The following is a 230,686-nucleotide window of genomic DNA, read 5'->3' on the forward strand; positions in this document are numbered from 1 at the left end:
ACCCATGTCTTTTCTCATGTTCTGTACTCTGTTCACAACATCTCTGGCAATACCTTCTTTTTTCAGCTCTTCAGTAATGGTAATGTCAAGAGCCACAGTAACGCCGTTTTCACTTGCTACAGACCATCCAGGAATATCTTCAGAAGAAATTTCAACATCTTCAAGGGATATCTGAACGATGTCTCCTGTAAGCTTTATTTTGAAAGCATTTTCTTTCTCCAGTTTCTGAATGTCATCCTGAGTCATTGCAGAGATGGCAGCTCCCACTTCTTTTAATCTCGGACCATATTCTTTCCCAAGTTTCTTGAAGTTAGGCTTGATCTTTTTCACTACAACTCCTGAAGTATCTTCGATGTATTCGATCTTCTTGATATTAACCTCAGAAAGGATCAAATCTTCAACGGCCACTATTCTGTTTTTGTATTCCTGATTCAGTACCGGAATCAATAACCTTGAAAGTGGCTGTCTTACTTTTATTGTATGACCTTTTCTTAGAGAATGCACGAGCGATGAAATTCTCTGTGCCAATGACATTCTTTCTTCAAGATCAAGATCGATATGTTTTTCATCAGCAACTGGGAATTTGCTTAGATGGATACTTGCAACTTTTTCTTTCCCGCTTACTTCGTTCAAATCAAGGAAGAGTTTTTCCGAATAGAAAGGAGCGATAGATGCTGAAAGCTTTGCAACTGTTAGGAGACAAGTATATAATGTCTGATATGCTGCTATCTTATCTTCATTGTATTCACCTTTCCAGAAACGTTTTCTGTTGAGACGAACATACCAGTTACTCAAATCGTCTACTACAAAATCCTGGATCTCTCTGCCGGCCTTTGTTGGCTCATATTCAGCATAGGCCTCATCCACTTTTTTGATAAGGGTATTAAGTCTTGAAATGATCCATCTGTCGCTTTCAGTTCTTTTGTTTAAAGGAACCTCTGCTTCTTTAAAGGTAAAGTTGTCAAGATTTGAATACAGTGCGAAGAAGGAATAAGTGTTCTGAAGTGTTCCGAAGAATCTTCTCTGAACTTCAGTCACCCCGTCAATATTGAATTTCAGGTTATCCCAAGGTGGTGCGTTAACGATCATGTACCATCTGGTCGCATCTGGTCCGAACTGACCGATGGTCTCAAATGGATTGATTACGTTACCAACTCTCTTGGACATCTTTGCTCCGTTTTTGTCCAATACAAGACCATTGGCTATTACATTTTTAAACGCAACGGAGTCTTTTAACATCACTGCTATTGCGTGAAGTGTAAAGAACCATCCTCTTGTCTGATCAACCCCTTCAGCAATAAAGTCTGCCGGGAAGTTATTGTCAAATACATCTTTATTCTCAAAGGGGTAATGCCATTGAGCATAAGGCATAGCACCGGAATCAAACCAAACGTCGATCAGATCAGTCTCACGGATCATCGGTTTGCCTGATTCACTTACCAGTACAATCTGATCAACATAAGGGCGGTGCAAATCTTCGATTGATTTAAGATTGTAGATCTTTGTATTGAATTCCTTTTCTTTTTGAGCAAGAGTTTCAGCGGTGATGTTAAGCGCTTTGTTTGCTTTCTGAATTTCCTCATTCAGCTCCTGAAGAGAACCGATACATTTTTCTTCCTTACCATCTTCAGTTCTCCAAATAGGAAGCGGAGTTCCCCAGTATCTTGATCTTGAAAGGTTCCAATCTACAAGATTTTCCAGCCAGTTACCAAAACGTCCGGTACCGGTACTTGCAGGCTTCCAGTTGATGGTTTTGTTTAATTCAACCAGTCTGTCTTTTACAGCAGTCGTTTTGATAAACCAGGAATCAAGCGGATAGTATAATACAGGTTTATCTGTTCTCCAGCAGTGAGGGTAGGAGTGCTCATACTTCTCAACTTTGAAAGCTTTGTTTTCAGTCTTGAGCTTTATTCCGATTCTTTCATCTACCGAAAGGTATTTATCGCGGCCCTGCTTTTTTCTCTCTTCCTCTTTTTCGGCTTCAGTCAGGTAAGCTTCTTTTACATACTCTCCCGGAAAGTCTTTTACTTCAATTACAAACTTTCCTTGTTTATCTACAAGTGGAAGTTGGTTGCCTTCTTCATCCTTAACAGTAATAGCAGGCACGCCAGCAAGTTTTGCTACTCTTGCATCGTCTGCACCAAAGGTAGGAGCAATGTGAACGATACCTGTACCATCTTCAGTACTTACGAAGTCACCAGGTATCACTTTGAAGGCCTTGTCTGCTTCTTCCGGCTGTACATAAGGCAGAAGTTGTTCATATCTGATGCCAACAAGTTCTTTTCCTTTAACTTCTTTTAAAGTTTTGAAAGGAATATTTTTATCACCCTCTTTAAAGTCTTCCAGCTTCAGTTCTGCATTCTTAGCATTGAAGTATTTTCCGGCAAGATCTTTAGCAAGGATAACAATTCCTGGCTTAAAAGTATAAGGGTTAAATGTTTTTACAGCGACATAGGTAATGTTCTCGCCCACTGCAAGGGCGCTGTTTGAAGGAAGTGTCCACGGAGTGGTCGTCCATGCCAGGAAATAAGTCTGATCTGTTTCTGCATCCGATAGACCCAAGAGACTTTTTACTTTTTCCTTTGAGCTATCTGCTACCTTAAACTGAGCCACTGCAGAGGTATCTCTTACATCTTTATAGGTTCCGGGCTGATTCAGCTCGTGAGAGCTAAGTCCGGTACCAGCTGCAGGAGAATATGGCTGAATGGTATACCCTTTGTACAAAAAGCCTTTTTTATATAGCTCCTTTAACAGAAACCATACAGACTCTATATATGCTTTCTCAAAAGTGATATAAGGATTGTCAAGGTCTACCCAATAACCCATCTTTTCAGTAAGGTCATCCCACTGTGATTTATATTTCATCACAGCTTCACGGCATTTCTGGTTGTATTCTTCTACTGATATTTTTTTACCAATATCTTCTTTAGTAATACCAAGTTCTTTTTCAACCTGCAGCTCTACAGGAAGGCCATGTGTATCCCAGCCACCTTTTCTTTTTACCTGAAATCCTTTTAAAGTTTTATAGCGGCAGAAAATATCCTTTACCGTTCTTGCCATTACGTGGTGAATACCGGGAGTTCCATTTGCAGAAGGAGGACCTTCGTAAAATGTAAAACTTGGAGCACCTTCTCTGCTCGTTATAGATTGTTCGAAAACCTTATGCTGCTTCCAGTAGGAAAGTACTTCTTCTCCTACTTTTGCAAGATCGACGTTCTTGTATTCCCTGTACTTCACTTTGTTATATATTTCTTTAATTTCTTAAAAATTTATTTCAGGAGTCTGATATATTTGTTTGCTTTTCAGGCATATTTTCAATATTGCCTCGACTTTGGCAAAGCATTGTAAATAAATGACTTTGTTCTGTTTTCTGAATTGGCATCCCCTTGAATCTTCAGAATCAGATAAATTTAACCTTTTTTGAGGAATGCAAAGGTAATCAATTTTAGGTTAAATGAGCTTTTTGGTTAGAATTGATCACATTTTTTAACCATTTTCAGGTTAAAATGGTGCAATAAAACCAATGGACATCAGTAATTGAAATCAGAGATTTGTGAATGAAAGAGAATAGTTTTAATTATTTCTAGGGTTTCGATTGTATAAAGTGATGATTTTTAAAGCTTAGTGTTTGTTAAGTGCTTTTCTTTCTTTCTCTTTCTGTAAAAGTTGTGAAATGGGTATTGGCAGGATCTTGTTTTAAAAGCCTAACAAGAATCTGGTATAGGTGTGGCACTTCTATCCTGAATTCTTCTGGTTTTTCGAAAAAATATTCTACAGATACAGCAAATAATTCTTCAATATTGGTCGATGCATATTTGCGGAGGAAGTGCGTTTTATCTTTCTTGATCTCATTTATTTCGGTCTTCCCAATTTTGAAAAAGCGTACCAGATCTTTGTAGTCAAACAGGCTATTCCCTTCAAAATCATCGTCATCATCATACATGTCTGCAAGTTTAATGGCATGGGCCATTTCATGAAGTCCTACATTAAAGCCATCGTCAGGAATCTCATACCCTTGCTGAAAATGCTGCCATGACAATACAATAGCCCCATCTGTCTGCACTTCACCGACATGCTGAAGATTGGTTATTTTGGAATAATACCGGGTTGGGTAAATATAGAAACGGCTGAAATGCCTTAATTTAATGGGACGTAGCCCAAAGGTTAGCTGAACAAAACATGCACCGATCATAATTTTCATTTCTTCAGTGATGTTCATACCTCCCTGAGGGTAGAATTTTTTATTTAACAGGAAAAACTTAACCCTCCTCTGAAATTTTAATTTATTATTCGGAGAAAGTTTTTGATAGTAGCGAAAGTTGTATTCTAAAATATGAATCTGGATTGGATTGAGCTTCATAAAATTAGTAAGGATCCATTCTCCAAGGCTCAATACTTTCCTTCCTATTGTCTCATAAAGGAAAATAAATGTGGTAATCAGAAATATAATTATAAAGAAAGCCGCCAAGACCATAAAGATTTCCTTCAAGATAGGGAATTCTGAGCTATATTTCAGAGCCTGTCTTTTTTATTTAAGAAAAAAGAAATTAGAATTGTTTCAAGGAAATTTTGCTAATTCTACTACCTTTTTGGGATGATAATTTTGATAACTGGTTTGTAAATATTTACATTAAAAAAGGGCTTTTCATTACAAAAAGCCCTTTCAGGAATTTAAATTAACTTGGTAAAACTTTATTTTACTATTTTATGTGTATAGCTTCCACTTTCTGCTATAATATTTACTATATATATACCGCTTTTGAGATTGTCGCCGACTATGACTTCAGTGACATTCTGTCCAGCGCCTGATGCTACTTCTCTCCCTGTCATATCAATTACCTTGAAAGAAGTAATTGTTTCTTTTGTGTCCAATGAAACAGCTGTTTGATTTCCGTCTGGAAGTGGTGTAGCCATTACTGCAGCTCTCGTTCCACAGCCATTTGTTGATACGACTTTCGTGTATTCTACATTATATGGATAAGTTGAATAGCTTAGTAAAGCTGTTACAGTTACAGATGGTGCAGCATATTGACCAAAAGTGACATCAAAATATTTTCTGTCATAATAACTGAAAGAAACAGTAGCATCCGAATTGGTATATGCTGTTATGTTTACAGGATTAGGGTATTCAGCATATACCTGGAAGTTGTATGGTATTCCTTTGGTAACACATGATGGTCCTGACAATCCGTTAGGTAATACAGTAAATGAAACGACATCTGAAAATGTACGGCCATTTCTGTTATCTACAGCTTCTGCTTTTATATTGTAAACTCCTGGAAAATAAGTTTCTATGTGCTGTGTATATGGTGCAGTAAAATCAACCCCTACAATTGTATTGTTATTGTAAAAGTAGACCGCAGTAATAGTTCCGTCATTATCAACAGCGTCTACTGTGGCAAGCACTGTGTAGCTTGGAGGTAGCACTGCTCCATTGGATGGATAAGTAACAAATACTACAGGCAATTGATTCGCAGGTGCAATAAGTACAGTAACGGTATGATAATTTTGGCCGCCCTGATTGTCAAAAGCTACAGCTTTAAAGGTTCTTGTCCCTCCAGGAGCATTGTTATACAAGAATGAGTATGGTGCATTAATATCTGATCCCAGGAATGTTGTTCCATCATAAAAATCAACTCTGGTTACTGTACCATCAGCATCACTTGCATTAACTGATATGGTAATCGGTGTCCCAATAAGGATATCAGTGCCTTCTGATGGAGCCGTGATTGTCACAGTAGGAATTTGGTTGTTAGTTGAATTACTTATTCCTCCAGCCAGAGAGTAGTATCCAAGAGATCCATAATCTGAGTATCCGTTTGTTGCGGGATCTCCATAACCAACACCATCCACAATTAGGAAGTAGGTTCCTGCAGGCACTATTGTATCAATATTAGCACTTAATCCTTCCAGGTCAGATACTGTTATTGTGTTGCCAGATGCATCTTTAAGGGTAAAAGAAATGTCAAGGTTAGGATAGTAAGGATCTGGATTTGCAGTAATTTGTACACTGCCTCCTAAGGTGGTAAAATAGAAATAATCAACGTCATCTCTTTTTTCTATTACACCATTATTGTCGGATGGAGAAACATAGCCTGCACTATTATAGATAAGTTGTTTCGCCTGAGAAGGAATGTCACCGCTTTCGTCTGTTTTGAATGAAAATCCATTTTCAGATGAGATGACCGCGATATCATCCTGGTAAATATTTGTAGCACGATTGTACTCTCCTTTGCTGAATTGCACAACACTTCTATAATAGCCGTCTCCCATGATCGGTGCCCAATTTCCGTGTCCAGCGAAATATTCACTGTAAGGGTCATTTGTACCATCATGATAAAGACCGAGGGTATGGCCGATTTCATGAGAGCCGCATTCTCCTGCATATTTAGAGGTTGAAAGAAAAACCCAAGATGGTGTATCTTCATTCATAGGAAAAGAACCTATTCGGGCATATCCTCCCCATCCTGGAGCAGCATCGTCAGTAGGGGTGAATATTATCTTTACTCTTTTATTGATCGGTGTGGCTAAAAATACAGTGGAGTCGGTTGTAATGTTAATGTTAAAAGGTCTGTAATCTTCGCTTATCAGTCTCCAGGCTTCCTCTATTTCTGTTTCATTCAAGTGGGAAGGTAAAGCATTTATAGGCAATCCTCCATTCCAGTATGGATCCACTACATATTGTCCATCGAAGTCAAGGTATACGACAAATTCTGAGGAAGGATAACTTTGAAGGTTGTAAACATAGGATCCCTGAGGAGCTACAAAAGATGAAGAAGCCTTTGGCGCTGCCTCTGCAGGTGCTAGTGTTTCTATACAAATAATTTTGTTGATATCAACCTCTTTTGCATATACGTTTTTATTTTTGGAAAAATACTCATAAGCTTTTTTCTCATTAAGCAAGAGTAACTCTCCTTTCAGATTATCATCTTCAAATGTCAGGTTAAAGGTAGATTTTGAATTGTCTTTAATTTTACCTGCAATTATTTTCGAGTTCCCGGACGTCTTGTCGTAATGCACATCAACTGTAAGCTTCTTGTCACCAGACAGTGGAAGAATAGTTGGACCACTTTTCCTTTTCTTATTTGACGATTTGAATTGTTGTTGAAATTCAGATACGGAACCAACAAATGTTCCTTCATTCTCAGTATTCTGTGCAGTAGCGGCAGAGAATGTACTGAAAATTGATAGGGATAAGAGGATTTTTTTTGCCAATGAGCCAGGTTTGTTTTCCTGCAGTGGTTTTGGAATAGCTTTTAGCATAATAGTTATGTTTAGTTGAAAATTTTATGCTAAGGAAGGGAGATTTTAAATGATCGTCAGTTACAAAAGTTACACTTGCTTTAAAAAGACGAAAGTTTAGTGCCTTGTTGAATGCGGCTTTTAAGAGGGGAAGCCGTATCTTTATGATTATCACCTCTTCAGGGTCGGACTTTAAGTGATGAAGTTTCACTTAAAAAAATAAAAAAGGCCAACTTTGATAAGTTGGCCTTTTATTACAATTACTAAAGCTTTAAAGAATATATTCCTTTAATAGGATTTCTTAGTTTACTAATTGAACGTTCACGGCATTCATGCCTTTTCTACCTTTTTCAAGATCAAATTTAACTTGGTCGTTTTCACGAATTTCGTCAATTAGACCTGAAGAGTGAACGAAGATGTCCTCACCGGACTCTGCTGATTTAATAAACCCAAAACCTTTTGAGTTATTAAAAAATTTAACTGTTCCTTGCATTATTATGTATTTATGAAATTAAAAACATTTTCAACGGTAAAATGTTCAAAAATGTACCTACATTTTTTTTCTTTTACTGTAATAAATTTTAAAACCGTTCAAACGCTTTATTTTAGGATTTCAAAGTCTATATGAAAATGATCATCATGTAGACTATTAATCAAAGGGGTAAGGCTATTGACGAGGTAAATGTTACTTTGCTTTAGTTTTTTTCCGTTAGGTGTGGCAAAAATAAGATTTTTAAATTCAGTTTTGATAATTACTTTCTGAATTTTATACCCATTATTTCTTGCCTGAGTTTCTAGAGAAAGAATTTGCCTGGCAACCAGATCAAAATCAATGGAGATACTCGTGTCCCCGCTGTATTTTCCTTCATTGTCAAAGTCAAGCCAATAATGGCTGGCACCAATTGTATCGAGGCCATAAAAGGCTTTATTGTCCTTTATTAAAGGCATCATAAAATCAATGCTTAAGCCGTTCTGATGAGTCCTGTGAGGGAAAATTTTGCCACCATTTTTATTGCTGCATTCCATAATGAAAAATTTCCTATCCGGGATTTCTTTCTCCAGTTGCTTATAAGAACCTATCACAGCAGTCCTTATTTTATCATTCAGGAATGCGCGATTGTTGATATAACTGGAGGTGTCAAAGTATTGGTAATTAGTTCCCTGAAATGGAAATAGTTTTCCATTAACCAGAGTTCCACCAGATACAGTGCCGGTGGAAGTGCTTGGAGAACTATTTTCTTTATTTCCGGATAAATAAACTTTTATTCTGTCGGAGGAATGACCTTGTCCGAATACAGAATTGCAGAAACATGACAATAACAGGACTTGAAAAAGCTTACTCATAAAATTTTTTTATTTCTATGAGCAGCCTGTCTGCAAAATTCAAACCGGAATGTTTTATTCGAGGGTGTAAAAGCAGTTGGATAAGTATTTTGACTCCGATTTATGATTTTTTTACACTGACAGCATTAAGGCCTTTTGGTGTATTGATGGTTTCAAAAGTTACTCTGTCGTTCTCTTTTATAGGTTCCTTAATGCCATTGATATGCACAAATATGCTTTCCTGGGTTTCCAGATCCTTGATAAATCCATATCCTTTGGATTCATTAAAAAAGGTTACTTTGCCCTTTCTGAGAGGTTTCGGCTCGTCACGGTTTGTGTTTCTCGCTACACCGATCTGTATATCATCCTGATTAATGACAGCTTTCTTTTTATTCGGGTCTGGAGGAACTGATGTAATATTCCCGTTTTCATCAACATAAGCCATCATATCCTCAAGGCTTTGACCTTTGCTGGAATGAGCTTTACGTTCTTTGCTTTTCTCTTCCTTTTCTTTCTTCTTTTGCTGTTTTTTCTTTTCTACTTCTTTTTTGTTAAACGTTTCTTGAGATTTACCCATAATTTATTTTAAAATATTTAATGTTGGCAATTTGGTGATGATTTCTGGTCTGAATATATCCGGTTGAAATTGGACTAAGAAAGTAAGTCTTTTTTAAGAAGATTGTTCAGAAAGAATCATAAAAATACATGTTTTTTATGATTTGTATAAATTTAACTAATTTTCCTGCCTTTTACAAAAAGGCTTTTGGTAAAAGATACTTTTGCCTTTAATGTTTTAAGGTTAGGCAATTCTTTTATCGCCTGATTCATCAAAAGCATAAGTTTTCTGTTTTCAGGAGGATAGAAATAAAATTTAGCATTCCGAAGTATCTTTCCAGGATCTTGTTTCAGTAATTTTGAAAGTGAACCGTACAGCGTTGGCAGCTGCAATTTAAACTCCTCCGGTTTTTCAAAGAAATATTCAACACATACAGCAAAAAATTCATCTTCATTGTTAAATGCATAGGGCCTGAGAAATCTCATTTTTCCTGTTTTAATTTTCTTTATCTCCTGACGACTTATTTTTCCCCATTCTTTGAGACTTTCATGATCAAGTAATTCTTGCTGATGTTGATGCAGGGCATCTTCAATTTTCAATGCATGTGCCATTTCATGCAATCCCAGGTTAAATCCATCTTCCGGTCTTTTATATCCATACATAAAATCTTCCCATGAAAAAGCAATAAATCCACTTAGGCTCACTTCGCCTTTGTGCCTTTTGCCATTTGAAGACTGGTAGTGAGAGGGGTATATCAGTATTTTAGGAAAGCTTTCAAATCTTACCGGAGGAAAGCCAAAAGTCAACTGGACGCCGCAAGCTGCTACAAGAATCTGCATTTCTTCTGTAACCTGCGGAATCCCTTTAGGAATAAATTCTTTATGGATAAGAAAATTTCGTATTCTTTTTTCAAAATCAATCTTCTGGCTTCCTGAGAGATCTCTATAGTATTTGAAATGCTTGAGAAGAATATCTCTTTGTTTTCTTGAAAGTCTCTTATTGATATGGACTGTTTCAAGAAAAGGATTAATGATAAGTGCATATAGACCGAGGCTAAACGTACCAAATAAAAATACTGCGAGGCCTAGTATATAGAAGGTAACAGTTATATATGTTTCCAAATCTTAAACCTTTAAGTTAATAAGACCCACAGAAGTGAGTTTTTGTTTAAAGAGCTGAAAGTTTAAAGTAAAAAGCTAAAAGTTTAAAGTAAAAAGTTTAAAGTTTCTTCAATATTTTAGGTGTGTTTCACAAATTAGGCCTGGCGCGTATTGTTTACTTTCGCCCAGATATAATTCAGCAAAATTTTCAGAGAAAAGGAAATATTTGGTAGAGACGCCATGCTGGCGTCTCTTATTCACAAGAGATAATTTTTAATTTTCTAGGAAGCTATGAAATATGGATATGCGAGGTGGTTTCATTAGTCGCTCATTATCATGATTTTATAGGTGCTATGCATGGCGTCTATACGGTATTTTTGGAATAAAACAGAAAAGGAGGCATTGAGCCTCCTTTTCTGTTTTACTTATTACTTACAACTCAAATCAGTTGTTCAAGGATCCTCTTAAATGAAGTGGCTTTTCTGATTTTCTGTCTTAGCTCACTGATTGGTACTCTTTCCTGCTCCATGGTATCGCGATAACGGATTGTTACGGAGTTATCTTTAAGGGTATCATAATCTACTACTATACAAAATGGCGTACCTATCAGATCCTGACGGGTATATCTTTTGCCGATTGCATCTCTTTCTTCGTAGATCACATTCATATCCATTCTAAGCTCTTTGTAGATTTCCTGAGCTTTTTCAGGAAGTCCGTCTTTTTTAACAAGAGGGAATATTGCAGCTTTTACTGGAGCTAATGCAGGATGCAGTTTCAGGTACACTCTTTCTTTTTTATCATCGCCTTCTCCGACTGTTTCTTCCGTATAAGCATTGCAAAGTATAGCAAGGAATGCTCTGTCAGCACCAACCGAAGTTTCAACTACGTATGGAACATAGTTTTTATTCAGTTCATTGTCGAAGTATTGAAGCTTTTTCTTGGAATATTTTTCATGATTACCAAGGTCGAAATCCGTTCTGGAATGAATACCTTCTATTTCTTTAAATCCGAAAGGAAACTCGTATTCTATATCTACTGCGGCATTAGCATAGTGAGCAAGCTTCTCATGATTATGGAATTTCAGTTTACCTTCAGGTAAACCGATGGCTTTATGCCATTTCAATCTTACTTGTTTCCATTCTTCATACCATTTCATTTCTTCGCCCGGACGAATGAAAAACTGCATTTCCATTTGCTCAAACTCCCTCATACGGAAGGTAAACTGACGGGCAACTATTTCATTTCTGAAAGCTTTACCGATCTGAGCAATACCAAAAGGAATTTTCATCCTTCCTGTTTTTTGAACGTTCAGGTAGTTAACGAATATACCCTGAGCGGTTTCAGGTCTGAGGTAAATTGTGCTTGAATCTTCTGCAACTGCACCCACCTGAGTTGAAAACATAAGGTTGAACTGTCTTACTTCTGTCCAGTTTGATGTGCCAGAAACAGGACATTTAATTTTCTCAGATATGATCAGATCCTGAACGCCTTTAAGATCATTCGCTTCAAGAAGTCGAGCTAATGATTTTACCAAGGCATCACCTTTGGCTTTATCGCCATTTTTCTCATATTCCGCTGCTTTATCTTCAATAAGAACGTCTGCTCTATATCTTTTTTTGGAATCTTTGTTGTCGATCATAGGATCGCTGAAGCCATCCACGTGGCCAGAAGCTTTCCAGGTGGTTGGGTGCATGAAGATGGCTGCATCTATCCCCACCACATTGTCATTCAACTGAGTCATGGCTTTCCACCATGCAGTTTTGATATTGTTTTTTAATTCAACTCCATTTTGTCCGTAATCATAAACAGCCTGAAGTCCGTCATAAATTTCACTTGAAGGAAATACAAATCCGTATTCTTTAGCGTGTGAAATGATATTTTTAAAGGTGTTTTCTACCGTCGCACTTACTTTTTCCATAGCTGCAAAGATATGTAAATGATTTGTATTATAGGAAATTCAATTTTGGAATTTTGATTTACTGAGTATTGATAGAAAATCGGCCGTGTCTTAAATTCCGTGTGCTGAATTTTAATTCATTTTTTAATCTCTGAACTCTGGGTAAAAATTATTATTTGATCGTAGTTGAAAAATCTTGTCAATCATTTTAATCAAATACTTAATGGTAACTTCTAATGAGTTAATTATCACTGACATTTTTTTAATGCTTAATTCCGGTTAAATTTCCCGCTTTTAGTATTTTTGCCGCATGAATAAAGTAAAGAAAACTGCAGTTTTCCTCATCAATCTGGGAACGCCTGATAGTCCGTCTGTTCCAGATGTCAGAAAATATCTAAGAGAGTTTTTGATGGACAGAAGGGTAATCGATATTCCATTTCTTAACCGCTGGTTCCTGATTAATTTTATAATTGCTCCATTCAGAGCGCCCAAATCAGCAAAGGTTTATAAGGAGTTATGGACAGACGAAGGTTCGCCTTTGCTGACTTATGGTATTGAGGCTCAAAAACTTTTACAGGAAAAATTGGGGGAAAATTTTCAGGTTTTTTTCGGTATGAGGTACCAGAATCCATCAATTGAAAAGACTGTTAAAGAAATGGAGGGTAAAGGTTTTGAAAAAATCGTAATTCTGCCTCTTTTTCCTCAGTATGCCAGCGCTTCTACAGGTTCTGCGGTTGAGAAAGCAATGGAATATATCAATAAATGGGAGGTAATTCCAGAGATTAAGATCGTTGCTAATTTCCCTAATCATCCATTATTCATTAAAGCCTTTGCGGAGATTGGCAGAAAATATATTGAAAAGGATAGGTTCGATCATATAATATTTACTTACCATGGTATTCCGGAAAGACAAATTAAAAAATCAGCAGTTCAGGGTTATTGTCAGCTGAATGATAAATGCTGTTCAAAATACCATTCCAAAAATTATTATTGCTACAGGGCTCAGTGTTATGAAACAACACGACATCTGGTGAAAGAACTAGGCCTTGCAGAGGGAACATATTCGGTTGCATTCCAGTCAAGACTAGGGAAAACACCGTGGATCAAGCCATACACGGATGACCTTATAAAAGAACTGGGAGAAAAGGGAGTAAAAAGAGTATTGGCATTTTCTCCATCATTTGTTGCAGACTGCCTGGAAACTACTATTGAAGGAGGTGTTGAATACAGGGATATGTTCAAAGAACATGGTGGGGAGCACTGGCAGTTGGTAGAGAGCCTGAACAACCATCCTATATGGATCGAGTGTATGGAAGATCTGGTAATTAATAACTGAATCGATATCAATCATAATCATGCATAGGATACACCTATGCATGTTTATTCCCTAAATTTTATGTCTTGTGAAGAATCTGAAACTAAGAAAATTCAAACCTTTAACTTTCAGCTTTCAAACTTTATTTATCTTCCCTTCCCGCAACAATCATTACAATTTCACCTTTCACTGTTTTCTGTGAAAAGTGTTCCTTAATTTCTTTTAATGTCCCATTGACAGTCTCTTCATATAATTTGGTAAGCTCTCTTGATACAGAAGCATTTCGCTCTGGTCCGAATATTTCTTCAAACTGCTCCAGGGTTTTTATTAAACGATGAGGAGATTCATAAAAAATCATAGTGCGTTCTTCAGGAATCAGGCTTTGCAGACGGGTATGTCTTCCTTTTTTATGAGGAAGAAATCCTTCAAAAGTAAACCTGTCAGATGGAAGTCCAGATTTCACTAAGGCTGGGACAAAGGCAGTAGGACCGGGAAGGCATTCTACATCTATGCCATGTTTAAGAGATTCCCTTACCAGTAAAAAGCCAGGATCAGAAATGGAAGGTGTTCCTGCATCTGAGATAAGTGCCACCAGCTGTCCTTCTTTCATTTTACTTACAATACCTTCAACAGCTTTATGCTCATTAAAAATATGGTAACTCTGAAGCCTGTTGTTAATTTCATAATGTTTTAATAAGTGGCCGCTTGTTCTTGTATCTTCTGCAAGGATCATATCAGCTTCCTTAAGAATTCTTAATGCTCTAAGAGTGATATCCTCAAGGTTTCCTATCGGGGTTGGAACTAAAATTAATTTTCCCTCTTTTTCTTCCATTTAGTTAATAAGCCGATCTATAGCTTCGGCAAGTTTTCTGTCTTTTTCGGTTATTCTATTTCCCGCGCTATGCGTTGTCAGCTGAATTTGGACTTTATTCCAGGAGTTGGACCAGTCCGGATGGTGATCCATTTTCTCTGCCAGAAGTGCCACACGAGCCATAAAGGCAAAAGCTTCGGAGAAATTTTTAAAAGTAAAGGTTTGTTCCAGTCTGTTTTCTTTTTCCTGCCACATAAAAGATTTTTTTAAGTGAAACGTTAATTTCGGGTCAAACCAATTTACAGCTGTGAAGTTAGAAATATTGATTTGAAAAGCAGAGGCGTTGTTTAAAATAAAGCGTTTTTCAAAAGAGGTATTAGATTTGTATGAAAATGAGCCTTTAGGAAAAATAAATAACAAGTATCTAAAAAAAAGGAAATGATCTTTCCGAGATTATTGTTTAATATTCTGAAATAATTAAAAGGGACATAAATATTTTGCCAAACTTTCATGAAATATTATCGGACGGAGGTCCGGTTTATGCAGAAACCAACCTGAGCAACATTATTGCTGAACCCTGGAATGCCCTCTCTTCACTGGCGTTTCTGGTCCCCGTTGTTATATGGCTTATAAAAATTCAGGGAAACTACAAAAAGCATGCATTCCTTACTTTTTGTCTGCCGCTCCTGTTTTTGGGTGGACTTGGTAGTACGTTGTATCATGCTTTCAGATCGTCTTCACTTTTATTGCAATTGGATGTACTTCCTATTGTGTTATTGACATTTTCTGTCAGTATATACTTCTGGTACAGGATTTTAAAATCCTGGTGGAAGATTACACTTGCAATGGCTCCGTTTATACTGGTCAGGTTGTTTGTTTATAAATTTGTAACACTTTCCGGTCATGATCTTATTAATCTGAATTATTTTGTTACCGGAGTAATGATATTTTTGCCATGCCTTATATTACTGATTAAAACAAAATTTGCAGGTATTACAGATTTGATTTTGTCCTGCGTTCTAATGATCCTGGCACTTTATTTCAGAGGAGCAGATTCAGGAAACTTTACACTTTTGCCAATGGGCACTCATTGGCTCTGGCATGTAGCTTCTGCTGCAGGGAGTGGTTTTTTGGGAAAATATTTATATGATCTGAACTCCAAACATCTTCAGTCAATAGAAAATAAAATTTGACGATACCGCAATTCTGAGCGAGAAAGCTTATTTTTGTAAATCTCTGTATTAGAATGAGTCTAAGACCTTTGAATTTCAGTGATTAACTTTTTGCATATTTCACCTTTGTGAAATATGAATTTTCGTAAACCATTTTTATAAACTAATCTATTATGAGAAAACTTTACTTTCTATTTTTTGTCTGTTTCCTGTTTCCCATTTTAACTTATTCTCTTCCTCCGGAAGAGGAGGAAGAGGTGTCAGAAGATACCCTTTCTTCAATACTTTATCTTGACAGTCTTGAAAATAGCTTTCAATACCAGACTGGTCTGGTGAAAATCAGGGATTACGCTACGATAAAAGTCCCGGCGGGTTTTAAATTTCTCAATGCAGAGCAGAGCATTTATGTCTTACATTCTTTATGGGGTAATCCGGAGGACCCTAACATTCTGGGATTACTTTTTCCGGAAGATATGGGCCCATTGCACCCGGATAGCTGGGCAATATCTATTGAATATTCTGAAGAGGGCCACATAGATGATGATGATGCCGAGGATATTGACTATGATGAGCTTTTGGCTGAAATGAAGAAAGACGCAGAAGCTGCAAATCCTACCCGTATTCAAGAAGGCTATGAACCAGTGCATTTGATTGGTTGGGCAGCGAAACCTTATTATGATGCAGAAAATAAAAAACTTCATTGGGCAAAAGAAATCCAGTTTGGAGACAGTGCTACCGGGGCTAACACGCTGAATTATAATATCAGGATATTAGGAAGAAAAGGATATCTCATGCTTAATGCAATTGGAGGTATGTCTCAACTTGGAGCTATTAATAAAGATATCGGTAATGTACTTGCAAGTGTTGAGTTTTCTGAAGGATATAGATATTCTGATTTTAATCCGGAAGTCGACAAAGTGGCAGCTTATGGAATTGGAGGGCTGGTTGCAGGAAAAGTATTGGCTAAAGTCGGTTTCTTCGGAATTCTGGCGAAGTTTGGAAAGGTTATTATTCTTGGTCTCGGAGCGGCATTAACTTTTATCTGGAAGTTCTTTACAGGAAAAAGGAAAAGTAAAGAAGAAGTGCAATCGGAAAATCATGAACAACCCGGTATATCGTAAGAAAATTATTGTTAAATATTGAGAAGGAGTAAGTGAGAGAATGAAGTTCTGATAATTTTAATGAGGAACTAAAAAAGGCTGTCACTTATATGTGGCAGCCTTTTTTAGATAATTTTATTAGAGTTTATTTTTTGATAACTTTCATTGTTCCTACTGAATTGCCTTTTTTCAAGGTCACCATGTAAAGACCTTCCGGAAGGCTTGAGAAATCAGCATTCTGAGTATTTGCAGCGGAAAGAGCAAGAATCCCAGAAGAATTGTAAACATAAAGTTCATCTACATTAGATTTCAGATTAAGGGAATTGGTTACAATGTTACTTCCAACAAGGTCTGCCATCTGCTTGTTAGATATGGAAGTTACATCATATACAAGTTGAACATCATCGATAATGATGTAATCTGTCTCGGAAATTTCATCATCTGCTAGAGAAACTCCGAATATCACAAACAATGGAGCATCTTCGGAACTGTATGTAACGTCGAATTCTGCTTTTTTGAATTCTGTTGATGCTGAAAATATACCAATCCCCTGGCCAACAGTGACGGGAGCAAATATGTTTCCGGTATTCAACTGAATAGTTGCACCTGCCGTAGCGGAGGATTTATACCAAAAGGTAACTTTTGTAGGTTTATCAGCAAATGGAAAAACAAAAGCACCGAGGACGGAAGAAGAAACTTCGCCAGATTCGCTATCTTTTAAAGTAATGATTTTTACAGCACTGCCAGAGTGGCTATCAGTTGTTTTTTCACTATAAACCAAACATGGCGTAACGTCACAATCCGTTGCAGGCAACCAGGACGTAGGTTGTTCAGATTCGGATTCTTCGTCAGTTGACCACTCCTCAAAGTTGGAGTTTGGAAGCTGAGTTTGTGCGGAAAGATTAAATGCTGCAAAAAGTGAAGCAATAAATAGTAGTTGTTTTTTCATAGATTTTTTATTTTATAATTAAAAATGAAGAATTAAAATGCCTTCAAAAAAATTAAAGGCAATGAAAATTTATGATTATAAATCAAAGGTAATCTTAAGGATTTGATTTGTAGGTATATGCTACGAAAATTTTTTCTAATTCTTAAGAATGCGCCATACAAAGTTCTTTTACAAGGTCAAAAGTGATTAGACAAATGTTAATGAAACATAGGTGAAAATTGTAGTTTAAAAAAACAAAGAATAATCAGTATTCGAGAAAATGCACCTGCCCGATATTACAGGCAGCCACTTTAAATTTTAGTTCTTAAGTACTTTCATTGTTCCCATTGAATTACCTTTTTTCAAAATAACCATATACAGACCTTCGGGAAGACTTGAAAAATCAGCGTTCTGAGTATTTACCGAGCTGAATACCTGTATACCTGAAGTATTGTATACGTTAAGTGCTTCAACAGATTCTTTAAGGTTCAGGGAAGATGTAACAATATTGCTTCCAATCATCTGAATCATTTGTTTATCTGACAAACCAGTAACTTCATAGCTAAGCTCTACATCATCAATAATGAAATAATCTGAGCTACTTAGTTCTTGTTTTCCAAATGTGAAAATTACCCCCACACTGTCGGTTGCTTCTTCCTTTTGGTAGATCAATGGTATTTCTACTTTGGTGAATGATTCAGCAGGAAGAACAATTGACTGTCCATAACCTGTTGCATCAGTTAGCTCATTAACATCGAGAGGCTCTCCTTTTGTTATGATAATGCCTGCTGTCAATGGCTTGGTAGATTTATACCAAAATGTCAATTTGCTGGGTTTTGATGCCAGAGGACCGTAGTACTGCAAAGGTGATGAAACAACTTCAAAACCATTGTTATAAGCATAGATCTTAGCAGCACGTCCACTGCGTCCTGAAGTCGCTCCTAGGAAATAATAGCAACTCTTCGGACTTTGGCAAATACTTGGGGAATCCCAATGCCCAGTCAGAAAAGCATTTTGATTTTCATTCACCTCCCATGATTCAAAGCTTGCATTGTCAAGTTGTTGAGCTGAAAGATTGAATGCTGTAAAAATAGAAGCAATAAACAGTAATTGTTTTTTCATTAATTTTTGGTTTTTGAATAATCAGAATAAAATGTTCTTAGAAAAAATGTAATGAGTATTATAAAATTTCAGGATTGTACTTGAAATTTAAAGGGAAGGTTATAAATATTATATTATTATTTTTTTAAAAGTGCAATATACGTCACTTCTAATCGTGGAATATATCATAGGTTGAGAAGTTGGTCAGAAGACTCCTGACTATATAGTATCTTCAGCCTTTCCAATTTGAATATTTTTTCTTATATTTAAACTTTATTAAAGACTAAAGATTGGCTTGAAACACATACTGGTTATAGATGACGATCCTGTGTTCCGCCTGATGCTGGAAACATTTCTTACCAAGAATAATTTCTTAGTTACTTCTGTGGGGACTTCTTCTGACGCCCTTAGGACAATAAAAAAAACACTTTTTTCTCTTTGTCTTGTAGATCTCCGATTGCCCGATATCAATGGGCTTGAGCTTCTTAAGGAGATAAAAAATCTGACGCCGGACCTGCCTTTAATATTAATGACAAGTTTTGTTGATGTCAGGACCGCTGTAAAAGCAATAAAGTCTGGCGCTTATGAATATATTACAAAACCTGTTAATACAGATGAACTGATTATCGCCATTCAGTCAGCTTTAAAATCAGATAATAAAGTTTCAAAAGAAACGCCTTCTACTGAAGATACTTCATTTTACCATTATGGGAGAAGTAAATCTTCTCTTGAAACATTGAAAGCAATAGAGCTTGTTGCTCCAACAAATCTTTCCGTGCTCATTAATGGGGAAAGTGGCACTGGTAAGGAATTTGCCGCGCGACTAATTCATGCAAGAAGTAAGCGAAATAACAAACCTTTCGTAGCAATTGATTGCGGAGTTTTGTCAGCAGAGCTTGGTCCAAGTGAATTGTTTGGTCATGTTAAAGGGGCATTCACAGGTGCAGGCTTTGACAAAGCGGGTCATTTCGAATTAGCAGATGGCGGATCTATCTTCCTTGATGAAATCGGTAATTTACCAATGGAGGTTCAGGTGATGTTGTTGCGTGTCATTCAGGAAAGACAAATAAGAAGGGTTGGAGCAGGAAAGAGCCAGGAAATAGATGTGCGGATTATAGCTGCAACCAACGACAATCTTAAAGATTCAGTAGCGAAGGGCTTATTCCGTGAAGACCTGTATCATAGATTAAATGAATTTTCCGTTTCAGTTCCTTCTCTTAGAGAACGTAAGGAAGACATAGAAGGCTTCATCCTTAAATTTATGAAAGATGCCAATAAAGAATTGGGTAAATCTATAGAGGGGTTTTCTGAAGAAGCAATGGATATAATGGTGAAATATTCTTGGCCTGGTAATTTAAGAGAGTTAAAAAATGTAGTAAAGAAAACTGTTTTAATGACGGATTCAACTGGCCAATCAGTTGTCTCTCCAGAAATTATTCCATATGAATTAAGGGTTTCACCAGGTATTTCCTCCGAAAATACCTTTGGAGGTTATGATCTGAAAGCTGCAAGTCTTAAACAGGAGAGGGAGTATATTCTGAGTGTTCTGGAGAAGGTAAAATATAATAAGTCCAGTGCTGCCAGGATATTAAATATAGACCGAAAGACCCTCTATAATAAACTTAAACTTTTTAATATTGAAATTTAGGTTCGATTTAGTTTAGTCTTTTCTTTAAGTAAATTATCTATCTGTTTTTTTCCTTTAAAATTGATTTTATTCACCATTTCCTCTACTAAACCTTCATCAGGCTTCTCCTTTAATTCAAGGTAGTTTTCAAGTTCTTTCAAAAGGTCTGTGAGTTCCTGATTTTTCAGGTGGCCAAAGCCGGGAATCATTTTATGGGCAGCAAATTTTATTTTTTCCCAATCTTTATCTTTTGAATATCCTTCAAGGTTTTCAATCTGTGTTGAAGCTGATTGAATAAACGTATCTATCATAACAGAAAGAGCCCTTATATCTCCATCAGAAAACTTAATAAAATCTTCCAGGATATTTCCCTGATTGCAAATCAATCCCTCTTCTTCGGATAAGGCACTCTTTTCATGATGAGGAATAAACTGATGAATTGCCTCTGCCAGCTCATCCTCTTTGAATGGTTTAAGAACAACTGCATCAAAACTGCTTTGGGCTTTTTGAAGGGCATCTTTTACCACATTAGCAGTAGTGGCAATCACAGGAATTTTTTTGAGATCTTTATGGCTCTTTAGTTTTTTTACAAGATCAAAACCGCTCATGCCAGGCATATGCACATCTGTAATGATGATGTCAAATGGCTCCAGCAGCGCTGCAGCGTAAGCTTCTTCTCCATTAGAAACAAGTTTTGCCTTCATATTCCATTTGGAGATAATGGTATGAAAGAGCAATAGGTTAAACTCATCATCTTCGGCTATTAATACTTTCAGATCCTTAAAGCTGCCAAAATCTGTAAATTTAGGTTTTGTAACCTGAATAAACTCCTCTGCAGAAATTTCATAATCAATAAAAAAGTTAAATTCGGATCCTGAGCCGGGTACACTTTTAACTGATATTTGTCCTCCTTGCATTTCAACTAGTTTTTTACAAATAGCAAGCCCTAAGCCCGAACCGCCAAACTTCCTTGTAATGCTCGAGTCCCCCTGGTTAAATGATTCAAAGATGGAATCTATTTTGTCAGGAGAAATTCCGATACCAGTATCAGTTACAACTATGCTTACTCTGCACTTATTATCATCCAGGGCTAAAGCCGAGCATTGTAGCTGAACCTTGCCCTCTTCTGTAAATTTAAGTGCATTACTAACAAGGTTATAAATTATCTGTTTTAACCTTAACGGATCACCTTTGATGAATGGATAGTTAATTTCTCCGTCGATAAAGGAAAATAAAAGCTCCTTCTCTGCAGCTTTTAAGAAGAAAGAATCATAAACGTTTTCAATAATTTCTTTTAGATTAAAAACAGTTTTTTCAAACTCGATTTTTCCGGATTCTATTCTTGAAATATCAAGTATATCATTCACCAGCAACAAGAGGTGTGAGGTCGAGTTATTAATTGCCTGAAGAAAATATTTTTGTCTGTTAAGAAGATTAGTCTGTGAAAGCTGTTCGGTAAAACCAAGGATAGAGTTCAGAGGTGTCCTGATTTCATGGCTCATAGTGGCAAGGAACAGCTCCTTGGTACGGGCAAGATCCTCTGCCTGGGTTTTCGCATCCATAAGTTGGTTTTTGTGAAAGTTACTTCTCTTAACATCTCCCATTATCATTAAGCTGAATATCAATATGGACGCAATTCCTATGATGCCCAGTGAAAAAATCTTAATCAGTGATTCCTTTACTACTCCTTTTGCTTTGGTAATATTTGCATCAGTCCTTTTCTGCTCTTTGGTTTTAAGATTTATTATGATATCCCGAATTTTTTGGATTAGTAGGTTGTCGTTTTCAATTATTTCGGATTCATTCTGAGCAAGTAGTTGCTGGGATTTTAAGTCTTCATTTTTGAGATGGGAAATTATTTGTACTACCGTTTCCTGTTTTTGAAGCGCAGGCTCCTTTTCATTTTTTATAGTATCTATTATAGTATTGGTTTCTCTAAACACAGTTGGGGTTTGTGTAATTACAGGTACTGAATCTTCTTTTACTTTTCTTCGAAATATCTTTTTTACAGAACTCAGTAAAGATCTCTTACCAGCTTCATTTTCCTTTATTTCAGAATCCTTTTCTGATTCATCAGCAAATGCAGGTTGTTGAATAATTTTAGTTGTAACAATTTTCTTGGTAACTATAAACTGCGGACTGTCAGGATTTGCATATAATTTTCGAAGAAGGTTTGCCGGAATATTGGCTTCTGTTTTTTTATCAAAAAGCTTTATTAATTTCTGGTGGTGCTTTTTTTTCTCTTCCCACAAAAATGTCATGTTGTTAAGATCCGCTTCTTCTAAACTAAGGGCCTGACTAAGTTTTTTTAGAGAATCCAGATCACTTTCAACTTCTTTACAATAGTTGTCATAATGATCCAGATACGTACTGTCTTTCGTCACAGAGTATGCTCTGATATTGTTCTCAATTCCGGAAAGATCGGCTAAAATGTCATTTAGCTTAACGAGTTTGGTATCAGGCTTTGATAAGAAATTTAAAGAGTATGTAAGATCTTTAAAAGACTGAAATATAATGATTCCGGCAATTAATGCTACTATAACTGCCGAACCAAAACCTAAAAGGATTTTTGTACGAATGGATGATTTAAATTTTTTTGCATCCATGTTAGATAAAGATTGGTCTTAGTTTAAAGTTACTTAATTTTTTTTCTGTTTTGTTTGATATTTGTTTGATAAAAAATAAAGCCATCACATTGGATGGCTTTATTCAATCATAATTAAAGGGGACTAAAAAAATTATCTTTGAGCCTTCGCCATTTCTGGTCTGACTTTAAATTCTTTGGGTTCAATATGTAATTTAAAATACTCTGCCTCGACCACTCTTGGTGTCAGCAGACTCATATTTCTTTCAATATCTTACACTACTCTTAGAAAAAGCATGCCAAAAGTGTAACTGTCTATTATTTAATATGTTGTATTTTTAATCATATTCTAATGTGTGGAAAAAAGCCACAAATTGTGGAGATTAGATACAATTTGATTTTGAGGTAGTACCTCATTTTATTAAAATACATTCTGATTAAAAAAATAAAGTCACCCTGGGATGACTTTATTAAAACAAATTAATAGGGAGACTAAAACTATTTTTTAGACTTGGTGGAATCACTTTCTGTAGGAGCTGTCGCTACAGGCTTAGCTTTCTGGTCTTTCTTCGTTGTATCAGTTAAAATACCAGTTTGTCCTTTAAAGCTTCCATTATTCTGAGCTTTGCTTAAAAATACGACACCAGAGAATGCAACAACGAAAGCTAGGGCAGTTAACTTTTTCATAATAATTAAAGGTTTAAGGGTATAAATAAATAAATTCTGAAATAGATATTTGAAAAATTATGCCACAAATGTAACGTGTTGTTTATTAGTTGTTTGTTGTTTGGCCGATTGAAAAATTCGTTGAAAAACACCACAACATGAGGATTTACGAAACGTCGAACTAACAAAATACAATTGATGTTTTGGAGAAAATGGAAGAACCTTATTTAAGACCTTACATAACGGAACTATATAAATCACTCATCTATGGAATTATTTCACGATATTATTCGGCAAAAGTTTGTCCTGACCCACAATGGAAAAGAATTTTCAACCAGTTACAGAATGCTTGGACATAAATTCTGGGATTTTTATTACACTACTATTCCTGATTTAGCAATTGATGAATCAGGGAAAGATATTCTTCTGAAGTATGTGCTCGATTTTGTCAAAGCAAATCATATTAAAATTAGAGCAACCTGTCTCTGCGTACAGGAGTTCTTGGTAAATCATAAAAACATGAAGGAGGTACTCTATCACCCTTATGATTTAAAACAAGTATAAAAATAACTTTAATGACGTGGTGAAATTTAGAATCAGATGGCCTTGAATATAAAAAAGCGGCAACCTGAAATAGGGTTGCCGCTTTGTTTATGAAATTTTAATTAGAAATTAAGCTTTTAAGCTATCTTCTCTTTGGATAATGTCTTGTAAGGTACTTTCTTTTAAAATTTTTAGAGTATTATCCCTTACTTCCCTGATGATATCTCTGAATCCACATAAAGCTTCATCCACACACTCATCACACCTCTCATAATATTTAATACTTACACATGGCAGAAGGGCAATGGCTCCGTCAAACAGCCGAATAATATTAGCAAGATCTACTTCTTCAGGTTTTTTTATTAAATAATACCCGCCTCCTTTTCCTTTTTTGCTATTTAAAATGCCCGCATTTTTGAGCTCCAGAAGTATAGCCTCTAGGAATTTCTGAGGAATACGTTCAGTTTTGGAAATGTCACTGATGAGAATCGGTCCTTTCTGGAACTCTTTGGCCAGTTTGGTGAGGGCCTTGATAGCGTACCTTGTTTTTTTGGATAGCATTACCTACAAACTCTATATGCTTTATAATAATTCCAAAAATGCAAAAAAATCTTATGAAAGCTTAGGTCGATTGTCGATTTTTTTGAAGCATATATCTATTAAAAAATCATTAAAAAAGGAAAATGATGGAACTATTCTATATTTCTTATAGATTTATTATTTAATTTGAAAGATGAATCTTGCTATTTTTTAAAACAAAATTTGAAGATTCAGGTTTACTTTAATCGCAAGGTCCCCAGGTAAAAAAGTAGCTAAAGCAGGCAGTCTTCTCCCGACTGCCTGTTTTGTATTTAATAAAGTATACCATCAACATCTCTTTAAGAATTTTTAAATTTTATAAATTGTTATTTTCTAAAAAGAAATTCCAAGGGAATTCTACGTTGGATTTGGTTATATTTGTTTTTTGCATTAATAATATATGATATACCCTATAGTAGCATACGGTGACCCGGTATTAAAGAAGCGGGCTGTTGATTTTGAAAAAGGAACTGATTTAAAACAATTAGTTGCTGATATGTTTGAGACTATGTACAACGCAAATGGAGTTGGATTGGCTGGACCGCAAATTGGGCTAAATCAAAGAATATTTGTAGTTGACGGAAGTCCGATGGAAGAAGGGTTGGACGATTTCAAAAAAGCTTTTGTAAATCCTGAAATTATAGAAGAAACTGGTGAAGATTGGCCTTACGACGAGGGGTGTCTGAGTATCCCTGGAGTCAGATCAGAGGTTTTTAGACCATATCAGCTGACTATTCGTTATTTTGATGAAAACTGGGTGGAGCGTGAGGAAACTTATGAAGGAATCAGGGCAAGAATAATTCAGCACGAATATGATCACATAGAAGGAGTCTTATTCGTTGACCATCTGTCTTCTATCAAAAAGAGACTCATGAAAAATAAACTTACCAATATCAGTAAGGGCATCGTGGATGTCTCCTATAAAATGAAGTTCCCAGTTAAAAAGTAACATGATTACAAAAAGTCCGGAATCCAAACTGCCCGACATTGGTACAACAATCTTTACGATTATGTCTCAGATGTCAAGAGATTATAATGCCATTAATCTTGCTCAGGGTTTTCCGGATTTTAAATGTTCCGATGATCTGGTCGACCTGGTTGCCTTCTACATGAAAAAGGGCTTTAACCAGTATGCTCCAATGACCGGTATTCAATCTTTAAGAGAAAAAATAGCTGTTAAGTCAAAGGAGTTGTATGAAGCTCATGTAGATCCGGATAAGGAAGTTACCCTTACCTGTGGAGCCACGGAAGCTTGTTATACTGCTATTACATCAATCGTAAAACCAGGAGATGAAGTAATCATTTTCGAACCGGCCTTTGATTGTTATATCCCTGCAATCCTGCTTTCCGGCGGTAAGCCTGTATTTGTTGAATTGCAATATCCGGATTACAAAATAGACTGGGAACTTGTAAGAAAAAAGATATCAGAGAAAACCTCTCTGATTATAATAAACTCGCCTCACAATCCTACGGGATCAATAATATCTAAACAAGATATTGAAGCTTTAAAAGAACTCGTCAGAGACACTGATATCACTTTACTAAGCGATGAAGTATATGAGCATATCATATTTGATAAAGCTGAGCATCATAGCTTTCTGAAATATCCGGAATTAAAAGAAAGAAGTTTTGTAATCAGTTCCTTTGGTAAAACTTATCATACAACCGGATGGAGAATGGGATATTGTATTGCCCCGGATTATCTTTCTGCTGAGTTCAGAAAAGTGCACCAGTACAATACATTCAGTGTACCTACTCCTATGCAGTATGCCATTTCTGATTTTCTGGAGAAAAAAGAAGAATATCTGGGGTTGTCTGATTTTTATCAAAGAAAAAGAGATTTGTTTTTGGACCTCATGAGTGAATCCAGATTTAAAGGCATACCATCTTCAGGAACATATTTTCAATTGATGAATTTCGGGAATATATCTAATGAATCAGATGTAGACTTTGCAGCCAGACTGACAAGAGAATCCGGAGTTGCCTGTATACCGATTTCAGTTTTCTATCACACTAAAAAAGATGACAGCATTATAAGGTTTTGTTTTGCAAAAGAAAACGAAACCCTTGAAAACGCTGCTAAAAAGCTATGCAGGATCTGAATATAACTCTTGTTCAAACACCACTTTTCTGGAAGAATTGCGGGGCTAATCTTGCCATGCTCGAGGAAAAGCTTTGGCAGATTAAAGACCAGTCCGATCTTATTATTCTTCCGGAAATGTTTACTACAGGTTTTTCCATGGATGCGGCTGAACTTGCAGAACCTATGAATCTGACTGCTTTTAAGTGGATGAAGCAGATGGCTGCACAGAAGAAAGCTGTGATTACGGGAAGTGTTATCATTAAGGAGGGTGAAAAATTTTATAATCGCCTGATTTGGATGGAGCCGAACGGCAAATGTGATATATATGACAAAAGGCATCTCTTCAGAATGGCCGGTGAAGACAAGGTTTATACGGCAGGGACCGGTAAAATCATAAAAGAAATAAAAGGCTGGAAAATTTGTCCTTTAGTCTGTTATGATCTTAGATTTCCAGTATTCAGCAGAAACAGGGAAAATGAATATGATCTTTTGATATATGTTGCAAACTGGCCTGCGGTTAGAAGTGTAGCGTGGAAGACACTTTTAAGGGCAAGGGCTATCGAAAATATATCATATGTTGCCGGAGTAAACAGAATTGGAACAGACGGAAATAATTTGCCATATTCTGGTGATAGTGCAGTAATTGGTCCGGTTGGTGAATATATTGAAGAGCTTCATGATCGGGAAGAGGTTAAAACAATAGTACTGAGTGGAGAGCATTTAAATGCATTCAGACAAAAATTTCCTGCTCATCTGGATGCCGATTCATTTGAGATTGAGCTTTGAATGAGAGCAATTAAATCCTGAGCATCAGGATTTTTAACTTTATTAAAAGATTTTAAAGAGGCCAGCATTTTTTCAACGATCGCATGTTCTCCTATTAAAATAGCCTTCACATAGTCTTTTGACTTCAGCAATGTTTCACAGAAGGGAATAACACCCTTGGTAGTGCTCTCTGAAGCTTCTATGATAACCATAGTATTTTGATCTTCTTTTTTATTTTCTTCAAGAATTCTTGAGAAATAACCAAAAAGGATCCCTTCACTATGATTGTCAAAATCAAAAAAAGTTGTGATTGTAAGTTGTTCTTTAAGGCTGCTTAGCAGTGTGTTTTCGTATTGAAAATTTTCACCGGAAGAAATTGAAAAGAAAATGAGTGTATTCATGGTCAAATTGAAAACAAAGTAATTTTAAATCCCGTTTTTGCCTAACTTGCCTTTTTAGTTTTGTTAGAAGATATGGAAATAAATCAAATTTATCAGAAATATAAAGAATCCTCTTCAGTTTCTACGGACACAAGAAAGATCGAAAAAGACTGCATGTTTTTTGCCCTGAAGGGCCCCAATTTTAATGGAAATACTTTTGCTGAAGAAGCTTTAAAACAAGGAGCTAAGTATGCAGTAATTGACGAAGCACAATACAGGAAAGATGAGAGATTTATCTTAGTAAAGGACGTACTGACTTCATTGCAGCAGCTTGCAAATTATCACAGATGGCAATTAGCCATACCAATTATCGCGATAACCGGTTCAAACGGAAAGACAACAACTAAGGAGCTTGTCAATGCGGTGCTTGCGAAAAAATACAGAACCTATGCAACACGTGGCAATCTGAACAATCACATTGGTATCCCTCTGACACTTCTTGCGATGGATGAAACCATAGAGCTGGGTATAGTGGAAATGGGAGCCAATCATCAGAAGGAAATTGAAGGGTATTGCAAGATAGCAGAGCCTGACTTTGGTCTGATCACCAATATAGGAAAGGCCCATTTGGAAGGTTTCGGAGGAGAGGAAGGTGTTAAAAAGGGAAAAGGAGAGTTGTATGATTATCTTCTTAAATCTGGTAAGAAAATCTTTCTGAATACCAATGATGAAATTCTGAAAAGTATTTCAAAATTTTCAGATCCAATTACTTATCCTAACCCTGGTAATTTTTATGAATGTTCTTTTATAGATGCCTCACCTTTTATCCGTTTTAAGACAGAAGACGGAGCAGTTGTAAATACACAGATCATAGGATCTTATAACTTCCCCAATATTGCAGGGGCGCTTTGTATAGGAAAGTATTTCAAGGTGCCTGCTGAAGCAGCCAATGATGCCATTGCCTCATACAATCCAGAAAACAACAGATCTCAGGTAATTAAGAAGGAAGATCTTACTCTTATTCTGGATGCCTACAATGCTAACCCGTCAAGTATGAAAGCAGCTATAGAAAACTTTGCTGCGATGTCTACTTCCAACAAGAAAGTTATGGTATTGGGCGATATGTTTGAACTGGGAGAACAAAGTGAAGGAGAGCATAGAAACCTCGGTAAGCTCATAGGATCACTTAAGTTCGATTCAGTGTTACTTTGCGGAAAGATGATGAAGTATGCTTCAGAAGAATTGAAGTCTGCAAAATATTTTTCTGAGAAAGCTGAGCTGGAAAAGTTTGTAGAAGGGAATAAACTAAAGGATTCTACTATACTTATAAAAGGCTCAAGAGGTATGGGCCTTGAAACATTGGTCAGGCTTATTTAGCCTGATCAATGTTTAACTTTTTAAAGTTTATAAAAGACTCCGAGATTTAAACCAGGGTTATATACATACCACTTGACATCTCCTGATTTATTTACTTTTGAAAGGCTTCTTCTGAAAATAGGCTCTACACGAATCGTGGTTTTTGACAACATTGGTATTTCTAGGCCAACAGAAGCTAGCAAGTTAACTCCAAGAGGTTTGTAATCATCAGATGTATTTGTGTATATATCTTTTGTTTGAAGCTTGACAGAATTTCCGCTTTCCATCAGAATATTTGCTGAAGCTCCTGCTGAAATATATAGTTGAAGTTTTTTCTGTAAGAGATAAAAGTTTGCTTTGACGGGGACCTCAAGATAATGAAAATCGTATGTTGTTTTAAGTTTTCCTCCATTTGGAAATAAAGGATCCGGTTCTATTGTCCAAACTTCCATTTCTGTCCTAAAGCCTTTCTTTGAATAAAGTAATCCGTATTCAAGGGCGAACAAATTGCTGATTCTGTCAAGTACAATGACTCCGGTTGTATAACCAACCCTTGGCTTGCTTAAATCATTCCATGCTGTTCTGAAGCCTTCATCACCTCCGTTTACATGAAGACCAGCATAATCGATTGAGCCAAGTACACCTACATAAAGACCTTTGCGGTCATCCTGACTCTTGCAAATTGTTGAATTAAAAAAGAATGCAAATAATAAAAATACAATTGATTGTTTCATGAAAATTTAATTTAAATAGAAAAATTTATAAAAGCTTTTCGAAAAGTTAAAGTTTATGATAAACGCTAGGTTCAACCCCAGTATTTTAACTGAACATTTATTGGCCCAATATTTTTACTTATTTGTGTGATTCCGAGTGTTTTGTGTTATACCTCAAATTGACTAAAGACCTAGAAGATGTGATTTAACAAATCTAGTCCTTATCCATAAACGGATACCTATAATCCATCGGTGGATTAAAATTTTCCTTAATCACTCTCGGAGAAACCCATCTTACAAGATTAAGCATAGAACCTGCTTTGTCATTGGTTCCTGAAGCCCTTGCGCCTCCAAAAGGTTGTTGATTTACTACTGCCCCTGTAGGTTTGTCATTGATATAAAAATTACCAGCAGCATTATATAGTACCTTCTTCGCAAGATTAATCGCATTCTTGTCTTCAGCAAAGACTGCCCCTGTTAGTGCATATGGAGATGTTGTATTGGCAGTTTCAAGTATCTCTTCGTACTTGCTGCCTTCATAAAGATAAATAGTAAGCACAGGTCCGAAAATTTCTTCACACATGGTTACATATTTTGGATTTTTAGCGAGGATTACCGTTGGATGTATATAATATCCTTTCGACTTGTCAAAGGTTCCTCCAAAGACAATCTCTGCTTCATCACTTTTCTTGGCTTTTGTTATATAGGAAGTTATTTTGTCAAAAGCCTTTTCATCAATTACTGCATTGATAAGATTGGTGAAATCCTCAACAGGTCCAGTTTTGATTTCTGCCAGATCTTTTGCCATAAGTTCTTTAACCTTCGGCCACATTTCTGCCGGAATGTAAGCCCTGGATGCTGCAGAACATTTTTGTCCCTGATATTCAAAAGCCCCTCTTACAAGCGCAGTAGCGAGTGCTTTTACATTACAGGAGGGATGAGCAATTACAAAATCTTTTCCTCCCGTTTCACCGACTATTCTCGGGTAAGATTTATATTTTCCGATATTTTGTCCTATTGTTTTCCAGATAGTCTGAAATACACCAGTACTGCCGGTAAAATGAATGCCTCCAAAATCAGGGTGAGAAAATATAACTTCTCCTGCTACCGGACCATCCACAAAGATCATGTTTATCACTCCATCAGGAAGACCTGCTTCCCTGAAGATTTCCATCAGGACGTTTGCAGAGTAAATCTGAGTATGAGCAGGTTTCCAGACTACAGTGTTTCCCATTAGGGCGGGTGCTGCCGGAAGATTTCCTGCTATTGCCGTAAAATTGAATGGAGTAAGTGCAAATACAAATCCTTCCAATGGTCTGTATTCAATATGGTTTTTTACGCCCTCAGGAGAAAAAGGCTGTACCTTATAGATATCCTGCATGAATGTAACATTGAACCTCAGGAAGTCAATCATTTCGCAGGCGGAATCAATCTCAGCCTGATATACGTTTTTGGATTGCCCGAGCATTGTTGCAGCATTTAATTTAGCCCTGTATGGACCAGAGATTAAATCGGCTGCTTTCAGGAATATCAGGGCTCTCTCCTCAGGAGATTTAATCGCCCAGCTTTCCTTTGCTTTCATGGCTGATTTTATAGCCTTATTGACATGGTCGCTTGAACCCTCGTAAAAATAGCCAAGTACATGTTGATGGTCATGAGGAGGAGAAATCTTCTTTTTAGTATCGGTTTTAAAAGCTTTCCCTCCGATAATCATTGGAATGTCCAATACTTTAGTTCTTGCGTCCTTAATTGCTTCTATCAATCGCGCTCGTTCAGGAGAGCCGGGTTCATAGTCATAAACACTTTCATTTACAGCAATATAATTTTCAAGGTCAAAGGTTTCCATAGTATAGGTTTATAAAACTTTATAAAGCTCGCTCAGACAAGTAATTTCAATTTCTGGTTCGATTGAATTTGTTTTTTGTTTAGGATTAAACCAGATATATGGCATCCCGGCATTCATGGCACCTGTAATATCAGCATCCCAATCGTCCCCGATCATGATGCTGTCCCTATTGCTAGCACGGGTCAATTTAAATGCATAATCAAATATCTTCACGTCAGGTTTTTTAAATCCGCAGATTTCCGAATTAATCACAATCGGAAAATACTTGCTAAGTCCGGAAGTTTCCAGCTTTATATGCTGTGTTTCCTTGAAACCGTTGGTGATGATATGCAGCTGATATTTATTTTTAAGATAGTCAAGAACTTCGAGGGCAAATGGAAATACATTTCCTTTGGCAGGGCAAATGGCAAGAAACTGCTCGTTGATTTTTTCAGGAACAAATTTCTCCGACAGGCCTAATTTTTTAAAAGTCATTATGAACCTTTTATCCCTGATGATCTCCTTTGTTATAATCCCAGCATTGTAGTCTTTCCAGAGAGATTCATTAATCTCTGTATAAACTTCAAAGAACTCAATACAGGTGAAGGAGTTGAATAAATGGAACTGATGTAGCTCATACAACTCGCTTAACGTTTCAAAACAATTTTTATCGAAATCCCACAAGGTGTGGTCTAGGTCGAAAAAAATATGTTTCAGGTGATTCATAAAGTATTTTAGAAGTTTAGCTTAAGACGTTCTACAGGCCTGTTGTTTACGATATGCTCATCAAATATTTCCTTAACATCTTCAGGCTGAACATTCCCATAAAAAATACCCTCTGGGTAAACAACCACAGCGGGTCCGAAAGCACAGACATCAAAACATCCGGCTCTTTGTGCTCTTACTTCAGAGTTAAGTTTATTGTCCTTTACAAGTTTTTTGAATTCTTCAACGAGTTCCATACCACGTTTTTCACCGCAGCATTTTTTCCCTTCTTCTTTCTGGTTGGTACAAATAAAGATATGTTTTTTATATTTCATCCCGGTATAATCCTGTTTTAAGTGTTGATTTTTAAGAAATTTAATTTTTGTGAAAAATAATCAATAAAATAAATAAAATTTGTCTTCTAAAGTTCAGGCAGGTGATATATTTTTAGCTTGTTGTGTAATTTCCTGACTGCAAGTTCGTTGTTGGAGTAGAGCGTTCTGTATTCTTCCTGATCTTTAAGCAATAATGGGTCTTTTTCAAGGAAAGTAAATAGCTGAGCAATTATTTCATAATATGTTTCATTGATGAAATAATATGCCCATTGGTCTATTTTCTTGTATCTCAGCACTCCGGAATTCTTAAGGGTGCCTAATTGACGGCTGGTCTTTGTCTGGGTAAAATCCAGAATCAGTTCCAGGTCAGAAATACACATCTCTTTATTCCTATATATTAGGTTCATGATCCGGATTCTGGATTCGTCGCTGAAGGCTTTAAAAATTTCAGCACCGATTTTGAGATCAAAATGTTTTAAACGAATCATAAATTTTAAAATACAAATTTAAATAAAAGGAAGCTAATTGAGTATAACGATGATCTTTTCGATAAAATATAAAAAGTTGACTAGCAGAAATTTATTTTTTGATGTATCTAGCATATAGAAATTACGTAATGAGGTTAGAAAGAGAAGACCCTGAAATTTAAGATGAGAAAGATTGTTTTGATAGCTTTTCTGATTTCACTTGCAGGCAGTATAGGATTTGCCTTGCCGGTGGATTCAGTAAAAGTTGTTGTGATTGATGAGAAGGATAAACCTGTTTCAGCTGCTAAAATCTCAATTGAAGGAAGCAGATTTTTTTTAACAAATAAATCAGGGACATTTAAATTCAGGCCCGCTAAGGAGCTTGAAATGCCTATTAAAGTTGTTCTTGACAAGTCAGGCTTTGTAATTGATGAATTCATTTTTTATGAAGAAGACAAAGAAATTGAAATAAGAGTCAAGAAGAATGAATATTTCCTCAAGGAACTAATCATAAAGCTTTTAAATGATTCCGGCTCTGTTATGGTAAATCAAATATTGGAGTATGCCGGAGAAGAATATCATACGGATAAAAAGGGAATCGCCAGAATTCCTAAAAAGAGATTTGTCCCTGAAGATTTTAAAGTTAACGGTTACAACCTGGATAAAATTAACTTCTCTGAAAAGGAACAGATTTATGTGTTGACCTTGCTTCCGGAAGTAGTTGAGCTGCCAAAACCTGCTGTTGCTGAGAATACCAAAGATACAATGACCATGGAAAAAATTCTGACTCTTACCCAGGAGCAGTTGGATTCCATGATATTTGATCGGTATAAAGAGGAGTTTGAAAAAATATCTGCTGAAATTGTAGAAGAGCGTAGAAGACTGGTTGAAAGCAATTCCAAAATCAGGGATGAGATTGACCATATTACCAATAAGCTTAGAAATGAGAAAAATCTGACTGATGAACAAAGACAGGAATTACAGAAGTACGTAGGTAAACTTGAAAGATCTCTTATCGAAAACTCGCTTGCTTATAATAAAGCGGAAGAGAAAACGATGTCTTTTATAGAACGTCTCAAGTTTATCATCATGCAGAAGGATTCTATAAATTATATTGCAATAAAGAAACTTCAGGCAGCGGAAAGACAGAGAATTCAGGCTGAAAAGAAGGCCAAAAGGACGATCATAATTTCAAGTATTATTGCTGTAGCCCTGCTATTGCTTGCTGTGGTATTCTACTCCATAGCAAGAAAAATGAGAAGACAGAAAAGACAGCTTGAAATATCCAATGAGGAGTTGGGCAAAATTAAAGATACCTTGTCTGAGAAATTAATAGAAAGCGGTAAGCAAAAAGCTATGATAGAGGAGCAGAATCAGCAGCTTGACATGTTTGTCTACAAAGCTTCTCATGACATCAAAGGTCCACTGAAATCGCTGCTCGGGCTTTCCAAACTTGGACTTTCAAGCGTAAAAGATGAAAATTCTCTTGAGTTATTTACTCATATCCATAAGAGTATTACCAAACTTGATAAACTGGTTTCTGATTTATTGTTCCTTTCAAAGGCCAAGAAGGTTGAAATCAATAATTCAAAAATCAATGTAGCAGGACTGGTGCAGGAGGTAGTGAACAGCTATAAAAACATAGAAGGCTATGGCAACGTAAACATTGATATTGATATTCCTGAAACAATTGATTTTACTTCAGATTATAATTTATTTTATTCTGTTGTTCAGAATTTTGTTGAAAACGCTATCAAATATGCAGACAACAGCAAAGAAAATAAATATCTCAAAATAAGCGCCAACTCAGATGATGAAAAGACGGAGTTCAGATTTGAAGACAACGGAATGGGAATTGAACCTGAGCATCTGTCTAAGATATTTGATATGTTTTATAAAATAAGCGAAAACTCTGCTGGATCAGGTCTTGGCTTATATATAGTTAAATACAATGTTGAAAGACTTGGCGGAGTTATAAAAGTAGAAAGCGAACCGAATAAGGGGTCTGTGTTCGTACTTGAATTTAAAAAAACTGCCGATCTGGTACTAAATTAAATCGGATTCAGAAACTGAAGACAGGGCCTGCTTCTGCTTTCCATGAACTGATTGATACATCTGAAGATCTGTATTGACTAGCTTGGTACAGATCTTCATTATTTTAAAATATTTACATTTAGGTCAAATTTTAACTGATTGGGAAATACTCATACAAGCATGAAAGCTTTGGTATGTAATAAAATATCGGGGTCAGTAAATCTGACATTTCTTATTTTCTTATTTCTTGTTACCAATGCAAGAGGGGCTGACTTCTATTCCATTTCTACAGGTGCCTGGGAATCACCATCCAGCTGGGTGACTGATGCTTGTGGTGGCTCAGCGACAGCTTCCACCATTCCTCAGGCAGGGGATAATGTTTTCATTTGTAGTGCTATCATCCTTAATTCAACAGTTACGGTAAATAACCTCACCATAAATAATGGAGGGAATCTGAGTTTTGCAGCCTCTGCAATCAGTGATCTAACCGTTTCCGGAAACCTGGTCGTGAATTCAGGAGGAACATTTCATGCAGTAGCAGGGACTATACTTCATACTCTTAATCTCGTCGGATCATTTACCAATAACGGAGTTGTTGATTTCTGGAAGAGTACTACTAGTAACGTATCTCTGAATTTTAACGGAGGTAAGAATTCGGTTGTATCAGGTAGCGGAACATGGAATCTTTTTGCTGTTACCATGAATAAAACTTTAAGGGACTCAACCTTTGAAGTTCAGGCTCCTGCATTTTTTACAAACTTCAATTCAGGCATTTGGACACTCACTCAGGGAACCTACTTTCATAATTGTAACAGGACATTTGATATGGCGTCTGGTACGGCGGACTATACAATCAACTCAAACACGGTTGTTAGGGTAGGGAATGGTACTTTGAATATTGCTGCTACAGGAAACGAACTTGTGCTTGAAGGTGGACTAGAGATTATCGGTGGAACTGTTAATGTCGGTAATACAAATGGAATATCACCTAACAGCTTAAGATACCGGAAATCTGGTGTAAATAATCCGTCTATCAAAGTTTCAGGTGGAGTATTAAATTCTTTTCAGGGAATAAATACCATTGTTAGTGGTGCTAATACTCCTTTTAGATTTGAAATGACAGGAGGGACGGTAACTTTAAATACAGGTTTAAACCGTCCTACCTGGGAATCATTCCGAGTGGCCGATGTTGCGGGCAGTATATTCAGAATGGAAGGAGGGATTATTACTTTCGGCCGCAGAACAAGTGGCGCAGGCAGATCGGACTTTGCTGTATGCGGTAATAATGGAACAGTAACTTCGCTTGGAGGAAAGGTTCAATTTGGAACTTCATCATCATCTGTTGCAGAGGCTTTTACTTTTACTCCATTTTCAAGTGCTACACTTCCCAATTTTGAAGTTGGGGGTGGGGTAGGTGTAAATATAACCCTGAGGCCATTAGGAGCAGGAAATTTCAGATTGCTTAGCTTGTATATTGGTGCGGGTAAAACTTTTGATATAAGTGCTACAGCCGATGTAAACGATACTCGTACAATGACTTTGACTGGCAAAAATCTTGATGGTTTTGCTTTTTTTGATAATAACGGTGAAGCGACAGATCATTTTCTATATAGACGAGGAACGGTTGTTATTACTGCAACTGCGGACATAAGAACAAATGCAGCTGCTGATGCATCACTTAGAAGGTTTTTTAATTTAACTATTGCATCCCCGGGGGAAACAATATCAATAACAAATGATTTTGGAGTGGCTAATATTTTATCAATAAGTGGGGGGGGAATAAATTCACCCATTAGAGATATTTATTTATATGGTAGTAGCCCATTAGCAATTACAAATGGGAGCATAATTACACTTTCTCACTTGATTTTTAATGGAGGGCAAGCTCAAAATCTACCAGGCTATAATTATAACTGTTCTATAATGGCACAGGCCAATAATACACAAATTAAGCAGATGGGTAAAGTGACTTGCCGCAATTTGAAAATTAATGGCAATTTGATTTCAGGTAATTTAGTTTCTTTCACTAATCAGGAAAGTCCTGACAGCCTTCATGTGCTTGAGGATCTTGATATTGGGTGTGCTGGTTGTGCTGGGACAGCCAATGCAGATTTATATACTGCAAATATAATCATAGATGGAAATTTTAATCTGAATACAAATGGATATGTTAATACGCAGGCTCCGACAATCTATGTACGTAAAGACTGGAATAATACAAGTACAAATGCAATAGGTTTTAGTGAGAACTTTAGTACTGTTATTTTTACAGGTAGTGGAAAAAACGTAATAAGATGTACAGCAAGTGGAGGAGAAACTTTTTACAATCTTGGAATTAATAAAACAGGAAGGGATTCTTTGATTTCTCCTATAACAGTCACAAGGAATCTTTCTTTAACCAATGGCTATTTTGTTTCTACTTCAGGAGCCAAAATGATAATAAGTTCAGGAGCTACTGTTTCTGGGGCTTCTGACGGTAGTCATGTTAATGGTCCTGTTCAAAGAATTGGCTCGGGATTATTTGATTTTCCTATAGGTAATGGTATTAAGTATAAGCCACTGGGTATTGCTCCGGGAGGATCAAGTACATTTACTGCACAATATTTTGGTATACCTGCCCCTCAGCCAACCTATAATTTTGATAGTATTTCAGCAGGAGTATTGGATGTTAGCAAATGCGAATATTGGCATTTAAATAGAGATGGTGGCTCAAGTTCTACCAGAGTAAAATTGTCATACTCTTCAACGAGCTGTGGTGCCACAGAATATGCTACCTATAAAGTTACCAATTGGAGTTCGAGTTCCAGCAAGTGGATAAACCTTGGAAGAGGTGGGCCGAACACAAGTGGGAATGCAAGCGGTGGTTTTATAGAGAATGATAACTCGCTGTCAACATTTGGTATATTTACCTTACAATCTTGCCCGAAACCTATCGTGACAGCGAGTGGTATAACTACTTTTTGTCTGGGAAAATCCGTTACGCTGACTTCTAATTATCCAACTACAAACGTCTGGGCACCAGGAGGACAAACAACCAGTTCAATCACGGTGACTACTTCCGGAAGTTATACTGTTACAGCAACAACTACCGGATGTACAGCTACTTCTGAACCAATCATTGTTACAGTAAATCCTTTACCTGCTCAGCCAACAGCGGTAACAATTTCTCCAAGTACGATCTGTGACTCGGCAATTGTAACACTAACTGCGACAGGTTCTACGGATTACAGATGGTATGATGATAATGTTACAACAACATTCCTGGCCGGTGGGCTTTCCTATACGACGCCCTCTAAAATTAAAGCCAACAGACAATTTTATGTCACGTCGTACGATAATAACGGATGTGAAAGTTCATCCAGAAGACCAGTGTTTGTGAATATAACTAATTCTCCTGTGGTTCCGGTTGCAAAGGATACTTTCATCTGTGCTCCTGGAGAAATTATATTAACTGCTGGTGGTTCAACAGGTGGATATATATGGTATGACGTTTTGCTGGGAGGAAGTCCTGTTTATTATAGTTCCAACTTTGTTATTCATAATCATACCGCAACTAAAACTTACTATGTTGCAGCTTCCGCCGCAGGTTGTGAGAGCGCAAGGACAAAGGTAGTTGCAAGTGTCCATTCGCGACCATCAAGTCCTATCGGGATACCTGATTCAACTTGTGGCAACGGATCTGTTACATTAAAGGCCACAGGTTCAGCTAGTGGTTATAAATGGTATAAAACTTTAGGAACCTCGGCTGTTGAAAGTACTTTAGCTTCTTATAGTACAGAAGTTTTGACTTCAACTACAACCTTTTATGTAAGTTCGATGAGTCCTGAGGGGTGTGAAAGTGGGGACAGGACAGCGGTGCAGGCAATAGTTAAAAAGAAGCCTGCCATACCAACAGCAATAAACGGAACAAATTGTGGGCCTGGAGATGTGGATCTTTCAGTATCAGGAGTAACCGGAAGTTATAAATGGTTTAAAGACAATACTGACCCATTAGTGCTTTCAACTTCAGCGACATATACTCCTAACATAAGTACAACAACAACCTATTATGTCTCCTCTGATTCTCTTAGTTGTTTAAGCAGCAGAATTCCTGTTGTCGCAACGATATTCGACAGACCTGCACTGCCATCAGGAAGTGATGTTTCGAGGTGCGGGCCGGGAAGGGTTCCTCTTGAGGTTTCAGCTTCTGCAACTTCATTCAAATGGTTCCTTGATTCCACAACCACTCTGGTGCAGGGGACTTTACCATCTTACCTCACTGATTCGATATTAACAGATACTAAATATTATGTGTCATCAATAAGCTCAGATGGTTGCGAAAGTGATGGAAGAACAAAGATTAGTGCCATTATAAATCAACGGCCTTCTCCTCCGACTGTAAAAGACGGTTATCATTGCGGACCTGGACAGGTCGACCTTGAAGCTTCAGGACCTGTGAATGAATTTATTTGGTATTCAGAAGGTATAAGCGGAGACTCTTTGTTTTCAGGGGATAAATATAAAACCGTGTCTCTTACTTCTACTACTCATTTTTATGTTCTTGCCAAAGATAGTCTTGGCTGCACCAGTAATGACAGAACAGAAGTGATTGCAAAAATTAAAGCAATCCCTGACCCTCCGGTTCCCGCTAATAATTCAGTTTGTGGCCCTGGACAAGTTAAACTATCTGCAACAGGATCTGATGATAAATATAAGTGGTACGAATCGGAAAGTGGAGGAACTGCTCTTGATAGTTTGGAGAGTTATACCACACCAATCCTTAGCGCTAATAAAACTTTCTATGTAGCATCCCAAGTTGACGGATGCCAGAGCGATAGAGTTCAGGTAGAAGCAACGGTCAATCCTTTGCCTGCCAAGCCAGTTGCAGTGGGCGATTCAACCTGTGGAGAGGGGGACTTGGATCTTTTGGCATCAGGAGCTTCAGATTACTATTGGTATTCTGACGCTACATCAACTATAAAGCTTGATTCCGGGGCAGCTTTCACAGCTAAGGATGTCAGTACTACTCAATACTTTTTTGTCAGCGCTGTCAGCGATAAAGGTTGTGAAAGTACAGACAGAACACAGGTTCAGGCTTTGATTCTGGATATTCCAGGTGAGCCAGTCGCCAAGGATACATCTATATGTGGTAAGGGGACGGTAAAGCTTAAAGCATCAGCAGCTTCGGGTACTTTTAAATGGTATAATACCCAAAATATTGAAATATCAAATCAACAGGAATTGGCAACAGGAATTATAGAATCGGATTCCGTATTTTACGTTTCATCTATAGTACAAGGTTGTGAAAGCCTTAAGAAAGCGGTATTGGTTAAACTAAATCCTATTCCTTCTGCTCCTATTGTTAAAGATACTAGCCGTTGTGGCGCGGGAAAAATAGACCTTAATGCATCTGGAAGCCAGGAAATATATCGTTGGTATTCGAATGAGAATGATGACAGCTCAATGGCCCTCCATATCGGAACCATTTTTTCGCCAAACATTATTTCCACTGTTTCTTATTATGTGTCTTCTATAAGTGATCAGAAGTGTGAAAGTTCCGAAAGGGTAAAAGTAACGGCAGAGGTTATCAAAATTCCGGAGGCTCCAATAGCAGATACATATAATCGCTGTGGGCCTGGAGAGATCGAATTCTCGGCATCAAGTCCCTCTCAAAGCTATTTCTGGTATACAAGCTCAGATGTTCTACTAGGTAAAATTGAGAAATACAAAGCATCGAATTTAACTTCTGATACTATATTTTATGTAGCTTCTGACAGTGCAGGGTGCATTAGTTCAAAGACATTGGTTCAAGCCTTTATTAAACCGTTTCCTGCAGCTCCCACTGTCAAAGACACTGCGACCTGTATAGCAGGAAACATTACGTTAACCGCTTCGGGTTCTCCGGGAACATATAAATGGTATGATAGCAATGATGCTTTTCTGCAAGACGGTCAATCTATTTCAAGAAATATTACGCAAACCTCCACTTTTCTTGTAGCATCAAGTCTGAACGACTGTTTAAGTGAAATAAAAACACCGCTTACTGTAACTTTAAATTCCATACCTCCTCATCCGATGACTTCGGTTAAACCGGTTTGTGGTGAAGGTCGGGTAGCTTTAACAGCATCAGGTTCTGTTGGCAATTATTTCTGGTATCAGGATGAAACAACTGAAACGCCAATTGTAAACGATTCCAATTATTTGACAGATTCCTTATCTGTTTCCACTGTATTTTATGTATTGGCTGAAAAAGACAATTGCAAAAGCCCGCGAATCCCGGTAGAAGCAGTTGTAAATCCTTTACCGGTTGCTCCTTCGGCTATCAGTGATTCGATTTGTGGAAACGGAGAAATGAATTTAAGAGCCGCAGGCAATTTTAACAACTATATCTGGTATGCTACTTTAATAGGCGATGACTCTCTTGATTCCGGGGAAACATTAAAAGTGGACTTAAGTTCAACAACTACCTACTATGTTGCGTCCCTTGACAACAATGGTTGTGAAAGTGCTTCAAGAACACCCGTTCAGGCAATTGTAAATCCTTTTCCTCCTAAGCCTGCAGTAATTGGAGATGAAAGATGCGGAGCTGGCCCTGTTACACTTAGTGCCATAGGATATAATGAATACAAATGGTTTGAAACTGAAGATGGATTGCCTCTTTTAAATGCAGATGATACTTTGAAATTAACATCTCTGGCTGAGACTAAATCTTATTATGTTTCATCTGTGAGTCACGGTTGTGAAAGTCAGGATAAGGCTGAAGTTATTGCAATAATTAATCCTTTACCATCTAAACCTGTTGGAGTTGATAGCTCAGTTTGCGGCGAGGGAAATGTTCTTCTTTCTGCAAAAAATTCTCCTGATAAATACTATTGGTATGATGATGTAAGTGCAGAAATACCTCTTGATACAACAGCATCAGATTTTCTAACACCTTTCATTACTTCTGAAAGAAAATTTTATGTCAGTGCAGTGGACCTTTTAGGATGTGTAAGTGAGAAAGAAGAAGTGACTGCATCTGTGAGGCAATTACCAGATGTTCCGGTTACAATTTCGGATTCTATATGTGGAGTAACTGGAAAGATGACTCTAAAAGCTGAAGGTTCAGCAAGAACGTTTAAGTGGTATACTTCAGAAATAGATTCTAATGTAATTAGTGTAGGTGAGGAATTTAGTGTCGTTGATTTGCCTGTTACCACCTCTTATTTTGTTGCTTCAGAAACCGAAGGATGCGCCAGCGCTTCCAGGACTATTGTTACTGCTATAGTAAAATCTCAGCCGGACAAGCCCGTTACTATAAATGATACCATTTGTGGTGGTGGAAATGTGAAGTTGAGGGCTATGGCCACAGGAGCAGATTCTTTCATTTGGTATAATGGTGAAACCATTTTAACAGATGAAAATGGTACTACATTAAATGTCAATGTTACAAATAATACTGTTTTCAGTGTGGCAACCATATACAAAGGTTGCAATAGTTCTGAGAAGACAGAGGTTTGGGCAATCGTAAAGCCATATCCTCAGCTTCCTGAAGCAAAAAACGGTTTTAGCTGTGGACCTGGAAGAGTAACGCTGAATGCCTCTGGTGTATCCGGTCAGCTTCTATGGTATAAAGGCAGTGAAGGAGGGGTAAGCACAGGTGCGGGAGAAACAATGGTGACATCATATCTTGAAACTGATACTACTTATTATGTTACATCAGAGAATCAGGGTTGTGAAAATACAACCAGAGTTGCGGTAAAAGCGGTTATAAAACCCAAGCCGGAACTTCCTATAACAGAAGACCAGAAAGTTTGTGGTGCCCAAAGGGTTAAGTTAGTGGCTGCCGGGGCTCCAGTTGATGGAGAATATTTGTGGTTCATTCCCGATTCCAGTGAAGTTAAGTACTCCGGCGCTGAATATGAATTCAATGCTGTGGCTACAACCACAATGCATGTGGCCGTTGGTTTGGATGGATGTAAAAGTGATCGGATGCCTGTAACTGTGAAAGTTGATACCATACCAGCTATTCCTTTCACTTCTGACGTATCAAGATGCGGGGCAGGAGATGTAAAATTAACGGCTTCAGGTTCTACAGGTCAGTTTAACTGGTATAATGGTTCGCAGGCTGTAGTCAAAACAGGAAAGGAATATGATTTAAGTAATCAGATTGCGAGTTCTTCCTTTTTCGTCTCTTCTTATGATGAAAATTGTGAAAGTGAAAAGGTGGAAGTTAAAGTGACTATTAACCCTGAAAGCAAGGCAGGCTTTTTGCAATCACCGACAACTCTTGTTTGTAATGGAGAAAATTCGGGTACTATCACTGCCGTGGACATAGAAGGAACGGTTAAGGCCTGGCTCGTTTCAGGAAATAATTTCTTAACTGCTTCTGAAGAAATTCCCGGAGTTGCGGAGTTGAACTATTATAATATTTCAACACCTACCGGATATAAAATAATTGTTCAAAATGGTAATTGCCCTGCAGATACTTCCGAAGCATTTACCTTGTCGGTTGATACTTCGCCTATGACAGTGGGAGGGACTTTGTTTCTGGAAGATAGCACTTCTTCCGGAGGAATGCTTAAACTGGATGACTTTATAGGTGAAATAGTACGCTGGGAGTACAGCAGTGACGGAATTACCTATGCTCCTATGATAAACACTGATTCCATATACAAATTCTCAATACGTTCTATTGATAATTTTTACAGAGCTGTGGTGAAGTCAGGTACCTGTCCGGAAAGAACTTCCGAAGCGTATTATCTTGGAGAGTTTTTGAAAATGAAGATATACACTTCTTTTTCTCCCAACGGTGATGGTATCAATGACACTTGGTTTATAGATGGCATTGAGGCCTTTCCGGATAATAAGGTAAGTATTTTCAATCGCTGGGGAAATCTTGTTTATGAGGCTAGCGGATATGATAATAACATTAAAGTCTGGAAGGGCACAGCTAATACAGGAATGCTGATCGGGAATGATAATGCGCTGCCCGATGGCACATATTTCTATAATCTGGATTGGGGAAAAGGTAAAAAGCCTTCCACAGGTTATGTCGTTATAAAAAGATAAAGGTTTAAGTACACGTGGTCAGGATAAGTATATTACTGGTTAGTTTAGTTTTGATGTCTTTGGTAACCAAAGCCCAGCAGGCTACGTTGTATTCTCAATACATGTTTAATGGGCTTGCGATTAATCCGGCATATGCCGGGTCCAGTGAAGCTTTAAACTTCACTGCTACAGGAAGAAAACAATGGAGTGGGGTAGAAGGTGCGCCTTCGACACTTACGTTTTCAGCGCATACACCTATACGTAAAGAGAAGATGGCCTTGGGAGCTTTAGTAACCAATGATCGTATATCAGTTTTTACCCAGACAACATTAAATATCATTTACGCTTACAGATTACATCTTTCTTCCGGATCTACTCTGTCATTCGGTCTCCAGGCTGGAGCTTCCAATTATCTGGCAAGATACAGCGATTTGACTTACAAGACTGCTGACCCTACTTTACAGCAGGAAGATTATAATACAATTACCCCTGGATTTGGAGCTGGAATTTATTACAATTCAAAAAAGTTTTATGCAGGAGCTTCCGTACCTTACCTGGCAAGCAATTTCCTGGCTTCAAAATATGTAGCTAATCGATTGGAATTAAAGAATCATTACTTTTTTACCGCGGGTTATGTCGCTGAAATAAATGAGCATCTGAAATTTAAACCAAGCACGCTTATTAAATATATAGAAGGCGCTCCGGTACAGATTGATTATAACGCAAATTTTCTCTATAAGGAAGTTCTTTGGCTTGGTGTCTCATATAGAAGCGCAACTTCGCTCATATTTCTGGCTCAGGTCTACGCTAATGATCAGCTCAGTTTTGGGTATTCCTATGATCATAGTCTTTCAAAATTATCAGGATTTAAGACTGGTTCTCATGAAATTATGATTAGTTATCTTTTTTCATATACAAAAACTAAAGTTGTTACACCAAGATATTTTTAATGATGAAGGCATTTCTGAAGTTGATTGTTGCTGTTGTATTGCTATTAAAGACATCAGTGCTTTATTGTCAGGATAAAAATATAGTTGCACATTTTAAAAATGATTTGAAGCTGGCAGAAGATCTCTATGCAAAGCAGGCTTATTTAAAAGCAGGAGAGATGTTCCAGCGTATAGCGAAGAAAGATACCGGAAATGCCGATATCAGATTTAAAATAGGTGAATGCTACTGGAAGCTTAACAATACAACTGAAGCCGAATACTGGTATAAGGAAGGATTTAAAAGAAACAATGCCATTGTAAATCTGGCTGATTATAAGTTGCATCTTGCAGAGGCACTGGTGATCAATGGAAAGAAGGACGAGGCTAAAATTTGGTATGATCTGTATAGTAAAGAAAGTTTGAGCAAAAGGGCAATAGCCGAATCTAAAAAAAGAGGGTTAGATGCTTATGATACTTTCTTTAGAGATTCTTTATTCTACAGTGTAAAGGAACTACCTATTAATTCCTCTGCGTCAGAATATTGTCCAACCTTTTATCAGAAAGGACTTGTGTTTGTCTCTAACAGAAAAACGATTGAACTGGTAAAGAATGTTGATGCCGCAGATCAGAAAAACTTTCTTGATTTGTATTATGTTGAATTTGCAGGTGATTCGGGATTTGGGAAGCTTCAAAAATTTACAGATTTTAATACAGGGTTAAATGAAGGTCCTGTTACATTTTTTGAAAATGGTAGAAAAGCTGTCTTTTCTAAAAATGAAACTGCAATTGGAAAAGATACCAAGCGTTTGCAATTATTTTATGCTGAAAAGGATCAGAATGGAAAGTGGACCAAACCTCAGGCATTACCATTTAATAATCCAAGCTACTCTGTAAGTCATCCTTTCTTTGATAAAAATACAAATTGTCTTTATTTTGTATCAGATATGCCCGGCGGCTATGGCGGAACAGATATTTACAGAAGTATCTTCCACAATGGAGCATGGATGATGCCTGAAAATATGGGCGCGTCAATTAATACTTCAGGAAATGAAATGTTTCCCTTTGTCTCAAGGGACAGTTGCCTGTATTTTTCTTCCAATGGGTTACCTGGTATGGGAGGACTTGACCTATTTTTTGTTGATTTAAAACATGCGTCAAAGCCTATAAATCTTGGAGCTCCTTTAAATAGCTCAAAAGATGATTTTTCTTTAATACTTACAGACAATACTTCAACTGGATTTTTTTCCAGTAACCGGAAAAAGTCTGGAGGAGATGATATTTACAGGATCATCATCCATAAAATAAAGTATGAAGGGGTGTTGCTTGATAAACTAAAAGCGCTGCCTTTAAAAGGCGTTACAGTAAAAATTTCTGATAAAGAAACCGGCAAAATTGAATGGGTTGTTAAGAGCTCTAATAAAGGAACATTCTCCTGCTATCTGATGCCTGGAAGGTATTATCTGGTGGAGGCAGTAAAGGATGATTATAAGGTATCCCAAACTGAGCTTTATTTTACCTCGAGATATGAAAATATTGTGAGGAATAAAATAATAATGGAGAAGGTAAAAAAATCCTTTGTTAAAGGAAGAGTGATAAAAGATACTTCCATGGTTAGAAATTGTATGGTGAAGGTTTTTGATTTTTCAAATGATTCTGTTGAAGTGATTAAGACAAATAAAGCTGGAGAATTTTCATGTGAAATTAATAAGGATACTACCAATATTTTTTATGCTGAATATAAAGGTGTGAAAGGCATTTATAAGCTTGAACCTGTTCAGCGAAAACGGAAAGGTTCTGTATTGACGTTTATCACTCTTGAACTTGCTCCTCTGAAATATAAAGAATGTGAAGGTGTATTGCTTGATACTCTGGACCACCCATCACCAACGGACTCTTTGATTTTGTCCAATGAACTTACAGGGGAAGAAGAAATAATAAAGACAGATAAGGACGGGAAATTTAAATTTAGTGCGTGGGAATCAGGGAGATATTCTTTATTTTTGAAGTCTGAAGACAGATATGTCTGGATGAGTACTTTTGTCCCTGAAAAAGTTAACAGACTACAATTAAGAAAAAGGAAAAAGGATGAAATCTATTGACACTGTTCTATTAACTCATCAACCAATTTTACCGTAAATGTTGGATAAATTTGAAGTATGTCAACTCAGGTCGCATTAAATGATTTTTCAACTAAAGAAGAGAGCTCAACTACTCTCAGGGAAATTGCGCTAATCTTCCTTTTGGCGTGTATTCAATTTACTTTTGTCATTGACTATATAGTAATATTACCCCTTGGTCCGGAGATCATGAAGTCATTTCAGATACGTCCGGATGAATATGGGTTGATTATATCGGCTTATACACTGACTGCGGCGATAGCAGGGTTCTTTTCTTCTTTTTTTATAGATCGGTTTGACAGGAAACAGGCTTTATTGTTTTGTTTGTTTTATTTCCTTACCGGCTCAATATTAAGTTATATAGCGAATACCTATTATTTCTTTATGCTGGCAAGAATGTTTACCGGAGCCTTCGGTGGGGTAATGTCTTCGCTCGTTATGATTTATCTGGGTGAGAAATTTTCATTGAAGAAACTCGGAGTAGCGACGAGTTTCGTAATGATTGCTAATGGTATGGCGACAATTGTTGGGGTACCTGCTGCAGTATATTTCTCAAACAATTATGGGTGGAAATTCCCTTTCTTGGTGCTTTTATCCATTAATTTCATAGTGTTGACACTCACATATTTTTTCTTACCCAGCACAAGGAAGTCAACAACAAAAAGTAGATCAACTGTCTCGCTTAGGCTACGGTCAGTTGTCTTAAGCGCAAATTTTATCTGGCCTGTTGTCTTTATGTCTTTATTGACATTTGCAGGCGGGGCAACTATTTTACCATTCCTAAGTGCATACGTATCAACAAATTTTTACTTTTCTACAGAAGAAATAGCATTAATGTTCTTCTATGGAGGACTTGCGGCTTTGTTTGTTAACCCTATTGTAGGTTTTCTTATTGATAAATTTGGAAAGCAGAACGTATTTCTGCTGCTTAATTTTGTTTCCATCATCCCTTTGTTATTGCTCACAACATTTCCTTTCACTGAAAAAAACGCAACATTACTGATAACAACCCTCTTCTTCTGCCTTTCCACTGCGAGGCAAATGTCTGGCCTTACCTTGGTAAATTCATTGTTTCCCAGTGAGCATCGCGGCCGGTTTATTACAATTAATTCTTCTATCCAGTTATTGGCAGGAAGTGCAGCGACTGCTATTAGTGGAAAAATAATTTACACCGAAGAAAACCTGCTCTGTAATTTTGATGTTCTTGGGGTTATCGGGATTTGTGCCACAATTATTTGCATTTTCGCTGCATTTATTCTGGAAGAGCAGAGTTAAAATACTAAATGTCGTGAAGGTAACGTTCAATAAATTCCTCTAAGGCTATAATTATTCAGGCAAAATTCCGTTACCTTTAGTGTCTTGAATTATGAGAAGAATTTTATTTATCCTGCTTTTTCTTTCCTATTCCCTCATTTCAATGGGGCAAAATGGGAAAAATATCGTTCAGCTTTCAGGACTTGTAATTGGAGGTGACAGTGCTTACGGAATACCAGGAGTAACTATTTACACACCAAAATCCGGAAGGGGAACCATCACTAACTATCTCGGATATTTTTCTATGCCTGCATTGGGGGGCGATAGTATCGTAATCAAATCATTAGGGTTTAAGGAAAAGTTTTTTATTGTTCCAAAAGACACAAATAAATTGAGCCTTGTTATTGAGTTATTGGGTGATACATCCATTTTGCCTACTGTTGAAGTTTTTCCCTGGCCTACAGAAAAAATATTTAAAGAAGCTTTTCTCTCGCTCAAGCTTAATGATAATTCTTATGACAATATGCATAAAAACCTGAATGAGCAGGTTATGAGGAGAATGTTATATACACAAGAGGCGAATAGTAAGAATAATCATAATTATTATATGCAGCAGCAAACTGCAAGAGTGGAAAATAGATTTTATGCCCCAACATTAAGTTTATTAAATCCTTTTGCATGGTCTAACTTTTTAAACTCTGCACGTAATGGAGGCCTTAAAAACAAGAAGAAGGAAGAAAATGAAAAATATGGAAATGATGATTATTAATTCCATTTAAAGGCCTAAAATGTATATTTTGATTTTTAGATTTAGTTTGATTTTTAGGTACATATAACTTCTAACTCATTTTTTTGGGAGAAGGAAATTTCGGGTATTGAAATATTTATTTCAATGCAGTAGAATAAAAAAGCGCATTCAATATAATGTAAATTGAAATGCCTGCACAGGCCCCTGATAATATTAAATTCCATTCTCTGATGTTTACTCTCAATAAATAGGTGATAATAAATACTGTAATTAACAAGAATGAAATTATCAAAAGCAAAGCAAATAAAACACCCACAATGAAACCAAGCATTGGAAGAAATAAATTATCGGATTTTAGAACTGTTTCAATGGCAACAGGCAAATCCAGACCATGAAGCAACCCACCGGCAAGAGCTAGAAAATATCTGTAATTATGTGGTGAATATTTGTTAGTAAAAGCATTCTTTTTGAGAAAGAAGTTGGAAATAGAAACAACAATTGTTGTTAAAGGAAGAAGGTAAAAAAGCAATGTCGTAGGGATATTTATTACTTCGAATGCTGATAAAAAGAATGTAATAAGATATCCTAAAATAAAGCACCCTATATAAGTTGCAATGAGCCGGATAGATTTGAAGGTATAAACCCCGCACAATGCTGTTATAAAGAGGATATGTACAAATAAATCCAGATAGGTTATTTTGATAAATCCCAAACTGAAATAGTGGACAAAGTCTGACATAACGCCAATGATTTATCTTTATATTACTTTATACGATTTAGTCTGGATCAAGGTTTAATAGCTTAAAAAAGAGGGAAAAAGTAAAGGCTGCCTGTGTGTTTGGGCAGCCTTTTAGGAATTTTAACAAGTTAAATTTTTATAGATTCAAGGTTTAAGAATTGAATGTTATCGTTTTCATCAAGAGTAATACCTACGACTTCATCTTTCTTTATAACTCCCGATAATATTTCTTTGGAGAGTTCATTTAAAATATGGCGTTGAAGCACGCGTTTTAGTGGTCTTGCTCCAAATTGAGGGTCAAATCCCAATTCTCCAAGTTTCTCCAATACTTCAGGTGAAGCTTCTATTCTTATACCGCTTTCCTCAAGCCTTTTCTGAATACCTTTGAATTGGATATCCACAATTTTCCTGATTTCTCTTCTTGATAGAGGTTTGAACATAATGATCTCATCTACCCTGTTAAGGAATTCCGGACGAACGGATTTTTTCAGCTGTTCGATAACATCAACCTTTGTTCTTTCAACAACCTCTTCTTCGTTGTACTCATTAATCTCGGCAAAATTTTCCTGAATAAGGTTTGCTCCGATATTAGAGGTCATTATGATAATTGTGTTTTTGAAATTGGCAACACGTCCTTTGTTATCAGTGAGCCTTCCATCGTCAAGCACCTGAAGCAGAATGTTAAATACATCCGGATGCGCTTTTTCAATTTCATCAAGCAGCACTACAGAGTAAGGTTTTCTTCGTACAGTTTCAGTCAGTTGTCCTCCTTCTTCATAACCCACATATCCCGGAGGCGCTCCTATAAGTCTGCTTACAGAATGCCTTTCCTGATATTCGGACATATCAATTCTGACCATTGCATTTTCATCGTTAAATAAGAATTCTGCTAAAGCCTTGGCTAACTCTGTTTTACCTACACCTGTCGTTCCCAGGAAAATGAAAGAACCAATTGGTCTTTTTGGGTCCTGCAAACCTGCACGGCTTCTTCTAACTGCATCTGAAATAGCCTCAATAGCTTCAGTCTGGCCCGCAACTCTTTTCCCAAGTTCTTCTTCGAGATGAAGTAATTTCTCACGGTCGCTTTGTAGCATTTTTGCTACAGGAATTCCTGTCCATTTGGCTACTACTTCTGCAATATCTTCAGCAGTGACTTCTTCTTTTAGCATAGAACTTCCACCTGCCTGAGTTTCCTGAATCTGCTTTTGAAGATCCTGTAGATTCTTTTCACTCTCTTTTATTTTCCCGTATCTTATTTCTGCCACTCTTCCATAGTCACCGGAGCGTTCGGCCTGTTCTGCTTCGTTTTTATATTTCTCAATATTTTCCTTTTCTTTCTGAATGGATTCTATAAGCGTTTTCTCATTTTGCCATTGAGCTTTCAGTTCATTTCGCTTATCTGTTAACTCTGCAATGTCCTTAGAAAGCTGAGCCTCTTTCTCTTTATCATTTTCCCTTCTGATAGCTTCACGCTCAATTTCAAGTTGCATTATTTTCCTTTGTACCTCGTCGAGTTCTTCCGGCAAAGAGTCAATTTCTATCCTCAGCTTGGAAGCTGCCTCGTCCATAAGGTCAATTGCTTTGTCTGGAAGAAAGCGATCAGAGATATATCTGTTAGAAAGTTCTACGGCTGCAATAATAGCGTCATCTTTTATCCGTACACCGTGGTGTACTTCATATTTTTCCTTGATACCTCTCAATATTGATATTGCATCCTGAAGGTCCGGTTCGTCCACCATCACTGCCTGAAACCTTCTTTCCAGAGCTTTATCTTTTTCTATATATTTTTGATACTCTTTTAAGGTAGTTGCTCCAATTGCATGCAGCTCACCTCTGGCAAGCGCGGGCTTTAGTAAGTTGGCAGCATCCATAGCTCCTTCACCTCCTCCGCCTGCCCCAATCAAGGTATGGATTTCATCAATAAACAGAATGATTTCTCCTTCAGAATCCGTTACTTCCTTGATGACTGATTTTAATCTTTCTTCAAATTCACCTTTGTATTTTGCTCCCGCAACAAGGAGCCCCATGTCGAGAGATACAACAGTCTTTGATTTCAGATTTTCAGGAACGTCCCCATTGACAATTCTCTGGGCTAATCCTTCCACAATAGCAGTTTTACCAACCCCTGGTTCACCAAGAAGAACAGGGTTGTTTTTGGTTCTTCTTGAAAGTATCTGAAGAACCCTTCTAATTTCTTCGTCTCTTCCGATTACAGGATCTATTTTACCTGCTTTTGCAAGTTCGTTAAGGTTTTTGGAGTATCTTTCCAAAGACCTGTATTTTGCTTCCGCGTTTTGGTCGGTTACTTTTGAACCACCTCTTAGCTCATGAATAGCGACTTTAAGATGTTTTTCAGTAAAGCCTGCATCTTTCATCAATGTTGCCGTTTTATCTCTTCCGGCCAGAATACCAAGTAGCAGGTGTTCAACGGCTACATATTGATCCCCAAATTCCTTCAAAAAAGAGCTTGCTTTTACCAAAGCCTGATTAGCATCATTGGAAAGAAATGGACTTCCTCCACTCATTTTTGGATAAGAGCGGATGATTTCATCAAGTTTGGTTTCAAAAAGATTCTTATTAACGTTAAGTTTCTTTAAAAGAAAGGCAATCATATTCTCATCAGATTCGAGTATGGCCTTTAAAATGTGTCCGGATTCAACCCCCTGTTGCTGGTGGCTTCCGGCTATTTCTGTAGCCCTTTGAATGACTTCCTGGGCTTTTATTGTATAATTATTAAAGTTCATAGGTTAAGTAACTTTTATTCTAAATCCAAAACATCAAACTTTCGTCCATTGGTGCATAATTTCTAGAATAGGAAAAAATGTCATTTTTTTGTTTTTGTTTTTGAAGTTTTGAATGACAATTTGGCCTGATTTTGTGGTTGGGGATTTTTCTTTTCAGTAAAAATGGCAAAAGCCGGAATTCAATAGTTTGAATTCCGGCTTTTGAAATGAAGGATCGCCTTTCAAATTATCTTCTACCTCTCATTGTTGGGGACAACAGATGGTCATTTCCGAAATGATAAGTTACTCCAAGCAATAGAGCGAATGTATAGTTATGGTAGAATTGCTTGTAGTTATCGTAGTAGGTTACAGGGATATCAGCATTGGTTTTAGCTTTTTTATTTAAAGTATTGGTAATACCGAAGTCAAACTTTAAACTTGTGTTAAAAGTAAAATGCTGAGACAGGTAAACATCTAATCCGGCTCCAATAGCTGCATCAATGATAAATTTGTTGTAATATTCATTCTTAGAGGGTGGAAGGTCGTAGAATGCTGTCAGATTAGGGTCTTCTTCTCTACGAGTGTAGATAACATTTCCTCCTGCACCTTTTATAAGATATCCCAGCTGAGGACCACCATAAATTACAAAATCAGTTTTTTTAGTTAATTTATGAGAAACACGAAGGAATAAGGGAACTTTGATATAATCAAGTCTCCTTTTACCTTTTAATATAGTCGCTGTATCAGTGGGATGATATTGAAGCTCAGAAGTAAATTTTTGATTATGAGAGGCATAAAATAAGCCTGTTTGAAATATTGTAGCTCTGTCCAGCCTAAAGTCCACATTCATACCCGCTCCACCTGCAAATGTATTTTTGCTATCGTATTGAGGGTCATAATTGTTGGTCAGAATTCCAGTTTTGGACGGGAAATAATAAACTCCCAGCGTTACCTGTGCCAATGAAGCAGATACGCAACATAAAAATGCGAGGAAAAGTAATGCTTTTTTCATACGAACTTATTTTGGTAATACAAAAGTAAAAAAAAATCCTATTCAATTCTCTGAAAAAACACGACTTTAACGGATTCTTTGATATAACTGTTCAGAATTTCGATGTGAATTTTATATCGTCCATATATGTTTTAGCTTGGATCAGTTAATTAAAGGGATAATTTGTACCTTTGTACCATGAGCACTCAGGTTTTAAAAGACATTCGCAAGCAAACTATTCAGGATCTGAAAAACTTTCTGGAAGAGAAGGGAGAAAAGGGATTTCGGGCAAAACAGATTTATGAATGGATTTGGAATAAAAGCGCGTCATCTTTTGATGAAATGACAAACCTATCTATTAAAACACGTGATCTTTTAAAAGAAAGTTTTGCTTTTCAGAAGGTTACAATTGCTCAAAAGCAGGTGAGTTCGGATAAGACCATTAAAGTAGGTTTCAGACTTTTTGATGGTAATCTGGTAGAAGGAGTTCTGATTCCTGCTGATGATCGCATGACTGCTTGTGTTTCTTCTCAGGTAGGTTGCTCTTTGACCTGTAAATTCTGCGCTACAGGTTATATGGAAAGGAAGAGAAATCTTGAGCCTGGAGAAATATATGATCAGGTTGTTTTGATAAGACAGCTGGCAGAGGAACATTATAATACACCTTTAACAAACATTGTATTTATGGGAATGGGAGAACCCTTGCTCAATTATGCCAATGTTTTGAAGGGAATAGAAATGATCTCGTCTCCGGAAGGCTTAAATATGGCTTCCAAAAGGATAACACTTTCTACTGCAGGGGTCGCCAAAATGATCAAAAAACTTGCGGATGATGAGGTGAAATTTAACCTGGCTTTGTCGTTACATGCTGCAAATGATGTGAAGAGAAATGAGATCATGCCGATCAACGAAACAAATAGTCTTGAAGCATTAGGAGAGGCGTTAAGATATTTTTACAAAAAAACAGGCACACGGGTTACTTATGAATATATCGTATTCCATGATGTGAATGATAAGATTGAGGATGCCCGGGAACTATATGAATTCAGTAAAATCATACCTTGTAAAATCAATATTATAGAATACAACCCGATTGCGGAAGCTTCATATGTGAATGCTAAAGAAGATAGAATTGAAAAATTCAGAGCATTTCTGGAAGCTAAAGGTGTTACGGTGAATGTTCGCAGAAGCAGGGGCAAAGACATAGATGCCGCCTGCGGTCAGCTTGCGATCAAAGAGAAACCAGGATCAGTTGCCTAAGACTCCCTAAAAGGCAACTGAAATATTAGTGGCAAAATCTGCTCCTTTTCCATGCTGAGGAAAAATAAAGCCGGTAAGGTTATCCGAACTAAATCCCCACTTAAAACTTTGTCCTATTTTAAAGCTGAAAAAAGCACCTACAGCTTTTTTATTATAACCACCAGCGGAAAGTAGAACCCCTCCATTAAATACTCTATGAAAGTCATGATTGTAACCTATGCTGAAAAAGGACTTTGTTGTAGAGCCAGGAAGATTCTGAAACCCCTGAATATAAGTAAAGAAGATGGTATTGGAATTATAAGTCTGATCATCTTTTTTGGATGTTCTTGGGGTTTTGATTTTTCCTTCAATCACAAGTCTCGTACTTAATGGTGTTTTATATGAACCACCTTTGGTTTTTATCGGATCAAAAATCTGGGCCAGTGTATCAGTGCTGTATTTCTGACTTCCGAAAAATCTGCTAATGATCAATCCTTCATATTTTACCTGCCCTGAGCGTTCATAGGTTGTAACTTCTTTATCGTATTTTACAGCTCCGATGTCTAATATGCTTGTGGTAAATTGAAGGTATTTATTGAGAAAAACAGTTAGACCTGCATCTGCTCCATAGCCTTTTCCATTAGAGTTCCAAAGATTGATATTATCAATTCCTGAAGTCTGTATCTTATAGTTAAAATCAAAATCTATAAAACGTCCTTCAGGATCTGTATACATTGACCCATTTGCAGGACGCATATATATGGAGCCAATACCAGCCAGATATTTTAACCGAACCCCGGCTCTTATTCCAAATCCATCTTCTTTTCCGATAACTGGAATAGCAGCACCAACTGCATACTCTCTCAGGTAGTTCACATTTAAACTAGCAGGCCCCAGGTCCACACGTTGTCCGGCAAATTGCTTGTTCCCTTTTAAAGCAAGCTTCAAAAAGTTCTCACCAAATAAAAAACTTGTACCAGATCTTTCATTTACCCCCAGAGAAAACGCCAACTTTTTTTCGGATTTAGTCTTAAATTGGACTGCCACTCCCAATAACTGAAAATCTAGCCCTGCCCCAAAAAGGTTTTCCTTATTCAGTTTCGATAAAATTTTATTGACATCCTGATTCTGTATTAATCCTTTTTGATAAATTTCTTTGGCTGTCTTATAATCAAAAGTTGTATTGCCCATCCAGATATAACTATTGATGCCAATCTGTGCATGCTTGTTTCCTAGATCCAACTCGGATGGAGAATATTTGGAAGCATTCAGGTCATTGTAGTTGCAATACCTCGTGCCCATATTATTTTGAGCTGAAGCAAATATTCCTGTTGAAAAAATGAACAGTGCTGTTAAAATATTTCTCATGAAAATTATTTTTTTATTGCAACGTCTAGATCCCCAGTGAGCTGAAATTTCAAAAGATTATCCTTGTTGATGGTTACATCAGGAGGATTGGCAGCATTGAATCTAATTCGAAGGAATTCTGCGTTGATTATTTTATTGGCTTTAGCTTCGTTGAGTTCGGTCGTTATTTTGGTTTCTTTCGGTGTTACAGTTACACCATTTGCGATCTCAGGTTCCTGAATAGTTGGATCGGTGTTGAACAGGGAGTCCAGGACTGTATAAGAGCCATCGAGGAAGTACAACTGAAGACTGAATTTTAAAGGCATGCCATTGTTGGCAAAAGTATATAACTTTCCGGAAAGGGATTGAGCATTGATATCTGTTCCCTTTAGGTTTAAATCTACCGTTTCTTCTACATTGAATGTATTGCCCTGCGACAAAGTGATCGATTTGAACTTCAATTTATCAATGTAGACTTCTATTTTAAATTCTTTGGAAGGGTCAAGATCTTCTGAGTTTGTGCTTTTTTGGGTTGCAAAGTTGAGAATCTGCAGATCCAACTCCGGAAGTAATATTTTATTATTCAGATTGAGAGCAGGCATTTTGTAAACACCTCCATTACCAGGAAGCCCCAAAGGTAGTTCATGGTTTACAAGAGGATCATCAAGAGGGTCACCACTCTGGCTTATTTTAACAATAACCCCTGGTTTTACATCAAAGGGAAGGTTGTTGGTAAGTACAAAATAAATCTCTCCTGATTCTACCTCGGCAGATTTAAAAGTCTCTGTCAAATCAAGGTGGTTAGGAGGAAGACTTAAAGGGCCGATTTCAGGTACATCTTTTATTTTTATCGGTTCTTTCTGAGTAATCCCAAAGTCTTTTTCCAGACTGAAAGCGTTTACATATGCAAAACTGTCTATGTCCGGAACTTCATTTATACTGAGATCCTCTTTAACCAATGGTCCCAAAATCTGGGCATTCCAATCTGGTTCCAGGTCATGGTCTTGTTTAAGATTGCAGGAAAAGAGAAATAAAAGAATAATAAACAAAAAGCGTTCTGATTTCATTGAGTTAAAAAAAGTCACATATTGGTTAAAGATAGTCAATTTCATTGAATGATAAAATTTGTCCGATTTAGTTCATTAACGTTCAAAAACTTTAACGGTTGGCAAAGTTTTATTAATATAGCAGTGTATTAATAGTTAGGGTATTTAATTTATAGAAAATGAATTATAGAAGTATTGCAGGGATATTGGTAGTCTTTGCTTGTCTTTTTTCCTGCTCAGAAGATAAATCTCAGAAGGAGGAACAAGTGAGCGAACAGTCAGCAGACACAGATACAATTGTATCTGGTATTGATACGCTGAGAACAGAAATGATAAAAATCCTTAAAGCAGACAGCGGAGTATTCAGAGGAGTAACTTTTGGTATGACCAAAGAGGAGGTCAGTGCTTTAGAATCGGATACCCAAAGAGATTCAACGGAAAAGACTTATCTTGACTATCTTTTTGAGGTCAATGAACTTGAAGAGGCTGAAGTCTCCTATTTTTACGGCAAAGATTTGAAGATAAATAAGATACAGCTTAATGTGTATCCGGAAGACCAGCAGTCACAGGCTCAATACTTTGACGAATTAAAAGTTTTTTTAACTCAGAGAAATGGTGAACCCAAAACTGTTACCAATAAAAATGCAATATGGCAGACACCTGAAGTTTTAATAACTATGAAAAAATTAGGAAATGAAAAAGTACACGATATTCAGGTCGATTTTGTTCCTGCGCCGATCTCAACTCCCACTGCAGCAATAAAATAATCAATAAGCTTTTTGTCAGGCAAAGGACTTATTCTTTGCCTATTTTTCATCTTTTTCTTTCCATTTTTTCGGGATTATGTCAGAATGGCATATTGTCAGTTCGGAATTCCTGTTGGCATAACCATTGTTATAGGAAGAAGCAACAGAGAAAATTAACAACCTTTTAAAATATTTATTTATGGGAAAAATTATTGGTATAGACTTAGGTACAACGAACTCCTGCGTGTCTGTTATGGAGGGAAATGAACCGGTTGTAATTGCCAACAGCGAAGGTAGGAGAACAACTCCATCTATTGTTGCTTTCCTTGACAATGGGGAAAGAAAAGTCGGAGATCCTGCAAAGCGTCAGGCGATTATCAATCCGAGGAATACCATTATGTCTATCAAAAGATTCATGGGTAAGAAATATTCTGAAGTAACTAAAGAAGCTTCAAATGTTACTTATACTGTTGAAAAAGGACCTAATGATACTCCAAGAGTAAAAATAGGAGACAGACATTATACTCCTCAGGAGCTTTCAGCGATGATCCTTCAGAAAATGAAAACTACGGCAGAAGATTATCTGGGTCAGGAAGTTAAAGAAGCCGTAATTACTGTACCAGCATATTTTAACGATGCAGAAAGACAGGCAACTAAAGAAGCAGGTCAGATTGCTGGTCTTGAAGTAAAACGTATCATCAACGAACCTACAGCAGCAGCACTTGCCTATGGCCTTGATAAAAAACATCAGGATATGGTTATCGCAGTATTTGACCTTGGGGGCGGTACTTTCGATATCTCCATTCTTGAATTAGGTGATGGCGTATTTGAAGTAAAATCTACTAACGGTGATACACACCTTGGTGGTGATGACTTCGACCAGGTGATCATAGATTGGTTGGCAGAAGAATTTAAAAAAGACGAAGGCTTGGATCTTAGAAAAGACCCAATGGCGCTTCAAAGATTAAAGGAAGCAGCAGAGAAAGCTAAAGTTGAACTTTCAAGCTCTACTTCTACTGAAATCAACTTGCCTTACATTATGCCAGTTGACGGTGTTCCTAAACACCTTGTTAGACAATTAACAAGAGCAAAATTTGAGCAGCTTGCAGATTCTCTTATTAAGAGAACTTTAGAGCCTTGCAAAAAAGCGCTTAAAGATGCTGGTCTTTCAGTAGATAAAATTAATGAAGTAATCCTAGTAGGAGGTTCTACCAGAATTCCTAGAATTCAGGAAGAAGTTGAAAAATTCTTCGGAAAGAAACCTTCTAAAGGAGTTAACCCGGATGAGGTGGTTGCAGTAGGTGCAGCAATTCAAGGTGGTGTATTGACAGGTGAAGTAAAAGACGTTCTTCTTCTTGATGTTACTCCTCTTTCTCTTGGTATAGAGACAATGGGAGGTGTGTTCACTAAACTGATAGAGGCAAACACTACAATTCCGTCAAAGAAATCCGAAGTATTCTCTACAGCTTCAGACAGTCAGCCTTCTGTAGAAATACACGTATTGCAGGGTGAAAGGCCAATGTCAAGAGACAACAGAACCATCGGACGTTTCCATCTTGACGGAATACCACCAGCGCCAAGAGGAGTTCCTCAAATTGAAGTAACATTCGATATCGATGCAAATGGTATTCTTCACGTATCTGCTAAGGATAGAGGCACAGGCAAAGAGCAAAAGATCAGAATTGAAGCTTCTTCAGGTTTAACAGATGCTGAGATAGAAAAGATGAAAGCCGAGGCTAAAGCAAACGAAGAAGCAGATAAGAAAGAAAAAGAAAGCGCAGAGAAAATCAATGCTGCTGATTCATTGATCTTCCAGACTGAGAAACAACTGAAAGATTATGGAGATAAGCTTTCTGCAGGAAATAAATCTGCTATAGAAAGTGCCCTTGCAGAGCTTAAAACAGCTCATGGATCAAGAAATGTAGAGGCAATAGATACTGCCCTTGCATCATTGAATAAAGCATGGGAAGCTGCTTCTCAGGAAATGTACAGTGCAACTCAGGGAGCTGGTCCTGAAGCTGGTGGCAGTGCTGCCGGACAAGGCCCGACTGATACAGGAGGAGTTACTGATGTAGATTACGAAGAAGTTGATTCTAACAAGAATAAGTAATAAGTAGTAAGTGATAAATTCTTAAGTTTTAACAATGAAGCCCTGGAGTTTTACTCCGGGGCTTTTTTTGTGGAACTACAATTGAAAATGTATTCTTAATAACTTATTAATTTCAGAATGAGACTTATTTTTTGCCTTATTGCAGTTACACTTTTTTCGTGTACAGAAAATGTTTCGGAAAAGTCAGATGGCAATATTGAAAATGATTCTGTTAGAAAGGACTCTGTTTCTCTAAAAAAAATATCTCTGGACTCCTTAACAAGAAAGCCAGACCCTGTTCTACTTTTAATAGATAAAATTAATCATTGTGTTAAACAAATGGAAGATTTAAACTACTCAGAGGATGAAGATGGAAGTAAATGGACCTTTTATAAAAATTCATTAATGATCGATCTTGACCAATTGTTACATGGTAATTTATTAAATACAGAGCAATTGAAAACACTGGAAGCAGTTGTGTTTTCAGAGGATCAGCAGGCAGGAGTGTTAAATGTTTTTGAAAATAGCGGAGGGACTTTTCAATCGTACACAATTTGGATGTTTCATAAAACAAAAGATTCGGTTTATTATGATATTCTGTATAATGAATTACCTGTTGGTGGAGTTTATGGACTTGGAAAAAATCGTTATATAATTACAGGAGGAGGGAAGTCTTGTACTACATGTTATTCAGACTTTCTTAAGGAGGTTGAATTCAGACAAGATAGTTTTATAGTGAATAAAAAATTTGACATAAATTATAGAATGGGAGAAACAGTCACATTTGATTATGATCCCTTAAGTCGTTTATTCAGATATGAGTGTTGTCCAGAATCAGAAATGAAAGAGGACAATGCAGAATGTGAGGATATATGCGGAATTCAGTTTTATTATAACCTTTAAGGAACAGAAGTAGAACTAAGAAGTCCAGTATTTAAATTTTCAGGGTGAATAATCTTCGGAGCAAATCGAGGATTTTTTGCATTCTTACACAGGCCCTGAATTTGAAAGTGAGAAAGTGGAACTTATTAAGGCAATTGATAAATAAGAGAGAGAGTAAATGGCACATTCTAATTTCATGCTGGCTCTATTCGCTTTTAATTACACTTAAGAATATTTTAATTATATCTTTTTAAAACAAACTTTTTATAAAAATGAAAAATCTACTATTGCCCTTGCTTTTGCTATTATTGGCCTTGCAAAGAGAAGATGCTAAAGCTGGAATAGCTACGACAATTGATGGGCAACCTAAAAAGGCGAATTATTATAGCTGGAACTATACTTTTAATACATGGGAGTATACTGGTGTTTCTGAATTTGAATACGATGCTAACAATAATCTGATATCAGAGCTATACTTTAATTCTCAAGGAGATACTTCTTCTAAGAAAAGTTATTCCTATAATGACCAGGGAAAAGAGACTGGAAATATTGCTTACCGATATGTCAATAATGTTTTTGTTGCTTCAAATAAGGAAATTCGAACATATGATCTAAAGGGTTATCTTGTAAGGTTTGAGAGCTTTGGCTCAAGTGATGGGGTAAGTTGGGGGTGGAAAGAACAAACCGTTTATTCGACTTCTAATAGTACACTTGAGTATCCCGATATCGTGGAGAAGTATAACTGGGAATCTGGATCAAAGCAATTAATAAAAAAATACTCAAATATGGTTTGGACAGATTTTGAGAGGGAAAGGTTTTCTTCTGGAATAATTGAAGAACGAAATGTTTTCGGCGATGACCAAAGGACTACTTATACAACAGTTAGTGAGGGTATCAAAATTGGATGGGTAGAGGTATATGATTCTAAGACGAAAACCTGGTCTTATTCATTTGACGAGGTACACACAAAAGATGCTCAGGGTAATACCTTTATGATACAACAGGCAGACTATGGTTCAGGGCCTGTGTTATTTTCGAGGATTTCTTTTCCTGTTGATATTAAAGGGAATAATACAGGTTATTCTTATGAAGTTTGGTTTAACAATAAATGGAAGTTTATATCTTCTGAATTGACTACCAATACCTATAATTCAAATGGCGCATTGACAGAAACAATATATGAAGGTAAGGAAGTTGGCTCTACAGACTTTCAATCAACAGGAATAAACTTTAAGTACAGAACTGTTTATGAAGTCGATGGTGAAGTGACTTCATCAGGGCAACCTTCCCGGAATTCCGGGTTTCAGATGGCTGCTTATCCTAATCCATGTAAAAATATTCTGAATATTGAAGGGGTAAGCAAAGAAGATATGCAGGTCTATTTGTTTGATATGAATAATCATTTGGTTTTATCTACAACAATTTCAGGGGGAAAGGGAAATGTTGCAATTGAAAATGTCCCTTCCGGAATATATATTCTCAAAGTGGCTAGTCAGTCCGGTGGCATTAATATTCAAAAAATTGTTAAAGAATAAATTTAAACGCCACAAGATTAAAAAAGGGAGGATGTCAAAGTTCTCCCTTTTCCTTTAATGAAAGCAAGATCGTTTGGTTCTCAGTAATTTTTGGAAATAATTCTGAAAACCTAATTAAAATACGGATATCAATTCATAACAGGTATTCATGACAGTATTTACAATGTTTGTTAATTGACGTGGATTGTTAAAATATTGATTTTTTTTGTCTGATACAGTTAGTTTGGTTTGTACCTTGCTGAAGCTTAGGCATATTAAACTTTCGTACAGGCGTTGATTTTAAAGGTAAATAGCTATACCTACATAGATGCACTGATTTGAATGCCCTTGGTGATTTCGTATCTTGCATTACGTATTAAAATTTTAGTTCATTATGTTTTTAAAACATTTTAAAGCCTTTGGTGGTGTACTTTGCTGCTTATTTATTTCAAGCACTATTTATGCTCAAAATTATCCAGCCATATTGGACGTCAATAGTTTAAATGGCGCAAACGGATTTGCCGTACCTGCACTTAACACTGGAGATAGAATTGGATCAGATTTAGATTTTATTGGAGACCTGAATGGAGACGGATTTGATGATATAGCAATTGGTTCTCAGGAGCAAAACAACACTGGGTTTAAGTTAGGAGGTACAGCTTATATTATATTCGGTTCAAATAAACCATTTGCTTCTACTTTTGATCTTAGCTCTCTTGATGGTACCAATGGGTTTATTGTGCAAGGAATCGCAGTAGATGAAAGAAGAGGAAGGGTTGTAAAAGGATTAGGAGATGTTAATAATGATGGAATTGATGACATTGTCATTGGGTCAGAGGGTAGCAAACACATTATCCTGTATGGTAAAAAAAGTAGATTTCCGGCATCAATAATTGCTATCGATATTAATGGCACGAATGGGTTTATCATAGATCAAAGCGGTATCAATGAAATAACGGGTGCTGGTGATGTGAATGGCGACGGCATTAGTGATATCATTCTAGGGCAGGCACATTGGAGTGGGCAAACCTGGGTGATTTTTGGTAAAAATGGAAACTTCCCTGCTACTGTTACTTCAACTTATGTTGATGGAATCAATGGCTTTAAGGTGTCCGCTGCTAATAATACATCCAGGCCTTCTTATCATGTTGGTTCTGCCGGTGATATTAATAACGATGGCTATGATGATATCATTATAGGAAATTGGGCAAATAGTATAACAGAAGATGCCAAGCTAACTCATGTGGTATTTGGCAGACCAGCTCCTTTTCCTGCGTTGATAAATATCAATACATTAGATGGAACCAATGGGTTTGCCATTGAAAATTATGGCAGTGGATTTTTGAAGTGGGTAGGTAAGGTTGGAGATGTAAATGGTGATGGTATTGATGATTTCTTTTCAGATAACAGTGTGATAATGGGATCATCCAAACCTTTTCCTGCAGTGTTAACAAGAGCCAATACATTAAATGGGGTCAATGGTTTTGAACTGCCAGGTACTTATTCACCATTCGCTCCTGCAGGTGATCTTAATTTAGATGGAATAAACGATATTATAACTTTTGGTCCAAATGGAGAAGGAGTTGTAATTTTTGGTAGAAAAAACGGATTTGATGCATTGTTTAATTTTGCTGATTTAGATGGAACAAAAGGATTTAGAATTAAAGAAGTATCTATTTCCAATATTGGTCGCCCTCTTGGAGGAGGTCAGGATTTTAACGGTGATGGCAAAGCAGATATAGTAATAGGTAGCGAGAATACTCAGTCCAAGGGGGTTGTCTATGTGGTGTTTGGAGGTGATCATAATGTATTGCCATTGGAAGCGTCCTATCCAAAAGTGTCGCAATTAGCTTATGAAGGATTTAACCTTGAAGTAAAAGCGAAAGAAAAAGGCACAATATACTATGCGATCTATGCAGGAACACCAAATACTATAACGAAACAAAGCGTTATACGCTCAGGACAGAATTCAACCCAGGCCAGTTCTATTCCAGTTGATAAGGTAAATACAGTTATCACTAAAACGATTACTGGTCTTGCAATGGGTACATCATATACCATTTATCTGTACCAGGAAGATGAAAAAGGCAATATTGGTTCCATTTATAAACTGGAAAATGTAAAAACATTAACAGATTCAGAAGGCCCAACATTCTTAGCCTGTCCTTCTGATCAAATAACAGGAGAAAGCGTATTGCCAAACTTCCTTGAATTAGTGGAAGTGGTTGATAATCGTGACGACAATCCGAGTGTGAGTCAGACACCTGCAGCTGGTAAAAAAGTGATAGATGGAATGACTATAACCATTACAGCTGTTGATGACTTAAATAACTACTCAACTTGTACATTTAAAGTATTCAGCGTACCTACATCAATAGGGAATCCTTTAGATGCAGGAGTAAAAGTTTATCCAAATCCGGTCAAAAATATAATTTATCTGGATGGAGATGTTAACTATCAGTATAAAATAGTGAATGCTGTCGGGCAAAATTGTATAGAAGGCGTTTCAAACTCTGCAATAAACGTAGAATCATTAAACGCAGGATTTTATACCATTCAGTTTTACACTCCAAATGGTCAATTGCGCCATCAGCAAAAGCTGATAAAAGAATAATAGAATTTAATAGTTCATATTCATTAAGAATAGGTTTGGGCTTTAAAGCCTAAACCTGTTCTTTTTCCTTTGTATATTCTTTTGTTGCTTGCTCATGTTTAACCATAAAATGATTTATTGAATTTCCTTATTTTAATTATGAAACCTTGTTAACTCATATTCGCTCTCGAAATTAGAGATCTAGGATATATTAGCGACGATTTTATTTTATTGTTCCGTGTTTTCATGGATGATGTATAGGTAAAAATACAGTGTGCCATTGTTAATTATATCTAGTAGATTTGATTAATAATGGGAAATCTTTTTATAACATATAATCTGCAACAACTTACTACCAGGCAGGGCTTTGCTCTCCCTGCAGATTCAGTATGTTATGGGACCTTTATATGTAACAGTCTTCTATCCCTTCCTTCTAAAGACTTTATTAATTAATCCCCGACCCATTCTTTTTTTATTTAAAGGGTTCGGGGAATTCAGTTACTTCTTTTGAGTTCCTGTTTCTGTTATTAATTATTCGTCTTTAGCTATGATAAAAAAAATATTTCTTGAGCCAGTAGAAAAAATAATTTTCCTGGCGGCCATATTCCTCACAGCAATAACAATTTTTATTGCTATCTATATTGCAAGTGATGTACTTATTATTATCAGTGTTCTGTTAACTGTATCTGTTCTTGTGTTGCAGAGAGTGATCTCGTCTGAAAGCTGGTATTTTAGGAAGGCTGTTATTCATGAAAAAATTGTTAGGAATTCAGACTGGTTGAGCCATAGTATTAAAGCTTTAGCATTCCGGCTGCTTTCTGATAAAAGGAATAAGTATTACTGGCTTTCCTGTCTCAAGATAAGGAATGTGTCCGTTATTGCTGCTTCAGACCCTTCTGCAATTAAAAATTCGGATTACATGCCTGATGAATTTATGATAGTTGCGGGGCATCGTCCTGAAATGCCCAAGGGAGATTTAAGAGTACATATCGGAAGTAGTCAGTGCATGCAGCCATACTTTATGAATGTTATCCATTTCCGGAATAGTAGTTTTTACTTTCAATTAGAAGCGAATAACCATGATTCCCATCACACATTTGATAAGAATGACATTGTGCTGGAGATAAAAAGTAATGGTCCTTTCATGTTAAATGAAAGATTTAATGAGAAATTGTTTCTTCAAAATGCCATGAAGCCCGGCGTTAAGATGATAGAGATTGATCTTTCCCTAATGATAACAGGCTTCTTCAATGAAGGAAATCGAGTTGATTGTATTAGAGATTTGCTGAGTTTTGTCTGGAAGATCAGACGTATCACGATGGGAAAGCCTGTAGGTATTAAACTCTCAAAATACAACAGAGGTTGTTTGTCAGACCTCTGCAGTGAGATAAATAAGTCAATAACTATTCCGGACTTTATCACTCTTTCTGCTGAATTTTATAAATCTTTTCAGGTTCATCCAGCAAATGAAGGTAAAGATCAGGATGACTTCTATGTCTCTGCAAGTAAGATCTTAAGGATGCATAAGCTGGATGAAGAGGTTAAAATTATTGCAGAAGGAACAGTAGAGTCAGGATTTGATCTTTATAAATCCTTTGCTCTGGGAATCTCTGCCTGGTTTCTTAATTCAGGAGTTTATTTCAAGCCAATGAATGCTAAACATGTCATTTCTGATAAATATGAGGTAAGAGAAGAATTGTTAAATGGTTGCTTTGAATTTATGAAACTCGGTGGATATACTGAAACATGGCAAGTAGAGCCATATTCCATATACAAAAAGGATATCAGAGGCAAATACAGTTCACTTTATGATTTATACTTTCAGAAAGCAGGGGGCCTTTCATTTGCTTCGATTAAACATTTTAATTTAAATTAACAGACATTTATGAAAAAGGAAATTGTTTTATCCAGACAAGACTATGATCTTATTACTAATCTTATCAAAAATACACCCTCAGATTTTTCTCAGTATAGTTTAAAGAAGCTTAGTACTGAGTTGAGATCTGCTAAAGTGTTGGAAGGCGAAAATCTTCCTGAAGATGTAATAAGAGTAAACTCTGAAGTTGAGATTTTTGATGAGAAAGAAAAGAAGAGCATGACATTTAAACTCGTTCCACCTTCTGTTGCAAACCTGAAAGAAAACAAGCTTTCAATTTTAGCTCCTCTGGGATCTGCTATTATCGGTTACAGAAAAGGGGACCTGGTAGAGTGGGAAGTACCGGCTGGTAAAAAGGTATTTAAAATTAAAGAGGTGAGAAATTCCTGAAGGAGACTCTTACACTTTTTATCCCCAATTAATAGATATAATACATGTATACACAGAGAGCATGTTCAGCAGTTATCACTTTATCCTGATGCTTGTGTTTAATTTGTTGAACATCCTCTGTGTATCTTTGGATTAGGTATTAAGTAGGAAATCATTAATATGTATCATGAAACCCATTAGCTTAATAATTACTTCTTCTCAAGGTAGCTTTTGAAATATCCGCATTCGTTAATGATTTCTTTATAATATTGAGTGGTGGCATACTGATCTTTTAAAAGTTTAAAATATTTTCCAGCTATGAATTGTTTGTTGTATTTTAATGAGCCGGAGATAAAGAATGCATTTTGCTCACACTTGGCAGCCATAAAAGCACATTTGGCCTTAAGTTCTTTATTGGTAGTGGCATTCATGGCTTTGATATAATATTCTTCTGCCTTTGAGCAATCAAATATGTTTTTATTGTTATTTATAATATCTTTTTCTGAATCCCAATAAAAATACATTAAGCCCACATCAAAGGTGCCATTGATATACATATTTCTGCAATTTCCGAAATAAGTCATATTGTAATACCCATTGGCCAGCTTAAAATAAATATCAAATGCATTAACAGGGTTGGATTTGACTTTTTGCTCCAGATCAATCATTTCATTGATAAATTTGAGGTTGTCATATGAACCATCATATTCTGCCTGATCGCAATCCCTGCAATCCTTAAGTCTTATTGTAAATGGATCAGATTCCAGATATTTTGAACCTGCCATTGTGAATTTCTTTTTAGCCTCTTCAAAGTTATAATCCTTGTAAAGTATGTTTACTCCCTGCATGTCATAAAGGACATTTACATTATGTCCATATGTTTTTTGAACAAGGCTGTCGAAAGGTGTTTTGACAGCCTTGTTAAGGTAGGAAATCATCTTTTCCAAAAAATCATTATCTCTTAGATATTCTGAAGTTCTCGATTGGTCCAAGCTATATGAGACCACCTTGTTTCCCCATAAATCATAGATCTCAGCCATCCGCCGTATAGCCCAATAATATGCGTTGGAACTGCGAAGTCTTTCATTATTGGTTTGAGCATTTCTTAACCAGTTTAATTCTCGTGTTATATTTTCTTCATTCTTGTCGTTAGGGGTATATGTTTGGATTTTTGAAATAATACGAATAACACCGATCTGGTCCATAGCCATCTGATCATCGCTCTTAATTTGACCGGATGCTGTTTTTAGAAATGAGTCACCTTTTTTAGTATCTCCTTCAAGTATGTTAAGGTAAGCGGCAGATATGTTCCAAAGCCATGGTTTGGATGTATTGCCTACGTTAGCAAGATCGGTAACAAATTTGATTAGATCCTTGTCCATTTTGGATGCCACGATTTTGTAGCCTGTAGAATCAAGGGAGTAGATAGAGGTAGGTAAAATTTTTTCTTCTTCGATGTTGATTGCCCTTGCCAAAAGTAGCTCCAGCAAGTCAGACTTCGGATCAAGATTATAAATCATCTTCATGGCTCTTAAAGCGTCTTGCTTAATACCAAGTAAGTGCCAGAGAGCGGCAGCTTGTCTTTTATTTTTAGCAAGGGCCAGGGAGCCTTTCCAGTCTGATTCATCGGTTGGCATGAAACTCATAAAGGCGGTTTCCTTTATCGGATCCCATTGGTCATATGCAACGGAATATAGATAGTTGGCATCGGCAGGGCGATCAAGTTTTCTGTATGCACCTGCTGCATAGCACATGGACCTGTACTTCATACTCGGATTAACAATAAAGGAGTCTTTATGGTCTTCAAAGTAAAGAGCGCATTCGCCAAAATCCGAATTGAAAAAGTGAAGTCTTGTTATCTGGAAGAAATAGCGTTCCTTTACAAACTGGTTCTTTACTTGTTTGGCTTGCTTTACACCTCCGGCAATTAATGTTTCCAGTTTTTTCTTATCGTGTTCAGGCTCTTCGTCATCGCTGTACCAGGTTATCACTTTTGTACAGTATTCTGTGCATCTTTTTGCGAAGCCAAGATAATAGAGGAATTCTTTCACCTTATTTTTATCAGCAACACTTGTAATGGAATTGGCTTTTAATTTTTTAGAAATAGGGAAGTCAGATTTCTTAGTATAAAAAATAAGTGTGTCAATGGCTCCAAGTTTTGCACTGTATAACAGAAAATGCAAGTCTTTATCTTGCACTTGCTGCCCAAGAAATGTTTTCCATTCCTCAATATTTATAGTGTCAAATTGTTGTATGTAATCCACTTTATGATAGCCACCATAGCCATCATACATAGGATTCATGCTTCTGAAGAAGGAATGATATTTTTTGTTTTCAATGACTTCCGGGGCAAAGAAGCTATCCGTAATTTCCCAAAAATCTCCACCGGCGCAACCTGCCAGATAACGGTGATTAATAGCGATAAGCGCAATTATGCTAATTGAAATAATTGAAAATTTCTTCCAGTTGTTCAATATCATGGTCTGTAAAGTTTTTAGAATCAAGATCAAAAAGTGAGACAGAAGCTGGAGTTGTACTTAAATGGTGAGAGAGCATCTTTGCTGCGGCTTCCAGGTCTTCGCCAGAAACTCTTTCCATTCTGAAAACATCTCCTTCTTTAATGTATTTATTTTGATAATAAAATGATTTTTCTGCTGCCAGGATTTTATCTTTATTCATCCTGAAGTTGTCAGATATAGTGAAGTCAGGCAGCGTTTCTTTGCTTAGCAAATCAATAATTTTACCATCTCTGATTTGCAAAGCCCATTCGAATATGGGCAATGTAGAATCCAGAGGAAGAGGATATTTCCTGGTATATGCAACATATGATTCAGCATCTTTTTTATTCCAGATACTGTTTCTGCTGGCTGAAGGCTTAAGCTGTCCCATATTATAAAACATAAGCATGCCTCGGTCTGCCGGGGGCACTCCTGTAATATTTCTGTATTTAACCTGATGGAGACGTATGGTAGCAGAAAGAATGCAGGAAAGAGGAAGCTTACTTTTTATCAGTCTTAAAAGATTAAAATATTTGTCACGGGTTTTGTCTGACCAGTCACAGTCTATCTGGAGCTCAGTAAAATTGACATTATTTCTTTTAGCAAAAACCTTAACACTAGTAGTAATATTGTCAGCAAGAATTTCAAGGGTATGTGGCTGAATATGTGATAAGGTTCTATTAGTTAAGTATACAACCGGTACAATTTGTAGGGAACCAGGTATTGAGTCTTTGAGAATCACATGGCCTTTAGGCTCAGGCTTGTCAGTCCAATCGACATCAAAAAAGCGAAGGTAGATTTTTTTTATGCCAAGCGTGTTGATGGCTTCTTTTTCTTTTCCATTTAGACTGAATATACTTTTCCAATAGTAAAATGAACGTATGGTTCCTGCATCATTTTTTCTATCAGAACAGGATAGCGTTGTTAAAGATAGCAGTACTAAAATAAAAAATCTGAGCATGATTAAATTCAAGTTTATAAAAGTATAAAGAATAAGGAAAAGCAAAAAAAATCTTTTCTAAATTGAGCATCAGTTAGATAAAAATTTTGTGATTTCTGGATGAAGCTTTCTTAATATAATGAACGTCGGAATAAGTTCTTGTATTCCAATGGCTCCTTGGATATAAGATTGAGATTTTAAAAGAGGTTATTGTCCTAAAGAATCACCTATAGAAGAGATGCTGAAATGAATTTTTGATATTCTCAGATTGTTCTAAAAAAAGTTTTGTGAAAATAATTTAGGAAAAAGTAATATTTGTGAAAAAGTTAAAAGACTGGAAGCTTTCAGTTCTTTTTGCTAGTTTCAATACTTTAATCAAAAAAGATAATGACAGAAGAAAACAAACCATGCCCTCAATGCAAATCACCTTATGGGTATTTAAGCGGATCATTGATGATGTGCCCGGAATGTGGGCACGAGTGGGATCCTAATGAAGTAGAAGAAACAGGACTTGTAGTAAAGGATGCGAATGGAAATATTCTGAAAGATGGTGATTCTGTAGTGGTAGTCAAAAATTTACCGGTAAAAGGATCTCCACAGCCCGTAAAAGCAGGTACAAAAGTGAAAAACATTAAGTTAGTGGAGGGAGATCACAATATAGATTGCAAAATCGATGGATTTGGCTCTATGGCTTTAAAATCTGAATTTGTAAAGAAGGCTTAGATATCCTAACCCTTTTGGTGGTTCAGGTCATAGCGATACGTTAAAAATCCCGGAATTTAAACCGGGATTTTTTATTAAGTATTTTTTCTTTTCTGACTGACTTTATTATCCGTTCACTTTGACACAAATAAAGATAGTTTTACGTCTGAAAGTTTTTGATTTTTATTCCATTATCAGATTAGTGAATGCTAGAAAGCAGGATAATCTCTTCTGAATTACAGTTTTTTGTTACACTCATGATATGATTTTTCTGACAGACTTAAAATAATTTAATCTATTATCCGTCTGTCACAACACAGTATATATATCCTGATTTACGATTGCTTTTGCAGAATTCTTTTTGGTAAAGTAACCGAAGCGGGTTTTCAGAGTTAAGTTATCAGAACTTATTGGTAAACATTTAATTGAAAATTACAACTATGAAAGTAATTATAACTGGAGCCACAGGTATGGTAGGAGAGGGTGTCCTGCTGGAATGTCTCGAAAATCCTGAAGTAATAAAGGTATTAATGATCAATCGAAGGTCTTCACCTATCAAACATCCAAAGCTTGAAGAACTCATCGTTCCTGATTTTATGAAGCTTGAAAATTATAAGGAGAGCCTGGTGGGGTATGATCGCTGCTTTTATTGTGCAGGAGTAAGTTCCATTGGAATGAGTGAAGAAAAATATACCTACATCACTTATGACACAACAATACATTTTGCCGGAGTGCTGGCAAGCGTAAATCCAAGTCTGGTCTTTACTTTTGTTTCCGGAAGTCATACAGATAGCACAGAGAAGGGAAAGTTGATGTGGGCTCGTGTGAAAGGGAAAACGGAAAACGCATTAATGAGACTTCCATTCAAGGCTGTTTATAATTTTCGACCAGGATTTATGAAACCGTTCAAAGGACAAAAGAACGTGAAAAGTATTTTTAAAATTATTATTCCAATCATTCCAATATTTTTCCCAAAAGCTTCATTAACGATGAAGCAGGTAGGTAAGGCTATGATCAATGCGGTGAAAAAGGGTTATTCTAAGCATATTTTGGAAATAAGAGATATCAAACAGCTGGCAGAGATTTGATATTAATTGGAATGGTGTAATTTATAGAAGTATGGCATGCTCTAAAAGGGTTAAACATGTTAAATACAATATTTGAAAGGACAATGTGATAATAATGAAGCGATAAAGTATACAATCTGACTTTTAATATAAGTTTCGATGAGTATTTGAAATGAAACAGCCTGTTCTTGAGCATTTAGTTTGTAGTTCTCGCCAAATATATATTAATGGATTTAGATACTATAAAGCATGACAAAATGAACTGACAGGGTAGAACCTGATGTTAAAAAGAAAAAACCTTCAGAAAAAATATTCGTTTCTATTATTTAAAATAGAAAATTCTATTTTTGTAAAAAAAAGAATAAAGTCCTCTATGTAAAAAATAATTTCTTTCAGGAAAACCAAGTTGTTCCCGGCATTTGCCTGGTGCTCAGTATCCACTTTTAAGAAAGAAATTATGATTATTCTTCAGAATCTCACATATATACATTCCAATAAAGATTTATTGTTTGATAATATACATCTTGCAGTAAACGATAATGAAAAAATTGCTCTGATCGGAAATAATGGTTCCGGCAAATCCACATTGATAAAAATAATGGCCGGTATTGTTCAGCCATCTGCAGGGCTTGTGAATAGCAGCTCAAAGCCATATTATGTTCCTCAGATCTTCGGTCAGTTTAATGAACATACAATTGCCCAGGCACTTCAGATTGAAGATAAGCTGAATGCTTTGTCTGAAATCCTCAGTGGCAATGTCAGTGAGTCGAATTTCGCCACACTTAATGACGACTGGACAATTGAAGAAAGATCTTATGCAGCTCTTGCTCACTGGGGGCATCAGGGGTTGGACCTTAAACAGCGCATGAATACTTTAAGTGGAGGGCAGAAGACCAAAGTTTTTCTTGCAGGAATATTGATCCATCAACCTGATATTATATTAATGGATGAGCCTAGCAATCATTTGGATCTAAGTGGAAGAGCTCTTCTGTATAACTTTATTCAGTCATGTGAATCAACCTTAGTAGTAATAAGTCATGACAGAAAGCTTCTGAATATGCTTGATATAGTTGTAGAATTGAGCAGCAAAGGGCTGTCAGTATATGGAGGTAGTTATGATTTCTATAAAGAGCAGAAACTATCAGAAAGGCAGGCGTTGGATCATGATTTGAAAAGCAAGGAAAAGGAACTAAGGAAAGCAAAAGAAATCGAACGTGAAGCCCTGGAGCGCCAGCAAAGGACAGATGCTAGGGGAAAGAAAAAGCAGGAGAAAGCAGGGCTACCGAGGATATCTATGAACACCTTAAAAAACAAAGCGGAAAATAGTACAGCAAAAGTTAAAGGTGTTCATGCTGAAAAGACAGGGATGCTTTCGCAGGAACTTAATGACTTAAGAAAAGAATTGCCCGAAGCAGATAAGATTAAATTTGGTTTTGATAATTCTTCATTGCATAAAGGAAAAATTCTTTGTTCAGTAAAAGAAATCAACCATAGTTATGACCAGAATCTTTTATGGAAAGAAAGGCTGAGCTTTCAGATAACAAGTGGTGAAAGACTTGTCGTGAAAGGACTGAACGGAAAAGGAAAAACAACTCTTATCAAAATTATTCTGGGAGAAATTAAACCCTTAATAGGAACGATTTATAAGGCAGATTGTAAAACGGTCTATATAGATCAGGAGTATTCCATCATAGACAATGATTTCAGTGTTTATGAACAGGCACAGACATTTAATTCAACCTCTCTGCAGGAGCATGAAGTTAAAATCAGGTTAAATAGGTTTCTTTTCACTAAAGATGATTGGGATAAGTCATGTTCTGTTCTAAGCGGAGGAGAAAAGATGCGGCTAATGCTTTGCTGTCTGACCATAAGCAGCCAGGTTCCTGATATTATTGTACTGGACGAGCCAACCAATAACCTTGATATTCAAAATGTAGAAATCATGACAGCAGCTATCAATGAGTATGAAGGAACGCTAATAGTTATTTCACATGATGAATATTTTCTGGAGCAGGTAGGAGTGGAGAGGGAGATAGAGTTGATATGATCTTTTTATTATGCTAAAGTTAAACGATAAAGCCTCGGAAATCGGGGCTTTTATCGTTTGTACCTTTATAATTGCCTTTAGCATAGAGGTAATCCTGCTCGGTGAAAGTGTATTTTAACTCGGTTTCAATGTGATGTTTTGTTTCAGAAACTATTCTTGATTCCAAGCCACCTGTTGAAGACCCACCAAAAATATTCCTGGGATTTCCGAAAGCGATGGCTTTGGTATTCGATCCGATCGTATTAAATCCATAATGAACTGCTAGCGTATTGTTATCAAATAAGACTAATGCAGAGTCTAAATTAATAGTGCTATTTAAGTAGTTTGAGGCATTGCCTTTTCCGAAGCCATTAGATTTATATATCAGGTTACAAGAAGCATCAGCGATAGAATCTATTGTTCGATTCCTGATAATCATTCCGTCTTTATAATAGGTTATATTAACCGAATGATTTGAGTTATTGCATATAAAATTATTAGTGGAATAGGATGTTTCCTTTTTACATGCAGTTAAAATACTAACAAGCATAAGCAGTACTATCTTATTGGTTTTTTGCATCCAGATAGTCTTGTTGAATGAAGGTATAGCTTAAGGTAACTGTTCGAAGATGTTTTGAATTATTTACAATTTCTTTGTGATAGCTAGCTTTATTATAAAAACATCTTTCAGAAAATAAGTTGTATGATTTTGATGGATGACTTAATGTGTCATTGTAATGAGTTATAGAAACTGACTTGTTAAAAATAACAGTTATTGGATTACCATCTACAAAAGGAGCATAACTTACTCCATCACTTAGACCTCTTCCCCAACTTAAATTGAAATCTTTGATGTCTCCTTTCAAAAGTACTAAAGTATCTTCTTGAAGAAATTTGGATATAATCTTAACATCTACTCCGGAATTATTGAATATTGTGAACTTGTTGAAAGTAGCTCCTTCTTTTTGACAGTTTGAAAAAAGTAAGAATAAAGATGTTAATAATAGGTTATAGGTTTTCATTCTATTAAAAATTATTCATGAGTATATCAATTTGACTATCCGTGACTTTTCAGGTTTAGACCTTTTTAATTGATATAAAAGAAAAGCCCCTCGGGGCTTTAAACATTTATCAAATTGATTTTTGTTATTTTTCTTTTGCATCCAAATAGGCTTGCTCGATAAAGGTGAAAGTATATTCAGTATGTATTTTATACTTTTCTTCAGAAATTATTTTGTATTCATAATTATCTCTATTGTAAATGTTTCTTTTATTTTCATACTTTATCGCGTTAACATTTTTGCCTGGTTCATTTTGCCTGTAATGGACAACATTAATGCTATCATCGAATACAATATAAATGGAGTCGTAAGGGACCATATATGTTGCATACCATAAACCTTGTGCTTTTCCCCTGCTACTTTTGGAAAGAGCTAAAATGTTTGATTTTGGTTGAATGCTTATTGCCTCATCATAGGATATTACGCCTTTAAAATAAGGGAACAGTTGTGTTGAGTGCATAGTATTATTTGCTAAATATGTACTGGAATATGTACTTTCTTCCTTAATACAAGACGTAATACTTAATAAAATTAATGTTAGAGTAAAAGTATGTTTCATCTGAAGCTTAGACTATAATCTGTAACATCATCATTAAGATAAGATGAACTTGACCATTAAAACCGATAATTAAACAACTTTAAACGATCTGTTTTTTTTTGATCAATGACTATAGTTAGTAAGTCTAAGCTCAAGCAAATCGTAAAATGGTTTTATGAAAAAACAAAAGGCTGTCTTAGATATATTGAGCAGCCTTTTTTGAGGCTAATAATTAATTCTTGGCATTTAAATAATCTTGCTCTGTAAAGGTGAAGGAATATTCTGTCGAGATATAGTGTTTCTTCTCCATTACAACTTTTCGAACATAATTATCTTCATTGTATAGATTTCTATTGTTTTCAAATTTTATTGCCTCAGGATTATCACCTGACAAATTTTGTCTATAATGGACTGAGGATATAGTATCGTCAAATACAATATTCAGTGAGTCAAAAAACATTATATTATTAGCATACGATGGTCCCGTACTTTTTCCACGAGTGGTAAGAGCCAGAACTTTGATTGTAGAATTTGCTGGTATACTTTTTATATCTCCATTTATCAAATTCCCGTCATCGTAAGGCAGAATTTTAATCTCGTGATTTGAAGTGTTAATAATAAAACTTTCTGAATGGGTACTTTCTTTATCTCTGCAAGAAGGTAAAACCCAGATTATAAATAATATATGTATGGTTTTCATATCTAATAACTACTCATTAATAAATCAATTTGTGCATCAGTAACACCTATGGGCTTGTTTCTTTTTAGTTGGTCTTTCAGAGAACTTTGCCCATATACATGTTTTAGAAAAGAAGATTCTATGCCAGCCAACGAATATCCGGTTACCTGATCATTGGGAACATTAGGATTGCCAGATTGAATATATTCATTATAATCATCAACTAAATTAATAAATACGGTTGAATATTCTTTGAGACAATTTGTTGGCCAATATTGATATGCTCCATCTAGGGGAAAGGATGCATATAACCGATAGTTTGGGGTGCCATAATCTATAATTCCCTTACTTCTATATTCCAAACTTGTGATAAACAGTTCCACCGCAATTGGCCAACTTTCCACTATAAATTCATTTACTTGGCCAAATTGAATCATACCACCATTCATTATATTACTATGTGTTGTATGGCATGTTTCATGACAAGTAGTGGAAAAAACTTCGTCTGAAAAATGTTCTATGTTATTCTTGGTAAATCTGTATATAAATATATTTGGATTTATTGAAAATATACTCCAATTGCCAATATTGGTTCCTTGAGATTCATCTCCCTTATCATAAGCTGCATATTTCAGTTTAAAACCCAATATCGGCCTTGATAATCCTCCAATATACCCATAATGATATCTCCATGACCCTCTGAAAACATGTGCATAGAACCTGTTTACCCCATCCCATAAATCAACATTCCAGGAGCTTTTCTGCTTTGGGCCGTCTATCATGGCTTGTCCGAATGTACCACTTCGGATATCAAAACCTCCTGTTTCAAATACAAGTGAATAATTGGCTGGTCTTTTGAACCCACCTGTCTGATACCAGCCATTCTGATCTGTTACAGCTTCGTTTACATCAAACCATCTTCTGGCTCTCATTCTCACTCCCTGTAGGGGAATTAGTTTGCCTAATCTGGTATCGTAAACTCTGACTGTTCCGTTGGGGTTCCATGTTATGCGATTGGTGTTGTTCGTTTGCAATGTATCGTCATAGTTTTTGGTAAGAATCATTGCCTCATCAACCAAGGCATCTATGAATCCTTTTCCATGTATCCTTAAATTGGCTACTTCCCCTTCTATGCTACTATCAGACTCTGGTAAATAAAGTTCAGCAAGGACCTCATGCCGGATATTTTTATTGAAGTTATAATCATATTTAATAGCAACATATTGCCATGTGGGATTGCCTTCAGGGATGTCAGGGTCCTGGTACGAATTGCCGTATGTTTGAATCTCATAATCCAAGGGTATCTGATAAAGTTTTAATGTAGTATCTGATTTCAGAAGATCATATTCTGCCCAATCCTTCGGCAAAAAACGTAAATACAAATGTGTTAGTCTAACAGGAGAATCGTCCGAACTGATTTTTGAGTTAGATGAAGAAGCAATATTAGAAAATGCAATTTTCATATTTTAGACAGTGTATGGATTTTCCAATTTCCGACCCAGTACAATTTTTTCTGCCGGCCCTGATTGTGTATTGCCCTTTTTAGAAGGTGTAATGTGTTCATGTTCTCTTTTGCATGAGGCAAAGAAGATGAGGCTTAGACATACTAATGCCAATTTAATGGATAGCTGATTGTTCATTTAATATTTATTTAAAAGTTGCTGGAAAAAAGCTCTGATTAAAAATCAGATTTCAAAAGTATGTGATGATTTAATTATTTCAAAATTAGTGAGTTGTAACACTTGTTTTGGGGTGGGAGAAAAAAAAGTATGAGATTTATAAAAACTAAGAAGCCCTGGAAGTCCGAGGCTTTTTAAACTTTTGGAAGCTATGATAAAATTACTTCACCAGCTTTTCACACGCCTGCTCTACAAGCTCAAAATGGAACTGGTCAATTATGTTGTCAAATGAAGCTGTAATCTCTTCATTCATCAGATTGACTATACCTACTTCATGTGTGTGATTAATGGTCTCAGGAACCTTGAAATTTATTTTCTTCAATAAGCGTACCTACTTGCTTATTTGCATCTCTGAATGGTGTTCCTTCCGATACCATCTGATTGACTACTTCTACGCTGAAAAGATACTTGTACTTCTCATCTTTCAATAAGTTGCTTTTTACTTTTATCTTCCAGGCATGTAAGCTGCAATCTGAAGGCAATTATTAAGCTCCTCAAATGCAAGAAGGAAATTTTCTTTAATGATCTGAATATCTCTATGATAACTGAAGGTAGATTAGAAGTAATCAATCTTATTTCATTTGGTAATGATTGAATCCTGTCGAACCTGGCTCTGATTAGTTGGAATACATCCGGATTTTTCTTATGAGGCATGATGCTTGATCCTGTAGTTAATTATTATTCTTTAGGATTATGAGGTGGAGTGTATTTGAATAAATGAAATTGTATATATCACATCTGCCTCCTCGCGAAGAGAGATTTGACCATTGTCACATGCAGATATAATCTAACCAAGGTTATTTAAGAATCTGATATTTACATTCATTACGACATCTTTTAATGGCAATGAAAAAAAAATAATCGACGGTAATAGTGAAAATTCTATCTGAAAATGAGTCCATTTTATTGCTTTTATTCTATGAAAAAATGAGCTAAATTCCTTAATGTAACTTTTGATACAAATTACTTTTCCAGGATTTTGTAATTATGTCCTCATTTCTTCTATAGAGGGAAATCATTAAACAATCAAAAATCAACCTTATGAAAAAGCAAAATTTATTTTTTGCCGGGATTCTATTGCTCCTGCTTATTTCAGCTCAGGCAGCAATGTCACAGGACTGGCTGAAAAAATACTCAGAAGAAACCGGAAAAGTTTCCGGAGATCTTAATTTCTATGATGTAAAAAAATGGGCCAATAAATATTTCAAAGATATAGAACAAGAGATGGCCGAAGACAATAAACTCGGGAAATCTTTTATGGGTAGTGAAGAAGGTAAAAAAGGACTATACATAAAATATAAACGTTGGGAATGGTATTGGAGTACAAGACTTGATAAAAATGGCAATCTTGGATATGGTAATGCCAAAGTTTTTAAGAAAAACACAAGGAGGCTTGTGCCTGGTGTGAATACTTGGAAGAGTATAGGTTTTACCCAGAATTCAGGAGGCTATTGGGGAATGGGAAAAGCTGATTGCATGGGCTTCCACCCTACTAATGGTAATATCTTTTATGTCGGTTCAAACGGTGGTGGCATCTGGAAAACAACAGACGGTGGTAATACTTATACACCTTTAGGTGATTTCCTTCCAGTAAGCCAGGTAGGAAATATCATAGTCGATTTTGCTAATCCCAATACAGTCTACATTTCATTGGCCCCTCGTGGTGGCTGGATGAATAAAAGTATGGGTATTTACAAGTCAACTGATGCCGGACTGACCTGGAATCCAACTGCCATGTCGGATGAATACAATGCTGGACAACCTATTTACGATATGATTTCCAGTGAGACTAATTCCTCTATTCTTCTGGTAGGAAGACAAGACGGGATTTTCAGGACAGCCAATGGAGGTAGTTCATGGACTAAAGTTACTGACTGGACTTGTAATGATTTGGTTTGGAAACCAGGAAGTGCAACAAGAGTATATGCCGCGAGAGATGATTATTGGGGATCTTCTGAAGTTTATGTTTCAGATGATGCAGGTGTAACTTGGAGTAAACTTACGAACATCAGTCTTCAACATAATTCATTAACGTTGACTGCTACAGCTGCAAATTCAAATATCATAGCTTATTCATCACAACAGCCAACAAAGAGCCTTTATGTTTCAACCAACAATGGATCTTCTTTTACTTTTAAATCCAATCTCCCGCAAGAACAGCATATCTTTTATTCTAAGACCAATGCTAATATTATGTATAATGGGGGGGTAAACGTTTCCAAAAGTACTGACGGAGGTGTTACATGGGTACAGCAAACTCATTGGCACAGTCATCCATCTTATGTTGAAATACATGCCGATGTGAGAAATATATATCACAGTCCTGTAAATAATGACCTTGTGTATTTCTGTAATGACGGTGGAGTAGCAAGGTATAATGAGCCTAACAACCAATGGACTGAATTATATAACGGTTTGCAGATAACGCAGTATTATAGCATTGCCTGTGCTCAGACAGATTCTGTAACAATCATTGCCGGAAGCCAGGATAATGGAGGTAGCAGAAGGAATGCAAATGGAGTATGGCAGAATACAAATGGAGGAGATGCCATGATGCAGGCCATTGATCCTACAGATGCCAATGTAATGTATTCAACTTATGTAAATGGAGAGCTTTACAGATCTCTTGATGGCTGGGTAAATAATTATGTAACCATCAGTAGTAATATTCCAGGGGGGAAGCCCAATGGTGCGTGGGTTACGCCGTACGTGTTGGATCCTAACAATCATAATTCAATTGTTATAGGATATGATGAAGTATACAGATCAACAAACAGAGGTGACACATGGACTAAAATTAGCACTGGTCTTACTAATGGAGGAGAAATGCATAGTATTGCTGTTGCTCAGTCCGACTCCAGGATTATCTATTGTACCGGAGATCAAAAACAGACAGATGGCAGTACAATCAATAAATTTTTCAAAACCACTAATCAAGGGACTTCATGGACGAGCTATTCTAGTCCTGCTAAAGAAAGAATAACCCAATTGGCTGTTCATCCTACCAATCCTCAGGTTATATGGATTACTACCGGGGGATGGGTTGATAATCAGAAAGTGTTTAAATCCACAAATGGTGGTGCAACTTGGGTGAACTATTCTACTGGCCTGCCTAATGTGCCAACCAATACTATTGTTTATCAGCCTGGAAGCAACGACGCTCTATATGTTGGAAATGACATGGGTGTTTATTACCGCAACAGTACAATGAGCAAATGGGAATCTTATAGTGCAGGGCTCCCTAATACAGTTGTAACAGATCTTGAAATACAGAATTCTGCGAAGCTTTTAAGAGCCTCAACTTATGGAAGAGGTGCCTGGGAAGCACGTCTTATAATAAATGCTTCTCAGATTGAGGACTGCAAAGGAGTAGCAGGTGGTACTGCAGCAATCGATGGATGCGGTGTTTGTGCTGGCGGTACTACAGGAATTGTGCCAAATACCTCATGTTGTAATCCGGGTACAGCTATTGCTGTCCAAAGATGGAATAACGTTAGCGGCAACTCCGTTTCTGATATCCCTGTTAATACAACACCAAGTCAGACAATCTATTTAGATGCGCTTGACAAAGATTTCATCGGAGAAGACGATTTCGGAAACAGGATAACTGGCCTTTTATGTCCTCCTTCAACAGGTACTTACAAGTTCTGGATTGCTTCCGATGATGCTAGTGAGTTGTGGCTTAGTACTAATAACCTTGCTACAAACAAAGTAAGGATAGCATACCTTGACGGTGCAGTAGGATATAAACATTACGATGCAACTTCAGGACAGGCCTCTGCAAGTATCAACCTTGTGAAGGGACAACAATACTATTTTGAAGTTCTGCATAAAGAAGGCGGGGGAGATGCTCATTTGACTGTAGCCTGGGCTTTGGGTAATGAACAACGTTCTCCGATAAGAGCAGGGTATATCTCTCAGGGAGTTACCAATAATGCCCCAACAGTCTCTATCTCGTCACCCGTAAATAATTCTACATATACAACTCCTACTTCTGTAATAATAAATGCTTCGGCAGACGATTCAGACGGATCGGTCACAAAAGTAGAATTCTATAGAGATGCGGTAAAACTTGGTGAAGCTCTTTCTAGTCCATACCAGTATATATGGACTAATGCTCCTGCCGGCACTTATGTACTCACCGCAAAAGCTACAGACAACCTTGGATTAGTGAATACTTCTTCTCCGGTAAGCATTACGGTTAATGCTCCTGCTACAGGAGATATAATAGGTCCGGACTGTATGGCCAAAAGTGAATCAAAAATATTCTCAGTTAATCCGACTCTGATAAGTGGTGCAAACAATTTTAGCTGGTGGTCAAATGCTTCTGTTCAGGGTATAGTACCTTCAGGTGGCTCTACAGCATACTCTACCAGCATCTCTTCCGGAGCTGGCTTTGGTGGAGGACAAATCTGTGTGGGTATTAATTATAATGGTGCTCCGTATTACCAGTCATTTTGCAAGAATGTAAGTCTTTGTCCAGCACTTCGCGCAGGTGAAACAGGGAAGAGATCCTTTATATCCATATTTCCGAATCCTTCGATTGATGCATTTATCCTGAAGTCAGAGAAGGCTGTGAGGACTTTGATTGTAACAAATAATGAAGGTGAACAAATTTATACTCTCACAGGAGTAGAAGATGGGAAAGTTCTTGAACTGGGTAGAAATTTTTCTGCAGGAAATTATGTCACTTATATCAAGTATGAAGACGGAAGTGAGGAAACGTTAAAATTGATTAAAGTAAAATAGTATAAAATCATTTTTCTTTTGGAACCTTGAAAGCTTATGCTTTCAAGGTTTTGTTTTGATGTATCAATAGTATAAGGAAGATGCAATATGATTGGGAGTGTTTTTTGCTTTAGAGCATGGAAGAAATAATAGGTTGGAGGTTAGAAAAGGTATGGCATGGTTTTCTATCAATAAAGAACTAAAAAGCCCCGAAAAAATTTTCCGAGGCTATCTTATTTTTTAAATTAAAATAAAATTACTTCACAAGCTTCTCGTAAGCCTGCTCTACAAGCTCAAAATGGAACTGGTCAAATATGTTGTCAAATGAAGCTGTAATCTCTTCATTCATCAAATTTCCGATACTTCCTTCGTGCGTATGGTTAATGGTCTCAGGAGCCTTAAATTTATTTTCTTCAATAAGAGCTCCTACCTGCTTATATGCATCTCTGAATGGAGTTCCGTCAAGCACCATCTGATTCACTACTTCAACGCTGAAAAGATATTTGTATTTATCATCTTTCAATAAGTTGCTCTTTACTTTTATCTGTCCAAGCATATAAGCAGCAATCTGAAGACAATTATTCAGGTCTTCAAATGCAGGAAGGAAATTTTCTTTAATGATCTGAAGATCCCTGTGATATCCAGATGGCAGATTGGCAGTAACCAGACTAATCTCATTTGGTAAAGACTGAATCCTGTTACATCTTGCTCTGATCAACTCGAATACGTCCGGGTTTTTCTTGTGAGGCATGATGCTTGAACCTGTAGTCAATTCGTCAGGGAATGTAATGAAACCGAAGTTCTGATTCATATACAAACAAACATCCATCGCAAGTCTGCCAAGAGTTGACGCTATGGAGGACATAGCAGCTGCAACGTTCTTTTCTGTTTTGCCTCTTCCCATCTGAGCATAAACAACATTGTAATTTAAGCTTTCAAAGCCTAAAAGATCTGTTGTCATTTGTCTGTTAAGAGGAAAGGAAGAACCATAACCTGCAGCAGAACCTAAAGGATTTTTATTCGCAATTTTATAAGCTGCCAGCATCATATTCAGATCGTCTGCGAGGCTTTCTGCATAAGCACCGAACCATAATCCGAAAGAAGATGGCATTGCAATTTGCAAGTGAGTATACCCTGGAAGCAGATCGTTTTTGTGTTTTTCGCTCAAAGAAATGAGCAGCTCAAACAAAGTCTTTACATTTTCTACAGTAACCCTTATCTGATCTCTTATATAAAGCTTAAGATCTAGAAGTACCTGATCATTACGGGATCTTCCGCTGTGTATCTTCTTACCTACATCGCCTAGTCTTCTAGTAAGAATTAGTTCTACCTGAGAATGTACATCTTCTACGCCATCTTCAATAGTGAACTGGCCTTTCTGTATCTCTTTGTAGATATTTTTTAATTCTTTATGAAGAATATTTAATTCACTTGTCTCTAGCAGTCCGATGCTTTCAAGCATCTGTGTATGTGCAAGAGATCCGAGTACGTCAAATTCAGCCAGAAGCATATCCATCTCGCGATCTTTGCCAACAGTGAACTTTTCAATGCTTTTATTTACTTCTGTACTTTTTTGCCACAACTTCATGGAAACGTATTTTAATATAGGATAATTAAAATCAAATAACCAGTTCACTTAGAACTGCAATGTATCTGTCGATACCTTCTTCAATTTCAGCAAGCCATATAAACTCGTTTGCTGTATGAGATCTTCCTGAGTTTCCAGGGCCCATTTTAACAGAAGGAACAGGAACCAAAGCCTGATCTGAGGTAGTAGGAGAGCCGTATGGCTTCGCGCCATATTTTATAGCAGCATGCACCAAAGGGTGTTCTGGGTCTATGAAAGACGGTCTCAATCTTACCGATCTTGGCTTCACTTCAGATTCAATATTTTCTTCTATAATGCGAAGAACATCTTCATTTCTATATTCTTCTGTAATACGCACATCAATGGTGAAGGTACAGTTCTCTGGAACTACGTTATGCTGATACCCTGCATTGATAATAGTTACAGACATCTTCATTGGTCCGAGGTGTGGAGACACCTTTTCGAACTTATAGTTTCTGATCCACTCGATGTCTTTCAATGCTTTGTAAATGGCATTATCACCTTCTTCACGGGCAGCATGACCTGCTTTCCCTTTGGCTACGCAGTCAAGAACCATAAGACCTTTTTCAGCAACAGCAATGTCCATCAAAGTTGGCTCTCCAACTATTGCAAAGTCAATAGGGCCAAGGTCAGGATAAACTAGTTCAAGGCCGTCAAAGCCAGAAATCTCTTCTTCTGCAGTAGCTGCTACAACGAAATTGTATTTTAGATTTTCCTTTTCGTAAAAATGGATGAATGTTGCCATAAGCGAAACAAGGCATCCTCCTGCATCATTGCTGCCTAAACCAAATAGTTTCCCATCTTTTACAATAGGATCAAAAGGGTCGTTTGTATAGCCAGGATTTGGTTTAACTGTATCGTGGTGAGAGTTGAGAAGAATCGTCGGTTTGTTCGGATCATAGTTTTTGTTAAATGCCCAAACATTGTTCTTCTTTCTGTGAGTCGGGACTCCTCTGTCTTCAAAAAAACGGTTTAACAATTCCGCAGTTTTGTCTTCCTGCTTGCTGAAGGACTCTATTCTTATCAGTCCCTTTAGTAGCTCCAGAGCGTCTTTTTTTAATTTATCCCTATCAAACATAAAAATTTGTAGTTTAAAATGTAAAGGAATTAAGCCTTTACTTTATTTATTAAATGATTTATCTCTATTCCGTGGTCTATCCCCCGACAGACCACACTAATGCTAATACTTTACTATTTGTTAACTGAACTTATCGTCATTCATTATTTCTATCCTTTGAATTATGTCCTGTCAGGGGACAGACACGGAGAGGATGACAAAGGAACGTTAATTGCTCCTCCAACTTTCAACTTTTAACTTTCAGCTTTAAGCCTTCTGCTTTACGCTTTCAAAACCGTTCCCGCCTGTTCCGACTGGTTCACTATAGATACAATGTCATCAGCATGGCATATGATCACCGATTTAACACCAGCTTTAATTGCGTCAAAGGAATTATCCATTTTAGGAATCATACCTTTTGCAATAACACCATCCTGCTTTAATTGACCATATTTCTCAGTATCAATAGACGAAATGACAGAGTTTTTATCATTGATATCCTGAAGGACACCTTTTAATTCAAAACAATAAACAAGACTTACATCAAAAGACTTGGAAAGCGCAACAGCAAGTGTAGAAGCAACTGTGTCAGCATTGGTGTTCAGCATATTCCCTTTACCATCATGAGTAAGAGGAGCAATTACCGGAGTCAGGCCAGAAGAAATCAAAGTTGCCAATGGTGCAGCCTCAATTTTTTCAACGTCTCCGACAAAGCCATAGTCAATACCGTTTTTAACAGGACGCTTACTTGCAAGCATGATGTTTGCATCAGCACCTGTAAGTCCAATAGCATTGGTATTCATTGACTGAAGCTGGCTGACAACCTTTTTGTTGATCAGACCTCCATAGACCATAGTGACTATTTTCAAAGTTTCAGTGTCTGTAATTCTTCTGCCATCTACCATTTGAGCTTCAATACCAAGACCCTTACTTATCTCCGTCGCTACTTTTCCTCCTCCATGAACAAGAATTTTATTTGTCTTCAAGGAAGAAAGATCTTTAAGGAATTTCTGAAGTGTCTTGTCGTCGTCAATGACATTGCCACCTACTTTTATGATGTATAGTTTCTCCATTATTAAGTTTTAAGTAATAAGTAGGAAATTTTAAGAACCTATCTTGTTACTTTTAGAAATTGTCCTCTAATATTTTCTTTAATACAGCTTGTGCAGACCAAACTCTGTTTCCAGCTTGCTGAATAACTACGGAGTCAGGGCTGTCTATTACTGCATCAGAAACAATAACGTTTCTTCTCACCGGCAGACAGTGCATGAACTTAGCCTGATTGGTAAGTTTCATTTTCTCAGGACTAATCATCCAGCTTTTATCTTTGGAGATAATGTTGCCGTAGTATTTATAGGATGACCAGTTTTTAGCATACACAAAATCTGCTCCTTCAAGGGCTTCGTTCTGATTGTATGTAATCTTAGCTCCTTGTGTAAATTTTGGATCAAGCTCATACCCCTCGGGATGTGTGATTACCAGGTCTACATTTGCATCCGGGTGATTCATCCACTCTGCGAATGAATTGGGTACAGCCTGTGGAAGTGCCTTAGGGTGTGCCGCCCAGGTAAGCACTACTTTAGGCCTTGCTGTTTTCTTTAATTCATTGATCGTGATTAAATCGGCAAGAGACTGTAGTGGGTGACGTGTTGCAGATTCAAGACTTACTACGGGTACTCCCGAATAGGTTATAAATTTCTGTATAACTTCTTCTTTATAATCTGTATCCTTGTCGTTAAGACTTGGGAATGATCTGATACCAATAATGTCGCAATACTGACCAATTACGGCAGCAGCTTCTTTAATATGTTCGCTTGTGTCTCCGTCCATTACTACATTATCCCTGATCTCAAGATTCCAGCTATCCTGCCCAACGTTCATGTCCATTACCCTTAAAGTAAGGTTATGAGCAGCCTTCTGGGTGCTCAAACGCGTTCTCAGGCTTGGATTGAAGAATATCAGACCAAGAGTTTTGTTGCGCCCGATATTAGCATATTTTAATGGATCTTGCTTAAGCTCAAGTGCAAGGTTTACAAGAGCTGTTACATCATCTACATCATGAACAGAGGTAAAATTTCTCATTTATTTTACAAGCATTTTAGACATTACAGATTTGAAAGCTTTCAAGAATAAGTCTGCTTCTTCTTTAGTGATATTTAAAGCAGGAAGTATTCTCATCGTATTTTTGTCAGAAGAAGATCCAGTGAATATTTTATGATCGTCAAGAAGTGAATTTCTCACCGCGGCACATGGAATTTCAAGTTCAACACCAATCATTAATCCAAGGCCTCTTATTTCTTTTACACCTGATATCTTTTTCAATTCAGTCATAAGGTAGTTGCCTATGTTTTCTGAATTTGAAAGAAGGTTTTCATCTTTAATCACATCAAGAACTGCTATACCAGCAGCACATGCAAGGTGGTTCCCTCCGAAAGTAGTACCAAGCATTCCGTGTACAGCTTTGAATTCAGGGCTAATCAATACTCCGGCGATAGGGAACCCGTTACCCATACCCTTCGCAACGGTGATAAGGTCGGCTTTTACTCCAGAATATTGGTGTGCAAAGAACTTACCGCTTCTTCCGTATCCCGATTGCACTTCGTCAAGTATAAGAACAGATTTAAATTTTTTGCAAAGCTCTTCTATCTTTTTAAGGAAAGGAGTACTTGGAATCTGAACGCCTCCGACACCCTGAATACCTTCAATGATAACAGCTGCCACATCTTCATTCATGTTCTTTTCAAATGCTTCGATGTCATTGAAAGGAAGGAATTGAATGTTTTCAGTTTTGTTTACAGGTGCCTGCATAGAGCTACCATCAGTAGCAGCAACTGCAAGAGAAGTTCTGCCATGGAAGCTTTTACTGAAGCTGATGATTTTTTTTCTTCCTGTGTGGAAAGAAGCAAGTTTCAATGCATTTTCATTGGCTTCTGCTCCTGAATTTACAAGGAAAAGATCATAATTGTCGTATCCGGAAAGCTTACCGAGTTTTTCTGCCAATTCGCTTTGCACAGAAATAACAACAGAGTTGGAATAAAAGGCAATGTTATTCAGCTGTTCGGTAATCTTTTTTACATAATGCGGATGTGTATGTCCGATGGAGATAACGGCATGGCCACCATAAAGGTCCAGGTATTCAGTTCCTTGTTTGTCCCAAAGCTTAATTCCCTGAGCTTTTACAGGCTCCACATTAAGGAGAGGATAGACGTCGAATAGTTTCATGTTTGATCAAGTTAAAAGCTTAAAGTAGAAAGCTTAAAGTTTTAAAGAACTATATATTTACTTTTTTCACTAACCCAATAAGCATTCCTTTTATCTCATTTATATTTTGATTTAAAACTTCATGTTCGGTTGTCGAAATGTAGTTAAGATCACGAGATAAAAGTAGGAAATATTCGGTTTCATGAGCAGAGCCTAGTGCAATCTGAAGGTAATTGGCAAAGTCCTTTTTTGAACTTTTCCCGCATCCTTCCGCAATATTCGCTACTATAGAAGAAACAGATCTTCTTATTTGAATTGTTAAGCCATAAATTTCCGCTTTGGGAAAATTAGAAGTGATATTATACACTTCCAAAGTGTGTTTATGTGCTTTCTCCCACACTTTGAGATTTCTAAAGTTTTGCATAGCTGGTTAAAAATTTTTTACTTTGAACTTTAGACTTTAAACTTTCAACTAAAAGTTTGCTGCTTTCAGTCTAAGTCCTTCCGTTTCCTCCAGACCAAACAACAGGTTCATATTCTGAACTGCTTGTCCTGAAGCCCCCTTCAGAAGATTGTCAATCATGCTCACGATCAACAGATAGTTGTCATGCTTTTCTATATAGATGATTGTATTGTTTGTGTTTACTACCTGCTTCAGATCGGGATTTACTCTGCTAATGTGAGTAAATGGATGCGAAGCATAATAATTTTCATAAAGAGCATAGGCTTCTTCTTGAGTCAAAGTAGACTTCACATGAAGTGTTGCAAATATTCCTCTTGTAAAATCACCACGGAAAGGAATAAAGTTAATTGCTTTATCCATTCCTGGCTGTAATATTCTTAAGCTTTGTTTAATTTCTTTTAAATGCTGGTGATTGAATGCCTTGTATATAGACATGTTGTTGTTTCTCCAGCTAAAGTGAGAAGTTGAAGACAGGCTCTGGCCTGCTCCTGTAGATCCGGTTATTGCAGAGATATGAACTTCATCGTGAATTAAACCTTTAGAAGCAAGAGGAAGAAGACCAAGCTGGATACAGGTAGCAAAACAGCCAGGGTTGGCAATATGATGTCCTTGCTTAATCTGATCTCTCTGTAACTCGGGCAAGCCGTAAATAAAGTCGTTACCATCTTTTGCAAGACGGAAGTCCTGACTAAGGTCGATTATTTTTATAGTTGATGCAATCTTGTTTCCTGCAAGGAATTTGGACGCATCTCCATGACCCACGCAAAGAAATAAAACATCAATAGCATCAGACAATGTTGAAGAAAATTTCAGATCAGTAACACCAAGAAGGTCAGTATGAACCTGAGAGATTGGATTACCAGCATTGCTGTTGCTGTGTACAAAGGCAATTTCAACAGAAGGATGGAAAACAAGGATTCTTAAAAGTTCGCCACCTGTGTATCCGGCACCACCGACAATTCCTACTTTAATCTTTTTCATGATTTTTATTAAATGCGTAAAGCTTAAAGCAAAAAGCTGAAAGAGTTTGTATTCAGTTTTGGCTTTAAGCTTTAAAATGGTTTTATAATAAATGTAACTCATCTAATCCTCTCCAATCAGGAGAAAGTTTAGAGTTGGTTGTTAACTTTTAGCTTTTAACTTTCGGCTTTAAGCTTTTAGCTTAATTATTCACCTTATGGAAAATCATTGTCTGATTTCCAAAGATTTTAGAGAAACCTTTCACATCTTCACCAGACCATGCATTGTTCATTTCCCCATAGCTTCCGAATTTAGAAGACATAAGGTCGTGAGATGATTCAATCCCGATTACATGGAATCTATATGGAGCAATGTATACTTTCACTTTACCTGAAACAAATTTCTGAGAATCATCAAGGAATTGCTCTATGTTTCTCATGACAGGCTCAAGGAACTGCCCTTCGTGAACAAAGTTCCCATACCATCCTGAAAGTTGATCTTTCCAGTAGGTCTGCCATTTTGTTAAAGTGTGTTTCTCAAGCGTGTGGTGTGCTTTGATGATTACCATCGGTGCAGCAGCTTCGAAACCAACACGTCCTTTAATACCAATGATGGTATCGCCAACATGAATATCCCTACCTATTCCAAATGGAGCGGCGATATCATTCAATTTAAGGATAGCTTCTACAGGAGAAAGTTTTTGACCGTTAATGCCAACAAGTTCGCCTTTTTCAAAAGTCAATTCAACTTCTTCTGGTGTTGTTTTTGTAACTTGAGTAGGGAAAGCAGTTTCAGGAAGATATTGACCTGAAGTAAGAGTTTCTTTTCCTCCGACACTCGTTCCCCAGATACCTTTATTGATAGAGTAAGCAGCTTTGGTCCAGTCGGAAACAACTCCTTTGGATTTTAGGTACTCGATTTCTTCCTCTCTTGAAAGTTTCATGTCTCTGATAGGCGTGATAATTCCAACATTCGGAATCAGTATGTTGAATATCATGTCAAAGCGTACCTGATCATTTCCTGCTCCTGTGCTACCATGAGCTACAAAGTCAGCATTTAATTGCTTGCAGTAATCAGCTATGGCAGTTGCCTGAAAAACGCGTTCTGCACTAACAGACAATGGGTATGTGTTATTTTTTAGGATGTTACCGAATATGAGGTACTTAACACAATCTTTGTAAAATTTGTCAACCACATCAAGGGTTACGTGGGTTTTTACTCCCAGTTTGTAAGCTTTTGCTTCTATTTCTTTAAGCTCTTCCTTAGTGAAACCACCTGTATTGACGATGGCGGAATGAATCTCAAGACCTTTCTCTTCTGAAAGATATTTTACACAATAGGAGGTATCGAGCCCTCCGCTAAAAGCCAGTACTACTTTCTTACTCATTAGTGAAAATGCTTAATTCAGCTTTAAATTTAAAGATAAATTTTAAAAACAGGACAAAGGCGACATTAATTTGTCGCCCTTGCTGGAGAAAAAAGAGTCAATACTTTTGCCGACATCTTTAAAGCTTTGAGAAGCTTATGATTTTTCAGTCTTTGAAAACGCTCGTAGAGTTTGGATTTTTTTACAAAATCCCATTTTTTCTTATTCTTTTCTTCCGGATCGTAAAGCATTCCTGTGCACAGACAGTTTTTGTAGTTCTTGCTTTCCAATATCTGAAAGTTTACGCAGCTTTGACAGCCTTTCCAGAAGGTTTCGTCATCTGTAAGCTCAGAAAATGTAACCGGGCGATAACCTAATTCAGAGTTAATTTTCATGACAGCAGCGCTGGTTGTAAGGCCGAAAAGCTTTGCTTCGGGATATTTTTTTCTGGACAGTTCAAATGCCTTCTCTTTGATCTTGGTGGCAAGGCCTTCTTTCCTGAATTCCGGAGATACAATCAATCCTGAATTGGCAACATATTTATTGTGCGACCAGGTTTCTATATAGCAAAAGCCAGCAAATTTGCCATCCTTAGTGGTGGCAATGACGGCTTTGCCTTCTTCCATTTTTTTCTTTATGTATTCAGGATTTCTTTTAGCTATACCGGTACCACGTGCCTTGGCACTTTCTTCCATTTCTTTACAGATTGCCTCTGCAAGAACTTTGTGTTTTTCCCCAGCAATAGTTACAATAAAATCAGCCATTTTTCTGCTCAGATAAAATAAATTGATAAAATTAACCCCGGCTTATATTTAAAAAGCCCTTTTTAAATATTAAAATGAGTAAAGTGAATTGAGAGCAGAATTACCACATGGGTAATTCAAGAGGTATACCGGCCTAAGGCCTGGGGTTCCTGAATGGTAAAATTCTTCCTGCACCCATGGTTGTGGGAGTCGAGATGAGGTTAGAATATGTAAAAGTATTTACCATTTCTTATAATAAAAGAAAGCACAAAGTTAAGCTAAAATGCAGATTTTTCAAAAAGAGTTCATTGAAAATCTGCAAAAAAATAACTCTAAATATTGCAATACTGTTTGTTTAGCATTTTGAGAATAATCATCCTCTCATTATCAATTACTTCTTGCGCGGCCCAATTTTTATTTTTCCATAAATAAAAGAAAAAAAACAGGAACAGAAATGGTATACAAGGTATAATAAATAATATTTGGTTATAAGCCTATAAAGGCGACTCCTGATATCTGCGAGGATGAGAAGGGCCGGTATAACTGAGAAGTGCTCTTTTTGCAAACTTGATAGGGGCTGCTGGGCAAATAAATGCTCAATAGGAGGCTAACCTGAAGCACTCCAAGGCTGGTTTTTATTTATATGCCCATCACTTCAAAAATATCTGTCCATGCTATTGCTTGATTTTCCTTTGAATCTCTTTTTCTTTTAAAAGGATATAAGCGTTCATCGTTGTGTTGCGGTTGTCTGTGTTTAATTTGATTTTCCATAAATATTTCTCCGCCTGTAAAACTAAGGGCACTTCACAAATAAACTCCATAGTTCTGGATTCTCCCGGACTAAGGTTTTTGTAACTGTTGCCATCAATTGTACTAATTCCTTCCGGGATAGCTATTTCATGCATCTGGTTCCCAAAATTATCTTGTACGTTTACATCTCCTTTTATTGATAATTTTTCTTTCGGACAAAAGAATTCCTGATTGCAGAGATTGAATATTTTACATGTCAGAATAAAGTATTGTTCGTCACTGGTTAGTTCTCTGGTCCTTTCACCAGGTGTACGGTCCAACCGAAATTTTACAGGTCTTATCTCTGCCGAAAGAGCTGTAATTTCAAGATTTCCCATTTTTAAGGTTTTTCCAAGTGTAACAGTATGCTTCAGAATGCTTTGTATGTCCGAAGTTTGTTGGGATAAGCGTCCTTCTACTGAATCTTTGACCTTAAGCAGGGAAAGAGCCTCTTCAAAGCGTAATTCTCTGATTGCTTTTGAAATCCTTTCTTCCAGCTTGTAATTTTTTATGTTTTTCGCCGATTTTTTTTTGCTGAAATTCAGAAAGATTTTGTAATCATTTTTTTCAGAAACTACTTTGAAAATTTTTTCTTCAGAGATCACTACTACAGGCTTTTCCTCCATCAGACTAAAAAGTGCATTTTCAGGATCTGGAATTTTATCTTCATTGCCGCTTATTGAATTCAGCATGAAAAAACCTAACTCCCTCATAATCTCTTCTGCATCAGGCTTGTATAGTTTAGTGTATACTATTAAAGTATCTGCTCTTTTTTCCGTTTTCACGATTTCATACTTGTATTGTTTTCTTACATTCTTTGGAAGTTTTTTCTTAAGATAATTCTTTCTGTTTATTTCTCTGATGAAAAGATCCCTTGTTTTAATCTTTTGATCCTCAGATGATAATAGGTCGTATGCATCATCCGGCCGTGACTCGATATAGGTCAGGTCAAGATAGTTTCTTACAACATCCTCCGGTTTTCTGTGACAACTGCTAAACCCCACAATATTTGATATTACAAAAAGTAGGTATAAATAAAGCTGTATTTTTTTTTCCATAACTATTAAAAATGACCAATCGCATTCTTCCTCCTTAACAGAAGAACTCTGAAAAAATAATTAATGTTAAGGCGCATTATATCGTGTTGAAAATTACTCTGATATAAGGTTGACCTTAAGGTTTTTTTTGATTTCAGAAAATATTTTATTAGTTGGCTGGCAGGATTTTGAATTAAAAAAACTAAAAACTTGGGACGGGAGGTTCAAAATCTTAACTTTGCCCGATTATTTATTGGATAAATTGTAATTCGGAATCTAGAGGTAATGAAAATTTTAAAGTTTGGCGGGACTTCAGTTGGAACTGCAGATAGTATCAGAAAGGTAGTAGATATTCTACTTTCTTATAAAAAAAAGAAGCAGGAATTTTCGGTAGTTTTTTCAGCAATGTCGGGAATTACCAATCAGCTGATTGAAGTAAGCAAAAAAGCTGCTGAAAGTAATGAAGACTATCATGCAATTCTTAAATCCATTGAGAATAAGCATATCAATGCTGTAAAATCGCTTATAGATATAAAAGTGCAGAGCAAAGTGGTGGCTCATATTAAAATGCTTATCAACGAGCTTGAAGACTTGCTGCACGGCGTATTTCTTCTTAAAGAACTTTCTCCGAGAACAACAGATCTTGTAGTAAGCTTTGGAGAGAGAATGTCAACCTACATTGTTTCTGAATTTATGAAACAATCTGGTCTTGATACTGAGTTCTGCGATGCTCGTAAGCTGATCGTTACAGATCATAGTTTTGGTGCTGCAATTATTGACTTCAAAGCAACAGATAAAAATATAAAAGAACATTTTAAGGCTACCAAAAAAATCCAGGCCATTACAGGTTTTATCAGTTCTACTGTAAAAGGTGAAACTACTACTTTAGGTCGCGGAGGTTCTGATTATACAGCTTCTGTATTGGGTGCAGCTTTGGGAGCAGAGGAAATAGAGATTTGGACGGATGTAGATGGGGTGATGACTGCAGATCCTAAGAAAGTTAAAGGAGCATTTACCTTGCCAGCCATCTCTTATGTGGAAGCAATGGAAATGTCTCATTTTGGTGCTAAAGTTATTTACCCTCCAACATTACAGCCTGCATTTAATAAAAAAATTCCTATCTGGATCAAAAATACTTTCAATCCGGAGTTTGAAGGGACCTACATCAGTGCCAAAACCAAAGCCAATGATTTTCTGATTAAAGGGATCAGTTCAATCCGTGAGATCGCATTGATCAGCCTTCAAGGGAGCGGTATGATGGGCGTTCCGGGAGTTTCTGCGCGTCTGTTTGGCTCATTAGCGAAGAAGAAAATTAATGTCATATTGATTACACAGGCATCTTCTGAATATTCTATTTGTTTTGCAGTAGAACCTAAGGAGGCGGAATATGCAGCAGAGCTGATCAATGAAGAATTTGCCAACGAAATTCAGGCAAAGAAAATTGACAATGCGATTGTAGAATATGATTTGTCTATCGTTGCTATTATTGGTGAAAACATGAGAAATACTCCAGGCATAGCTGGAAAATTCTTTGCTTCACTAGGTAAAAACGGTGTTAATATTCGTGCTATTGCTCAGGGATCTTCTGAATTAAACCTTTCAGTAGTAATAGGGGAGCATGATTTATCCAAAGCATTAAACTCTCTGCACGAATCATTCTTCCTGTCTGATATTCGTACGTTGAATGTATTTGTAGTAGGTTTGGGACTTATAGGAAGTACCCTTTTGAAACAGATACAAAAGCAGTCTTCACAATTGCTTAAAGAAAGACTTCTGAAGATTAATATCATTGGTATTGCTAACAGCAAAAAAATGCTTTTGGATGAAAATGGAATAAATCTGAAAGACTGGAATGGAAAGCTTGAGAAAGACGGAGAAAAGATGAAGATGTCTGTTTTTGTTGAGAAAATGAAAAGTCTGAACCTTCAGAATTCTGTATTCGTGGACTCTACTTCAAGTAAAGATGTTGTTGAGCATTATGAAGACATTCTCAATACAAGCATTTCTATCGTAACTCCTAATAAGCTGGCAAACTCAGGATTATATAAGGATTATCAAAAGATTCAGTCTGCAGCCTTCAAGCATGGGGTGAAATTCCTTTATGAAACGAACGTAGGGGCAGGACTGCCGGTTATCAATACGCTTAAGGATCTTAAATACAGCGGAGATAAAATATTGAAAATTGAAGGTATTCTTTCAGGTACCCTTTCATTTATCTTTAATACATTCAAGGAAGGAACAAAATTCAGTGAGGTAGTTAAGGAAGCTAAGGAAAAAGGATATACAGAGCCGGATCCAAGGGATGATCTTAACGGAATGGACGTTGCAAGAAAGATACTGATATTGGCAAGGGAAGCAAATTACACTCTGGAAATTGGTGATGTAAACGTGGAGAATATTCTTCCAGAGCCTTGCAGAAAGGCTAAAACAATTGAAGATTTCTTTGTTCAGCTTGAGAAAAACAATGATGTTTTCTCAGCAAGAAGAGATGAGGCAGCGAAGAAAGGTAACGTGCTTAGATTTATTGCAACCCTTGAAAATGGCAAAGCAAGAGTAAGTCTTGAAGCTGTTGGTCCTGCTCATCCTTTTTACTCTTTGAGCGGAAGCGATAACATGATTGCTTTCACGACGGAACGGTATAAGGACAGACCTTTGGTTATAAAAGGTCCGGGCGCAGGTGCAGAAGTTACTGCTGCGGGCGTTTTTGCTGAAATTATCAGCATAAGCAATTATTTGAAAAGTTTTATCTAGTATGAAAGATAGTATAAAAGTGTTTGCCCCTGCTACTGTGGCAAATGTGGCTTGTGGGTTTGATGTGCTTGGCTTTGCGGTAGAGAACCCTGGTGATGAGGTAGTGCTTACTAAAAAATCTACACCTGGAGTAAAGATTACAACAATTACAGGTGATGAAGGAAGATTGACGAAAGATGCGGATAAAAATACCGTTGGCGTTGCTGTTTCTCGTTTTCTTAAGCATCTTCAGATTGATGCAGGTATTGATATTACACTGCATAAGAAGATGCCCTTAGGCAGTGGACTTGGTTCAAGTGCTGCCAGTGCTGTAGCCGGAGTATTTGCTGTAAATCAATTATTAGGTATGCCACTTAATCAGCAGGAATTGCTTCCATTCGCCATGGAAGGCGAGCGAATTGCATGTGGTAGTGCTCATGCCGATAACGTAGCGCCATCATTACTGGGAGGATTCGTTTTGATCAGAAGTTATGATCCCCTGGATGTGATCAAAATTCCTACTCCTGCAAATTTATACTCTACTATTATTCACCCTCAGGTGGAAGTTCAGACGAAAGATGCCCGTGAAATATTGAAGAAGCAGATCCCTTTAAGAGATGCTGTCACTCAATGGGGCAACGTAGGAGGATTAATCGCAGGACTTATGCTTTCTGATTATCAGTTAATCGGAAGATCCATGAAAGACGTGATCGTGGAACCGATAAGAGCAATTCTTATTCCTGGATTTGAAGACGTGAAACAAGCAGCTTTAAGTGCAGGTGCACTTGGCTGTGGAATATCAGGTTCAGGTCCATCAATATTTGCCCTTAGTACGTCTGAAGAAATCGCTCATAAAGTTGGCAGTGAGATGCAAAAAGTGCTGAACTCAATCCAAATAGGAAGCGAAGTTTATATTTCTAAAATCAATAATTCAGGTCCACAAATTCTGGACTAAAATTGTCATTATAAAATGAGATTATACAGTACCAATCGTTCTGCAGCGGAAGTATCTTTTAAAGAAGCTGTATTTAAAGGTTTGCCGGATGATAACGGTCTATTTATGCCCGTATCTATTCCTCAGTTACCATCTGCCTTTTTTGAAACTATTGATAAGCTTTCTTTTCAGGAAATTGCTTTTCAGGTTACCAAAACATTAATAGGAGATGAAATTCCTGATGCAGATCTGAAAAAGATCATTGACGATGTACTTTCTTTTGATGCTCCACTGGTAAAAGTCGAGGATAATATTTCAGTTCTTGAATTATTCCATGGACCTTCTCTTGCATTCAAGGATTTTGGAGCAAGATTCATGGCTAAGATCATGTCGTATTTCCTTCAAAAGGAAAAAAAGGAAATTCATATACTTGTAGCGACTTCCGGAGATACAGGCAGTGCCGTAGCACAAGGATTTCTTGGTATGCCGGGAATCAAAGTCACTATTCTATATCCTAGCGGAAAAGTAAGCGATATTCAGGAAAAGCAATTAACCACTTTAGGTCAGAATATAACAGCGCTTGAGGTTAATGGTACATTTGATGATTGTCAAAGACTGGTTAAAGAAGCTTTTCTGGATAAAGAACTCAATAACAAAATAAATCTCTCTTCTGCTAATAGTATAAATATCAGCAGACTGATTCCTCAGTCATTCTATTATTTTTATGCATATTCAAAACTGAAGTCATTAGGGCTGCCAGTCGTCTTCTCAACACCAAGTGGAAACTTTGGAAATCTTTGCGGAGGGCTTATCGCAAAAAGAATGGGCTTACCTATTCATAAATTTGTCGCTTCTACAAATGCCAATGATGTAGTCCCTGAATTTCTTGAAACAGGTATTTTTAATCCTCGTCCTTCAGTAGCTACAATCTCAAATGCAATGGACGTTGGAAATCCCAGCAACTATGCGAGACTTGTAGAGCTTTACGGAAAGGATCTTGAGGCAATTAAGAAAGATATTTTCGGAACAAGATATAATGATGAGGAAACTGCTCAAGCAATAGAGAAAGTTTATAAGGCTGGAGGCTATATTATGGATCCTCACGGTGCTGTTGCTTATCTGGGTTTAAAAGAGTATGCGAAAACAACAGGCGAAAAATTTTCAGGCGTATTTCTGGCTACGGCGCACCCAAGCAAATTTATAGAAGTTGTTGAAGAGATTATCAATAAGAAAATAGAACTTCCTGAGCGTCTTCAGACTGTTGTCAACAAGAAAAAAGAAGCTTTTCCATTAACTTCTGACTTCTCTGATCTAAAATCTTATTTACTTAAATCAATGTAATTTTTACAGGGATTTAACATGTTTTGCTATGAAGGGCAGGTTTTAATTAAAACCTGCCCTTCTTTTTTAAATCTATATTCAGTCTCAGTGCTTTTAATTGAATTTTAATTTTTGTCTCGTTGTTCTTTATTCAGCACAGGAATAAAAAGAATATATAAGCTTTAAAAGCCTAATTGTTACTCTTTCAGATATTTAAACTCTTGTAGTAGTCTTTTTATACCCTGTTATAGGATATTTCCATTATCTAAATTTGTTAATAAGTGAGCGGCGTTGTATTAAATATAAAATCAATTCGAAAGCAAAAGGGAATAAGTCAGGAGTATCTTGCCTATCAATTAGGTATTGACTATTCAACTTATGGTAAAATTGAACGCGGAGCGATCTCTCTAACTGTAGATCGTCTGGAGAAAATAGCTTCTATTTTAGAAGTTACTGTTGAGGATATCTTTAAATGGAAAGCAGAATCTTCTGAAAAAGAAGATATTATGAAAGCTTTGTCAGACCAGAAAATTCTCAATGATCAATTAATTCAAGAGAATGAGCGTATGAAAAAAGAGGTTGATTTACTAAAACAGCAGCTTTCTGATAAAGAGAAAATTATCTTTTTGCTTGAAAATAAGCTAAATAAAGGAGAGGATTAACCAGAAGTCTCTCCTTTTAAAAAAAAATTTTGATGTAATTTTTTTGCCATTTTGTAGGCATATATTAAATATTTTTTTAACTTTAGGGAAATTAATTACTTATTTTATGAATACAGGTACAATCAAATTCTTCAATGAGAGCAAAGGTTATGGTTTCATTAAAGATGAAAGTTCAAACCAGGAAATTTTTGTTCATGTGACAGGTCTTGAAGACAAAGTAAAGCAAAATGATAAAGTTGCTTTCAAAGTGGTTGATGGCAAAAAAGGCCTTAGCGCGGTGAATGTAAAGAAAATATAAATTATTTTATTTACAGAGGCAAAAGAACTTAACCCGTGGTAACGCGGGTTTTTTATTTTTTAGGCGGCCTTTCTTAAAGCTCTCGGTTTCAATTCATAAATTCAATTTTTACAATTATTTTCCGGTAGGTTACAATTTCTATTGAAATAGTATATACAATCTGGTATTTTGCCTGGATTCTATATATTAAAACCAATTTAGGAAATGAAAAAACCTTTATTAGTATTACTAATTTCAATATCACTTTTAGCAGTAGACTTCCGTGCAATGGCACAAGGATTTGCTACTCAGGATTATAAAAAAGCTCTGTGGATGACAACCAGAATGTATGGGGGGCAAAGATCCGGTGAAAACAATTGGTTAATTTCCGGGCATTTACCGGCAGGGGTTCCTGAGGCCTTGAGAGGTAAATCTTTTATCAACGATAAGGACACAGATGGCTACGATCTTTCGGGTGGCTGGCATGATTGCGGAGACCATGTAAAGTACGGCCAGACAGAGTTTTATTCGGCCTACATGCTTCTTAAGGCGTATGCAGAGTTTCCCGCAGGATATGATGATTATTATTCATATGAATATAAAGGGTACAAAGCATCCGGAGACTGGAGCTGGGAAGGCAAAAAGCATGATCCTAATGGAATCCCTGACATTCTTGATGAGGTAAAACATGCCACTGATTATTTTATAAAGTGTACAAGAAGCGCCACTACTTTTTATTATCAGGTAGGGAATAGTAATTATGACCATAACAAATGGGTAACATCTGTTAAGATGCAAACGCTGGCAGTTGGAGATGGTGGAAATCCAAGACCTGTATACAAAAACCCTAATGATGCATCTATGCCATCTTTCTGTGGCGCGACATTAGCTTTAATGTCGAGAATGTACAGACCTTTTGATCCTGCTTATGCAGACTTATGTTTACAACACGCCTTATACGCTTATAGTTACGCTAAAGCGCATCCCGGAACAGTGGGGGCATTTGAGGGGGGATTTTATGGTGCAAACAAGAACTGGAAAGATGATTACGCAACAATGTGTGCTGAATTGTTCTGGGCTACCAATACAACGAGTTATAAAGATGAAGCTCTAAAATTCACTATTCATAAAGATAATGCCGGAGCTTATGATATTACCGGAAATAATTTTGGTTTTGATTATGAAAACAATGGTGAAATCGCAATCTATAACCTGGCTTTGTTAGAGAAATCTGGTGCAAAATCTACCTTTAATACTATTATAAATGATCTTTATTTGGCTAAGACACAGGCGGATGGGCAATTTACTCAGGGGAATTTGTCCTGGGGTGTATTGCGTTATAATGCAAATGCGGCTTTACTAGTTGCCCTTTGGCAAAAGCTCAACGGCACTGATGCTACCCCTCATAAATTTATTTATGACAACATAGATTATCTTCTTGGTAAAAATTCTTCAAACTATTCATTTGTTGTTGGTTTCGGAGCTAATTCTCCAAAGCATCCTCATCATAGAAATGTTTTCCTGAATGATGAAAATCCTGCTGATGGAGGACCTAAAATGGCAATGGTAATTCCTACCAAAAATCAACAAGTGGGATTATTGGTTGGGGGCTCAAGATCTCCATCTTCTTATGTTGATCACATTGATCAATATAAATATTCCGAAAGTGGTATTGATTACAATGCCTGCCTTGTAGGCGTCCTTGGGTTTATCAACTCCAAACTTGCCCCTGTGAATACTGCAAAATTTGGTAAAACAACTCCTGATCTTGGATCCAACGGATCGATCTGTGGCAAAACAAGTCATTTGCTTCATTCAAAAGTGGCAATAGACAACGTTAAAACATTTACTTGGTTCAAAGATGGAGTTATGATCTCTCCGGCATCAACAACTAAAAACACTCTGACAATTACTGAGGCCGGGGTTTACAAGTGCAGACTTGATTCTCTTACTTCGTGGTTTACCGAAGCAAGTGTCGAAATTTTTGGAGTATTACCAGCAGTTAATCTTGGCCCTGATCAGGAACTATGCAGCCAGACTTCAATAACACTGGATCTAGGCGTTTCCGGCACAGGTTTCACATATAGCTGGACAAAAGATGGCAAGGCAATCAGTGGTGCTACAGCTCAAAGATTCATCGCAAGAGAGGCTGGAACGTATGTGGGAACAGTAAGTGCAACAGGATGTCCTTCAAAATCCGATAATATTGTAATCACATCAAAACTATTGAGCGTTGTAAATGATACGATTTGTGAGGCTGGAAGGGCTAATCTGAAAGTAAATGCAACAACTGGTGTTTATGAGTGGTATGCAGATGCAACAGGAGGAAGCTCACTTGCGACAGGTTTAAAATATAGTCCTAGTATCACTTCTTCAAAAACCTATTATGTTCAGGATGGAAATTCAATTTCTGCAACTGCAGGACCTACTTCAGCGTCAAATGCCCTTGCCTCTCCTCAGAATGGAGGATCTATTGGAATAAGATTTACCGCATCAAGAGCATTTACCATAACTCAAATGAAAGTATTGCCTTTTATCTATTCCTGCAATAATGGAGATAAAGTAAAGGTAATGTTTGATCTGAAACAAAATGGTACTGTTCTAGGCACTTATTCATCAGGTGAAGTTGCTTGTACTGGCATTCAGAGTAATGCGCCATTCAACACTTATTATACTTTTAATTTTGATACACCTATTGAAATTCCGGGAGCCGGTTCCTATGAACTAATTCCTCCTTCCAATCTCCCAAGTGGTTATTCTCAAATTGTATGGTTTAAAAGCGGAGCAAATTTCTCAGCAATGGATGTTGCAGGTATAATAGATATAACAGATGATACAAGAGATGATGAAGCAGCCTCTTTCCCTGGTGTTTTTGATATTAAAATTCAAGCTGGCAATGCTTGTGCAAGAACACCGGTTTATGCTGTGCTAGACCCTCAAAGTGATAAGTGTCGTGTGGTTTCATCAATTGATGGCACTGCCTCTGGTAAACTAGTAATATTCCCAAATCCTTCTGCTTCTGAGTTTATAATTGAAGCTCCTGAGAATTCAATGATTAGAGTTTATGATGAATTGGGAAGATTGGCATTCGAATCAAACTCAGGTGGAAAAACTGCATTTGGAGAACGCCTGACACCAGGTTTCTATCACGTGATACTTTTCAAAGATGGAAAGCTTATTAATTCGGGAAATATCATAAAGCAATAAATATTTAGTTCTTAATGCAAAAAGAGCCTTTGATTGATACCAATCAAAGGCTCTTTTTTTTGTAAAAGCAAGAAAACGCCGGAAGGTGGTGCAAGCGTCTTGGCATATACCCAAATTGGTTAAGCGTTTCATTTTGGCAATTGTCTCATTTTGAGGGCTTGCTAATAGGTTGAAGGCCGACAATGGTTAAGTAGAGGGAGTTTAATTCGCTGTAAAATTAAATTGTCACCCAATGAATTATTTATAAATGTGGGGCGTTATATAAATGGTTGTTCGCAACCAAAGTTAAGGTTATTAATTCGGGAAGGCTCGGGAAACCGGGTTTTCCTGTTTTTTTATTATATCAAATTCTTGTTTGAGGTCGAGTTCATTCATGCATTTAAAATGTCCCTTTGGGCACTGTTTATAGCCAATTTTTGAACAAGGCCGGCAGCTTAATTTATTCTTTTCAAGAATATGATATTTTGTTAGATAAGGAAACATCCCGAATTCTGGAACTGTATTTCCCCATATAGAATAAATCTCCTTTTTGAACGCAGATGCTATATGCATAAGTCCGGTATCGTGACTTATCACAAATTTTGACTGTTCAAGAAAAGAAGCGGATTGATTCAGAGAAAGTTGTCCGCTCAGATTAATAACCGGAAATGGCAAACCTTTACAGGCTTCCACAACCGAATCACCTGAAACTTTATCTTCCTTCCCTCCCAAAAGAACAATTGGCATATCTTGCAAAGAGCATGCTTCAATAAGTTTTTGAAGGGGAAGTCTTTTCGTTGCATGTTGAGCACCTATGGCAAATGCAATATATTTATCCGGTTCCAATCCAAAGTTCTGAGGGTTGACTTTGTCTTTGGATGGAATAAAATAATCAAGCCCTTTAGTATCATCGGTAATACCTAATTTTTTAACAGTAGCCATGTACCTGTCAACAATATGCAGAGAGGGTAACGTATTCAACTTAAGATTTACCAGCAACCATTTCTTAAGGTTAAGCTTATCAAAAGTAAACGACTTTTTCCCCAGTCTCCATTTGATGATTGATGTGCGAAGATTGTTATGAAGATCGATGACATAATCATAGTCTTCTTTCTTAAGCTCGCTAATCAGGTTGTTTAGCGATTTATCAAGATAAAATACCTTGTCAATATAGGGGTTATTCTCAAAAAGAATCCCGAATTGACTTTTGGTGCAGTAATGCACCTCTGCGCCGGAAAGCTGTTGCTTTAAATTTCTTACAACAGGGGTTGTAAGCACTATATCGCCTATGGATGAAAATCGTAAAACCAGTACTTTAGGCATTGGAAGAAGTCGTAGAGCTGCTTTTCTTTTTGTTGAAATATTGTTCTGCTTCCTCCATGCTTAGGGCATTAAAAGTCATCTTTTTCGTAAGGCCGGCCTTTCTTCCCACATGCACTCCATAGTGCATGTCCAGATATCCTTCCATTTCATGTGCATCAGGATTAATGCTGATCATGATACCTTTTTCCAGTGCATATCTTACCCATTTCCACTCCATATCAAGCCTTCTCGGATGGGCATTGATTTCAATAATTACATTATTCTCTGCACAGGCATCAATTACTTTCTTATGGTCTATGGGATATCCTTCTCTTTTAAGTAACAATCTTCCTGTCGGGTGGCCGAGCATTGTGGTATAAGGATTTTCGATTGCTTTAATCAGCCTTTCAGTAGCTTTTGCTTTATCCATTTTGAGATTGGAATGGATAGAGGCAACTATAAAATCAAAAGATGCTAAAACAGAATCTTCATAATCAAGACTGCCATCATTCAGTATATCAGATTCTATACCTTTGAAAATTTTGAATGGTGTTAACTTTTTATTCAAAGCGTCGATTTCTGCATGTTGCTCTACAATGCGAAACTCCTGCAGTCCATTTGCATAAAAGGCAGATTTGGAGTGATCACTGATTCCAAGATATTCGAATCCAAGCTCCTTGCAATACAAAGCCATTTGTTCAAGCGTATGAACACCGTCACTATAGGTGCTGTGGTTGTGCAGCGTTCCTTTCAGGTCTTTGTAGGTAATGAGTTCAGGGAGTTTGTTTTCTCTTGCCTTTTCTATTTCATCGTATCCTTCGCGAAGCTCAGGAACTATGAATGGAAAATTGAGGTGAGTGAAAATTTCTTGCTCATTCTTAAAGTCTTTTGAAGTCAGAAGCTGGAACAAGTTTGAGGAATTTCCCAGATCTGCCTTTAGATGTAAAGAGGAGGCTGAATTAAGATATGTAAAGTTGCCGAAACGCTCTTCCGGACAGATTTTTACTTCAACTTTGATCTCTGTTAAAAGATCTTTACCCCTCCATACAAATGGTCCTGATGCTTTTATATTCTGCTCAAGTGTTTTTATTCCGCTAACTGCATCAAATACTTTTTTCGGCTGGTTCTCTCCGACAATAAGCTGAATAGTATCTAAAGTCTCGGATTTTCTTTGAATGTCTCCGGCAAGCGATACTTTTAGGTTTAGTGCAGAAAGGTCTTTTTCCAGCTTTAAAGCGGTAGCTTCGGCTTCAGCATACATCCATTTGTCTTTTTGAGCCGAAGCAAACATTAACTCCTTTTTAATGCTTTCCTGGGTTTTTTCACCAAAACCTTTTAAGGTGGCAATTTTATTTTCATTGCAAGCTTCAAGCAAGGCTTCAGTGGAAACGATGTCAAGTTCTTTCCAGATGCTTCGCACCTTTTTAGGACCGATCCCTTTTATATTTAAAATATCAATGACTCCTTTGGGAGTTTGAGCCAACAAAGAAGATAATTCGGGGAAGGTACCTGTAGCATTCAAATCCTGAATTTTTCCGGCGATACTTTTCCCAACCCCCTCCAGAGAAGCAAGTTCTTCTAATGAAAGTGAAGCTAAGTCGCTGGATATTTTATCAAGATTGTAGACCGCATTTTGATATGTTCTGATCTTGAAAGAATTTTCCTCATGCAGCTCCATTAATGAAGCTGTGAGTTTGAAGATATTGATAATTTCCTGATTGCCCATTAATTCAAAATTAAAATAAAAATGAGGAGAAACCAATGAAGGTTTACGCTCATAAATGTTTTTAAAGGAATATGGGTTCCATTCGAAAGATTTTCTTTTGGGTTTAAAGGAAAAAGTTAATTTTGAAATGAAATTGTGATCTAAAAAATGAATTACTGGCTAGTAAAATCAGAACCATTCAAATATCCTTTCGACCAACTTCAGAAGGATAAATCTACTTTCTGGGACGGAGTAAGAAATTATCAGGCCCGTAACAATCTGAAAGCCATGAAAAAAGGAGATCTGGTGCTCTTTTATCACAGCAATGAAGGGAAGGAAATTGTGGGGATAGCAAAAGTCCTGAAGGAATTTTATCAGGATCCGACAACAGATGATGCCAATTGGGTGGTAGTAGATCTGGGGCCTCATAAAAAGTTGAAAAGTCCTGTTACTTTAGAGACGATAAAGGCAGATAAAATACTGGGTAGCATGAGTTTAGTGAAGCAGTCAAGACTTTCTGTAACACCTGTAAAGAAAGAAGAGTTTGACAGAGTTATTGAGTTGTCCGAGAAATAAAAATCTTATAATTTTTCGAATAAAATCAGTTCATTATTATCTTTGAAAAATTTTTAAATGGAAAAAAGACTCATCATCGGTACAGAACATCTTTCAATAACGATCGACAGACTGTGTCATCAGTTGATTGAACTTCACGGTGATTTTTCCAACTCTGTTATTCTTGGTATTCAGCCAAGAGGTGTTAGCTTTTCAGAACGTATTCAAAGAAAACTACAGGACATTCTTCAAAAAGAAGTAAAAATTGGTTATCTGGATGTTACTTTTTTCCGTGATGATTTCAGGAGAAAAGACAATCCTTTGAAAGCCAATGCCACTAAGGTACCTTTTCTTATTGAAGATAAAAATGTAATTCTTGTAGATGATGTGCTCTATACAGGAAGGACGATCCGTGCTGCTATGGATGCCATGACAGCATTCGGAAGACCAAGAAAAGTTGAACTTTTGGTACTTGTAGACAGAAAATACAGCAGAGATCTTCCAATTCAGCCTAATTATATCGGTGTAGAGGTGGATTGCCTTGAATCCGAAAAAGTGTTGGTTGAATTAAAGGAAGAAGGATTGAAAGACGATAATATTTGGTTGATTAATAAAACCTGACAATGCAGCATTTAAGTGTTAAACACCTTCTTGGAATCAAAGACCTCACCAGAGAGGACATTAATTTAATTTTAGATACTGCGGAAAATTTTAAAGAAGTAATTAACCGGCCCATCAAAAAGGTTCCTTCTTTGAGGGATATTACTATTGCCAATATTTTTTTCGAGAATTCTACGAGAACAAGGTTGTCTTTTGAACTTGCCGAGAAAAGGTTATCAGCAGATGTTATAAATTTTTCTTCGTCTTCCAGTTCTGTAAAGAAAGGAGAGACTTTACTTGACACGGTCAATAATATCCTTGCGATGAAAGTGGATATGATCGTGATGAGACATAGTAGTGTCGGCTCTCCTCATTATCTTTCGAAGCATATAAAAGCCAAAATTGTGAATGCGGGAGATGGAACACATGAACATCCTACTCAGGCTTTGCTGGATGCGTTCACAATAAAGGAAAAATTCGGTCATGTAGAGGGTAAGAAGGTTTGTATTTTCGGTGATATCCTGCATTCAAGGGTAGCACTTTCAAATATTTTTGCATTGCAGAAGTTAGGAGCTGAAGTAATGGTATGCGGTCCTATCACACTTCTTCCAAAATACATCAAAGATCTTAACGTAAAAGTGGAGCTGGATCTTAAGAAAGCGTTGGAGTGGTGCGATGTTGCAAACGTTCTGAGAATTCAGCTTGAAAGACAGACCATCAAATATTTCCCTTCATTAAGGGAGTATTCTTTATATTATGGAATTAATAAATCTTTGTTAGATTCTCTTAACAAAGAAATAATGATCATGCACCCGGGACCTATTAACAGAGGTGTAGAGTTGTCTAGTGATGTAGCTGATTCTCATCATTCCGTAATCCTGAATCAGGTGGAAAACGGCGTGGCGGTTAGAATGGCAGTGCTTTATCTGCTTGCTGGCGCTACAGAGTAATAGAGCTGAAAGCTTAAAGCAAAAAGTGAAATAAAAAGTTTGCTTTAAAAATAATAGCTGATTTTACTGGTAAAATAAATAGCAACAGGTTGGGTTCCTGCAACAAACTATCTATTCCGAAATTATTTGAAAGGCACTCTGCCAATTCATAAACCTTATTACCTGTCAACCTAAAACTTTTAACTTTCCACTTTTGACTTTAAGCTTTCCGCTTCCCCAAACTTATCTTCCCTAAACTTTGTTGAATTACGGGTCAGGAATTTTGTTTCAAAGATCTTATTTCTAATTTTGACAAAGGCAAACTTTAAGTTTTTATGTACTACTCTTCAATTATTCAGGCTATAGGAAATACTCCACTGGTAAAACTTAACAAAGTAACCAAAGGAATAAAAGGGACAATACTCGTTAAGGTAGAGTATTTTAATCCAGGAAATTCTGTAAAAGACAGAATGGCTTTAAAGATGGTTGAAGATGCAGAAAAAGCTGGAATTCTGAAACCAGGAGGAACCATTATAGAAGGTACTTCCGGAAACACAGGTATGGGACTTGCGCTGGCAGCTATTGCAAAAGGCTATAAGTGTATTTTTACCACTACAGATAAACAGTCCAAAGAGAAAGTGGATGTATTGCGCGCACTGGGAGCAGAAGTTATTATTTGCCCTACGAACGTAGCCCCTTCTGATCCCAGATCTTATTATTGTGTTGCCGCGAAATTGAATAAAGAAATTCCGAATTCATTTTATCCGAATCAGTACGATAACCTTTCTAATACCGCTGCTCACTATGAAACAACAGGTCCTGAAATCTGGAGTCAGACTGAAGGTAAGGTAACTCACTTTGCTGCCGGTGTCGGAACAGGTGGTACGATGTGCGGAGTTTCTAAATTCCTCAAGGAAAAGAATTCATCTATCAAATCAATAGGTATTGACACATATGGTTCCGTATTCAAGAAATACAAAGAAACAGGCGTGTTTGATGAAAACGAAATTTTCCCTTATGGAACAGAAGGTATAGGAGAAGACATCCTTCCGAAAAATGTTGACTTCAGCCTGATCGATCAGTTTATAAAAGTTACGGATAAAGATGCAGCTGTCATGACCAGAAAGCTGGCCAGAGAAGAAGGACTATTTGTCGGATGGTCCAGCGGATCTGCAGTGTACGGTGCATTAGAGTATGCAAGAGAGCATTTTACTGATAATGATGTGATGGTGGTTATTTTACCGGATCATGGTACAAGGTATCTTGCGAAAATCTACAATGATGTATGGATGAAAGATCACGGATATCTTGAAAGCCGTAGTTTTGCGACAGCAAAAGACATCATTGCAGATCAGAAAAATGGTAAGCTGATTACGATTGCTAAAAATGATAAAGTTGCAGAGGCCGTGAAGATCCTTAACGGAAAAGGCATTTCTCAGATCCCTGTAACAGATGGTGATACTTTTGTTGGAAGTCTGACTGATTCTAAGGTGTTGAAGAAATTAATTGAAAATCCAGGCTTGAAAGATCTTACAGTGGGAGAGGTAATGGAAGCTCCGTTTACTTTTGTCGGATTGGATAATACGATAGATGTCCTTTCATCTCTGATAACAAAAGATAACACAGCTCTTCTGGTTCGCGATGAAAAAAATGATGTGAGGATTATCACTCAGGCGGATTTGCTTTCCGCGATGGCGCGATAAATTACAGTAGGTAATAATTATTTATGCTGAATTATGAAGAGATTTTTCTTTTCGTAGTTCAGCATTTTTTTTAGGAAAAAGGTCTTTAAGATCCAGTCCTTTCAAAGAAAAGTATTTTAAGTCGGCCATTCGTATTGTTTTTTTATTATTTTTGAATGACCCAACTAGGACGCTTACTCTTTCTGTCCGGTCACTATCTTAATTCTTTGCACTTTATAAATCTTCCTGTTTAATGAGTCAACTTAAAAAGTTAGAAAAGTTACTGGTTGCCAACCGTGGTGAAATTGCTATTCGTGTATTACGTGCAGCATCTGAGTTAAAAATAAAAACCGTAGCTATATATACTTATGAGGATCGATACTCTTTACATCGCTATAAAGCGGATGAAGCCTATCAGATCGGAAGGGATAATGAACCACTAAAACCATACCTTGACATTGAACAAATCATTCAACTTGCCAAAAGACATCATGTAGATGCCATACATCCGGGCTATGGCTTTTTATCAGAGAATGTAAATCTGGCAAGGAGGTGTAAAGAAGAAGGAATTATTTTTATTGGTCCTGAGCCTGAGGTGATGGAAGCTTTGGGGGATAAAGTCTCAGCAAAGGAAATTGCCATCAGTGCAGGGGTGCCTATTATTGAGGACAGTAAAGAAAACCTGGTTTCACTTGAAATTGCAAAGAAAGAAGCGCTGCGAATTGGATATCCGTTGATGATGAAAGCCGCAGCCGGAGGAGGTGGAAGGGGAATGCGTGTTATCCGCGATGAAAGTCAGCTAGAAAGAGCATATAATGAAGCCAGAGCCGAAGCATTAAAAGCTTTTGGTGATGATACGGTTTTCCTTGAAAAGTTTATAGACCGACCGAAACACATAGAGGTACAGCTCATGGGAGATAATCATGGGAATATTGTTCACCTGTATGAAAGAGATTGTTCTGTACAGAGAAGATTTCAGAAAGTCGTAGAGGTAGCTCCATGTCCTGTCTTGAAAGAGGAGACTAAACAACAGATCTATAATTATGCGCTTACAATTGCACGACATGTAAAGTATAACAATGTCGGTACCGTTGAATTTCTGGTGGATCAGGATGAAAGGGTTTATTTTATAGAGGTAAATCCACGTATCCAGGTAGAGCATACCATTACTGAAGAAATAACGGGAATAGATATCGTTCGCTCACAGATTTTGATAGCCAAAGGTCATAAGTTGTCGGACCCCTGTATCTTCATATACAGGCAGGATGATGTTAAATGCAATGGCTTTGCCATTCAGTGCCGTGTGACAACAGAAGATCCTGCCAATGGATTTAAGCCAGATTATGGAACCATCATTGCATACAGAAATGCAGCAGGTTTTGGTATCCGTCTTGATGAAGGTAGTTCTTATCCGGGTGTTAAAATATCGCCTTTTTTCGATTCTCTTCTTGTGAAAGTGTCTTCATCAGGAAGAACCTTGAGGGGCGCTTGCGATCGTCTTCATCGTGCGCTTAGGGAGTTCAGAATAAGAGGTGTAAAAACAAACATAGGATTTTTAGAGAATGTTATTTCTCATCCCGAATTTATCAAAGGCCATGCTACTGTAAAGTTTATAGAAGAACATCCTGAATTGTTGAATATCAAAAATATTCAGGATAGAGGAACCAAGACACTAAAGTTTCTTTCCAACGTGATAGTGAATGGGAATCAGGATGTAAAGAATGTGGATGATAAGAGAACATTCAGAACACCGCAAATCCCATTTTATGAGAAATATAGCCCTTATCCTGATGGAACCAAGCAAGTCCTTACCAATGGTGGGCCGCAGGGGCTTGTAAATTGGCTGAAAGATCAAAAATCGATTCAGTTTACAGATACAACTTTCAGAGATGCGCATCAGTCTCTGCTGGCTACAAGAGTACGTACCAAAAACATGGTTGAGGTAGCAGAGAGTTTTGCCAAAAATCATCCTCAGGTCTTTTCTATGGAAGTATGGGGTGGCGCTACTTTTGACGTGGCCATGAGATTCCTTCATGAAGATCCCTGGCAAAGGCTTCAGCTGATCCGTGAAGCTGTTCCGAATATTCTGCTTCAAATGCTGATCAGAGGTTCCAATGCAGTAGGATATAAGGCTTACCCGGATAATCTGATTGAAAAGTTTATTGAGAAAACCTGGGAAAACGGTGTAGATATATTCAGGATATTTGACTCGCTCAACTGGGTTGAAGCCATGAAGGTAAGTATCAAAGCTGTGAAAGAAAGAACGGGGGGCATTGCAGAAGCAGCAGTCTGCTATTCCGGAGATATTCTGGATCCTGACAACAAGAAGTATACGCTGCAGTATTACCTTGACATGGCAAGACAGCTTGAAGATCTTGGTGCACATATTCTGTGTATTAAAGATATGGCGGGTTTGTTAAAGCCATATTCTGCGGAGCTGCTTATTAAAGAGTTGAAAAAAGCGGTAAGCATTCCTATTCATCTGCATACACATGATACTTCGGCAATTCAGGCTGCGACTTATCTTAAAGCAGTGGAAGCAGGAGTAGACATTATTGATGTGGCCATTGCATCTATGTCCGGGTTGACATCTCAGCCTAACTTTAATTCTATCGTATCAATGCTGAAAGGCCATGAACGTGAGCTTAAGTTTAATATGTCCGCATTGAACAAATATTCAAACTATTGGGAAGATGTAAGAGAGTTTTATTATCCTTTTGAATCTGACCTGAAAGCAGGCACTGCAGAGGTTTATGAAAATGAAATTCCGGGCGGGCAATATTCAAACCTCAGGCCCCAGGCAGAGGCATTGGGCCTGGGAGAAAAGTTTGAAAAGGTAAAGCAGAATTATGCATTGGTGAACAAGATGTTTGGTGATATCATAAAGGTAACGCCAAGCTCTAAAGTTGTGGGTGATATGGCCTTATTCATGACATCAAATAATCTGACTGAAAAAGATATTATGGAAAAAGGACAATACCTGTCTTTCCCTGAGTCTGTCGTCAGTTTGTTTAAAGGTGAAATAGGACAGGCATACGGAGGATTTCCTGAAAAGCTTCAGTCTATTATTCTTAAAGGGGAAAAGCCATTTACAGAAAGACCTAATGATCATTTGGCTCCTGTAGATTTTGATAAAGAATTTGACGCATTTCAACAGCAGTTCGGAAGCTCGTCTACTTTCCTTGATTTTCTGAGCTATAAGATGTATCCAAAAGTATTTGAAGGATATGCTAAACACAGAGAACTATATGGTGATGTTAGCAATATCCCAACACTTGCCTTTTTTTATGGCTTAAAAAACAATCAGGAAATCCTTGTGAAGTTGAGTAAAGGAAAGACAATTATTGTGAAAATGTTGTATTGTTCTGCTGCGGATGAAAACGGAATGAGAACTGTGTTTTTTGAACTTAATGGGCAGACCAGAAATGTGCAGGTGAAGGATAATACCATTAAGGTAACAAGGCCAACTCATAAAAAGGTGGAAACAACCAAGCAGGTAGGAGCTCCATTACAGGGCAAAATCGGACAGGTAATGGTAAAGGTTGGAGATGCTGTCAAAGAAAACGCACCGCTGTTTGTTGTTGAGGCAATGAAAATGGAAACTACCATTACTTCAAAGGAGGATGGAAAAATTAAAAGCATTTATCTTCCAGAGGGGACAATGGTTGAACAGGATGATATGGTTTTAGAAATGGAATAATTTACCGGATTATTTATATAAAATACATAAATGTTGTTTAAAAGTTTAATAACTAGATCTTTAGGAGAGGAGTTGGTGTGTTAATTTTTTTAATTTCATTTATTCCATTGTCTTGCTCTTCAGGGCGAAGTCAGGCCTGGACTCCCAAGAGAGGAAAAAAATGAAAAGCTGACATAATAGGAAGTAACTGTATTGTCGCTCTTTTTATACAAATATTATGAGATACCCTTCTTGAAGGGTATTTTTTTTGAAATACGTTCACCTGGGATATATTAATCCGTATTAAAGCTCTATGATCGTCGTCTTTTTGTTTAAAGTTATTGTAAGAATGATCAATAAAATATGCCACGATTGTAATTTAAAGTTTTATTCTGATTACTTTTTTTATCTAAAAAATTTGACATGAAAAAAATCTACATCTTACTAGTAATTTTTATTGCTTTTGGAGCAAAGGCTCAGGAAAATACCTGGGCAAACTTTCCGATTAATGGAGTCGCTCATCCTTTTAAGTCACTTTCTCAAACTGCGCCCCCCCAAACTGATATTTATGGAAATATCTGGATCCTGGAAATTGATGCTTTACTCAAGATTAAAGGTACAGATACTGCACGATATACCAATTTCCCGAATATTCCTAACTCAAGTATAAATGCAATCTCCCTTACAATCTCCGGTGATAAAGTTGCTTTCAGCTATTATGGGTATAGAGACGAGGGCGGAATAACCAAATTCACAAGTTACCTGGGATTTTATGATGGGACTGATTTGGGATTTTATTCTGAAGTCTATTTCGGAGGAGATTCAGTTTCCTCATTGCCATTTATTCAGATCAGGCAAACGAATAAGTATATCTGGATTGTCAAAGGTGATAAGCTGATTCAGTTTGATAAAACAAATAACTATAAAATTTATCCAAACAATGAGAGCCAGCTTCCAAAGCCTTTAGTGGGGCCAACTTTGCTGCAAAACAATCCCGGTAGTGTGATTTTAACAGACAAAGGAGAATTTTATGTTTTTGAAGATACTAAGAACGATTGGGAAAAGCTTTTGCCAGCAGATTCTCCAATGGGGACATTACAGCCATCATGCGGGATTCTGTATTTAGCAGGGAAGAATAAAGTATACACTTATTTTAATAATACCCTTCAGTCATTTGATGCCCCGATAACTTCTCTTGGTGGGCCATATGGAGTCAGCATTACAGAATTTAAACCTGGTGTTTTTAGTTTTAGTTATTCAAAAGGATTTGTGTTGGTAAGCAACGGAAAAGTATTTGTCAGATTTTTTGCAGACTTTACAGAGAATAATGAAGTTTATCGGGCAAGATTTGATGGAAGAAGTCCCCTTTCTAATGCCTTTCTTGACAATGGGACCTTGATACTGAGATATACATCTGAAACGTCGTCACGCGAATCGATTTACTTTTCCCTGTTTGATGATGAACTGAAGTTTGAAGAAAAGAGAAGTTATAATCATTTCTCTTTCTTATACAAGAAATCAAATGGCGAAAATCTTTTTCATTTCATAGAGTTTGACCAGACAGAGTCGGTACCTCTTAGCCTTGTCGTAATTAATAATAATGATACAACCCGTATTCCATTGCCCAAACCACTCCAACGGTTGGACGGAATTGCTGGAGATAGTAACTTTATCTGGCTTAAACATACTGCATTCGGGGAAGATTCTCTATCTGCCATCTGGAGAATGAGAAGAGATCAGAATATTATTAAAGGAATCATTTACTATGATATAAATAAGAATGGAATTCAGGATCCTTATGAGTTTGGTGTTAGTAAATATCCTTTAACGATAAATCCTTCCGGTATCACAATTTTTCCGGATAGAAATGGTAACTTCTCTTTTGTTGGTTCAGTGGAGGAGGTGTATACCATGGAAATCCAAGGGACATTTGACTATATTTCTACAACATTACCTTATACTATGCAGAATTCGGGAGAAAATAAAATCGGTATAACAGTAGCTAATCCTGAACCTGAGATCTGCACAAATTTCTTTACCCCTTGGCCTCGTTGTGAGACAATTGGCATGGGATCAATAAAGGTTGAGAATACAGGGCTAAAAGGGATAGAATTAATAAAGCTTACACTTATAGGAGATCCGCTTGCCCAAATCAATTCCCTTGATGCTGTATCTTCCAAAACTGATACCCTGAAATTTGAAATTTCTGAATTCTTACCACTTGATGCCATATTAATTCCTTTTGAAATTCATTTTCCAGGAGGAGATAAAGTTGGGGAAATACTGAATTTTAAACTGATTGCAGATATTTACTCTAACGAATCAATTGTCAGCTCAACTTTTGACAATATAAGCACAATAGTGCGTTGCTCTTATGATCCTAACGACAAATCAGTGACTCCTGCAGGCATAGGAGAAGAGCACCTTACTCCGATGAACTCTGCCCTTAATTACCTGATCAGATTTGAAAATACAGGTAATGATACAGCATATACTGTTATAGTTTATGATACACTTGATTTAAATTTAAATCTTTCAACATTTAATGTGTTAGGGTCTTCCCATCCTGTAATCACTGAAATATCTAAAGAAGGAGTAGTGGCGTTTCATTTTGAGAATATCATGCTTCCTGACAGCACCACCAATAAGGAAAAAGCTCAAGGATTTGTAAGGTTTTCAGTGGAACCTAAAAAGGATTTAAAGGAGGGAACTATCATTAAAAATAAAGCAGGAATTGTCTTTGATAAAAATGAGCCGATTTTAACAAACACGGTTTTTAATACCTTTGCCACGCCTGTAATAACTTCTTATAGGGATAAGACAGAGAAAGCAGGTTTCTTATATCCAAATCCCGCTAAGGATATGGTTTATATCCGGACAGATGAAAAAACAGAGGTTTTTGTTTATGACTTCACTGGGAAATTAATCTTGCAAAACAAGAATACCTCCATTAATACTGCAGGTTGGAATGAAGGACTTTACATATTCAAACTGGCAGATTCCAAAGGAAATATTCAAGGCGTTGAAAAAGTAATCATTACTAAATAGTACTATTGTTTTTATAGGAAGCCTCTGGATTGACCCTGGGCTTCCTATTAATATTTTTCATCCCCTGATTCTTTTAACCCTAGAATTATACTAAGTTATTTCCTATTTCCTTGTGTATGATTTCGTTAGTTATCTCGTAAAAAGAGAAGTAAAATAATTAACCTAATAATAGGAGCGGACTTTTAGGTTACTAACGAATAATTACTGCAGATAAACTGTAAATAGTATAAAAATCAGATTGTTGCAGAAGAGTACACATTAAACCCAAATCGTCAAAAATTTGTTTAAAACAGGAACAAGGTACTGTAAAATCTGAGGTAAAAAAACACCGGTAAATTCTGTTTGCTTAGTGATTACAATACTTTATATTTACTAAATGAAGAAAATTATCATAGCAATAGATGGGTACTCTGCTTGTGGTAAAAGCACTACGGCTAAGATAGTTGCTTCCAAATTAGGATATGCCTATATCGATACAGGTGCCATGTACAGAGCAACCACTTTGTATTTTCACGACCACTATATAAATATCACTGATCCGAAGGCAATTCATAAAGCGCTTGAAAATATCCAAATTACTTTTGTCTTTAATCCGAAAACCAACAGGAGTGAAACTTATCTGAATGGGTTAAATGTAGAAGATGAAATTCGCAAAATGTATATTTCTGAAAATGTAAGTGAAGTAAGCGCTATTAAGGAAGTAAGAAAATACATGGTGGCACTTCAGCAGAAAATGGGAAAGAAGAAAGGGCTGGTCATGGATGGAAGAGATATCGGAACCGCCGTTTTCCCAACAGCAGAATTGAAAATTTTTATGCAGGCGGATATGAATGTTAGAGCATTTCGTCGTCAACAGGAGTTATTGGAAAAAAAGCAGGTGGTCGGAATTGAAGATATCATTGAAAATATAGCGAAAAGAGACCATCTTGATACGACCAGGGAAGAAGGCCCGTTAAAGAAAGCGGAAGAGGCCTATGTGCTGGATACCACTCACATGACTGTCGATGAACAGGTCGATTTTGTGATTAATCTTTCTGTGGGAAAAATGATTGAAAGCCAAAATTCGATTATAATTAGTTAAATTAAAAACATGAACGTTACGATAGATAAAAATTCAGGCTATTGTTTTGGAGTCGAGTTCGCCATTCAGATGGCTGAAGATGAAATGGATCAGGGAGGAGAACTCTATTGCCTGGGAGATATCGTACATAATGCAATGGAGGTAGACCGCCTCACTAAAAAAGGGCTAAAAGTTATAAACCGGGAGCAGTTAAAAGAACTGCGCGACTGCAAAGTCCTTATCAGGGCTCACGGCGAACCTCCTGAGACTTACCAGCTTGCTCTTAATAACAATATTGAATTGGTAGATGCTTCCTGTCCTGTTGTTTTAAAGCTTCAAAACAGGGTTAAGTCAGCATTTGATAAGATGGAGGAAGTGGATGGTCAGATTGTCATTTATGGTCAGGAGGGGCATGCTGAAGTGGTAGGACTAACCGGACAGACAAGAGATAAAGCTATAGTTGTTACCAAAGAAGAAGATCTTGAAAAGATAGATTTTAACCGTCCGGTAACATTGTTTAGCCAGACAACAAAAAGTACCAAGGGCTTTTACAGGATTTCTGCCCTTATTGAGGAAAAAATGAAGGAACAAAAGGGGGGCGAAGTAGTTAATTATGATTACAACGACAGCATTTGCCGTCAGGTATCAAATAGAGAACCTCAGTTACAGAAGTTTTCAAAGGAGCATGATGTAATAGTGTTTGTCAGCGGGAAAAAAAGCTCCAACGGAAAAGCCTTATATTCCGTATGCAAAGCCGAAAACGAGAAAAGCTATTTTGTGGAAAACGAACTTGAACTGGATCCCAACTGGTTTAAGGCAACCGATTCTGTCGGAATATGCGGAGCAACCTCGACTCCAATGTGGCTTATGGAAAATGTAGCCACCTATATAAAAAATATATTCGCTGAGACAGGAACAGCTTCCTGACCTTATGAAAAAATTTCTGAGATATTTCCTTCAGGGGTTACTGTTTGTAATACCACTGTTTTTTACAGTATATGTGTTGGTAGTATTCATCCGCTGGGTAGATAACTTTGTTCCCTCTTTGTTTGAGACAGAGCTCTTTCCAGGATTGGGAATAGTTATCGTTGTTACCGTTGTAACGATCATAGGTTATCTCGGCTCTACACTAATTGCCAAGCCGGCATTCACTGTTTTTGAAAACTTTTTGTATAAACTTCCACTTATAAATCTCATCTATTCATCTACCAAAGATGTAGTGGGAGCATTTGTGGGAGATAAGAAAAAGTTTAGCCAGCCGGTAATGGTGAAGGTGAACAAGGATTTTGATTTTTACAGATTAGGCTTCATCACACAAACAGATCTTAATGTGATTAATCTGCCTGACAAAGTAGCGGTATATTTTCCACACTCCTATAATATCTCCGGTAATCTTTATATAGTTCCCAAAGAACGCATTACCATCATTCAGGCGCCAAGCTCGGAAGTGATGAAGTTTGTGGTGTCAGGTGGGGTTTCGGGGTTTCATCATTAGAGGGAAAAATAAGACCACCTTCTATATATCCTAAACAACGCTTTATTGAGCAATTCGAATGGTCCTTATAGACCTCTATGATATCCAATAACAGCCTTTTTATTTTATGTTTTAAATCTATAGATGGAGGCAGTTTTAATGTAATTATGCTCTTACTGTTTCTTTTATTTCAGGGCAAATCAGTCGGACTGTGTTGGCCATAGAGTTAGTTTTTGTTGTTTTTGGTCTTATTATCTTGAAAGGGATTAAGATATACCCCCTATGACGTCCGTCCATCTTTCCTAAACTCCTTCCTTATCCCATTGATCAGATCTTCTGAAGTGATCAGATTTGAATTTCTATTCAAGGCCATTAAAGCACAATAGCGGACTACATTTATGATTGCGCCACCGGCAAGCTCATATTCATTAGCTATTTTTCTAAGATCTATTTTTTCGCTTAATTCAAACTTATCTGTAAAAGCATTTTCCCAAAGCTTCAGTCTTAAATCGGGGCTTGGCATAGGGAAATATATCATAGACTGAAAACGCCTCGAAAATGCATCGTCTATGTTTGATTTAAGGTTGGTGGCCAGAATTACTACTCCCGGAAAGTCCTCTATTCTTTGCAAAAGATAAGAAACTTCCTGATTCGCATATCTGTCCTTTGCATCCTTCGTCTGAGTTCTCTTGCCGAACAATGCATCGGCTTCATCAAAGAATAATATCCAGTTCTTATTTTCAGCAAGGTCAAAGATATTTGCAAGATTCTTTTCTGTTTCACCAATGTACTTGGAAACGACCATTGACAAGTCAATCCTGTATACATCCAGTTTATTGGTTTTGCCTATTAAAGATGCAGTAAGTGTTTTCCCCGTTCCCGGAGGTCCGTAGAATAAGGTTCTGTAACCTCTTTTAATAGTTTTTCCAAGACCATAGTTCAGCAATAAATTATCCCCATGTCTGATCCATACTGTTATCTCATTGATTTCCTCAAGAACTTCTGGAGCAATGATGAGATCATCCCAACTCATTCCCGTCTTTAAAAGCGTGGCAGGAAAGGAACTGTTAAAGTTTGGTTTATACCCTTCTCCTGAAAGGATAAATGAAAGTTGCTCCTGAGTAATTTTGACTTCTGTATCTAAAAAGGAATCTTCAGATTCAGGTATGAAGCTGATGATATTATCAAATCTCACTCTTGAAGAGGGTTTGAATATATCAATAGCTTTTAATCTCTGATATAATTCATTTCCGGCAATTAGAAAAATGTATGTCTCAGCTGTAGGAAGAAATTTGTTAGCCGGACTGATTTTTCCACCGAATTCGGTAAATATTCTTCCGTCAGAATTTTTAGTGAAAAAAGCATCCAAGATATTAGGCTTTAGATGTGGAGCCAATGCCAGAAGTACAAGTACGCGTTCACTAAAATTTAAATTAAAATGCTTTATAAAATGTACGTAAAAGGAAGTTCTCTCCTCCAGTTCGGGAGGTTCGGGAAAGCAGGTTTCTGCTCCGGACTCTCCTATGTGCCTGCGAACCCTATATTCTATAAAATATTTAAACCACATTAATTCCTTTTCAAGAACGTCACAATTCAATACCATCTGTGGTTTGCTTTTTCCCGCAATGCTTGGAATATTCATAAAAAGTGTGTTAAAAATTAGCTATACGCTGAACACAATAAATTTAATTAAAATAATATTAAGAAAACTACTCATAGCGGAAAATACATTTCGAAAAGGATAATACAATTAATTTCATCTGAATATTTATAACTCCTCATGATGACCTTTTAACTGCACTGGTTGAAGCAAAGGAGAACTTCCCATTCATGGGAATATTTAGTATAAAAAATCGTCTTGAAAAAAGTTAAGGACTTAAAAGGAGATAATATTAATTGAATTTATAGTGAGAGCAACACAAATAAAAAAACTAAATAATAAGAAATGCCTGATGAAGTGAGATTCACCAGGCTACTCTAAAATTTAATATTTCTTTTCATTGCCTTCTTCATCTTCGAAATCTTCATCATCAAAGTCTTCCTCTTCAAAATCATCGTCTTCAAAATCATCATCATCGTCTTCCTCCGTTTCTGCAATCTCAAGTTCCTCAAGACAAGCGGCGATTGTTTCTGCTTCAGAGTCCAGGTAAAAAACCACAGAAGGGTTTTCTTGGTCTTCACTCACATCCAACAAAAGGAGGCCTGCATGATCCATTTCTGCATAACTGTCTATGTTGCTAGAAAGGCCCAGGATTCCAAATGGAATCCATTGTTTATTTTCCACTTTTTCAATACAGTCTTCATCCAGGTAAAAGTCATAGATATCCATAAGATCGCTTCTATTGTGTTCTAAAAAAACACTCCTTTCAGATTCGATCATTCCGCTAGTCTTTGAAATAATTTTATCATGTTCTTTTTCTAACATGGACCAGTCGAATACATGCAGGGTTTCATCTTCATCATTGATGATCACTGTTAAAGGCTTTCCCATAAAGGGCTTTAATAACTTTTGTATAGTATTCATTTCTTCTGTCTGGTACTTTTTTAAGCGTAATGATAAGAAATATTTTACAATCAGAAATTTTTTTAAAGAGAGTTTTACATCCTGAAATTCTAAATTTTTTGGTTTGAATTATTGTTAAACCTTTGTTTTGATCTTCCTATTTAATTTGACCTTTTTCTCAATTTTGAATTACCTGAATAATTATTTATCAGTTTTTGGAATTAAATTCACATAACTTTTAACAAAAAAATCATGACTGAATTACTGGAAACATACGTATCCTCTCCGGATAGAGAAGTACTAAATATCAGAATCGTGAAAGCATCCAGGGAGCAGGTCTTTAAAGCCTGGTCCAAACCTGATTATCTGAAGAAGTGGTGGGGGCCTCATGGTTTTACCAATACTTTTAATGAATTTAATTTCCATCCAGGAGGGAAGTGGTCATTCGTTATGCATGGTCCGGATAATAAAAACTATCCTAATGAAAGTGTTTTTGTAAAAGTTGTGGAGCCAGAGTTGGTCATATTAAATCATATTTCCCAACCAAAATTTCAGATACAATCAACCTTTGAGGAGATTTCTGTAAATGAAACAAAATTATACTTCAGGATGATCTTTAAGACTCCGGAAGAATGCAATAAGCTGAAAGGGTTTGTTAGTGATAAGAATGAAGAGAATCTGGACAGGCTGGAAACAGTGCTGAAAGAGATGCAATAACTTTGTTATTTATTTATTCTTTTATCAATGATTACAGACAATAAAATCGACGGACTGCCTGCTGTTACTAAAGTTTTGTCAGTTATTACCATGCTTATAGGAGTAGTTTTTGCAATGGCTCCTGGTTTTCTTTTTAAGATTATAGGTGGTATTTTATTTCTGTTCACCATTGCAGCAGTTACAGCACAGGAAAAGATGAGCGTGGATTTTGAGAATAGAAAATATCGTCACTATTATAAAGTTTTGGGAATGAATTTCGGAAAATGGAGGTCATTAAAAAACTTGAGTCTAATTACCATAACTCTTAACAAAAGTTTGTATAGGGAAGTGAATTATGCATTGTTTCAATCCCCAGCATTAAAAGTCCCAATGTTTTCTTTTTTAGAGACTAATGTCAATATAAATCTTAAGCTCGATAACAGCCGCCTTGAAATCGCAAAAGGGAAATATGTCAAGATGAAGCAATTAGCAATTGATTGAGGTAAGTATAGCAAGACGGATGTATTTGACTCCACTCATGAGAAAAAAGAAATTATAAAGTTCAAATCATGAGTTAGTATAAAGCGTATATAGTCTACTGATATTTTTTGTTTTAAAGGTTATATTATTTCAATTTAAGTTAAATCAAATCATAACTATATATGGGCTGGAAAGCGTCTGCCATCATTATTAATTCCAATAAAGACACAGACTATAAATCTTTATTGTCGGCTTGAGGGTTCTCTGATTTGTCAAAGATTAAAGATCGGGCTGTTGAAGAAGTAATAAATCCTGTTGACAACGAGGTGCATATTGGCAGATATAAAAACAATCTTATCATATGTGCTCCTGATATGCCCTTAACCTTTTTTGATGATGAGGCAGGGCATGCAGAAAAGGAGTTGATTCATAAGTTTCCCGGTGCAGAAATATGTTCTATTGTATTACATAGCGTTGTAAACCTTTGGGGGTATGCTGTTATCAAAGACGGAAAAAGAATACGTGCCAGAGCAGGAAGTTCAGACGACGGGACTTTCCTTGAGTCGGGCGAGCCATTGAAAGCGGAACTTGATTTATTGGCCAAATCACAAATTAATGATGAAGGGAAAAGAGTATATCTTTTTGAAGATTTTCCTGATGAACCCATGTCTGAAGATCAGGTAGGAGAGAATTTTGTATTTGAAGTAGCCGGAAGATATTTGGGAGAACCGCTTGATAGTTGTGATGATTTTTTATTTAATACCAGGCTGACAGGTTATAGATACTCTAAGGTTATAAATCCATCTTTCGAAAAAGCAGGCAAGCCATGGTGGAAGTTCTGGTAGATATGTTGTCCCTTAAAATCTTCTGATGATGACAAATACTAAAATAGAAAAGCCACTCGTTGATGCTGAATATTTGCTTGAAAAGATTCCTGGAAAGGGAGGATGGACCTATGTAGTCATCAATGAAATTACAGCGGACAAAAGAGCGAAATTTGGTTGGGTAAAGGTTAGAGGTAGTATTGATGACTTTAAGCTTAATCAATACAAGCTTATGCCCATGGGAAATGGTAAATTATTTTTGCCGGTAAAAGCCGAGATAAGAAAAAAAATCAAAAAGCAGGAAGGTGATAACGTCAGAGTAATTCTTTATCTGGACGAGAGACCTTTGGGTATTCCAGAAGAAATAATGGAGTGTTTTAAAAATGAACCTGAAGCAGTCTTTCAGAATTTTTCAGCCTTTACAGAAGGAGAACAAAATGCGTATCTTGCCTGGATATATGAAGCTAAGAAGGAAGATACAAAGGCCGAAAGAATTGTGAAGATGATGGACTGGGTAGCTGATAATAAAAAATTGCATGAATTGTAACGTATGTCGTTGGAGATTGATAATTTTATTTCATATAAGTTTTAATAAACATGAGAAAATTACTTTTAATTGGATTACTTATTTTTTTTGGATGTAAAAAAGATAAAGAAATGTCTATAAATTCTTCCTGCTCTTCAGTTCCAACAGTTAGTGATACCCTCTATGTAGATAATTATAAGCTATATCTTACTTGTATTCTTAATGACAAAATAGGTGGGAGCTTAGAGATTATTGATGGTAATGGAAATAATATTCGTGAATCCGCAGGTTTTTCCTTTAGTCTGGTTCAGTTTAAAAATGGTAATGATTGTTGGGAAGGTCGAAATGTTAAGGAGATGAAGGGACAGGATGATACATTTGTAAGTGTTTTTTCAGGCTACCCTTCAAAGTTTAATAATGCTCAGACAACTGCAATCGTTAAATTTAAGATTTATGAGAAAGAATATTATCTGAATGATTTAAAAGTATATTAGTTGTTTTTTATTTTAAATTTTCCAGTAAAATCCCTGAAAGTAACATCTGATAATCTATAGCTTTATTTGATTACTTGAAATATGTTTTGTCATTTGGAAGGTGTAAGAGCAAAAATGGTATTAAGGTATAAAGAATGGAATGTGGATTTTTTTTAGTAGAATTAAATCATCCTTTTATTTGAGTTTCTAAATATCCGTTTGAAAAGAAGTTTCTATATGATGGCTTTTGAAGGAAAAATTATACTAATTACAGGAGCCAGCAGAGGCATCGGAGCTGCAACAGCACTCCTTGCCGCTTCCCGTGGGTATCATGTTTGTGTAAACTATGTCAAAAATGAAGTAGCAGCAAATGCCATTGTGAAAAAGATTGAAGATATCGGAGGTAAAGCTTTTGCTTATCAGGCAGACGTAGGAGATGAAGCACAGGTTAAAGAGATGTTCAGACAAATTGATATTAAGCTCGGACCTGTAACTGCTTTAGTTAATAACGCAGGTACTCTGGAGTTGCAATCCAGGGTTGAAGGAATAAGTAATGAAAGATTTTTAAGAACCCTTAAAAATAATATCCTGGGTACTTTTCTTTGTTCCAAAGAGGCCATTGCCCGAATGTCAACCCGTAATGGTGGTAATGGCGGAAATATTGTGAATGTATCCTCAATCGGAGCTAAAACAGGCTCTCCTGGAGAATATGTTGATTATGCTTCATCTAAGGGCGCTATTGATTCTTTCACTGTAGGTCTTTCCAAAGAGGTAGCTCCTGAAGGGATAAGAGTGAATGCAGTAAGACCTGGTTTTATTTATACAGATATACATGAAAGTGGAGGGGAGGCTGGAAGGATTGACAGAATTAAATCAACAATTCCTATGTTGAGAGGTGGGAATCCAGAAGAGGTTGCCAGCGCTATTCTTTGGTTGCTTTCTGATGAAGCATCCTATACTACCGGCACATTTATAGATATTGCAGGAGGCAGATAAAAAAAGCAGCTTTCGGTAAAGTGATTACCGAGGTGCTTTTTTTATCTTCAGGATCTGTTAATTCAAATCAAATACTCCATCATCCTGAAGTTGCTTCATATAAAGCAGGCTTCCTTTTTTATTCAGGTGAAGGTAATCTGAATAGCATGTTTTATCATTTGTTAAGCGGCAATAATCTCTCACCTCAACTCCTGTATGTTTCGTAACAGCAGCAAGGAAGTCCTTAATGTTATGAATCTTATTCAGCCAGATAGAATGATATGGTGCTATTACGAATTCAACTTTGGCATTGTGCTTCTTAGCCACATCCGCAATTACCTTCAGATTGTCGAGCCCCTTTTTTGTGATTACTACATCAAGGCTGTCATCCAGATTATCAAGTGTTAATAGTTCTTCTTTTATTTGTTTATCCAGGATCCAGTCACCTTCCTGGTTGCCCAGGTAGTACAATGCTCTGTGGAAGAGCTCTGAATTATATTGGTACAATTTAGATATCTGGCATCCCCTTGCAGTAGCAGAGGATACGTCATGAATAAGCGAATCCATTTTTTCTGACTTGCTTATATAGGGGCTGAAGCTGGTGATTACCTGATCTTCAGTTCTCATGACAAGACTTATATCAACAATAAGAAGCTTTGTTTTATATCTTTCAAAATAATCTTCAATAAGGACCTGTCCTACCTCCCCAGGTAAAGCATTATAACTCAAGTTAAGAGTTGTCATTCCTGTGATCTTTCTGATCTCTGGTTCATAGTAGCCGTTTCCTCTTGAGTTTCCGAGAATGACAACGTCAGCTTCTCCTTTGCCATTGTACAACTTAGAATACCGAAGATTGCTTGTCATGGTCAGATATTCAAGGAATGCACCAATGCCACGGTCTCCCACAAATATCAGAGGAATTAAAACCAGATAAACCCAAAGCCTGTTCTTCTCTTTTTTGGCAACTTCTGATTGTATCTCAACTTCAATGGAAGGAACTTTTACTTCGCTGGTATTTTCAATAACAGATTCTTTCATTTGTCGCTGGCGGTTAAAATTGAATATAAATGAATTGAGAGTCACTGAATGTCCCGAATAATGCGATCATCCAAAGTATTATTGAAAATGTAATTATTTTAAATGCCGGAGATTTTAATACCAGCTCTTCAAAATCATTGCTTTGATGAACATATTCCAGAATCATCAGAATGGATACCAATCCTATATTTTTAATTATAACGAACTTATTTGGAAGATGTCCAAATGACATATCATTGAAAGCGAAAATCCCTTTGATCATTTCAAAAGCGCTGTCAAAGTCATTGCTTCTGAAAAATATTCGAGAAAAACAGGTAAGTAGAAATACAATGATCATCGCTGAAGGGATGAATAATTGTCTTGGTACTATCTTCCCAATTCTTTCCGTGTATGGCAGGATTAACCGTTGAACTACAAGGTAAACTCCATTCAGACCACCCCAGACTACGAAAGTCCAGTTCGCACCATGCCAGAGGCCTCCAAGGAGCATTGTGATCATAAGGTTTCTGTAAGCATTGAATTTGCCATTTCGGTTTCCTCCAAGCGGTATGTAAAGATATTCTCTCAGCCAGCTGGAAAGGGACATGTGCCAGCGACTCCAGAACTCTGAAAAGTTTTTGGCCAGATAAGGAAAGTTAAAGTTTTGAGGAAAGCGGTACCCAAGTATCCTGGCTATTCCAATTGCAATATCCGAATATCCTGAAAAGTCACAGTATATCTGGAAAGAATAGAATATAATCCCGATGATGAGATACAGAGAGGAGTATTTTTCAGGAAATGCAAAGGCTGTTCCTACAAAAGATCCGAGAGAATCGGCAATAATTATTTTTTTTCCAAATCCTAAAAGAACTCTGGCAAGGCCTGTTTCAAAATTGTCCCAGGTAAATTTCTGATCTGTTTTAAGTTGAGGTAAAAAGTCATGAGCCCGCAGAATAGGCCCTGCTGTAAGCTTGGCGAAAAAGATCGAATAAACTGAAAATGCGGCAAAGTCTGTTTCTGCCTTTATCTTCCTTTTATAAATGTCAGTGGTGTAGCTGATTGCCTGAAAAGTATAAAATGAAATTCCGATAGGCAGAATAATATTCAGCGTGTTATGAATAGTCCCGGTTCCGAAGAAGCCTAAAACACTATTGGTCGATTCTATAAAAAAATTAAAGTACTTGAAAAAACCTAAAATAACCAGATTAAATACGATGCTTGTAATGAGGAGTCGTTTTCTCTTTTTCTCATTTTCCGTTTTCTCAAGATACAAGGCGAGGTTATATTCAAATATTGTAGATGCAAGTACCAGCGCCAGAAAGCGATAGTCCCAATAACCATAGAAAAAATAACTTGCTCCAAGGGTGAACCAAAGTCTTAGCTTTCCCTTGAAAAAGTAATATAATGGAATAAATATTAGAATAAATTCTAAAAAGTGAATGCTATTAAATATCATGCGCTTTTTGTAGATAGAGGAAGGCAATATTAAGGAATTTTGATTTGACTTCCAATTGAATAGGAATCAGGTTAAAGTATTTTTAATCTTGGATAAATCCTAGTTTTCTGGCTTAATACGACTAGTGCCGACAAACGGGTTATATTGTAAGTTAAATTGGTTACTATGGTCCATAATCGGAAGATTTTAGTCTTGCGAGGATGATAATTTTTGTTAATATTGAAGTATGCCACACATAGCTATTATCTCTGCCAGCGTGCGAAGAGACAGGAAAAGTCATCGCGCCGCACTCTACTTCAAAAATTTTATAGAGTCAAATGCTCTTGCTACTGCAGGAATACTTGATTTACAAGAATATAATTTCCCGCTTTTTGATGAGCGCCTCAAATTTCAGCCTAATCCTACTCCTCAAATGCTTGATTTTGCTTCAAAAGTAAAAAATGCTGACGGCATATTGATTGTTACGCCGGAATATAATGGAGGTTATCCATCCAGTCTAAAAAATATAATAGATCTTCTTTATGATGAGTGGTACAGAAAACCTGTTGCTATTTCAACAGTATCAGGTGGAAGTTTTGGCGGTACTCAGGTAATTACTTCATTACAGTTTTCTCTTTGGAAAATAAGAGCCTGGACTGTCCCTGCCATGTTTCCTGTGCCAACAGTTGATAAATCATTTGATGAGCAGGGTAATCCTGCTGACAAAGCCGGAACGGATAAGAGAGCTACTGCATTTATCAATGAGCTTTTATGGTGCATTGAAGCAAAAAAGAGAATGGATACTTAATCTGATATTGTTTTGTCCTTAATTGTTCTTCAAACTACTATCTATGCTCCACTGGAAGTTTGTTTTGACTTGTCAAGAAGCATTGAACTCCATCAGATTTCAACAAAAAAATCTGAGGAGAAAGTTATTGCAGGTAAAATGTCTGGCCTTATCAGTCTCCATGAAACGGTGACCTGGAAAGCCAGGCATTTCGGACTTTGGCTTCAGCTCACCTCAAAGATCACTGAATTTAAATCACCGGATTTTTTTGTTGATGAAATGGTCAGCGGCCCGTTTAAGTCATTCAGGCATGAACATATTTTTGAAGTAAACCAGGGCCGGACAATCATGACCGATCGTTTTGATTTTCAATCACCTTTGGGAGTATTGGGTAGAATTGTGAATGTTTTATTTTTAAAATCGTATATGGAAAAGTTACTCTTTGAACGAAACAAAGTGATTAAAGAACATGCGGAGGGAGATGGTTGGCGGGAACTATTAACCAAAACGGATGTCTAGTAAATATCAGACTATTTTTTACAAACCTTAATGAATAATAATATGAAAAAGATTTTTACTCTATCATTTCTTTTAACTGTATTTACTTCCGGGCAACTTTTAGCATGTACCATGTATGCAAAATCATTTTGCGAAACAATTAAAAATAAATCCTTTGTTGCAAAAGGGAAAATTGTCTCTTATCAGGAAAAGTCTATAAGAATAAAATTATTACAAACGCTCATAGGCGAAGAAAGCGCAGATACAATAGTCGTGTGGGATGAAAAAGATTTTGAATGTAACGGTGATTTTTCCATGTCTGCAAATCATATGGGAGTGATAGGTGATACAATATTTTTTACTGTTGAAGAAATAGCTGAAAAGAAAAATGACTGGGAGCAGATTAATGACTACAGATACCTGGGGCATTATTTGGAGACCACTTTTCTGCACATTCAGAATGATACTGTAACCGGATTTATAAGCGGAATTGACATGGCTCCTAATGAATATAGAATATTGAAAATGCACCAGGATCAATTCCTGGAGAAGTTTCAAGACTGCAGAGAAAATGGTGCTATCGTCATTACTTCAAATAAAAATGCAGAGGAACTTAAAGCACTAAACATATTTCCCAATCCTGCAGAAAACTTACTCAATATAGATTTTGGCTTAAGTCAAAAAGTATATCAGTCAATCGTAATCAAAAATCAATTAGGACAACAGGTGAAAACTATTGATATAACACAGTCTGCAAACATGGTTCAGATAGATATTTCTGATATGGCTCCGGGAGTTGTATTTGTTGAACTTGTAGGTAATAAATATACGGATAGACGAAAGATCGTGAAGACACAATAGGTGCTGGATTTTCTTTTGTTCTTCCTGTGATGTTAGTCTTTTGGCTTGACACTTTGAGAAAATAAAAAATGAAATGATTTTGAGAGAAACCTTCGGTAGTTAATGCTATTATGCTTTCGATAAACAACCGAAGGTTTTTACTCATCATTGTATAGCCAATAGTAAGGTGAATTGTTGTAACCCTAATGCTGTACTTTTAATAGGCTTTGTGAAAGCTTTTATTTTGCTATATCCTAGATACATAACCATTATTTGTAGTCAATCCTCATTAATATCCAAACAAGCAAATGGATTCAGATAAACTCGTGTTGCAGCTCATTGACCATTTTCAAGAAGTTGTTGCTTTAGACGATAACGATATCGCATCCATCGTACCTAAATTGGAAATAAAGAAGCTAAACAGAAAGGAGTATTTACTCCAGCCCGGTCAGATTTCCAGATACATGCGTTATATTGCAATAGGAAGTATGAGGGTTTACTACCTGGATGAAAAGGACCAAGAGCACACATTGCAATTAGGTATTGAAAATTGGTGGGTCAATGACCTGTATAGTTATTTCAGCGGAAACCCATCAAGAATGTTTATTCAGGCCAACGAACGTACTACTCTTGTACAAATCAGCAAAACAAACCTGGAAACATTGTATCAGGAGGTTCCAAGAATGTCGGATTTTTTCCGTTTGAAAATTCAATCCGCTTATGTTGCCTTGCAAGAACGTACAATTGAGAATATGAGCGTTGACGCGTATGCCAGATATAATGCATTCATTGCAGAGTATAGACATCTGGAACAACGTTTCCCTCAATATATGATTGCTTCCTATTTAGGCGTCACACCAGAGTTCTTAAGTTTTCTAAGAAAAAAACACATTACGGATATTTCTTAAGATAGCTTAATTTTTATCATTTTCCCTCACTATACTTTTGCCTGTATAATTCAAACAGGTAAATGATGAGGGCTGAATATACATTGCTGATACTTTTTTTCTTATCAAAAGAACTTAATGCGCAACAACTTTCTTATACTCCGGACATTGTATTAGGGCATCGTTCACTGACGTATCTGCATCATGTGAATTATAATTTTAACAATAAGATTAAAATAAACAACCTCACATTATTTGATACAGAATACAGCTCAGATAATGCAAACATATTTTTTATAAGGAATACCTTTTCTTATAATGTCCTGAGAAAAGTTACTTTCAATGTTGCCTTTGGAATGAAAAATCCAGGTTCATTTTTTACCATTTCAACACAATACCGAACAGGACATCCCAGATATTTATTCGCCTATTCTATAGGTACGACTTATCAAAGAGGCTTCACGCTTGAGCAATCCATTGCCTTAGAATATTATCCTTATTTAGCTGAAAACCTGCAAGCATATTTTAATCTTTTGGCTATCGCCAACATTAATCTGGAAGAATATCAAAGAGGTCTGCAATTCGTTCGTCTGGGATTTAAAGAGAATAAAATAATCTATGGTCTTGCTTTAAACGCAGACCAATTCAACAATGCTAAAAGGAGATTAGTCAACACTGGAATCTTTATTAAATATAACTTTTAAATATTATTGACATGAAAAAAAACATTGATTTGGGAATTTTTGTGACGAGAATTGCAATCGGTTTTCCAATGCTGGTTTATGGAATCAGTAAATTGTTCTATGGAATAGACTTCATCAAAGATATGCTTATAGAAAAGGGATTGCCTTCGTTTATTGCTTATGGTGTGTTTTTGGGAGAAGTAGTAGCACCTATACTTATCATCATAGGTTTTAGGACACGTTTAGCAGGTTTCGTATTTGCTGTAAATTGTCTTACCGCCATTTGCCTGACACAAATGTCAAATGCTTTCAAACTTAATGACTATGGAGGATGGGCCTTAGAATTATTAGCTATTTATATGCTTATTGCAACAGGTATTTTATTTACCGGAGGTGGAAAAATAGCTGTTTCAGTTAATAATCAATGGGATTAATAAGAACTACACATAAACAATGTCGTAATTCTTTAAGGCGCTGCTATATGTTCATTTCAGAGGGGATTCCAGAAATTGAATAAGCATATAGTAGTGCCTCGCATGATTTTGAGTATATTGCTCAAACTGTTTTTGCTTTGCCTTGATAAAGCAAAGTCTTATAGCAAAGCGGTGCTGTAATTGTAAGACTATATGATAACATGACCTATTATTTAAAAGAAATAACACGCATAAAAAACAACTGCTTCTTTAACCAGGGACAGATTGACACTGTTATTGGGACACGTCATTTTATAAACAATAACTATGATAAAGAATTAAATCTGAACTTACTTTCACATATTAGATTTACATCAAAATTTCATCTGATAAGACTTTACAAAAGGTACTACGGACAAACACCAGGACAATATCTTATTGGCCGACGATTGGAAAAAGCAAAGGATCTTTTAAGAGAGGGGCAATCTGTAACAGGGACTTGTTTTGATATTGGCTTTGAAAGCCCAAGTTCTTTTAGCACTTTATTCAAATCTAAGTTTGGACTGACACCAACAGAATTTCAAAAAAGAGCAATTTTCACAAAGTCGGATAAGCAAGAATTTTGAAATTTTACTGTCTAAACTTAAAATTTTAAAAAGATGAAAATAAGAGTAATAAGCGTTCCGGTGCAGGACCAGGAAAAAGCCTTGAAATTCTACACTGAAAAATTGGGTTTTGTAAAAAAGATTGATGTGCCATTGAGCGAAGATAGTAGGTGGCTGACAGTTGTAAGTCCTGACGAGCAAGACGGGCCAGAAGTTCTATTAGAGCCTTCTCCAATCCATTTTGAACCAGCAAAAGTTTATCAAAAATCACTTTTTGAAGCTGGTATACCTTACACACAATTCAATGTTGAAGATGTTCAAAAAGAATATGAAAGGTTGAAAAATCTTGGAGTTGAATTCAGTGTAAAACCAACTGAAATGGGGACAGTTAAAATAGCTGTTTTCAATGACACATGTGGAAATAATATACAAATAGTACAAATGCTATAAAGATTTGCTGTCGGTATTGATATAACGTCAAGCGGAGTTCTTTAATCAGAGTTTTGGAGTGCCAGGGGCAATCCAATTAACCTTTGATTATGAGATCAACTATGTATATAAGTCAGTGGTAAAAGATAAGGAATGACAGAAAAAGATCTATTCTACCAAAATTTTATGGATAGTGACCTAACTGAAGTGATGCCGATAAAGTGTAATGAAGATTTTACTTGTTGGATAGAATAATCATCGATTCATTTCTGGTGTTCTGGTAAGTTTCAGATAAATAGTAGGTTAGTAAATTTTGTTTGGAATGAAAGTTTTTCCTTATAAATTCGTTACTATTATGATTAAAATCTAACCGAAATTTTTAAATAAAACCATGTTAAAAAATATATCCTTATCGCTTTTCCTGCTTGCTGGTGTTTTATCAACTTATTCTTGCTCATCACCGGAAAAGAACAAAGCCGAAAAGATTTCCATTGAGTTATCATCATTAGCTTTAGATACAGATCCAGTCTGCAAAATGCCAGTTGCAGGCCATCTTGCTGATACCTTGAATTTTAATGGTAAAATATATGGTTTCTGTAATACAGAGTGTAAAAAAGAGTTTGCGAAAAACTCAGAGACCTATTTGAAATAATAATCTGAAAATATCTGTCTGATTCAAGAGCTCCGAATTTTGGAGCTCTTTTTTTTCCTAAAAGATATCTGCTGACATAAGGTTGTCACTAAACTACTTTTTATTTACAGAGTTAATCATAGAAAATAAAAATGAAAACAGACCTGATTGCTCAAGCTTCCATCGAGATCAATGCAGATATTAGAACTGTCTGGCATGCCCTCATTGATCCTGAAATCATTAAAGAATACTTGTTTGGTACTGACACCTCTTCCGACTGGAAAGTGGGTAGCAGAATCTCTTTCAAAGGTGTTTGGGATGGGAAACCTTATGAAGACGGCGGAATTATTACTGCCATAGAGCCAGAGGAAACATTAAAATACACTTATTGGAGCTCTATGTCCGGTACACCCGATGTTGAAGAAAATTATGCCAATATATCTTATGATCTGGAAGAGTTGGAATCAGGTGTCCGTCTGACTATAAGTCAGGATAATATAAAGACAGAAGAAGCCAGAGAACATTCTGAAAAAAATTGGGCTGTGGTGCTTGATTCAATGAAGAGGTTTTTAGAAAAAAAATAACATTAATAAGCGCAGAGGTAGCGAAAGTATTACCCTTTTTCAGGTACCTCTGCTTCTCTGCCCATCTCTCTTAATTTCCACTTGGTGGCTTCCATAAGTTTTCGTATATCATTCCAGATATTAAATGAATACAACCCAAGTGCTAAACCTATGATCAGACGAACAATAATGTCAGTTCTTTGTCCTTTGGTCATGTCCCAGCACATCTTACCATCAGGGTAAAAACCTCCATAGTTGTATAATCTGAATAATTCAAAAGCGATAAGGGAAAAGGGGAGGATCACGAGAAATGCCTGTAAAATCTGAGCAACTATTCTATAAGACGATTTCTTTTTGAAATCTATCGTGTCAACATCTGACCCGGTTAGAAAAACAGATTGATTTACGATTCCAAAGTAAAGGTATCTTTTGATATGTAAATTGTCTGAGTTCCGTGATCTCTCCAGCAATTCTGAAACTACATGATGTTGTCTCCTTGCTGAGAAGTAATACCAGGTAGCAATGACAACAAAGCCAAGCATGCCAACTAGTATGATGTCGCTGACAGAAAACTGAATGCCTATAACAGGAATTTCTATGAGCTCAAATTTGTCATAAATGATATTTTGAAAAGATTCCTGCTGTGGATCTTTAACAAGATTTTTATTCTCTCTGAAATAATGAAGCCAGCTAAAAACTCTGTTAAATTCAGCAATAAAAATGATGATACCTGCTATATTGAGAATAAGGAATATTTGCCTTGTTCTCTTAGATGCATCGATATATGCGGTAATAAGGCTCTCCAGAATCTTCTCTTCAAACTTGTCAATACTTTCCCTTGGAGGTTTTCTTAAAAGAGATGATATCTTTTTTCTTACGTTTTTAAACATAGCCAGGAAATGACAAGGCAAACCTTTATCTTATCATGGGTAAAAACATGCAGTTGAATAAGATGTTTAATTCTTGTGTAAACATCTTAACAAGGAAATGTATTAACTGCCTTTCTATTATCAACCATGATAATCCATTTTTTTCCTTATCTCTTTGGCGGCATCATCTCCTGCCCATTTTTTACAAAGATAAAGTCCAACGTCCAGAGAAGCAGAAACAGCGCCGGCAGTAATTGTATCTCCATCTTCAACGATTCTTTCCTTGCTTACAGTTTTGCAATAAGAGGCAAGGGTTTCATACTCCATGAAATTTACAGTGGCAGTTTTATCTTTTAAGTATCCCGCAGCTCCCAGAAGAAGGCTTCCGGTACAGATGGAAATTTTACATTTTACGTTTTCTGAGGTCTTCAGCCAATTGATAAAGTCAGTATCAAATTGAAGCTTTCTTGTGCCAAATCCGCCTGGAACAATGATGGCATCATATGCACCAAGATTATTTTTTATTTTATTAACTTTCACTTCAAGTCCAAAATTATCTTTATTACTTTCAGTAAAAGCACAAATGTCCCATTCCAGATCAGGAATATAATTAAGTGATTTGAGTCTGCTTAGCGGGTCATATACTCCTATAAAATCAAGCCAGGTAATGCCATCAAAAATTATGTAAGCTATTTTCATGTTTTGAAGTATGTGAAAAATTAATATAAAAGTAGTAAATCTCCGGTCAATTAAAACCGGAGATTCAGATTGAAAATATGTTTACTTAACCTTGCTGGTATAGGCAATCAGGTCAACAAGCTTGTTTGAGAAACCCCATTCATTGTCATACCAACTAACCACTTTTACAAAATGTTCATTAAGAGATATACCTGCTTTTGCATCAAATACAGAAGTCCTGTCATCTCCAAGAATATCAGTAGAGACAATTTCATCTTCTGTATAACCTAAGATGCCTTTAAGTTTGCCTTCTGAGGCTTCCTTTACCGCTTTTTTGATAGTTCCATAACTCGCAGGTTTTTCAAGACGGCAGGTAAGATCCACTACGGACACATCTGCAACAGGAACTCTGAACGACATACCGGTCAGTTTACCTTTAAGAGATGGAATGACCAATCCGACAGCTTTTGCGGCTCCTGTAGATGCAGGGATGATATTCTGATAAGCACCTCTTCCTCCTCTCCAGTCTTTTGCTGATGGTCCGTCCACTGTTTTTTGTGTCGCTGTTACTGCATGTACTGTAGTCATTAGTCCTTCAACAATCCCGAATGTATCATGCAATACTTTCGCGATAGGAGCTAATGCATTTGTCGTGCAGGACGCATTGGATATTATATTAAGATCTTTGGTATAAGTTTCATGGTTGACCCCCATGACAAAAGTAGGAGTGTCGTCCTTGGCAGGGGCCGAGAGCACCACGCGTTTTGCTCCTGCCTGTATGTGTTTCTGAGCAGTTTCCTTAGTCAGAAATAATCCTGTAGATTCTACTACATATTCAGCTTCTACTTCATTCCATTTAAGTGTGGCAGGATCTTTTTCTGCAGTGATGCGGATAGCTTTGCCATTAACGACAAGCTGACCGTTCTTTACTTCAATGCTTCCATCAAATTTCCCATGTGTGGAATCATACCTGAGCATATAAGCCATGTAGTCGGCATTAATTAGGTCATTGATAGCTACGACTTCAACATCAGATCTTTTAATAGCTGCTCTGAATACAAGTCTCCCGATTCTGCCGAATCCGTTGATCCCAATTTTTATCTTTGACATAACAATTATATTTTTTAATGAAAAATAAATCTTTGTTTTTCTTAAGCAATGTTATCCCTGAAAGCTGTCTTAAAGCTTTTGCGATAAAGTCCGGGAGTAACGTTCAGATGTTTCAGAAAAAGTCTTCTCAGTGAATCCTGGCTGCCTATTCCGCAATTATCTGCTATCTGGTCAAGGGAAAGGTTGGAATCTTCAAGACTCCTTTTGGCTTTTTCAAGCCGAACTTTCTCTACATATTTTCCAGGGGTGATGCCGGTTTCTTTCAGAAAAACTCTTGCAAAATTTCTTGGACTCATAGCACAATGTTCCGAAAGCTGTTCAACTTTTAAATCCTCTTTAATATGCTCGGATATATATTCCTGAACATCCCTGATGGGCCCGCTTTCTGTTTGCTGCTGTGCCAGTATTGTACTGTATTGAGATTGATTACCTGGTCTCTGAAGATATAGCACCAGCTCCTTTGCTACAGTTAGGGCTAGCTCTCTGCCGTAATCTTCCTCAACCATTGCAAGTGCCAGGTCCATGCCTGAAGAAACCCCTGCGGAAGTATATATTTTCCCATCACGGATAAATATTGGATCAGGATCAACTATAATCTCAGGGAACCTTGTCTGTAGCTCATTACAGGCCATCCAATGGGTAGTGGCCCTTTTGCCATTCAGAAGACCTGCTTCTGCCAAAGCAAAGGTACCTCTGCAAATGGATGCGATCCTTCTTATTTTTCCTGAATTCTGGTTTAGCCACTTATAAAAGTCTTTGCTAAGTCTGAAAGGGCTTTTGGAAGCATAACCGGCAATGATCAGGGTATCAATTTTCTCCTCAATTGCTTTATAGCTCAGAGGGGTATTAATAGTAATTCCTGATGATGAAGTACATGTTTTTTTTCCATGTTCCGGAGAAATGGTGATCACTTTGTAAGCTTCTTTCCGGGGAGTACCGGATTTTAAGGCAAGAGAGGCTCTGCTAAATACATCTGCCGGTCCTGCAATATCAATCAGCATGGTATCTGGCATGGCAACTATGGCGATAAGCCTTTCTTTTATACCGTTTACAGGAGTCATAAATTCCCTTGTTTTTATTATATAAGTCAAATATAGAAGAAAAGGATCTTGGCAGTAATGGCAATTTTGTTGCATTTTCTGCCAAATTTAAAAATGCGGAATGAAGGTTTTGATATAGGAGTGTTGAGTAAACTATTCGATTTGTGTGGTTTATAGTCATGCTATGCTTCGGCGTGTAGTATTGGATAAAGGAGTCATACCCTTAAAGGCTCACAATTAGAATATGATCCTTTTTCAAATATGATACTCTGGATAAGAGATTAGGAAGGTATATGTAGAGGATTAGTAGCTGGGAATACATGAAAGAGGTAATAAGATATTCTACTGATCCAAATGTAAATGATAGAGCAAAAAAATAATATAAAAAGCTGCCCTTTTTGAAGGCAGCTTTTTATAAAAAGATTTATTGCAAATTATTTTTGAGCAGTAAATATATATTGAGTAGTAACTGAAGCTCCACCTGAAGATTGCGTTTCTGAGTATTTAAAGGTTGAACCGTTTAGCTCATCAATTTTATAAGTATCACCATCAATTTCTATTTGGGAATCGTTATTAGTCAATTTCCATGTCCCATCATAGTCTTCATCACATTTATCTGCATAGGTGTGGTCATAAGAACCACCTGTTTTGTATACATCTAAAGCACTTTTCTCACAGGCGTCAACATATTGATTAAACATAGATTGGCCGGCAATTGTGAATCCTGTAATTTTCCAGCCCTTTGCAGTAGTTAAATACTCAGTTTTTGATTTAGAAGGAGCCGCAGCTTCATCTTTGTCTTTTTTGCAAGAAGAAAAAACAACCATTAAGCCTGCTAGGACAGCAGCAGATAATTTTAAATTTTTCATAAAAAGGTGTTAAATTAATTGATAAAAATTTATTGTTTGTTTTGTTTATTCTATTGGTCGAAGGTAATGCCTTCTAAAAATTATTTAAGCTTAAATAATAGGTCAAATATATATTGTGTTTATAATATTTCAAAGTGTCATAATCCATCTTGAAAATTGAAATTATGTATATGAAAAGTACTTCTAATTATACATGTTTGAATCTCAGTATTTAACAATGGACTTTTTGCTGTTCAATAATTCTATAATTTGTAAAATTTAGAATTATTATAAAGAAGAACTTTGAGCATTTGTTATTTTTAAAATTGTCACAATGATCACTCATACGTTTAATATATAAATGGGTTGTCAAATTTTTTTTAATAGTTTTAAGGGGAGCTTCTTTGTATGATATTGTTTGCAGGGTGAATGGGTGGTTTTTGTCGTTGAGCTATATTTGTAAAATGAAGTTAAAGTCTGCTTAATGGAAAAAGAAGGCAAGAGATACTTGCTGACATAAAAAGGGTGGATATTTTTTAGAACGATTAGTTTGTTAGAAAGGGCTTTGATCATTCTTGAAGTTTTTTTGTTACTTTAGTAAAGCTTAATAGTTTTAAGTCAATGGCAACAAAATCTAATAGAGACAATCCTGGTAAAAAAGGTAAAGGTTTTAATACCTCTTATACAAAATTTTTAAAAGAAGTCGGCAAGATGAGTGCTGAACGTTCCATCAAAGAGTCTAAGGCGCTAGGCTTATCAATTACCTATGTGGAAGAAGGAAAAATTATCAGAGAGGATGCCAATGGAAAGCAAAAAGTTATTGGGGAAATATAACAAATGGCTCATAAACAAAAGCGGCTAAGAATATTTGCTGGACCTAATGGATCAGGAAAGTCATCCTTATTTCATGATTTTTCCAATAGAGTAGATTTTAATGTTGGATATTTTTTAAATGCTGATAATGTTGAAAAGGAGCCTCGTGAAAAAGGATTTATCAATTTATCAGAATTAAATCTAAAAGTAGATAAAAAGTCATTTCAGGATTTTAGCAAAAGCTCTACACTTAAAAAGAAAGCAAAAAAAGAAGGGTATAAGATAGATATAAAGTATATAGATAATATTCTTGTCAATCAATCAAAAGAAACCAATTCCTATGAAGCAGCATTTGTCACAGCTTTCATAAGACAAGAGTTTATTAAATCCGGAGTTTCTTATTCATTTGAAACAGTAATGTCTCATCCATCCAAGTTGGAGGATATCATCTGGGCAAACAAAGCAGGATATAAGACATATTTATACTACATAAGTACAGAATCACCCATAGTAAATATAGATAGAATTGATAACAGGGTAGGAAAGGGGGGACACTATGTTGGTGAAGATAAAATCAATTCACGGTATATCGCTTCCCTTGATTTATTGTTTCAAGCTATTAAGCTTGTCAGAAGGGCTTATATTTTTGACAATTCCGGAAGAGAATATAAGTTAGTCGCAGAATTTTTTAAAGGTGAAATGAAATACCATGATAAAAAATTCCCTGCCTGGTTTCTTAAAAATGTAATTGAAAAGCAGGAAGAGTAGTTGGCTATAGATTAATTAGAAGATCTCCATCTGCCTAATGAAGAGCAAAAGCCCTTTCAATTTTAAATTGAAAGGCTTTTACTTTTTTTGGGTGGCCAATGGGACTCGAACCCACGACCCTCCCGCCCTCGGTCGGGATGATCTAACCAGCAGAACTATTATGTTTATTGATATATTCTTTAACCTTAGCTGGATTCTTAAAATTCTTTAACTTTTTCTCATTCGCCATAGCTTCAGCTCTTGTTTCAAAGGTGATATAATAGAGAAGTTTCCAAGGTCCTTTGTTCCTAGTATATAAGGATCCTCCATTGTTATGACGGTTCAGTCGTGCCAGTAAGTTATCGGTTTGGCCAATGTAAAGTTTTCCCGAAGTCTCAGACTCCAGGATGTAGGTGTAGTAAATTTTCATAGCTGGATAAAAAATAATCTGAAATAAAAAAAGCGACTTAAATTTAGTCGCTTTAATTATAAGGGTGGCCAATGGGACTCGAACCCACGACCCTCCCGACCAAGGTCGGGATGATCTAACCTTCCTGAACTATTATAGTTCTAATAGATCGATCTTAAAGCGATAGAAATAAAAAAGCGACTTAAAATTTAGTCGCTTTACTATTTTTGGGTGGCCAATGGGACTCGAACCCACGAACCCTCCCCGACCAAGGTCGGGATGATCTAACCTTCCTGAACTATTATAGTTCTAATAGATCGATCTTAAAGCGATAGAAATAAAAAAAGCGACTTAAAATTTAGTCGCTTTACTATTTTTGGGTGGCCAATGGGACTCGAACCCACGACCCTCCCGACCAAGGTCGGGATGATCTAACCTTCCTGAACTATTATAGTTCTAATAGATCGATCTTAAAGCGATAGAAATAAAAAAAGCGACTTAAAATTTAGTCGCTTTACTTTTTTTGGGTGGCCAATGGGACTCGAACCCACGACCCTCAGAACCACAATCTGATGTTCTAACCAACTGAACTATGGCCACCGTTTTACTTTAGGTGTGCAAAGATATAAGAACGAATTTTAATTTACAAGAAAATATTTGTTAAAATTATTATCTGTTGAAAGATAGGCGTTTGCCATAATTGCTTTCGTCAAATTTTCCATCTTCATACACTAAATTGCCACTTACAAAGGTATGGGTAACTTTAGAATGGAAATTCACTCCCTCAAAAGGAGACCAGCCACACTGGTATAGAATATTGTTTTTAGCTACCTCATAAGAAGCTCCCAGATCCACTAAAACCAGATCAGCCCAATAACCTTCCCTGATATATCCTCTCTTTTCAATCTGGAAACAAATTGCAGGATTGTGAGACATCTTTTCTACTATTTTCTCCAGGCTGATTTTACCTTGTTTGTAGAACTCCAGCATGGCATTAAGGCTATGCTGAACCAAAGGTCCTCCTGAAGGCGCTTTCCAATAGTTCTGACTCTTCTCTTCCATTGTATGAGGAGCATGATCAGTAGCAATGATGTCAAGATGATCATCAAGCATCGCTTTGAAAAGAGCTTCTTTATGTCTTTTTTCCTTTACCGCAGGATTCCATTTTATCCTGGTTCCAAGTCTGTCATAATCTCCGCTGTCAAACCACAAGTGATGGACACAGACTTCGGCAGTAATTCTTTTTTCACTTAAGGGTTTTGAATTATCAAAAAGGCTGATCTCTTCTTCTGTAGAAATGTGAAGGATGTGCAGCCTTGAATTAAATTTTTTTGCCAAAGCTACAGCCATTGAAGAAGATTTGTAACAGGCTTCTTCATTCCTTATGATAGGGTGAATGGATGAAGCAGGGTTTTCTCCGTATTTTTCTTTTGCAAGAGCAGTGTTCCTCTGGATTGTTTGCTCATCTTCACAATGCGTCGCAATGAGCATTCCTGCGTTTTTAAATATTTCTTCAAGTGTCTTCTCATTGTCAACCAGCATGTTGCCTGTAGAAGAACCCATAAATACTTTTAACCCACAGACATTTTTAGGATCAGTTTTTAAAGCTTCCTGTAAATTGTCATTTGAAACACCCATAAAAAAAGAATAATTGGCTAAGGATGTTTGTGAAGCTCTTGTATATTTTTCGGCTAACAGCTCCTGTGTCAGTGTATTGGGAACAGTATTGGGCATTTCCATGAAAGAGGTTATGCCGCCGGCAACAGCTGCTTTAGCTTCAGAATAAATAGTTGCCTTATGTGTTAAACCTGGTTCTCTGAAGTGCACCTGGTCATCTATAACGCCGGGAATCAGATACTTTCCTTTCGCATCGATTATTTTATCGGCCGGTTTGGAAGAGAGGTTATGGCCAATTTCTGCAATAAATCCATTCTCTATAAAAATATCACCTGAAGAGATACGCCCTTCATTTACTATATTTGCATTAAGGATAAGTATTTTTTTCATTCTTGAAAATATTTGTCACAAGATACAACCTGCTTCATCTTGGGGCAACAATAATATTGCTATAATAGATCATGTCCAATTTATTTGAAAATTTAAAGCTTAATAAGCAACTAATTAACGCCATTGAAGATGCTGGTTATGAGAAACCAACTGAAATTCAGGAGAAGGCCATTCCACAAATTATGGCAGGGCATGATATTCTAGGTATCGCTCAGACCGGTACCGGCAAAACAGCTGCATACCTGTTGCCATTACTGATGAAAATAAAATATGCTCAGGGAATGAATCCTAAGGCATTGATCCTTGCCCCGACCAGAGAGCTGGGAATTCAGATAAATGAAGAAATTAAAAAGCTGGCGAAATATACTGATATCAGAACTGTAGCTGTCTTTGGGGGAATTGGTCCTAAGCAGCAAATTGAAGAAATCAGGAAAGGCGTAGATGTAATAGTCGGCACACCTGGAAGGTTTATGGACCTCTACAGGGCAAAAGAATTGGTTGTAAAAGAAATCAAGACACTCGTCCTGGATGAAGCGGACAAGATGATGGATATGGGTTTTATGCCACAAATAAGGCAAATCCTTGAAGTGGTACCGACGAAACGCCAAAACTTACTGTTCTCCGCAACTATGCCCTCTAAGGTTGAGACATTGACAGAAGAATTCCTCGAATATCCTATGAAAATAGAAGTAGCTCCTCAGGCTACTACTGTTGAAGCAATAGAACAGGAACTATATAAAGTTCCCAACTTTAAAACCAAAATAAATCTTCTTGGACATTTATTAAGAAATCAGGAATTAACCAGAGTCATCATTTTTGTGAAGACAAAAGAAACAGCTGAGAATGTTTTCAAATTCATAGAAAGAAAGATCTATTCTGAAGTCAGAGTTATTCATGCAAATAAAGGACAGAACACCCGTATCAATTCAATAGAAGCGTTTAAGGAAGGTAATGTAAGGATACTTGTGGGGACTGATGTCGCTGCAAGGGGAATAGATGTTTCCAAAGTTAGCCATGTAATCAATTTTGATGTGCCACTCATCTATGAAGATTATGTACATAGAGTAGGAAGGACTGGAAGGGCAAGTGAAAGTGGCGTGGCAATTACTTTTGCATTGCCAAATGAAACGTATCACATAGAGCAGATTGAAAAGCTGATACGTAAAAGTATTTCTGTCAAAGAAATTCCTGAGAAAGTAATTATAGAAGATACTCCATTTGAAGAAAAACAGGGAATGGATCGGGAATTGGATGACCTTAAAAAGAGACTCAATCCTGAGTTTAAAGGAGCATTCCATGAGAAAAAACATCCAAGGAAAGATTTGCCAGGAAGAAAGGATTCTGGTAAAAAAGGAACAGGGCAGAAAGGGAGAAAAGATGCTCAGGCAAAATCTGCAGGAGCCAAAGCCAAAGCCGGACTTAAAGGTAAGTCTGCACCAAAAGGGAAGTTTAAAAAATGACTTTTACTTTGACTAATTGAATTTTACAATAATCGAAATTTTGTTTTTATTAATCTAAAAAGATAGCGTTATAACATCTAATTGCTTATTTTAGTATTATAGTTTTTTGGTTGAATAATTATTAACAACTTTCCATAGCTGGTTGAAAGATCTTGGGGTTGAGTCGGGGAGCCCTCCTCGCTTGCCCCAAGTTTTCTTTACAAGGTATCCTAAAAGCAGCTTTTTAAATTTTCCACCTATTTTATTGCCGATATTGGTTTTGAGCATCGCAAATCTGAAGAGCTTTGTCAGCATATGTTTCTTTTTGGACTCTGCAGCAAAGACATCTTTCCTTTTCATGATTAATAAGGTTTGAAGGTCAATTTTAACTGGACAAGCAAGAGTACAATTACCGCAAAGGGTACAGGAATAAACTGGATGTTGAATTACATTATCAGGAGTTATAATAGAATTGACAGGAAACTGGATTAGTTGATCCGTATGGTTTACAGGACAAACAGAAACACATTGCATACAATCTATGCAAGAAACAAGCTGTCTTTTTAGTGGATCCGGAAGGAGGTCAGTCTTGCCACCGTCGATCAGAATTACAATAAGTCTATGTGCTGGTGATAATGGGCCAGACAGCATCTGGAACTCCAGAGGCTTTTCTGGTGAAGAAAAAAAATCAAGGAAAAGGGGTAGGTCTTTTCCTGAAGGAATCACTTTGTTTATGTCCGCTACAAGTATAGTTACCTGACCTGCCGCAAAGAAGTTCAAAGCTTCGCCGGTTATAATTGCATTGCCGGATTCGGCTATTAAAAATCCGGCTTCAGAAATACTCAATACCCGTTTTTCTTCAGTTACCGGATTCTTTTTGCTGATTATTTCAAGACCAAGATTTTCCAGTTTGCCCGATAAACTCTGAGGAAGCTTTAATGCTGCTTTAGCAGAAATGTTAAACTTTTTAAGAGAAAATTTTTCAGCAAGCCTTATGATTTCATTCTGGACATCATTATAAGTACCACACCAGATCACATGCCCACCTTTTTTTGAAAAATTCGTCTCGAAATCTTTGAGGTGTTTTTCAAGATTCGAAACCGTAATCTCTCTAATATAAGACGCTCTTTTCCTGGCAAGGGAAGGATTGCTGAAGTTCTCCAGATATGCAGGTTTGGTCATTGATTATTTCTTCCCTCCGTCAACTTTAATCGTTTCCTCTCTGTTGGCAAGTTCCCATGCCGTAGCAAAAATCAATTTTGTTATCTTGGCAGCTTTGTCAAATAGAATTTTATCTACTGTGTCTGTAGGTTGGTGATAATCTTTATGTACTCCGCTAAAATAAAATATAACAGGAATGTTGTTTTTTGCAAAGTTATAGTGGTCGGATCTGTAGTAAAACCTGTTAGGGTCATCAAATCTGTTAAACTTATAATCCAGTTCTAACTGAACTCCGTTTTTATTGGCATTTTCATTAATTGTATGAAGGTCTGTAGAAAGCCGGTCACTGCCAATGATATAGACATAGTTTTCATTATTGGCATGGTCTTCATCCAATCTTCCGATCATGTCTACATTAAGGTTAGCAACAGTTTTGTTAAGAGGGAAAACAGGATGATCTGTGTAAAACTCTGATCCCATAAGGCCTTTCTCCTCAGCTGTTACAGGCATTATTAGTACACTCCTTCTCGGCCCTTGTCCGTTTTTCTTCGCAAGTGCAAAAGCCTCTGCTATCTCCAGAAGGGCAGCAGTTCCACTACCATCATCGTCTGCTCCATAATGAATTTTTCCATTTTCAATTCCCAGATGGTCATAATGAGCAGTAAGTATTACTACTTCATCTTTTTTGTCTGTTCCTTCTATTAAGCCAAGTACATTTTCAGTCTCTACTGCCGATTCAACCACATCTGCTTTATATGAAAGTTTTGCCGGCTTAAACGGAGATTTGTAATCATTACCTGCTTTTGCTATTTCTTCCTTCTGAGTCAAAAGTTTTTCCTCAGTTGTTTTGAGCATCTCTGCTGCAAGCTTGGTGCTGATAAACAAGGCACTTCCTCCTCTTAGTTTATGTGAAAAACTAAGGTATGGTTGAGCTATGTGACTTTTAAGTTGATTCAGTCTTGTTTCATAATCAGTAAAATTATTTCCTACTATAATGAAGACTTCCTGAGCGCCCAGTTTTCTTGCTTCGGATGCTTTTTTCCTCCAATCGTTGCCCCAGTCAGATGCTTTTGCTGTGCCTGTTACCAGAGATTTTCCGTCTTTTACCGGTTCCCCCATAAATATTATGACAGCCTTTCCTTTTAAATCCTGATTTCTGTAGTCTGAATAATCTGCAGTATTAATTCCATATCCTCCGAAGACAACGGGAACTTTTATCTCCTTAGGAACTTTTATATCTCCGTAGGCATAGAAGTCTTTAAGAAAAACTTTCTTTTCCTTTCCGACTTTCAGATATACATCACCCCAGGATCTCTTTACCAGGATAAACTTCTGAAAGTAAGATTTCTGTCCATCCGGAGTTGTTACAGGAGGTTGTAAACCAAGTTGTTGAAAGTGGTTTTTGATATATTCAGCAGCCTTCTTTTGACCTGCCATCCCGGTTTCTCTTCCTTCCAGGCTGTCAGAAGCCAGAATGTGAAGATGTCTGGAAAGGTCATTGGCTGTAATGGTTTTCTCATAGGTTGTAACCTGGGCAAAGGCCTGGTTCAACAAGGTAAAAAGACTGAAAATAATGAGTAATCTGTTCATGCAGTAAATTTAATTATAGGGCTCGCGTAAAAAAAGAAACTAATGAATATAATTGACAGAACTTAAAAAAGGTTCTTACAATCATTGAAATTATTTAATAATTGATAATCAGTAAGGAGTTGTGAATGACGCTCTGTAATAGTTATCCACAGCCTTTTCTTTTGCTTATTATCTCACTTTAAATTTAAGTACTTTTGTAAGATAGAAATGCATAATTGGAATCCTGTTTATGAAAATTAACCTTAACCAAAAATCAGGCTTTAACGAAAGACATATAGGACCTTCAAAAAATGATCAGAAGGAGATGCTGGATCTGATAGGTGTTAAAAATCTGGATCAGTTGATCAACGAAACTATCCCTGAGTCTATTCGCCTTAAAAATGACCTTAACCTTCCTGAACCACTAACTGAATTTGAATTCCTTAAACACTTTGGTTCCCTGGCAAATGAAAATAAAATTTATAAATCATATATTGGTTTAGGTTATTATGCCTGTATTACACCTCCAGTTATTCTGAGGAATATCCTGGAAAATCCGGGGTGGTATACCGCTTATACTCCATATCAGGCAGAGATCGCGCAGGGAAGACTGGAAGCATTGATCAACTATCAGACAATGATTACCGATCTGACCGGAATGGAGCTTGCAAACGCTTCCCTTCTTGATGAAGGAACAGCAGCTGCAGAAGCTATGAACCTCATGCATTCCGGAAGAACAGGTTCGAAAAAGAATGCAAATACTTTTTTCGTTTCGGAAAATTGTTTCCCTCAAACCATAGATGTTCTTAAAACCAGAGCTACTCCTCTTGGCATAACGCTTAAGATAGGAGATATCAATACACCAGAAGCTTTAAGCGCTGATATATTCGGTATATTGCTTCAATATCCTGATGCTAACGGTGAGGTTATTAATTATAAAAATCTTACTGATGCTGCGCATAAACAGGATATTATGGTTGGTGTGGCTGCAGATCTTCTGAGTCTTACACTCCTTACACCTCCGGGGGAATTTGGTGCTGACGTAGTCGTAGGCTCCACTCAGAGATTTGGGGTACCTATGGGATACGGCGGTCCACATGCTGCATATTTTGCTACTAAAGAAGAATTCAAAAGAAGTATACCAGGAAGAGTAATCGGGGCTTCAGTAGATGCTCAAGGTAAGCATGCCTACCGTATGGCTTTGCAAACAAGAGAGCAACATATAAGAAGAGAAAAAGCAACTTCAAACATCTGTACTGCTCAGGTGCTCCTTGCTGTAATAGCGGGCAGCTATGCTGTTTATCATGGGCCTCAAGGTTTAAGAAACATAGCGTTTAAGGTAGCAGGATTTACTAAGCTTCTGAATAATTCCATCACCGATTTAGGATTCAATCAATCAAACAAACTGTTTTTCGATACTCTGAAAATTGAAACAGGTAATTTGACTGATGCTGTAAAGAAGGCTGCAGAAGCAAAAGAAATCAACTTTCGTTATTCTGAAACCAGCACATTTATTACGCTTGATGAAACAGTAGACGTTGCAGCTCTTAAAGATATTATCTCTGTATTCGCAGAAGTAAAAGGGAAAAAGGCTGAAGATATTTTATCAAAACTTTCTGTTGACGTTGATATTTCTTTCCCCGGATTGGAAAGAACGTCATCTTACCTTCAACATCCTGTCTTCAACTCTTACTATTCTGAGCACGAAATGCTGAGGTATCTGAAGAGATTAGAAAATAAAGACCTTTCATTAGTTCATTCCATGATTTCATTGGGTTCATGTACTATGAAGCTGAATGCTACTGCGGAGATGATGCCCATAACCTGGGAAAAAATCGGTCAGATTCATCCATTTGTCCCAGCGGCTCAGGCTGAAGGGTATAGGAAGATCTTTACAAACCTTGAGAACTGGCTTTCTGAAATTACTGGTTTTGCAGGTGTTTCCTTACAGCCCAATTCAGGAGCCCAGGGAGAATATGCAGGCTTGATGGTCGTGAGAGCTTATTATCAAAACAAAGGAGAAACGCACAGAAACGTTGCGCTTATTCCTAGTTCTGCTCATGGTACAAACCCAGCTACTGCTGTCATGGCCGGTATGAAGGTGGTAACGGTGAAATGTGATGATAAAGGAAATATTGATATTTCTGATTTAAGAAGTAAAGCAGAGCAATACAAAGACAATCTTTGTGTATTGATGGTAACATACCCTTCTACACATGGTGTTTTTGAAGAAGGTATCAAAGAGATTTGCCAGATTATTCATGATGCAGGTGGCCAGGTTTATATGGATGGAGCAAATATGAATGCTCAGGTTGGTCTTACCAGTCCTGCCAGTATCGGGGCAGATGTATGTCATTTGAATCTGCATAAGACATTCTGTATACCGCACGGTGGTGGTGGTCCTGGTGTAGGTCCTATTGGAGTGGCAGCTCATCTGAAACCATTCCTTCCGGGAAACCCTCTGGTAAAAACTGGTGGTGAAAAAGCTATTCATGCAGTTTCCGCAGCTCCTTGGGGAAGTGCAAGTATATTACCTATTTCTTATGCTTATATAGCAATGATGGGAGCTGAGGGTTTAAAGAGCTCTACTCAGCATGCTATTCTGAATGCAAATTATATAAAGGCTAGATTGGAGAAATTCTATCCGATTCTATATACAAACACCAAAGGTCGTTGTGCTCATGAATTTATTCTGGATTGCAGGGAGTTTAAGCACTCTGTTGGAGTTGAAGTAGAGGATATTGCAAAAAGACTGATGGACTATGGTTTCCATGCTCCGACAGTTTCATTCCCTGTGCCAGGAACACTTATGATTGAACCTACAGAAAGTGAGTCTAAAGAAGAGCTAGACAGATTCTGTGAGGCAATGATTCAGATAAGAGAGGAAATCAGGGAAATAGAAAACGGAAAAGCTGATAAAGTCAACAATGTACTTAAGCATGCTCCTCATACAGCAGAGGTCATCATGGCTGATAATTGGACAAGGCCATATACAAGAGAGAAAGCAGCATTCCCGATTGAATGGATCAGACAGAGAAAGTTCTGGCCTTCTGTAAGCAGAATAGATAATGCTTATGGTGATAGAAATCTTGTTTGTACTTGCCTGCCGGTTGAAGACTATGCTTCACACGAAGAGGTGGTTCAATAGATCAGTTTAGATCTTTCTTTAGAAAGGAATAGAGATAATAAAGGGAGGTTGTCCATTGGATAACCTCCCTTTTAGTTTATTGACTAAAACTATTTACACCATGAATTATAAAACTTGACAATCAGATCTATATCATTTTCACGATACTCTTTATTTTCTATCTTTTCTATGAGCTTTGGGCAATCGCTAAAATATTCAGGCATATCTTTTTTAAATCTTTTAATTTTTTTTAATTCAGAATTTTCTTTTTGAAGGATAAATCCCTCTGAACTATATGCAAATCCGCTACTCATAGTTCCCGTTACTGAATTATATCCTCCGCCACCTCTCTGCGTATGGAAGTACTTAAACAACTTTAATCTACCATCGATTTCAAGTTTAAGAAATATATGAGACCCTCTTGATAAAGGTCTTCCTAAAAAGAGAGAATTTTCTCTGGATAACATCCTGACATTTTTAAACTCATATTTGAACCTTATTTCTTTTGCATCCTCAGGGCGGAGGACTTTTTTCTTTCCGGTAGAATCAATGTATTTGATTTTCTCTTGAAGGCTTTCATAATTGATATCTAGAGAAAAGTAACCAACCGGAATATCAAAAGTTACATCAATGGTATCATTCTCAAAAAAGATTTTTCCTTTAACTTTTTCGGCAAGTAGCTTTGATGATAAAATCAATGAGAAAACAACTAATAATAATATCTTTTGGGTCATTATATTGTGGGCCTTGTGCCTTATTTAATTTTTAATTTGTTTGAAATGTAACGAAGTTACATTAGCGAAAAATCTTAATTCACTATGTATTAATTATCGGAGACGTAATTGTTTAAGTCATTCTTACATGAGAAAAACAAATAAGGCTTTGAGAGTAAAAGGACTTCTCTCAAAAGATAAAACTTGATTTTATAATAAGTTGTATTTGTAATCTGTTCCTTCAATCTTGTATGTAATATTGGTGAGGCATCTACATGAATGTCAATGTTTAAATGCCAGAGGAGATCTTGAACCACTGTTCGCTCTTTTCTGATTTTAGTTTTCATCAACAGAAATTCCTCATGAGTAAAACATCAGTTTAATTTATTTTATTGAAATTAATAAAGGAGTATAAAATAATAATGGTTATCCTCTTGCACGTAAGTCATTGAAAAATAGAATAAGAAATCTTGCTGTATGTTGAAATGTTATGACCATGCAAGTTTAATTAAATTGCCTGCATTTCAAATCTAAGGAGACCTGAGACAAATGTGCATGTGCATCAATCCAAGGTGGTAAATTTTTATTTGGATTTTCCAGAGATGATTTATTGGTATGCTTTAAGAAGTAAGCTTTGATAACATGGTAAATACTTATCCATTGAGATTGGATAAAATTAAAAAAAATATGAACAATTGTAATTTTCCAAAGTTTTTTTGTTCATGGGTAATTTAATTTAAACTTTTCATAAAAATATTTATATTTTTGGTTTCCTGTTGCCCTACGTAATCTGAGTAGTTCAGGTTTCATGGGGTAGAATTTATTTGTTTTTTTAAACCGCATAAAAAACATAAAACAACAATGAAAAAAAAAGTTTTACTCTTTTTGTCACTTGCCATTCTGGGACAACCCTGGAATGCAAGAAGCTCCACAGTATCAAAGGACGGGACATTTCTCTCGGTTAATCAAAGTTCAAATTCATCACCCACAGTTTCACTGATATCTCCTGCAGCCAATGCGACATTTGCAGTAGGTCAATCTGTTACGATAACTGCAAACGCTTCGGATTCTGAGGAAGCTATCAGCAAAGTCGAGTTTTATCTTGGCTCTATTAAAATCGGGGAAGATCTTTCCAGTCCATATAGCATTACATGGACAGATGTGCCTGCCGGAAGTTATGCCATTACTGCAAAAGCTTATAATCAAAGCGGAGCATCGGCAACTTCTTCAGAAGTGACATTTACGGTTGGTGACAGAGTTAATCTTTTACCTGTTGTTTCAATAGTAACTCCAACTGCCAATACTTCAATTGCTGAAGGAGAAACAATTGTTGTTTCAGTAAACGCTTCAGATCCAGATGGAAATATTGCAAAGGTTGAATTGTTTAATGGTTCCACAAAAATTGCAGAGAGAACAGCACTGCCTTATACTTTCAATTGGGCAGATGCAGTAGCCGGTACCTATACTATTACTGCAAAAGCTACGGATAATGAAGCTGCTGTATCTGTCTCTTCAAACGTAACTATTACTGTTCATTCAGTAGCCCAAGGGATTCCGCCTGTAGTTAAGATTACTTCACCTTCTACAAATTCGACATTTCAGGAGGGAAAAGTGATCACTATCAATGCAGATGCATCTGATTCTGATGGTACTATAACTAAAGTAGAATACTACAATGGTTCTGAGAAAATCGGTCAGGAACTGCTTGAGCCTTATTCTCTATTGTGGAACAATGCACCGGTTGGAACTCATTCTATAACTGTTAAGGCTATTGATAATTCAGGACTTTTCACTATTTCAGATCCGATTACTATTGTAGTGAATGAAAGAAATGCTTTAAAGGAGCCCTATCATGGCACTCCTGCTGAAATTCCAGGAAGAATAGAAGCTGAAGATTTTGACAAGGGCGGACTTAATCTTGCATATTATGATGATACTCCTGATAACAAAGGTGGTCAGTATAGAAAAGAGGAATATGTAGACATCGAAAAATGTGCTGAAGGTGGCTACGACATCGGATTTATGGATATCGGAGAATGGCTGGATTATACTGTTGAAGTAAAAGAGACAGGTACATATGAACTTGGAGTGCGTGTAGGTTCACCGAATACAGGCAAGGTCCTTCATATAGAAATGGATGGCGTTGATATTTCCGGTCCTGTAACTGTTCCGAACACAGGTGACTGGCAGAAGTATGTAACTGTTAAGATTCCAAATATCGAGCTTACAGCAGGTATTCAGACAATGAAAATAGTAATGGATTCAGCAGAGTTTAATTTGAATTATGTTGAATTCAAAAAAATATCAGTGCCAAACCCAACAGTTTCTACTCCATATCATGGAAGCCCTGCAATCATCCCGGGCAAAATCGAAGCAGAAGACTATGATTTAGGAGGTTTGAATGTAGCCTACTATGATGATACTCAGGATAACAAAGGCGGTGCATACAGAGACGATTTTGTAGACATTGAAAAATGTGCAGAAGGTGGCTATGACATTGGTTTTATGGATATCGGTGAGTGGTTAAATTACACAGTACAAGTAGATTCATCAGGTACTTATGAACTGGGATTGCGTGTAGGTTCACCGAATACAGGCAAGGTCCTTCATATAGAAATGGATGGCGTTGATATTTCCGGTCCTGTAACTGTTCCGAACACAGGTGACTGGCAGAAGTATGCAACGGTTAAGATTCCAAACATCCAGCTTACAGCTGGTGTGAAGATCATGAAAATAGCCATGGATTCAGCAGAGTTTAATTTGAATTATGTTGAGTTCAAGAAAGTATCAGCACCAAACCCGACAGTTTCTACTCCATATCATGGAAGCCCTGCGATCATTCCGGGCAGAATCGAAGCAGAAGACTATGATTTAGGAGGTTTGAATGTAGCCTACTATGATGATACTCAGGATAACAAAGGCGGTGCATACAGAGACGATTTTGTAGACATTGAAAAATGTGCAGAAGATGGCTATGACATCGGTTTTATGGATATCGGTGAGTGGTTAAATTACACAGTACAAGTAGATTCAACAGGTACTTATGAACTTGGAGTGCGTGTAGGTTCACCGAATACAGGCAAGGTCCTTCATATAGAGATGGATGGCTTAGATATTTCTGGTCCTGTAACTGTTCCGAACACAGGTGACTGGCAGAAGTATGCAACGGTTAAGATTCCAAACATCCAGCTTACAGCTGGTGTGAAGATCATGAAAATAGTCATGGATTCAGCAGAGTTTAATTTGAATTATGTTGAGTTCAAGAAAGTATCAGCACCAAACCCAACAGTTTCTACTCCATATCATGGAAGCCCTGCGATCATTCCGGGCAGAATCGAAGCAGAAGATTATGACCTTGGTGGCTTGGATATCGCCTACTATGATGATACCCAGGATAACAAAGGCGGAGAATACAGAGCCGATTTTGTAGACATCGAAAAATGTGCAGAAGGTGGCTATGACATCGGTTTTATGGATATCGGTGAGTGGTTAAATTACACAGTACAAGTAGATTCAACAGGTACATATGAACTTGGAGTGCGTGTAGGTTCACCGAATACAGGCAAGGTCCTTCATATAGAGATGGATGGCTTAGATATTTCTGGTCCGGTAACTATACCGAACACAGGTGACTGGCAGAAGTATGAAACCGTTATAATTCCGAACATCCAGCTTACAGCAGGTGTTAAGATCATGAAAATCGTCATGGATTCAGCAGAGTTTAATTTGAATTATGTTGAGTTCAAGAGAGTATCAACTCATCCGATAGTTTCTACTCCATACCATGGAATTCCGGCAGTTATCCCTGGCAGGATAGAAGCAGAAGACTATGATTTAGGAGGTTTGAATGTAGCCTACTATGACGACACTCAGGATAACAAAGGCGGTGCATACAGAGACGATTTTGTAGACATTGAAAAATGCGCAGAAGGTGGATATGATATCGGCTATATGGATATCGGTGAGTGGTTAAATTACACAGTACAAGTAGATTCAACAGGTACTTATGAACTTGGAGTACGTGTAGGTTCACCGAATACAGGCAAGGTCCTTCATATAGAAATGAATGGCGTTGATATTTCTGGCCCGGTAATAGTGCCAAACACAGGTGACTGGCAGAAGTATGCAACGGTTAAGATTCCAAATATCCAGCTAACAGCAGGTGTGCAGGTAATGAAAATAGTAATGGATTCAGCAGAGTTTAATTTGAATTATGTTGAATTCAAGAGCGTCTCAACACCAAACCCAACAGTTTCTACTCCATACCATGGCAGTCCTGCACTTATCCCAGGCAGAATAGAAGCAGAAGACTATGATTTAGGAGGGTTGAATATAGCCTACTATGATGATACTCAGGACAACAAAGGCGGTGAATACAGAGACGATTTTGTAGACATTGAAAAATGTGCAGAAGGTGGATATGATATCGGCTTTATGGATATCGGTGAGTGGTTAAATTACACTGTGGAAGTAGCTTCAACAGGTACTTATGAACTTGGCGTGCGTGTAGGTTCTCCGAATACAGGCAAGGTCCTTCATATAGAAATGAATGGCGTTGATATTTCTGGACCGGTAATAGTTCCGAACACAGGCGACTGGCAGAAGTATGCAACGGTTAAGATTCCAAACATCCAGCTAACAGCAGGTGTGCAGATCATGAAAATAGTAATGGATTCAGCAGAGTTTAATCTGAATTATGTTGAGTTTATTCCTGTAAAGAAACCTTCAGATTCAACAGGAACAGAATGTCAGCTTACAGCAACTCCAGACGCTTCAAAATTTGTAGTAAGAAATTCCTTTGCAGATCAGTATAGCGGAGCAGGTTTAAGTAATGTTGATGGTGCACTTCAAATAACTCAGAGAGCATGGGGGCAATCGTACCTTTATGTGATTGAAAGTGGAAGAAAATATTCTGTAGAAGCAGGAAAAGCGTATACCATTTCATTTGACTTTAAAGATAATGGATCAAATAAAGTTGCTTCTATAGAAACTGGATTCGGTAAATCTATTGAGTGGAATGGTCCGGTAAATGCTCAGCCTTTAACTTCAATTACAGGTACGTTTAACTCTGCTGATTTTGAAAAGCAGTCAGTAACTTTTAACGCACTTTCTACAGGAAGCTATTACTTAGTTGTGAAGCTAAACTGGACAGGTCAGCCTAATGCTAAAACAACTAATTTCATCAAAAATATTTCTGTTTGTGAAGAAATTGCAATGCCTTCTGCAGCAGTAGCAGCGAATCAGGAAATGACTATTGCAGGTCCGAATCCATTTAATGATGAAACACTGGTATATATCCCGTTCGCAGGAAGCGGCAATGCTGAAGCTAATGTAAATATCACAGATGTATATGGAAAACCTGTGACTTCTTATTCTACTCCGTTTGAAGGGCAGTTGCTTCCAATAGGAAAAGGACTTGCTGTTGGAATTTATATTGTTACTGTTTTTTACGAAGGTCAGGTTTACACAACCAGAGTTATAAAGAATTAGTAATGAAATTATAAGTTCACTTTAGTTAAGTTTTATAAGGAACCAAAAAGGGGCTGCCGGAAAAAGGCTAGCCCCTTTTTGCATTTAGGTTGTGTCTTCTTTTATAGAACCCTCTCTCCAGAACCTATTGAAGAACACTGAGGTTTTGATAGGAGAAATAAAAAGCAAAGTATATGATAGATCAGATTTTAAAGATCGCCAAAGACAATTTGGGACCAGTTCTTCAGCAAAAAGAACAACTGAATTCACAGCAGATCGATAAAACTATGGAAGTAGCTGGAGAATCTTTTAATGGAGGTTTAAAAAGTATGGCCTCTTCAGGAAATGTTAATCAACTCTTGAACTTATTTAACGGTAAAAGTGATCCGGAAGGGAAGCAGAATTTCTCTAATTCCATCATGAAGAAATTTGTTCCTTCATTAGCTTCCAAATTGGGCATTGATGAAGCCAAAGCTCAATCCATTGGAAATTCCGTAGTGCCATTTCTGTTGGATAAGTTTTCCACTGAAGGTGGACAGGCAAAAGATAGTGGAGATTTACTGAAAAAGTTCGGAATAGGTGGAGTAGGTTCTATTACAGAAAAAATCGGAGGCTTTTTTAAATAAGAAGAGCTATTTTCAGGGATCTAAAGGAAAATGAATGTTGATTTGCAAATTTAAAAGCAAAGCAACATTCATTTAAAACAATCATCAGATATGTCTTTCTGCATGATAAGACGATCTTACCAATGGTCCGGATTCAACATAATTAAATCCTTTTTGAAGACCTACTTCTTTATATTTTTTGAATTGATCGGGATGAATGAAGTTCACTACACCCAGGTGCATCTTGGTAGGCTGAAGATATTGACCCAATGTTAACACATCCAGTCCATGAGCAAGAAGATCATCCATTGCCTCGTAAACCTCTTTTTCAGTTTCACCTAATCCCAGCATGATCCCGGATTTGGTTCTTTTTCCGAAGTTCTTTATTCTTTGAATCTGTTCTAGGCTTCTTTCATATTTGGCTTGGGGTCTTACAAGTCTGTAAAGCCTCTTTACAGTTTCCATGTTATGCGATACGACTTCCTGACCTGCACTGATCATTCTTTCCAATGCATCCCAGTTTCCTTTCACGTCCGGAATAAGTGTTTCAATGGTTGTCTGAGGAGAAACTTCTTTGATGGCTCTTACTGTCTGATACCAGACCTCAGCTCCGCGATCTTTAAGCTCATCTCTGTTAACTGATGTGATCACACAATGCTTTACAGTCATCAGTTTAACTGCTTCTGCAACCCTTCTTGGCTCATCGGTGTCATATTCGGTAGGTCTTCCTGTTGCTACGGCACAGAAAGAACAACTTCTGGTACAAACATTACCAAGGATCATAAACGTGGCCGTTCCTGCCCCCCAGCATTCGCCCATATTCGGGCAATTCCCACTCTGACAGATTGTATGAAGTTTATGATCATCAACAAGCTGTCTTACTTTTGCATACTCTTTTCCAACAGGAAGCTTTACCCTTAACCAATCAGGTTTGCTTTTTCTCGTTGTTTCTGAGTTGTTTACAACTTCTTCGGCCATTCTATTACTATTTGAAATTTACGAAAAATAAGAAAGATTTTGACCAAATCCTAAGCGCGGACCGGCTTCTCCCTAACAATGCAGATAATCAATTAATTTGGAAAAAGGAAATTATTTCCTTCTTCCGTAAAATATTGTCACGTATAATGAGGTAAAAACAGATTTATTTTGATAGGAGTGATTGATGTCGTCAAGGATTATCATTTTCTGAGGATAAGCCTCTATTAAAGTTCCTATTTCAAGGCCGGATACATTGCTGGTAAAACTTCCGAATTCAAAGCTGATCCCTGCTTTCACATTCAATCCCGGAACTATTTTCATTTGATCAAACCCTGAGAAGATTCCACCTGTGCCCAGAATTTTATTAGTATTTGTATGCTTCTCAGGGTCATAGGGCTCTATCGCAGTGTATGAATCATAATCATACTCAATGGTATATGGCTTAAGGATCCCAAGCGTAAGGCCTCCTGAGAAAACTGCGTCAACCTGCACACCTTCTTCAGGGGCTTTATGGAATAAAATTATAGTTCTGCCATATTGTAATCTCACCGGAAAAAGATAATTTTTCTTTTGCTGTACATAAGGACTACCATTCGAACTTGCATATTTAGCCTCTTTCGGATGTTTTACATTTACAATTTCTACACCGAATGTTTCGTAAATATTGTTCTTTTTTAATCTCGAAAATTTTCCGTTTAATCCACCTATAAATCCGGCATTGGTATTAAAATTCAAGCCTATAAGAAATTCCCTTTTATAGGGTGGTTCCAGCACCTGAGCCTTTGTTTCTGAAAGACTAATAGAAACAAGCATTAGGATATAAAAAACTACCTTTATAAATTTCATTTTAATTAATTTTCTAATTTTAAACTTAACTTAAAAATCAAGTTTTTGGTCTGATGTTTTCAATAAAAAATAAATATCTGGGAGATTTGAGAACCGAAGCGGTTCATCTGAAGTCTGGTAATACAATTATTACTGATGCTCCTCTTGACAATAACGGAAAAGGGGAGGCTTTTTCACCCACAGATTTGGTTTCTGCTGCGCTTTGCAGTTGCATGATGACTATCATGGGAATTACTGCAAGAAAGGAAAACCAGCTAATTGACGGAGTGGAAGCGGAGGTAACCAAGGTTATGACTGCTAATCCGAGAAAGATTTCCGAAATTCATGTAAACTTTACTTTCCCTGCCGGCTTAAGCCTGAGCGAAGAATTCAGAAAGAAACTTGAACACGCCGCCCATACCTGCCCGGTTGCATTAAGCTTAGATCCTGCTATTAAACAGATAGTTACTTTCAATTACTAAGCCGAAAGCTGTTTTTTAATTTCCTCGTAATTTATTCCCATATGTGAGGCATGATAAACACAATTGCCATTTTTAATAATTAACAGTTGCGGTGATTCATGCCTTACTTTAAATACATCTTCAATTTTATTAGAAATGTTTCTAAAGGATAACAAGTCGAGATAAAAAGGTTTAATCCCGTTTACTTCCTCTGGTTTCCAGGATCTTTCAAGGCGATTCAAAGCTGTTGAGCTTATTGAACATCTGGTACTATGCTTGAAAATTACCACAGGTTCCCCGGAGGATAAATCCTTAATATGGTTTAGTTGCTGCTCTTCTTTTAACTCCTGCCATTCCATAATTAATACCAAATTTCAGCTTCTTTTTTATCGTGTCTAGGTTTTCTATCCTTTTTCTTCATATAATTTGCATCCTCAACGCCGCTGTTTCTTCCATATTTCTTCAACATACGTTTTCTGTATCTTTCTTTGGCCTGGTATGAATTTTTAACCTTGCCACCTCTATATACAGAGCTTGGATGCATTCCCTTTTTCTTTCCTCTTACAACAATGTCTCCCTGGTAGTTAGCAATATCCTTTTGCTTCTTCCTTATTTTTCTCGCCTTCTGGTTTAAAGATCTAACTAAGATGTCGCCTTTATAGTTTGCCAACTGTCTGCTCTTCTCTACACGCATGGCTGTGCGCTTCTCAAGAAAATTGTTGGCAAGATCTCCTTTATAATTGGCAATTTGCTTTCCCTGTTTTCTGTCGATTTCTCTTACTTCCACTAAACCATCAGAGTTCCTAGGTCCTTGCATTCTGGACTCTCCTGGAACAATATCCCCCTGATATTTAGCCATTTGTTTGCTAAGCTTACGCTCCTTTTTATGATTTACTACAACATAGTTATCATGAACAGGAGGTTTCATCCTTGATTCTGGCTGAGCTAAGTCCCCCTGGTATTTAGCCATTTGTTTGTTCAGCTTTCGGTCCTTTTTGTCATTAATTATAACGGTTGTACCCGCTGTGTTTCTGGGAGCTTGCTGTCTGGATTCAGTTGGTTTTAAATCTCCTCCTGATCCTTTACTTATGTTCTGTGAAGTCCTTTTTCCTCCATCTCTCGCTTTTACAGTTCCATCTCCGCTCCTGGGAGCCTGTTGCCTGGACTCAGTCGGTTTGGCATCTCCTCCGGAACCTTTATTAATATTTTGTGAAGTACGTTTGCCCCCGTCTCTCGCCTTTACTGTCCCATTTCCACTTTTCGGACCTTGTTCTCTGGATTCTGGGGCTTTAGATTTGGTAGATTTCTTTAGCGATTGTTTATCTGCCTTTCCTGTTCTTTGTTTTACTTTAACAGTTGGGCCCCCATCCGAATTCTGTGAATATGTCATTTGGGGCGTGCTGTAGGCAAACAACAAAGAAAACAGGCAAGTTAAAAGGTACCTGTTTGAATATTTCTGGATAATGTTTGAGCGGATTAAATTCAAGGTCAGATGATTTAAATATGCGTTTTCCTTGGAGCGTTAAGTCTCTTATGCTTTTTCTTGTTTACAAGACCAGTATTCTTATCTATTCTGCCTCTTTTCTTTTTGGCAAGCCTAGGATCTTTCACTTCTCCGCTTTCATTAAACATGCTGAAATCGGCCTCGTTGTTTTTACCCAAACCTGGGCATGGATAGTCCTTTTTCCTGCATCCTGTTCCAAGGATTAAACCTACAAAAAGTACTATTAACGAGAAATAATGTAATTTTTTCACCATTTAATTATAGGATAAAATAAAGAAAACTAAAGTAAGAATCAAATCTTTCAAAAGCAACCCTTTAGCATTTTTAGTAAAGAAGTAGTTCTTGGATCTTCTCTTTCATACGTTTTTTAGGCAGAAAGTTTTCTTCCAAAGCCGGGGAAAATGGAACCGGAGTGTCCAGACTACCGACCCTTGCCACTGGAGCATCCAGGTATTGGAAACATTTTTCTCCAATATAAGCTGCAATTTCTGAAGCAATACTGCCAGTAAGTGTATCCTCAGTTATGACAATTGCCCGTCCGGTTTTCTTAACGCTGTTTTCTACCGTTTCCTTGTCCCAAGGTAATAATGTTCTTAAATCTATTAGATCTGCAGAATAATTTCCCAGGTTTGCCACAATTTCTTTCGCCCAAATCACTGGAAGTCCATAGGTAATAATGGATATATCAGTTCCCTCAGTTACCATTCTGGCTTTGCCTATCGGCTCGGTATAATAACTGTCCGGTATCTCTTCTGAAACAGATCGATACAGGAATTTGTGTTCAAAGAAAAGCACGGGATTGGGATCTTCAATAGATGCATTAAGAAGACCTTTTGCATCATAAGGTGAAGATGGAAAAACTACTTTAAGTCCGGGAGTATGAACAAACCAGGCTTCATTAGATTGAGAATGAAAGGGTCCCGCTGCAGTGCCTGCTCCTGTAGGCATTCTTACTACAACATCTGCATTTTGTCCCCAACGGTAATGAATTTTTGCAAAATTATTGACAATCTGATTAAAGCCGCTGGTTACAAAGTCCGCAAATTGCATTTCTACAATGGCTTTGTAATTGTTGATTGACAAGCCTAATGCTGCACCAAGGACCGCTGATTCGCAAAGAGGAGTGTTGATGATTCTCTTTTTTCCGAATTTTTCAACCAGTCCTTCTGTAACCTTAAATACACCTCCATATTCTGCCACATCTTGTCCCATGAGCACCAGTTTCGGGTACTTTTCCATGCTTTCCCTGATGCTGTCGGAGATTGCATCAACATATCGTCTCTTCACCTTTTTTTCTGATGAAGCCTTGATCATAATCTGGTTAAAGGGTGCATAGACATCACCCAGTTCAAAAGAAGTATCAGCGATTACGGTTGGTGCTTTTGCAACCTGAGTCCATGCTTCATCAATTTCTTTTTTTATGTCCTTCCTGATCTCCTGTAATTCAGAATAGGTTATAACTTTCTGGTCAAGAAGGTATTTTTCGTAGTTGTCTACGGGATCTTTTTGTGACCATTTTTCGAAAAGTTCCTGGGGAACATACTTAGTTCCGGAAGCTTCTTCGTGGCCTCTCATTCTGAAAGTGAGAGCTTCGACAAGGATGGGACGAGGTTTTTGGCGTATACTCGCAGCTGCTGTTTTTACAGCATCATATACTTCAAGGATGTTATTCCCATCAATTTGCAGAGCATCAATGCCATAAGCCGGGCCTTTATCTGTGAAGCTTTTGAACCTGAACTGCTCGTTGTTGGGAGTTGATAAACCATAGCCATTATTTTCGATCATAAAAATTACAGGCAGGTTCCAGACAGCAGCAACATTCAGAGCTTCATGAAAGTCTCCCTCGCTGGTTCCCCCGTCTCCGCTAAATACAAGAGTAGCTTTATTTTTATTTTCAAGCAGGTCAGCAAGTGCAATACCATCAGCCACAGCAAGCTGAGGGCCAAGATGTGAAATCATTCCAACGATATGATGCTCTTTTGAGCCAAAGTGAAAGGAACGATCCCTGCCTTTAGTAAATCCGGAAAGTTTTCCCTGAAATTGGGAAAATAGTCTGAACAAAGGCACTTCTCTCGAGGTGAAGATTCCAAGATTTCTGTGAAGAGGAAGAATATATTCATCCTTTTCCATCGCCATGGCAGCACCAACGGCTATGGCTTCCTGGCCAATCCCTGAAAACCATTTGCTTATTTCATTCTGCCTCAGTAGAATAAGCATTTTTTCTTCTATAAGCCTTGGTTTCAAAAGCCCTGAATAAAGGCTTTTCAGTAAATCGTCGGAATATAATTTCCTATTGAAATTCATATTTTTAAAAAGTAGATTAGCAAAAATAAAGTATTCGTAATTTTCCTGTTATTAAATGGGAAGGTTTTTTTATTTTTCGTCCCCAAATATGATCATTAATGATTAAAGAGGGTTATTGTTTAAAATCAGGAGTGTGAGATGATAGAATATAAGAGTTTTGTGTTGGAAAATGGATTGAAGGTTTTTGTGCATGAAGATTCATCCAGTCCTCTGGCTGTAATTAATATATTGTATAATGTGGGCTCAAAGGATGAGTCGGAAGAAAAAACAGGGTTTGCTCACTTATTTGAGCATTTGATGTTCGGTGGCTCAGTTAATATTCCTTCCTATGACGAGCCCCTGGAAAGGGCGGGAGGAGAAAATAACGCCTTCACATCAACTGATATCACGAACTATTACATTACAATTCCTTCAGTAAACATTGAAACTGCCTTCTGGCTGGAATCCGACAGAATGCTTTCTCTTTCATTTGATCAGAAGACACTGGACATTCAGAAAAGTGTGGTGATTGAGGAGTTTAAGCAACGATATTTAAACCAGCCATATGGAGATGTTTGGTTAAAGTTAAGACCTCTTGTTTACAAAGAACATCCTTATAAGTGGGCAACTATAGGTAAAGAAATCAGTCACATCGAAAGTGCAGAAATGCAGGACGTGAGAGATTTTTTCTATAAGTTTTACATTCCGAATAATGCTATTCTTGTTATTGCAGGTGATATTACTTTCGATTATGCAAAAGCATTGACGGAAAAATGGTTTGGACCTATACCTGCAGGAAAACCTTATTTGAGAAATCTGCCGGTTGAGCCTGTTCAAAAGGAAGAAAGAAGACAGGAAGTGATTGCTGATGTGCCTTTGGATGCTCTCTATAAAGTCTACCACATGCCTGGAAGGAAAGATCCGGAGTATTATTCCTATGATCTTTTGAGTGATATTCTCGGGAGGGGAAAGTCGTCAAGGCTTTATGATAAACTTGTAAAAGAAAAAGAGATATTCAGCTCTATATCCGCTCATGTATCTGGCACGGCAGATCCGGGATTGATTATTATCGAGGGAAAGATCAACGGTAGTTATACATTGGAACTTGCTGAGGCAGAAGTACAGAAAGTAATTGATGAGCTTGTAGCAGGCAATATTTCTGATGATGAAGTAACAAAAGTGAAAAATCAATCTGAAGCATCTGTATTATTCGGTGAAGTTGAATTGCTTAACCGCTCAATGAATCTTGCATATGCAGCGTTTTTAGGAGATCCGGAAATTGTAAATAAAGAATCCGAAATGATTCAGAATGTTACCAAGGAGTCGATTATAGCAGCTGCTAAAAGGATATTCAGGATTGAAAATAGCAGTACTCTTTATTATAGAGCAAAATCAAAATTAAATGAAAATTAAAGTTGGATTTGGGTATGATGTACACCAGCTTGCAGAAGGACGTGATCTTTGGCTGGGAGGTGTAAAGATAGAAGCTAAGTTGGGTTTGCTTGGCCATAGTGATGCAGATGTATTAATTCATGCAATTTGCGATGCAATACTGGGGGCTGCCAATATGAGAGATATTGGCTTTCATTTCCCCAATACAGATCCACGGTGGAAGGGAGCAGATAGTAAAATTCTTCTCAAGGAAGTATGCAGACTGATAAGAGAAAAGGGGTGGGAGATTAGTAATATAGATGCCAGCCTCTCCATGGAAAAACCTAAAATTAATCCACATATTCCTAAAATGCAGGAAGTCCTTTCTGAAGCAATGAATATTCCTCAGGAAGATATATCTATCAAAGCAACAACTAATGAAAAGTTAGGATACATAGGCAGGGAAGAAGGAGCGAATGCTTTTGCAGTAGCATTGATTTATAAAAAGTGATAAGTTAAAAGTCGAAAGTTTAAAGTAAAATGAACTCGATATTATTTCTAAGTTCATTTTACTTTAAGATCAATTGTTGTTTTTAAGCGAAAACCAGCCAGTTTCTCAATGTGATTATTTTAAACTTTAAGCTTTCAACTTTTAACTCTACAAATGCGGTATCGGATCTGCTGATCCGTCCGGATCATTTTTTACAAAACCATCTTTCTTAAAGTTTTTTCCGCGCATCAAAAGAATTCCTGCCATATGAGGGGCTGCCATTGAAGTCCCGCTTATCGTTGCATATCCTCCATTCTTATAGGTAGAAACAATTTTTACTCCAGGGGCACAGTAGTCCACACTTTTTCCATAATTGGAGAATGATGCATATGTATCCGTTGAATCCATTGCTGAAACTGTAAAAATATTTGGATGATTCACTTTAGCAGGTGAAGAGCTGTCTGCACTGATGGCTGAGTTGCCTGCTGCTACTGAAAATACGAATCCTTTATTTGCAGCATTAAGCACTTCTTTGTCAAGAGAAGGAGAGTACCCTCCTCCTAAACTCATATTAATTACATCACCGGCTTTCCCATTCTTCTCAATATACTGAACTGCTGCAATAATATTTGAAATACTTCCTTTGCCCTGTGCATCCATAGATTTTAAAGCAATTACAGTAGCACCTGAAGCAACTCCGACAATTCCGAACCCATTGTCTTTAGCTGCGATGATGCCGGCAACGTGCGTCCCATGTCCATGATCATCATTAACAGTTGTTCCGGAAATAAAAGATTTTGATTTATAAGCATCTACTACCAGATCAGGGTGGCTTAAATCAACTCCTGTATCTATAACCCAGACATACTTTCCGGATCCTTCAGTATGTCCCACTCTATTGGCCCCCCAGCCTGGTGCCTGATATTCCACACGGGCAGGGCAATCGCTGATAGATACAATTTTGTCTTGCTCAATCAATTCAATATTAGGATCCTTTTTTAAGTTTTCAACTTCACTGGATTCAAGCTTAATAGCTACGCCTTTAAGATTGCCATCAAAAGTTCGAAGTATCTTTTCCGGATCAATTCTGTTTGCCCTTAGTACTTTGTGAAAAGCTCTAGTGCCCAGTTTTTCACCTGTCTCAGCATATTTGACTATGTACTGGCCTGGAATTACTTCTCCGTTGTTCAACGCGGATGCTGTAAGGCATTCGTCTTTGTTGTCGTTTGACGGAGGTGTTGTTGGTTTAGCTGGCGTTTGTGTAGTCGGTTCCACTTCTTTTTCCTTTTTGCAAGCTGAAAATAGAAGCGTTATTGCAAGTGAATAAGGAATGATTCTTCTTCCTTTTCTTAAAAGGTTTGAAAACATAGAGGATATTTAAGGTTGATCAGGCCGTGATTCTTCGCCTGAATTATTTATAAACCCTCAACATAATCCTTGTGTGCTATGGTTCAGATGTATGAAAAAATGTAAGGTGAAAGGTTAAAAATTAAAAGTAAAAAGTTTAAAGTTGATAGACAAAGGATTTGTGATGGTTTTTTAATATCAAAAAAAGCGAAGATACTTCTTCGCTTTTTTTGATATTTTTAAAACTAATGATTCTTAAATAATCATTCCTGCACCTACAGTTTCATTGGTAAACTCGTCAACAAGTATTACGCTTCCTGTAGATCTGTTATTTTTATAGCTATCGAAGAACAAAGGATTGGTAGTTCTTATAAGGATTCTTCCTATATCATTAAGTCCGATAGTTTTATCATCTTCTATTTTGTGCAGAGTATTGATATTAACTTTGTAACGAACATCTTTTACAACACATTTAGCTTCTCTTGAAGTATGTCTGATAATATATTTTGCAGCCGGGTTTAACTTTTTATCGTTTAACCAGCAGATCATCAATTCAACATCCTGTCCTGAGGTAGGCTGATTGTTCGGTTTCACAATCATGTCTCCCCGACTGATATCAATATCATCTTCAAGTGTTATTGTTACTGACATTGGAGGGAAGGCTTCTTCTAGTTTTCCGTCAATAGTTTCAATAGACTTAATTTTTGAAGTAAATCCTGAAGGAAGCGCAACCACTTCATCTCCTGGTTTGAAAATTCCACCTTCAACTCTTCCTGCATAACCTCTGAAGTCGTGATACTCCTCGCTCAATGGACGAATTACCCACTGTACAGGGAATCTTGAATCAACATAATTAAGGTCTGAATTGATATTTACATTTTCCAATGTATAAAGAAGTGTTCCTCCTTTATACCAAGGCATGTTTTCAGATTCATCCACTACGTTATCTCCATGCAAAGCAGAGATAGGGATGTAACGGATATCAGGTACAGATAATTTTGAAGAGAAGTCAGAAAACTGCTGCTTGATTTTTTCGAAAACTTCTTCTTTATAGTCAACAAGATCCATCTTGTTAACGCAGATGATAATATGTTTTATCTGAAGCAAAGATGCAATAAATGCATGTCTGCAGGTCTGCTCTACAACACCATGTCTGGCATCAACCAGGACGATGGCAAGGTTCGCTGTAGAAGCTCCTGTTACCATGTTTCTGGTGTACTGAATATGGCCTGGGGTATCAGCGATAATGAATTTTCTTTTTGGAGTGGCAAAATATCTGTAAGCCACATCTATGGTAATACCTTGTTCTCTTTCAGCTCTTAGTCCGTCAGTAAGTAGTGCAAGGTTAACATAACCGTCTCCTCTTTGCTCACTGGTTCTTTCAATGGCTTCCAGCTGATCTTCAAAGATAGATTTAGAATCGTAAAGCAGTCTTCCTATCAGGGTACTTTTTCCATCGTCTACACTTCCCGCTGTGGTGAACCTTAGAAGGTCCATTTCAAGATAGCTATTTTTAGTTTGTGTTTCAGTCATTGCTTTAAGGCTGTTATAATTTCAGTCGGCTAACTGTTTTAAAATTGTACGTCTTGAAATTGATTTGTTAAAAATATCCTTGTTTCTTTCTGTCTTCCATTGCAGCTTCTGATCTTTTGTCATCAGCCCTGGTGCCACGCTCAGTCTGACGTGCGGCAGCAACCTCCTGGATGATTTCATCAAGTGTGGAAGCTTCTGATTCAACTGCTCCTGTACAAGTCATATCGCCAACAGTTCTGAATCTGATAGTTCTCTCTTCATAATGTTCACCTTTTAAAAGAGTGATATAGTCAGATTTTGCTAAAAGCATTCCGTTTCTGTCAACAATGGTTCTTTTATGAGAAAAATAAATCGTTGGAATTTCAAGTTTTTCCATGGCTATATATTGCCATACGTCCATTTCAGTCCAGTTACTTAAAGGGAATATTCTGAAGTGCTCTCCCTGGCTCTTTCTGCCATTGAAGAGATTCCATAGTTCTGGTCTTTGGTTTTTAGGGTCCCACTGACCAAACTCGTCTCTGTGAGAGAAAAAGCGCTCTTTCGCTCTTGCTTTTTCTTCATCTCTTCTGGCGCCACCAAAGCAGGCATCAAACTTAAATTCTTCAATAGCATCAAGAAGTGTGATGGTCTGAAGACCATTTCTGCTTGGGTTTGGTCCTTTTTCCTCAACAGCTCTTCCCTGATTTATTGAGTCCTGTACATTTCTGACAATAAGTCTTGCTCCAACTTTTTTCACAAGATCATCTCTGAAGTCCAGAGCTTCCTGAAAGTTGTGCCCTGTATCAATATGCATCAATGGGAATGGCAGTTTTGCAGGCCAGAATGCTTTCTGAGCAAGTCTTACCATCACAATAGAGTCTTTTCCTCCCGAAAAAAGTAATGCAGGTCTCTCGAACTGTGCGGCCACTTCTCTCATGATGAATATCGCTTCCGCCTCAAGCTGTTTCAGGTGACTTAAATTGTAGGAAATCATAGGTTATAAGGTTTGAAAAGCCAATATGGCTTCACTATTACAATTTTAAGGTTAATTTATTTTTATCTTTTTGAAAACTGCCGTTAAGATCTCTTCTTTGCACATATCCAAAGGTTTAAGATCGGTCCTTACTTCCAGGCTAGGATTCTGCGGCTCTTCAAAAGGTGAATCCAATCCGGTGAAATTTTTTAACTCTCCATTTCTGGCTTTTCGATACAGTCCCTTCACATCTCTTTGCTCACATATCTCAAATGGACAGTTCACATATAATTCGAAATAATCTTCAGCTCCGATAATATTTTTGGCCATATTACGGATCTCTTCTGTCGGACTTATTAAAGAACAGATAGTTATAACCCCGCAGTTGAGAAATAATTTTGAAACCTCTGCCGCTCTTCTGATATTTTCTATTCTGTCAGCTTCTGAAAATCCAAGATTGTTATTTATTCCTGTCCTTAAATTGTCTCCATCCAGCAATTGTGTCAGGAATCCGTTTTTATGTAGTTCTTGTTCAATGGCTTTCGCTAAAGTACTTTTCCCGGAACCAGAAAGACCCACCATCCAGATCACAACAGATTTTTGCTGCAGAATCGTTTCCTTATCTTCCCGTTTAAGAATTCTATCGAATATAGGATGAATATTTTCCAATGGATGTAAAGAAATTTTAATCTGTAAAATTACTACATTTTCAGTAAAAAAAAGAGAGAATGACCAAAATTATCTAAATTTGAAATTCAATAAAAAGTGGATTCATGCAACTGCCTGAAATTAATTTTGATAAGGTTCAAGAAATAGCCCTTAGGGCAGGTAAACTCATTATGGAAGTCTATAGTTTGCCTGACTTTACCGACCTTATTGATACCAAAGCTGATAATTCACCATTAACACTTGCTGACAAAAAATCTAATGATTTTATAGTTGCTGGTCTAAAAAGTCTTACACCACAGATTCCCATCATTTCTGAAGAAGAAAAAGAAGTATCATACGATGTAAGGAAAAACTGGTCAATTTTCTGGCTTGTAGATCCGCTTGATGGAACCAAAGAATTCATCAAGAGAAACGGTGAATTCACTGTAAACATAGGACTTATCGTAAATGGTTATCCCGTAGCTGGTGTTATTTATGCTCCTGCTTTGGATGAAATGTATTTTGGCCAGATTGGAAAAGGAAGTTTTAAAATTAGTAATGGAAAAACGTTTCCAATAAAAGTAAGCGACAGAAAAACAGCTCTTATAGGTGTCGGAAGCCGCTCACATGCTGCAAAAGAGGAAGAAGATTTTTTCTCAAAATTTAATGTGGCAGAAAGAATTTCCAAAGGAAGTTCATTGAAGTTCTGTCTGCTTGCGGAAGGAAGCGCTGATCTTTATTATCGCCATGGTCCGACTATGGAGTGGGATACTGCAGCAGGTCAGGCTATCGTGGAAGCAAGTGGTGGAGTTGTTGTAAATCTGGATAAAAAGAGATTTGAATACAACAAAGAGTCTTTACTTAATAATAGTTTTATCTGTGCTTCTGATGAAGTATTTCTTAGCTGACAGTTGTGTAATGTTTTAATATGATTTCATCTGAAATTAGTTATTCTGTTGTTGTACCAGTATTTAACAGCTCTCATTCCCTTGTAGAGCTGAGAGACAGAATTGATGCTGTTTTCAAAAATGAAATGAAGGAAACATACGAGCTTATTTTTATTGATGATGGCTCTGAAAATGAATTAACATGGCCCTTTCTTGATGGTCTTTCAAAAAAATATATAGAAGTTACAAGCATCCGCCTAATGAGGAATTTTGGCAAACAGGGTGCTTTGCTTTGTGGATTCAATAATGCGAAAGGTCGTTACATTATTACAATAGATGATGACCTTCAGCATTTTCCGGAAGATATTCCATCTCTTGCAGCACTGAATGCTCATGATGTAGTTATTGGCAGGTTTGAGAAAAAGGAACACAGCATAAGTAAAAGGATTTTCAGCAGAGTTAATAACTGGTTTGAAGCAAAGCTGCTGGGTAAACCCAGGCATATCAGGAATAGTCCTTTCAAGCTTATAAAAGCTGAAGTTGTGAAAGCCTTTTTGCAAATTAAAACTCCCAATCCATCGGTAAGTGCTTTGCTGTTTTATGTTACCAAAGATGTAAAGAATGTAAATGTTCGTCATGCGAAAAGACCTTACGATCAATCAGGATTTACACTGAAAAAAATGTTTGCGACCTTTGCCAATATGCTTTTTAATAACAGTAGCTTTTTACTGAAACTTATTGCATATGCTGGTATCTCCATATCTTTTTTCAGTTTCCTTCTTGCATTCATTTATTTTATTAAAAAACTTACAGTAGGCATACCTGTTCCAGGATATGCGTCTTTAGTAACAGTAACTTTATTTATTGGAGGGCTTATGCTTTTCTCAATTGGCATAGTTGGAGAATATCTGATAAGGATCATTAACGGTGTCGAATTAAAACCTGCCTATGTTGTCAGGGAAAAATCTGGAGAATGAGATGAAAAAGACTGTAGTCATTCTTCAGTCAAATTATATTCCATGGAAAGGATATTTTGATTTAATCAATAGTGCTGATGAATTTGTTTTTTATGATGATGTTCAATACACTACCGGAGACTGGAGAAACAGGAATAAGATAAAAACCGAGGATGGTACGAAATGGCTTACTATCCCTGTTGGAGATAATATTAAGAGAACGGTAAAGGAAGTGAGATTTGAAAATAATGATTGGAAAAGCAAGCACTTCCAGATACTCAAAAAATATTATTCTAAAGCTCCTTTCTATGAAATTTCTTTGCCTCTGATTAATAGTTTATACTTTAATGAAATCGGAACACTCTCAGAGTATAACCAGTTTGCAATAAAAGAAATTTCTAACTGGTTGGGAATAAAAACCACATTTAACGATTCTTCCATTTATGCTCCTGAAGGCGATAAAATAAGCCGTCTAATAGATATTCTTTTAAAAACCAAAGCTACAGAGTTTTTGTGTGGTCCGGCAGTAAAGAATTATTTAAAGCAAGAGTTAATTCAGGAACAAGGAATATCGATGAGATATTTTGATTATTACGGATACAGGGAATACAATCAACTCTTTCCTCCTTTCATACATGAAGTAAGCATCCTGGACCTTATATGTAATGAAGGAAAACATTCAATCGAATTTCTTAAAAGTTATACCAGTTGAAGTTTTTTTTCGTCACCGGATTATATAGATCAGGAACAACCCTCCTGGAAAAGCTTCTATTTCAGCACCCTTCTGTCAGCATTGCATTTCAGCCATATCCCTCTTTTTATCATCTGGTGAAAAAGAGATTTAATGAAAGTCAGAATATTTCATCTATTTATCCTATCAATACCAGGTTGGATAATGAGTATTTTGAGATGCAGGATTTTATTGAGTTTCTTAATCACTATAAGCTTAATGAATCTGACAAGGTAAATTCAGGAATTGAATCATTACTTCATTCTAACAATGGCTTTATTGATTTATTCAAACAGCTACAGCTGGCTGCAGGGAAGGAGCTGGTTACGAATGAAACAATATACGTGGGAAGTAAGGAAATATTATGTGAAGATTATATAGGCGCACTTCTTGAAAGTGGTATACATGTAATTCACATTGTAAGAGATCCCAGAGATGTGCTTTGCTCTGCAGCTTTAGGAAAAGAATATACAGGGAAAACCAGGCCGTTGTTATATACAATAAGAATGTGGAGGAAGTCTGTAGCATTTCGTATTCAATATTCTGAACATCCTCTTTTTTACTCTGTCAGATATGAAGATCTGGTTAAGGCTCCTCAGTCAGTGCTGAAAGAATTAACAGGGTTTTTGAATGTACAAGAAATAGAATTGCAGCCAAAACTAATGGATCAGCAAGGTAATATCTGGAGAGGCAATTCATCATTTGGGGAAAGTGAACTTATCTCTTCTTCATCTATTGGCAAGTATAAAGAGATTCTGGATACAAATTCTATTTCATTTGTCAATTCACTTTGTGCTCCGGAGTTGAAATATCTGGATTACGAATGTGAAGATATTAAAGATCTAAAAGAAGTTTTTGGAGGATTTAAAGAACCATTCCCAATACACCATGATTTGTTTCAGCAAGATTATTCAGTTAGCGAAACAAATCAAACCATGGAAATTAAAAGAACTGGCCTTCTAAAGGCAGATGGCATTTCTCTCAAAGAAATAGAAAAGTATTATCAGTTTGAATTGGTATATAAAATTTTAAAAAAGCATGCAGTCTAAAATTGAAATAATAAAAACAGAAGATGGATCTCATTCTCTTTATATACCCGATATGAAAGAAACCTATCACTCAACGCACGGAGCGTTGCGTGAATCAGAATACGTATTTATAAAAAACGGACTGGACCTTATAAAAACAAGCAATGAAATCAATATACTTGAAGTTGGGTTCGGGACTGGTCTCAATACTTTTTTGACTTTTCTCGAAAGTGAAAAGAAAGCATTAAAGATTTATTATCAAACCATTGAACCATATCCTTTAGAAGAAAATATTTTTTCAGCACTTAATTATCCTGATATAATAGCTCCAGATAAAAGCAGATATTTTTATGATTTTCACAAGGCCCCTTTTGGTGAAAAAGTACAGTTTAGCGAAGAGTTTGTCTTCCAAAAGCATTTTCAAAAACTTGAAGACCTCCAATTGAAACCTGAACTCATTGATCTCGTATACTTCGACGCTTTCGCGCCTTCAAAACAACCCGAACTTTGGGAATTAGGGAATTTTGAAAAAATTTTCAAATGGATGAAAAGTGAAGGAGTGATCGTAAGTTATTGTGCCAGTGGACAATTTAAGAGGAACTTAAAGTCTGCAGGCTTTTTTGTTGAGACGCTTCCAGGGCCTCCCGGAAAAAAGGAGATGACCAGAGGTGGAAAATAGTTGTCGTAACATTAAAAAACTGTATTTTTGAAACCTAATTATTTTTAAGTACATATTTTAATTCTAACAATGAGGAAAATTTCAGTAATCTTTTTACTGGTATTAATGGCCAGTGCATCATTTGCTCAATTATCAGAGAGGTTAAATGATACCAGTGTTTACAGTATTGGTACGAGACCTTTAAAGGGTACCAAAGTTATTACATTTGGATTTAACATGAATCAAAGTGTATTCGACAATTACAACAACCTAAAACAAGGCGGACTTATCAGTGGAAAATACTTCATTGAAGACGATTTAGCTGTAAGAGGAGCTCTTAAAATTGTAAAAGATGCAACATCTTCAAAAGGAGAGGTGGATCATAAAACTAATGTCCTTGGAGTTGAACGTTCAGAAGCTAAATCAAGCACAAGAGAATATGTTCTTGTTCCAGGTCTTGAAAAGCACTTTAGTAGAAAAAACATCTTTGATGTGTATGCTGGAGGTGATTTATATCTTGGTTTCAAAAGAGATGTGATCAAGGAAGAAACAGATTATAATAATGGAGATTTTGACCACCGTTCAGCTAAAACACCTTCATCTTTAGTGGGTCTTGGTGGTGTTGTGGGATTTAACGTGTTCATTCTTGATCTTCCAATATCTATCGGTATGGAATATGGATTACAAGGTCTTTGGACTTTAGGAGGAAAAACACATGTTGAATCTTCAACAAGTGTTGGTGGCGTTGAAAATACTCAGGATTATTATACTCAGAATTTCAATGGAGTAGGTAATGCAGATACATATCAATACAGCAAGTTGAAAAAGAGAGCTACAACCTGGGATACCAACAGCAACCTGAGATTAATTGTAAATATTTATTTTAACTAATCAGAATGAAGAGCTTTTTTTATAATATAGTATTAGGCGTATTTTTATTAGGCCTAGCTACTTCATGCAGGGTGAACTACAAAGCAGTACCGGTAGCCACTTTAGATGCTAGAGTTAATTTTACAACTAATGACCTTGAATATATTGGAGAAGTAAAAGGTACTGCTACACAAAGCTATCTGTTAGGATTTATTCCTGTTGGAGGAAGAAGGTACTATTATGCTAACGTAGGTTTAAATCCGGGATTAACAAACTTTAGATTCCGCGGTAGAGCTTTCAATAATGCATACTATGATGCTTTGCAATCTAAACCTGATGCTGATTTTGTGTTGCCTTTAGGCTTTACAGAACAAGTAGACAGAATGTTTCTTGGTAGAAAAGTAACAATAAACGTAAAGGCTAAGGCGTTTAAGCTGAAGGAAGGTAGTAAATAATTAAAACCCTGACTTGCCGAACTTAACAAAACAAAAAACCTAAGGGAACTTAGGTTTTTTTAATTTTTAAAATCAATGAAAAAAGCCAGAATTATTATCGTTTGCCTGCTCTCTGTGATATTTTTCCAAAGTTGTAAGAAAGATGATCCAGATCCATTGATCACTTCTGTTACCCCTTCAGTTTTAACATTGAACGGCAATGTAGGAGAAGTAAAAACGTTCTATTTTAATGCGTCATCAAAAGATGGCCTTAACAGATTAGTCATAAGTTATCAGGAAGATGGAGGTTTATCAAAGATAATTGTAGACTCCTTATTGCACGGAGTCAAAAATGCTACTTACAGAATGGAATATTTGATTCCTGATAAGCAGAAAGACTATACCCATTTGCTGATGTTTAGAATTATAGATAATGAAGGTCGTGATAAAACAGAAGCGAGAAAACTCCTTGTAAAGGCAAAGGCCCCTTTACTTACAGAATCGTCAGGAGCAATTATTTATTCAAAAGCCTCCGGCAATGCTGATGCTTATGATTTGGTAGCTATGGCTGCAAAGTTCTCAGGGTTATCTCCTGATAGTTTGAGAGACATCCAGACTTTTTCTTTAAATGATACTTCATCAGTATTGTCTAAGTCAATTATTAGTCCTGCAGGCGGGCAGTTTGTGCTTTTTAACGGATTTGACTATGTAAATGCAACAGCGGTGTCTTTGCAGGAAGCTTACAGAGCCGGACAAAAAGTAGATAAAATTTCGAATCTGGAACAAGGGCAGATTATTTTAACCCGCTTGGGTAGAGAATCAGATTCTTTTTATGCTGCTATTAAAATAACAGATGTCATAGACCTTCCTGGAGCAAAGGATGATAAAATCATGTTTAACGTTAAAAGATAATTTTATATTCAAGTGATATATGATTGAAAGGAGCTGTACTTAGCTCCTTTTTTATTCAGGCTTTTCCCCTGATTGTAATGAAGGCTTATGTAAATTTGATTTGCCTTTATTAAATTTGCAGAAAAAAGAAATTCATAATGCTTTCAATAGACAGATCTCTTGACAAATTAATAGTAGTGGGAGACAGAGTATTAATAAAGCCAAAAACATTAACGGATAAAACTTCTTCAGGATTATATCTGCCTCCTGGAGTAATTGAAAAGGACAGGATACAGAGCGGATATGTAATTAAAGTTGGTCCTGGATATCCTATTCCTGTTCCGGATGAAAGCAATCAGGAACCATGGAAAGAAAAACAGGATTCAACTAAGTACATTCCATTGCAGGCTCAGGAAGGAGATCTTGCAATTTATCTGCAGAATGGTGCTTATGAAATTACCTTTAATAAAGAAAAATATTACATAGTGCCTCAGCCTAGTATATTAATGCTAGTGAGAGAGGATTTGTAAAAAGCGGAAAGCTGAAAGTAAAAAGAGGTAAATGACTTGCATTTACCTCTTTTTTTATAACCTTCAACTTATTGAAAGGTGGTGAAATTCTTCTTACTTTAAGCTTTCCGCTTAATAATTTGAAAGAACGGCAAATTCTTTAGCAAAATAAGTAAGGATAACCTTTGCTCCAGCCCTTTTCATACTTAATAGAGCTTCTGCCATTGCTCTTTCTCCGTCAATCCAACCTTTTTCGGAAGCAGCTTTTATCATTGCATACTCTCCGCTCACATTATAAGCTGCAATCGGGAGTTCATAATTGTCATATAAAAGCTTAATTACATCAAGATACGCCAATGCAGGCTTCACCATTAGAAAATCAGCACCTTCAGCAAAATCAAGTTCTGCCTCTATCAATGCTTCCGCCTGATTTGCGGGGTCCATTTGATATGTTTTCTTATCGCCGGCTTTAGGGGCAGAATCTAAGGCATTTCTGAATGGGCCGTAAAAAGCACTTGCATATTTGGCAGTATAAGACATTATAGAAACATCCTCAAAGCCTTGGTTGTCGAGCATTTCTCTAAGATATCCAACTCTGAAATCCATCATATCTGAAGGCCCGATAATGTCAGCTCCGGCCTCAGCCTGGGCTAAAGCCATTTTCCCCAGTACCTCAAGTGTGGCATCATTCAGAATTTTACCGTTTTTTAATATGCCATCATGACCATCAGAACTATAGGGGTCCATCGCCACATCCGTCATAATACAAGCTTCAGGAAGCTCTGACTTTATAGCCTTTATTGTTTTAAGATAAAGCCCTTTTTCATTATAGCTTTCTTTGGCTAGAGGATCTTTTAAGGAATCTTCTACTTTAGGGAATAGTGCAAATGTCTTCAGACCGAGCTTCATACAAAGCTCTATCTCTCTGATTAACAGATCAGGAGTATATCTGAAAATTCCAGGCATACTGGATATTTCAGATCGTTCATTTTTACCTTCCTGCATAAACATTGGATAAATCAGGTCGTTGGTACTTACCTGATGCTCTCTTACCATAGATCTGATGGCTTCAGATTTTCTGTTTCTTCTCGGACGACGCATGTTTATTCAGGTTTTGAAATTAAAATTCAAGAATTGTTTTTTCGATAATATCGCAACACTCATTTAACTGAGCTTCATTGATTACTAAAGGAGGTGCGAATCTGATAATGTCCCCGTGAGTAGGCTTAGCTAAAAGACCATTGTCTTTTAATGCTACACATACATCCCATGCGGTTCTGCCGTCATTCGTAGGTTTAATCACAATTGCGTTTAGTAGTCCTTTTCCTCTTACAGCGAGCACATGGCCAGATTTTCCCTGAAGATCAGTCATTCTCTTTCTGAATAACTCACCCATTTTTGCCGCATTTTCAGTAAGCTTTTCATCACGTATGACCTCCAGTGAAGCTTGTGCAACAGCACATGCCATTGGATTACCGCCAAATGTGGATCCATGCTGACCTGGTTTAATCGTTAGCATAATAGGATCGTCTGCAAGTACTGCAGAAACAGGATATGTTCCTCCGGAAATTGCTTTACCCAGTATCAGAATATCAGCTTTTACATCTTCATATTGAGACGCGAGCAATTTTCCTGTTCTGCCAATTCCAGTCTGAATCTCATCAATGATGAACAGCACATTATATTTTTTGCAAAGTTCTTCTGCTTTTTTAAGATAACCTTCTGTAGGGACATAAACACCAGCTTCACCTTGAATGGGCTCCACAAGGAATGCACAAACATTCGGATTCTTCAGAGCGCTTTCAAGAGCAGTTGTATCACTATATGGTATAATCTGAAATCCTGGATTGAAAGGTCCGAAATCTTTTGTTGAATCAGGATCCGTGGATGCAGCAATAACCCCTGTAGTCCTTCCGTGAAAATTTTTTTCTACAGCAACAATCAAAGCCTGGTTAGAAGGGATATTTTTAACAGTATACCCCCATTTTCTTGCCAGCTTAATCGCGGTTTCAACAGCTTCAGCTCCAGAGTTCATCATTAGCACTTTGTCATATCCAAAGTACTCCGTTATAAATTTCTCACATTCGCCAAGACGTTCATTATAAAATGCGCGACTTGTTAATGTAAGTTTCTGCGCTTGGGCTATTAGAGCATTAATTATTTTGGGGTGACAATGGCCCTGGTTTACAGCACTATATGCGGATAGGAAATCATAATAACGTTTCCCCTCAACATCCCAGACAAATACTCCTTCTCCTTTGGAAAGCACAACCGGAAGCGGATGGTAATTATGCGCTCCATATTTTTCTTCCAGCTCAATAGCCTGTGTAGTTGCAGAAATAGTCCCCATCATATGTTTATTATTTTAATTATAAAAAAGGAAAATATCCTGAAAACATCATTTCTCCTCTAATTTTCCACAGAAATATATCAGGATTATAAGGAAATTTTTCAGGAAAGAATTTCAAATTTAGAAATAAAAGTATTCTTTTCTTAATGATTAGTGTGGTTTTCCTGAAAATAGATATGGTTTTTTTAGATATTAAATAAGAGACGAAATTAAAATTATAGCAATGTAATTTAATGGAAGACAGAGGGCTAAGCTTATAAAATTACCACATCGAGAACAATGGAGGAACTTCTCTGAAAAAATATTTTACGTACTGCACTTTTTAACTTATTTTTGTGGGGAAATAACCAAGGATAAAAACATTTGCACCTCTTTTGAGGGAAAGATTACTTTTGTCTGAAAGAAAAAATAAATCTTAATTTTGTATTTAGATTTTATTTTCGCATCTTTGCAACCCTATAATATAAAAAATTAGAAAAATGGCTAGAGTTTGTCAAATTACAGGAAAGAGAACAAGAGTAGGAAACAACGTTTCTCACGCCAACAACAAGACAAAGAGAAAATTCTATCCTAATCTTCAGACTAAGAAATTTTTTATTCCTGAAGAAAATAAATGGATAACTCTTAAAGTGTCTGCTTCTGCTTTAAGAACAATAACAAAAAAAGGCATTAGCGCTGTATTAAAAGAGGCTAAGGCGAATGGCATGGCCGTTTAATTATTTGGTTTTTACAAGAGAAATTGCAATAAATCATGGCAAAAAAAGGTAACAGGATTCAGGTGATTCTGGAGTGTACCGAGCACAAAAACAGTGGTCTACCTGGTACAAGCAGATATATCACTACTAAAAACAGGAAAAATACTCCTGAAAGGATTGAACTTAAAAAATACAATCCTGTGTTAAAAAAAGTGACCATCCATAAAGAAATTAAATAACCATGGCAAAGAAAGTAGTTGCTACCCTGAAGAAGGCGGATGCTGGAAAAGGGTTTGCCAAAATTATTAAGGCAGTAAAGAATGATAAAACCGGAGCTTACTCTTTCAGAGAAGAAATTGTAGCGGTAGATCAGGTTCAGGAAGCATTGAAGAAATAATTGCTTCTTCGTAAATTATTAATGATAAAGTCCCTTAACGGGACTTTTTTATTATTTTAGTGTTTTAAGAAAAAGATTATTTCATGGCGCTGTTTAATTTCTTTTCAAAAGATAAAAAGGAGTCTCTGGATAAAGGTCTGGAAAAAACCAAGGATAGCTTCATTTCTAAGCTAACCAAGGCCATGGTGGGAAAATCCAAGGTCGACGACGAAGTCTTGGACAATCTGGAAGAGATGCTCGTTACCTCTGATGTGGGCGTGCAGACTACTTTGAAAATTATCAAAAGAATAGAACAGAGAGTAGAAAAGGATAACTATGTGACGACTTCAGATTTGGATAAAATCCTGAAGGAAGAGATTGCCGGACTGCTTGCTGAAAATAATTCAGAGGATTTGTCTGACTATGAAATCCCAAAAGTTTCCGGGCCATATGTAATTCTTGTAGTTGGAGTGAATGGAGTAGGTAAAACAACTACTATTGGAAAGCTCGCAGCCCAATTTAAAAAGAAAGGTAAAAAAGTAGTTCTGGGAGCTGCTGATACATTCCGTGCTGCTGCTGTAGATCAGTTGAAAATGTGGGGAGAAAGGGTAGGCGTGCCTGTAGTATCTCACGGTATGAACACTGATCCTGCTTCTGTTGCATTTGACGCAGCAAAACAAGGCCTTGATCAACAGGCTGATATAGTAATAATTGACACTGCAGGAAGATTACATACTAAAGTAAATCTTATGAATGAGCTCTCTAAAATAAAAAGGGTCATTCAGAAATTCATACCAGAAGCACCTCATGAAGTTCTTTTAGTATTGGATGGAAGTACAGGTCAAAATGCTTTTGTACAGGCTACCGAATTTACCAAAGCTACGGAAGTGTCGGCACTTGCTATCACGAAGCTGGATGGAACTGCAAAAGGAGGGGTGGTTTTAGGGATTTCTGATCAGTTTAAAATACCAGTGAAATATATCGGTGTAGGAGAAAAGGTAGATGATCTTCAGGTCTTTAATAAACATGAGTTCGTTGACTCTCTCTTCAACAGGCAATAATTTAATCCTACTTTTGGGGTTAATATTTCTATTTTCTTTTTCGGAATATTCTTGCGTTTCCCGAAAAAACGTCTCTGTTCCTGTTGACACAAGTCAGGGAATTTCAGGTAAACTAATTTTCAAAGAAGGTGATTTTACTACTACAGCAGAGCTCCCTGAAGAAGGTAAAATTTTTGGTATCGAAAGAGAAATTTATATTTATCCGCTTACTTCACTAAAAGAGTCTGAACTTGCAGAAGGAGATTTTTTTAAAACCATCTCTACAACTCCCTTAGACACAATTCTAACCCAACAAGACGGAACTTTCAAGTTACCTTTGGAAGTTGGAAAATACTCACTGGTAATTAATGAGGGCGGGAGACTCTATTCTAAAATTTCTCCCGATTATTACTTGTTCCCAGTGAAAGTGGAAAAGAATAAATTTACCAATGTAGTTTTTGAAGTAGACTACATGGCACACTACTCAGAATAGTTTTAAAATAATAAGTAATTTTGGAGATTGGAGCACTGAAGGAATATATTATTCCATTTCCAATCAATATTCCAGTATTAAAGATGAAGACTAAAGGCACAAGAAAGACAAAGGTAAATATCATCACATTAGGTTGTTCCAAAAATCTGGTGGACTCGGAGAATATTCTAACACAATTGAAAGGTAATAATATTGACGCTGCTCACGAGTCAGGAAAAGATGATGCGAATGTCGTGGTCATTAATACCTGTGGATTTATCGACAATGCCAAGCAAGAATCTATAGATACAATTCTGAGGTATGTGGATGCTAAAGAGAGCGGTCTTGTAGAAAAGATTTATGTTACTGGATGTCTTTCCCAGCGTTATAAAGATGATCTTGAAAAGGAAATTCCACAGGTAGACGCTTTCTTTGGTACAAGTGACCTCCCAATACTTCTCAAAAAATTTAAAGCTGATTATAAACATGAATTGCTTGGTGAACGTCTTATCACCACTCCAAGACATTATGCTTTTTTGAAAATTGCAGAAGGTTGTGATCGTCCTTGCTCATTCTGTGCAATTCCGGTAATGCGTGGTAAACATGTATCGAGAGGTATAGAAGAATTAGTCACAGAAGCAAAGAATCTGGCTAAGAACGGAACGAAGGAATTAATTCTGATAGCCCAGGACCTTACTTATTACGGTCTTGATATTTATGGTAAACGTGATCTCGCTGAATTATTAAGGAAATTGTCGGATGTGAATGGAATTGACTGGATACGTTTGCAGTATGCTTATCCGTCTCAGTTTCCAATGGATGTGCTGGACGTAATGGCGGAAAGAGATAACATCTGCAAATACCTGGATATGCCGCTTCAGCATGCATCTTCAAATATGCTAAAGATTATGAGAAGGGGGATCACAAGGAACAGAACAGAAGATCTTATAAAGGCAATCAGAGATAAGGTTCCTAATATAGCTTTAAGGACAACAATGATTGCAGGACACCCGGGAGAGACAGAGCAGGATTTTGAAGAGCTTTGTCAATTTGTAGAGGAAATGAAATTTGACAGGCTTGGGATATTCACCTATTCTCACGAAGAGCATACGCATGCATATACATTAAATGATGATATTCCAGCAGAAGTAAAAAGAGAGCGTGCGGATACGATTATGGGTATTCAGGAAGGCATTTCTTTGGAATTAAATCAGGCAAAGGTAGGAAATACTTATAAAGTACTTTTTGACAGGAAAGAAGGCGGGTATTTTATTGGAAGAACTGAATCTGACTCTCCAGAGGTAGATAATGAAGTGTTGGTTTCGGCGGAAAATACTTATGTGAGAGTTGGGGATTTCGCAAAAGTAAAGATCGATTCAGCTTCTGAATTTGATCTTTATGGTAAAATTGTGGAGTAAGCAATCCGCAATTAAACTTTATTAATAACGAAAGATGGTTCTGACTTTTGGTTGGAATCATTTTTATTTTAATGCAAAATACTTCGGTTATCAGTTCTCTTCACCTTCATTGGACTTCATTTTCTCCTGTTGTATTTGTCTATTGAAAAATCAGGGTTAAATTCGACCATAAAATTTCCACCACCATCAATGAAAATACTTCCAGTTGAAGCTGAAAAAACCGGTGCTTTTTCAAAATTATATCTTGATTACATTTCTCAGAAAGAAGATCTCTCTCTCTTTTATAATCTGTTTCCTTCAATAGAAAATATAGAGCAACAAATTGCTCAAAAGAAGTTCAAGGCGGATCAAAGGGGCCTTTTGACGGATGCTTTGAAAAGACAATATTCAGATATTGTCATAAAACAAGCTGCCGAAAAAGGAATCGATGAATTATTAAATGACCATACATTTACAATTACTACCGGTCATCAATTAAATCTGTTTACAGGACCTTTGTACTTGATTTACAAGACAGTTGCCATTATTAAAGCTTGCGAAATCTTAAAACGTAAATATTCGAAATACTCCTTTGTTCCGGTTTTCTGGATCGCAACAGAGGATCATGACTTCGCAGAAATCAACCATTTTCATCTTTTCGGAAAAACATATACCTGGGAAACCCGACAGAAAGGGGCTGTGGGAAGGTTGAGTTGCGAAGGAATAGAAAAGATATTAAATGAACTTCCCGAAAAGGTCGAGTTATTTGAAAAGGCATATCTGGAAAACGGCAGTACATTATCAAAAGCTACCCGCTATATTCTCAATGAGCTTTTCGGAGACTATGGGCTTGTAGTTCTGGATGGTGATGATGCTTCTTTAAAGCAGGTATTGAAACCGGTGATCAAGGAAGAAATCGAAGGGGATACTATTTGTAAAATCGTAGAGAAAACAACTAAATCTCTGGAAGATCTTGGATATAACGGGCAGGTATTTCCAAGAGAGATTAATCTATTTTATTTAAAAGAAGGATTAAGAGAACGTATTATTAATGAAGGGGATCATTTTAGGGTTAACAATACCGATATCGTTTATAGCAGATCAGAAATACTTCGACTAGCCGAAGAAGAGCCTGAAGTATTTAGCCCTAATGTTGTTCTGAGGCCCTTATATCAGGAGATGTTGTTACCTAACCTGGCTTACATAGGAGGTCCGTCAGAGTTGACTTACTGGCTGCAACTTAAGGGTATATTCAATCATTTTGGAATAGCATTTCCCATGTTGATGCCGAGGTTGTTTTTCTTAATCATCAATGCAGCAAATAGCAAAAAGATCACTAAGCTGAATATAAACGAAGAGGACTTATTTAAATCAGTAGTTGAATTGAAAGAGTTATATCTCGATATGCATTCTTCAGAGCATATTGAAACTGAAGAAGAGCATTCACTGCTGAATTATATTTTTAAAATGCTTCAGACTAAAGCTGCTGATATTGATCCAACTTTGATCGCTTATACAGAGGCAGAAGCAAAAAGAGCTTCCGATATTATTCATAATGTAGAAAAACGATTTAAGAAAGCTTTGGAGAAAAAACATGAGCAGGGAATTCAGCAGTTAATTGGGTTAAAAGAAAAGTTGTTTCCAGCGAATACACTTCAGGAGCGTTATGATAATTTTCTGAATTTTTACATCAACGATCCTGATTTGATAAGCAAACTGATGACTGCAGATCCATTTGATTTTAGATTTAAAGTTTTACTGCAGGAATGAAAAAGAGAGAAATCCGGTCATTTTATTTAAATGAAAGGAAAAATCTTTCTTCTCAAAAGCTTGAACAGATAAGTATAGAAGCTGCAGATTGCTTTTTTAATAACTTTGATTTGAAATCTGTAAAGTGCTCTCACATCTTTCTATCAATACCTCTTCAAGCTGAAATAAATACTAAATATATCATCGACAGGTTCTGGAAAAGTTATCCGGATATTGACATTTCAATTCCTAAAACAGATCGAGCTAATCTTTCAATTGATAGTTATTATTTTACACCTACCACTGTTTTAGAAGAAAATCCCTGGAAAATTCCTGAACCTATCGATGCTCAGCCAACTCCGCATGAGGTGATAGATCTTGTGTTTTTGCCAATGCTTGCTTTTGATAGAAGGGGGTACAGGGTAGGGTATGGTAAAGGATTTTACGACAGATTTCTGGCAACCTGCCGAGAAGATGTTTTAAAAATAGGTATATCCTGTTTTCCCCCAACAGATCCTATTGAAGATGTAGATCAATATGATATTCCAATGAACTACTGTATTGTTGGGAAGGAGTTGTATAAGTTTTAGAGTAATGGCTAAATCTGAAGGTTGAGTTTTGCTTTACCTTGAGAAGTTTAATTTGTCAATATATTCGAAAGGAGGGTATTATAAACACCTCTCTAACCTTTCAGAAGAAGCTGATACATTAAATTGATAAAAAAAGCGTAGCCTTATTGACTACGCTTTAAGAATTATTTCAGTTCTTTACTTTTCTTGTAATGGGAGTGGATTTTCTTTGCTCCTAATGCTGCACCGGCAACCAGGAAAGCTCCAATACCCCCATCAAAGGGAATCTCTTCTGCCCCACCGGTTCCCCCGGGACCTTCAGCTCCGCCAGGACCACCACCTCCGCTTCCAGGTTGCGCATACGCTGTTCCTGCGGCTATCGAAAGTAATACTATAAATATAACTTTTGATAATATCTTAATTATTGATGTCATCTTCATTTGTAAAAAATTAATAAAGGATAATTTTTTGAGTCATTAACTTATGTCCGTCAAAAACGGAGACGAGATACATACCTGGTTTCAAAGTGTCAACATTATAAACCACAGTTGAGCCAGCAATAGGCAGTTCTTTGTTCCCCAGCACCTGATTCCCTGAAACATCAGAAATACTTAGGCTTAAAGCAGTATTGGCAGATTCAGGTAAGTTGATGAATATTTTTTTATCATAACAATAGAAATTCACACTTTGAGCCGCGGTGCCATTCACTCCAGTTATAACATCTGATTTTTTCAGTGTGAGATAAAACCTTTCCGGATTTTCATTCTGATTGATATATACAGAGTAATTCGGATTAGTTCTTAAATTTTGCGTTTTGTCAAATTGTTTGTCTTTAAGAGAAATGTCATATTCATCTCCTATTGAGCTTAAATCTGAGGCTGAAATCAAATAATTGCCAGCAGATGTCGCAGAAATTACCAATGGAATTTCCACTGAATTAAACTCATCAGGAATGGAATTGACAGCATATCCAATCCCATTCAATTGAGTGAAGACAGATGGACAATCACCTGAATTTAATAATTTGTAAGCATCAAATTCTTCGTTGAATGAAGTATCAGCATCTGCATTTAAGCGCACTAGTGTTTCATCTGAACCATTATTATTGGTAACAGTAATTTTTAATCCTGCCGGAGCCATCGCTGTTCTTGCTACAGCAGGGTTAGACTCTGTTGTAAATGCTCTTTTGTTAACAGTCAAAGTTGGTTTTAGACCAGTTGATGCTTTTATAAAAAAAGCCTGCATCGATGGAATGATCGGACTGCCGCCATTAAGACTGGCTCCATTAATATATGTTTTGTATTTGCCCGCTTTAGTATCCCAAATATAAATAGCATTGTTAACATTTGTTTTAACCCATCCGCTATCCAAGGTCCAGTTGATAGGAGATGGAAATGGATTCCCGATCAGATTCCATCCGTCGCTTTGAGCATCTCCGGATTTAGTATTCGTTACATTGTACTTTAAGGGTGTTAAAGAATTTGTATAGTTACCTGACAAGTCAAGTGAGGTAGGTTTGTTAAAGTAAAATGTATAACCAGTGGTATTTACCAAAGGAGTATTTAAGCCTGAAACCGGAACCCATCCACTATCAGCACTTGGGTGTTTATCTGCTTCATTATAAGTATAAATCCATGAATAACCACCTTTTGCCAGAGTTGCATTGTCCGCAAGTTCTGCAAGGGTAACATTGGTAAGGGGAAATGATACATGATGATATCCGAATTCATTTCCTGAAATATTTTTCTTTATCTTGATCTTACCGTTAAGTACTCCTCCTCCATATCTTGAGACATACCCTGTATTTAAGTCAAGCAATACATTGTTTGATGTATTAAATGTCCCGGAAGTTAGATTTAAGCCTCCTTTAATTATTATAGAAGTCTGATTCGTAACTCCTGCAGAGTTGGCGATAAAGAGATCCTTCACAGTAAGCGGACTACCTGAAATGGTCTGAGCTTCAGAGGATCTGAAGGTTACTGGGTAATTGTTGAAATCTATTGGCTTGTTGCTTGTTACGCTGCCACGAATGTAGGTTGGAAGCCCAATGGATAGGTCATTTGCGTTTTGCAAACCATAAGTTTGAAATATTCCTGTACCGGTTACATTTGCATTATTGAAGGTTTTTAAAGTCAGTTTGTCTGATGACAATACCGTATTCCCAAAGATTCCATTTACAACCAGGTTGCCATATAAAGATAAAGAATATTCATCAACTGTCCCTGCATATAGTCTACCTGAACTATTGATGGTAATATTTTTTGCAATGATATTGTTAACCACCTTCACAGAGTGACCAGCCTGAATAATGAAGGAATTTTCGGAGTTAAAGATTGCCGGTATTTTAGTCCCTGTTGCAGATGTAGCCCAAATGCTTGTATTGGAATTTCCACCCGACTGACTATAAAAAGTGATTGGTCCTGCAAGTATTGTACCTACTACTTCAATATCATCCAGATAAAGCTGTCCCTGAACATCTGCAGCCAACCAGCCATATAAACGGAAAGTAACGGTGGCTCCTTTTTCAGTGATGATTTGTTTAGTAAGTGACTTCCGCGATTCTGTTGTTTTAACCGAGTCTACAGAGGAGCTGTAATCTTGAAAGTTTAAGCCATCCGTGCTGTATTTTAGAATCATTGCTCCAGGACCGGTCTCAGTTCTTTTTCTGGTGTATTTCACCTGAGAGATAATAAGATTGGTTTCTGAACCTGCAGTTACTGAAAACTGAATATATGTGCTTCCCGGCCCAGTATTGTCCAAACCCCAGTTAGAGGAAAGATATCTGTTTATAAAATAATGACAAGTTTGGTTAGTTGCAATAGCACTAAATGTTGCATTATTAGGTTGACTGTTAACACCCAACATGGGCGAAGTACAAGTGTGGCCAGTAAACTGATATAATCCAATTGTAGATTGGGAAAAGAGCAGTGATGATTGAAAAATTATCAGGGTAAAAATGATTACCCCGAGACGGTAATTTTTTATCATAGTTAAAAGATTTTTTTTTAGTCGCCTTTAAAAAGTTTAATTTACAAAAAAGGTTGTAAGTCAGAAAGAAACTTTCGTTGGAGGGGGCAAATTTGGGTACAAAATTTCAGTTATACACTACCAGATTCTTCGTATTGACAAAAAAATGGAAACTAATGAGAAAAAGATTCGTAGAGGGTGGGATTTTTAGGATTTCTTGTAAGGGACAAGCAGGTGAAAGGTAGAACTTATAGGCTTGTCATGTAAGGCTTATGATTTAAGTAGGAGTGATATAGGTGTTAACTAAGGCTTAAGTCTGCTTGAACTCTCTGACGAAAGGTACGGGTTCATTTCGTTGTTTAAAATTTCACGAATTAACTCTTTTTGAAAGAATGCAGTAAATCCGAAGAGTAATTTTTAACCCACCAGTAAAAAAGTACAATAATGAAAGTGTAACAAATAAAATTAAATACATCATGACCGGGGAGTTGCATGTTCGGATTCAAATGCCTTAGCAGAGCTAAACCTGTAATCCGCAGAATGTTGATAATGTGAATACCGATTACTCCCGCGATAAGATATTTAATCTTATTTCTTCCTGGGTATGCAAGAATTAATGCGATGAAAGAAAACATGATTTCAATTCCCATACAAGGAAAGGCAATTCTGACAGCTCCCGATCCAACTACTTTTACTGAGTTGTAAGTCAAAATAGTATCAAAGCCAAGAAGGCTTAACAAATATCCAGCGGGATAAACCAAAAGATATAGGATACCTTGTATAAGACTGAACTTTTCCAGAAATGGTAAGGAATAATCGCCTCTAGGGTCCAGCAGTCCTACATAAGCATAGAATGTGTATTTTAAAGAAAAGAAAATTAATAGGGTAAAAAAAATAAATAAAGGTATTCTACCCCATTGAGGAACTTTCTCATATGGGGTAGAATGTATTTTACTTTCTGTTTTTATAACTGTCATAGATTTTCTTTCCACCAATTCCGATGCCGGCAGCCAGCAACATACTAGCCCCACCGTCAAAAGGGATATCGATTGGATCCTCATCATCACAACCTCCCGGAGGACAAGGAGGATCATCCTGAGCACTTACTGATATTACTATACTTGTTGTAAACAACGTGAATAGTGCCAGAAATTTTATTGTTTTTTTCATTGTATCAAAGATAAAAATTATCAGTTGATTATTAGTTGTTTATGTAGATTTTTTCTGTGTAAACTTTGTTTCCGGCTTTTACCTTTACTATGTAAATTCCTGTCGATACTTTTAGGCTTTTAGTATAGACACCTTGTGAAATACTCACATTTTCGGATCTATCTACTTCCTGGCCAATTATATTAAGGAATACAACTGAGGCTTCTTTTTCTTCAATATTTGAGAAATATACATTAACTGTATTTCCAATTGCATTTACTGCTACCTTGCCTTCCGTTTGATTGCTTAATCCGGTAACTACATCTGCCTTTCTGAATTTTATAAAGAATCTGATTGCAGTATCTCCTTTTGTTATTGCTGCAGAGTATCCGTTTGAAGACTTTAAATCATAGGAAATGTTTAATAATTTATCCTCAAGAATGATGTCTGTTGTATCAAAACCTGTGAATTGAGAGGCTGAAATAACATAGTTTCCTGTAACAGGCGCTTCAAGTTTTAATGGAATAGTTGAATCTATATAATTCAGAGGTAAGCTATTGATTGCGTAGCTTCTTCCATTTGTTAACGAATAAAAATTAGGATTATTACCTGCATTCTTTAATTTAAGTGCATCAAGATTTCCGTCAAATAGATCAGATGCGTCTTCTGTAAACTTTAAAACCGTTTCATCAGAATACGCGCCATTTTGAGCAGTTAAATTTAATACAGGTTGATTGTCAACCGAAGTTCTCCACAATGAAGGGCTTTGAGAAGTGGTTCTTACATTATTGGTCATAGATAAACTTGCAGTACCTCCGGTCCCACTTGTGGTTACAAAAAAACCTTGCAACGCCGGGATGTATTGTGTTCCTCCATTGATACCTGATCCGTTAACAAAAGAAGCATATTTACTGGTTGCAGCATCCCAGTAATAGATGGCATTGTTAATATTGTTTTTTGTCCATCCCGATTGTGTCCAGTCAATTGTTGAAGGGAAAGGGTTTCCAATCATTCTGAATCCGGAAGTTGAATTAGGGAATGTTATTTCTGATGGAACAGTTCCGTGCCCGTAAGTACCAGTGAAATCAAGAGTAGTTGGTGCTGTAAAGTATAAAGAATATGCCTTGAATGGAGCTAGTCCAGTATTCATTTCTGTGATTGGTGACCAAGCTCCATCAATATATTCATATAAACGGGTTGAGCCTGGTTTAGTGGGATCTGTTACAGGTGTATTATCCGCAAAATCGTTAGCTGTAGCACCGATAAGTGGGCAGGCTAGGTAATGAGTTTTTGTTGAATTTACTGATTTTGAAATCTTAATATTACCTGTTACAGTTCCTGCGTCTCCAGTATTGTATGCAACACTTCCAGAGTTCAGATTAAGTGTAAGATTTCCACCAGAAGCCAGGATTCCGTTCGTAAGAGCAAGAATTCCGTTTACTGTTGTTGCTGAATTTAAAGAAACCGTAGAAGTACTGTTTACTGTCAGGTCATTAAAAATTTCACCACCCGTAGTTGTAATTGTTTGAGGTACTGATCCGATGAATACAACTTTGCTGCCTGTTTCAGCGAATGCAGCAGCGCCATGGGTGGTCCAGTTTCCTGCTACATTGATAGTTTTTCCGTTACCAGCTAAAATTGCAGTACCTGAAATCGTTAAGTTGTTAGCAGTTAAAGTTGCTTCCGCAGGAGTTTTTGTGCCGCTGTTAGACAAGCTGAGGTTATTGTAACTAAACGCGTTGATCGTTTGGTTTGTACCATTGAAGTTGATTGTGCTTCCAGTTGCAGTATAGCTATTTGTCCCTGGAGAAAATGTATTAGCTATTCCAATAGTTCCATTTAATATCCTAGTGCCTGTGTTTGCGCTAGTTAGGTTGTAGTAGTTAAGACCTGCAATGTTCTGAGTCCCTGCACCTGCATATGTAATTGTACCATTGTTATGGTTAAACGTTGAAGGCGCTGTTGCTAGGAAGTCTCCATTGATTGTAGTTGTTGTTGCAGGGACTGTTAATGATGCTCCTGATGCTAATGATACATTGTAAAATGTATTGGATGAACTTCCTGAAATTGTAGTTGTTCCTGCAAAGTTTACGGTACCTGTTCCTGCATTGAATGTACCATTATTCACCCAATTGTTTTTTATATTAATGGTTTGATTACCTGCAGATAGTATTCCTCCTGAAGGAATGGTCAATATTCCGTTAACTGTTACATTTGAAATAAGAGTAAGCCCGGACCCACCACTTTTGTTAATGGTTAAATTGTTAAGCGCAACTGAAGATGTTGGTATTTCATAGTAGCTGTTCACGGCAGTTAAACCATTGTATACAAGGTTAATCAATCCTGCAAAAGTAGGTAAAGCTGAAAGCGAACCCTGGTCACGGACAATTGTAGCATTATTGGCCAAGGTCAATATGTTGGAAGAATTATCTAAAGTACCATTTGTAAGAGTTAAGATGCCCCCAACTGTAACATTTCCAGCCAAGTTTATTCCGTTAGGTCTGGATATAGTAAGGTTTTGTAAGGTTAGGCCTGGTATGTCTGTAGCTGGAGTAGATCCGTTAAAGACCATATTGGAAGTTGGGCCGCCAATTAATCCTGATCCAATAATCTTATCTCCGATTGTTAAAATGTTTGATCCAATTGATAGGTTCCCGGAAGTAAATTTTAGCTCCTCATGAACAGTGACATTTCCAATTAAATTTATCGTTTGCTCTGTTCTATCTATGGTTAATTTACCAAGAGTAATGGCAGGTAAATTAGCGCCAACTGTTGCTGAGGCAAAATAAATGCCTGAGGTATTGCTTCCGGTTAATGTACCATTTGTTATGTTCAGCGCATCATCCAACTTTAGAATATAACCGTTCAAATTTAAATTCCCCGCACTTAATGTTAATGCTTTGCCAACCTCAAAATCAGAGAGTAATTTATAAGAACCGGTTACTATCACATCTTGAACCCCGTTTGTCATAGGAACAGTTGAAGTTATGTTGCCATTGGTCCCCTTGAGAGCGATCGTTGTTTGTCCGCTTGAAGAGATTAATGCGTTATAATCGCCATTTGTTAATGAATAACTTCCTGATATGTTAATTAAAGTGCTTGCATTTCCGGCCGCTCCGTTAAATATTCCGCCTGTCATATTAAAGCTTCCTATGTTGAATACTACAGAAGCAGCAGCATTTTCAGATGCCGATCCATTAAAAGTTCCGGCAGATATACCTAATACTCCTGTTACATTTATTGTATTTGTCCCCGCACCATAATTTCTGGCTGAAAAAGTTCCTCCGGCTATAGTTAAGTTTCCTCCGACTTGGATAGTTCCGGCATCATCAACATTTAGATTACCGTTTTTAACGGACAGATTTTGAGTAATTGTTAATGTGCTTGTTAGGTTAATTATGGTCGGACCATCAATACTAAAATTGTTAGCTGTTAAATTGGCATCTACAAAAACATAACCAATAGCTGTTCCAGTGATTGAAATGTTTGGGTAATTTAAATTTCTTGGAGTAAAAAAAACATCTTCACCGACACTAAAGGTAAAAGTGCTTGAAGGGCTGATTGTTCCAAACTTTAGATTATTGTAAGAATATTCGTCATTAGAAACAGAAATATTATATTTCGCATTTCCTACAGTGTTGAGAGTTATATCATGGTCGAATGAGCCAGCAACAAAAGTTCCTCCGCTTTCAATGAAAACTCTGCCTGCAACAGTCCATTTGCTGGTAGCTTTAATGTTATGTCCATTTAATATGTGAAATTCGTCTCCTGCATTTAAAAAGGTAGCAGGACTGGTACCTGTTCCATCAGTTCCAGTTACCCAATTGGCAAGTGTATTTGCAATAAGTCCACTACCGCCAACTCCTGGTACACCTTTGGAATAATACACCGTCGCCCATCCCGGCCCTGCATACAATAGAAGTGCCATTAGTATAAGTGTAAAAATTTTTTTCATAATTATGATTTATTTTTGTACAAAAGAACTGATTAGTATTAATTAATTATTTAGTTTGGTATATTTTGTTATTGATTTAGAGGTTATTTCCTAAAAAAATCCCTATTAAAGGGCAGTCATTTTCAAGGAAATATACGAATTGTTTTATTATTTTTTATTCAGATTAGACCAAAATCATTATACAATCGATGATTGTGTAAATTGTTTTACCTGTGAGGTAAAAATGATTCTCAATAGAAGAGTTAGGGGTGAATTAAATGTTGATATTATTGTCTTTTTTAAAGATTGGTGTAGTCTTAGGGTATACGGAAATGCCAATCTGGTGGTTGGAATATAATGTTAGTCTGTAAAACTTGTAAAGCGGTAGAATATTCAAATTCTTCGCAGGTATAACCTGATTAGTCGTAAAATTACCGCTTTTCGTTTAAGAATTTCTTATAAATGGAAATTCTGCCAATAAGAATTAATTTCTGTAGAAAATTTAATCAAATAAACCCCGATAAATTAAAAAAGTATTATAGTCAAATGTTTGTAATCTGTTTCCTACGTTAAAGAATAAAGTGCTTTATCACAGGAGAAAGTTTTAGCGGAAAAGAGTTGTTTTTCAAACTTACCATCAGATTTATAACAAAATTAAGTTTAGGCGATAAAATCTTTTTCCTATATATTTGCAGTTATTGCCATAAAATCAGAGTAGGAAATTACCAGACAGAAGAACTTATCACTTTATCATAACGTAGTTTGCCATTCGGGTTTCAAAATATCTAAGTGAAGAATTGTACAAAATGAATAAAAAAAAATATTTAAGATTTATATATCTTTTTTTTCTTGCCGCTTCCATTTTTTCCTGTGTACCGCAAAAGAAGGTTGTTTATTTACAAGGAAATCAAAATGACTCGATGTTCATTGGGCAGGAGCAGTTTGTTTATAAAATTCAACCCCGTGATCTTTTGCATATAAGTGTTGTAAGTCCAGACCTGCGGGTTACTTCATTTTATAATATTCAACAAACACCCAGTCAGGCAGTCTCTCCGGGAAGTATGTACCTTAATGGATACATTGTCAATGACTCAGGCATGGTGAATATTCCTGTTATTGGAAAAGTAAAAGTCAAAGATCAGACCTTATCAGAAATTCAGCTTAATATTGAAAAGATTGTAAGAGAACAAGTTTCAGATGCAACGGTCGTTGTTAAACTACTAAGCTATAGAGTTACTGTATTAGGAGAAGTAAGAAATCCTGGGATACACTATATGTATAATGAAAGATTCACCCTGCTGGAGGCTTTGGGAATGGCAGGTGATTTGTCTGAATATGGGAGTAGAAAGAATTTAAAATTGATGCGTCCTAAGAATGGAGGAACTGAAATTGTTCATCTGGACCTTACAGATGAGAATCTTCTGAAATCTCCTTATTTTTATTTGAAACCGAATGATGTTGTTTATGTAGCTCCAATGAAAGCAAAGATTGACAGGAATAACCTGACTCTTACTGCGACTTTATTTGCAGGGTTGTCAGCATTACTTCTTCTTATTAATTTTATAAAATCAAACTAAAGTGAAAAAAAGAGAAGACGAAACAATCGATATTAAAGCATTATTAAATAAGTTATACCAATACTGGCCGTTATTTGCTTTAAGTCTTTTCCTATCACTTGGATATGCCTATCTGTATATTAGGTACTATACCGAACCAAAGTACAATGTAATTTCAACAATTCTTATAAAGCCTAATGAGAAGATTTCCGGGTTTCAGGAAATAGATTTGTTCCGTCAGGATAAAAAGAAATCCAATGAAATGGCTATTCTGAAGTCTTATGAAATGGCATATAAGACTTTGTTGCAACTGGAATTTAACGTTTCTTACTTCCATAAAGGACAATTAAGAGATGTTGAATTGTACCAATCGGCACCTTTTAAGGTCATTATTGATACAAGCTTTAAAAAACAGGCTTATAATATCCCTATTTTTATAAATATCGTTTCCTCTAATGATTATAAACTGACCATAGGGAAATCAGCAGAGATAAAACAGACCTTCACTTTTGGAGAACCGGTAAAACTGGAGAATTTATCCTTCTCTATAGTTAAGATGGAGGAAAATATACAGGTTGCGGATCATTATTATTTTAAGCTCCATGATCCGGCAACCCTTGCGATTCTTTATAGAAATAAACTTCAAGTTACTAATTCAGGAGGAAAGGAGTCCAGTATACTTGAGTTATCAACTGTAGGTAACAATATTCAGCGGGAATGCGATTATTTGAATAAGCTTACTGAAGTATATATACAAACCGGTCTTGATGAGAAAAATCAGATTGCTAGTAACACCATAAATTTTATTGACAGCCAGTTAGCTTCCATCGCCTCTTCTTTAAATAAAGCGGAAACAGAACTTGAGAGTTTTAGAAGAAATAACAAGGTTATGGATATTTCATCTGCTGCAACATCTGTTTTTGCAAAATTGGACGAATTGGAGGCTGAAAAGGCAGTATTGCTTGTAAAAGATAAATATTATCATTACGTACTGGATTATGTTACCAGCAATAAGGATTTAACTGGGGTTATTGCCCCATCAATTATGGGTATAGACGACCCTTTGCTAAATAACCTTACAATAAATCTGGTTGAGCTAAACAGGGAGAAATCGTCCTTAGGGAGGAATACGACAGGAAATAACCCATTTTTAAATTCTCTTGAAATCAAGATTAAAAATTCCAAGGAAGCATTATTAGAGAATGTTAAGAACATAATTAACGGGTCCAGAATTTCATTGAATGAAATCGAAAAGAGAATAGCAAAGCTGGAAAAGGAAGTGAGAGATCTGCCAAAGAACGAGAGGGAGCTTGTTGATATTCAGAGGAGGTTTAATCTCAATGATCATTTGTATAATTATCTTCTTGAAAAAAAGGCCGAATCAGGGATAGCAAAAGCTTCCAATATTCCGGATAATAAAATTGTTGAAAAGGCCAGAAGCTTTAATGCTTTTCAGGTAGGTCCTAAGACAAATATGATTTATTCAAACGCCTTACTTGTGGGGCTATCTATTCCATTAGTAATATTGATTCTAAGAAGTTATTTCAATAATAAAATCCAATCTAAAAAAAGTATTGAAGAGCGGACAGATATACCTGTTATTGGAATTGTGGGCCATAATGATAATTTTTCTAATCTTGCTGTATTGAAGAACCCTAAGTCTGGAATTGCTGAATCTTTCAGGTCTATAAGGATCAATCTTCAATATCTCGCTCCGGATAAAGAGAAAAAGATAATATGTATTACTTCAAGTATAAGTGGAGAAGGAAAAACATTTACATCTATAAATCTTGCTTCTATCATTGCGATGTCCGGGAAAAAAACCATTTTGATAGGAGCGGATCTACGAAAGCCGAAGATTTTTGAAGATTTTGGATTGGATAATTTAAGTGGGCTTAGTACTTATTTGGCAGGCAACCATAAAATAGATCAAGTGATCTTCAAAACACAGGTTGAATGCCTTGATATTATTTCAGCCGGTCCAGTCCCTCCTAATCCTGGTGAGCTGATTTTATCAAACAGGTTAAATTCTTTAATGGAGGAGTTAAAGAACCGTTATGATTACATAATCATTGATACTCCTCCTATAGGTCTTGTTGCTGACTGTTTTATCCTGATGAAGTATTCTGATATTAATCTATATATAGTAAGACATAAGTATACAGAGATAAAATTGTTGGATAAAGTTAACAGCTTTGTGGAAGAAGGTAAAATTAACAATATGAGTATTATAATTAATGATCTATACTATAGTGATAATAAGTATGAATATGGTTATGGATATGGTTATGGATATGGTTATGAATATGGAATACAAGATGAACAAAAGTCCGAATCAGTTTTTGAAAAAATTAATAAGAGAATAAAACTACCTTTTCTAAAATAACGTGGTCAAATGTATTTTGGCTTATTCAATGACTTAAAAAGTGAACTAATATTGTTATTTATAAAGAAATCCACTTTGGATTCATTATAGTTGCTGGCGCTCTCAAATAGTTACTTGTTGTTTCAATCTTATAAAATTCTATAAAATAGTAAGAATATCAACTGTTTGTATATTCAAATTGACTTAAACTTAATGTTTTTAATTCCATAAGAAAACACACTCAATACAAAGCTCTTAAGGATAAATTTTAAAGGTTATTGATGCCTGATATACAGTGCAACTATGTCTGAAATTTCTTTCAATAAAAAAAATGTATTAAGTTTTTCTAAGTTACTGGGGGAAACCTTCCTTGTTCAGTCATTAATTCAATTTACAGGAATGTTAATTGGGTTTTACATTGTCAGAAAGTTATCAGTACAAGAATATGCTTTATACACAGTAGCCAATAACATGCTTGCTATGTTAAGTGTTTTATCCGATTGCGGGATCTCAACAAGCACATATGCATTAGGAGGAAAAGTGTGGGCAGACAAAGGTAAACTAGGTAAGGTTATGTCGACAGCAATGATTTTTCGCAATAAATTTGCATTAATGGCCTTGCTTATTGGAGTTCCAATTACTTTCTTCTTGTTACTTGGGCAAAAAACTTCATGGGAAACTGTAGTTCTGATCATTATAACCTTTATACCCGCGTTCAAAGCTCAGTTGACAGACAACTTATATGTAGTAGTACCCAGATTACATCAGGATATTCGATTACTACAAGGCTATCAGCTTTTTGTAGCAGCATTCCGATTGCTGCTGGGGGGCATATCTTTATTTTTCTTTCCATTAGCGTGGATCGCGTTACTTGCAAATGGAATTCCACAAATAATAGGCAATTTTAGATTACGCAAAATTGTAGACTTGCGTGCGACCATAACCAATGAAGAGGATCCGGAGACTAAAAAAGAAATTGTTCGAATTGTTAAGCGGACACTTCCGGGGAGCCTATATTTCGCTTTCTCTGGACAAATAACATTGTTTATTCTAGCTTATATGGGGAAATCAAACAGTGTTGCAGAATGGGGAGCTTTAGGAAGATATTCAGCGATTTTTGCTTTAATATCTTCTGTTTTCGCCATGGTTATTATGCCCAGATACGCCCGTTTGGAGAATGATCGAAAGAAAGTCTTTTCTACAGCCCACAAAATCTTAGCTCTACAACTCGTACTTTGCTTTTTGGTATTGGCGGGAGGTTATTTACTATCTGATATTTTATTGGACTTATTGGGAAAGGATTATCAAAATCTGGGTACTGAACTTCTGGTAACTTTATCTTGCGGAGTTGCAGGAGTCGTAACAGGTACAATGCTTGCTTTTTCTATCCGGAGAGGGTGGGTGGTTCATCCTGGAATAAACATTTTTTTTAATGTTTTCCCGGTTATTTTGTTTGCTTCTCTATTTACTTTTAATTCTTTGTTGAATGTATTATTGTATAATTTATGTGTACAGGTTTTTGTTGTCATTTCGCATTATCTCGTATTTCTGTTTCATTGGAACAAATACACTAATTAACCATATCGCTTATTGCTAGAAAAAGCGTTGGTTTTGATGTACAGTCATACTTGGTTGCAACATTGAATATCTGGAAGTGAAGATATAATTGAAGATAGAAAGAGTGGGTGGAGGATTTGTTATTTAACAATAATCCATAATGTTGTACTCCTAATATAAAAATAATTTAGACCATTTTATCACAAAACATATAAATCACATATACCTTAACAATGAAAGTATCCATTATCATTCCTTCATATAATAGGGCTTCATACATTATTGATACACTTCAATCAGTAGCAAACCAAACTTCAGCAGACTGGGAGTGTATTGTGGTGGATGATGGTTCTACAGATCATACTGAAGAAGTGGTGAATGAATTTATGTCCAGATATCCCCAAATGCCATTCAAGTGGATGAAGAATGCACGAACGAAAGGGGCACAAGGGGCCAGAAATACTGGTTTCTTAAATTCGCAAGGTGAATATTTGATTTTTCTGGATTCTGATGATTTGTTAGATAAGCATTGTGTTGAAAATAGACTGGGTATTATTAAAATACATCCTCTTTTTGATTACTATGCATTTCCCGTTCGCTTGTTTACGATTACTCCCGGAGACTTGGAATATGCATGGAACCGTATGAATAAAGCGGGTTGGTCTGTATTGGACAGAATGTTGGTGCATGATGCTCCCTGGCAGACTTTAGGTTGTTTCTGGAGTAGGAAAGCTTTGGAAGAAATAGGGATGTGGGATGAACGTGTAACTTCTCTTCAGGACTGGGATGCGCATATTCAGCTCGTGATGCATCCGGGACTAAAAGGATGGATCTGTTCAGATGAGAAATCATTTGATGCCTTTTATCGCGTGGGAAGTCACGACTCGATCTCGAAAAAGTTTTCTACTAAGAAGGGGGCTGAAACCAATGTTTATCTCATAGAAAAGGCTTATAAGTCACTTCAAAATTATGGATTATTAGAAAAGCATTTGCCTGCATTCAGACAGTTTCTGTGGATAATGAATACATTGATAAGTATTTCTGATAATGAAATGGGAAAGGTAGTAGCTCAGAAATATCATCATATTTATGAGATGGTTGGTGTTAAATCATTTGCACACCGATTATATGCTGCAACTAGATTTGACATGAGTAAACCGAAAATTATTAGAGGGATAGTATCCATTATACCCCAACTTTTCCCGATAAATAATTGGAAACAGAGAGAGGATACTTGTAGTAAAATCAAAATAAATGACTTATAAAATTTTCCTTTATATTTTGTGAGTTTTAATTATGAAGATAAAAGTTTTTTTTGCTGAGCTACGACTTTATCTCTGCAATCATGTAGTCAATAAAATTCCAAGTCATACACTTCGCTTATGGTATTACCGTTTTGTAATGAGGTATGAAATAGGCGAAGAGGCAACAATTGGTCTGGGGTGTAGCTTTGATGCAGCTAAAAATCTTATAATTGGTAATAAATCAGTCATCAATGCCCGATGTCGTTTAGATTCAAGAGGCGGGCTTGAGATAGGTGAATGTGTTTCCATCTCCTCTGATACCATTATACTGACAGCGGACCATGACCCGAATCAGTACATGGTGGGAAGAAATAGACCTGTAAAGATTGAACCATATGTTTTTATAGGTACAAGAGCAATGATTTTGGCAGGAGTTACTATTGGTACTCAGTCTGTAGTTGCAGCAGGTTCCGTGGTAAGCAAGAACATACCTCCCCATTGTATTGCAGGGGGAATTCCTGCAAAGAAAATCAAAGATGTGCCCAATAACGGAATCTTGATGAAGGAATTTTACCCATATAGGAGACTCTTCCAGTAAATTGAATAGTTTTACATCAATTAAAACTTTATAATAATCATTGAGGAAATGTAAATCCGATAATGATTAATGCTTGAAAAAAGCAATATGGCTTGGATGTGCCATAACCTTTGTTATTAAAACTTTGATAAAAAAGATAGACCCGAATAAAAATCATCTTTGTATTAAGGGAGTGGTGAAAATGAAAAGAAGAAGATTATCTTAAATGATGGAAATTAACTGGATTTGGTAACGATGGAAAACAAATATAAAAATGTAGTCACTACCTTATTTGAGAACCATTATGAATATGGAGTAGCTGGTTTGTTGAATTCGTTATATCAAGGTGGTTATGAAGGGATTATTTGTGTTGGATTTAAAGGGAAACTTCCATTCTGGATTAACCAGTTGCAACAAAAGCCGGGTAGTAATCATCTATACCAATTTTCAGAAAAAATAGATATACGGTTTGATGAGCTGAGTGTGGATATGCATTTCGGGTACTTTAAACCATATTACCTCAGGCAGATGGCTCTGGAATATCCTGGGGCACATGGTTGGTTTTATTTTGATCCGGATATCGTTGTTTTATCAAAATGGTCGTTTTATGAGAATTGGATAGTTTCCGGAGCCGCATTATGCCAGGACTCCAATTTTACTTTACTTCATTGGAATCATCCATGGAGAAATAAATGGAGGAAGGATTTCGAGTCATTGGTTAAAGGAATAGATAAATCACTTAATTTCTATATTAATAGTGGGTTTATTGGAGTAAACAAATCTCATTTTGAGTTGGTAGAAAGATGGATTGAAGTTAATGAACAATACAAAGCTTTACAGTATCCAATTCATTTTTTCGATCAGAGCAATACATTGAGCGCTTACAAAGGAGATCAGGATGTGTTAAATGCAACTATGACCTTAAGATCTGATTTAGTATATTCTATTCTTGGGAAAGAAGGCATGGCGTTTGATTTTCCTCATGCAGTAATGGCACATGCTGTTGATGGCGCAGGAATTAAACCCTGGAAGAGAAACTACATAAAAAACGCCCTTTTAGGAAATAAATCTTCAGTTACGGATGAGCGGTTTTTGGATTTCTGTAGTAAGCCAATAGAAATCTATTCAAAAGCAGAACTAAATAAGAAAAGGAGACTACTTAAGATTTCAAAAATCCTCAATAGGGTTTGGAAAAAATAGTATTGAACTAGAAACAAATTAAAATGGATAAAGAAATAAAATCATTAACTGGGATTCGTGGTATTGCAGCTTTATGGGTGGTTTTTTTACATTATTATGAAACTTTATCTTTTAGTAAAGATACATATATAAATAACTTATTGTTTTCAAAGGCTCTAATTGCAGTAGATATGTTTTTTTTATTGAGCGCAATTGTTATGTGTATAGCTTATGCAGGGGAATTTCAGAAAGCAATATCAAAACATTCTTATATTAACTTTATGAAGAAAAGATTTGCAAGAATTTATCCTGCTTATTTTTTCTGGTCTTTTATGTTTTTATTAGTTTTTGATTTCTCAAAATTCAAATTTGATTTTTCTAAAATATTAGTCAATTTATTATTACTTCAGAATCTTTTTACTGATTCTGTCATATCGATAGTCTTTTGGTCATTATGTGCTGAATGGATAATGTATTTAATATTTCCTTTTCTATTTTCAGTTATATCCAATGCGAGAGTTGGTTTAATTAATGTACTTCTAATCATAGTTAGTATAATCGGTTTTTATTATTTGCCTTCAATGAATAATTATCTTCTAGATTTAAATAAAGGATTGTCTGTTGTCCATCCCACTGGAAACGTAGTAATTGTTAAAGGTGTAAATTCTGTTATTCGATGTTTTTTCGCTTATCTGATAGGAATTAATCTATTTTTCTTAATTAAAAGTTATTATAATTTTATAGCAAATTATTGGATTAAAGTTCTAAAATATTTTGCTATAGGTAGTTCATTTATGATACCAATTTTTGGAATATCAGCAGAAATGTATGTGTGTCTATTTGTATGTTCAATAATTTTAATTTGTGTACTTTATCTTGAAAATGACAATAAAGATCCTTTTTTTGCTTCTAATCTCATATATTTTCTAGGTCAGATATCTTATTCAATTTATTTATGCCATATGTTCATATTGATTTTCGCAAGTGTATTAGTTAAAACGTTTTTTCCTCTTCATTACAATAATTCAATACAGATATATCTCGTAATTGGATCATTGGTTTTTCTAATTCCGATTTCTTATCTGTCATATAAATTCACCGAGGTAAAAACTGGACTTTGGTTAAAATCTAAATTAGTTCCTAAACTTTCTGGAAGGGATTTAAGGATTACTTAATTTCTGTAAATGTATTTCGATCAGATGCTTGAAGAATTAATTATTACCAATTCGGAATTTTAAAACAAGAGGTTATAAGGCTTTCTGTAACAGAGGACTTTAGGGACAAAAAACGATAGATTAATAAAAAAGTATAAGATTATAAATTTAAAATCTATCTTATTGGAGGTTAATTTTATATAATCTTTTCTAGATGAAAAAATGAAAGAACTGCTTAATATTTCGAGACTTACTTTCACAAAATTGGGAAAGAGGAGAAACCGATAAAGGGTAATTGTTTTATGGATAAGGAACTAAAATCATTGACAGGAATACGGGGCATAGCAGCGTTATGGGTGGTACTTCTTCATTATATTGAGCCACTAAATATTGGCAATGATCTATATATATCTAAATTATTCTCAAATGGTATTATAGCAGTAGATATGTTTTTTTTACTAAGCTCATTTGTAATGTGCTTGGCCTATTCGGATGAATTTAAAGAAACTATATCTATCCATTCTTATAACTCTTTTATAAAAAAAAGATTTGCAAGAATTTATCCTGCTTATTTTTTTTGGGTATTCATGTTTTTGTCTTTTGAATTTATCAAACTGGATTTTAACTATACTAAAATATTAGTTAATCTATTATTAATTCAAAATCTTTTCAACGATTCTGTCATTGCAGGAATTTTTTGGTCATTAAGCTCAGAATGGATATTATACATTGTATTCCCCTTCCTGTATTTTATTTTGCATAAAACAAGAGTCCGTTATATTAATTTATTATTAATATTGACCTGTTTAGTTGGTCTTTATTCGCTGCCATCTATAAATAATTATTTTATTGATTTTAATAAAGGTCTGTATAGTGCTCCTCCAGATGGTTTCATAGGGGTCGTAACGGGATTCAATTCGATAATAAGATGCTTTTTCTCCTATGTAATTGGTATTAACTTGTTTTTATTAATTAAAAATTATAATCCTATTACATTTACTTGGGTAAGACTTTTGAAATATTTTATTATTTTAGGAATGTTTGTCATTTTTTATTTTGGGAGGTCAGCAGAAACGTATGTGCTTTTAATTATTAGTTCAATTATACTAATTTCTAGTATTTATTTAAGTAATAAAGAAGTAGATTCCTTTTTTGCATCTAAAATAGTTTATTTTCTGGGTAAGATATCTTATTCTATTTATTTGTGCCACATGTTTATACTGGTACTCATAAGTGTGTTGTTTAAAAAGCTTTTCACATTCCAAGACTACCCTAATATACAGTCCTTTCTCGTGCTTGTATCGTTGACTTTGTTGATTCCAGTTTCGTATTTGTCATATAAATTCTTAGAGATAAAAGCAGGGGCTTTTTTGAAATCTAAATTATCCATCAATCCCTCTAAAGTAAATAATATAGAAACGCAGATCCGCCAGAGTGTTTAAAATTTCAGGAAAAGAGGTAGATAACTTAAAATGACAGAAAAGCATGAGATTCAGACAATGAGTATAAATGTAAAAGTACTATTTTAGCAGGTTCAGTTATTTAAAATTGGTGTAAGACAACTGCATAGCCCTTGAGCCAAGGTTATATTTAGCTTTTACACCTATTGAGATATGTCATATGGAGGTATCCTGGGAAAGTAAAAGGAGGAAAAAACACATAGTTTCTGCTCATTGCTAATGGAGGAGAAGATATTTCGTATTAGCCAATTAATTGTGTTCGTTTTGTTGAGAAGTTAATTTAAAGAATAGTTTGTATAGATATGTCATCAGTAAGTATTGTTATACCTACATATAATCGCTTGGATTATTTGAAAATAGCATTGGAAAGTTGCTTGAAACAGACTGTTTTGCCTAATAAAATAATCATTGGAGATGATTCGCCTAATGATGAAACTGAGGAATGGATAAAGATTTTTAAGCAGAAACAAACTGTGGAGATAGAATATATACACAATCGTCCATCTTTAAAACAGGCAGCTAATGTGGAAATGCTAATGCAAAGAGTTGAGACTGATTATTTGCTATTATTACATGATGATGATTATCTTTTACAAAATGCATTGGAAGACCTATTACAATTGATGTTTGAAAATCCTGAGATAGACGTGGCTTTTGGAAAACAGTATATAGTTGACCAAAATGGGGTGATAAATGAAAAAGGCTCTGTTTTTCTAAATCAATCCTATCTAAGATCTTCTTCATATGAAAATAAAATACTCAACCCATTGCATGTAGCATTAAATCAGCAACTTCCCAGTAATAGTTTCCTTTTAAGAACCTCTTTAGCTAAAGAGGTTCATTATGATTTTGAAGTTGAAGCAGGTGATGCTATTGATTTTATGTTTTGTTTGAATTTAGCAAAAGCCAATGCTCGCTTTAGGTATGCGGACAAATTTATCAGTGCCTATCGTCATTCCGCAAATTCCGTAAGTACCAATGGTACCGTGGCATATGATGCTTATAAACTTGTAGAGCAATTAAGTATTCCTGGAATTGACAATCAACAATTACAAAAGGAATTTTTATGTAAAAAAGCTCCTGGAGCAGTAGTTGAGGCATTGAAGAAGAAAAATAGAAAAGATGCATTAAGAATTTACTTTTCAGAATATCATAGAAATAAAATATTGACTTTTGGAGGCATTAAACGAGGGATTATGGTTCTATTTGGAAAGAGTTTTCTTTTGTTATAATTCATTCTGAATACTGAAAGAGTTACTCAGGAGTTTGAAAATGTATATAATAATCAAGTTTTTACTTATAGATAATAGGTTAAAGATTCCATATTAATGAAAATCCTGTTCATTTGTGGTTCCTTAGAACCTGGTAAAGATGGGGTAGGTGACTATACCCGAAGGTTAGCCGGAGAGTTAATTAGGCAAAATCACAATGTCGAAATTATTGCATTGGAAGATCAATTTATTGCAGATGTAATAAAAACTTTTCAAGAAGACAATAAAACAACAATCCCTGTTTTGAGATTGCCGACGAGCAAGCCCTTAGAAAAACGAATAAATATAGCAAAGCAACAAGTAGAAGAATTCCAGCCGGAGTATTTGAGTTTGCAATTTGTTCCATATTCATTTCATAGAAAAGGCCTTCCTTGGAGTTTAGGAAAAAGATTGAAACAATTACATGGAAAGGGTAAATGGCATATTATGTTCCATGAGTTGTGGTTGGGAATACATGGCAAGACAAGCAAAAAAAATTTTCTGATCGGGATCGCTCAAAAAATTCTTATAAAAAGATTAATTCAACAGACCAGACCTATCGTTACAACAAGTATCCCCATATATAAGGAAGCACTTAAAATTAAAGATTGCAGGTTGTTGCCACTTTTTGGGAATATCCAGCTTAACTATTTAAATATGGGGAAAAAAGATACTGATAGCGAGTTTTTTATTGCTGTTCACTTTGGAACTTTTTCAGGAAATTTGATTGAGTTTGAAGCCCAGTTGGATTACGTAAAATCATTAGCCGCTTCTAAGCATAAGAAAGTTTTACTTCGATTGCTTGGGAATGGTGGGCAGTTTAAGGAAAGATCAATAGCAATCGCTGAAAAAGTAATAGGAACACAATTTATACAGGATTGTGGTATATTGTCAGCGGAGGAAATTTCAGGATACTTTAGCACATCAGATATTGGAATTTCACGCGCTGATAACATCATGTATGGAAAAAGCGGATCTACAATAGCGATGCTTGAGCATGGTTTACCGGTGGTTCTTAAAGGAAAGCGACCGGAGAATGAGAGATGGGGTGAATACCTGCCATACTTTTGTGAGCAAATTTTATATAGTAATGATACGCCGGAAAAATATAAATTTGTAAAAGAACCAAAGCCGCAATTACAATTGACCACAGATTCTTTTTTAGAATTGCTAAAAGAAAAAGAGAATAAATTAAATACTGTTTTATCTAATATATTATGAAATATTATTATCAAGTAGAGGGACATTTAAGAAATAATATTGGGGATGTTTTACAAGGTATGGTAGCAAAAAGATTCTTACCAGGAAACCCTTCAGTAGTAGATCGGGAAGCGCTTTCAACTATACCCAAAACAGAACCCGGATTATTGATTGCCAATGGGTGGTATATGCATACTTATGATAGATTTCCTGCTCCGGATAATATTATACCGATTTATACGTCTGTTCATATAGCAGACTCTAAATTATTGCTGGACCCTAAAGTCCGTGAGCATTTTAAGAAAAATGCTCCAATTGGGTGCAGAGATTCTAAAACCTTGCAGTTAATGCTTGGTTGGGGAATCCCAGCTTATTACTCAAGTTGTTTGACTACTACATGTGAGCGAAGAGCAACTGCTGCAGAAGGTAAAAGGGGAGAAGTATTGCTGGTAGATAACGTAGATCATCCGGTTCCTGAAAATGTTAAGAATAAACTTGAGCAGATGTTAGGTAAGACAATGGTCAGGATATCTCATGATCCTCCGAATACTGAAGGAGATATTGAGACTTATGCCAGAACAGCTGAAGATCAAATGGATTTGTTGTTGAAAAGATATTGTAATGCTGAACTGGTCATAACGACAAAAATACATTGTGCCTTGCCATGCCTTGGTATGGGTGCAAATGTAATGTTTATTCATCCAAATCCATCTGATCCAAGATTAGCTACTTTAGCTGAATTTACAGATATCATTTCCTATAATGATATATTGCAAATGAATCAAATTCAGAAACCTGAAGTGCGTCAGGATCGTCTTGAAAAAAGGAAAAAGTTTCTGTCAGATTTTGTGAAATCTTCCATAGCCCTAAAGGAAAATCCTATCAAAAACGCAAATAACTTTGCTTATGGATATATAAAATATAAAAGTTATGCCATGGCAAATGTATATAGAGCAGGGGTAATGATTTTGGGCAAGCTGGGAATTGCAAAAGAAAAAATTTCCAGAGTTTATGGAATTCAATAAGCAAGGAGTGGAAAAAAGAATAGTCATATCTTTAATTGTTAACTATGAGTAGAATACTAGTATACTCTACTCAGTTGATGGAGACCGGAGGTATTGAAAGCCATATTCTTGAATTTTGTCATAAAATCAGTGAATCTGGAATAAAAATAGATCTTGTTGTTCCGAATTTTAAAATGACTTTGGATAATGAGCTAAAGCTTAAAAAAGTCTGTAATTCAGTCTATATATCGCGAAATAGAGAAGGCTGGAAAAGATATTTATGGCTATTAATGATTGCTCTTGTCATTGGAATGAAGAGGTATAATGCACTTTATACAAATGGACAGGGTGAGAGTATTGGATTTTTTGAAAAGTTTATAAGATTTAAAAATCGTTGGATTCACCATCATCATACTTCCGGAGATACCCATGATATGGATACTTGGGGAGGAAATTATTGGAAAAGTCTTATGGCGGCAAATGAGGTGATTGCCTGTTCTAATCGAAATGCAGAAAGTCTAAATAAAATACTCAATAGGGATGTGAAATCAATTCCATGTTTTTCCAGGCAAATTGTAATCTCTCAAAAAGAGGGGAGAACTTCTGGAAATGTATCGTTGGGCTATTTCGGACGTTTAATACCGGAAAAAGGAATTGATACTATTTGTCGATTAAGTGAGGATCCAGAATTAAAAAATATAGAATTTCATATTTGGGGGGAAGGAGTAGCTTATCCTCCTGGTTCTTTTTATAATTTTCCAAGTGTAAAGTATCATGGGAAATTCTACAGTTTGGAGGAATTGAAAAATGCTATAAGCTCTTTAGACGGCTTTCTCTTGCTATCTACTCATTCAGAAGGATTGCCTATTAGTTTACTTGAGGTGATGAGCGCGGGATTGCCTTGGTTGGCAACAAATAGAGGAGGAATTCCGGATATTGCCTGTGATCCTGTTTCAACCAGAGTTATTGCTGCTACTCCAACTTATGAAGAAGTTAAGTTGGCTGTATTAAATCTTGCAGAAGACATAAGGAGTGGAAAAATATCAAGAGAAACTCAGATGCACTTGTATAATACAAAGTTTTCATCTTCTGCTTTGACTTCTCAATGGAGGATGATATTAAATTTAGAAGAATAAACATATAAATGTTAACCCTTTCTCATCCCACCGGAAATGCTAATGTCAGAGCTGTTGCAATAGGATTGCAGAAAGCTGGTTTGCTAGACGAATTTTATACTTCTTTGGCTGCCTTTCCAGGAGATTATTTATCTGAATTAGCAAAATTAGGAGGGCCTTTTTTAGAAATAAACAGACGAATTTTTGACCCTTCATTACGATCATACACACATTCCAGACCATTTACGGAAATAGGCAGGTTACTTTCCTCAAAATTTGGATTATCATATTTGACAAGGCATGAAAGCGGTCCGTTTTGCGTAGATTCTGTATATAGAAATATTGACAGGAATGTATCGAAAGCTTTGCGTCATAGCAAGTCGTCAAAAGCTGTGTATGCATATGAAGATGGTGCTGAATATAGTTTTATTGCAGCTAAAAAAATGGGAATGCTTTGCCTTTATGATTTACCAATAGGTTATTGGCGTGCTGCCAGAAATTTATTGGAAGCAGAGCTGGAAAAATGGCCGGAATGGTCGGGGACTATTACAGGCTTTAAAGATTCAGCAAAGAAACTAGCCCGCAAAGATGAAGAACTGAAGCTTGCGGATCAGATCTACGTTGCAAGTTCGTTTACAGCAAAAACATTGGAATCTTATCCTGGAAAATTAGCTCAAATTGAGGTAATTCCTTATGGGTTTCCCAAAGTTGGAAAAAGTCGTGACTATCAGAAAAGTAAGGCTTTGAGAGTTTTGTTTGTAGGAAGTTTGTCACAGCGAAAGGGAATTGCTAATTTATTAACAGCAGTGGATAGCCTGGGGAAATCGGTGGAATTGACAATCGTTGGTCATAAGGTGGTTGAAGATTGTACCCCTCTAAATAAAGCGCTGGCAAAACATAAATGGATCCCAAGCCTTAGCCATCCTGAAGTATTAAAACTTATGCGTGAACAAGATGTATTAGTGTTCCCGTCTTTATTTGAGGGATTTGGCCTGGTAATTACCGAAGCTATGTCCCAGGGCACACCTGTTATTACAACAGATCGCACAGCCGGACCTGATCTGATAGAGCATGGAAGAAATGGTTGGCTGATAGAGGCAGGTTCTACAAATTCATTGCAAGAAACTTTGGAAAATTTGATTAAACATCCTGAACAATGTGAATCTGCAGGCAGAGAAGCAATGGAAACTGCTAAATTAAGACCATGGGAAACCTATGGCAAAGAGTTAGCAAATAATATTTTAAAACTTGTTGAATAAATCTATTTTGGTACCATGAAATTTACTAATAGGAGCTTTGGGTTGGATTTTGCAAGAGCATTGGCGATATGTCTTGTTTTAATTGCTCATTTTGTAAAGAAAGTAGAACACTTTGGATTTTGGGGGGTAGAATTATTTTTTGGTCTGAGTGGCTTTCTTATTGGTCAAATTTTATGGAAGAGTTTTTCTCAAACTGATCAATGGACAATTAAACATTTAACTAATTTTTGGTCTAGAAGATGGTGGAGAACGTTACCAAATTATTATTTGTTTTTTTTTATAATGCTTTTATTTCATAGTTATCAGGGGAACCTTCCTAAATGGGTTGACTTAAAAGATTACCTATGGTTCGGACAAGACTTCTTTGCAAGGGAAGGGGGCTTTTTTGGAATATCCTGGAGTCTTTGTATAGAAGAATGGTTTTATCTTTTGTTTCCTTTAGTCCTCTTTATATTGCATAAACTAGGATTAAAATCCAAGATAGCATTCACTCTGACTCTTTTGCTATTTATTGCAACATCAATATTTATAAGACAAATTCTGATCGCTGATCATGTCGGACATTCATTGAGAGGGATAACAATGGCACGGCTAGATGCTATTGCATGCGGGGTTTTAGTTGTATTCTGTTTTTCAATAATAGATGGTAGTTTTCGAAATAAAATAATCGCATTTTCCCTAGGCCTCATCTTGCTTCTTACAGCTTTCAATTTTGTCTATTTTTCAGGATACTCTTATGATGAGATTAAGGAAAGCCAATTTACCTTACTCATAGTTCCTCTTGGTTTTTCATTACTGCTTCCTCTAACATACCACTTAAACATGACTAATGGTGCCATTAAATGGATTGTTGAGAAATTGAGCTTATGGTCATATTCAATCTATTTAAGTCATATTCCTGTTATGTTTTTGATATATGAATTGATGGGAGGGACAAGAGACAGTATTATGGGCAATGCTCTTTCAAAGATCATAGGATTAGGATTAACAATTTTAGTGTCTGCCATAATCTTTACTTATTTTGAAGTACCTCTTACCAGGAAAAGACCCAAAGAATTAAGTACTGAAAATTCAGAAGTGGAAATAAAAAATTCAATTCCTTTAAAATCTTGATAGGAGGATTATTAGAAGAAAGAATGATGAGTGATTACAATTGTAAGCATTAAGATGGCCTTTCAATTAAGTAAAATTACATTAAGGCCTTCTGCTTATTTTAGATTTATATGAAGTTAATTCCTGTTATAAATAATTCAGAAGATAGTTTGCTTTCCGAAAAGATTGAAGATATTCATTCATCCAAAATTTATCGCCTACTAAAGCAAGGTATTTGGCTATATTTTTTTCTACTTATATTTGAAGGTGCACTGAGAAAGTGGGTACTGCCTGGCTTGGCATCGCCTTTATTGATAGTCAGAGATCCGGTTGCTTTTTTTCTTATAATGAGGTCTATCCAGGCCGGTATTTACAAACCCAATTATTATGTTGTAACTGCCTGGTTGATTTCTTTGATTTCTCTTTATGCGACTTTATTTGTCGGACATGGAAATATCTTTGTCGCATTTTATGGACTTAGAATTTTTGTATTACACTTTCCATTAATATTTATTATAGGGAAAATTTTTGATAAAGACGATGTCATTCATTTAGCGAAAATATCTTTATGGATACATATCGGTATGACCATTCTTGTCGCAGTTCAATTTTTTAGCCCACAAACAAGTTGGGTAAATCGGGGTGTAGGAGGGGACCTGGATGGGTCTGGTTTTTCAGGAGGATCAGGTTATTTCAGGGTGCCAGGTACATTTTCATTTACTAACGGACTTACAGCTTTTTATGGTTTCATCTCCGTCTTTGTCGTTCATTTTTGGATTTATAAGGATAAAAGGATATCGCAGTTTTTATTAGTAATTGCTTCTTTTTGTTTGTTGGCAGCTATCCCTTTAAGTATGAGCAGAAGTGTCTTTTTTCAATTCACAATAGTATTCCTATTCATGGTTTTAACTATAACTAAAAAAACCAAGTTGCTAAGCAAAATATTGGGAATTATGTTGATGAGTACTGTAATCTTTTACACATTAAGTTTTTTTTCGTTTTTTCAAATTGCTCTAAATGTTTTTATAGAGCGTTTTAAAACGGCAAATGAAAGCGAAGGTGGAATAGAAGGCCTTTTCCTGGATCGGTTTCTAGGTGGTATGTTAGGAGCATTTTCTAATGATTTTAATACAGAGTTTTGGGGGAAAGGAATTGGTTTGGGTACCAATGCGGGAGCGAAACTTCTCACAGGGACTCAGTATCTATTTTCAGAAGGAGAATGGGGGAGATTGATTGGAGAAATGGGAATTGTAATAGGTATTATAGCAATTTTAATACGACTGGTATTGGTTACTAGTATGTTGAAAAATGCCTGGGAAGCTATTCGAGAGCAAAATTATCTTCCTTGGCTCTTTTGCAGTTTTGTATTTATTGCAATTTTGCAAGGGCAATGGGCTCAGCCTACAGCCTTAGGTTTTGCAGTTTTTTCTGGAGGTTTATTGCTGGCAAGTTTAAAAGGGAGTAGAGAGGTAGTAAGAAAAATATGAAATTATTAGAAGCTTTTCTTGGTGAATGTTAAAGAATTTAAAGGGTTAAGATTAAAAGACTTAAAAGAATAATTAGCCAATATCGTTTCAATCATTGAAGCATTCTGAAGCTCAAAGAAAGATTTTAAGTTAATTTTTGGAATCTTTATTCGTAAGTTATTTCGGCCATATGGTAAGCGGGCTTTTTAAAATAGCTGCCAATTCTTATTTAATGTTTAGGTTAACTTGTAATTATGTGTAGAATAAACGGCCTGTTAAAAAATCATTCTGAAGTTTTGGATATCCCCGGAACAGTGACCTCTATGAGAGACTCCATGTCCCATGGAGGACCCGATGATTCAGGGATCTACATAAACGAGAAATTACAGCTTGCTTTGGGGCATAGGAGATTATCCCTTTTGGATCTGAGTCCATCAGGCCATCAACCTATGTTTACAAATGATAAAAATGTTGTAATATGTTTTAATGGAGAAATCTATAATTTTAAGGAAATAAAAAGACAGCTTGAGGAAAAGGGGTACAATTTTTTTTCATCAGGAGATACAGAAGTTATATTAAATGCTTACAAAGAGTGGGGGGAAAAAGCATTTACTCTTTTTAATGGGATGTTTGCATTTGCCTTGGTTGATTTGACGAACAATTTATTTTTTCTAGTGAGAGATCCTTCCGGAATCAAACCGCTTTATTATAGTCATCAGGAGAATAGTCTTTTTTTCAGCTCTGAGATACGGGGATTTATGAAAACTGGGCTATTTCAGGAAAATGAAAAATGGAAGATACTGTTTCTGACATTTGGTTTTATCCCTGAGCCATATACTAGTTTAAAAGATGTATTTATGCTTCCAAAAGGGCATTATTATAAATATGATCTTGATAAAAGACAAGGTAGATTTGAACAATATTACTCTTATCAATATACTCACAAGATTAAAGATAAAGAAGAGGCTGTATTTAAGATAAGAGAAACATTAGATACTGCAATCCGAAGACACCTGATATCGGATGCACCTCTGGGAATTTTTTTAAGCGGCGGAATAGATTCCAGTATAATTGCTTTAGCAGCGGGTAGTGAATTAAAGGAGAATTTAAGATCTCTTTCTGTGATATTTGATGAGCCTGGTTATTCAGAAAAAAAATATCAGCAAATGGTGCTGGAAAAATTGAACAACAAGCATCAGTTTTATAAAGTTGATAAAAGTATATTTATAAAATCACTTCCGGATATACTTAATGCCCTGGATCAGCCGAGTATAGATGCTGTAAATACTTATTTTATTTCTCAATGTGCCAAGGATGAAGGGCTAAAGGCAGTTCTTTCAGGATTAGGAGCAGACGAGCTTTTAGGAGGGTATCCCTCATTTAACCGAATTCAGAATTTACAATGGCTAAAAAAGATGCCTTCTGTATTTTTTGACCTCATTCAATACTCGGGAATTGCTCAAAAGGACAAATTCAAGAAGCTAAATTTCCTTAAAATCGAAGATGACTTAGGCCTTTATTTAACTTTGAGAGGTATGTACTTGCCACAAACTGTAGCGTCTATACTTGACATATCATTAAAGGAAGTATTACAAACACTAGAGAGCTGTTATTTGGGCGATGCTTTGAGTCTCAGAAATCATAAAAATACGGCAAGTTGGATGGAAACAAATATCTATATGCAAAATCAGCTATTAAAAGATTCTGATTTTATGAGCATGTGGCACTCTATTGAGGTCAGAGTGCCATTTTTGGATAAAGAATTTATTGAATTGGCATTGAGCATTGACCCGTCAGTTAAATTTAATGGCAGACCCAAGAGTTTGCTGATAGAAGCATACAAAGACGTATTGCCTGAAGGTATCTGGAATCGTCCTAAGCAAGGCTTTACTTTCCCATTCCAATTGTGGTTTAAAGACAGCGGAGTGATATCAGAATTTTTGGATTCAAAAAGCCCTGCTAAAAAAGCATTGGCTCAGCAATTTTTAAAAGGAGATTTACACTGGACCAGGTTGTGGAGCCTTTATTTAACTGATCACTGGGGGAAATCTTGCTAATATTTAAAATTGGATTATGAAAGTTCTGTTTCTTTATCTTAACGCCTTCTCCTTTGTCGGGGGAATTCAGAAGTTCAATCTTAACTTTTTGAAGGCATTGGATGAAAATAAGGAGAAAGATTTTGTGGTGAATGCTTTAAGCCTTTCCGATTTAAAGAAAGATTTGAATAAGGATTTTAGCCGTATTTATCAACAAACAGCAGAGGATAATAAATTTACTTTTTTATTAAAAGCGGTTGTTCATGGTCTAAAGTCTGACACCATTATATTTGGTCATGTTAATCTGATCTTTCCATTAACTCTGATCTATGGATTATTTACCAATAAAAAGCTTATTTTGATAACTCATGGTATCGAAATATGGAAGCCTTTAAGTTTTTTTAAAAAAATATGTCTGAGAAAACTGGATTTAATTATAACAGTTAGTTCTTATACTAAAGATAAAATTGTCGATATACAGAAAATTGACGAAAAGAAAATTGCACTTCTTCCAAATACTTTAGAACCGGGCTTTAATTTTCTCCCCAATGCTCAATTAATAGATCACCTGAGAGAAAAGTATGGGTTGAAAAGAGATGATAAAGTATTGCTCACAGTTTGTCGTTTATCGAAGGAAGAACAGTACAAGGGGTATGATAAGGTAATACGATCATTAAAAGTCTTATCTGGTCAAATTTCCAATATCAAGTACGTGATAGCAGGCAAATATGATATTGAGGAGAAAGACCGTCTGCTTCATATCATTAAAGAATGTGGAGTTGAGGAAAAGGTAATATTGACAGGCTATGTATCAAATGAAGAACTTTCAAGTCTATATCACCTATGTGATCTTTTTATTATGCCAAGTGCAAATGAAGGGTTTGGGATTGTATTTTTGGAAGCATTGGCCTGTGGAAAACCTGTCATTGGAGGTAATAAAGATGGAAGCGTAGATGCTTTGTTGAATGGGGAGCTGGGTTTGTTGGTTGATCCTGATAACGGTGAGGAAATATCCGAAGCAGTAAGGAATATATTACTGGAGACAGCTGATACCCATCTGTTGGACCCTGTTTACTTAAAGGAAAAATGTATATCGGCCTTTGGATTTGAAAAATTTGCAGATAAAGTTGGAAAATTAGTTTTAAAAAGAGAGCTCAAAGAAGAATTGATAAATGCAGATTAATGTAATAATCCCCTCTTTCTACCCAGCTGTAGTATATGGCGGCCCTATTTTTTCATCCTATAATACTTGTAAGGAACTTGCATTGTCTGGAAATCAGGTTTTCGTATCGACTACCAATTCCAATATGTATTCGAGACTTACTGTTGAGACAGGAAAGTTTATTGAATTGGAGAAAAGATTTTTTGTCAAATATTATAATGAGACTATTGTAGATAAACTATCATTACCTTTGCTATTAAATATAAGAAAGGATATTATTTCTGCAGATGTTGTGCATATACAGTCTATCTTTAATACTCCGACTCCCGTTGCACTATATTTTTCTTCAAAGGAAAATAAACCTGTATTGATATCTCCGAGAGGTGTTCTGGGCTCTTGGATAATGAATCAGGGAAATTCTTTTAAGAAGCAGTGGTTGAATCTGTTTATAAAACCTTTTGCTGACAAAATTTGGTGGCATGCAACTGCAGACCAAGAAAAGGCAGAAATCCTTTCACATTTTCCCAATGCTAAAGTTGTAGTCATTCCGAATGGGATTGATACACTGGAGTTTTCTAACCCAGTTTTGTATTCAAAAGAAGAATTTGTTAAGAAATATACAGGCGCTAAAATGAAGGCATCTCATGTAATTGTCTCTATGGGAAGGTTACATAAGAAAAAAGGATTTGATATCCTTATAACTTCATTCAAATTTTTATTGAAAGAATTTCCTGAATCTGTATTATTAATTGCAGGGCAGGATGAAGGCGAAAAAGAAAACCTTCAAAATCTTATTTTAAGCGAAGGTATAGATGAAAGAGCTTTTATAATTGAACCATTGAACGGTTCTCAAAAAACCAATTTTTTAGCTAATGCCGATTTATTTGTATTACCGTCTCACAATGAAAATTTTGGAAATGTATATGCTGAGGCATTAGCATGTGGAACTCCGATAGTAGCAAGTAGAAATACTCCTTGGAAAGACGTCGAGCTTGCAGGATGCGGACGATGGGTAAATAATACTAAGGAGGAAAATTACATGGCGATCAAAGAATTATTAAATTCTGATCAGAAAGTGTTAAGAGCAAATTCTAAAATATTTATAGAAAGATATAGCTGGAAAAATGTGGGAGCAATGTTTGAAACGGTATTTTCCGAAATTAAAAATTCATGAACAAAATTACATTTATAATACTCACTTATAACGAAGAAAAAAACATAGGTGATCTATTAGATAATCTTAAAGGAATACCTGGAGAAATTTTGGTTGTAGATTCTTATTCAAAAGACAAAACTATCGATATAGTGAAAGAAAGGAGCGTTTGTTATTTGCAACATCCTTTTGAAAACTACTCAGTTCAAAGAAACTGGGCTCAGGAAAACAACCCATTTAAAACTGACTGGGTCTTTCATCTGGATGCAGATGAAAGACTAACAACTGAATTAAGAAGTTGGTTGATTAATGACTTTAAACCCTCTCCTGGCATTGATGGATATATGTTTGGAAGAAGGGCTATTTTTATGGGGAAGTGGATTAAATCACATTATAACTATCATCTCAGACTTTTTAAACCTGAAAAAGGTGGGTGCGAGGCTAAAGCTTATGATCAGCATTTTATTGTCAACGGAAAAACTCAGGTGATCAAAAAAAAGGATATGACAAGCGAAGTGGCAGATAACCTGAACAACTTTATTGCAAGTCATAATAAATGGTCATTTCTTGAAGCGATAGACGTTATAAAAAATGAAGAAGGAGGAGAAGTAAAGGCATCATTTTGGGGTAGTCCAATTGAGAGAAAGAGATGGATGAAGAATAATTTATTTCATAAAACACCACTTTTTCTTAGAAGTTTTATTTATTTCTTCTACAGATATTTTATCCAAATGGGCTTTCTTGATGGAAAAGAAGGTCTAGCCTTTCATGTACTCCAGGCATTTTGGTTTCGCTTTTTAATTGATGCTAAAGTGCTTGAGATTAAACTTAAAATGAAGGAAAACAATCAGGATCTTGATACAACTTTGGAAACTAATTTCGGATTTAATAAATAGAAATGATGGATATAGATTATCAGCATTTAAATACCTTTTCTGTTCCCCATAATTTCCGAGGTAAATCAGGTGTTATCGTTCAGCTTTGGTGGATTGTTGAAGCATTATTTTTCAACCCTTCTCCTCAGATTTTATATGGCTGGAGACGTTTTCTGCTCAGACTCTTTGGCGCAAAAGTAGGGAAAGGAGTAATCATCAGACCTTCAGTAAAAACAACTTATCCCTGGAAAGTAAGTATTGGCGATTATTCCTGGATAGGAGATCATGTTGTACTGTATAGTCTGGGAGACATCAGTATTGGAAGCAATACTGTAATTTCTCAGAAATCATATCTGTGTACCGGCTCTCATGATTTTGAAAAAACTACATTTGATATTTTTGCGAAAGAGATTATTGTTGAAGATGAAGCCTGGATTGCATCAGATGTATTTATTGCTCCAGGAGTCACAGTAGGAAGAGGGGCAGTGGTTGGAGCCAGAAGTTCAGTATTTAAGAATATTGAAGGCGGGTATGTTTATGCCGGAAACCCATTGCGAAAAATTAAAAGACGAAATGACATTCTTGCTGATGTCAAATGAAAATCAAAAGTATGATCGTGCCATCATACTTTTTGAATATAATAACGATTTTTCAAGTTCTATGGATTTTTTAAATGATTCCAGTGTTTTCAATGCTCCTAATTAATTTAAGATTAGTGGTTGGGGACAAGTCAATGTCTTAAGATTCTGATAAAGTAAAATTTTGGATATTGATAAATGAATCGGCAACTTGCACGTTAGAATATTTGAGTTAAATAACTTGATTCTCCTCATTTTGAGGAGTGAAATTATACCAGAATTGAAAGATTAATGAGAATTTTAGTTTTTGGAATAAATTATGCGCCTGAGCTAACAGGTATAGGTAAATATACAGGAGAAATGTGTGAGTGGCTGGCAGAGAAAGGTCACGATGTGGAGGTGATCACTTCTATGCCCTATTATCCGGAATGGAAAATCAGAAAAGCTTATCAAGGCAGATGGTGGTTTACTGAAACAATCAACAATGTAAAAGTCAGAAGAACTGTTTTTTATGTTCCGGAAAAAGTAACAGGTGCGACGAGGATTGCGCATGAATTTTCTTTTTTAGTATCTTCTGCAATATGGTGGCTCAATTCAATGTTTAAGAGGTATGACCTTGTTGTATCTCCTTATCCTCCGTTGATAATAGGTGTCTGGCCATATCTGTACTCAAGATTTCATAAGACAAAATGGGTATTTCATATACAGGATCTTCAGGTAGACGCTGCAAGAGATCTTGGACTTATAAAAAATAACCGTTTATTAAATATTCTAGATCAAATAGAATGCTTTTTTCTGAGAAAGGCGGATTACGTTTCTTCCATTAGTGAAGGAATGAAAAAGAAGATTTTGGCGAAGGGAATTTCGGAGGAGAAATATATTATGCTACCAAACTGGGTGGATACTGATTTTATCAAACCTATGTCAAAGCAGGATTCCATGCGCAAGGAATTAGGGTTTGGAGACAATGATATTATTATCCTGTATTCCGGAAATATGGGGGAAAAGCAAGGGCTGGAAGCTGTAATCCCGATGGCACTGAAATTTGCATTTAGACCAGAAGTGAAAATAGTCCTGGCGGGAGAAGGAGCGGCAAAAGAAAGGCTGATGAGAGAAACTGAATCAGGTAATCTGAAGAATGTAACTTTCCTTCCTCTTCAGCCTTATGAAAAACTATCTTCATTTCTTGCTATAGCAGATTTTCATCTTGTATTACAGAAAAAAGCTGCATCGGATTTATTGTTGCCTTCTAAGCTATTATCCATACTTTCTGCGGGAGGATGTGCAATTGTAACGGCTGTGGACAATTCCTCTCTTCATAGAATGATTGCAGAGACAAATGCCGGATGGCTGGCAGAGCCAGAGGATATAGAAGATTTGATCAGAATAGTGGAAAAAGCTATAGATTCCCCTTCAGAAAATGTCCTGAAAAAGGAAAATGCAAGAAAATATGCATTAAGATACTTGAATAAAGATAAGGTATTGGGAGAGTTTCAAAACGTAATTTCAGGTCTTTCGTAAAGAATTTTGTTTTATCTTCGCCCCTGATTAGTATAGTCTAAAACGAGCAAGCAGCTCAAAATGAGAAAAGGTTACAGTAGGTTTTTAAAGTTAATAAGTTTATTGGGGGATCTGGCAATTCTAAATGCAGGATTTCTGGGATCTTACCTTTATCTCAAATTACGTTCTTATTTGGGGTATAATGATCATTTCGTATTTCTAACTATACTCCTGAATCTTCTCTGGTTGGTCATTGTCCTTTTGCTAAGGATATATGATATTGAACGATTTACAAGAATAGAAAGGATTTTGTGGAACATGTTCAAGGCGCTTGTCCTTCATGCGCTTACAATTTTCTCTTTCATTGCCATAATTCATGGATACTATTATTCCCGGAGTCACCTATTGCTTTCATATGCCATTTGCATTGTCGGAATGGTATTCTGGAGACTTGGTTTTTATTATTTGCTGAAGAGGTATAGGAGAAAAGGCGCAAACTTCAGACATGTCATTATTATCGGAGCAGGATCTGCGGGTAATTCCATGCTCAATTATTTCAGATCTGAGAATTCTTCCGGATACAGATTTCTCGGTTTTTTGGATGATAATCCTGATAAATGCCTGCATAAAAATCTGATCATAGGTAAGGTAAGTGATTTACCAATTGTCGCCAAACGATTTAAAATAGACGAAATATTTTGCGCACTTCCTCTGAATTCATCTAAGCTAATAAGAGAATTAGCTGAGTTTTCTGATAACAATTTAATTAGATTTAAAATAGTACCTGATTTCAGGGGGTTTCTGAGCAAAAAGGTAAATCTGGAGTTCTATAGTTCTGTACCAATTTTGACTATCAGAAAAGAGCCTTTGGAAAATGTCCTCAATAGAATTGTTAAAAGAACATTTGATATTCTCTTTTCGCTATTTGTAATTGTATTCCTCTTTTCATGGTTGTTTCCTCTATTTGTAATACTGATTAAACTTAGCTCAAAGGGGCCAATTTTCTTTATTCAGAAGCGATCGGGAAAAGACAATCAGGTATTCCCGTGCTATAAGTTTCGATCTATGAAGGTAAATCAGGAAGCTGATTCAAAACAAGCAACAGCTGAGGACCCACGTGTTACCAAAATCGGAAAGTTTATGAGGAAAACCAACCTTGATGAGTTGCCTCAGTTTTTTAATGTTCTTATAGGTAATATGTCTGTTGTAGGCCCAAGACCTCACATGCTTAAACATACTCAGGAATATTCCAAAATTGTAGACCGTTTTATGGTAAGACATCTTGTGAAACCTGGTATTACAGGTTGGGCTCAAGTAAGCGGCTTAAGAGGACAGACAGAGGACCCGAGAAAGATGATCAGGAGAGTAAAGTATGATGTATGGTATATAGAAAACTGGAGTTTGTTACTAGATCTTCAAATAATCTTTCTCACAGTGTTTAATATGATAAGAGGCGAAGAAAATGCCAAATAAATCGGATATAAACTATTTGAGATTCCTGCTTGTATTTGTTTTTTTTGCAGGGCAGTTGCATGCACAAGATTTTTTGCCTCTCAACAGAGAGTTTTTGCTTCCATATGACAGAGCATTAGCCCCCAAGAAAATTGAATTCCATACTGCAATAAAACCATACAATTCTGCAGAACTTGATACCCTTATCAATACAGACTCTCTTTATGATTTTAGACAGTTTAATATATCAAGAAAAAGACTTGTTGGCCGCATTGCTGATAATTTACTGAACAGGCATCTGATAAATGTAGACACAGCCGGATTGGTCCTTCATGTGGATCCATTGTTAAATGTAGATATAGGGAGAGAAACAGTTTCCGGAAAAAAAGTTCATACTAATACACGAGGCTTTCAGGCATTCGGGTCAATAGGAAAGAAGGTGTCATTTTATACATCCTTTTATGAAAACCAGGCAACTTTTTCACCTTATATAGATACTTTCATTACTGAATATAAAGTAGTACCGGGCCAGGGAGAATCAAAACCATTTAAACCTGAAGAACTGACCAGAGCATATGACTATAATATGGCCTATGGTTGGGTAACCTACACGCCGAGCAGGTATTTTAATTTTCAGTTTGGGCAGGGAAAGAATTTTATTGGAGATGGTTACAGGTCTCTGCTGCTTTCGGATAATTCATTTACTTACCCATTCCTGAAAGTCACTACATCTGTCTGGAAGATTAAATATGTGAACCTTTTTACTCAATTCCAGGACATAAGGGGGAGTCAACTGGTTGTAAATGGAAAAGGTACTGGATATCCCAAGAAATTCGGGACATTTCATTATCTCAGTATTAATATAGGAAAGTCACTGACTGTCGGGTTATTTGAAAGTATAATATGGCCAGGAGGAGATTCAACCTTCAAAAGAGGGTATGATGTAGCTTATCTTAATCCGATCATATTTTACAGGTCCGTTGAATTTTCACAAGGAAGTTCAGATAATGCATTAATGGGGCTGAATCTGAAATATAAGATAAACAGTAAGTGGTATTTGTACGGACAGTTTATTTTAGATGACTTTAAGCTGAATGAATTTAGGAATAAAAATTACAGGTATCAGCAAAAATATGGTTATCAGTTGGGAACAAGGATATTTGATCCCTTCAACATTAAGAACCTGGCATTACAAGGTGAATATAATGTTGTAATGCCATATACCTATTCTCATCGGACTATAGAGCAGAATTACAGCCATTATAATCAGGCTCTCGCACATCCTCTTGGAGCCAACTTTAAAGAGCTTGTGGGAATTGTAGATTACCGATATAAAAGATTTTTTACTGAGTTAAAATATATCTATGCTCAATATGGGGTGGATACTGGGAATGTGAGTTATGGTAAGAATATTTTCATCCCTGATTATGGAGGGGTGTATAATGGTGTGAATTATACATTTCCTTATGCTAAACATCCGGCACAAGGACCAAGAAATAATCTACATTATCTGGAGCTTAAAGCAGGTTATCTGATCAATCCGAAAACCAATATGAGACTAACCTTAAGTTATGTCAACAGAACAATAACAGGTTATGGAGATTGGAATAACAAGACACATTATTATTCAATCGGCTTTTCTACAAATCTTCAGAATTTTTATTATGACTTTTAAGAATTCCTCCAGAAATATCAAGATTTCTTGTTTCGTTCACCTACAACAATCATTGATTTCCATAAATAAGGAAGACGGCCAGCTCCTTGAAAATTTTTTACTTCATAACCACATTCGGTGAGTAATTTGCCTAATGTGTTTTTTGACCAGAATTTAATATGTCCGCCTACGCTTAAAGGATGATAATGAAAATCCATTTTTCCTGATACAGCCAATGCCAAATTTTTTAGGTAGCCATGATAAGGAGTAGAAAGAATTAATTGGCCTTCATGTCGATTATTTTCAAATATCTTAGAACAAAAGGCTAAATATTGATATGGATTATAGATATGTTCAATCACTTCAGTAGAGATAATTGTATCAAATTTTTTATCTATAATTTCAACGGGAAGATTTTTGTCTGAAATATCCTGAAGAAAAAACCTGTTTGGATGGCTCTTTGAAGCAATGTTTATAACAGTTTCTGACGCATCAATTCCATAAATATCATATCCCATTTCTAGAATAGCTTTTGTCATCAAACCATTACCGCAGCCAAGATCTAATATGCATTTGTTCTTTTTTTTATCAAGAAGCTCGATAATCTTAGGTAAAATGTAATTTGTGGAGTATGCTTCTGATGGACTCCAATTAAAATCCTGGTAATCGCTCATAAAGTTTATTAAAAATTGTCTTGATTAGTTATTTAATAAAGAGCGAGTAACTCTCAATTGGAGAAAATGTTCGAAAAAGTAAGAAGCAATAGATTTTAAGATTAAATGAAAGCAATACATAAAAAAAGCCCCCGATATAATTTTCGGAGGCTTTTTTATAATAATTACAATTAGTTAACTAGTATGTCTTTCTCAAGAATCTTGGACTTCTGCCTCTGAAGTTATTGATATTGGTTACAAAGGTGTATCTTGCTTTTACCTGAAACACAAAGTATCCATCATTTCTTTTAGGATTCCCTCGTTGGTAGTTCTCAGTGTTACCCGTTTTAATTTTATTAGAGATATCTCTGGCTACAGGATCGGAAAACTGACTATCATCAAGGAATTTGTAGGAGCTTACATCATCCAGATAATCAGTGAAGGTAAATCTGTAGCCACCCTCTACCATAAACTCCAATTGTCTGGTATACTTGATTCTGAAACCGAAACCAACTGGAATGATTGCAGTAACCGGGCTATAAGATTTCCCTTCTGTATGAAGCGGTCTGAGTTTATACCATTGTCCGTTCAGAGAGCCATGAGGATTGAAATATGTTATTCCAACTCCTAAGAAGGCATAAGGATTAATAAGTTTTCTACGTCTGAAATGTTTGGTATAAGGATAATAGTCATAAACTCCTGCAACATACGCTTCCAGGTTTCCCGATCTGAAATCCAGATTCCTGTTTTCGTGTACATCGTTGGATGCCAACCTTACATAATTTATCTCAGCTCTTCCATAGATGTTTGGATTAAATCTATAAGCCATGCCAATTCCAAAGTTGGGGCGGAATTGCATGCAATCAAATTTATCGCATAAATCTCCATAGTAAGATGAAAGTCCCAGCTGGGCTGTAACGCTAAGCTTCTCTTGCATCAGATATCCTGATCTGTTTACCAGTTTATTGCGCTTTGCCTGAGAGAAACCCACATGGGAAAACAATAAACAAAATATTGTAAAAATGTAAAGTTTTTTCCTTGATTTCATTTTGTCTTAAAGATCAAAAAACTGAAAATTCTTTTCCAGTTTAAAATTAGTAATAATAATCAATTTTTAATAACGTAATTTGAATTAAAAACCAAATTAAACCGTTTTGGTTAAATATTTCTTAAAAGAGAACCAATAAAAGCAAAATCATATACGGATTTTTAGGGGTTTTGTTAATGGGATAAAATATTTATGATAAAACTACTTTATTTACTGTTAGTTATATTATTTTTTGGGGGGTGTGATTCCAAAGGGTCGGAAGGGCAATTGTCCTTTTTAAATAAAAAAAGTGATATTTCTAATAATGTAAAGTTGGTTGAGAATTATTATTCTCTTAAAGGAAATCTTTCTAATTCTCAAAAAACTAAATCAGCTAAAATAGAAGACCTTGTTCAAAAACTAGGGCGTACAAAACAGTTTAACGGGTGTGTCCTGGTTTCAGAAGACGGAAAGATCATCTATGATAATTATTATGGATTTTCTGATTGGAAGAAAAAAACTCCTCTTTCAGATAGCGCTTCTTTTCACCTCGCATCTGTATCAAAACAATTCACAGCTATGGGGATCCTGATGTTGAGCGAAGAAAAGAAAATTTCTTTTGATGATGACATTCAAAAATACCTTCCTGAAATTCCGTATAAGGATATTAAAATCAGAAATCTGCTAAATCATAGTTCCGGAATCCCAAACATTCTCAATTATCTTCCTAATTTTTTCTGTTATTGGGATAGCTGTGAGATCGCTAAAAACAAAGATTTGATATATATCTATAAAAACTTTCATCCACCTGCTCAATTCAAACCTGGTAGCAGATTTTCTTACAACAACAGTAACTATGTTCTTCTCGCAGAGATAATAGAAAGAGTGTCGAATCAGTCTTATGAATCATTTATAGAAAAAAGAATTTTTAAGACATTAGGAATGAGGCACTCTTTCGTATATAATATTAATGATGAAGGAAAAATAAAGAATAGAGTTAGAATATATGGTCCTTACAGGGGAGGGCATAGTTCTGATGAGAATGATCTGCGGAATGGGATGGTTGGAGAAAAAGGAATTTATTCCTCTACCATTGATTTGTTCAAATGGGATCGCGCCCTGGCAAAAAATATTCTGGTGGCTGATTCTACAATAAAAAAAGCATTTGATTATTCAGTGTTGACAAATGGTAAGAGAATTAACTATGGTTTTGGCTGGAGAAAGGTAAAAAATGAACCTGATATAGTCTATCATTTTGGTCATTGGAGAGGAGCGAATACCTGTATTATCAGATTTACAAAGGATAATAACTGTATTATTATTCTAAATAATACCAGCAGCCGAAGGGTGAAATACCTGGCTCAGCAGATCATTTCAATACTTTATCAGGATAGAGGGTTTGAACCAGAATTTTAAATATTGATTCAGTTAGCCAGAAGTTACAATAAAAGTAATACTTAAAAGGGAAAAGGTTGCTTTAAAATAAAGTCAACCGTTTCCTCTGATCCAGAATCTTATATAATTCAAAGCAAAAAGGGCCGATTTACCGGCCCCTCTTTATTTTTTACTTTAAGCTTTTAACTTTCAGCTTTAAACATTATTTCTTCTTCTTTCCGGATTCGATTTCTTTTGCCTTATCCCATTGCTTCAATGCAGAGAGGTAAATCTCATCGGTTTCGTTTATGATCGGATAAAATCCGCTATTGCCCCAAACGCTTCTTCCGATATATGCCTTGATATTATTACGAAGCATGCTCTTTGATTTGTTAAAGTCTGCTTCTTTGTATTTCACTCCTGATCTTGTAGCAAGGTCAACAACTTCTTTCAGCATTTTATCAGTAACCGCGAATGATTTTTTAAACTCTTCAAAAGTCATTTTCTGAAGCTCCTCTTTATTGTTTGAATAGTAATCAAGAGTGTATTCTCTGATAATATTCTTGTTAAACAGTTCTACAAGATAGGTTGTAAATGCGGTGGTATCTCTTGGTACAAAGATGTCAGGCATGATACCTCCACCTCCATACACGTATCTACCTTTCGTAGTTTTATATTTTAAAGAGTCATTAAACTTAATGCTATCTGCGTGGAAAAATTCTCCATGCTGATATCTTTTCAGGAGGTCAGAGCTGTAGTCATCAGAATTATTTTTATCATATGGCTTCTGAATACTTCTGCCACTTGGAGTATAATATCTTGATATTGTCAGTCTTAATTCAGATCCGTCACTAAGTGGGATAGGCATCTGAACCAAACCTTTTCCAAATGATCTTCTACCTACAATCAGAGCTCTGTCATTGTCCTGCAAAGCGCCGGAAACAATCTCTGACGCGGAGGCACTTCCTTCATTTATCAATACAATAACAGGACCTTTTTCAAAATCACCATTCATGTAAGCTTCGATCCTTGAATCGTAACGTGGATCTTTTCCATCAGTATAAACAATCAGTTTTCTATCATCCAACAGTTCATCAACAATTCTCGTAGCCCTGTCCATGTAACCACCAGGGTTATCTTTCAAATCTATAATCAGTTGTTTCATGCCTTTGGCTTTTAAGCCACTGAGCGCTTGTTTGAATTCTGTATAGGTATTGGCAGAAAATCTACTGACTTTGATGTAACCAGTTGTCTGGTCTACCATATAAGATACATCTACAGAGTAAGTAGGTATTTTATCACGTGTGATAACAAAATCCAGAGGTTTTTTAGCATTCTTTCTTATAATAGTAACCTTTACTTTAGTCCCTTTTGGTCCTCTAAGTTTACTGAATACATCTCCATTGGTGATACCTGCCCCGGCAACAGATTTATCATCAACCTTTACTATTTTGTCTCCGGCCATCAGTCCTACAGCTTCAGATGGTCCTCCACTTATAGGGGCAACAACATATATAGTGTCTTTAATAATATTAAATTCAATACCAATCCCTTCAAAGTCACCTTCTAATTGAGATCTTGCAATGTCAATGTCTTTTTTAGGAATATAAGCAGTATGTGGATCAAGTTTTTCCAACATTTTTACAATGGAAAAATCTACCAGCTCATCCATGTTGACAGTATCAACATAGTCATTTTCCACATAATTTAGAATTTCATAATACCTTTTAAAGCTCTGGGTAATATTATTCTTACTTCCATCGCTGTTCATAACAGCACCGATGAAGATTCCGCAAATCACAGCTAGTGCCAGAAAAATTGGGAATTTGTAGTATTTTCTAGGATTTGTTTTTTGAGTCACGTTTAAAAAAATTTAACTATTTGTTGTACATTCTATAACCAATTATCGCTTGTAAAGTTATAATTTAAGATAATCAATTCATAAATTCTTACAGTTTGTTAATTCTTTCTCCCTACTATTATCAAACTGATGATTGTAAAGGTTAATATATAGAATAGAAAGCTGGATTAAAAAAAAGGATGATAGTAAATTTATTAAAATGAATTTCATACATCCTTTTGGAGCATTCCTCTTTTATTTCCTCCATATGAATAGAAAGGTTATTTCCATGAAGCACTTTGATTTAACTATGTTAAGCTTGTTTTTATTTCTGTTAATCTGCAAATAATTTATACTTATCGGCATAAATGATGTATTTAATTTGCTTAGTTTTGGGAAAAATTGTAAAATAATAATAAATAATATTTTTATTTTTGAGAATTTACATTCCAAATATTATCCTTCTTTTGCTGTGCCTGATTAGCAGGATTCTAACGTCACTTTATTATGTGGAAGATGTAGAAAATCTTCGTTATGCACTAAATGTAATGGAATTCGATTGGGCGCTTCACCATACTGATTATGTCGGAGCACCTTTGTTTGTTGCAATTACAAAGGGAGTATATTTCATCTCAGGTAACTTGCCTGTGGCATTTTCCATGATTGGAGGGGTTGGACTTTTTTTGCTGATATATTTTACACTAAACGTTCTTCAGGTTCCTCTGGTTTCTTTAGAAGGAGGCCTTACAGCTTTGTTAATATTCTTTAGTCAGGCTATCTGGCTTACCAGTAACAGGTATCTTCCTGATGTGTTGGCCGTTTCTGGTCTGATGGCTTGTTTCTATTACCTTGTCCCGGATCACTATCAAATAAAACAGGTTTATAAAGGATGTTTTGTTGCCGGCCTGATTTTGGGTATAAAATTAACATACCTGCCATTTCTGATTGTTCCACTTTTGTATGCTTTTATTAGTAACAAAAAATTCCTGTCTTGTATAGCGTATTTTTTACTTGGAGTTGTTCTATGGCTTATACCTGTTATTATTGCTACCGGATGGACAGAGTTCCTCAGTCTTTCGGTTGATCACATAAAAAATTATATTTTATCAGGATTAACGAATTTCAAAGTTTCTCAGGTCTTTAATTTTTTAGAAAATCTGTGGGCCGATGGTCTTGGAGGTTTTTGGATTGATAAAAGTCCGTTTACACTCATCATTTCAATTGGAATTCTTTTCTGCACTTTTTTTGGAATCATCATATTGTTAAGCTTTGACTATCCAAGAGCTAAAAACTATGTGATTTCCGGTACATTCGGAGTATATATAATCTGGGCTATTCTCTTTCCAAATCAATATCATGGCTCAGTAGATGTATTGCCTCTTGTCCCTTTTTTTCTGATTACGATTTCTTACGGTATTATATATTTTATTGTAAATTATAACTATCTCTCAGCTAAATTAATGGTTCTGGTATTTCTCATTACAAATATCAGTTTTACAATTTATCTTGTTGTTCAGCATATGAATCCAACTGCTCTTGCTCAGGCAAAAATGTATGTGGATGAAATAGAAGGCGATAAAAATGATTCCTTAAATCTGGTTTCAGTTCAGTCGATAAACTTCTATCTTGAGGCTCAAAAGGTGAAAGGGAAATTTTATAGTGTAGAGTTGGATAAAGAAAAGATAGGTGGCATAAAAATGGGAAAAGTTATAACAATAGGGACAGGGCCCTATCTTTTAAAACGGAATCCAAAAAAAGTAACAGCTTTTCATCATAATCCGGAGGTAAATCGTAATTGGGCCGACATTTGGGTTTATGAATATTAAATTAATTTAAATTATGGGTAGAATACTAGCTATAGATTATGGAAGAAAGCGGGTTGGATTGGCTGTAACGGATCCATTAAAAATTATTGCAACAGCCCTGGATACAATTGACGAATCTAAAGTCCTGGATTTTTTAAAAGCATATTGCAGCAAGGAGGATGTTGAAGCCTTCGTAGTGGGTATGCCAAAAACTTTAGATAATAATGACTCTGAAAATGCGAAGTATGTAAAGGCTTTTTCAGAGAAACTGATCAAAATGTTACCCTCGATTCCTATTCATTTTATTGATGAAAGATTTACAAGCTCCATGGCTTTGAACGCTATGATTGCAGGAGGAATGAAAAAAAAAGACAGGAGAGAAAAAGGAAATATAGACAAAATCAGCGCTACTATTATATTGCAATCTTTTCTTGAGCAGCAAAGACGGTAACTTTAAGTTGTGGCGGTTTATT

Annotated in this window: 192 protein-coding genes and 1 tRNA gene (2 of these 193 only partly in view); 110 read left to right on the forward strand and 83 right to left on the reverse strand. The window is 36.4% G+C overall.

The genetic code is table 11. The annotated features are described in order from the left end of the window. From ileS to MYP_RS05330, 8 genes are all read right to left on the reverse strand, one after another. A protein-coding gene (ileS, locus tag MYP_RS05295) for an isoleucine--tRNA ligase (RefSeq protein WP_045459587.1) crosses the window boundary here: on the reverse strand, positions 1-3,237 show its 5' portion. It extends 192 nt beyond the left edge of the window; 3,237 of the gene's 3,429 nt are visible here — the first part of the coding sequence; its start codon is at positions 3,235-3,237; its stop codon lies off the left edge, out of view. Between the two features lie 394 nt (positions 3,238-3,631). Then, complete coding sequence (locus MYP_RS05300) at positions 3,632-4,360, reverse strand: zinc-dependent peptidase (RefSeq protein ID WP_197060016.1); 729 nt, start codon at positions 4,358-4,360, stop codon at positions 3,632-3,634. Between the two features lie 332 nt (positions 4,361-4,692). Further along, a complete protein-coding gene (locus MYP_RS05305; protein ID WP_045459590.1) occupies positions 4,693-7,263 on the reverse strand; it encodes an Ig-like domain-containing protein in 2,571 nt (856 codons plus the stop codon). 280 nt (positions 7,264-7,543) lie between these two features. Beyond that, the gene (locus tag MYP_RS05310) at positions 7,544-7,738 is read right to left on the reverse strand and encodes a cold-shock protein (protein WP_028981335.1); all 195 of its coding nucleotides are present in this window, start codon (positions 7,736-7,738) and stop codon (positions 7,544-7,546) included. Between the two features lie 104 nt (positions 7,739-7,842). Beyond that, positions 7,843-8,586 carry a penicillin-insensitive murein endopeptidase gene (locus MYP_RS05315; protein WP_045459593.1) on the reverse strand — a complete coding sequence of 248 codons (744 nt, stop codon included), beginning with the start codon at positions 8,584-8,586 and terminating at the stop codon, positions 7,843-7,845. Between the two features lie 100 nt (positions 8,587-8,686). Next, on the reverse strand, positions 8,687-9,142 hold the full coding sequence (locus tag MYP_RS05320; RefSeq protein ID WP_045459595.1) for a cold-shock protein: 456 nt from the start codon (positions 9,140-9,142) through the stop codon (positions 8,687-8,689). A gap of 152 nt (positions 9,143-9,294) precedes the next feature. Next, a complete protein-coding gene (locus MYP_RS05325) occupies positions 9,295-10,242 on the reverse strand; it encodes a zinc-dependent peptidase (protein WP_052429967.1) in 948 nt (315 codons plus the stop codon). Between the two features lie 418 nt (positions 10,243-10,660). Then, complete coding sequence (locus MYP_RS05330) at positions 10,661-12,139, reverse strand: glycine--tRNA ligase (RefSeq protein WP_045459598.1); 1,479 nt, start codon at positions 12,137-12,139, stop codon at positions 10,661-10,663. Positions 12,140-12,428: 289 nt separating this feature from the next. Here MYP_RS05330 and hemH point away from each other — a divergent pair, with 289 nt between their 5' ends. Continuing rightward, entirely contained in the window at positions 12,429-13,454 is a 1,026-nt protein-coding gene (gene hemH, locus MYP_RS05335) for a ferrochelatase (protein ID WP_045459601.1), read from the forward strand. Between the two features lie 121 nt (positions 13,455-13,575). On the opposite strand, the gene rsmI is transcribed toward hemH, so the two are convergent. Both rsmI and MYP_RS26725 read right to left on the reverse strand, forming a co-directional pair. After that, positions 13,576-14,265, reverse strand: a complete 690-nt coding sequence (gene rsmI / locus MYP_RS05340) for a 16S rRNA (cytidine(1402)-2'-O)-methyltransferase (RefSeq protein WP_045459603.1) — start codon at positions 14,263-14,265, stop codon at positions 13,576-13,578. Continuing rightward, positions 14,266-14,664: a 4a-hydroxytetrahydrobiopterin dehydratase gene (locus MYP_RS26725; protein WP_262506732.1), complete on the reverse strand. Its 399-nt coding sequence runs from the start codon at positions 14,662-14,664 to the stop codon at positions 14,266-14,268. 77 nt (positions 14,665-14,741) lie between these two features. Between MYP_RS26725 and MYP_RS05350 the strand changes: the two genes are divergently transcribed. Together MYP_RS05350 and MYP_RS05355 are read left to right on the forward strand one after the other, a co-directional pair. After that, positions 14,742-15,437 (forward strand): ceramidase domain-containing protein, encoded by a 696-nt coding sequence (locus tag MYP_RS05350; RefSeq protein ID WP_045459605.1) that lies wholly within the window; start codon positions 14,742-14,744, stop codon positions 15,435-15,437. A 152-nt stretch (positions 15,438-15,589) separates the two neighbouring features. Then, positions 15,590-16,537, forward strand: a complete 948-nt coding sequence (locus tag MYP_RS05355) for a DUF2167 domain-containing protein (RefSeq protein ID WP_045459607.1) — start codon at positions 15,590-15,592, stop codon at positions 16,535-16,537. A gap of 124 nt (positions 16,538-16,661) precedes the next feature. Here MYP_RS05355 and MYP_RS05360 read toward each other — a convergent pair whose 3' ends face one another. Both MYP_RS05360 and MYP_RS05365 read right to left on the reverse strand, forming a co-directional pair. Further along, a complete protein-coding gene (locus MYP_RS05360; RefSeq protein ID WP_045459610.1) occupies positions 16,662-17,465 on the reverse strand; it encodes a T9SS type A sorting domain-containing protein in 804 nt (267 codons plus the stop codon). A gap of 297 nt (positions 17,466-17,762) precedes the next feature. Next, positions 17,763-18,566, reverse strand: coding sequence for a T9SS type A sorting domain-containing protein (locus MYP_RS05365; protein WP_045459612.1), 804 nt, complete (start codon positions 18,564-18,566; stop codon positions 17,763-17,765). Between the two features lie 274 nt (positions 18,567-18,840). On the opposite strand from MYP_RS05365, the gene MYP_RS05370 reads away from it, so the two are divergent. Continuing rightward, on the forward strand, positions 18,841-20,193 hold the full coding sequence (locus MYP_RS05370; protein ID WP_081990406.1) for a sigma-54-dependent transcriptional regulator: 1,353 nt from the start codon (positions 18,841-18,843) through the stop codon (positions 20,191-20,193). Here the strand turns inward: MYP_RS05370 and MYP_RS05375 are convergent. Then, complete coding sequence (locus MYP_RS05375; RefSeq protein ID WP_045459618.1) at positions 20,190-22,778, reverse strand: ATP-binding protein; 2,589 nt, start codon at positions 22,776-22,778, stop codon at positions 20,190-20,192. The genes MYP_RS05370 and MYP_RS05375 overlap by 4 nt on opposite strands. 476 nt (positions 22,779-23,254) lie before the next feature. Then, complete coding sequence (locus MYP_RS05380; protein ID WP_045459620.1) at positions 23,255-23,443, reverse strand: hypothetical protein; 189 nt, start codon at positions 23,441-23,443, stop codon at positions 23,255-23,257. A gap of 246 nt (positions 23,444-23,689) precedes the next feature. Here MYP_RS05380 and MYP_RS05385 point away from each other — a divergent pair, with 246 nt between their 5' ends. Continuing rightward, positions 23,690-23,986, forward strand: a complete 297-nt coding sequence (locus MYP_RS05385) for a hypothetical protein (RefSeq protein WP_045459622.1) — start codon at positions 23,690-23,692, stop codon at positions 23,984-23,986. Between the two features lie 108 nt (positions 23,987-24,094). Here MYP_RS05385 and MYP_RS05390 read toward each other — a convergent pair whose 3' ends face one another. Continuing rightward, entirely contained in the window at positions 24,095-24,526 is a 432-nt protein-coding gene (locus MYP_RS05390) for an RrF2 family transcriptional regulator (RefSeq protein ID WP_045459624.1), read from the reverse strand. A gap of 418 nt (positions 24,527-24,944) precedes the next feature. Between MYP_RS05390 and def the strand changes: the two genes are divergently transcribed. From def to MYP_RS05405, 3 genes are read left to right on the forward strand one after another with little or no spacing between them, the layout of a single operon-like run. Continuing rightward, positions 24,945-25,493: a peptide deformylase gene (def, locus tag MYP_RS05395; RefSeq protein ID WP_045459626.1), complete on the forward strand. Its 549-nt coding sequence runs from the start codon at positions 24,945-24,947 to the stop codon at positions 25,491-25,493. Between the two features lies 1 nt (position 25,494). Further along, positions 25,495-26,646, forward strand: a complete 1,152-nt coding sequence (locus MYP_RS05400) for a methionine aminotransferase (protein ID WP_045459629.1) — start codon at positions 25,495-25,497, stop codon at positions 26,644-26,646. Continuing rightward, on the forward strand, positions 26,634-27,413 hold the full coding sequence (locus tag MYP_RS05405) for an amidohydrolase (RefSeq protein WP_045459631.1): 780 nt from the start codon (positions 26,634-26,636) through the stop codon (positions 27,411-27,413). The genes MYP_RS05400 and MYP_RS05405 overlap by 13 nt, the downstream gene beginning before the upstream one ends. On the opposite strand, the gene MYP_RS05410 is transcribed toward MYP_RS05405, so the two are convergent. Further along, the gene (locus MYP_RS05410; protein WP_045459633.1) at positions 27,377-27,793 is read right to left on the reverse strand and encodes a hypothetical protein; all 417 of its coding nucleotides are present in this window, start codon (positions 27,791-27,793) and stop codon (positions 27,377-27,379) included. The genes MYP_RS05405 and MYP_RS05410 overlap by 37 nt on opposite strands. A 72-nt stretch (positions 27,794-27,865) precedes the next feature. Between MYP_RS05410 and MYP_RS05415 the strand changes: the two genes are divergently transcribed. Further along, complete coding sequence (locus MYP_RS05415) at positions 27,866-29,149, forward strand: UDP-N-acetylmuramoyl-tripeptide--D-alanyl-D-alanine ligase (RefSeq protein ID WP_045459636.1); 1,284 nt, start codon at positions 27,866-27,868, stop codon at positions 29,147-29,149. Between the two features lie 20 nt (positions 29,150-29,169). On the opposite strand, the gene MYP_RS05420 is transcribed toward MYP_RS05415, so the two are convergent. From MYP_RS05420 to MYP_RS05440, 5 genes are all read right to left on the reverse strand, one after another. Further along, positions 29,170-29,862, reverse strand: coding sequence for a porin family protein (locus MYP_RS05420; protein ID WP_045459638.1), 693 nt, complete (start codon positions 29,860-29,862; stop codon positions 29,170-29,172). A gap of 193 nt (positions 29,863-30,055) precedes the next feature. Further along, complete coding sequence (pruA, locus tag MYP_RS05425; protein WP_045459640.1) at positions 30,056-31,687, reverse strand: L-glutamate gamma-semialdehyde dehydrogenase; 1,632 nt, start codon at positions 31,685-31,687, stop codon at positions 30,056-30,058. Between the two features lie 9 nt (positions 31,688-31,696). Continuing rightward, on the reverse strand, positions 31,697-32,392 hold the full coding sequence (locus tag MYP_RS05430) for a YjjG family noncanonical pyrimidine nucleotidase (protein WP_045459642.1): 696 nt from the start codon (positions 32,390-32,392) through the stop codon (positions 31,697-31,699). 8 nt (positions 32,393-32,400) lie between these two features. Next, positions 32,401-32,751: a (2Fe-2S) ferredoxin domain-containing protein gene (locus MYP_RS05435; RefSeq protein WP_262506743.1), complete on the reverse strand. Its 351-nt coding sequence runs from the start codon at positions 32,749-32,751 to the stop codon at positions 32,401-32,403. A gap of 41 nt (positions 32,752-32,792) precedes the next feature. Beyond that, complete coding sequence (locus MYP_RS05440) at positions 32,793-33,194, reverse strand: ArsR/SmtB family transcription factor (protein WP_081990407.1); 402 nt, start codon at positions 33,192-33,194, stop codon at positions 32,793-32,795. A 162-nt stretch (positions 33,195-33,356) separates the two neighbouring features. On the opposite strand from MYP_RS05440, the gene MYP_RS24760 reads away from it, so the two are divergent. The 6 genes from MYP_RS24760 (at position 33,357) to MYP_RS05470 (ending at position 49,285) form a co-directional block, all read left to right on the forward strand. Then, positions 33,357-35,228, forward strand: coding sequence for an ATP-binding protein (locus MYP_RS24760; RefSeq protein WP_052429969.1), 1,872 nt, complete (start codon positions 33,357-33,359; stop codon positions 35,226-35,228). 159 nt (positions 35,229-35,387) lie between these two features. After that, positions 35,388-44,237, forward strand: a complete 8,850-nt coding sequence (locus tag MYP_RS05450) for a gliding motility-associated C-terminal domain-containing protein (RefSeq protein WP_045459647.1) — start codon at positions 35,388-35,390, stop codon at positions 44,235-44,237. A gap of 14 nt (positions 44,238-44,251) precedes the next feature. Next, on the forward strand, positions 44,252-45,166 hold the full coding sequence (locus MYP_RS05455; protein ID WP_262506736.1) for a PorP/SprF family type IX secretion system membrane protein: 915 nt from the start codon (positions 44,252-44,254) through the stop codon (positions 45,164-45,166). Further along, positions 45,166-47,244 (forward strand): PD40 domain-containing protein, encoded by a 2,079-nt coding sequence (locus MYP_RS24765; RefSeq protein ID WP_156140343.1) that lies wholly within the window; start codon positions 45,166-45,168, stop codon positions 47,242-47,244. The genes MYP_RS05455 and MYP_RS24765 overlap by 1 nt, the downstream gene beginning before the upstream one ends. Before the next feature lie 57 nt (positions 47,245-47,301). Further along, on the forward strand, positions 47,302-48,537 hold the full coding sequence (locus MYP_RS05465; RefSeq protein WP_045459652.1) for an MFS transporter: 1,236 nt from the start codon (positions 47,302-47,304) through the stop codon (positions 48,535-48,537). Positions 48,538-48,628: 91 nt separating this feature from the next. Continuing rightward, complete coding sequence (locus tag MYP_RS05470; protein ID WP_045459655.1) at positions 48,629-49,285, forward strand: membrane receptor RagA; 657 nt, start codon at positions 48,629-48,631, stop codon at positions 49,283-49,285. A 115-nt stretch (positions 49,286-49,400) separates the two neighbouring features. Here the strand turns inward: MYP_RS05470 and MYP_RS05475 are convergent, their stop codons facing one another. The 3 genes from MYP_RS05475 to MYP_RS05485 form a co-directional block, all read right to left on the reverse strand. Next, the gene (locus tag MYP_RS05475; protein WP_081990408.1) at positions 49,401-50,003 is read right to left on the reverse strand and encodes a HupE/UreJ family protein; all 603 of its coding nucleotides are present in this window, start codon (positions 50,001-50,003) and stop codon (positions 49,401-49,403) included. A 128-nt stretch (positions 50,004-50,131) separates the two neighbouring features. Further along, entirely contained in the window at positions 50,132-52,747 is a 2,616-nt protein-coding gene (gene clpB / locus MYP_RS05480; RefSeq protein WP_045459667.1) for an ATP-dependent chaperone ClpB, read from the reverse strand. A 226-nt stretch (positions 52,748-52,973) separates the two neighbouring features. Further along, on the reverse strand, positions 52,974-53,738 hold the full coding sequence (locus MYP_RS05485; RefSeq protein ID WP_045459669.1) for a porin family protein: 765 nt from the start codon (positions 53,736-53,738) through the stop codon (positions 52,974-52,976). A gap of 177 nt (positions 53,739-53,915) precedes the next feature. On the opposite strand from MYP_RS05485, the gene rlmN reads away from it, so the two are divergent. After that, positions 53,916-54,977: a 23S rRNA (adenine(2503)-C(2))-methyltransferase RlmN gene (rlmN, locus tag MYP_RS05490; RefSeq protein WP_045459670.1), complete on the forward strand. Its 1,062-nt coding sequence runs from the start codon at positions 53,916-53,918 to the stop codon at positions 54,975-54,977. Between the two features lie 6 nt (positions 54,978-54,983). Here rlmN and MYP_RS05495 read toward each other — a convergent pair whose 3' ends face one another. Further along, entirely contained in the window at positions 54,984-56,324 is a 1,341-nt protein-coding gene (locus MYP_RS05495) for a DUF5723 family protein (RefSeq protein WP_045459672.1), read from the reverse strand. A gap of 5 nt (positions 56,325-56,329) precedes the next feature. After that, on the reverse strand, positions 56,330-57,370 hold the full coding sequence (locus MYP_RS05500; RefSeq protein WP_045459675.1) for a hypothetical protein: 1,041 nt from the start codon (positions 57,368-57,370) through the stop codon (positions 56,330-56,332). 158 nt (positions 57,371-57,528) lie between these two features. Between MYP_RS05500 and MYP_RS05505 the strand changes: the two genes are divergently transcribed. The 7 genes from MYP_RS05505 (at position 57,529) to MYP_RS05535 (ending at position 67,439) form a co-directional block, all read left to right on the forward strand. Further along, entirely contained in the window at positions 57,529-58,116 is a 588-nt protein-coding gene (locus tag MYP_RS05505) for a hypothetical protein (RefSeq protein WP_045459682.1), read from the forward strand. A 178-nt stretch (positions 58,117-58,294) separates the two neighbouring features. Next, on the forward strand, positions 58,295-60,205 hold the full coding sequence (dnaK, locus tag MYP_RS05510) for a molecular chaperone DnaK (protein WP_045459686.1): 1,911 nt from the start codon (positions 58,295-58,297) through the stop codon (positions 60,203-60,205). 117 nt (positions 60,206-60,322) lie between these two features. Continuing rightward, positions 60,323-61,087: a hypothetical protein gene (locus MYP_RS05515; protein WP_045459689.1), complete on the forward strand. Its 765-nt coding sequence runs from the start codon at positions 60,323-60,325 to the stop codon at positions 61,085-61,087. A 251-nt stretch (positions 61,088-61,338) separates the two neighbouring features. Further along, positions 61,339-62,601, forward strand: coding sequence for a T9SS type A sorting domain-containing protein (locus MYP_RS05520; RefSeq protein ID WP_045459691.1), 1,263 nt, complete (start codon positions 61,339-61,341; stop codon positions 62,599-62,601). A gap of 373 nt (positions 62,602-62,974) precedes the next feature. Then, complete coding sequence (locus tag MYP_RS05525) at positions 62,975-65,194, forward strand: T9SS type A sorting domain-containing protein (RefSeq protein WP_045459694.1); 2,220 nt, start codon at positions 62,975-62,977, stop codon at positions 65,192-65,194. Between the two features lie 526 nt (positions 65,195-65,720). After that, the gene (locus MYP_RS05530; RefSeq protein ID WP_045459696.1) at positions 65,721-67,049 is read left to right on the forward strand and encodes a hypothetical protein; all 1,329 of its coding nucleotides are present in this window, start codon (positions 65,721-65,723) and stop codon (positions 67,047-67,049) included. Between the two features lie 9 nt (positions 67,050-67,058). Beyond that, positions 67,059-67,439 (forward strand): GreA/GreB family elongation factor, encoded by a 381-nt coding sequence (locus MYP_RS05535; protein WP_045459697.1) that lies wholly within the window; start codon positions 67,059-67,061, stop codon positions 67,437-67,439. Positions 67,440-67,627: 188 nt separating this feature from the next. Here the strand turns inward: MYP_RS05535 and MYP_RS05540 are convergent, their stop codons facing one another. Both MYP_RS05540 and MYP_RS05545 read right to left on the reverse strand, forming a co-directional pair. Further along, on the reverse strand, positions 67,628-69,898 hold the full coding sequence (locus MYP_RS05540) for a hypothetical protein (protein ID WP_045459698.1): 2,271 nt from the start codon (positions 69,896-69,898) through the stop codon (positions 67,628-67,630). After that, positions 69,855-70,877 carry a hypothetical protein gene (locus MYP_RS05545; protein ID WP_045459700.1) on the reverse strand — a complete coding sequence of 341 codons (1,023 nt, stop codon included), beginning with the start codon at positions 70,875-70,877 and terminating at the stop codon, positions 69,855-69,857. The genes MYP_RS05540 and MYP_RS05545 overlap by 44 nt, the downstream gene beginning before the upstream one ends. A 366-nt stretch (positions 70,878-71,243) precedes the next feature. Between MYP_RS05545 and MYP_RS05550 the strand changes: the two genes are divergently transcribed. The 3 genes from MYP_RS05550 (at position 71,244) to abc-f (ending at position 74,672) form a co-directional block, all read left to right on the forward strand. Continuing rightward, on the forward strand, positions 71,244-71,579 hold the full coding sequence (locus MYP_RS05550; RefSeq protein WP_045459702.1) for a zinc ribbon domain-containing protein YjdM: 336 nt from the start codon (positions 71,244-71,246) through the stop codon (positions 71,577-71,579). Positions 71,580-71,998: 419 nt separating this feature from the next. Next, a complete protein-coding gene (locus MYP_RS05555) occupies positions 71,999-72,646 on the forward strand; it encodes an NAD-dependent epimerase/dehydratase family protein (protein ID WP_045459704.1) in 648 nt (215 codons plus the stop codon). A 436-nt stretch (positions 72,647-73,082) separates the two neighbouring features. Continuing rightward, on the forward strand, positions 73,083-74,672 hold the full coding sequence (abc-f, locus tag MYP_RS05560) for a ribosomal protection-like ABC-F family protein (protein WP_045459705.1): 1,590 nt from the start codon (positions 73,083-73,085) through the stop codon (positions 74,670-74,672). 19 nt (positions 74,673-74,691) lie between these two features. Here the strand turns inward: abc-f and MYP_RS05565 are convergent, their stop codons facing one another. The 7 genes from MYP_RS05565 to MYP_RS26025 all read right to left on the reverse strand — a co-directional run bounded on the left by MYP_RS05565 (position 74,692) and on the right by MYP_RS26025 (position 78,930). Next, positions 74,692-75,231, reverse strand: a complete 540-nt coding sequence (locus MYP_RS05565; protein WP_045459707.1) for a hypothetical protein — start codon at positions 75,229-75,231, stop codon at positions 74,692-74,694. Next, positions 75,215-75,673, reverse strand: a complete 459-nt coding sequence (locus tag MYP_RS05570) for a hypothetical protein (protein WP_045459709.1) — start codon at positions 75,671-75,673, stop codon at positions 75,215-75,217. The genes MYP_RS05565 and MYP_RS05570 overlap by 17 nt, the downstream gene beginning before the upstream one ends. Before the next feature lie 124 nt (positions 75,674-75,797). After that, positions 75,798-76,172, reverse strand: coding sequence for a hypothetical protein (locus MYP_RS05575; RefSeq protein ID WP_156140345.1), 375 nt, complete (start codon positions 76,170-76,172; stop codon positions 75,798-75,800). A gap of 310 nt (positions 76,173-76,482) precedes the next feature. After that, positions 76,483-76,950 (reverse strand): hypothetical protein, encoded by a 468-nt coding sequence (locus MYP_RS05580; RefSeq protein ID WP_045459713.1) that lies wholly within the window; start codon positions 76,948-76,950, stop codon positions 76,483-76,485. Between the two features lie 2 nt (positions 76,951-76,952). After that, positions 76,953-78,392, reverse strand: a complete 1,440-nt coding sequence (locus MYP_RS05585; RefSeq protein ID WP_045459716.1) for a hypothetical protein — start codon at positions 78,390-78,392, stop codon at positions 76,953-76,955. A gap of 3 nt (positions 78,393-78,395) precedes the next feature. Beyond that, positions 78,396-78,569, reverse strand: coding sequence for a hypothetical protein (locus MYP_RS26020; protein WP_156140347.1), 174 nt, complete (start codon positions 78,567-78,569; stop codon positions 78,396-78,398). A 199-nt stretch (positions 78,570-78,768) separates the two neighbouring features. Further along, on the reverse strand, positions 78,769-78,930 hold the full coding sequence (locus tag MYP_RS26025) for a hypothetical protein (RefSeq protein ID WP_156140349.1): 162 nt from the start codon (positions 78,928-78,930) through the stop codon (positions 78,769-78,771). A gap of 719 nt (positions 78,931-79,649) precedes the next feature. On the opposite strand from MYP_RS26025, the gene MYP_RS05595 reads away from it, so the two are divergent. Further along, a complete protein-coding gene (locus tag MYP_RS05595; RefSeq protein WP_045459719.1) occupies positions 79,650-83,357 on the forward strand; it encodes a VPS10 domain-containing protein in 3,708 nt (1,235 codons plus the stop codon). 235 nt (positions 83,358-83,592) lie between these two features. On the opposite strand, the gene argH is transcribed toward MYP_RS05595, so the two are convergent. The 10 genes from argH to MYP_RS05645 all read right to left on the reverse strand — a co-directional run bounded on the left by argH (position 83,593) and on the right by MYP_RS05645 (position 94,582). Continuing rightward, positions 83,593-84,924: an argininosuccinate lyase gene (gene argH, locus MYP_RS05600; RefSeq protein WP_045459721.1), complete on the reverse strand. Its 1,332-nt coding sequence runs from the start codon at positions 84,922-84,924 to the stop codon at positions 83,593-83,595. Between the two features lie 31 nt (positions 84,925-84,955). Beyond that, positions 84,956-86,023 (reverse strand): M20 family metallo-hydrolase, encoded by a 1,068-nt coding sequence (locus MYP_RS05605; protein WP_045459724.1) that lies wholly within the window; start codon positions 86,021-86,023, stop codon positions 84,956-84,958. Between the two features lie 260 nt (positions 86,024-86,283). Beyond that, positions 86,284-87,075: an acetylglutamate kinase gene (argB, locus tag MYP_RS05610; RefSeq protein WP_156140351.1), complete on the reverse strand. Its 792-nt coding sequence runs from the start codon at positions 87,073-87,075 to the stop codon at positions 86,284-86,286. A 52-nt stretch (positions 87,076-87,127) separates the two neighbouring features. Further along, entirely contained in the window at positions 87,128-88,084 is a 957-nt protein-coding gene (locus MYP_RS05615; protein WP_045459728.1) for an N-acetylornithine carbamoyltransferase, read from the reverse strand. Next, entirely contained in the window at positions 88,085-89,224 is a 1,140-nt protein-coding gene (locus MYP_RS05620) for an aspartate aminotransferase family protein (protein WP_045459729.1), read from the reverse strand. Between the two features lie 49 nt (positions 89,225-89,273). Further along, positions 89,274-89,627 carry a four helix bundle protein gene (locus tag MYP_RS05625; protein ID WP_045459730.1) on the reverse strand — a complete coding sequence of 118 codons (354 nt, stop codon included), beginning with the start codon at positions 89,625-89,627 and terminating at the stop codon, positions 89,274-89,276. 48 nt (positions 89,628-89,675) lie between these two features. After that, positions 89,676-90,647: an N-acetyl-gamma-glutamyl-phosphate reductase gene (gene argC, locus MYP_RS05630; protein ID WP_045461042.1), complete on the reverse strand. Its 972-nt coding sequence runs from the start codon at positions 90,645-90,647 to the stop codon at positions 89,676-89,678. A 181-nt stretch (positions 90,648-90,828) separates the two neighbouring features. After that, positions 90,829-92,013, reverse strand: coding sequence for an argininosuccinate synthase (argG, locus tag MYP_RS05635; protein ID WP_045459731.1), 1,185 nt, complete (start codon positions 92,011-92,013; stop codon positions 90,829-90,831). A 65-nt stretch (positions 92,014-92,078) separates the two neighbouring features. After that, positions 92,079-92,756 (reverse strand): GNAT family N-acetyltransferase, encoded by a 678-nt coding sequence (locus tag MYP_RS05640; protein ID WP_045459732.1) that lies wholly within the window; start codon positions 92,754-92,756, stop codon positions 92,079-92,081. Positions 92,757-93,409: 653 nt separating this feature from the next. Then, positions 93,410-94,582: a hypothetical protein gene (locus MYP_RS05645; protein WP_045459734.1), complete on the reverse strand. Its 1,173-nt coding sequence runs from the start codon at positions 94,580-94,582 to the stop codon at positions 93,410-93,412. Between the two features lie 264 nt (positions 94,583-94,846). On the opposite strand from MYP_RS05645, the gene thrA reads away from it, so the two are divergent. The 6 genes from thrA to MYP_RS05680 all read left to right on the forward strand — a co-directional run bounded on the left by thrA (position 94,847) and on the right by MYP_RS05680 (position 103,691). Then, on the forward strand, positions 94,847-97,312 hold the full coding sequence (thrA, locus tag MYP_RS05650) for a bifunctional aspartate kinase/homoserine dehydrogenase I (RefSeq protein ID WP_045459736.1): 2,466 nt from the start codon (positions 94,847-94,849) through the stop codon (positions 97,310-97,312). Between the two features lies 1 nt (position 97,313). After that, positions 97,314-98,246, forward strand: a complete 933-nt coding sequence (locus MYP_RS05655; protein WP_045459738.1) for a homoserine kinase — start codon at positions 97,314-97,316, stop codon at positions 98,244-98,246. A 15-nt stretch (positions 98,247-98,261) separates the two neighbouring features. Beyond that, positions 98,262-99,566, forward strand: a complete 1,305-nt coding sequence (gene thrC, locus MYP_RS05660) for a threonine synthase (protein WP_045459740.1) — start codon at positions 98,262-98,264, stop codon at positions 99,564-99,566. A gap of 260 nt (positions 99,567-99,826) precedes the next feature. Continuing rightward, on the forward strand, positions 99,827-100,207 hold the full coding sequence (locus tag MYP_RS24775) for a helix-turn-helix domain-containing protein (RefSeq protein WP_052429972.1): 381 nt from the start codon (positions 99,827-99,829) through the stop codon (positions 100,205-100,207). A 106-nt stretch (positions 100,208-100,313) separates the two neighbouring features. Next, positions 100,314-100,505, forward strand: a complete 192-nt coding sequence (locus tag MYP_RS05670; protein ID WP_028981406.1) for a cold-shock protein — start codon at positions 100,314-100,316, stop codon at positions 100,503-100,505. A gap of 204 nt (positions 100,506-100,709) precedes the next feature. Further along, complete coding sequence (locus MYP_RS05680; protein WP_081990409.1) at positions 100,710-103,691, forward strand: glycoside hydrolase family 9 protein; 2,982 nt, start codon at positions 100,710-100,712, stop codon at positions 103,689-103,691. Positions 103,692-103,985: 294 nt separating this feature from the next. On the opposite strand, the gene MYP_RS05685 is transcribed toward MYP_RS05680, so the two are convergent. After that, a complete protein-coding gene (locus tag MYP_RS05685; protein ID WP_045459746.1) occupies positions 103,986-104,993 on the reverse strand; it encodes a glycosyltransferase family 9 protein in 1,008 nt (335 codons plus the stop codon). Next, a complete protein-coding gene (locus MYP_RS05690) occupies positions 104,986-106,698 on the reverse strand; it encodes a DNA polymerase/3'-5' exonuclease PolX (RefSeq protein WP_045459748.1) in 1,713 nt (570 codons plus the stop codon). The genes MYP_RS05685 and MYP_RS05690 overlap by 8 nt, the downstream gene beginning before the upstream one ends. 147 nt (positions 106,699-106,845) lie before the next feature. Here MYP_RS05690 and MYP_RS05695 point away from each other — a divergent pair, with 147 nt between their 5' ends. The 9 genes from MYP_RS05695 to MYP_RS05735 all read left to right on the forward strand — a co-directional run bounded on the left by MYP_RS05695 (position 106,846) and on the right by MYP_RS05735 (position 119,725). Further along, positions 106,846-107,253, forward strand: a complete 408-nt coding sequence (locus MYP_RS05695) for an EVE domain-containing protein (RefSeq protein WP_045459750.1) — start codon at positions 106,846-106,848, stop codon at positions 107,251-107,253. A 57-nt stretch (positions 107,254-107,310) separates the two neighbouring features. Then, entirely contained in the window at positions 107,311-107,853 is a 543-nt protein-coding gene (gene pyrR / locus MYP_RS05700; protein ID WP_045459753.1) for a bifunctional pyr operon transcriptional regulator/uracil phosphoribosyltransferase PyrR, read from the forward strand. 2 nt (positions 107,854-107,855) lie between these two features. Then, the gene (locus MYP_RS05705) at positions 107,856-108,782 is read left to right on the forward strand and encodes an aspartate carbamoyltransferase catalytic subunit (protein ID WP_028981412.1); all 927 of its coding nucleotides are present in this window, start codon (positions 107,856-107,858) and stop codon (positions 108,780-108,782) included. A gap of 314 nt (positions 108,783-109,096) precedes the next feature. Beyond that, on the forward strand, positions 109,097-110,464 hold the full coding sequence (locus tag MYP_RS05710; RefSeq protein ID WP_045459755.1) for a cystathionine beta-synthase: 1,368 nt from the start codon (positions 109,097-109,099) through the stop codon (positions 110,462-110,464). Between the two features lie 232 nt (positions 110,465-110,696). Beyond that, positions 110,697-114,143, forward strand: coding sequence for a pyruvate carboxylase (locus MYP_RS05715; RefSeq protein ID WP_045459757.1), 3,447 nt, complete (start codon positions 110,697-110,699; stop codon positions 114,141-114,143). Positions 114,144-114,545: 402 nt separating this feature from the next. Continuing rightward, positions 114,546-117,170: a DUF7619 domain-containing protein gene (locus MYP_RS05720; RefSeq protein WP_045459759.1), complete on the forward strand. Its 2,625-nt coding sequence runs from the start codon at positions 114,546-114,548 to the stop codon at positions 117,168-117,170. A gap of 376 nt (positions 117,171-117,546) precedes the next feature. After that, positions 117,547-118,251, forward strand: a complete 705-nt coding sequence (gene cmk / locus MYP_RS05725; protein WP_045459762.1) for a (d)CMP kinase — start codon at positions 117,547-117,549, stop codon at positions 118,249-118,251. A gap of 9 nt (positions 118,252-118,260) precedes the next feature. Beyond that, positions 118,261-119,157, forward strand: coding sequence for a 4-hydroxy-3-methylbut-2-enyl diphosphate reductase (locus tag MYP_RS05730; RefSeq protein WP_045459765.1), 897 nt, complete (start codon positions 118,261-118,263; stop codon positions 119,155-119,157). A 4-nt stretch (positions 119,158-119,161) separates the two neighbouring features. Next, a complete protein-coding gene (locus MYP_RS05735) occupies positions 119,162-119,725 on the forward strand; it encodes a DUF502 domain-containing protein (protein ID WP_045459770.1) in 564 nt (187 codons plus the stop codon). A 259-nt stretch (positions 119,726-119,984) separates the two neighbouring features. On the opposite strand, the gene MYP_RS05740 is transcribed toward MYP_RS05735, so the two are convergent. Then, complete coding sequence (locus MYP_RS05740; protein WP_231570012.1) at positions 119,985-121,346, reverse strand: ATP-binding protein; 1,362 nt, start codon at positions 121,344-121,346, stop codon at positions 119,985-119,987. A 342-nt stretch (positions 121,347-121,688) separates the two neighbouring features. Continuing rightward, positions 121,689-122,228, reverse strand: a complete 540-nt coding sequence (locus MYP_RS05745) for a hypothetical protein (RefSeq protein WP_156140353.1) — start codon at positions 122,226-122,228, stop codon at positions 121,689-121,691. A gap of 231 nt (positions 122,229-122,459) precedes the next feature. On the opposite strand from MYP_RS05745, the gene MYP_RS05750 reads away from it, so the two are divergent. The 6 genes from MYP_RS05750 (at position 122,460) to MYP_RS05775 (ending at position 126,202) form a co-directional block, all read left to right on the forward strand. Continuing rightward, positions 122,460-122,924: an SRPBCC domain-containing protein gene (locus tag MYP_RS05750; RefSeq protein ID WP_045459778.1), complete on the forward strand. Its 465-nt coding sequence runs from the start codon at positions 122,460-122,462 to the stop codon at positions 122,922-122,924. A 27-nt stretch (positions 122,925-122,951) separates the two neighbouring features. Continuing rightward, positions 122,952-123,404, forward strand: coding sequence for a hypothetical protein (locus MYP_RS05755; protein WP_045459782.1), 453 nt, complete (start codon positions 122,952-122,954; stop codon positions 123,402-123,404). A gap of 248 nt (positions 123,405-123,652) precedes the next feature. After that, the gene (locus MYP_RS05760; RefSeq protein WP_045459785.1) at positions 123,653-124,228 is read left to right on the forward strand and encodes a DUF6928 family protein; all 576 of its coding nucleotides are present in this window, start codon (positions 123,653-123,655) and stop codon (positions 124,226-124,228) included. 25 nt (positions 124,229-124,253) lie between these two features. After that, positions 124,254-124,754, forward strand: a complete 501-nt coding sequence (locus MYP_RS05765; protein WP_231570013.1) for a YdeI/OmpD-associated family protein — start codon at positions 124,254-124,256, stop codon at positions 124,752-124,754. 50 nt (positions 124,755-124,804) lie between these two features. Beyond that, the gene (locus tag MYP_RS05770; RefSeq protein ID WP_045459789.1) at positions 124,805-125,227 is read left to right on the forward strand and encodes a hypothetical protein; all 423 of its coding nucleotides are present in this window, start codon (positions 124,805-124,807) and stop codon (positions 125,225-125,227) included. A 216-nt stretch (positions 125,228-125,443) separates the two neighbouring features. Further along, positions 125,444-126,202: an SDR family oxidoreductase gene (locus tag MYP_RS05775; RefSeq protein WP_231570014.1), complete on the forward strand. Its 759-nt coding sequence runs from the start codon at positions 125,444-125,446 to the stop codon at positions 126,200-126,202. A 57-nt stretch (positions 126,203-126,259) separates the two neighbouring features. Here MYP_RS05775 and MYP_RS05780 read toward each other — a convergent pair whose 3' ends face one another. Together MYP_RS05780 and MYP_RS05785 are read right to left on the reverse strand one after the other, a co-directional pair. Next, positions 126,260-127,219, reverse strand: coding sequence for a D-alanyl-lipoteichoic acid biosynthesis protein DltD (locus tag MYP_RS05780; RefSeq protein ID WP_045459793.1), 960 nt, complete (start codon positions 127,217-127,219; stop codon positions 126,260-126,262). A gap of 13 nt (positions 127,220-127,232) precedes the next feature. Beyond that, positions 127,233-128,654 carry an MBOAT family O-acyltransferase gene (locus MYP_RS05785; RefSeq protein WP_045459796.1) on the reverse strand — a complete coding sequence of 474 codons (1,422 nt, stop codon included), beginning with the start codon at positions 128,652-128,654 and terminating at the stop codon, positions 127,233-127,235. A 226-nt stretch (positions 128,655-128,880) separates the two neighbouring features. Here MYP_RS05785 and MYP_RS05790 point away from each other — a divergent pair, with 226 nt between their 5' ends. The 10 genes from MYP_RS05790 to MYP_RS05835 all read left to right on the forward strand — a co-directional run bounded on the left by MYP_RS05790 (position 128,881) and on the right by MYP_RS05835 (position 134,990). Further along, entirely contained in the window at positions 128,881-129,441 is a 561-nt protein-coding gene (locus MYP_RS05790) for an NADPH-dependent FMN reductase (RefSeq protein WP_045459798.1), read from the forward strand. Between the two features lie 12 nt (positions 129,442-129,453). Further along, on the forward strand, positions 129,454-129,939 hold the full coding sequence (locus tag MYP_RS05795; RefSeq protein WP_045459801.1) for an SRPBCC family protein: 486 nt from the start codon (positions 129,454-129,456) through the stop codon (positions 129,937-129,939). A 42-nt stretch (positions 129,940-129,981) separates the two neighbouring features. After that, entirely contained in the window at positions 129,982-130,779 is a 798-nt protein-coding gene (locus MYP_RS05800; protein ID WP_197060018.1) for a T9SS type A sorting domain-containing protein, read from the forward strand. A 287-nt stretch (positions 130,780-131,066) separates the two neighbouring features. Next, the gene (locus MYP_RS05805; RefSeq protein ID WP_045459808.1) at positions 131,067-131,666 is read left to right on the forward strand and encodes a Crp/Fnr family transcriptional regulator; all 600 of its coding nucleotides are present in this window, start codon (positions 131,067-131,069) and stop codon (positions 131,664-131,666) included. A 62-nt stretch (positions 131,667-131,728) separates the two neighbouring features. Further along, on the forward strand, positions 131,729-132,349 hold the full coding sequence (locus MYP_RS05810) for a hypothetical protein (RefSeq protein ID WP_045459810.1): 621 nt from the start codon (positions 131,729-131,731) through the stop codon (positions 132,347-132,349). An 11-nt stretch (positions 132,350-132,360) separates the two neighbouring features. Beyond that, positions 132,361-132,762 carry a DoxX family protein gene (locus MYP_RS05815; protein ID WP_045459813.1) on the forward strand — a complete coding sequence of 134 codons (402 nt, stop codon included), beginning with the start codon at positions 132,361-132,363 and terminating at the stop codon, positions 132,760-132,762. A 200-nt stretch (positions 132,763-132,962) separates the two neighbouring features. After that, positions 132,963-133,367, forward strand: a complete 405-nt coding sequence (locus MYP_RS05820; RefSeq protein WP_052429973.1) for a helix-turn-helix domain-containing protein — start codon at positions 132,963-132,965, stop codon at positions 133,365-133,367. Between the two features lie 33 nt (positions 133,368-133,400). Beyond that, positions 133,401-133,796, forward strand: coding sequence for a VOC family protein (locus tag MYP_RS05825; RefSeq protein WP_045459816.1), 396 nt, complete (start codon positions 133,401-133,403; stop codon positions 133,794-133,796). Positions 133,797-134,166: 370 nt separating this feature from the next. Then, complete coding sequence (locus tag MYP_RS05830) at positions 134,167-134,427, forward strand: YHS domain-containing protein (protein ID WP_052429974.1); 261 nt, start codon at positions 134,167-134,169, stop codon at positions 134,425-134,427. Positions 134,428-134,558: 131 nt separating this feature from the next. After that, positions 134,559-134,990: an SRPBCC domain-containing protein gene (locus MYP_RS05835; protein WP_045459819.1), complete on the forward strand. Its 432-nt coding sequence runs from the start codon at positions 134,559-134,561 to the stop codon at positions 134,988-134,990. Positions 134,991-135,019: 29 nt separating this feature from the next. Here MYP_RS05835 and MYP_RS05840 read toward each other — a convergent pair whose 3' ends face one another. From MYP_RS05840 to MYP_RS05860, 5 genes are all read right to left on the reverse strand, one after another. Next, positions 135,020-135,859: a hypothetical protein gene (locus MYP_RS05840; protein ID WP_045459821.1), complete on the reverse strand. Its 840-nt coding sequence runs from the start codon at positions 135,857-135,859 to the stop codon at positions 135,020-135,022. 120 nt (positions 135,860-135,979) lie between these two features. Further along, positions 135,980-136,537: a DJ-1/PfpI family protein gene (locus tag MYP_RS05845; protein ID WP_045459823.1), complete on the reverse strand. Its 558-nt coding sequence runs from the start codon at positions 136,535-136,537 to the stop codon at positions 135,980-135,982. A gap of 81 nt (positions 136,538-136,618) precedes the next feature. Next, on the reverse strand, positions 136,619-137,626 hold the full coding sequence (gene gap, locus MYP_RS05850) for a type I glyceraldehyde-3-phosphate dehydrogenase (protein WP_045459825.1): 1,008 nt from the start codon (positions 137,624-137,626) through the stop codon (positions 136,619-136,621). 41 nt (positions 137,627-137,667) lie between these two features. After that, on the reverse strand, positions 137,668-138,687 hold the full coding sequence (locus tag MYP_RS05855) for a GlxA family transcriptional regulator (protein WP_045459827.1): 1,020 nt from the start codon (positions 138,685-138,687) through the stop codon (positions 137,668-137,670). Between the two features lie 413 nt (positions 138,688-139,100). Continuing rightward, on the reverse strand, positions 139,101-139,535 hold the full coding sequence (locus MYP_RS05860; protein WP_045459829.1) for a lipocalin family protein: 435 nt from the start codon (positions 139,533-139,535) through the stop codon (positions 139,101-139,103). A 600-nt stretch (positions 139,536-140,135) separates the two neighbouring features. On the opposite strand from MYP_RS05860, the gene MYP_RS05865 reads away from it, so the two are divergent. After that, complete coding sequence (locus MYP_RS05865) at positions 140,136-140,348, forward strand: hypothetical protein (RefSeq protein ID WP_045459840.1); 213 nt, start codon at positions 140,136-140,138, stop codon at positions 140,346-140,348. 3 nt (positions 140,349-140,351) lie between these two features. After that, positions 140,352-141,095: a hypothetical protein gene (locus MYP_RS05870; protein WP_045459846.1), complete on the forward strand. Its 744-nt coding sequence runs from the start codon at positions 140,352-140,354 to the stop codon at positions 141,093-141,095. 142 nt (positions 141,096-141,237) lie between these two features. Here the strand turns inward: MYP_RS05870 and MYP_RS05875 are convergent, their stop codons facing one another. From MYP_RS05875 to MYP_RS05885, 3 genes are all read right to left on the reverse strand, one after another. Further along, the gene (locus MYP_RS05875; RefSeq protein ID WP_052429975.1) at positions 141,238-141,504 is read right to left on the reverse strand and encodes a GIY-YIG nuclease family protein; all 267 of its coding nucleotides are present in this window, start codon (positions 141,502-141,504) and stop codon (positions 141,238-141,240) included. Positions 141,505-142,009: 505 nt separating this feature from the next. Next, positions 142,010-142,083: transfer RNA gene (locus MYP_RS05880), tRNA-His, on the reverse strand. 69 nt (positions 142,084-142,152) lie between these two features. After that, entirely contained in the window at positions 142,153-143,490 is a 1,338-nt protein-coding gene (locus MYP_RS05885) for a dihydroorotase (RefSeq protein ID WP_045459848.1), read from the reverse strand. A gap of 71 nt (positions 143,491-143,561) precedes the next feature. Between MYP_RS05885 and MYP_RS05890 the strand changes: the two genes are divergently transcribed. Further along, positions 143,562-144,950: a DEAD/DEAH box helicase gene (locus MYP_RS05890; protein WP_045459849.1), complete on the forward strand. Its 1,389-nt coding sequence runs from the start codon at positions 143,562-143,564 to the stop codon at positions 144,948-144,950. A 96-nt stretch (positions 144,951-145,046) separates the two neighbouring features. On the opposite strand, the gene MYP_RS05895 is transcribed toward MYP_RS05890, so the two are convergent. Further along, positions 145,047-146,111 (reverse strand): 4Fe-4S dicluster domain-containing protein, encoded by a 1,065-nt coding sequence (locus tag MYP_RS05895; RefSeq protein WP_045459852.1) that lies wholly within the window; start codon positions 146,109-146,111, stop codon positions 145,047-145,049. 3 nt (positions 146,112-146,114) lie between these two features. Next, positions 146,115-147,680 (reverse strand): M28 family peptidase, encoded by a 1,566-nt coding sequence (locus MYP_RS05900; RefSeq protein WP_045459856.1) that lies wholly within the window; start codon positions 147,678-147,680, stop codon positions 146,115-146,117. 229 nt (positions 147,681-147,909) lie between these two features. Here MYP_RS05900 and gcvP point away from each other — a divergent pair, with 229 nt between their 5' ends. Beyond that, complete coding sequence (gene gcvP, locus MYP_RS05905) at positions 147,910-150,807, forward strand: aminomethyl-transferring glycine dehydrogenase (RefSeq protein WP_045459859.1); 2,898 nt, start codon at positions 147,910-147,912, stop codon at positions 150,805-150,807. An 89-nt stretch (positions 150,808-150,896) separates the two neighbouring features. On the opposite strand, the gene MYP_RS05910 is transcribed toward gcvP, so the two are convergent. Further along, a complete protein-coding gene (locus MYP_RS05910; RefSeq protein ID WP_045459862.1) occupies positions 150,897-151,520 on the reverse strand; it encodes a hypothetical protein in 624 nt (207 codons plus the stop codon). A gap of 840 nt (positions 151,521-152,360) precedes the next feature. Between MYP_RS05910 and MYP_RS05920 the strand changes: the two genes are divergently transcribed. Continuing rightward, positions 152,361-156,989 carry a carbohydrate-binding protein gene (locus MYP_RS05920; RefSeq protein ID WP_045459870.1) on the forward strand — a complete coding sequence of 1,543 codons (4,629 nt, stop codon included), beginning with the start codon at positions 152,361-152,363 and terminating at the stop codon, positions 156,987-156,989. Positions 156,990-157,162: 173 nt separating this feature from the next. After that, positions 157,163-157,594, forward strand: coding sequence for a hypothetical protein (locus MYP_RS24780; RefSeq protein WP_052429976.1), 432 nt, complete (start codon positions 157,163-157,165; stop codon positions 157,592-157,594). A gap of 84 nt (positions 157,595-157,678) precedes the next feature. Here MYP_RS24780 and lipA read toward each other — a convergent pair whose 3' ends face one another. Both lipA and MYP_RS05935 read right to left on the reverse strand, forming a co-directional pair. Beyond that, entirely contained in the window at positions 157,679-158,551 is an 873-nt protein-coding gene (gene lipA / locus MYP_RS05930; RefSeq protein WP_045459872.1) for a lipoyl synthase, read from the reverse strand. 111 nt (positions 158,552-158,662) lie between these two features. Then, positions 158,663-159,397, reverse strand: a complete 735-nt coding sequence (locus MYP_RS05935; protein WP_052429977.1) for a hypothetical protein — start codon at positions 159,395-159,397, stop codon at positions 158,663-158,665. 53 nt (positions 159,398-159,450) lie between these two features. Between MYP_RS05935 and MYP_RS05940 the strand changes: the two genes are divergently transcribed. Continuing rightward, on the forward strand, positions 159,451-159,858 hold the full coding sequence (locus MYP_RS05940; protein WP_045459874.1) for an OsmC family protein: 408 nt from the start codon (positions 159,451-159,453) through the stop codon (positions 159,856-159,858). On the opposite strand, the gene ytxJ is transcribed toward MYP_RS05940, so the two are convergent. From ytxJ to MYP_RS05960, 4 genes are all read right to left on the reverse strand, one after another. Continuing rightward, entirely contained in the window at positions 159,855-160,196 is a 342-nt protein-coding gene (gene ytxJ, locus MYP_RS05945; RefSeq protein ID WP_045459877.1) for a bacillithiol system redox-active protein YtxJ, read from the reverse strand. The two genes, MYP_RS05940 and ytxJ, sit on opposite strands and share 4 nt — an antisense overlap. Positions 160,197-160,198: 2 nt before the next feature. Next, entirely contained in the window at positions 160,199-161,227 is a 1,029-nt protein-coding gene (locus MYP_RS24785; RefSeq protein WP_052429978.1) for a hypothetical protein, read from the reverse strand. Positions 161,228-161,334: 107 nt separating this feature from the next. Then, on the reverse strand, positions 161,335-161,595 hold the full coding sequence (locus MYP_RS05955) for a hypothetical protein (RefSeq protein ID WP_045459879.1): 261 nt from the start codon (positions 161,593-161,595) through the stop codon (positions 161,335-161,337). Positions 161,596-161,665: 70 nt separating this feature from the next. After that, the gene (locus MYP_RS05960) at positions 161,666-163,645 is read right to left on the reverse strand and encodes an alpha-ketoacid dehydrogenase subunit alpha/beta (protein ID WP_045459880.1); all 1,980 of its coding nucleotides are present in this window, start codon (positions 163,643-163,645) and stop codon (positions 161,666-161,668) included. A 138-nt stretch (positions 163,646-163,783) separates the two neighbouring features. Here MYP_RS05960 and MYP_RS05965 point away from each other — a divergent pair, with 138 nt between their 5' ends. Together MYP_RS05965 and ispF are read left to right on the forward strand one after the other, a co-directional pair. Then, complete coding sequence (locus MYP_RS05965) at positions 163,784-165,037, forward strand: M16 family metallopeptidase (protein ID WP_045459881.1); 1,254 nt, start codon at positions 163,784-163,786, stop codon at positions 165,035-165,037. Next, positions 165,027-165,506, forward strand: a complete 480-nt coding sequence (ispF, locus tag MYP_RS05970) for a 2-C-methyl-D-erythritol 2,4-cyclodiphosphate synthase (protein ID WP_045459884.1) — start codon at positions 165,027-165,029, stop codon at positions 165,504-165,506. Before MYP_RS05965 ends, ispF begins: the two co-directional genes overlap by 11 nt. A gap of 147 nt (positions 165,507-165,653) precedes the next feature. Here ispF and MYP_RS05975 read toward each other — a convergent pair whose 3' ends face one another. The 4 genes from MYP_RS05975 to cysC form a co-directional block, all read right to left on the reverse strand. After that, the gene (locus MYP_RS05975) at positions 165,654-166,853 is read right to left on the reverse strand and encodes a S8 family peptidase (protein ID WP_052429979.1); all 1,200 of its coding nucleotides are present in this window, start codon (positions 166,851-166,853) and stop codon (positions 165,654-165,656) included. Between the two features lie 234 nt (positions 166,854-167,087). Further along, positions 167,088-168,365, reverse strand: a complete 1,278-nt coding sequence (cysN, locus tag MYP_RS05980) for a sulfate adenylyltransferase subunit CysN (protein ID WP_045459900.1) — start codon at positions 168,363-168,365, stop codon at positions 167,088-167,090. A gap of 67 nt (positions 168,366-168,432) precedes the next feature. Continuing rightward, a complete protein-coding gene (cysD, locus tag MYP_RS05985) occupies positions 168,433-169,338 on the reverse strand; it encodes a sulfate adenylyltransferase subunit CysD (RefSeq protein ID WP_045459915.1) in 906 nt (301 codons plus the stop codon). A 51-nt stretch (positions 169,339-169,389) separates the two neighbouring features. Next, entirely contained in the window at positions 169,390-169,986 is a 597-nt protein-coding gene (gene cysC, locus MYP_RS05990; protein WP_045459919.1) for an adenylyl-sulfate kinase, read from the reverse strand. Between the two features lie 104 nt (positions 169,987-170,090). Here cysC and cysQ point away from each other — a divergent pair, with 104 nt between their 5' ends. From cysQ to MYP_RS06035, 9 genes are all read left to right on the forward strand, one after another. After that, on the forward strand, positions 170,091-170,873 hold the full coding sequence (cysQ, locus tag MYP_RS05995) for a 3'(2'),5'-bisphosphate nucleotidase CysQ (protein WP_045459921.1): 783 nt from the start codon (positions 170,091-170,093) through the stop codon (positions 170,871-170,873). A 20-nt stretch (positions 170,874-170,893) separates the two neighbouring features. Next, positions 170,894-171,829 (forward strand): glycosyltransferase family 2 protein, encoded by a 936-nt coding sequence (locus MYP_RS06000; RefSeq protein ID WP_045459924.1) that lies wholly within the window; start codon positions 170,894-170,896, stop codon positions 171,827-171,829. A 1-nt stretch (position 171,830) separates the two neighbouring features. Continuing rightward, positions 171,831-172,520, forward strand: a complete 690-nt coding sequence (locus MYP_RS06005; protein ID WP_045461077.1) for a WbqC family protein — start codon at positions 171,831-171,833, stop codon at positions 172,518-172,520. After that, positions 172,517-173,587 carry a sulfotransferase family protein gene (locus MYP_RS06010; protein ID WP_045459929.1) on the forward strand — a complete coding sequence of 357 codons (1,071 nt, stop codon included), beginning with the start codon at positions 172,517-172,519 and terminating at the stop codon, positions 173,585-173,587. The genes MYP_RS06005 and MYP_RS06010 overlap by 4 nt, the downstream gene beginning before the upstream one ends. Beyond that, positions 173,577-174,245, forward strand: coding sequence for a tRNA (5-methylaminomethyl-2-thiouridine)(34)-methyltransferase MnmD (gene mnmD / locus MYP_RS06015; protein ID WP_045459932.1), 669 nt, complete (start codon positions 173,577-173,579; stop codon positions 174,243-174,245). The genes MYP_RS06010 and mnmD overlap by 11 nt, the downstream gene beginning before the upstream one ends. Before the next feature lie 69 nt (positions 174,246-174,314). Continuing rightward, positions 174,315-175,115, forward strand: coding sequence for a hypothetical protein (locus MYP_RS06020; RefSeq protein WP_045459935.1), 801 nt, complete (start codon positions 174,315-174,317; stop codon positions 175,113-175,115). Between the two features lie 5 nt (positions 175,116-175,120). Next, the gene (locus MYP_RS06025) at positions 175,121-175,549 is read left to right on the forward strand and encodes a hypothetical protein (RefSeq protein ID WP_045459937.1); all 429 of its coding nucleotides are present in this window, start codon (positions 175,121-175,123) and stop codon (positions 175,547-175,549) included. A 75-nt stretch (positions 175,550-175,624) separates the two neighbouring features. Beyond that, complete coding sequence (locus MYP_RS06030; protein ID WP_045459939.1) at positions 175,625-176,440, forward strand: hypothetical protein; 816 nt, start codon at positions 175,625-175,627, stop codon at positions 176,438-176,440. Positions 176,441-176,577: 137 nt separating this feature from the next. Beyond that, complete coding sequence (locus tag MYP_RS06035) at positions 176,578-176,949, forward strand: co-chaperone GroES (RefSeq protein ID WP_197060019.1); 372 nt, start codon at positions 176,578-176,580, stop codon at positions 176,947-176,949. 111 nt (positions 176,950-177,060) lie between these two features. Here the strand turns inward: MYP_RS06035 and hemB are convergent, their stop codons facing one another. Both hemB and rocD read right to left on the reverse strand, forming a co-directional pair. After that, complete coding sequence (hemB, locus tag MYP_RS06040; protein ID WP_045459944.1) at positions 177,061-178,029, reverse strand: porphobilinogen synthase; 969 nt, start codon at positions 178,027-178,029, stop codon at positions 177,061-177,063. Between the two features lie 19 nt (positions 178,030-178,048). Next, positions 178,049-179,278 (reverse strand): ornithine--oxo-acid transaminase, encoded by a 1,230-nt coding sequence (gene rocD / locus MYP_RS06045; RefSeq protein WP_045459947.1) that lies wholly within the window; start codon positions 179,276-179,278, stop codon positions 178,049-178,051. A 479-nt stretch (positions 179,279-179,757) separates the two neighbouring features. Between rocD and rpmB the strand changes: the two genes are divergently transcribed. The 8 genes from rpmB to MYP_RS06080 all read left to right on the forward strand — a co-directional run bounded on the left by rpmB (position 179,758) and on the right by MYP_RS06080 (position 185,597). Then, on the forward strand, positions 179,758-179,994 hold the full coding sequence (rpmB, locus tag MYP_RS06050; protein ID WP_028981479.1) for a 50S ribosomal protein L28: 237 nt from the start codon (positions 179,758-179,760) through the stop codon (positions 179,992-179,994). Between the two features lie 35 nt (positions 179,995-180,029). Beyond that, positions 180,030-180,212 (forward strand): 50S ribosomal protein L33, encoded by a 183-nt coding sequence (rpmG, locus tag MYP_RS06055; protein ID WP_045459950.1) that lies wholly within the window; start codon positions 180,030-180,032, stop codon positions 180,210-180,212. 2 nt (positions 180,213-180,214) lie between these two features. Then, entirely contained in the window at positions 180,215-180,370 is a 156-nt protein-coding gene (locus tag MYP_RS25650; RefSeq protein ID WP_081990411.1) for a DUF4295 domain-containing protein, read from the forward strand. An 83-nt stretch (positions 180,371-180,453) separates the two neighbouring features. Beyond that, positions 180,454-181,410 (forward strand): signal recognition particle-docking protein FtsY, encoded by a 957-nt coding sequence (ftsY, locus tag MYP_RS06060; RefSeq protein WP_045459952.1) that lies wholly within the window; start codon positions 180,454-180,456, stop codon positions 181,408-181,410. Positions 181,411-181,423: 13 nt separating this feature from the next. Then, complete coding sequence (locus MYP_RS06065) at positions 181,424-181,882, forward strand: hypothetical protein (protein WP_045461082.1); 459 nt, start codon at positions 181,424-181,426, stop codon at positions 181,880-181,882. 83 nt (positions 181,883-181,965) lie between these two features. Then, the gene (gene rimO, locus MYP_RS06070; RefSeq protein ID WP_045461085.1) at positions 181,966-183,279 is read left to right on the forward strand and encodes a 30S ribosomal protein S12 methylthiotransferase RimO; all 1,314 of its coding nucleotides are present in this window, start codon (positions 181,966-181,968) and stop codon (positions 183,277-183,279) included. A 189-nt stretch (positions 183,280-183,468) separates the two neighbouring features. Continuing rightward, positions 183,469-185,028, forward strand: coding sequence for a bacillithiol biosynthesis cysteine-adding enzyme BshC (gene bshC, locus MYP_RS06075; protein WP_045459954.1), 1,560 nt, complete (start codon positions 183,469-183,471; stop codon positions 185,026-185,028). Further along, on the forward strand, positions 185,025-185,597 hold the full coding sequence (locus tag MYP_RS06080) for a 5-formyltetrahydrofolate cyclo-ligase (protein ID WP_045459957.1): 573 nt from the start codon (positions 185,025-185,027) through the stop codon (positions 185,595-185,597). The genes bshC and MYP_RS06080 overlap by 4 nt, the downstream gene beginning before the upstream one ends. Positions 185,598-185,761: 164 nt before the next feature. Here the strand turns inward: MYP_RS06080 and MYP_RS06085 are convergent, their stop codons facing one another. The 5 genes from MYP_RS06085 to MYP_RS06105 form a co-directional block, all read right to left on the reverse strand. Further along, entirely contained in the window at positions 185,762-186,010 is a 249-nt protein-coding gene (locus MYP_RS06085) for a PID-CTERM protein-sorting domain-containing protein (protein ID WP_156140356.1), read from the reverse strand. A 16-nt stretch (positions 186,011-186,026) separates the two neighbouring features. Continuing rightward, on the reverse strand, positions 186,027-188,564 hold the full coding sequence (locus MYP_RS06090; protein WP_045459963.1) for a T9SS type A sorting domain-containing protein: 2,538 nt from the start codon (positions 188,562-188,564) through the stop codon (positions 186,027-186,029). 353 nt (positions 188,565-188,917) lie between these two features. Then, positions 188,918-189,520 (reverse strand): exosortase/archaeosortase family protein, encoded by a 603-nt coding sequence (locus MYP_RS06095; RefSeq protein ID WP_045459965.1) that lies wholly within the window; start codon positions 189,518-189,520, stop codon positions 188,918-188,920. Continuing rightward, complete coding sequence (locus MYP_RS26355; protein WP_045459967.1) at positions 189,495-189,713, reverse strand: PID-CTERM protein-sorting domain-containing protein; 219 nt, start codon at positions 189,711-189,713, stop codon at positions 189,495-189,497. The genes MYP_RS06095 and MYP_RS26355 overlap by 26 nt, the downstream gene beginning before the upstream one ends. A 31-nt stretch (positions 189,714-189,744) precedes the next feature. Further along, positions 189,745-193,647 carry a T9SS type A sorting domain-containing protein gene (locus MYP_RS06105; protein WP_045459970.1) on the reverse strand — a complete coding sequence of 1,301 codons (3,903 nt, stop codon included), beginning with the start codon at positions 193,645-193,647 and terminating at the stop codon, positions 189,745-189,747. Between the two features lie 785 nt (positions 193,648-194,432). On the opposite strand from MYP_RS06105, the gene MYP_RS06110 reads away from it, so the two are divergent. From MYP_RS06110 to MYP_RS06220, 23 genes are all read left to right on the forward strand, one after another. Beyond that, positions 194,433-195,203, forward strand: coding sequence for a polysaccharide biosynthesis/export family protein (locus tag MYP_RS06110; protein WP_045459973.1), 771 nt, complete (start codon positions 194,433-194,435; stop codon positions 195,201-195,203). Between the two features lies 1 nt (position 195,204). Then, positions 195,205-197,568: a polysaccharide biosynthesis tyrosine autokinase gene (locus MYP_RS06115; RefSeq protein WP_045459976.1), complete on the forward strand. Its 2,364-nt coding sequence runs from the start codon at positions 195,205-195,207 to the stop codon at positions 197,566-197,568. 282 nt (positions 197,569-197,850) lie between these two features. Then, complete coding sequence (locus MYP_RS06120; RefSeq protein WP_045459979.1) at positions 197,851-199,125, forward strand: lipopolysaccharide biosynthesis protein; 1,275 nt, start codon at positions 197,851-197,853, stop codon at positions 199,123-199,125. 212 nt (positions 199,126-199,337) lie between these two features. Then, complete coding sequence (locus MYP_RS24790) at positions 199,338-200,369, forward strand: glycosyltransferase family 2 protein (protein ID WP_052429982.1); 1,032 nt, start codon at positions 199,338-199,340, stop codon at positions 200,367-200,369. Positions 200,370-200,400: 31 nt separating this feature from the next. After that, positions 200,401-200,946 carry an acyltransferase gene (locus MYP_RS06130; RefSeq protein WP_045459983.1) on the forward strand — a complete coding sequence of 182 codons (546 nt, stop codon included), beginning with the start codon at positions 200,401-200,403 and terminating at the stop codon, positions 200,944-200,946. A gap of 234 nt (positions 200,947-201,180) precedes the next feature. Then, the gene (locus MYP_RS06135; RefSeq protein ID WP_045459986.1) at positions 201,181-202,125 is read left to right on the forward strand and encodes a hypothetical protein; all 945 of its coding nucleotides are present in this window, start codon (positions 201,181-201,183) and stop codon (positions 202,123-202,125) included. Positions 202,126-202,148: 23 nt separating this feature from the next. Then, positions 202,149-203,279 (forward strand): acyltransferase family protein, encoded by a 1,131-nt coding sequence (locus MYP_RS06140; protein WP_045459989.1) that lies wholly within the window; start codon positions 202,149-202,151, stop codon positions 203,277-203,279. Between the two features lie 281 nt (positions 203,280-203,560). Then, positions 203,561-204,700 carry an acyltransferase family protein gene (locus MYP_RS06145; protein ID WP_045459992.1) on the forward strand — a complete coding sequence of 380 codons (1,140 nt, stop codon included), beginning with the start codon at positions 203,561-203,563 and terminating at the stop codon, positions 204,698-204,700. A gap of 320 nt (positions 204,701-205,020) precedes the next feature. Continuing rightward, a complete protein-coding gene (locus tag MYP_RS06150; RefSeq protein WP_045459996.1) occupies positions 205,021-205,950 on the forward strand; it encodes a TIGR00180 family glycosyltransferase in 930 nt (309 codons plus the stop codon). A 96-nt stretch (positions 205,951-206,046) separates the two neighbouring features. Continuing rightward, positions 206,047-207,189 (forward strand): hypothetical protein, encoded by a 1,143-nt coding sequence (locus tag MYP_RS06155; protein WP_045459999.1) that lies wholly within the window; start codon positions 206,047-206,049, stop codon positions 207,187-207,189. Continuing rightward, complete coding sequence (locus MYP_RS06160) at positions 207,186-208,193, forward strand: polysaccharide pyruvyl transferase family protein (protein WP_045460002.1); 1,008 nt, start codon at positions 207,186-207,188, stop codon at positions 208,191-208,193. The genes MYP_RS06155 and MYP_RS06160 overlap by 4 nt, the downstream gene beginning before the upstream one ends. Positions 208,194-208,237: 44 nt before the next feature. After that, complete coding sequence (locus tag MYP_RS06165) at positions 208,238-209,308, forward strand: glycosyltransferase family 4 protein (RefSeq protein ID WP_045460005.1); 1,071 nt, start codon at positions 208,238-208,240, stop codon at positions 209,306-209,308. A gap of 8 nt (positions 209,309-209,316) precedes the next feature. Then, a complete protein-coding gene (locus tag MYP_RS06170; RefSeq protein ID WP_045460008.1) occupies positions 209,317-210,546 on the forward strand; it encodes a glycosyltransferase family 4 protein in 1,230 nt (409 codons plus the stop codon). A 15-nt stretch (positions 210,547-210,561) separates the two neighbouring features. Then, positions 210,562-211,659 carry an acyltransferase family protein gene (locus MYP_RS24795; RefSeq protein WP_052429983.1) on the forward strand — a complete coding sequence of 366 codons (1,098 nt, stop codon included), beginning with the start codon at positions 210,562-210,564 and terminating at the stop codon, positions 211,657-211,659. A 110-nt stretch (positions 211,660-211,769) separates the two neighbouring features. After that, on the forward strand, positions 211,770-213,125 hold the full coding sequence (locus MYP_RS06180) for a hypothetical protein (protein ID WP_045460010.1): 1,356 nt from the start codon (positions 211,770-211,772) through the stop codon (positions 213,123-213,125). A gap of 233 nt (positions 213,126-213,358) precedes the next feature. Next, the gene (gene asnB, locus MYP_RS06185) at positions 213,359-215,161 is read left to right on the forward strand and encodes an asparagine synthase (glutamine-hydrolyzing) (RefSeq protein WP_045460014.1); all 1,803 of its coding nucleotides are present in this window, start codon (positions 213,359-213,361) and stop codon (positions 215,159-215,161) included. Positions 215,162-215,177: 16 nt separating this feature from the next. After that, positions 215,178-216,323, forward strand: coding sequence for a glycosyltransferase family 4 protein (locus MYP_RS06190; RefSeq protein WP_052429984.1), 1,146 nt, complete (start codon positions 215,178-215,180; stop codon positions 216,321-216,323). After that, positions 216,313-217,476 (forward strand): glycosyltransferase, encoded by a 1,164-nt coding sequence (locus tag MYP_RS06195; protein WP_045460017.1) that lies wholly within the window; start codon positions 216,313-216,315, stop codon positions 217,474-217,476. The genes MYP_RS06190 and MYP_RS06195 overlap by 11 nt, the downstream gene beginning before the upstream one ends. Beyond that, complete coding sequence (locus MYP_RS06200) at positions 217,473-218,351, forward strand: glycosyltransferase family 2 protein (protein WP_045460021.1); 879 nt, start codon at positions 217,473-217,475, stop codon at positions 218,349-218,351. Before MYP_RS06195 ends, MYP_RS06200 begins: the two co-directional genes overlap by 4 nt. A 2-nt stretch (positions 218,352-218,353) precedes the next feature. Beyond that, entirely contained in the window at positions 218,354-218,929 is a 576-nt protein-coding gene (locus MYP_RS06205; protein WP_304627168.1) for a putative colanic acid biosynthesis acetyltransferase, read from the forward strand. A gap of 270 nt (positions 218,930-219,199) precedes the next feature. After that, complete coding sequence (locus MYP_RS06210) at positions 219,200-220,429, forward strand: WcaI family glycosyltransferase (protein WP_045460026.1); 1,230 nt, start codon at positions 219,200-219,202, stop codon at positions 220,427-220,429. Positions 220,430-220,489: 60 nt separating this feature from the next. After that, the gene (locus MYP_RS06215; RefSeq protein ID WP_045460029.1) at positions 220,490-221,881 is read left to right on the forward strand and encodes an undecaprenyl-phosphate glucose phosphotransferase; all 1,392 of its coding nucleotides are present in this window, start codon (positions 220,490-220,492) and stop codon (positions 221,879-221,881) included. Then, positions 221,871-223,535 (forward strand): hypothetical protein, encoded by a 1,665-nt coding sequence (locus tag MYP_RS06220; protein ID WP_052429986.1) that lies wholly within the window; start codon positions 221,871-221,873, stop codon positions 223,533-223,535. Before MYP_RS06215 ends, MYP_RS06220 begins: the two co-directional genes overlap by 11 nt. 17 nt (positions 223,536-223,552) lie before the next feature. On the opposite strand, the gene MYP_RS06225 is transcribed toward MYP_RS06220, so the two are convergent. Next, entirely contained in the window at positions 223,553-224,188 is a 636-nt protein-coding gene (locus MYP_RS06225; protein WP_045460033.1) for a class I SAM-dependent methyltransferase, read from the reverse strand. Between the two features lie 178 nt (positions 224,189-224,366). Continuing rightward, positions 224,367-225,215, reverse strand: coding sequence for an outer membrane beta-barrel protein (locus MYP_RS06230; protein WP_052429987.1), 849 nt, complete (start codon positions 225,213-225,215; stop codon positions 224,367-224,369). Positions 225,216-225,407: 192 nt separating this feature from the next. Between MYP_RS06230 and MYP_RS06235 the strand changes: the two genes are divergently transcribed. Next, the gene (locus MYP_RS06235) at positions 225,408-226,610 is read left to right on the forward strand and encodes a serine hydrolase domain-containing protein (RefSeq protein ID WP_052429988.1); all 1,203 of its coding nucleotides are present in this window, start codon (positions 225,408-225,410) and stop codon (positions 226,608-226,610) included. Between the two features lie 181 nt (positions 226,611-226,791). Here the strand turns inward: MYP_RS06235 and MYP_RS06240 are convergent, their stop codons facing one another. Next, on the reverse strand, positions 226,792-228,429 hold the full coding sequence (locus MYP_RS06240) for a S41 family peptidase (RefSeq protein ID WP_052429989.1): 1,638 nt from the start codon (positions 228,427-228,429) through the stop codon (positions 226,792-226,794). Positions 228,430-228,842: 413 nt separating this feature from the next. Here MYP_RS06240 and MYP_RS06245 point away from each other — a divergent pair, with 413 nt between their 5' ends. Together MYP_RS06245 and ruvX are read left to right on the forward strand one after the other, a co-directional pair. After that, positions 228,843-230,234 (forward strand): hypothetical protein, encoded by a 1,392-nt coding sequence (locus MYP_RS06245; RefSeq protein WP_156140358.1) that lies wholly within the window; start codon positions 228,843-228,845, stop codon positions 230,232-230,234. A gap of 13 nt (positions 230,235-230,247) precedes the next feature. Continuing rightward, on the forward strand, positions 230,248-230,664 hold the full coding sequence (gene ruvX, locus MYP_RS06250; RefSeq protein ID WP_045460042.1) for a Holliday junction resolvase RuvX: 417 nt from the start codon (positions 230,248-230,250) through the stop codon (positions 230,662-230,664). 17 nt (positions 230,665-230,681) lie between these two features. Here ruvX and MYP_RS24800 read toward each other — a convergent pair whose 3' ends face one another. Continuing rightward, positions 230,682-230,686, reverse strand: the final stretch of a protein-coding gene (locus MYP_RS24800) for a hypothetical protein (RefSeq protein ID WP_156140360.1). Its footprint extends 712 nt past the window's final position; the window shows 5 of its 717 coding nt (coding positions 713-717); the start codon falls outside the window, past its right edge; it ends in the stop codon at positions 230,682-230,684.

The sequence above is a fragment of the Sporocytophaga myxococcoides genome (genome assembly GCF_000775915.1).
GTDB lineage: Bacteria > Bacteroidota > Bacteroidia > Cytophagales > Cytophagaceae > Sporocytophaga > Sporocytophaga myxococcoides_A.

Coding starts and splice junctions, on each gene's coding strand:
- MYP_RS05300 (WP_197060016.1), bottom strand. CDS start 4,360: ATGAAGCTCAATCCAATCCAGATTCATATTTTAGAATACAACTTTCGC.
- MYP_RS05305 (WP_045459590.1), bottom strand. CDS start 7,263: ATGCTAAAAGCTATTCCAAAACCACTGCAGGAAAACAAACCTGGCTCA.
- MYP_RS05315 (WP_045459593.1), bottom strand. CDS start 8,586: ATGAGTAAGCTTTTTCAAGTCCTGTTATTGTCATGTTTCTGCAATTCT.
- MYP_RS05320 (WP_045459595.1), bottom strand. CDS start 9,142: ATGGGTAAATCTCAAGAAACGTTTAACAAAAAAGAAGTAGAAAAGAAA.
- MYP_RS05330 (WP_045459598.1), bottom strand. CDS start 12,139: ATGGAAAAAGTAAGTGCGACGGTAGAAAACACCTTTAAAAATATCATT.
- hemH (WP_045459601.1), top strand. CDS start 12,429: ATGAATAAAGTAAAGAAAACTGCAGTTTTCCTCATCAATCTGGGAACG.
- rsmI (WP_045459603.1), bottom strand. CDS start 14,265: ATGGAAGAAAAAGAGGGAAAATTAATTTTAGTTCCAACCCCGATAGGA.
- MYP_RS05355 (WP_045459607.1), top strand. CDS start 15,590: ATGAGAAAACTTTACTTTCTATTTTTTGTCTGTTTCCTGTTTCCCATT.
- MYP_RS05360 (WP_045459610.1), bottom strand. CDS start 17,465: ATGAAAAAACAACTACTATTTATTGCTTCACTTTTTGCAGCATTTAAT.
- MYP_RS05365 (WP_045459612.1), bottom strand. CDS start 18,566: ATGAAAAAACAATTACTGTTTATTGCTTCTATTTTTACAGCATTCAAT.
- MYP_RS05375 (WP_045459618.1), bottom strand. CDS start 22,778: ATGGATGCAAAAAAATTTAAATCATCCATTCGTACAAAAATCCTTTTA.
- MYP_RS05380 (WP_045459620.1), bottom strand. CDS start 23,443: ATGAAAAAGTTAACTGCCCTAGCTTTCGTTGTTGCATTCTCTGGTGTC.
- MYP_RS05385 (WP_045459622.1), top strand. CDS start 23,690: ATGGAATTATTTCACGATATTATTCGGCAAAAGTTTGTCCTGACCCAC.
- MYP_RS05390 (WP_045459624.1), bottom strand. CDS start 24,526: ATGCTATCCAAAAAAACAAGGTACGCTATCAAGGCCCTCACCAAACTG.
- def (WP_045459626.1), top strand. CDS start 24,945: ATGATATACCCTATAGTAGCATACGGTGACCCGGTATTAAAGAAGCGG.
- MYP_RS05400 (WP_045459629.1), top strand. CDS start 25,495: ATGATTACAAAAAGTCCGGAATCCAAACTGCCCGACATTGGTACAACA.
- MYP_RS05405 (WP_045459631.1), top strand. CDS start 26,634: ATGCAGGATCTGAATATAACTCTTGTTCAAACACCACTTTTCTGGAAG.
- MYP_RS05410 (WP_045459633.1), bottom strand. CDS start 27,793: ATGAATACACTCATTTTCTTTTCAATTTCTTCCGGTGAAAATTTTCAA.
- MYP_RS05415 (WP_045459636.1), top strand. CDS start 27,866: ATGGAAATAAATCAAATTTATCAGAAATATAAAGAATCCTCTTCAGTT.
- MYP_RS05420 (WP_045459638.1), bottom strand. CDS start 29,862: ATGAAACAATCAATTGTATTTTTATTATTTGCATTCTTTTTTAATTCA.
- pruA (WP_045459640.1), bottom strand. CDS start 31,687: ATGGAAACCTTTGACCTTGAAAATTATATTGCTGTAAATGAAAGTGTT.
- MYP_RS05430 (WP_045459642.1), bottom strand. CDS start 32,392: ATGAATCACCTGAAACATATTTTTTTCGACCTAGACCACACCTTGTGG.
- MYP_RS05440 (WP_081990407.1), bottom strand. CDS start 33,194: ATGATTCGTTTAAAACATTTTGATCTCAAAATCGGTGCTGAAATTTTT.
- MYP_RS24760 (WP_052429969.1), top strand. CDS start 33,357: ATGAGAAAGATTGTTTTGATAGCTTTTCTGATTTCACTTGCAGGCAGT.
- MYP_RS05450 (WP_045459647.1), top strand. CDS start 35,388: ATGAAAGCTTTGGTATGTAATAAAATATCGGGGTCAGTAAATCTGACA.
- MYP_RS24765 (WP_156140343.1), top strand. CDS start 45,166: ATGATGAAGGCATTTCTGAAGTTGATTGTTGCTGTTGTATTGCTATTA.
- MYP_RS05465 (WP_045459652.1), top strand. CDS start 47,302: ATGTCAACTCAGGTCGCATTAAATGATTTTTCAACTAAAGAAGAGAGC.
- MYP_RS05470 (WP_045459655.1), top strand. CDS start 48,629: ATGAGAAGAATTTTATTTATCCTGCTTTTTCTTTCCTATTCCCTCATT.
- MYP_RS05475 (WP_081990408.1), bottom strand. CDS start 50,003: ATGTCAGACTTTGTCCACTATTTCAGTTTGGGATTTATCAAAATAACC.
- clpB (WP_045459667.1), bottom strand. CDS start 52,747: ATGAACTTTAATAATTATACAATAAAAGCCCAGGAAGTCATTCAAAGG.
- MYP_RS05485 (WP_045459669.1), bottom strand. CDS start 53,738: ATGAAAAAAGCATTACTTTTCCTCGCATTTTTATGTTGCGTATCTGCT.
- rlmN (WP_045459670.1), top strand. CDS start 53,916: ATGAGCACTCAGGTTTTAAAAGACATTCGCAAGCAAACTATTCAGGAT.
- MYP_RS05495 (WP_045459672.1), bottom strand. CDS start 56,324: ATGAGAAATATTTTAACAGCACTGTTCATTTTTTCAACAGGAATATTT.
- MYP_RS05500 (WP_045459675.1), bottom strand. CDS start 57,370: ATGAAATCAGAACGCTTTTTGTTTATTATTCTTTTATTTCTCTTTTCC.
- MYP_RS05505 (WP_045459682.1), top strand. CDS start 57,529: ATGAATTATAGAAGTATTGCAGGGATATTGGTAGTCTTTGCTTGTCTT.
- dnaK (WP_045459686.1), top strand. CDS start 58,295: ATGGGAAAAATTATTGGTATAGACTTAGGTACAACGAACTCCTGCGTG.
- MYP_RS05515 (WP_045459689.1), top strand. CDS start 60,323: ATGAGACTTATTTTTTGCCTTATTGCAGTTACACTTTTTTCGTGTACA.
- MYP_RS05520 (WP_045459691.1), top strand. CDS start 61,339: ATGAAAAATCTACTATTGCCCTTGCTTTTGCTATTATTGGCCTTGCAA.
- MYP_RS05525 (WP_045459694.1), top strand. CDS start 62,975: ATGTTTTTAAAACATTTTAAAGCCTTTGGTGGTGTACTTTGCTGCTTA.
- MYP_RS05530 (WP_045459696.1), top strand. CDS start 65,721: ATGATAAAAAAAATATTTCTTGAGCCAGTAGAAAAAATAATTTTCCTG.
- MYP_RS05535 (WP_045459697.1), top strand. CDS start 67,059: ATGAAAAAGGAAATTGTTTTATCCAGACAAGACTATGATCTTATTACT.
- MYP_RS05540 (WP_045459698.1), bottom strand. CDS start 69,898: ATGATATTGAACAACTGGAAGAAATTTTCAATTATTTCAATTAGCATA.
- MYP_RS05545 (WP_045459700.1), bottom strand. CDS start 70,877: ATGCTCAGATTTTTTATTTTAGTACTGCTATCTTTAACAACGCTATCC.
- MYP_RS05550 (WP_045459702.1), top strand. CDS start 71,244: ATGACAGAAGAAAACAAACCATGCCCTCAATGCAAATCACCTTATGGG.
- MYP_RS05555 (WP_045459704.1), top strand. CDS start 71,999: ATGAAAGTAATTATAACTGGAGCCACAGGTATGGTAGGAGAGGGTGTC.
- abc-f (WP_045459705.1), top strand. CDS start 73,083: ATGATTATTCTTCAGAATCTCACATATATACATTCCAATAAAGATTTA.
- MYP_RS05565 (WP_045459707.1), bottom strand. CDS start 75,231: ATGCAAAAAACCAATAAGATAGTACTGCTTATGCTTGTTAGTATTTTA.
- MYP_RS05570 (WP_045459709.1), bottom strand. CDS start 75,673: ATGAAAACCTATAACCTATTATTAACATCTTTATTCTTACTTTTTTCA.
- MYP_RS05575 (WP_156140345.1), bottom strand. CDS start 76,172: ATGCACTCAACACAACTGTTCCCTTATTTTAAAGGCGTAATATCCTAT.
- MYP_RS05580 (WP_045459713.1), bottom strand. CDS start 76,950: ATGAAAACCATACATATATTATTTATAATCTGGGTTTTACCTTCTTGC.
- MYP_RS05585 (WP_045459716.1), bottom strand. CDS start 78,392: ATGAAAATTGCATTTTCTAATATTGCTTCTTCATCTAACTCAAAAATC.
- MYP_RS26020 (WP_156140347.1), bottom strand. CDS start 78,569: ATGAACAATCAGCTATCCATTAAATTGGCATTAGTATGTCTAAGCCTC.
- MYP_RS05595 (WP_045459719.1), top strand. CDS start 79,650: ATGAAAAAGCAAAATTTATTTTTTGCCGGGATTCTATTGCTCCTGCTT.
- argH (WP_045459721.1), bottom strand. CDS start 84,924: ATGAAGTTGTGGCAAAAAAGTACAGAAGTAAATAAAAGCATTGAAAAG.
- MYP_RS05605 (WP_045459724.1), bottom strand. CDS start 86,023: ATGTTTGATAGGGATAAATTAAAAAAAGACGCTCTGGAGCTACTAAAG.
- argB (WP_156140351.1), bottom strand. CDS start 87,075: ATGGAGAAACTATACATCATAAAAGTAGGTGGCAATGTCATTGACGAC.
- MYP_RS05615 (WP_045459728.1), bottom strand. CDS start 88,084: ATGAGAAATTTTACCTCTGTTCATGATGTAGATGATGTAACAGCTCTT.
- MYP_RS05620 (WP_045459729.1), bottom strand. CDS start 89,224: ATGAAACTATTCGACGTCTATCCTCTCCTTAATGTGGAGCCTGTAAAA.
- MYP_RS05625 (WP_045459730.1), bottom strand. CDS start 89,627: ATGCAAAACTTTAGAAATCTCAAAGTGTGGGAGAAAGCACATAAACAC.
- argC (WP_045461042.1), bottom strand. CDS start 90,647: ATGAAAAAGATTAAAGTAGGAATTGTCGGTGGTGCCGGATACACAGGT.
- argG (WP_045459731.1), bottom strand. CDS start 92,013: ATGAGTAAGAAAGTAGTACTGGCTTTTAGCGGAGGGCTCGATACCTCC.
- MYP_RS05640 (WP_045459732.1), bottom strand. CDS start 92,756: ATGGCTGATTTTATTGTAACTATTGCTGGGGAAAAACACAAAGTTCTT.
- MYP_RS05645 (WP_045459734.1), bottom strand. CDS start 94,582: ATGGAAAAAAAAATACAGCTTTATTTATACCTACTTTTTGTAATATCA.
- thrA (WP_045459736.1), top strand. CDS start 94,847: ATGAAAATTTTAAAGTTTGGCGGGACTTCAGTTGGAACTGCAGATAGT.
- MYP_RS05655 (WP_045459738.1), top strand. CDS start 97,314: ATGAAAGATAGTATAAAAGTGTTTGCCCCTGCTACTGTGGCAAATGTG.
- thrC (WP_045459740.1), top strand. CDS start 98,262: ATGAGATTATACAGTACCAATCGTTCTGCAGCGGAAGTATCTTTTAAA.
- MYP_RS05670 (WP_028981406.1), top strand. CDS start 100,314: ATGAATACAGGTACAATCAAATTCTTCAATGAGAGCAAAGGTTATGGT.
- MYP_RS05680 (WP_081990409.1), top strand. CDS start 100,710: ATGAAAAAACCTTTATTAGTATTACTAATTTCAATATCACTTTTAGCA.
- MYP_RS05685 (WP_045459746.1), bottom strand. CDS start 104,993: ATGCCTAAAGTACTGGTTTTACGATTTTCATCCATAGGCGATATAGTG.
- MYP_RS05690 (WP_045459748.1), bottom strand. CDS start 106,698: ATGGGCAATCAGGAAATTATCAATATCTTCAAACTCACAGCTTCATTA.
- MYP_RS05695 (WP_045459750.1), top strand. CDS start 106,846: ATGAATTACTGGCTAGTAAAATCAGAACCATTCAAATATCCTTTCGAC.
- pyrR (WP_045459753.1), top strand. CDS start 107,311: ATGGAAAAAAGACTCATCATCGGTACAGAACATCTTTCAATAACGATC.
- MYP_RS05705 (WP_028981412.1), top strand. CDS start 107,856: ATGCAGCATTTAAGTGTTAAACACCTTCTTGGAATCAAAGACCTCACC.
- MYP_RS05710 (WP_045459755.1), top strand. CDS start 109,097: ATGTACTACTCTTCAATTATTCAGGCTATAGGAAATACTCCACTGGTA.
- MYP_RS05715 (WP_045459757.1), top strand. CDS start 110,697: ATGAGTCAACTTAAAAAGTTAGAAAAGTTACTGGTTGCCAACCGTGGT.
- MYP_RS05720 (WP_045459759.1), top strand. CDS start 114,546: ATGAAAAAAATCTACATCTTACTAGTAATTTTTATTGCTTTTGGAGCA.
- cmk (WP_045459762.1), top strand. CDS start 117,547: ATGAAGAAAATTATCATAGCAATAGATGGGTACTCTGCTTGTGGTAAA.
- MYP_RS05730 (WP_045459765.1), top strand. CDS start 118,261: ATGAACGTTACGATAGATAAAAATTCAGGCTATTGTTTTGGAGTCGAG.
- MYP_RS05735 (WP_045459770.1), top strand. CDS start 119,162: ATGAAAAAATTTCTGAGATATTTCCTTCAGGGGTTACTGTTTGTAATA.
- MYP_RS05740 (WP_231570012.1), bottom strand. CDS start 121,346: ATGAATATTCCAAGCATTGCGGGAAAAAGCAAACCACAGATGGTATTG.
- MYP_RS05745 (WP_156140353.1), bottom strand. CDS start 122,228: ATGAATACTATACAAAAGTTATTAAAGCCCTTTATGGGAAAGCCTTTA.
- MYP_RS05750 (WP_045459778.1), top strand. CDS start 122,460: ATGACTGAATTACTGGAAACATACGTATCCTCTCCGGATAGAGAAGTA.
- MYP_RS05755 (WP_045459782.1), top strand. CDS start 122,952: ATGATTACAGACAATAAAATCGACGGACTGCCTGCTGTTACTAAAGTT.
- MYP_RS05765 (WP_231570013.1), top strand. CDS start 124,254: ATGATGACAAATACTAAAATAGAAAAGCCACTCGTTGATGCTGAATAT.
- MYP_RS05770 (WP_045459789.1), top strand. CDS start 124,805: ATGAGAAAATTACTTTTAATTGGATTACTTATTTTTTTTGGATGTAAA.
- MYP_RS05775 (WP_231570014.1), top strand. CDS start 125,444: ATGATGGCTTTTGAAGGAAAAATTATACTAATTACAGGAGCCAGCAGA.
- MYP_RS05780 (WP_045459793.1), bottom strand. CDS start 127,219: ATGAAAGAATCTGTTATTGAAAATACCAGCGAAGTAAAAGTTCCTTCC.
- MYP_RS05785 (WP_045459796.1), bottom strand. CDS start 128,654: ATGATATTTAATAGCATTCACTTTTTAGAATTTATTCTAATATTTATT.
- MYP_RS05790 (WP_045459798.1), top strand. CDS start 128,881: ATGCCACACATAGCTATTATCTCTGCCAGCGTGCGAAGAGACAGGAAA.
- MYP_RS05800 (WP_197060018.1), top strand. CDS start 129,982: ATGAAAAAGATTTTTACTCTATCATTTCTTTTAACTGTATTTACTTCC.
- MYP_RS05805 (WP_045459808.1), top strand. CDS start 131,067: ATGGATTCAGATAAACTCGTGTTGCAGCTCATTGACCATTTTCAAGAA.
- MYP_RS05810 (WP_045459810.1), top strand. CDS start 131,729: ATGATGAGGGCTGAATATACATTGCTGATACTTTTTTTCTTATCAAAA.
- MYP_RS05815 (WP_045459813.1), top strand. CDS start 132,361: ATGAAAAAAAACATTGATTTGGGAATTTTTGTGACGAGAATTGCAATC.
- MYP_RS05820 (WP_052429973.1), top strand. CDS start 132,963: ATGACCTATTATTTAAAAGAAATAACACGCATAAAAAACAACTGCTTC.
- MYP_RS05825 (WP_045459816.1), top strand. CDS start 133,401: ATGAAAATAAGAGTAATAAGCGTTCCGGTGCAGGACCAGGAAAAAGCC.
- MYP_RS05830 (WP_052429974.1), top strand. CDS start 134,167: ATGTTAAAAAATATATCCTTATCGCTTTTCCTGCTTGCTGGTGTTTTA.
- MYP_RS05835 (WP_045459819.1), top strand. CDS start 134,559: ATGAAAACAGACCTGATTGCTCAAGCTTCCATCGAGATCAATGCAGAT.
- MYP_RS05840 (WP_045459821.1), bottom strand. CDS start 135,859: ATGTTTAAAAACGTAAGAAAAAAGATATCATCTCTTTTAAGAAAACCT.
- MYP_RS05845 (WP_045459823.1), bottom strand. CDS start 136,537: ATGAAAATAGCTTACATAATTTTTGATGGCATTACCTGGCTTGATTTT.
- gap (WP_045459825.1), bottom strand. CDS start 137,626: ATGTCAAAGATAAAAATTGGGATCAACGGATTCGGCAGAATCGGGAGA.
- MYP_RS05855 (WP_045459827.1), bottom strand. CDS start 138,687: ATGACTCCTGTAAACGGTATAAAAGAAAGGCTTATCGCCATAGTTGCC.
- MYP_RS05860 (WP_045459829.1), bottom strand. CDS start 139,535: ATGAAAAATTTAAAATTATCTGCTGCTGTCCTAGCAGGCTTAATGGTT.
- MYP_RS05865 (WP_045459840.1), top strand. CDS start 140,136: ATGGCAACAAAATCTAATAGAGACAATCCTGGTAAAAAAGGTAAAGGT.
- MYP_RS05870 (WP_045459846.1), top strand. CDS start 140,352: ATGGCTCATAAACAAAAGCGGCTAAGAATATTTGCTGGACCTAATGGA.
- MYP_RS05875 (WP_052429975.1), bottom strand. CDS start 141,504: ATGAAAATTTACTACACCTACATCCTGGAGTCTGAGACTTCGGGAAAA.
- MYP_RS05885 (WP_045459848.1), bottom strand. CDS start 143,490: ATGAAAAAAATACTTATCCTTAATGCAAATATAGTAAATGAAGGGCGT.
- MYP_RS05890 (WP_045459849.1), top strand. CDS start 143,562: ATGTCCAATTTATTTGAAAATTTAAAGCTTAATAAGCAACTAATTAAC.
- MYP_RS05895 (WP_045459852.1), bottom strand. CDS start 146,111: ATGACCAAACCTGCATATCTGGAGAACTTCAGCAATCCTTCCCTTGCC.
- MYP_RS05900 (WP_045459856.1), bottom strand. CDS start 147,680: ATGAACAGATTACTCATTATTTTCAGTCTTTTTACCTTGTTGAACCAG.
- gcvP (WP_045459859.1), top strand. CDS start 147,910: ATGAAAATTAACCTTAACCAAAAATCAGGCTTTAACGAAAGACATATA.
- MYP_RS05910 (WP_045459862.1), bottom strand. CDS start 151,520: ATGACCCAAAAGATATTATTATTAGTTGTTTTCTCATTGATTTTATCA.
- MYP_RS05920 (WP_045459870.1), top strand. CDS start 152,361: ATGAAAAAAAAAGTTTTACTCTTTTTGTCACTTGCCATTCTGGGACAA.
- MYP_RS24780 (WP_052429976.1), top strand. CDS start 157,163: ATGATAGATCAGATTTTAAAGATCGCCAAAGACAATTTGGGACCAGTT.
- lipA (WP_045459872.1), bottom strand. CDS start 158,551: ATGGCCGAAGAAGTTGTAAACAACTCAGAAACAACGAGAAAAAGCAAA.
- MYP_RS05935 (WP_052429977.1), bottom strand. CDS start 159,397: ATGAAATTTATAAAGGTAGTTTTTTATATCCTAATGCTTGTTTCTATT.
- MYP_RS05940 (WP_045459874.1), top strand. CDS start 159,451: ATGTTTTCAATAAAAAATAAATATCTGGGAGATTTGAGAACCGAAGCG.
- ytxJ (WP_045459877.1), bottom strand. CDS start 160,196: ATGGAATGGCAGGAGTTAAAAGAAGAGCAGCAACTAAACCATATTAAG.
- MYP_RS24785 (WP_052429978.1), bottom strand. CDS start 161,227: ATGACATATTCACAGAATTCGGATGGGGGCCCAACTGTTAAAGTAAAA.
- MYP_RS05955 (WP_045459879.1), bottom strand. CDS start 161,595: ATGGTGAAAAAATTACATTATTTCTCGTTAATAGTACTTTTTGTAGGT.
- MYP_RS05960 (WP_045459880.1), bottom strand. CDS start 163,645: ATGAATTTCAATAGGAAATTATATTCCGACGATTTACTGAAAAGCCTT.
- MYP_RS05965 (WP_045459881.1), top strand. CDS start 163,784: ATGATAGAATATAAGAGTTTTGTGTTGGAAAATGGATTGAAGGTTTTT.
- ispF (WP_045459884.1), top strand. CDS start 165,027: ATGAAAATTAAAGTTGGATTTGGGTATGATGTACACCAGCTTGCAGAA.
- MYP_RS05975 (WP_052429979.1), bottom strand. CDS start 166,853: ATGTTTTCAAACCTTTTAAGAAAAGGAAGAAGAATCATTCCTTATTCA.
- cysN (WP_045459900.1), bottom strand. CDS start 168,365: ATGACTGAAACACAAACTAAAAATAGCTATCTTGAAATGGACCTTCTA.
- cysD (WP_045459915.1), bottom strand. CDS start 169,338: ATGATTTCCTACAATTTAAGTCACCTGAAACAGCTTGAGGCGGAAGCG.
- cysQ (WP_045459921.1), top strand. CDS start 170,091: ATGCAACTGCCTGAAATTAATTTTGATAAGGTTCAAGAAATAGCCCTT.
- MYP_RS06000 (WP_045459924.1), top strand. CDS start 170,894: ATGATTTCATCTGAAATTAGTTATTCTGTTGTTGTACCAGTATTTAAC.
- MYP_RS06005 (WP_045461077.1), top strand. CDS start 171,831: ATGAAAAAGACTGTAGTCATTCTTCAGTCAAATTATATTCCATGGAAA.
- mnmD (WP_045459932.1), top strand. CDS start 173,577: ATGCAGTCTAAAATTGAAATAATAAAAACAGAAGATGGATCTCATTCT.
- MYP_RS06020 (WP_045459935.1), top strand. CDS start 174,315: ATGAGGAAAATTTCAGTAATCTTTTTACTGGTATTAATGGCCAGTGCA.
- MYP_RS06025 (WP_045459937.1), top strand. CDS start 175,121: ATGAAGAGCTTTTTTTATAATATAGTATTAGGCGTATTTTTATTAGGC.
- MYP_RS06030 (WP_045459939.1), top strand. CDS start 175,625: ATGAAAAAAGCCAGAATTATTATCGTTTGCCTGCTCTCTGTGATATTT.
- MYP_RS06035 (WP_197060019.1), top strand. CDS start 176,578: ATGCTTTCAATAGACAGATCTCTTGACAAATTAATAGTAGTGGGAGAC.
- hemB (WP_045459944.1), bottom strand. CDS start 178,029: ATGCGTCGTCCGAGAAGAAACAGAAAATCTGAAGCCATCAGATCTATG.
- rocD (WP_045459947.1), bottom strand. CDS start 179,278: ATGGGGACTATTTCTGCAACTACACAGGCTATTGAGCTGGAAGAAAAA.
- rpmB (WP_028981479.1), top strand. CDS start 179,758: ATGGCTAGAGTTTGTCAAATTACAGGAAAGAGAACAAGAGTAGGAAAC.
- rpmG (WP_045459950.1), top strand. CDS start 180,030: ATGGCAAAAAAAGGTAACAGGATTCAGGTGATTCTGGAGTGTACCGAG.
- MYP_RS25650 (WP_081990411.1), top strand. CDS start 180,215: ATGGCAAAGAAAGTAGTTGCTACCCTGAAGAAGGCGGATGCTGGAAAA.
- ftsY (WP_045459952.1), top strand. CDS start 180,454: ATGGCGCTGTTTAATTTCTTTTCAAAAGATAAAAAGGAGTCTCTGGAT.
- rimO (WP_045461085.1), top strand. CDS start 181,966: ATGAAGACTAAAGGCACAAGAAAGACAAAGGTAAATATCATCACATTA.
- bshC (WP_045459954.1), top strand. CDS start 183,469: ATGAAAATACTTCCAGTTGAAGCTGAAAAAACCGGTGCTTTTTCAAAA.
- MYP_RS06080 (WP_045459957.1), top strand. CDS start 185,025: ATGAAAAAGAGAGAAATCCGGTCATTTTATTTAAATGAAAGGAAAAAT.
- MYP_RS06085 (WP_156140356.1), bottom strand. CDS start 186,010: ATGACATCAATAATTAAGATATTATCAAAAGTTATATTTATAGTATTA.
- MYP_RS06090 (WP_045459963.1), bottom strand. CDS start 188,564: ATGATAAAAAATTACCGTCTCGGGGTAATCATTTTTACCCTGATAATT.
- MYP_RS06095 (WP_045459965.1), bottom strand. CDS start 189,520: ATGACAGTTATAAAAACAGAAAGTAAAATACATTCTACCCCATATGAG.
- MYP_RS26355 (WP_045459967.1), bottom strand. CDS start 189,713: ATGAAAAAAACAATAAAATTTCTGGCACTATTCACGTTGTTTACAACA.
- MYP_RS06105 (WP_045459970.1), bottom strand. CDS start 193,647: ATGAAAAAAATTTTTACACTTATACTAATGGCACTTCTATTGTATGCA.
- MYP_RS06110 (WP_045459973.1), top strand. CDS start 194,433: ATGAATAAAAAAAAATATTTAAGATTTATATATCTTTTTTTTCTTGCC.
- MYP_RS06120 (WP_045459979.1), top strand. CDS start 197,851: ATGTCTGAAATTTCTTTCAATAAAAAAAATGTATTAAGTTTTTCTAAG.
- MYP_RS24790 (WP_052429982.1), top strand. CDS start 199,338: ATGAAAGTATCCATTATCATTCCTTCATATAATAGGGCTTCATACATT.
- MYP_RS06130 (WP_045459983.1), top strand. CDS start 200,401: ATGAAGATAAAAGTTTTTTTTGCTGAGCTACGACTTTATCTCTGCAAT.
- MYP_RS06135 (WP_045459986.1), top strand. CDS start 201,181: ATGGAAAACAAATATAAAAATGTAGTCACTACCTTATTTGAGAACCAT.
- MYP_RS06140 (WP_045459989.1), top strand. CDS start 202,149: ATGGATAAAGAAATAAAATCATTAACTGGGATTCGTGGTATTGCAGCT.
- MYP_RS06145 (WP_045459992.1), top strand. CDS start 203,561: ATGGATAAGGAACTAAAATCATTGACAGGAATACGGGGCATAGCAGCG.
- MYP_RS06150 (WP_045459996.1), top strand. CDS start 205,021: ATGTCATCAGTAAGTATTGTTATACCTACATATAATCGCTTGGATTAT.
- MYP_RS06155 (WP_045459999.1), top strand. CDS start 206,047: ATGAAAATCCTGTTCATTTGTGGTTCCTTAGAACCTGGTAAAGATGGG.
- MYP_RS06160 (WP_045460002.1), top strand. CDS start 207,186: ATGAAATATTATTATCAAGTAGAGGGACATTTAAGAAATAATATTGGG.
- MYP_RS06165 (WP_045460005.1), top strand. CDS start 208,238: ATGAGTAGAATACTAGTATACTCTACTCAGTTGATGGAGACCGGAGGT.
- MYP_RS06170 (WP_045460008.1), top strand. CDS start 209,317: ATGTTAACCCTTTCTCATCCCACCGGAAATGCTAATGTCAGAGCTGTT.
- MYP_RS24795 (WP_052429983.1), top strand. CDS start 210,562: ATGAAATTTACTAATAGGAGCTTTGGGTTGGATTTTGCAAGAGCATTG.
- MYP_RS06180 (WP_045460010.1), top strand. CDS start 211,770: ATGAAGTTAATTCCTGTTATAAATAATTCAGAAGATAGTTTGCTTTCC.
- asnB (WP_045460014.1), top strand. CDS start 213,359: ATGTGTAGAATAAACGGCCTGTTAAAAAATCATTCTGAAGTTTTGGAT.
- MYP_RS06190 (WP_052429984.1), top strand. CDS start 215,178: ATGAAAGTTCTGTTTCTTTATCTTAACGCCTTCTCCTTTGTCGGGGGA.
- MYP_RS06195 (WP_045460017.1), top strand. CDS start 216,313: ATGCAGATTAATGTAATAATCCCCTCTTTCTACCCAGCTGTAGTATAT.
- MYP_RS06200 (WP_045460021.1), top strand. CDS start 217,473: ATGAACAAAATTACATTTATAATACTCACTTATAACGAAGAAAAAAAC.
- MYP_RS06205 (WP_304627168.1), top strand. CDS start 218,354: ATGATGGATATAGATTATCAGCATTTAAATACCTTTTCTGTTCCCCAT.
- MYP_RS06210 (WP_045460026.1), top strand. CDS start 219,200: ATGAGAATTTTAGTTTTTGGAATAAATTATGCGCCTGAGCTAACAGGT.
- MYP_RS06215 (WP_045460029.1), top strand. CDS start 220,490: ATGAGAAAAGGTTACAGTAGGTTTTTAAAGTTAATAAGTTTATTGGGG.
- MYP_RS06220 (WP_052429986.1), top strand. CDS start 221,871: ATGCCAAATAAATCGGATATAAACTATTTGAGATTCCTGCTTGTATTT.
- MYP_RS06225 (WP_045460033.1), bottom strand. CDS start 224,188: ATGAGCGATTACCAGGATTTTAATTGGAGTCCATCAGAAGCATACTCC.
- MYP_RS06230 (WP_052429987.1), bottom strand. CDS start 225,215: ATGAAATCAAGGAAAAAACTTTACATTTTTACAATATTTTGTTTATTG.
- MYP_RS06235 (WP_052429988.1), top strand. CDS start 225,408: ATGATAAAACTACTTTATTTACTGTTAGTTATATTATTTTTTGGGGGG.
- ruvX (WP_045460042.1), top strand. CDS start 230,248: ATGGGTAGAATACTAGCTATAGATTATGGAAGAAAGCGGGTTGGATTG.